Below are 230,686 nucleotides of genomic sequence, written 5' to 3'. Positions count from 1 at the left end.
CGGTCCAGCAAGCCCAGATCCATGAAGGACGCCAGTGCCCCCTGCGGCTGCGCCGAATTCATGCGGATGCCGTCCACCATCACTACCACGCTTTCCTTCTTCAGGCCGCGCAGCACCGGGTTCTGCCCCCAGGCACCATCGGAATGCAGAGCCAGCCCGGGCTTGCCACGCAACAGGTTGCCGGCCGGGCCGGTGCTGGTTGCGTCGGGCCGCACCACCTCGATGGCCTGTGGCGTGGAAAAACTGTCACTGGCGTAGCCACGGGCGGTGACCACATCAGTACCTAGGCTGACCTCATCATCAGCCTGCGCAAGCTGGCAGCTGGCCGCCAGACAAGCCAGCAGCAGAGGTTTAAGGGGGAATTTATGCATGGGGAATCACTCCGGAACGACAAGATCTGCAACAGGCAGACGATCGCGATCAACATATTACAAATGATAATCGTTATCAACTTTTAAAGTTGTAAATCATTGATTCTTGTCATGCCGCTTGCGGCGTCACTCCCTGCTACCAGTCATTACAGCCCGTCGCACGGGGCCCTGGATGTCAGAAAAGGCAGATCCAGCAGAGCACTGGCCGCAAAGGGCTGGGCCGTTACAGCTGTCCGGGGCAGCCCCGGATTTACTTGCAACATCCCTGCAGCACTGCATGGCGCTGATCCAGATACCCGGTGTTTCGCATCACACCGGGCTCCAGGCCTCCAGCAACGCACGCATGGGAGTTAACAGGTCACTGGCGATCACCCCCCTGCCCTGTGCAGCGAGCCGCTCTCCGGCCCGGGCATGCAACCAAACGGCCAGGCAGGCCGCATCCACCGATGACATGCCCTGCGCTACAAAGGCGGTAATGACGCCACCCAACACATCCCCAAAACCCGGACCGGCCATCACCGGATGACCATGCCGACAAACCAGCAGCTGCCCGCCCGGATCGGCAATCAGACTGCCATGGCCCTTGAGCACAACCACCGACTGGTACTGACGGGCCAGCTGCAGGGCTGCCTGCTCGCGCTGCGCCTGCACCTCACCAGCAGACCAGCCCAGCAGACGGGCAGCCTCGCCCGGATGGGGAGTCAGGATTCGCGGGCCGGCAGCAATGAAACGCTCCGGCTGCAGCGCCAGCAAATTGAGCGCATCGGCATCCCAGACCTGCACCACCGGCGACCCGGCTGCCGCCTCAAGCATGTCGGCCGCCTGGCCTGTCTGCCCCAGTCCCGGCCCGAGCAGCAGCACCGTGGCCTGTGGCAACAGCGGCTGCAAGCCGGCGGCCGTGGTCACGCCATGTACCATCACTTCCGGCTGGCGGGCCAGGCTGGCAGCCACATGATCGGGATGGGTCAGCAGGCTGACCAGCCCCGCGCCCAATCGCAAACAGGCCTGTGCCGCCAGCAAACCGGCACCGCCCATGCCCGCGCCACCGGCAACAATCACGGCATGACCCAACTGGCCCTTGTGACAGTCACACGGACGCGGTGCCAGCCGGGGCAGGTTTTCTTCGTTCAGCTCGATGGTCGTCATGACAGTTCCAGTGGCAGAAATAAGCAGTGATACCATCCTTGGCCAGCAGGTTCACTATATCAAACGTCATTCCACTAGATGCGTGCCAATTCATTCGCACAAAAGCGCTGGACTGCCATGTACGAATAAATTCGTACCTACAAAGGTTGCTACTGCAGCCTGGCCAGCTCCTGCAAAAACTGTTCTTCATCCAGCACCCGGATGCCCAGCTCCTGCGCCCGCGCCAGCTTGGAGCCGGCCGCCTCACCGGCCACCACGACACTGGTCTTGGCCGATACCGAGCCGGCCACCTTGGCACCCAGCGCTTCCAGTTGCTGTTTGGCCTCGCTGCGGGTGAGCTGGCTGAGGGTTCCGGTCAACACCCAGGTCTGGCCTTCCAGTGGCGCTGCCTCGCCCTGCACCGCTTCACAGCTCCAGTGCATGCCAAATTCCAGCAGCTGCTGCTCGGCCGCCTGTACCTGCGTGCGGTTCTGTTCGTCCTGCAGGTATTCGCGCAAGGCTCGCGCCGTTTTTTCCGGCAACCGGGGCACGGCACTCAGGTCCAGCCAGTCGGCTGCCAGCAGTTTGTCCAGCGTACCGAAGTGCTCCGCCAGCCGCTGCGCACCGGTGCGGGCAATACCGCTCACCTGCCACTGTTCGATAAAGGCGGCCAGACTGACCGAGCCACGCAAGCCGGCTGCCACCTCGCCCTCGCCCTGCAGCCGGATGCCGCACCGCAACAAATCCTGCACCACCGAGCTGTTGTGCGCATCCTGAAAGAAATTATGGATCTCATGTGCCACCTCGGCCCCCACGTCCGGCAACCACATCAGGGTTTGCGGCAAGGCACGGCTGATGTTGTGCAGCGAGCCCAGTGTGCGGGCCAGGGTTTTGGCGGTTTCCTCGCCGACATCGGGAATGCCGAGGGCAAACAGGAAACGGGCCAGCTCCGGCTGCTTGCTCGCCGCAAGAGCATCAAGCAGATTCTGCGTCGACAACTCGGCAAAGCCGTCCAGCCCGATCACCTGCTCATGGGTCAGCCGGTACAGGTCGGCCGGTGACTGCACCAGCTGGCGCTCGACCAGCTGGTCAAGGATCTTCTCGCCCAGGCCGTCAATTTCCATGGCCTTGCGCGAGACGAAGTGCAGCAGCGCCTGTTTCAACTGGGCCGGGCAGCTCAAGCGCCCGACACAGCGCCAGATTGCCCCTTCACTGAGGGTTTCACGGCCCTTGCTGCGGCGCACCAGCTGCGTGCGCTCGACATCGGCACCGCACTCGGGGCATTGCTGCGGCATCTCCACCGCCCGGGCATCGGCCGGGCGGCGCTCCGGCACCACCTGGGTGACTTTCGGAATCACGTCGCCGGCACGGCGCACAATCACGCTGTCGCCCACCATCAGGCCCAGCCGCTGGATCTCGTCCATATTGTGCAGGGTGGCATTGGACACCGTCACGCCGCCAACCTGCACCGGTTGCAGCCGCGCCACCGGGGTAATCGCCCCGGTGCGGCCAACCTGGAACTCGACCGCCTGCAGCACGGTAATCTCTTCCCGTGCCGGAAATTTGTAGGCAATTGCCCAGCGCGGCTCGCGGGCACGAAAGCCCAGCTCCTGCTGCTGCTCGACGCTGTTGACCTTGAACACCACGCCGTCGATTTCGTAGTCGAGCCGGTCACGGCGTTCCCCCATGTCCCGGTAATACTCAAGACAGCCCTGCAAGCCGCTGACCACACGCATTTCCGGGCTGACCGGAATGCCCCAGCGCTTCAGCTGCTCAAGGGTCGCGCTCTGGCTGTCGGCCAGATCACTACTGGCACTGCCATAACTGCAGAACTTCAGCGGCCGCGTCGCGGTAATGCGGGCATCCAGCTGGCGCAGGCTGCCGGCAGCGGCATTGCGCGGGTTGGCAAAGGGTTTGGCGTTTTCCTCGCGCAGGCGCTCGTTCATCGCCTCAAAGCCGGCCAGCGGCATGTAGACTTCACCGCGCACCTCCAGCTCGTCCGGCCAGCTCGTACCCAGCAGGCGCAGGGGCACATTGCGGATGGTGCGCACGTTATGGGTGATGTCCTCACCGGTAGTGCCGTCACCCCGGGTTGCCGCCTGCACCAGCACGCCGTCACGATACAGGATGCTGACCGCCAGCCCGTCGAGTTTGGGCTCGCAGCAAAACTCCACGGCAGCGTCCGCCACCGCGAACAGGTCGCCGACAACCGGCCCGTCACCGGCCAGCCCGACCCGCTGCACAAACGCCTGCATATCCGCTTCGGCAAAGGCATTACCCAGGCTAAGCATGGGTACGGCATGACGCACCTGGCTAAAGGCGCTCAACGGCTGGCCGGCCACGCGCCGGGTTGGCGAGTCGGCAGTAACAAGATCGGGATGCTCCTGCTCCAGCTGCTGCAGCTGGCGAAACAGCCGGTCGTACTCGGCATCCGGCACCGTCGGCGCATCCAGCACATAGTACTGGTAGTCGTGCTGGAGGATTTGTGTGCGCAACTGCTGCAGCTGCTGCTTGATGGAATCTGTGGCGGTCATGAAGTGTTTTCCGGTATCCGGCTGCGTTTACATGGGGTATGGCGTTGTGCTTCGATGTTATTTATCGGCGGCCTTGCTGGCCCGCAACACGACAAAACGCGGATGGGCGGCCAGTTGCTCGACCCGGGCAAACCAGCGCCGCAGCTTGACGTGATAGCCCAGATGGCGGTTGCCGACAATCAGCAGCTCACCGCCCGGCTTGAGCACACGGTGCGCCTGGCGGAACATGCGTAGCGCCAGGAAATCATTGATCACCTGTTGCTGGTGAAAAGGCGGGTTGCACAGCACCAGATCAAGGCTGGCGGCCGGCAGTGTGCGCAAGCCGTCACCAACCAGGATCTGCGCCGCACGCCCGGCAAAAGCCGCCTGCCAGTTGTCACCGGCGGAGCGGATCGCGGCATGGCTTTCATCCACCAGCACAAACTCCGCCTGCGGGTTGAGCCGCGCACAGGCCAGCGCCAGCACGCCGTTGCCGCAGCCAAGGTCAGCCACGCGCTTGTCCTGCAGGTCCTGCGGCAAGTGTTGCAACAACAGCCGGGTACCAACATCCAGCTTTTCCTGGCTGTAGGTGCCGGGATGGTTGAGCAGCTGCAAATCGAATTCGGGCAGCGCATAGGTTACCGGCACCGGGCCGGGCTGCGCCTCCAGGCCGGCCACTTGCGCTTGCAGCAAGCGGGCCTTTTTCCACGCCAGACTGGCCTGTACCGGGCCAACATATTGCTCCAGCAGGTCACCGGCCGCACGCGGCAGGTGCTTGATCATCGCTCCGGCCAGCACCAGCGTATCCGGCTTGAGCAGCGGCTGCAGACCGGCCAGCTGGTCCTGCAACAAGGCCAGGGTTTTCGGGATCTGGATCAGCACGGCAGCAAAGTCGCCCTGCAGCTCGCAGGTGCGGCTGACCTGCCCGATGCCCGCGACATCCACCGCGTTGGCTTCGGCATTGTTGGCCAGCCCTTGCTGCGCCAGGAAGGAATCGCTGCAACTGCTGACCTGATACTGCCCGCACAGGCTCAGCGCCAGGGCACCGAAGCCGTCATTGACCACCAGAACACGGCTGCCGGCCGGCAGTTGCTGCTCGTGCAGGCGTTGCAGCAGGTACTCGTCGGCCGCGTTGAAGGGCTGCAGTGGCGAATTGCCCTGCGCCGGGTAGCGCTCAAGATCCAGACGGGCGAAAGGTGTTTCCAGAATAGCCATGTAAGTTACCGGTTTAAATTTGCGGAAAAAGCGTGTATGAATGGTACGAGAATAACCTGGTAAAGGAGTCAGGTATGAATCAGCCAGACGAAAAATTTACACGTCAGACCATCACGGACATTCTACCCTTAACGCCCAGCCTGTTCAGTTTTCGCTGCACCCGTGATGACGGTTTCCGCTTTACCGCCGGCCAGTTTGCCCGGCTCGGGGTGCGTAGCGAACGCGGCAACCTGGTGTGGCGGGCGTATTCGATGGTGTCCAGCCCGTACGACGAGTTTCTCGACTTCTTTTCGATTGTCGTGCCGGACGGCGAGTTTACCAGTGTCTTGAGCCGGCTCAAGGTGGGTGACGAACTCCTGATCGAGAAACAGCCACAGGGCTTTCTGACGCTGGACCGCTTTGGCGATGGCCGCGACCTGTGGCTGCTGGCGACCGGCACCGGTGTCGCCCCGTTTCTGTCGATCCTGCAGGATTTCGCCGTGTGGGAGCGTTTCGAGCGCATCGTGCTGGTCTACAGCGTACGCACGCAGGCCGAGCTGGCCTACCGCGAGCTGCTGCAGGAGCTGACGACCCGTGAATATATCGCTCCCCATGCGCACAAGCTGGTGTTCGTTCCCGTGGTCACCCGTGAAAAGGTCGCGGGCTGCCTCGACCAGCGCATCACCGACCTGCTCAACAATGGCCGGCTGGAACAGGCAGCCGGCCTGTCGATGACACCGGAGCACTCACGGGTGCTGATTTGCGGTAACCCGCAAATGGTTGACGACACCCGCAAGCTGCTGAAAAAACGCGATATGCAGCTGTCCCTGACCCGCCGTCCCGGGCAGGTGGCAGTCGAGAACTACTGGTAGCCGCCCTACAGAATCATCGCCGCGATCCAGCCAAAGATCAGCAACGGAATGTTGTAGTGGATGAAGGTCGGCACCACGGTATCCCAGATGTGGTTGTGCTGGCCGTCCATGTTCAGGCCGGCAGTCGGGCCGAGGGTCGAGTCCGACGCTGGTGAACCGGCATCACCCAGCGCACCGGCCGTACCGACCAGGCTGACGATCGCCAGCGGCCCGAAGCCCAGCTGCAGCGCCAGCGGCACGAAAATGGCGGCAATGATCGGCACCGTCGAAAACGACGAACCGATACCCATGGTCACCAGCAAGCCCACCAGCAGCATCAGAAAGGCACCCAGGCCCTTGCTGTCGCCAATGATGGCCACCGAGCTGTCGACCAGCGTCTGCACCTGGCCGGTCTCGCGCATCACCTCGGCAAAGCCGGAGGCGGCGATCATGATGAAGCCGATCATGGCCATCATCTTCATGCCTTCGGTGAACAGGTCATCCACCTCTTTCCAGCGCACCACACCCGACAGCGAAAACACCACAAAACCGAGCAGCGCACCAATGATCATCGAGTCCAGCCACAACTGGGCGGCAAAGGCTACCGCCACCGCCACCGCAGCGGCCACCAGGCTCTTGAAGTTGTAGCTGCTGCCCACCACCGGCGACTCGGCGCCCTCTTCCGGCAAGGCGTACACGCGCTTGCGGCGATAGCTGAACAGCACTGCAATGAGCAAGCCGGCAACCATGCCCAATGCAGGGATGAACATCGCCTGCATCACGCTGATACCGGTGACATCAACCCCGCCGCGCTCGACGTTGGCCAGCAGGATTTCCTTGAGGAAGATGCCGCCAAAGCCGACCGGCAGGAACATGTACGGCGTGATCAGGCCGAAGGTCAGCACACAGGCCACCAAGCGGCGGTCCAGCTGCATCTTGCTCATCACATAGAGCAGCGGCGGAATCAGCAGGGGAATGAAAGCGATGTGGATCGGCAGGATGTTTTGCGAGGATATCGCCGCCAGCAACAGCAGCAGGATCAGCACCCACTTGACGGCTTCGGCACTGGTGCCGTTCTGCCGGCCAATGGCGGCCAGGATCTTCTCGGCCAGCGCGTTAGCCACGCCGGACTTGCCGATGGCGACGGCAAAGGCACCGAGCAACGCATAGGACAGCGCCACAGTGGCACCGCCGCCCAGCCCCTTGTTGAAGGCGGCCAGCGTCGCGTTGATATCCAGCCCGCCCAGCAGGCCGCCCGTCATGGCACCAATGATCAGCGCCACCACCACATGCACGCGGCACAGGCTGAGCACCAGCATCAGCGCCACGGCAATCACAACAGCATTCATGGTTTCCCCCGGAAACATCCTGTAAAAGCCGGCTACTCTAGCGCAGTCAAATCGGCCCAGACAAGGACCAAAGTCGCACTTGCCGTCAAAACGCGATCATCTGCGGTAAAAAACGGCTTTTCCCGACAAAATGCCCGTCATCTTGCGCTATGCTGGCCGGCCGGCACCCTGCACAACCCTGTTGGAGAACCCCATGCTGATACCCCATGACCAGCTCAGCGCTGTCGCACTTGAAGGCCTGATCGAGGACTTTGTCACCCGTGACGGCACCGACAACGGTGACGACACACCCTTTGCCACCCGTATCGAACGGGTACGCAGGGCGCTGGAAAAAGGCCAGGCAGTGATCCTGTTCGACAAGCCGACCGGCCAGTGCCAGCTGTGCCTGCGCCACCAGGTGCCGAGGGAATTGCTGGAGGAATGATGGTGCCCGACGGCACCAGGGCCGGGACCGGCCCGGGCAAACCCGGACCGGCGAATGTCATTCTTCGGAATCTTCCTTGCGGTTGATACCGTATTTGCGCATTTTTTCCACCAATGTGGTACGACGCACCTGCAGGCGCTCGGCAGCACGAGCCACCACACCGCCCACTTCGTCCAGCGCTTTCTCGATCAGGTTCTGCTCGATGCTGGCCAGATGCTCGCGCAGGTCGATGCCCTCTTCCGGCAGGGCCTGTTCGGTGGAAATCACCGGTGCGGCCCCCTGGATCAACTCGTTGAGCACCGCCCGCTCCGACAACTCCTCGCGGATTTCCTGAACCTCGGCATCTTCCTCGATATAGCGGTACTTCTTCGGCAGCTCGCTGACGCCGATCACCCCGTGCGGGTGCATGATCGCCATGCGCTCAACCAGGTTGGCCAGCTCGCGCACGTTGCCCGACCAGTCGTGCTGACACAGCGACATGATCGCGGCAGCATTGAAACGGATCGAGCCGCGCTTTTCCTTTTCCATGCGCAACACCAGCTCGTTGATCAGCAACGGGATGTCCTCGGTGCGCTCGCGCAGGGCCGGCATCTCGATGGGAAACACGTTGAGCCGGTAATACAGGTCCTCGCGGAACTTGCCCTCACCGATCATGGTTTCCAGATCGCGGTGGGTTGCGGCAACGATACGCACGTCAGCCTCGACCGACTTGGTACCGCCAACGCGCTCGAACATCCGCTCCTGCAGCACTCGCAAGATCTTGACCTGCATCGACAGCGGCATGTCGCCAATTTCGTCAAGAAACAGCGTACCGCCCCTGGCCAGCTCAAAACGCCCGTCGCGGGCACTGATGGCACCGGTAAAGGCACCCTTTTCATGGCCGAACAGCTCGCTTTCCAGCAACTCGGCAGGAATCGCGCCACAGTTGACCGGCACGAAGGGCCCGTCGCGGCGGTCAGAGTTGTAATGCAGGTTGCGCGCCACCACTTCCTTGCCGGTACCGGATTCACCCAGAATCAGCACATTGGCCTCGGTATCGGCCACCTGCTGCATCATCTGCCGCACCTTGTGCACGCTACGGCTGTTGCCGACCAGGCTACGGAACAGCGCCTCTCCCCGGCGGGTACGCCCATGCACCGCATCGGCATAGGCTTCACGGTATACCTGGGCACGGTGCAGGCAATCCAGCATGCGGTTGTAGCGTGGCGGCAGTTCGAGGTTACAAAGAATGCGCTGACGCTGCTCGGTGGGCCAGCCAGCAGACAGGTCACCCAGGATGACAATGGGCATGTCGGCATCCCAGGCGTCAACGTCCCTGGACAGCTCCAGCAGCTTGCCGGAATCCTCGCCCCCGAGGAAAACGCAGAGCACATCCCGGCTGGATGCCAGCCCGGCAACAGCATCACGCCAGCCGGCCACATCGCTCAGGATCGACTCTTCATCGATAAAATCGAAAATTGCGCCGAAGTCCTTGCGCTGATCCAAATCATCACTAATCAGTAAAAGCTTGGTTTCTTGTAACATCCGGGCCACTCAAAAAATCAGCAACAAGTTAACGGGAAGAGCTGCGGCGCTTCGTTCACAGACGGTGCAAGTAAAGACAATACTGCCACCATTGTCAATTTAATGGCGACTATTTTCAGTTTTTGCGTTGTTTGACATTATGCACGGCATGCAAGTGCAATAGCAATGTGCCACGCCGCCAAAAAACACCCAGAACAGAAAACGGCGGAACCATGTCCGCCGTTGTCATTTGTCGTCATTGAGCGTAGCTGCTGCCGTTACTCAAACAGCTGATAGACCTTGGCCCTTTTTTTTGACTGCTGCAACTGCACCAGCTCACCGGCAATGCGTTGCTGCTCGCCGCTACAGCTGTCGACCAGCTCGCGATACAGATCGAGCAGTGCCTGCATGCGGTCACGCAACACCTCGACCGGCGTGTGCGGGTCGGCCAGCGCCTGATCGACTGCCTGGCGGCATTGCAGGTCCAGCGTCCCCACCGCCTCCCAGTCGCAGCGTTGCAGTGCATCCTGCAGGGCGCTGTGGGTTTGCTCAAGTTGAAGTACGGTCGCGTTCATGGGGTACCCCTGTGGTTGTTGTGCCCTGCCCCTGCATCAGGCGGCAATGGCATCCCAGCCGTCCTTGACTTCGCGCAGCAACGCCGCGATCTCTTCGAGGATTGCCGGGTCGTTCTGCACGTTGGCTTCCATCAGACGGCGCGCCATGTAGTCATACAGGCTGTCCAGGTTGCGGGCGATCTCGCCGCCCTTGTCCAGATCAAGCCCCTGGCGCAGGCCGCCGACAATGCCGATGGCCTTGCCGATCAGTTCGCCCTTGAGGGCGGTCTGGCCGCGTTCCATGGCACCGCGCGCCTGTGCCAGTCGGGTCAGGCCGCCTTCCATCAGCATCTGGATCAGGCGATGTGGGTCCGCCGCGGCCGCCTGGGCCTGGGTGTTCACTGTCTGATACTGCTGCATGGCTGCAAAGGCGTTCATGATGTTTACTCCGGGTTTATTGCCAAGTTGAAACCCTTATCGGCGGCATCGGGAAAAGCTTTAGTTACCGTGCATACCTGTTGATGGACTCTTCCCGCAAGCGCTGCAACCCTGTAGGTTCGAATTTATTCGAACAACATCCTGTGCGGCATCTGTTTGTGCGAATAAATTCGCACCTACAAATACGAATAAATCCGCACCTACAAAATACGAATAAATTCGTACCTACAGGATGGCCGGCTCTTTGGCCGGATCAATCTGGGCCCAGGCATCGCGGATCTGCACCACCAGCGACTGGACTTCATCCAGGGTACCAGTGGTCTTGTCGATCGCCACATGCGCCAAGCGGCGGGTCATGTAGTCATACAGGGCATCAAGATTCTGCGCCAGCTCGCCACCGGACTCGCGGTCCAGGCTGTCCTGCAACAGGCCGATGATGGTCAGGGTGGTATCAACTGCCTCGCCACGACCGGCCGGATCGTTGCCCTGCTGCGCCACTATGGCAGCGGACGTGTATTCCAGCGCGCCATCCAGCAATACTTGCACCGCTTCGTAAGGGGTCAGCTCTTGTGCTTCGCTCATTGTCCTATACGTCTCTATCGGGTTAGTCATAAAATCAGTTTCCGCTGCCAAAGCCCGGCAGGCTGGCCAGCGATGCCGCAAGGCTGGAGCTGGTCTGGCTCAACTGGCCAACCAGTGCATCCATGGTGTTGAACTGTTTGAACAGCCGCGCCTCGATTTTGGCTGAACGCTCAGCCAGACGCTCCTGCTGCTTGGTAATGTCCGAACGTTGGGCCTCGATGCTCTTCTGGCGAGTACCAATGATGCCGTCCTTGCCGGCAAACGCACTGATGCGGCTTTCCATCCGCGTCATCAGGCCGCCTTCGCCAGTCAGGAAGTTGCCGACCTGGTCAAAGTTGGTTTCCAGTGCGGCATCCAGCTTCTTGTCATCAATTTGCAGCTTGCCGTCCTTGTCCAGGCTGATGCCCAGATCGGTCAGCGCGCGCAAATCACCGGAGCCAGAGCCGGGGTTGCTCAGTTCGGCCCGCACCCCGTTGACCAGATTGCGCACGGTGGCATCACCAACCAGACCACCGGTGACCGGAGCCTTGTCCTCGCCCACCGAAGTGACACGGGTCAGGTCTTTGGCCGTGGTCATCAACTGGTTGTAAGCATCGACAAATTTTTTCAGCTGGCTTTTCACGCCCGCCTTGTCTTCGCCCACCGTTACAGTAACAGGCTTGTTTTCTTCAGTTTTGGCCTTGATGGTAAATTCCACATCAGGGATCACGTCCTTGACGGTATTGGTGGCGCTCTCCAGCTGCAGGCCATCCACACTGAATTTGGCATTCTGTGCCGGTTGCAACGTTTGCAGCCCGGCTGCGAAGTCGACATCACCCAGCGCGCCACTGACCTGAATGTCCTTGCCTTCACCGGTTTCCTTCGAGGTCAACACAAGCCGGGATGTACCATCTGCCGGATTATTGACAATGTTGGCACTGATGCCCTTGTCCTTGAGCTGCTCGTTGAGCGCATCGCGGATTTCAGTCAGGGTTGCACCCTCGGCAACCTGGATACTGACAGGCTTCTCATCGTCAGCTCCGATACCAAAGGTCAGGGTGCCTGCAGCAGCGGCGGTGAAATCCTTGGCCAGTGGCGCTGTGGCCACCTGGCTGCTGGTGGCCAGCTGCTCCACCTCAACCGAATACTTGCCGGCCAGGGCGGTCTTTTCGGCAGACACGCCCAGCGTGTCACTTGCGGAAGAGGACGCCTTGAGGTTGTCATACAGGGATGCCTTGTTCAGGTCCTTCAACGCGGTCTGGAACGTACCCAGTGCGCCCTGCAGCGTGCCCAAAGCAGAAAACTTGGCCTCTGCTGCCTTGTCCAGGCGCGACAGCTGGGCCGCCTTGGGCGCAGTCTCTGCCTGCAGCAAGGCCCCGACCATGCTGTTGATATCCATTCCGGAACCGATACCGGTAATGCCTGCCATGTTAACCACCTCCGCCAGCCATCTGGCGTTTTGTACATTGTGTGTGGCGCTGTCCGGCACCACAACGAAATTGCTGCAGCCACATTATGCCACTACTGTCAGGCCTGCGCCTTGAACAGCAAGCTGCGCATCTCATCCAGTCTTTCGGCCAGACGCAGCGCATCTTCAGTCGGCATCTGGCGAATCACATCACCGGATAACGCATCTGTGACCTTGATCACAGTAAAACCGGTTGAATCATCAACCGAAAAATTCAGGTTGCGCTGCATGACCCGCGTAGCCTGCTGGATATCTTCGGCCAGCTCTTCCAGCTGCTCCCGGTTCTGCTCCAGCGCACCCTTGCTGAAGACAGATTCTTCCTGGCGCACGTCCTGTCTGGCCTTGCCCGAACCCAGCGGCCGGAACTCGACTACTTCGCTTGCCTGGCGGCTCGTTGTGGCGGGCAAACCACCGCCAATTGTATTGATGTCCATCGCTCACCTCCGGGTTGAAGTCCACGGCGGGAAGGCATCCTGCCACCCCGCCCGCTCATGCAACCCGACTGCGCCATCAATGAGTCACTGGAGCAGACTGAGCACCGCCTGTGGCAGCTGGTTTGCCTGTGCCAGAATGGCGGTACCCGCTTGTTGCATGATTTGGTTCTTACTCAGTGTAGCTGTTTCGGCAGCAAAGTCAGTATCTTGAATCCTTCCTCGCGCTGCGGACACATTTTCCTGAATATTTTGCAGGTTCTGGATGGTATTTTCGAAGCGGTTTTGCACTGCACCGAGGTCGGCGCGCTGGGCGTCGATTTTTTGGATAGCAGCATCAATGATAATCAGCGCCTCCTGTGAACCGATGACAGTAGACAAATCAATATCTTCGACCCTGTTATCGGCTGTACGCAGGTCAAGTTCCAAATCCGTACCTGTTCCAGCTGCTGTAACAGCATTGGCTTTAACCTCTTCGGCAGTATCCCCAGGCCCTGCTGGCGTAAAAGCACTATATTTGACCTGAATGTCATCCGCTCCTGTGCCTACTGATTTGGCACTGGCAAAATCGATCGTGCCATTTTCGTTGACGTAAGCACCGACTCCGATGCTGGCGTCATTCACGAGAGTGGCCAAGGCTCCATTCATCTCAGACTGCGTTGCTCCTTCTTTAACCACCACGCTAAACGTTCTCGGTGCACTCATACCCGGCGTCTGAACAGAAATAGCTATCGCTCCCGAGGTTGTAGTAGGTGCGCCAGTGCCAATATCAGTCGGGCTCGCCAAGTCAGAGCCAAACATTTTCGCTTCCAGCGAAGCCGAACTCATTTCATCAATCTTGACGGTAATGGTTTCATTGGCTGCAGCACCGACCTGGAATGTAGTCGCACCAAAGGTGCCATCCAGCAGTTTTTTGCCGCCAAAGGTGGTGGTATTGGCAATCCGGTCCAGTTCTTTTTTCAGCTCGATCACTTCGGCATTCAGCGCCTTGCGCTCTTCCGGGCTGTTAGAGCCGTTAGCTGATTGCAAAGCCAGATCACGCATACGCTGCAAAATGGTAGTGGACTGTTCCAGCGCACCCTCGGCGGTTTGCGCCATGGAAATGCCGTCATTGGAGTTTTTCACCGCAACGCCCATGCCGTTGATCTGGCTGGTCAGGCGGTTGGCAATCTGCAAACCGGCAGCATCGTCCTTGGCACTGTTGATGCGCGAACCGGTCGACAGGCGCTGCAAGGACGTGCCCAGGGCGTTGGATGAGTTGTTCAGGTTGCGTTGTGTATTGAGCGACGCAACGTTGGTATTAACTGAAAGTGCCATGTTATGTGCCTCCAGGGCTGATCGTTGAATAACCAGACGTGCCAGCGGGCTTTTGCCAGCGGCATGCTCCCGGTTACTCAGCTTTCGTCTTGGTTGTCGTCCGCGTCAGAAAACCATCCAGAAGATGGAACGTCCGGCTCACTGTCGAAGCCTTGACGCTTTAATCCTGCGCACAAACTTTCAAGCACATAGCATGCCAAGTTTTATTTTTACAAACTCCCCAACCGCTCCCGCTGATAGCTGCCATCCTGAACACGCTGGCACCAGCGCTGGTTATCCAGATACCACTGCACGGTTTTACGCAGGCCGCTGGCAAAGGTTTCCTGCGGCACCCAGCCCAGCCCGCTGGCGATTTTTCCGGCATCAATGGCGTAACGCCGGTCATGGCCGGGGCGATCCGCCACATGGGCAATCAGACTCTTGTAGCTTGTAGCCCGCTGCTCTTGCGCAGCAACACCAGCCGGCAGTTCAAGCCCTCGAGGGGCAAGCTCATCAAGAATGTCGCAAATCGTCGCTACCACTTCGAGATTGGTTTTCTCGTTATGGCCACCAATGTTGTAGGTCTCCCCCGGCTCTCCGTTCGTCAGCACCTGCAGCAGCGCCCGGGCGTGATCCTCCACATACAGCCAGTCACGAATCTGGTCGCCCTTGCCATAAATCGGTAGCGACTTGCCTTCCAGCGCATTCAGGATCACCAGCGGAATCAGTTTTTCCGGAAAATGATAAGGCCCATAGTTGTTGGAGCAGTTGGTCACGATCACCGGCAGCCCATAAGTACGCTGCCAGGCTCGCACCAGGTGATCAGAGCCTGCCTTGGATGCCGAGTACGGCGAGCTTGGCGCATAGGCCGTGCTCTCCGTGAACAGTGGCAGACTGTCCTTGTTGACACCCTCATCCGAAGGATGCGGCAAATCCCCATACACCTCATCAGTAGAAATATGATGAAAGCGAAATGCAGCCTTGCGCTCATCCGGCAGCTGGCTCCAGTAGGCACGTGCTGCCTCAAGCAACACATAGGTACCTACAATATTGGTCTGGATAAACTCGCCAGGGCCATCAATGGAACGGTCCACGTGGCTTTCCGCTGCCAGGTGCATGACCGCATCGGGCTGATGTTGGGCAAACACCCGTTGTACTTCGGCGGCATCACAAATATCCACCTGCTCGAACGCATAGCGCGAGCTATCACTAACACTGGCCAGCGACTCAAGGTTGCCGGCATAGGTCAGCTTGTCGAGATTTATCACCGAATGGCCGGTATCGTTGATCAGGTGCCGCACCACGGCACTGCCGATAAAACCGGCACCGCCGGTAACCAGAATTTTCATGAAAATTTCCCTGTTGATTCCAGCACCCATTGCCGGCTTCAAGATTGAGTATCACAGAGCAAATCTGCTCCGGTGCAGCCCGTCATAACTACAGAACGGGCCTGCCAATTACAAACCAGGCTGTTTCTGCAATTCCTGCAGGCACGACACCAGCGACTTTCGCCAATGGGGAATCGGCGCTGGCAGCACTTGCCTGATTTTTGCCTTGTCCAGCAGGCTATAAAACGGACGGGCAGCAGGTGTCGGGTAAGCACTGCTTGCAATCGGACTGACCTTGCAGGCAACACCCGACAACTCAAATACGGCCTCTGCAAAGTCATACCAGCTGCACGCACCCTCATTGCTGTAATGATAAACCTGCGCGTCACCGGCTGCCGAATCCAGCCCCGCTTGCAACAGCTCCAGCAAAGCCGTGGCCAGGTCAGGGGCATAGGTAGGCGTACCTATCTGGTCACATACCACCCCCAGTGCGTCACGCTCATTGCCCAGCCGCAACATTGTTTTGACAAAGTTGTTGCCAAACTCCGAGTACACCCAGCCAGTGCGCACAATGACACCCCGGCAACCGCTGGCCAACATGGCCCGCTCACCACCAAGCTTACTGGCGCCGTACGCATTAACCGGTGCTGTAGTGTCCGTCTCGGTATAAGGGCGGCAAGCCTGCCCACTGAACACATAGTCAGTGGATACATGAACAAAAAAACTGCCCTGCCGCTGTGCGATTTCAGCCAGCTGCTCCACCGCATGGTGATTTACCTGCCTGGCCAGCTCAGGCTCGGACTCGGCCTTGTCCACCGCCGTGTAGGCTGCGGCATTGATGATGGCAGCGTAAGGCTGCTCAAGCGCGTCAAAAAAAGTACTGATTGACTTGTCACACCCCAGATCAAGCCGCTCACGTCCGACAAAATCCAGATCAAATTGCGGATAACGCACAGCAACCTTGTGCAGGCTCTGCCCCAGCTGGCCGTTCTTGCCAATAACCAAAACCCGCTTAGTCATGTGTGCCGCCCTGATAAACAAAAGCCTCACCCAGCTGGCTTAACAGCGGCTGCTGCTGGTCTTTGGCCGAGAGCAGCAACTGCTCCGACGGCAGCAACCAGTCGATGCCCAATGCAGGGTCATCAAACGCCAGCCCCCGGTCCGACTCCGGCGAGTAGTAATTGTCCACCTTGTAGGCAAAACGTGCTGTTTCGCTTAACACCACAAAGCCATGTGCGAAACCACGCGGCACAAACAGCTGCCGCTTGCTCTGTGCATCCAGCCGCACGGCAACATGCTGGCCAAATGTCGGACTACCCTGACGGATATCCACTGCTACATCCAGCACCTCGCCATCGAGTACCCGTACCAGCTTGGCTTGCGCATGAGGAGGCAATTGAAAATGCAACCCGCGCAACACACCGCGCGACGAAAAAGACTCATTGTCCTGGCAAAAGGAAACCGGATAGCCCAACGCCTGCTCAAGGCGGTCCTTTCGGAAGGTCTCGACAAAATAACCACGGGCATCGCCGTGTACCTTTGGCTCAATCAGCACCACATCAGGAATTGCCTGGGGAATCAGCTGCATCTCTATCGCTCCTCTTGCATACGGCGTATCAGGTACTGGCCGTACTGGTTTTTCTCCAGCGGGCCGGCCAGCTCCAGCACCTGCTCACGGCCGATATAGCCCATCTCGAAGGCAATTTCTTCCAGACAAGCCACCTTCAACCCCTGGCGCTTCTCAATGGTTTCAATAAAAGCAGAAGCTTCCAGCAGGCTTTCATGGGTACCGGTATCCAGCCAGGCATAGCCACGGCCCATTTTTTCCAGCATCAGCCGACCTTCGGCCAAAAACATCTGGTTAACAGTGGTAATTTCCAGCTCGCCACGGGCAGAGGGCTTCACCTTGGCAGCTTTTTGCACGACGTCGTTCGGGTAGAAATACAGTCCTGTCACTGCATAGCTGGACTTGGGCTGCTGCGGCTTTTCTTCAATGCCGACCACCTGGCCCTGGCCATCAAACTCGACCACCCCGTAACGCTGAGGGTCCTGCACGTGATAGCCAAATACCGTCGCCCGGTTATGCTCGCTCACATTGGCCACTGCCGATTGCAGCAAGCGACTGAGGTCATGGCCGTGATAAATGTTGTCGCCCAGAATCAGGCACACATCATCATCACCAATAAACTCGCGCCCAAGAATGAAGGCCTGGGCCAGGCCATCCGGTGATGGCTGCACCACGTACTCAAAACGCATGCCCAGCTCGGAACCGTCGCCCAGCAAGCGTTGAAAACTGGGCTGATCCTCTGGCGTAGTGATGACCAGCACCTCACGAATGCCGGCCAGCATCAGCACCGACAGCGGGTAATACACCATCGGCTTGTCATACACGGGAATCAGCTGCTTGGACACGCCGCGAGTAATCGGATACAAGCGGGTACCGGAGCCACCTGCGAGAATAATGCCTTTCATGTCACCACCTATAAAAATACCGGCCACAGTGTAATGTACCGCCGGCATCATCACCAGCAGCCTGGTTGACCCTTTCTGATCCTTGCGAGAATATGGCCATCATTCACCACCAGCCAGCGGACTACTCATGAGCAACGACCCAATTTACGTTACCCAGCCGCTGCTGCCGGATCTCGAAGAGTTTCTGCCCTACCTGGAACAAATCTGGGCCAGCAAGCAGCTCACCAACGGCGGCAACATGCACCGCCAGCTTGAGCAACAACTGGCGGACTACCTGGGTGTCGAGCACGTAGCCCTGTTCAACAGCGGCACCATCGCCCTGCTCACCGCCCTGCAGGCACTGCGCATCACCGGCGAAGTCATCACCACGCCCTACTCCTTTGTTGCCACCACACACTCTCTGCTGTGGAACGGCATCCGCCCGGTGTTTGCCGATATCGACCCGCATAGTTTCAACCTTGATCCGGAAAAAATCGAAGCCGCCATTACTCCACACACCACCGCTATCATGCCTGTGCATTGCTACGGCAACCCGTGCCAAGTCCAGGCCATCCAGCGCATAGCAGATAATTACAACCTGAAAGTCATCTATGATGCGGCCCACAGCTTTGGCGTACGAGATGCCGGCGGTAGCATTCTGCGTCACGGTGATCTGAGTGTGCTGAGCTTTCACGCCACCAAAGTATTCAACACCTTCGAGGGCGGTGCCATCATCTGCCCAGATGCAAAAACCAAAAAACGTATCGACCAACTAAAAAACTTTGGCTTTGTTGATGAAGTTACCGTAGTGGCCAACGGCATCAACGGCAAAATGAGCGAAATCAACGCCGCTTTCGGCCTGCTACAGCTCAAACACATCGACCAGGCGCTGGCCCAGCGCCAACACATCGCCCAGCGCTACAACCAGCAGCTAAAAGACATCAAGGGCATCAGCATCCCCGCCGGCCTGCTGGAGCAAACCACCAACAACTCCTACTACCCTATTCTGATAGACAGCAACTACCCCATCAGCCGCGATGCGCTCTACCAGCGCCTGCGCGACAACAGCATTTATTCAAGACGTTACTTTTACCCGCTGATCAGCCAGTTCCCCATGTATCGAGGACTGGTCAGCGCCCAGCCGGAAAATCTCGCGACTGCGACAGAAATTGCAGAAAAAGTACTGTGCCTGCCGATTTATCCGGCGTTGACAGAAGACGAACAAGACAGGGTCATCAGTTTAATCAAGGATGTATTAAATGCCTGCAACTCCTAAAAGAAACATTCTGGTCTTCCCCTGCGGTTCAGAAATCGGGCTGGAAATCCATCGCTCCATGCAGCACTCCACCCACTTTGCCCTGATTGGCGCATCCAGCGTGGATGACCATGGCCGCTTTGTGTATGACGACTACATCGGCGGCGTGCCCATGCACACAGACGCAGGCTTCGCCGCCGCCCTGCAAGACATCATCCGCAGCCGCCACATCGACGCCATCTACCCGACCATGGATGCCGTGGCCGAAACCCTGCACAACCTCGCCGCCGAACTGGGCGTGGTCGTGATTGGCAGCAGCAAAGAAACCACCGCCATCTGCGCCGACAAACGCAAAACCTACGCCGCCCTGCACGGCCATATCCCGCAGGCACACAGCTACAGCAACCTGGATGAAGTTGAGCAATATCCGGTATTCCTCAAACCCGCCCAGGGCTACGGCGCACGCGGCGCTGCCAAAGCCAACAACCGCAAACATGCCGAGCTGTTACTAGAAACCGCCACCAGCAAGGACATACTGATACAGGAATACCTGACCGGCCCCGAATGGACCATCGACTGCTTTAGCGACCGTCACGGCCAACTGCGCTTTCATGGCGTGCGCAGCCGCAACCGCGTCAGCAACGGCATCAGCGTCAACACCAGCGAAAGCAGCGCACATGCTCAAGAATTTGCCCATTGGGCCGAAAACATCAACCGCATCCTAAAGCCCAGAGGCGCATGGTTTTTTCAGGCCAAACAAGCCGCAGACGGCCAGCCCAGACTGCTGGAAGTCGCCGCAAGACTAGCAGGCTCCTCGGCACTGTTTCGCATCAAGGGCGTAAACTTTGCCCTGCTAAGCTGCTTTGATGCCTTCGGGCAGGATGTAGAAATACTGGTCAACGACTTTAACGTCGAACTAGACCGCGCCCTGTGCAACAGATACAAGCTGGATATCGAATACAGCCACGTTTACGTTGACCTGGACGACTGCCTGATTGTAGATGGCAAGGTAAACTACGAACTGGTGGCGTTTTTATACAAGGCAATAGACGAAGGCAAACACATTTGCCTAATAACCCGCCACCGAGGCGACTTACAAGCAACACTGAAGCAATACCGTTTAACGCAACTATTTGATGAGATTGTGCATGTGACAGATGGACGACCCAAGGCGGATTTTATGACAGCGGAGAAAGCGGTGTTTATTGATGATTCGTTTGCTGAAAGGAAAGACTCAGCTACAATCAAAAACAACGCAAAATTACTTGATTTCTTAATAAGTGAATCTTAAAGGAAAAAAATGCAAAACAATTCATTCTTACAGCATTTAGAAGCCAAAAAAGAAAAGCTTGACGAAAAAGATAAGCATCTCTACGAAGAAAAAATAGAGAAGTACAACAAGCATCTAGATAGCATCACAAAAAACCTATATAAAAAACTTAGCCCTACAGAGCAAGAAAGATTAGTAATATGGTTTATGAAAAGATGGCTATCTATTGACATCATCAGCATATCTGAAAAAGCAGAGTATCAAGCAAAGCTTAAAGAAGTTGCATCACAAAAGACCGAACAGTTCATTTTAAACGGTAAGCAGTACCATACTCTAGACTTAAAAAAGGCTAATCTTACGGGAAAGCTAACAACATATAAATGGAATTTTTGTGTACATGATTTCAACTATAGACAATATGAACACAATAAAGTAAAACACCTAGAAAACAGCTTTATAATCGATGCAGGCGCTTTTGTTGGAGACACAGCAGTACTATTCTCTCAAACATATATAAACCCAACAATACACTCCTTTGAGTTATTGGACGAAAATATAGAACTACTCGAAAAAAACATAAAAGATAACAACATACAAAATACCAGCATTTACAAAACTGCTCTTAGTGACAAAGACGGCGATATCGTACACATAAAAGCAACTGCCATTCAAGGTGCAACCTCTATGTTTGGTGAAAACACCGGAGAAGCAATTGAAACAATAACAATAGACAAGCATATTAAAGATAATAACATAGCAAAAGTTGACTTCATTAAAATGGATATCGAGGGTGCTGAAAGATACGCACTAGCTGGAGCGACAAACACAATAAAGAAGCACAAACCCACTTTAGCAATATGCATATATCATCTTTGGGATGACATTATAAAACTACCAGAGCTTATATCCTGCTTGAATCCAAGCTATAAACTAGCGTTTAACTGGGTAGAGTTAAATAACGGCTGGGAAGCCGTTCTCTTTGCATTTGAATGAAGAAAATTCAATTTATCTATATTCATCAGCATGCAACTTAGTATTTACCACTGGATTAGAAATAACTATTGAAAACCTTACAAAAAGAGAGTTTAAATGAATACTATTCAGCCACGCAAACAACTAATTTTCAACAATACAAAATCAAGTATCAATAACTTAGAAAGATTGCAAGAAATATCTAACCAACTAAACCCTCACTTTGGTAGCAGTTGTTGGAATAAGCACAGCATGGTGACTATGAATGTCGGCGCTCTATCAAAACTTCTATACCTAAACGATTTGTATCAAAGAATAATTGATGTTCCAGGTGTTATTTGTGAATTCGGTGTGCAGTGGGGCACAACACTCACACACTTAATCAACCTTAGAAGCATATATGAACCTTTCAATTGCAGCAGGGTTGTATATGGTTTCGATACCTTTGAAGGATTCACTAACATACATAGCAACGATGGAACACTACCAAGAGAAAACGACCTTACAACTTTAGAAAACTACGAAAACATTTTAGAGGAAACGCTTACATTAATTGAAAGCTTTCCTCCCCTCTCCCACTTAAAAAAATTCGAGTTAATCAAAGGTGATGCAACCCATACCGTTGATAGCTGGCTAGAAGATAACCCACACGTAGTTATTTCTATGGCGATTTTTGATATGGATTTATATACACCAACAAAAGAAGTCATTAAAAAAATAAAGCCTCGATTAATCAAAGGCTCTTTGTTGGTATTTGACGAACTAAACTGTAAACACTTCCCAGGAGAAACTCTGGCAGTCCTAGAAGAACTAGGTCTTAATAATTTAAAATTAAGAAAAAATCAATTCCAACCTTTTGCCGCCTTTGCAGTTTACGGTGAATAGCATGTCGGAATTGTTATTCCACAACAATAGAACAAACACGCCTACTCCACCGTGCGAAGAAATTATAACAAGCTTATGGGATACTAATCAGCCGTGTAAGGTCAGTGTATGCATGCTGGTTTACAATCATGAAAAGTATATCTCAGAATCCATAAGTTCTATATTAAATCAAAAAACAAATTTCTCATTTGAGCTGCTCATTCATGATGACGCATCTACTGATAATAGCCAAAAAATAATAAGAGAGTACGAACTCAGGTATCCCAATATTATAAAAGCAATTTATCAGACAGAAAACCAGCACTCACAAGGCATTAACCCCTCTGTTCACTACAACTACCCAAGAGCCAAGGGCGAATATATTTCTATTTGCGAAGGTGATGATTACTGGTGTGACACTCACAAACTGCAAGAACAAGTCGACTGCTTAGAAGAGCATAAAGAAATCAACCTTTGCTTTCACCAAGCCAGTCAAATTAGTTACTTTAACGCCTCACATCCAGCAAAAACCATAGGCACCTACGCAGAACAAAATAATATTATTCCATTTGAAAAAACCTTGTACCTAACCAATGGAATGGTTCCAACAGCAAGCTGCATGATACGCGCAGAAGTTAAGGAGAGACTCAGACTTTTCATGAAAGAAAGACCGCACTTAACATTAGGCGATCGCTTTCTACAGTTTTTTGGATCTTATCCAAACGGCTCGCTCTATATTAATAAAATAATGTCTGTATACAGACTGGGTACAGAAAACTCATGGTCTGCAAGCATAGCCAAAAACCCCGAGCACAAAATACGCCACGAAAAAGTTATGCTGCTTGCCTTTACTGAACTCAACAAAGAAGTCAATTACTCACTATCAGACAAACTAGCTGTTATATATTTACAAAGACTTCTATGGTTTTTTAGGCCGCAAATCAATCTAGACTCACCTTTACAACCCACCATCCTAGATAAACCTACTATAAACTCGAACACTCTAAAAGACCCCGGTATTGAAAGCCTTGAACCAAAATTCTTCACCGTCCAGAAAGAAATCAAGCAAACATTAAAAACCTGGAGTCGAAAAAGTGGGGAACATATTATTTTCGGTGCCGGCTCTGGCTGTAAGCTTATTTTAGAAACAATTGGTAGCCTTAATATCTCAGCTATTATTGATCGTGATAACAAACGAGTCGGTGAAACAATTAATACAGTGCCAATAATCTCACTAGACAATGTAGTGGATTACGACAACCCCAACATACTCGTAAGTGTTCCTAGTTCGGATAAAATAGAATTAAATAAAGAGCTTGAAAAACTCAGTATACCAGAAGAAAACGTACACTATTTATTTGACTCGGCAATCAAATGGCTAGCTGACAACCCTTTTACAAAAGAAGAACTAGACGAAGTATACAAGTCGATAAATATTGCTGAAAGGACTTATTAGCCCCACAACGCCAAGCTATAAATACACAGTATGAATATGTTATTGCCCATCAAAGAAATTAGCAATTGTGAAGCTCACCATCAGTTTGTAGCTAGCTACAACAGTTCCTTAATGTATCAACTTCAGAAAGTTCTTTATCTTACAAAAGAAGTTGAGACTTACTTAGATATCCAATCAAATAGCTCACGTTGGTACATCGATGACCCAAGACTATCCTACAGTCTAGATAATTTAATAAACAATTTATCAGTTCTCACAGAGTACTATCATGGATGGATTATATTTTGTCACATTGGCACAACAGTGCATAAAAAAGTTAAATACACTTTAGTAAAAAATGATTCTGAATTAGATACCTATATAGAAGAAATATTTAAAAGACACTCAATTGGAATTTTACAAAATAAAGAAAACACAGGCGCATATTACAAAAAATGTAAAGCAGAATTTATGCGCGCATACGAATACCTTCTCACTGGAAAAGCTCATGAAGTATACGTAATAAATAACTTTCTAAAACATAATGCAATTACCATGAAATACGCACCAAAAATATTTATCGACGATAACTTAATTTCCGCACCATATATTCATATCAACAAGCCAGAAGATCTCTTATTAAACAATTCTATCTTCAAATCACTGTTCGATCACGATTTAGAAAACAACGATACTTCCAGCAACACTAAAAACTATTACACTGAATTAATTAACTCAAGTGTTAAACACATTTGCAATATAGGTGGGATAAAAATTTACAACATAAATGGGTTGGACTATTTCATTAGCGACTCAACTGTAGGTCTATCGATAGAATCAATACTACAGGTTAGCCATGAGCTAACCTGTAGTATTGTTAAATTTGTCAGCAACAGTCTAGACTATACCTCCAAAAACAATCAGATAACCAATATAATAGAAAGCATTACAGCTCGAAAACCAAAAACTATTAACAGCCTTTTATAATGCCTCATTAAAGCAATACTTATGTATCAACAAAATCACTTGAGCCTATATCTTTTAGAGTCATAAAAACACCAGGCTTGCTGTATAGTAAAGCACCTCCACCTTGAATGAATTATTTCATTTTATTGCCGTAAGCCATGATAACTGTAATCAGCCTGAAAGTTTTCGAATGCATTTAAAGTTCTCTCAGTCGGGTAAGGGTAAAATACTGCGATCAAATGATTCTTTTCACAAAACTTAACAACATCATATCCCATTAGCTCAATAGTTTTATTTCGCTGCTTATCGGACATATTGGAATTACGCCAGTGATTAAAAAATATTCTATCTTCGAAATCAGATACCGCTCTGCTGGCAACTCTCTGATACTGATTATTATTGATTTGTGTAAAGTTGACAGTCGGAAGCGCACTATCCAGTAACTCATAAAAATGTACTGGATCATACCTGTTGTGATTACGGCATAACATTAACTGTTTTACTGCCTCAGGATGATTAATGTATCCACTTACATAGTCGCCATTAAGTGAACAGGTAAAGCCTATATTATGATCCACGAAAGCAAATAGGAACTTTCTTTGGCTTGATGAGTATGCAGTTTCTATTTGGCAGTTGTGATACCTCAATGTAAAAAATGCGACTATTACACCGTAATTTTCCATCCGTTTCTCAAACTGATTTATATTAGTAAATATCACAAACACCTCCTTATAAAATATTACACTTCACCAAAGCTAATAACACTCTTCTATAATTTTAATCAAAACTATAATAGTCAAGCATTACTTACTCTATTCTCGTAGATCCACTATATACTTTCAGGAAAATTACTCCCCAAAAAGTCTTGGTCTTCAGCTAGAAGACCAAGACTTTAATATCTAAAAAACTAGGCTGGATTAGCAACTAAATCAGCTTTCTCTTCTTTTCTTTTACGTGCAAGGCAACGATTAGTGGCATCTGTAATAGGCGTCTCGCCACCTTTTACCCCCCTCATGTACATCACCGCTGCAGCAGCTTCCATAATAGAAGCCGCAGAGTCAGGATTTGCCATATCAGCGGTCATTTCCTGTACAAGCTCAGTATCCGTAATGCCATTCTTTTCCGCTCGTCCCAGAGCATTAAACTCTTTCCTTGCTCGCGTTTGTTGTGTTTCAAGTAATCTCTTCATTAAACTGCTCCAAATATTTAGTCTACAAAATTGTAGACTCAAGCTATTCTTAATGAGGGCAAGCTCAGTAAATTTCAACCCACCTTACTGTTTGAGTGTTTGTGGTTGGTTTTGGGGTCGTAGTCGGTGGGCGTTGCTATCACAACGTAGTCAGCCTGGGCATAGGCTTGCTGCTTATCCAGCGTCGCGTGCAAATCAAGCGGCTTGTTAGCGAGAAAATCCTCAATTTCAGCATCAGCAAGCGGCGAAATTCTGTCATTTATCAGCCTTACCTTTTCCGGCACAAGGTCAAGTGCCGTAACCTGATTGTGCTGCGCCAGCAAAACCGCATTGGCTAGCCCAACATACCCAGTGCCGACGATGGTAATTTTCATAACGCTAGTGACCAAATGAGATACAAATCCTGCTCGCTAGCTTAGCACTTGGTGGATAAAATTGAATTGGGAATTGGTGGCCATGTCCGACATGCCGGCAGCGGTCGTTTATTTACCAGTCGACCGTGCAGATTTATACGCCTGATACGGATGGTTGATGCTTTCAGGATAAAGAAACTCCAAATCTCCATTTTTTACCATGACCGCAAGGTGCTTGTTGCGTAGGTAATTGCGATCTCTGCCCAGTAAGGTTGCAAGCTGGTCAATGGACATAGGTTGCCACTCACATAACTGCAACACCGCATTGCGCAAGGCTTTGCTGTCAATCCTTTTACCAAAGGTTGCAAGCTGGGTTGCAAGCTCTGGAGGTAAGGTTGCAAGTAAGGTTGCAACCTTCGTGCTATCGGTATGGATATTGCCCTCTGCAGCTTCCACCACTTCCTGCATGACAGGGCGCAAGCTGTAATAGGTTCGATTACCCGCCCCATGCTTTTCCAGCAAGCCCCGGTCGCGCAAACGGCGTAGCACTCGGCTGGCGGTAAGGGTATCCATGCCCGAGAAGTCACGACAGGCGCTGTTGTCCACTGCACCGGTGGCGCGGGCGTAGATCAGCACTTTAGTTTCTTCGTCGTCCAGTGGCTCGCTGGTCAGGGTGCGTAGCCAGGCATGGTCGTCTTCGCTTAGCAGGTTGTGCAGGAAAACGGTGACGCAAAAACTGTCGCCTTGGCGGTCTGATTTAAACTCGGGCGGGCTCAAATCTGCATCTGCGGACAGGCGGCGCATGGTGCGGATGCCGGAGCCTTTGGCCTCGGCCAGGTTCAAGTCATGCAGCACGGCACCGAGCAGCGGGTTGCGCGGCCAGGAGCCGGGCCTGCCCAGCTGGTCTTCGGGCTTGATGGAGTGGCCGATATTGCGGAACTCAATGCGGTTGCTGTAGCGGATGATTTGTATCGGGCTGTGCTTGAGATAGGTGCGGTGCATGACGGCGTTGGCGATAGCCTCGCGCACCACCTTGCGCGGCACTATGGGCTCTTGCACGCTGTAGGGCGAATCATCCGGCAGGTGGAAACCGCGTGGTAGCTCGTCGATGACGCTGGCTTCTGCCTGTGGCAAGGCCAACACCAGCGGCTTGCGGATTTCGATGGACTGGAAGCGGTCGTGCGGGTCTTCAATCCACTCCACGCCCGGCACACGGATGTAGTCAATTTTGGCCATGGGCAACATACGGCGCAGGGCCATGGGTTTACCAAACAGCAGAATGCCGGCCAGTGTCGGACGCAACTGGTCGTTTTCGTAGCGTAAAGCCCCCAAGGCTTCCAGCAACTCGGTGTCGCTGTAGGCCAGTTCCTCGGCCTGTGCATTGACCGTTGCCCGCTTGCGGCGATATTCGGCCAGCGCTTGCGGGTCAAAGTCGTCCATGCGGGCATCTTGCAGAATGGTCGAGTCCGGGCCGTGTAAAGGCTGGCTGGAGCTGCGCAAAGCCCAGAGGTCTTCATCCACACAGCGCTGGTCGGTAGAGCCGATTCGACGATAAGCGCCGCCAGGCAATCCGGTGGCGGTTTTGTATACCGGCTTATGGCTGATATCCGCCTCCGGTACATAGACGACCAGCAAGGTTTTACCGTCGATTTGCTCCAGCTTCATCTCGGGACGCAGAGAGACGTTGAGCATGCTGGAGCATTGGCTGGCCAGATCCATTTGCGCTTTGTCGGGTTCGGGCAGACCGGTGGGCGTGTAAACCGTGTCGCCCTTGTCATTCACCGACCAGTCAACACCCAGCAGCAGGTAGCCGCCATCCAGCCCCGGCTCGTTGGCATAGGCGATAACGGTTTCCAGCACGGACTTGCCGAGCTGGCTGGCACGCTTGGCTTCAATGCGGGTGGATTCATCCACTGCATTGAGTTCGTCGAGGAGGTCTTGGGCTGTGCGCATAATCCCGCCATATTCACGAGCATTGAATAAAAACAAAGAAGGTGAGTAGTTTATCCTTAAAATCAAAATGTTCCTGCAAGAACTTGATTAGAGAAGCCGCTCACCATGGGTGAAAATATCAAGTAGCGACGGCGGCACCATGTTGTTGCGCGACGTGCTGAATTGTAGTGGTGTAATTAACCTTTCAACCGCCCACCCTGTACCCCATTGCCCGATAGCCCTGTTGCCGCTTCTCCCACATTCTGAGCAATACCGGATGCCCGCTGTCTACAAAATCAATGATTTTCACATCTGTCTTGCCGGCATGTTCACGGTGCAGACGACCAGCATACTGTTGCAGCGTGCCTTTCCAGGATACCGGCATGGCCAGCACCAGTGTATCCAGCGGTGGATGGTCAAAGCCTTCACCAACGAGTTTGCCCGTGGACAAAAGAATGCGCGGCGCATCGGGCGGTAATGCGGCAAGATCTGAAAGTAACGCTTCCCGCTGTTTTCTGGACATACGGCCATGCAGCACAAACAGATTGGACTCCGCCCCTTCTAGTGCCGCTCGAATTTCATGCAGATGTTCTACACGTTCAGTAAGCACCAACACTTTTCGCTTCTGCCCAACTGCTCTACATACTTCGGCTGCAATGGCTGCTGTTCTCTCACCGTCATTGGCCAGCTGACGAAATACGTCTTGGATACCCGTCTCCTCCGTCGCCGCAATCTGCATATTCCGAAAGTTCGGGATCACTTCGAGATTTTGCGGGGCTCCAGCTGGTCTCGCTGCGGTATATCGCAGTGGTCCGCACTGCATAAAAATAATCGGTTGCAGGCCATCCCGACGAACCGGAGTCGCGGTAAGACCCAGCACAAACTTGGCTTTGGTGCGTTTCAGGATGGCATCAAACGAGGTCGCCCCGACATGATGACATTCATCGACGATGATTTGCCCATAGTTCTCTACCAGTGCATTGACTTTGCCCTGCCTGGATACCGACTGCATAACAGCAATGTCGATCAGCCCGCCGGGCTTGTGCTTGCCGCCACCAACAATGCCAGCCGCACCTTTTCCGATATCCAGAAATGTCTGCAGTCGTTCCTGCCATTGTTTGAGCAGTTCAACCCTGTGCACCAGTATCAGTGTATTCACGCTCCGTTTCGCGATAATCGCTGCCGCAGTCAACGTTTTCCCAAAGGCTGTGGGCGCACAGAGCACACCGAAATCGTGATGCAGCATGGCAGCAACCGCAGCTTCCTGATCAAGCCGTAATGTGCCGGTAAATGACACCTCAACAGGCTCACCCGCAAAGCGCTCATCATGCAATTCACAGTCAATGCCATTCTCGGCCAGCAGCTTCAGCGCGGCATCCAGACAGCCGCGCGGCAAGGCAATGTGCTGCGGGTAATTCTCTGCATTACCAATAACGCGCGGCTTGTTCCACACCGACATGCGCATGGCCTGCGCCTTGTAAAACTCTGGATTTTGAAATGCTGCCAGTCGAATCAAGCGGTTGGCCAAAACCTGCGGCAGTTGTGCCTTTTCAAAGTACAACTGATTGGCCAGGGTCGCTCGCAGTGAAGCAGGCATCGTTCCTGCTAACGTTCTATCCAGCTTGCGGCTACGCACCCATGGAGCTGCCAAGTCTTCATCATCAATGAAGGTCACGTCCAGAGGGTGCGCATTGCCTGCTACCCGCAAAATGACCGGCTCAATATCTTGCACGGCCATCGGCTCAATTGTGGCAAGAAACGCCCAAGGGTCTGGATAGGGTTGTAGCTCAGCGTCTACAAACAGGCTGTAGCCATATTCACGCGGCCCTTTCTGCAAGGGCAAAGCAATCAGGTTGCCAAATCCGCCTTTGGGCATCCTGTCCTGGTTCGGAAACAGTCGATCATAAGAGGACAGTTTTAACTGCCGCATACGGGCACAGGTATGGCTGATAAGCGCCGTTCCAAGTCGTCGTGCATCACAGGCAGAAACGCGGCTTTCAAAAAATATCCAGACATGCGCCCCCTTGCCCGAGCGGGAGATTTCCAGTGCAGCCGACACACCCAACTCCTGGCAGGACAGCATAAAAGCTCTCGCATCATCGCGCCATTCAGCCTCATCAAAATCTGCCGCCAGAAAATAACAGTCATCACCTTCCAGCAGCGGGTATACACCAATGGTGTGTTTGCCGGCCAGATGGTTGTATATCACGGCATCAGATAACGGAAGTAGCACGCGGTGCTGGCATTCACTGCACTTGATGCGTGGTTTTTCACAGACACCAGGCCGCCACTCATTGGCGCAGGCCGGCGCATAACCGGACTTGCCTGTGGTTTTGCTTTCCCAGCGCAGTGCAAAGACATCCTCCCGCCCACGAAACAAACGCCGAAACAGCGCTATCTTGTCGGCAGTGGACAAACGGAGCGTATCTTCTGCTGGAACGGCAACAGCCGGTTGCTGCACCCGCCACTCAATACCGTTTGCCTCAAGCAGCGCAATCAATCGGGCATTTTCGGTACGTAATACGGATAGTTCATCAAGGTCAGCCATCCACGTTACCCCGTTACGTCAGGAAGTCCACTCGCTGCGCCGGGATGGCCCGCGTCAGACGGTCTCCACCTCAAACGCCACAATCTGCCGCTGCCGGCTGGAAAACTCCACACCAATCTGGTGAATAGGCTTGCCGGATGCGCGGTATTTGTCGGCGTAGCCCTTAGCCTTGATTTGCTCCAGCGCCCTGCCCTCTGGCAACTGCTCCACCACCTTGAATTCAAAAAGATAAATATGGCCATCAAAGTCCACTGCCATATCCACCCGACCATGGTTGCTGGCATCTTCGACGGTTACGTTCAGGCCAAGCGCGGCAAAGTGGCTGTAGAAAATGCTGGCGTAGTGGCCTTCGTACTGGGCAATCGGGTTGTTGCGATACCAGTCGTGCGGCAGACCGGCGTAGAGGGCTTTGAGGTGGGTGTGCAGCTTATCCAGATTGTGCTCACGCATGCTTGCAAATAATGCGGAACGCTGTTCGGGGGCATTTTGCACGCCAAGCGCGGGCAACAGGGCACGATTCAGGCTGGTTTCCACCTCGAAGTTGGGAAAGCCGAGGGTGAATTGTTTATAGCCCAGAATAGGTTCTTCAATATTTTTAATCGTCAGATAGCCCGTCTGGAACAACAAAGCTTCGGTACTGATTTCGCCCACATCAAACTGGCTTAACAGCTCATACTCCGCTATCCACTGGTCGAGTTTTGGCGTAAACACACCACGCTTGTGTAGCACCTCAACTAAAAAAGTAGGCGTAGCGCTTTCGAACCAGTAAGGCGCAAATGTACGATTCTGCAAAAAGAGCAACACATCGAACGGGTTATAAACCGAGACAACCTCACTATCCCCCCAACGGTAACCATTATACCACTCACGAATACGCTCTGGCTCCAGTCCGGTCAACTCGGGCGCGAACACCATCTCTATATCATTACCCGTATAACCGCAGATGCTACTGTATTCCGGAACAAGGGTAATATCACGCAGGTTATTCAAGCCAGAAAACAAGCTCACTTTGCTAAACTTGGATACCCCCGTAATCAGCACCAACTGTAAATAAGGGTCGGCATCCTTGACTACGCTGTACAGGTTTTTCAGCCCTTCGCGCAGCTCGCGGGCGCGGTCTTCGTCGCTGATATTGTCCAGAATTGGCTTGTCGTATTCGTCAATCAGCAGTACCACCGGCCTGCCTGTCTTCTCGCAGGCAAGCTGTAGCAAATCGGAAAACTCGCCGGCAATATCAGTTTCCGACACAGGCTGGTCGGTAAAACGCGCACGCTCCTGACGCAACTGGTGGCGAATGCGCACATCCAGCTCCTCACGATTACGCATCACGCCACTGCCAAAACTCAGCCGAATCACCGGATTGGTTTGTTGCCAGTCCCAGCAGTCATAAATGTGCAGGCCTTCAAACAATTCCTGACGACCTTCATACAGGCAGCGAATCGTATCCAGCAGCAAGCTTTTGCCAAACCGGCGTGGCCGTGACAGAAAATAAAACTTGTTCTGCTGCACCAGTCGCTCGATATACGGCGTTTTATCAACGTAGTAATAGCCGCCCTCACGGATAATCGAAAAGGTTTGGATGCCGATGGGCAGTCTAAGGCGAGTGCTGGCAGTCATGCTGGCTCCCTGTGCGAAAAACGGGTTAAAAAAGCCCGGAAAGCATAGCATATAACCTGCTTCAAGCATCTGGCGTACGCCCCGATAACCATTAGGGTCTATACTTGGCACAGATTATTTTTCAGGCGATATCATGCAAAAAACCATTCTCACCTACGGCACCTTTGACCTGTTCCATATCGGCCACTTGCGCCTGCTGGAGCGGCTGCGCGCCATGGGCGACCGTCTGGTGGTCGGTGTTTCCACCGATGAATTCAACGCCAGCAAGGGCAAGAAAACCGTGGTGCCCTTTGCCGACCGCCTGGATATTGTGCGTAGTCTGCGCTGTGTGGACCTCGCCATTGCTGAAACCTGTTGGGAGCAAAAAGCGCAGGATATCGCCGAGCATCAGGTCAGCATTCTGGGCATGGGCGATGACTGGGCGGGCAAGTTTGATGATTTATCCAGCCTGTGCGAAGTGGTGTATCTGCCGCGCACTCTGGGCATTTCCACTACGGATATTCGCAATCAGTTGCGGGCGTTGTCGCCGGAACATATCAACGAGCTAAAACAGGCGCTCGACATGATGTCGGCAATTGTGGCGAGGTTTGACTGATGCTTTCCCCGCTGGCATTTAAGCTATTGCACCCGTTATGGCGCTTGCTGGACTGGCTGATGCCCAAAAGGCCGGACTATTGGGCTTTTTGTACGCACCACCTGCACACCGGGCGTTTTGTTGAAAACCAGCGTGCATTGTTTGAGCAGGTAAAAGCTGATCCGAGCATTCACAAGCTGGTGTTTTACCGTGGCCAGCCCGATGACTGGCAAACTGAAGGGGCAGTCAACTATCAGGCCGTGCAACATGGCACACTCAAAGCGTTTTGGCTGCTGGCACAGTGCAAGGTTGTGTTGTTGACACATTCCATTGCTATGGATTTTTCCCTGCGCTGGCCTGACGGACGTTTTTCAGTGCTCAAACTCAACACCAGCAAACGTGTGGTGGTTAACCTGTGGCATGGCATTGCACTCAAACGTCTGCTGCAAACCGCCAACAGCACCATCCGCCAACATACTGACCGTGTGCCCTACCGCACACAGGAGCGTCGTGGTTATGCCGGGCTAATTGCATCGTCTGATGTTGACAGCTACGCCATGGCGGCGATGTTTTATCCGCTCAATTACCAGCAAATTTGGCTGACAGGGCTGCCACGCAATGATTTTCTCGCCATGCCGGAAACGCAGCTGCCGCTGTATATTCGTGATTCTTTACAAACCATACGCAGCATCAAACAAGACAAAAAACTGATTGTTTATGCGCCCACTTACCGCCAGGTAGCCGTGAGTGACAGCGCCTATTATTACCAGTTCACTGACGAAGAAATCAGCCAGTTGAAGGTTTTTTTGCGTGCCAACAATGCCCTGCTGGGTTACCGTCCACACTACTTCAATAACAGCACAGAGTTTTTTAACCTTGAGCAGTACATCGATAACAAGCTTATTTTTGACATGTCACAAATCGCAGTGCCGGAATTTTCTGCCCTGGCACGCGAGTGTGATTTATTGGTAACCGACTATTCCAGCGTTTATATCGAAGCCCTGTACCTGAACAAGCCGGTAATTTGCTTTGGTTATGATATAGAGCACTACCGCAGCCAGCAGGACGGCCTGCTCTATGACATGGAACTGGCCTTTCCTGGCCCGGTCATCGAAGAGTTTGCACAGCTTCTACCTGCCATACAGGAAAGGCTGAATGCCTCACCGCTGCAGATAGAGCTGGAGCAAAAAACCGCCAAACAGCTATTTTTCAAGCATCAGGACTGTAATAACAGCCAACGCGTGATTATAAGTATCAAAAGACACTTATAAATTAATGGCCGTTTAAGGGTACTCACGTCTGGTATGCAGAACTTCCAGTATTTCCACACAGTGTGTCACACGATAAACCATAAAATAGTTAGCAGTCACAATCGCCTCTCTAGTTCCTGCTACACGTCCCAGTTTGTGCATATATGGAAATAGAGACAATATTACCTCGGCAATTAAATAGGCCATATCAGGCGGCATAAGCAATCTTGGGGTGTCGGAAGTAAGAAGAAACTCGTCCCGGCCTCCGCTGGATACGCCTTAGTATTGAACGAACCCGCTCTTCAAGTTCAGCCTGCGTACGCGCAGCCCTGCCAGTTTTTAACTGTTGTTTAAGGTCCCCGTTCAGGTATTCGTCTGGATTGAGCTCTGGCGCATAAGCGGGCAGAAAAAATAACTCAATTTGCTCTTTTCTGGCCTCGACCCAAGCTGCGACTTTCTTGCTGTGGTGCACTCGCAGGTTATCGAGAATCAGAAATATTTTTCTGCCTTCCGAGCCGCGAACAAGGCGATCCAGAAAGCGAATCAACACCTGGGATGTCATCGTTTCCCGGTACATCATGAAGCGCAATTTACCTCGGTTGGTAACACTAGAAATCATATTGGTTGCAAACCGGCTACCGCTAACCAGTCGTACTGGTGTCTTGCCTGCCGGTGCAAAGCTGCGGCCACCGTGGCTGTCGCTACGTACTCCAGTCTCGTCAGCCCACTGGATTTCGGCGTTTTCGACCTTTGCACGCTGGGCAATCAGCGGATATTCCTCATCCAGCCAGCGCTGCACCACCTTTGGATTCTGCTGATAAGCCCGCTTTAGCGGACGCTGTGGAGTGTAACCCCAGCGCTTGAGGTACTCGCCTACAGTACGTACCGGCATCAGAAAGTCGCAGCGTTCCTGAATCAGCTCGCGCACCGCATCGCGTGTCCACAGAGCAAAACCCAACTTGAGCTGGTCGGGCATTTTGTCGGTAATCAGCGTCTGAATGAGAACTTCCTGACTACTGCTCAAGCTGCGCCGCTCACCGGCTTTGGCTCCACGCTGACCACCTTTAATGGCCGCCTGTTTACCTTCTTGTGCTGCTGTTTCAGTCCATTTAGCGACAGTGCGCATGTGAACACCCACTGCTTCAGCAGTGGCTTTAAATGTATAGCCCTGTTCACGCATGCGCAAAGCGATAGTTCGCTTTTCACGCTGCTCTTCAGGACTCAGTTTTCGGGCATCTATTTTCATAATGTTGAGATTATACACTATGCTCTATTAGATTGCCGCATTAATACAGTTGCCGTCTCCATAATGTCAGTGTGCAACTGCTGTGCTGCTAGCCGGTTATGATCGGCCAGGTAGCCAATAATAATATCTAGCGACTCTAGAGCTTGCTCGCTCCACTCAACCAGCATTACGAGTTTTAGCCTCAATCAAGGCGGTAATTCGCGCCATTGCCTCGTCATGTGGCACTCGAGGCCTATCATCTTTCATGCTGCGCTCAATGCGTTCACGAACCCATGCGTCATAAGAGTCGGCTTGGTCCTGCGTTTCAAATTCAGAAACCAACGGGTCTAATTTGATAGTCATACCCACCTCCTGATGAGGCTAAATGTTAGCATAAATTACCTACCTACCCATGCATCGCGCCAGCGCTTGAGGTGCTCACCCTCCAGCATCCAGTCGCTCAGAACCTTGGCTTGCAGCTCGTCGCCCATGCGGGCAGTGGCATCCAGATCACTGATATGCATACGGATGGCATCCACCCAGTCTTTATAGCGATTTTTCACCAGCGTTACCGGCAGGCCGGCTTGCTGGCCTTCCTGATAGGGACGGATATCGGTACAGATAATCGGAATACCGCAGGCACCATATTCAAGTTGGCGCAGGTTACTTTTGCACTCGTTGAACAGGTTGTACTCCAGTGGTGCCAGCCCCAGGTCGAGATTCAACGCCGCCAGCCTGGCAGGGTAATCTTCAATAGGCACACCTTCGTGATACTCATGCACATAAGGCTTGAGCGCTTCGGGACACATGCCAAAAAACACCCATTCCACTTCATCGGCCAGATCACGAACCACGTCTGTTATAAGCTCCAGGTCACCCGTATGGCTTGACCCGCCAGCCCAGCCGACGCGCGGCTTATCACCCTGCCTGCGTTGGGTTTGCAGGCCATTCCACCATTTGGACGGCAAACGGTTTTCGCATACAACAATTTCACCGTGCAAGCCGGAAAACGCCTCGGCCAGCGCGTGGGTAGAGACCACAAAGCGGTCAACAAAACCTAGTCCGCGACGTAACGAACGCAAAATATCCTTGGGCATATGTTCACGGGATGCGCTTTTTAGCGGCAAGTTGGGCAGGTAGTCATCCAGCTCATAAACTTTGAACGCACGTGAAAAGCGCTGCATACGCTGCATGGCCTGCAAGCGCTCTTCACCAATCTGGCGCTGCAACACAACAGCATCGGGGCTGTAACGCTCCAGATCCACCACCTGCATCAAGCCGGTAGAGATCGCTCCGTCCAGCAAGCCAGCCTCTTTCATTGCCAAAAACGGCTGCATCATGCGGTAATGGCCACAGCCAAACAGGTCAGCTGGATGCACCAGTGCTACCGGTTGTGGGCGTACAGCATCCAGCGGTCGCCAGGAAATCTGGCTATCGGCTAGGCGATAGCCACCAGACATGGCCAAGGAAAAGTTCGGGTTGTAGGCAGGGTCACGCGCCAGCTGCGGTAACCACTTGTCGTACATGTCATCCTGTTGCTCACTATCGGGCCGCGGTCGTTTGCCACGGTCGAGCATCAGCTGTGCATGAGGCGTCCATACCGTCAAAAACCCTGCCTGTGCGGCACGCAAGCAAAAATCGGTACTTTGATAAGCATCCGCCAGCGTCGCATCAAAACCACTCAACTCGACAAACAACTGCTTGAGCACCAGCATGCAATCACTGCCAACTGCACTCAGGTTTTGATCCACCTGCAAGCGCTGCATATAACCGGCAGCGTCCAGCGCCTGCCCGACAAAGGGTGCGCCCACCGGGCCTTCCAGCCCCAGCACCAACCCGGCATGAGCAACCTTACCCTCGGCGCTGAGCAGCTTGGCACCCACTACGCCCACCTCGCCGCGCTGGCCGTGGTTAAGCAGCTCGTCCAGCCAGTGCGGACTGACAATCGCTGTATCGGGTGATAACAGCAACAAGTAGTCGCCGATTGCCTGCTCTGCTGCCACGGTCAACTGCTTGGCTGTTTCTATGACCGCCGGGCGCAACACGCGCAACTTGGCTTCCTGCATTTGCTCCAGCGCGGCCAGCCAGTCTTTCACTTCAGCGCCGGACTGCGGCTGCTCGATAAACAGAATTTCAAAGTTCTGGTATTCGGTATTGCCCAGCAAGCCCTCAACGCAGCGCTGCAAGTTGGCCAAATTGCTGCCCGCCTGCAATAGCAAGGATACAACCGGCTGCGCCGGATGGTTATAGCGCACCTGATACCGGCCCGGATTCGGCGCATGCAGTTGCGCCTGCTCATACCCCCGCGCTTGCAGGTGCGCCTCAATCGCCTTGCGCTCATCCTCGATATTGGCCAGCTGCGGCGACGGTATAATCACCAGCGGCTCGGCAATATGCGCCAGCCCGGCCATGCCACCGCTATTGACCATGCGCAAAATAGCATCCAGTTCAAAGGCTTGCGGCAGTTGCTCGTTAAAGCTGCCTTCGGCCAGCAGTACCTGTCGGTTAAACAGCCAATTTTTTGCCATGCCGGCGGGGAAACTGAGCAGATAATCCAGATTAAAAGACGGCCGCAAGGCCACGCCCAGCCGCCCTTGCTCCGGACGGTACACCTGGTCGAAACACACAGCACGACAATCTGCGCCTGGCAAATCCATCAGCGCCATTACCAGCCCCGAATAAATAAACTCGATACCGGCATCAACCACCACACACCAGTCGGCATTGCTGGCGCGCAGCGCCTGATTGATGGCCGGCACAACCGGCGTAGCGCTGACAACTTGCGGACGCAAGGCCAGCGGCAAACTTGCCAAGCTCTCCAGGCTTTTCAACGTGCGCTTGACCGCCAGCTCGTCGTCGTCCGCGTCCAGCACCAACACCTGTATGCTCAAGCTGACGGTTTTGCCGTTGAAATAACTGGCCTGACGCTCACTCAGGGTACGCTTGGCCAGCCAGTCCTCAATCGATACCTCGGTAAAGCGTGACTGGTACTCAGCTTTCAATAGCGCATCGAGCAAATCCACGGGCTTGAAGCGCATCGCTATGCCGCTCGAATCCAGCCGTGCCACCTGCACCTGATTGTTGTCAGCATCAGTGCGGTACCAGGCCAGGTCACGGATTGCCTGACGGAAATTGGCATGGCCTTTTTCACCAATACCGACTTTATCACGCCCGATCTGGCTGAATTGCTCCCTGGAAACACGAAACCGGGTTTGCGGCTCGGCCAGATACACCATATCGCCCATACGCAGCAGCTTGGCATAGAACGCCAGATCACCCACCCAGCCAATACTTATGCCATTCAAATAAGTCGGGCGCTCGGTAAACTTCTCAAAATCCGCCTTGCGACACAGGGTACAGCTGGGCTCGCCAATAAAGTTGATGGTATTGTCAGCCAGAAAAGACACCAGCTCATCACCCTTGACCAGCACATCAGCACCAAAGGGGTTCACGGTATAGATATCATCAGCCAGCAGCTCACCCTGCTCGTCGATACGCTCCCGCTTGGAGGTTGCCAGAGTAGCACCGGGGTTGTTCTGCAGGGCCTGTAACAGGTTACGAATGGCATCTGGCTTGAGTACGTCGTCATCATGCAGGATTTTGATGTACTCGCCCCTGGCCAGTTTGACGCCCTTCTCTACCCCGCCAAACCCCCACAGTCGCTTTTCGTTTTTCGAATAATGTACCGGAAAAGGCGCCAGCGCAGCTTTGGCCTCTACCCGCTCACGCACCTCTTCGGTCGTGCTGTCGTCACAGACAATCAGCTCAAGATTTGGATAGCTTTGCGCGATCAGGCTATCCAGCGCCTGATCGATATACTGGGTTTTGTAGGCCGGCATGACCACGCTGACGAGGGGTTGTGTATCCATTCTGGAACTTCCTGACGTATGCGAATAATGCCGCCCATTCTACCCACACCAGAAAAAGGAAAAAGGGGTCAGGTACATTTAACGTATTAAATGTACCTGACCCCTTTTTCTGTTGACACTACAAACCTGCTGCGCAAGCCAGAAAAAGCAGGCCTGTACGCGCATTAGTCTTTGCTTACCATGTAAACCATGCTATACAGCACATATCGTATGAATATTGGTGCAAAAAGGAGGCGATATGTCAGTCGTACGTAAAACCATCACCCTGACTGATCAGCAACATGACTGGGTAAAAATGCGGATTGGCAGTGGCGATTTCACCAATGACAGCGAGTATTTTCGTGATTTGATTCGTCGAGATCAAGAGCGCAGCCTGGCCTTGTTGCAGCTGCGAGCTGCTCTTGAAGAAGGAGAGCAAAGCGGCATCAGCACACGACACCCACAGGACATTATTGACGCAGCCATGGAGCGGCTGAAACATGACGAAAAGCTATAGCCTTGGCAAGAGAGCTAATGCAGACTTCGAAGACATCTTCGTTTACGGCGTTTTGATTGTGCGGATTCTTCGTAGTCAGGATGTGAACTTAGCTTTGACTGCCGAGACGGTTTAGCTAAATTCGAATAATTGATCTATCGTACCCGAAAAACAGTTAGCTAATTAAGCTCGAACCATTAACTACTGCACAAAAAAACCACGCCCTTTTGGGAGCGTGGTTTTTGGGTTTGGTGCCGCGCCCCTTGCGGGGCGGGCGGTGTGGCGGTTAGCGCAGCAGGCTGAGGACGGCCTGTGGCAGCTGGTTGGCCTGTGCCAGGATGGCAGTACCGGCTTGCTGCATGATCTGCTGCTTGCTGAGGTTGGCAGTCTCGGCAGCGTAGTCTGTGTCGGTGACACGGCCACGGGCAGCGGAGACGTTCTCGGCAATATTTTGCAGGTTACCGATGGTATTCTCGAAGCGATTTTGTACCGCACCGAGATCAGCGCGCTGGGCATCAATAGACTGAATCGCTTGGTCAATAGTAAGGATTGCTTTTTGTGCACCCTCTACTGTAGACAAATCAATATCTTGGACAGTGTTAGTTGAGTCTTTGGTAAAGGTTGTAGCCGTTTGGGTACCAGCATTTGTTTCAGCAGTCTTTTTCGCTGCCGCCAAGCTTGAATCCTTACCATCCCATGTTTGAGCAGCACCAATTTTCAACTCAATCTGGCCATCACTGGTTGTACCATTTTCGTTAGCACTCACAAAGCCCACCTGGCCAGCTTCATTGACAAAAGCCCCCACTCCTACGTTGGCATCGTTAACCATGGTGGCAACCGCTTGGTTGATCTCTTTTTGATCACTTGCATCCTTCAGAGCTACACTGTAAGTCTTGGTTTCACCAGCACCTTTCACCGCCACGGAGATGGCAATAGTGCCAGAGCCTGCCGTTCCTACTGTGCCTACGTTAGCAGCCGCCGCGTTATACATAGTTGACTTCAGCGACTTTGAGCTCATTTCATCAATCTTTACCGAAATGGTTTCGTTAGCGGCAGAACCCACCTGGAACGTAGTCGTGCCGTAACTACCATCCAGCAATTTACGGCCACCAAAGGTGGTGGTGTTGGAAATACGGTCCAGTTCTTTTTTCAGCTCGTTAACTTCAGAACCCAACGCTTTACGTTCTTCAGCACTATTAGAGCCATTGGCAGCTTGCAGCGACAAGTCACGCATACGCTGCAGGATACTGGTGGATTGTTCCAGCGCACCTTCGGCGGTTTGCGCCATGGAGATACCGTCGTTGGAGTTCTTCACGGCGACATTCAGGCCGTTGATCTGGCTGCTCAGACGGTTGGCGATTTGCAGGCCGGCGGCGTCGTCTTTGGCACTGTTGATGCGCGAGCCGGTGGACAGGCGCTGCAGCGAGGTAGCCAGGTTGTTGGAAGAAGCGTTCAGGTTGCGCTGAGTGTTCAGGGCGGAAACGTTGGTATTAACGGAAAGTGCCATGATGTTGTCCTCCGGGACGGTTTTGCTTATGTCGATCGCGGGCTGGTGGTTGCCAGCACCGTTTTCATTTCTTGCTTCCTGTATCGGTACTGCTACAAAAAGCTTTAATCTTTTTTGATCCTGCCGGCGTTCCGTTTTGATTTGCGTGACGGGCCAGCGCTGGACTTGGTGTATGTATCGTTGGGTCGGAAGAAAACTTTAGCGTTGAGTTTTGTGATGGCGGTTTGCAGCAACAGCGGTGTACAGATGTAGCAGGGCTGTGCCGCTAGGGATGGCGGCACCAAGCTTACAGGGATGTACTTGCAGCGACCCTGCGGAATCTGTACACCGCTGTCGCTTTTCTCGCACAGGAAAGGGAGAATTATGACTTACGCGGCAGCGGCTGGGTCAGCAGGACAAGGCCGCAACCAAGCATGGCACCGTACAGGCCGCGGATCAGGGTGGCGCTGATCGCTTCCTGGCCATAGGCGAGCAAGACCAGCAGGGCCAGCAGCCAGATGCCGAGCAGCAGCTGGCCGCGCAGCTGGCTGACCAGTGCGCCCGGGCCGCTGGTGCGTGCCAGTATCAGCATTTGCACGGTGCTGGCCATCAGGGTCAGTACCAGCAGCGCCGGGCGCAGCTGGCCGTTGACTTCCTGCAGCAGCATGGGGGCAAAGCCGATTTTGACCAGCATGGGCATGAACAGCAGCAGCGAGGCCATGTGCGCACCCAGCCACAGGGTTTGCAGCAGCTGCCAGAGCATGGCGGGAAGGGGCAAAAATTCGGGAGTGGCCGGGGTACGGGACATGGTCAGGGGTTCCTTGGCAGCCCCTGCCCGCCCGCAGATGCGGGCGCAGGGAGTGCTCCGGCCATGGACTGGACGGAGCGGAGGGGTGTTACAGGTGTTGCACTTCGAGGATTTCGTATTCCACCACGCCGTTGGGCGTGTGTACGGGAACCACTTCGCCCTCTTCCTTGCCGATCAGGGCGCGGGCGATGGGGGAAGTCACGGAAACCTTGCCCTGCTTGAAGTCGGCTTCGTCTTCGCCGACGATCTGGTAACTGACGGTTTCGTCATTGTCCAGGTTGCACAGCTCGACGGTGACGCCAAAGATCACCTTGCCTGAATGCGGCAAGGTGGTGATGTCGATGATCTGGGCCGCCGACAGGCGGCCCTCGATATCGTTGATGCGCGCCTCGACCATGCCCTGCTGTTCGCGGGCGGCATGGTATTCGGCGTTTTCCTTGAGGTCACCCAGCTCGCGTGCGGTGGCGATGGCATCGGTAATCTGCGGGCGCATCACGGTTTTCAGGTGTTTCAGTTCGTCTTCCAGGGCTTTCGCGCCCTGGACGGTCATCGGGAATTTGCTCAATGTTACAGTCCTGCATGCAAGTCTTGCAGTCGGCGCACGGTTTTTTCCGGGCCAAACTTCAGGGCTTCACATACCGCCTGGCCGGCTGCCAGGGTGGTGGTGATGTAGACCTTGTTCTGCAAGGCGTTACGGCGAATGGAGAAGGAGTCGGCGATTGATTGCCGGCCTTCGGTGGTGTTTACAATCAGGGAGATCTCCTGGTTCTTGATCATGTCGACAATGTGCGGGCGACCTTCGGTAACCTTGTTGACGCGGCGTACCTGCAGGCCGGCGGCTTCGATCACCTTGGCGGTGCCACTGGTGGCGACCAGGTTGAAGCCCAGCTCCAGCAGGTCTTTGGCCAGCTGGGCCACTTCGCCCTTGTCGCCTTCGCGCACGCTGAGGAAGGCACAGCCGGCCTGCGGCAGTTTTTCGCCGGCGCCGGCCTGGGCCTTGGCAAAGGCTTCGGCAAAGCTGTCGCCAACGCCCATGACCTCACCGGTGGATTTCATCTCCGGACCGAGAATGGTATCAACCCCGGGGAATTTGGCAAAGGGGAACACCGCTTCCTTGACGCTGAAGAACGGCGGGATGATCTCCTTGGTGAAGCCCAGTTCCTTGAGGGTTTTGCCGGCCATGACGCGGGCGGCAATCTTGGCCAGCGAGTCGCCGATGCACTTGGACACGAACGGCACGGTGCGCGAGGCACGCGGGTTGACCTCGATGACGAAGATGTCATCGCCCTGCACCGCCATCTGTACGTTCATCAGGCCGCGCACGCCCAGCTCCAGCGCCATGCGGCTGACCTGGTCGCGGATGGTGTCCTGGGCCTTCTGTGACAGCGAGTAGGCCGGCAGCGAGCAGGCGGAGTCACCGGAGTGTACGCCGGCCTGTTCGATGTGCTGCATGATGCCGCCGATGACGACCTGTTCGCCGTCACAAATGGCGTCAATGTCGACCTCGATGGCGCTATTGAGGAAGTGGTCGAGCAGTACCGGGCTGTCGTTGGACACCTGCACCGCTTCGCGCATGTAACGCTTGAGTTCTTCCTCGTCGTAGACGATTTCCATGGCGCGACCGCCCAGTACGTAGGACGGGCGTACCACCAGCGGGTAGCCGATGTTCTTGGAGTGGCGGATGGCCTCTTCTTCGCTGCGTGCGGTGGCGTTGTTGGGTTGCAGCAGGTTGAGGCGCTCGACCATCTGCTGGAAGCGTTCGCGGTCTTCGGCGCGGTCGATGGCATCCGGGCTGGTGCCGATGATGGGCACGCCGGCCTCTTCCAGCGCGCGGCAGATTTTCAGCGGGGTCTGGCCGCCGTACTGCACGATGACGCCCTTGGGCTGCTCGACGCGGACGATTTCCAGCACGTCTTCCAGGGTGACCGGCTCGAAGTACAGACGGTCGGAGGTGTCGTAGTCGGTGGAAACGGTTTCCGGGTTGCAGTTGACCATGATGGTCTCGTAGCCGTCTTCACGCATGGCCAGCGCGGCATGCACGCAGCAGTAGTCGAACTCGATGCCCTGGCCGATGCGGTTGGGGCCGCCGCCGAGGATCATGATCTTGTCACGCTCGCTCGGGTTGGCCTCGCACTCTTCCTCGTAGCTGGAGTACATGTAGGCGACGTCGGTGGCGTACTCGCCGGCACAGGTGTCGACCCGCTTGTACACGGGGAAGACTTCCAGCTGGTGGCGGCGGTTGCGCACTTCCTTCTCGGAAATGGCCAGCAGCTTGGCCAGACGCGCATCGCTGAAGCCCTTGCGCTTGAGGCGCAGCAGGGTGGCGCGGTCGAGCTGGGCAAAGCCCATCTTGCGCAGCTGCTCGGCTTCGTTGTAGAGGTCTTCGATCTGGATCAGGAACCAGTGGTCGATTTTGGTCAGCTGGTGGATTTCGTCACGGCTCATGCCGGCACGGAAGGCATCGGCGATGTACCAGATGCGCTCGGCACCGGGCACCGACAGCTCGCGGCGCAGGATGGCGTGCAGCTCGGGATCGTCCATGTCGACGATGGAATCCAGGCCGGTGACACCGACTTCCAGGCCGCGCAGGGCTTTCTGCAGGGACTCCTGGAAGGTGCGGCCCATGGCCATGACTTCACCGACAGACTTCATCTGGGTGGTGAGGCGGGCGTCGGCCTTGGGGAATTTCTCGAAGGCGAAGCGCGGCATCTTGGTGACGACGTAGTCGATGGTCGGCTCGAAGGAGGCCGGGGTACGGCCGTCGATGATGTCGTTGGCCAGCTCGTCCAGGGTGTAACCCACGGCCAGCTTGGCGGAGATCTTGGCGATCGGGAAGCCGGTGGCCTTGGAGGCCAGCGCCGAGGAGCGGGATACGCGCGGGTTCATCTCGATGACGACCATGCGGCCGGTGTCGGGGCAGATGCCGAACTGGACGTTGGCACCGCCGGTTTCCACGCCGACCTCGCGCATGACGGCAAAGGAGGCGTCGCGCATGATCTGGTATTCACGGTCGGTCAGGGTCTGTGACGGGGCCACGGTGATGGCATCACCGGTGTGTACGCCCATGGGGTCGAAGTTCTCGATGGAGCAGACGATGATGCAGTTGTCGTTTTTGTCACGAATCACCTCCATCTCGTACTCTTTCCAGCCGATCAGGGATTCGTCGATCAGCAGCTCGCGGGTTGGCGACAGTTCCAGACCACGGGAGCAGATGTCCTCGAACTCTTCGCGGTTGTAGGCAATGCCGCCGCCGGTGCCGCCCATGGTGAAACTGGGTCGGATGATGCAGGGAAAGCCGACCTGGTCGAGCACGCCGTAGGCTTCGTCCATGCTATGGGCAATGCCGGAGCGCGGGCACTCAAGACCGATGTCGCGCATGGCCTTGTCGAAGCGGGAGCGGTCTTCGGCCTTGTCGATGGTGTCGGCGTTGGCACCGATCATTTCCACGCCGAACTTTTCCAGCACGCCTTCGCGCTCCAGCGCCAGGGCGCAGTTGAGCGCGGTCTGGCCGCCCATGGTGGGCAGGATGGCATCCGGGCGCTCTTTTTCGATGATCCTGGCCACGGTCTGCCACTGGATCGGCTCGATGTAGGTGGCGTCGGCCATGGCCGGGTCGGTCATGATGGTGGCCGGGTTGGAGTTGACCAGAATGACGCGGAAGCCTTCTTCGCGCAGGGATTTGCAGGCTTGTGCGCCGGAGTAGTCAAACTCGCAGGCCTGGCCGATGACAATGGGGCCGGCGCCGATGATCAGGATGCTTTTGATGTCTGTGCGTTTTGGCATGGGTATTCTCGTACTTTCAAGTCAGGGTTGCGGTGGCCAGCTTGACGCCAAAGCTGACAAACAATGCGCCCACTCCGGTCAGGGCACCGGTGGCCAGGCGTTGCCGCTGGCGGAACCAGTGCGCCAGGCGGGCGCCGGTAAAGATCAGGATGCTCAGGTAGATGCCACTGATGATTTGCACAATGACACCAAGCACCAGGAAGGACAGACCCGGATGGGCGTACGCCGGGTCGACAAACTGGATGAAGAATGAAACGAAAAACAGGATGGCTTTGGGGTTGGACAGGCTGAGTAGCAGTGCCTTGCGCGTCGGCCGGCTGGACAGCTTGTGCTGGCGCTGCGGTGCGTCGGCCGGCTCCGGGTGGCGCATCCGGCGCCAGGCACCGAGCAGCATGCTCAGGCCCAGCCAGCACAGGTAGGCACCACCGGCATACTTTAGCGCCATGAACAGCATGGGCTCGGTGCGCAGCAGCGAGGCCACGCCGAGGGCCGACAGGACCATCAGGATGGCGTCACCGATGAAGATTCCCAGTGCCGCGCGGTAGCCGTTGGCCACACCACGGGCTGCGGCCGTGGCCAGCACGAACAGGGAATTGGGCCCCGGCAGCAGCACGATGAAGATCGTGCCGATGACGAAGGTCCAGAGGTCGGTGATGCCCAGTCCGTCCAGCATGCTCAGCCCTGCTTCGCCTGTTGCATCAGTGCCACGAAACGGTCGTAGAAGGCGCTGCTGGTGTTGGGCTCGGCGCTCAGGTGCGGTACGCCCTGGAAGCCGATGGCCGGTTTGCCGGCCACTTCAATGCCCTGCACGCAGTTGTCAGGCAGCGCGGCATGGGTCAGCTTGAGGCTGGCCGGCAGGCTGGCGGCATCGATGGCAAAGCTGTGATGCTGGCTGCTGATCATGACCTGGCCGCTGGCCAGATCCTTGACCGGGTAGTTGACGCCGACGCGGGCAACCGGCAGGCGCTTGAGCTGTGCGCCATTGGCCAGCGCCAGCAGCTGATGACCCAGACCAACGCCGAACAGGGGCACGCCGGCGTCCTGCAGTTGTTGCACGGTGGCAATCGCCGCGCTGCAGGCACTGGCTTCGCCGGGGCCGGAAGACAGCACCACGCCATCGGGCTTTTGTGCCAGCACGTCGCTGGCCGGTGTACCGGCCGGTACTACGGTCAGCTGGCAACCCTTGGCCACCAGGTCGCGCAGCAGCGAGCGCGGCACGCCGAAGTCATAGACGGTGACTTTCCAGGGCAGCTGGTCGGCCGATGGTTGCGTGTGGCTGTCGCTTTCCAGGCTCCAGGGGCCTTCGCTCCAGTCATGGCTGTTGGCAGTGGTAACCGCCGCGACCAGTGCGTTGGTGTCAGCGCCGGCAAAGCCGCGTACCAGCTCCAGCGCCCGTGCCTCGGTGGCGTCGGCACCGGTCAGGATGCAGCCGTTCTGGGTGCCGTTGTCGCCCAGGATGCGGGTCAGGCGGCGGGTGTCGATGTCGGCAATGGCGACGGTGTTGTTGGCCAGCAGGAAGTCTTGCAGGCTCTGGTTGCTGCGCCAGTTGCTGGCGATCAGCGGCAGGTCGCGGATGATCAGGCCGGCGGCCTGCACACGGGCCGATTCGCCATCCAGCGAGTTGATGCCGCTGTTGCCGATGTGCGGGTAGGTGAATGCCAGCAGCTGCCCGGCGGATGCCGGATCGGTCAGCAGTTCCTGGTAACCGGACATGGCTGTGCTGAACACAACCTCGCCCAGCGCGTGACCCTCTGCACCGATGGCAGTGCCGTGAAAAATGCTGCCGTCAGCAAGGGCGAGAATGGCTGGCTTGGACAAATGGACCTCCCGTTTTGAGTCTTTTACGCGCACCGGTTCGCAAAAAAGCGGAATGACGTGGGTAAACATCATTCCGCTTTTTTTGATCATTCATGTGGGGTGCGCTTCTAGTGGATACACTAAAGGGGCATTGTACGGCAGTTTCGGCAAAACCGGAAGGACAAATACCTCGGTGTTTACGCTTCCGCGCTGTCGGCTCTGATTGCCCCGCCCGGAAGATCGGAGCGGTCGTCGTACAGGAAAAGATGTGTAGCAGTTCAGGAGCGGAAACAGCCCGTATTCACCGGCCTTGCGCACCGGTTCAGGACAAGCCCGCTCCCGAATTTCCCGACCGGCTGTCAGTCGAGACCCAGCACCTCGTTCATGCTGTAAAGACCGGCCGGCTTGCCTTCCAGCCAGGCAGCGGCGCGTACTGCACCACGGGCGAAGGTCTTGCGGCTGGATGCACGGTGGGTGATCTCGGTACGACCGCCATCGGCAGCGAACATCACAGTGTGGTCACCGACCACGTCACCGGCGCGCACTGCCGAGATGCCGATCACTTCACGCGGACGGGCTCCGGTCTGGCCTTCGCGGCCATAAACGGCAACTTTTTCCAGATCACGGCCCAGCGCATTGGCGATGATCTCGCCCATGGCCAAAGCAGTGCCGGACGGCGCGTCAACCTTGTCACGGTGGTGGGTTTCGATGATCTCGATGTCGACTTCGTTACCCAGCACGCGGGCAGCCATGTCGACCAGTTTCAGGCACAGGTTGACGCCGACGCTGTAGTTGGCGGCAAACACGATGGGGATCTCGGTTGCTGCCTCTTCGATCAGCTTGCGTTCGGCCGCGGTAAAACCGGTGGTACCGATGATCATGCCCTTGCCGGCCTTGCGGCAGACTTCCAGGTTTTTCAGGGTCACGGTCGGGTGGGTGAAATCCACCAGCACGTCAAAGCTGTCCAGCACCTGCTCCAGGTCGCTGACCACCTCGATACCGGTTTTGCCAATGCAGGCCAGCTCGCCGATATCGACTCCGATCAGGCTGCTGTCCGGACGGGCGATGGCTGCTGTCAACAAAATCCCCTGGGTGGCCTTGACGGTGTCAATCAGGGTTCTTCCCATGCGTCCGGCCGCACCGGTCACTGCGATTCTCAACATGTCTGTACTCTCTTGTCGCTCTTGTGGAGCTGATGTCCGGGGCGAAACCGGGCCGTGCATCTGGCCGGTGCCGCCCTAACAAAAGCCGCAGGGTTGCTGCGGCTCGTTTGGTGTATCGCTGCTATCTTAACGGTTATTGCCGGATCGGGTAACCGACTTTAATCGAGCATCCCTTGCGTGCGAATAAATTCGCACCTACAGGTGCATAGGCCCGCTGGTGATCCGGATTTATCCGGACATGGGCGTTATAAAAGGGTTATTTGTTATCGCCAAAAAACCGCTTCATGCCGTCAAACCAGCCGGTGGCACGGGGCGAATGGGATTCGTCCTGCAAGGATTCGCGCAGCTCTTCCAGCAGCTCGCGCTGGCGCTTGTTGAGCTTGACCGGGGTTTCCACCACCACGCGGCACATCAGGTCGCCGATGCCGCCACCACGTACCGGGGTGACGCCCTTGCCACGCAAGCGGAACAGCTTGCCGGTCTGGGTGCCTTCGGGAATTTTCAGCTTGACGCGACCATCCAGCGTCGGCACTTCCAGCTCGCCGCCCAGGGTGGCATCAACAATGCTGATCGGCACCTCGCAGTGCAGGTTGCGCCCGTCGCGTTCGAAGATGTCGTGCGGTTTGACGCTGACCACCACATAGAGGTCGCCCGCCGGACCGCCGTGCGCACCGGCCTCGCCTTCGCCGGTCAGGCGGATGCGGTCACCGGTATCGACACCAGCCGGAACCTTGACCGACAGGGTCTTGCTGTCTTCCACCCGGCCCTGCCCATGACAGGTGCCGCAGGGGTCGGTGATCATCTGGCCGCTGCCATGACAGCGCGGGCAGGTCTGCTGCACGGCAAAGAAGCCCTGCTGCATGCGCACCTGGCCCATGCCGTTACAGGTGGTACAGGTGACCGGCTTGGTACCCTTCTTGGCACCACTGCCGTCACAGGTCTTGCATTCGGACAGGGTCGGCACGCGGATTTCCACGGTTTTGCCGCGCACTGCATCTTCCAGCGACAGCTCCATGGTATAGCGCAGGTCGCTGCCGCGCTGCGGGCCGCCGCGCCGGCTGCCGCCGCCACCAAAGAAGTCACTGAACACATCACCAAATACATCCGAGAAGCCGGCACCGCCAAAACCGCCGGCACCGCCCATCTGCGGGTCGACACCGGCATGGCCGTACTGGTCGTAGGCCGCACGCTTGTCTGCGTCGGACAGCACTTCGTAGGCTTCGGTGGCTTCCTTGAATTTGTCCTCGGCGTTCTTGTCGTCGGGGTTGCGGTCCGGGTGGAACTTCATGGCCAAACGCCGGTAGGCTTTTTTCACCTCGGCTTCGCTGGCGCCGCGCTCGACGCCGAGCACTTCATAAAAATCGCGTTTCGTAGACATGACACTCTTCGCTTGTTCGTTCGTGCAAACAACAATGCGGGAGCACGCCCCCGCATTGTTCTGGTTCAGACCGGATTGAACAGGTCCACAGGAGACGCCTTACTTCTTGTCGTCTTCCTTGACTTCCTCGAACTCGGCATCCACCACGTCGTCCGCATCGCTGGCCTGACCGGCATCCGCTTCGGCCTGGCCTGCTTCAGCCTGTTCGGCGTACATCTTCTGCGCTACCGGAGCGCTGGCCTGGGACAGGGCCTCGACCTTCGCGTCGATGGCTTCCTTATCGTCGCCTTTCAGCGCTTCTTCCAGCTCGGCCAGTGCGGCCTCGATGGCGGTTTTTTCGTCGTCACTCACCTTGTCGGCATGCTCGGACAGCATCTTTTTGGTGGCGTGAACCAGCTGGTCACCCTGGTTGCGGGCGGTAACCAGCTCCTCGAACTTGCGGTCTTCCTCGGCATTCGCCTCGGCATCGCGCACCATTTGCTCGATTTCCTCGTCGCTCAGGCCGGAGTTGGCCTTGATCACGATGGACTGCTGCTTGCCGGTGGCCTTGTCCTTGGCGGACACGTTGAGGATACCGTTGGCGTCGATGTCAAAGGTTACCTCGATTTGTGGCACACCACGTGGCGCTGGCGGAATGTCGGCCAGGTCAAATTTGCCCAGTGACTTGTTCTGCGCGGCCTGCTTGCGCTCGCCCTGCAGCACGTGAATGGTTACCGCACCCTGATTGTCGTCGGCGGTTGAGAACACCTGCGACTTCTTGCTCGGGATGGTGGTGTTCTTCTCGATCAGCGCGGTCATCACGCCGCCCATGGTTTCGATACCCAGGGTCAGCGGGGTCACGTCGAGCAGCAGCACGTCTTTTACGTCACCAGCCAGAACCGCGCCCTGAATGGCGGCACCCATGGCCACGGCTTCGTCCGGATTGACGTCTTTACGCGCTTCGGTGCCGAAGAAATCGGCCACGGTTTGCTGGACCAGCGGCATGCGGGTCTGGCCACCGACCAGAATCACGTCGTTGATCGCCTTGGCATCCAGGCCGGCATCCTGCAGCGCAATGCGGCAAGGCTCCAGCGTGCGCTTGACCAGGTCCTCGACCAGCGATTCCAGCTTGGCACGGGTCACTTTGACGTTCAGGTGTTTTGGACCGGTGGCATCGGCAGTGACGTACGGCAGGTTGACGTCGGTCTGCTGGGCGGAGGACAGCTCGATCTTGGCTTTCTCGGCGGCTTCTTTCAGGCGCTGCATGGCCAGCGGGTCGCCTTTCAGATCCATGCCGTTCTCTTTCTTGAACTCGTCGGCCAGATAGTCGATCAGGCGGATGTCGAAGTCTTCACCACCGAGGAAGGTATCACCGTTGGTGGCCAGAACCTCGAACTGGTGCTCGCCGTCGATCTCGGCAATTTCAATCACGGATACGTCAAAGGTACCGCCACCCAGGTCATAGACGATAATGGTGTGGTCGCCCTTGCCCTTGTCCATACCGTAGGCCAGTGCCGCAGCGGTTGGCTCGTTGATAATGCGTTTAACGTCCAGACCAGCAATGCGGCCAGCATCTTTAGTGGCCTGACGCTGGCTGTCGTTAAAGTACGCAGGAACGGTAACCACCGCTTCGGTGACCGGCTCGCCCAGGTAGTCCTCGGCGGTTTTCTTCATCTTTTTCAGCACTTCGGCGGAGATTTGAGGTGGAGCCATTTTCTCGCCCTTTACCTCAACCCAGGCATCGCCGTTGTCGGCCTTGACAATGGTGTAAGGCACCATCTTGATGTCTTTCTGCACGACGTCTTCGTCGAAACGGCGACCGATCAGGCGCTTGACCGCGTACAGGGTGTTTTGCGGGTTGGTTACTGCCTGACGCTTGGCCGCCTGACCGACCAGAATCTCGCCGTCGTTGGTGTAGGCGATGATGGACGGGGTGGTACGGCCGCCTTCGGCGTTTTCAATAATCTTGGATACACCGTTTTCCAGTACGGAAACACAGGAGTTGGTAGTACCCAGGTCAATACCGATAATCTTGCTCATGTCTGATGACTCCAAAAAAACGTTTAGCTAATGGCAATGTTTGAAACTGATGGACACTTAATGGGGCTGCAAACCGGCTTTTCAAGCCTGTTCGTCAATTTTCACCGGCGCTTCGCTGGGTGCCTTGCTCACCACCACCATGGCCGGGCGCAGCAGCCTGCCGTTGAGGGTGTAGCCGCACTGGAACACCTTGAGCACGCTGTCGGGCTCGGCGCTGGTGCTTTCTTCCATTGCCATGGCCTGATGCAGCTCGGGGTTGAACGGCTGACCCAGCGGATCGACCCGCTCGACCTGAAAGCGCCTGAGGGTATCGAGCAACTGCTTGAGGGTCAGCTGCATACCTTCGAGCATCGGCTTGACCGCCTCATTGGCCTGATCGGCCACCTGGGTGCCCCGCTCCAGCGAGTCGACCACGGCCAGCATGTCGCCGGCGAATTTTTCCAGCGCGAACTTGTGGGCCTTCTCGACATCCTGCTCGCTACGGCGGCGGATGTTCTGCATTTCGGCAACCGCACGCAGCGCCTGGTCCCTGGCTTCGGCCAGTTGCGCCTCCAGCTCTTCGACACGGGCCTGCAGGCCGCCCTGCTCCAGTTCCTGCGCGACCTGTTCTTCGCTGAGCGGTGCGTCCTGATCCTGTTGCTGTTCGTCTGTCATCATCATTCCTCGTTGCTGTCTGTAACCACATGCCGCCCGCAGGCGCATGCCGAATATCCAAAGTGACGCCTATATGGGGACGTAGCGACAACAGTTCAAGCAACCGGCACGATTTTTACTGCAATGCTTGTACGCAAAAACAATTCACTGTATAAATACACAGCATAAAAAGACCGGAGCACACACCATGCTGCTGCAACTGACCGTACACAACTATGCCATTGTCGATCACCTGGATCTGGAGCTGAAACCGGGTATGAGCGTGATCACCGGCGAGACCGGTGCCGGCAAGTCGATCATGCTCGACGCCCTCAGCCTGACACTGGGTGCCCGCGCCGATAGCGGCGTGGTGCGCCCCGGTGCAGACAAGGCGGACATTCTGGCCAGCTTCGACATCCGGTCGATTCCCGAAGCCGCTGCCTGGCTGGCCGAACGCGACCTGGACAATGACGGGCAGTGCCTGCTGCGCCGGGTCATCACCGCCGAAGGCCGCTCACGCGGCTACATCAACGGCACGCCCTGCACCCAGGCCGACCTGCGCGAGCTGGGTGCGCTGCTGATCGACATCCACAGCCAGCACGAACATCAGTCGCTGCTGAAAACCGATACCCATCGCCGCCTGCTGGACGAGTATGCCAATGTGCTGCCCCTGAGCCAGGAGGTCAGCCAGATCGCCCGCCAGTGGCAACAGAAAAACAGCCTGTTGCAACGCCTGTCCAGCAACAGCGAGGAACAGCAGTCGCGCATCCAGCTGCTCAGCTACCAGCTGGAAGAGCTGGATGCCTTGTCGCTGGGCGAGGACGAGCTGGAAGCGCTGGAGCAGGAGCAGCAAACCCTGTCCCAGGCAGGTCAGCTGCTGGAGCATTGCCGTTTCATCATCGACCTGTGCAGCGAGGGCGAAGGCAGTACCGTGCTGGCCGCACTGGCCAGCGGCCTGAACCGTGGCCGTGCCTTCAGCCAGCCGCCGGCCGCCCTGCTGCAATGCAACGAGCTGCTGACCAGCGCCCAGATCCAGATCGAGGAAGCGGTCGGCGAACTGAACCGTTTCATCGACAACTTTGATTGCGACCCCGAGCGCCAGCAGTGGGTGGATGAACGGCTGGACAGCATCTACAGCCTGGCCCGCAAGCACCGCGTGCAGCCGCACGAGCTGAGCGAGTTGCACCAGCAACTGCTGCAGGACCTGGAAGGGCTGCAGGGCGAGGACGGCCAGCTGGAAACACTGGCTACCGAGCTGGAACAGCTGGCCGCCACCTATGCCACCAAGGCCGCTACCTTGGGCAGCAAACGGGCCGGAGCAGCGAAGAAGCTGCAAAAGGCCGTGAGCGAACGCATGCAGGGGCTGGGCATGCCGGGCGGACGCTTCGAGATCTGCCTGAGCACCAGTGACAGTTCGCAGCCGGTGGTGCATGGTCTGGAAAGCATCGAATTTCTGGTCAGCGCCAACCCGGGCCAACCGGTCAAAGCACTGGCCCGCGTTGCCTCCGGTGGCGAGCTGTCACGCATCAGCCTGGCCATCCAGGTGATTACCGCCCAGACCTCGCGCGTGCCGACGCTGGTCTTCGACGAAGTGGATGTCGGCATTGGCGGCCCCACTGCCGAAATTGTCGGCCAGTTGCTGCGTCAACTCGGCGAAACCGGGCAGGTGCTGACCGTGACTCACCTGCCGCAGGTGGCGGCACAGGGGCATCAACACCTGTTCGTCTATAAGCAGCGCGGCAAGGACAGCACCTCGACTGCGGTGCGCGAGCTGGCACCGGAACAACGCACCGAAGAGGTGGCGCGGATGCTCGGTGGTGTCGAAATGACGGAAGAGTCGCTGGCGCATGCCAGAAAGATGTTGGCCGGGTAGTTGGTTTTTGCACTTGTGGTGATTGGGTGGGAAAGACACTCCGCAAAGCTCACGGGGGATTTTTAGCACTTAGGTACCAAGGGCGAGAACACTCCGCAAAGCTCGCGGGGGATTTTTAGCACTTAGGTACCAAGGGCGGAGAGAACACTCCGCAAAGCTCGCGGGGGATTTTTAGCACTTAGGTACCAAGGGCGGAGAGAACACTCCGCAAAGCTCGCGTCGCCACGCCCGGCAAGCCGGACATGTCGACAAGGCTTTGCTACGGTCCTCCCCGCCCTGCACACCGTGCGACTGGAGGGATTCTGGTCCGGCTTTGCCGGACTGCTGCCGCTCCAATGATCAGACCCCGAGCCTTGGTTATTGACCTGTAGGTGCGAATTTATTCGCACAAAACGGATTGATACCTAACAGGAGACATAAGGATCATGTCTTATTCAGAGCTTCTTAAAGGCCGCCATAGCGAAAGCGGCCGCATTTACTTTGTCACTACCGTACTGGCCAGGCGCGACCAGCCACTGTTTTACGACTTGACGTGCGCACGCGAGGTCATCCACGAAATGCGCAGGCTGCATGACCAGTCTTTGGTTTCGTCACTCGCCTAGGTTGTCATGCCTGATCATTTACACTGGCTGTTCCAGCTGGGTGATGCCGAATCCCTTGGCGTCGTCATGAAAAAACTGAAGGCCCGCTCGGCGCAATCCATTAACACCTGCCTGAAACGCACCGGACCTGTCTGGCAAAAAGCCTATTTTGATCGCGCCATACGCAAAGAAGAGGACCTTCGGAAGATCGCAAGGTACATCATTGCCAACCCTCTGCGGGCCGGATTGGTGAGCAGCGTGAAGGATTACCCCCACTGGGATGCTGCATGGTTATAAAGAGCAGCCTCGGTCACACCCGGTGCAAGATCCATGTGCGAATGAATTCGCACCTACACAACAGCCCGGCTTTGTAGGTTCGAATTCATTCGAACATCCGCGCAACCTGTCACGCCCGGGGCAAGATGCATGTGCGAATGAATTCGCACAATATCAAACCAGTTGCAATTGACGAACCACTTCGATACGTCCCTCATCCGGCAGGATGTCAACGCCGTAGGCCAATACTGTAACGCCAGCGGCCTTGGCTTCGGCTAGTGCAGCGGCATAGGCGGGGTCGATTTCGGCGGCGGCACGCACCCCGGTGATACCGGTCAGATTCACGCAATAGAGCAATACGGTACGCTGGCCGGCCCGGGCCAGGCGGGTCAGTTCGCGCAGGTGTTTGGTGCCGCGCTCGGTTATCGCATCAGGAAAAGCTGCAATATCAGAATCAGGAAAACCGAGAGTCACGCTTTTCACCTCGACAAACACCTGCTCTTCACCAAACTCCAGACAAAAATCGGCACGGCTGTTTTCTTCGCCATAACGCACTTCACGGCGCAAACGGTCGAAACCGGCCAGTTCACTGATCACCCCGTTTTGCAGCGCTTCCTCGACCAGCGCATTGGCGCGGCCGGTGTTGACGCAGGCCAGCCGGCCATGGGGCGTCTGCAAAATCTCCAGCGTGGCCTTGAGCTTGCGTCCGGGGTCGTCATTGCGCACAAACCAGGCGGTTGCGCCTTCTTGCAGGCAATTGAGCATCGAGCCGGTATTCGGACAGTGTGCCGTCACCAGCTCGCCATCGGCAGCTTCCATGTCGGCAAAAAAGCGCTTGTAGCGTTTCAGCAGACGCCCCTGCTCTAGCGCTGCATCAAACTGCATGACGGGCTTTCCATGCGCTCAGGCCGGCAGCAATACGCGCCACGGCTTGCTGCAAACGGGGTATTGGCTGGGTATAGGCAAAGCGCACGTGCTCGGCAGCACGGTGACGGCCAAAATCGATTCCCGGAGTCAGCGCGACGTGCTGTTCTTCGAGGAAATAGCGGCAGAATTCGTAGGAATCACCACCAAAGGCGGAGATATTCGCATACAGGTAAAACGCGCCCTGTGGTTCGACCTCGATCCTGAAGCCCAGCTCGCGCAGCGCCGGTAACAGGTAGTCGCGGCGGGCGGCAAATTCGTGCCTGCGCTGCTCGAAAATGTCCTGCGCCGCCGGCGTGAAACAGGCCAGCGCCGCATGCTGTGCCAGGGTCGGTGCGCTGATGAACAGGTTCTGCGCCAGTTTCTCCAGTTCGGGCACGGCGTTTTCCGGCGCCACCAGCCAGCCCAGCCGCCAGCCGGTCATGCCGAAGTACTTGGAAAAGCTGTTGAGCACAAAGGCGTTGTTGTCCACTTCCAGCACGCTGGGCGCGTCCATGCCGTAGGTCAGGCCGTGGTAGATCTCGTCCACCAGCAGCACTCCGCGCTGTGCCTGCACCGCCTGGCTCAGGCTGGCCAGCTCGTCCCGCGCCAGTACGGTACCGGTCGGGTTGGCCGGTGAAGCGACCAGCGCGCCGACGCAATCGGCATCCCAGTAACGCTGTACGAGGTCGGCGGTCAGCTGGTAATTGGTTTCTGGTCCGACCGGAACCAGCTGGGCACCGCCCTCCACCACGCGCAAGAAATGGCGGTTGCACGGATAGCCCGGATCGGCCAGCAGCCAGTGCTTGCCCGGGTCGACCAGCAGGGCGCTGGCCAGCAGCAAGGCACCGGAGCCGCCCGGGGTGACCACGATCCGGCCCGGATCGAGCTGCAGCCCGTGGCGCTGCTGATAGAGCCCGGCAATTGCTTCACGCAATTGTGGCAAGCCCAGCGCCGGGGTATAGGCGGTTGCGCCGGCATCCAGCGCGGCCCGGGCGGCGTCCTTCACCGGCGTGGCAGTGCTGAAGTCCGGCTCGCCGATTTCCAGGTGGATCACGTCATGGCCAGCCGCCTGCAGCTCGTTGGCCCGCTGCAGCAGGGCCATGACATGAAAAGGCTCAATGGCACGACTGCGTGCACTGTAAACAAAATTCATAGATCAACTCCGGAAATCGATCGCTGCGTCACCCGCTACGAAAACATCCTGACAGCAGCCCTGCGGCCTACCACAGCTGCCTGGGTGTGCGGTACAGCCAGAGCAGCAGCATGCTGGTCAGGCACAACAGAAGTACTGGTGTCTGCTCCAGCCCCGACAGGCGGCCAAGCAAAGCGGCAACGGCCGGCAACATTGCGGTCAGCAGGGCCCGGCGGCGCACCAGAAAGTAGGTCTGCCACAGTTTTGGCAAGCGCTGGGGCACCGCGACCGAAAACTCGACCAGGACAGACTTGAAGGTATTGAAAGGCGAACGGCTAAAAAACACCGTCAGCAGGCCGGCAACGAAAAAGATCAGCCCGGCCAGCGAATGTTGCAGCAAGGCTGTCAACCGGAACGGCAACGGAACCAGCAGGATTGCCGCCAATACCAGCAATGCCAGCCACCACTGTCCGGCGGAACGGAGACGCAAGGAACCTGTCTGCATGGTCAGTCGTGATGCTCGTCCTGGTGCTCGCGACCCAGCCAGTGCCCCAGTTTGTTGGCCTTGGTAGCCAGATACAGCCTGTTGTGGGAATTCTCGCCCACCTGCAGCGGCTTGCGTTCACTAACAACTACACCAAAGCCCTGTACTGCGTTGACCTTGCGCGGGTTATTGGTCATCAGGCGCAGGGAGTGGATGCCCAGATGGTCAAGCATCGGTTTGCAGATCGAGTAGTCACGCAGGTCGGCGGCAAAGCCGAGTTGTTCATTGGCCTCGACCGTATCGGCACCGCCATCCTGCAGCTGGTAGGCGCGGATCTTGTTGAGCAGGCCGATGCCACGGCCTTCCTGGCGCAGGTACAGCAATACGCCACGGCCCTCTGCGGCAATGGCATGCAGGGCCGCCTCAAGCTGGGCGCCGCAATCGCAACGCTGGCTGAACAGGGCGTCGCCGGTCAGGCATTCGGAGTGCAGGCGGCCCAGCACCGGCTCGCCATCTGCGACATCGCCCAGCGTCAGGGCCACGTGCTCCTTGCCGGTTTCCTCATCCAGAAAACCATGCATGGTGAACTCGGCAAACGGGGTGGGCAATTTTGAAGCGGCAACAAAAACGACAGCCACCATGGACTCCTGATGGAAAACGGATCAAGTGCGGGATTGTACTGCTTTAGTCGCCATCTGACCAATGAAAAGCACATCGCCCGGCTTGCCGTCAATGCGCCTGTTGCGCCTGCAGGCGCAGCGCGGCTTGCCTGTCGGGGCAAAATGGCCAGCTTTCGGTGCCGGGACCACTGCAGCACAAGGCTGACGGCTGTTTTCAGCCGGCCCTTTCGCTCCTGCCTGCAAAAGGTTATGGTTTGCTGTTATTATTTTCAAGATTTCAAAATCACCTCCAGCGAGTGACCCAAATGGCCGATTTACCCATCAGTGACCTGAACATTTCTTCCAATATCGCGCTGATCACGCCCGATCAGCTGAAAAAGAAAATCCCGCTTACCGACAAGGCCCGCCAGACCGTTAGCGAAGGCCGCCAGGTGGTGCGTGATATTCTGGATGGCAAGGATCACCGCCTGTTTATCGTCATCGGCCCCTGCTCCATCCATGACCTGAAGGCTGCCCACGAATACGCCGACCGTCTCAAGGCTCTGGCCGACGAGCTGTCCGATACGCTGTACATCATCATGCGGGTCTACTTTGAAAAACCGCGCACCACGGTCGGCTGGAAGGGGCTGATCAACGACCCCTATCTGGATGACTCGTTCCGCATCGAGGACGGCCTGCATATCGGTCGCCAGTTGTTGCTGGACCTGGCGGAGAAAGGCCTGCCGACCGCGACCGAAGCGCTGGACCCGATCACGCCACAGTACATGCAGGACCTGATCAGCTGGTCGGCCATTGGCGCACGTACCACCGAATCCCAGACTCACCGTGAAATGGCCTCCGGCCTGTCTTCGGCAGTCGGCTTCAAGAACGGCACCGACGGCGGCCTGACCGTTGCGATCAACGCGCTGCAGTCGGTTTCCAGCCCGCACCGCTTTCTTGGCATCGACCAGAGCGGCCAGGTATCGATCGTCACCACCAAAGGCAATCCTTACGGCCACGTGGTGCTGCGCGGCGGCAACGGCAAGCCCAACTACGACTCGGTCAGCGTTGCCCTGTGCGAGCAGGAGCTGGTCAAGAACAAGATCACTCCAAACATCATGATCGACTGCAGCCATGCCAACTCCAACAAGGACCCGGCCCTGCAGCCGCTGGTGCTGGAAAACATCACCACCCAGATTGTCGACGGCAACAGCTCGATCAGCAGCCTGATGATTGAAAGCCATCTGGGCTGGGGTAACCAGTCCATTTGCGAGGACATCAGCCAGCTCAAGTACGGCATCTCGATTACCGATGCCTGCATCGACTGGGACACCACGGAGCGCTCCCTGCGCGCCATGCGTGACAAGCTCAAGGATGTGCTGCCCAAGCGCCAGCGCGGCTAAGCTGCACAGCTCAAGGCACAAAAAGAAGCCCCAATTCCGGGGCTTCTTTGATTCAGACGCTGCAGCAGCCTGCTCAGGCCTTGCCGGCCTCACGCTTCAGATACACCTCGACATAGCTGCAGCTGGGAATGACTTCAAAACCCTTGTCGCGGGCATATTCCAGTGCCGCAGCCGTGACCACCGCAGCCAGCCCCTTGCCGCGTAATTCGTTGGGTACAAAAGTGTGGCAAAAATCCAGAGTGTTGTCGTCCACCTTGCGATAGTCCAGATGGGCGCGATGCCCTTCAACAAACACCTCGAAACTTCCCGCCTGCTCGTTATGGGTAACCTTGTGTGTCGTTGTCATGTCACTCAGCTCCTTGTAGATGCATTCACACCCAGCATACACAGCACAAGATTTTCTGCACGCAAAAAAAAGACGGCCAAGAGGCCGTCTTCAAACACGTTCCAGGGAGGAACGCTACGCATGAATATGTCTTCTCGCAGGAGGTAGACAGTTGCACTATACGCCCCTGCGACGAGCGCCAACACCCCACAAAAGTCTAACGGGTCTGTATGTGACCATCCGGTTCAAACGGCAGATACAACCTGACAACCGGGCGCTGGTCACGACATCCCCGGCAACGCTCTGAGCGGTTTTTTGGCCCCGGTAACCCCTTTGTCGCAAAACATGGTTTGATTTTTTCACCAAAAGCATAATAATTCCCGGGTTCTGGACATCCGGCTCAAGCCGCCCATTATTTCCAAGGAGTCTGTTATGGATGCGTTACTTCCCTTCTTTGCCGTCTTGCTGGCACTGGTTGTGGTGTTTTTCTTTGCCGGTGTCAAGGTGGTCCCCCAGGGCCAGCAGTGGACGGTCGAGCGCTTCGGCCGCTACACCGCGACACTGGAGCCGGGCCTGAACCTGATCATTCCCTTTGTTGACCGCATCGGCTTTCGCCTGTCAATGATGGAGTCGGTGCTGGACGTCCCCTCGCAAACCGTGATTTCCAAGGACAACGCCGCCGTCACCGCCGACGGCGTGGTGTTCTACCGCATCATGGAGGCCGCCAAGGCCGCCTATCAGGTCAACAACCTGACCTATGCCATCGTCAACCTGACCATTACCAACCTGCGTTCGGTGCTGGGTTCGATGGAGCTGGACCACATGCTGTCCAATCGCGAGGAGATCAACGAGCGCCTGCTGGCTGCCGTTGACCTGGCCACCACGCCCTGGGGCATCAAGGTCACCCGCATCGAGATCCGCGACCTGAGCATGTCACCCGAGCTGCAGGAAGCGATGAACCTGCAGATGACCGCCGAACGCCACCGCCGCGCCGTGGTTACCAAGGCCAATGGTGACAAGGAAGCCGCCGTATTGCAGGCGCAGGGTCAGCGTGAAGCACAGGTGCTGCAGGCCCAGGGCGAAAAAGAAGCCGCCTTCCTCAATGCCGAGGCCCGCGAGCGTGAGGCTCTGGCCGAAGCCAAGGCCACCCGCGTGGTGTCGCAGGCAATCAGCGAGGGCGATGTGCAGGCGCTGCAATACTTTCTCGGCATCAAGTATGTCGAAGCCCTGCAGCAGATCGGCCAGGGTGACAACAGCAAGCTGGTGCTGATGCCGCTGGAAGCCTCCGGTGTCACTGGTGCAGTCGCCGGCATCACCGAACTGCTGAAGAATACGCAGGCCAAATGATGCTTGAGCTGATTTTTGCCTCGCACTGGTACTGGCTGATTGCCGCCGCACTGTTGCTGATCCTGGAAATCATCATTCCCGGGATTTTCCTGATCTGGCTCGGGCTCGGCGCAGCACTGGTCGGCCTGTTCCTGCTGCTGGTACCCGGGGCTGATCCGGCCTGGCAACTGCTGGCACTGGCGGCCAGCATCTGCATTGCGGTCGCTGCCGGCCTCAAGTGGCAGAAAAAACTGCTGCACCGGCAACCGCAGTCCCTCAATCTGGGGCTGGAAGGCTTTATCGGCCGGAGCGCCCGCGTCAGCCAGGCATTTGTACACGGCCAGGGGCGGGTATATCTGGAAGACAGCACCTACGCCGCCGTCTGCAACAGCGCTGCATTGAGCGAAGGCCTGCCCGTGGTGGTGACTGCCGTTGACGGCGGGCTGCTGGTGGTCGAGCCGGAACGGGCTACCCCGCCGCCGGCAAGCCATTGATAGTATTTACATCAAGCCGCCCTTCGCTTATGTTAGCCGGAAAATGATGTGCCGATTTTATCTGCAGCTGCGGCACCAGGGTCCGACGGGCGGCACACGCCCGCATCATGTCCGGCCTGGCACACCGGACGGCCACAGAGCTGGTATCGGTATCCGAAATAACGCCAGGCACTTTACGGCGTTTGTACATTCTTTTATCCCTGTTGGAGGTTTTCCATGCGTAAAACTCTAGTAATGGGCTTGGGCGGCGCCGGCATGAACATTGCCAGCCGCGTCAAGCAGGAGCTGGGCTGCGACATTCTGGCGGTCAACACCAATGCTGCAACACTGGCCTCCAGCCCCTTTGACCAGCGCCTGCAAATCGGTGCCAGCAGCTGCGAAGGCAAACCGGCCCAGTCAGTACACCGCGGCCAGCTGGCGGCAGAAGAGTCCCTGGAAGACCTGCGCTACTCCATTCGCGGTGCCGACCGCCTGATCCTGCTGACCGGTCTGGGTGGCGGTACTGCCAGCGGTGCCTCACCGGTGATTGTTGACCTGGCGCTGGAGATGGGAATCGAAGTGATCATGGTCGCCACCCTGCCCTTTGATTTTGAAAAGCCGCAACGCGCCGCAGCACAGGAAGCACTGGCCTTGCTGGAAAAGAAAAACATCAGGCTCATCCTGCATGACCATGCCAAAGCCCTGCAGCCCGGCAAGGCCCTGCTCGATTATTACAACAAGGCCTCGGCCGACATTGCCGTTGACGTGCAAAAGTTGCTGGCGGAGTGAGCGGTTCCGGATGGTAGAAACGGCAGCCCCCGGGCTGCCGTTTTTGTATCCATGGATTCGATGTGCCGGCAGCGCCGGCAAGGCTGCGGTCAGTTGCCCTGGCGGTAACGACGCTCGAGAATGGCGACCCGCTGCACATAGGCCCGGGTTTCCGGGTAGGCCGGAACACCGTTGTAACGCCGCACCGCTCCCGGCCCGGCATTGTAGGCGGCAGTTGCCAGTCGCACGTCCTGGTTGTACATCTTCATCAGCATCGCCAGGTAACGCACACCGCCATCGATATTCTGTGCCGGGTCAAACGGGCTGGCTACACCCAGCTCGGCTGCCGTGGCCGGCATCAACTGCATCAGGCCCTGGGCTCCAACCCTGGAACGGGCCTGCGGATTGAAAGCCGATTCGGCATGGATGACTGCCTTGACCAGCGCAGGACTGATGCCGTGCAGATTGGCATGGTGAAGGATTTCCTGCTCGTAACGGCCGGCAAACAGGGGGGTGGTTTCCCAGTTGACCCCGGAGCCGGTGGCGCAGGCGAAGCAGTCGGGGCGCGGCTTGAATTCGGTGTATGCCAGGCCGCCACCGGGCGCCCTGCTCTGGTAGGTAACCACGCCATTCTTGTCACGAAACTTGTAGATCTTGAGCTGCGGTGCCGGGACCACAGCCTGTGTCACCGGCTGCGAAGTGGTTTTTGCCGATGCTGCAGGCGGGGCTTCCGGCAGGTTGCCGGGTGCTGCCGCCGGTACCGCCATTGCCGTTGCTGCAGCGGTTTCCCCTGCCGGTTCGGGGATTGCCACCTGGCGGTATTCCACCGTGCCGTTGGCATGGATGATCTTCTCCACTCCCGGCGCAATGATGCTGCGCCGCTCGGCAGCAGACAGGGCAGTCGCCGAGACCAGCAAGAGCATGGCCAGACAAAATCTGTTCCTGTTATCCGTTATCATCGCTTCCGTTTTGCCCCCTGTGTCCTGAATTCGCACGCCGCATGCCTGCCCAGATACCGGCTGACAACTTACCTGATTTTGCCAGCCCGGATGTTGAACCAGATCACCTTTGTACATGACAAGTTTACCCTGTCCTGCCATCTGCCTGCTGCATGCAACAGCCCCGCAGCACAGCCGGACATAAATGATACACATCCGACAGCAACACCAACAGACCCGCCCGGCAGCTGCACACAGACAATCGGCCTGTTTTGGTTTAACCTCTGCTGCTGCATTACAGGAAAACACCATGAAATTTCATCACAGTACCCGCTGGCTGCTGCCGGGCTGCGCCATCATTCTTGCCCTGTCGCTTGGCGTGCGTCATGCCTTTGGCCTGTTCCTGCAGCCGATGAGCCTGGAGTTCGGCTGGGGACGGGAAACCTTTGCTTTTGCCATTGCCCTGCAAAACCTGGTCTGGGGGTTGGTGCAGCCCTTTGCCGGTGCCTTTGCCGACCGCTACGGGGTGCGCCCGACCGTACTGGTCACCGCGCTGGCCTACGTTGCCGGGCTGGCGCTGATGTCGGTCGCTTCCTCGCCCGGCGTCCTTTACCTGAGTACCGGCCTGCTGATCGGATTCGGCCTGTCCGGTACTTCCTTCGCTGTGCTGCTGTCAGTGGTCGGGCGCAGCGTTGCCCCGGAAAAACGCAGCATGGCCATGGGTATTGCCAGTGCCGCCGGCTCATTCGGCCAGTTCGCCATGCTGCCGGGCACCCTCGGGCTGATCGAGTGGCTGGGCTGGTCGGCAGCGCTGCTGGCCTGCGCCATGCTGATCATGCTGATCGTGCCGCTGGTGCCGTTGTTGCGGGAAAAACCGCTACACGATGGCAGCGGCGGACAGCGCCAGGCGCTGGGTGCCGCATTGCTGGAGGCGGGCCGGCACAAGCCGTTCTGGTGGCTGTCACTGGGTTATTTCGTGTGCGGTTTCCAGGTGGTGTTCATCGGAGTACACATTCCGTCCTACCTGATCGACCAGCAGCTGTCGGCACAAACCGGGACCATGGTGCTGGCACTGGTCGGCCTGTTCAACATTGCCGGCACCTGGGTTGCCGGCTGGCTCGGCGGACGTTTCGCCAAACCCCGACTGCTGGCCATCCTGTATTTCAGCCGTTCAATCGTGATCAGCCTGTTCATCTTCCTGCCATTGAGCGAAACTTCCGCTTACCTGTTCGGCATCACCATGGGGCTGCTCTGGCTGTCGACGGTGCCGCTGACCAACGGCACCATTGCCACGCTGTTTGGCGTACAGCACCTGTCGATGCTGGCCGGCATCGCCTTTCTGTTCCACCAGCTGGGCTCCTTTGCCGGCGGCTGGCTGGGCGGCTGGGTGTATGACCAGAGCGGCAGCTATGACCTGGTGTGGCAGGTGTCGATCGTTCTCAGCCTGATCGCCGCGCTGCTCAACCTGCCGATCAGGGAACAACCGGTACGGAGGGACATCCCATGCGCAAACAGCTTGTCTACGTCCTGACCTCGCTATTGTTGCTTGCCTTGCTGGCACTGGCCTGGTGGGGCTGGTCGCAGGCCGGGCTGAGCCTGCTGCAGCTGGACGGCTTCATTTGCCAGCTTGCTTGCGCAACAGGCGCAGGCTATTCAGCGTAACCAGCAGGCTGGCACCGGCATCGGCAAACACCGCCATCCACATGGTGGCCTGGCCGGCCAGCGCCAGCAGCAAAAAGACCACTTTCAGGCCCAGCGCCACGCTGATGTTCTGCCGCAGGATCAGCGCTGTACGCCGTGACAGGCGGATCAGCTGCGCCAGTTTGTGCAGGTCGTCATCCATCAGGGCGACATCCGCCGTTTCCACCGCAGTATCGGTACCGGCCGCGCCCATGGCCACGCCGATATCGGCCCGGGCCAGCGCCGGTGCATCGTTGATGCCGTCGCCGACCATGGCCACCTTAAGCCCCTGTCGCTGCAAATCGCCAATCAGCTGCAGCTTGTCTTCCGGCAACAGCTCGGCATGCACCCGCTCAATGCCTGCAGCCACGCCAATGCTGCCGGCCACCTGCCGGTTGTCGCCACTGAGCATCAGGGTCTGCAGGCCCAGCCCGTGCAGCTCGCGGACTGCATCGGCGGTTGCCGGCTTGAGCGGGTCCTGCACGGCAAACCAGCCCAGCAACCCGTCGCTGTCGGCCAGCAGGCTGACGCTCAGGCCCTGTTCCTGCAAGCCGGCAAGCTGTCGAATCTCGTCGTCATGCAGCAGCTGCTGTTCCTGCAGCATGCGCTGATTGCCCAGACAGTACTGCCGGCCATCAATCATGCCCTGCACGCCACGCCCGGCGAGGGCGGCAAAGCTCTCCACCGCCAGCAAGCCGGGCTGTGCCAGGCCGGCCGCAATGGCACGGGAAACCGGATGGTCGGAGCGGGCAGCCAGGCTTGCCGCCAGCTGTTCCACCGGCAGTGTCGTTGTCCGCACTTCCTGGTGCCGTACCAGCTGTGGCTGGCCAATGGTCAGGGTGCCGGTCTTGTCAAAGGCCACCGCGTCCAGCAGCCGTGCCTGCTCCAGATAAACACCGCCCTTGACCAGGATGCCGGCCCGTGCCGCCTGCGCCAGCGCACTGACCACGGCCACCGGAGTCGATATCACCAGCGCACAAGGGCAGGCGATGACCAGCAACACCAGGGCGCTATACAGCCAGTCCAGCCAGTTGCCACCGGCAAACAACGGGGGCAACAGTGCTACCAGCATGGCGATGATCACCACCACCGGCGTATAGATGCGGGCGAAGGCATCGACAAAGCGCTGGGTTGGTGCCTGGCTGGCCTGGGCTTCCTGCACCCGGTGCATGATTTTGGCCAGCAGGCTGTCATCAGCCCGCGCCGTGCTGCGATACAGCACCTCGTGGCTGGTATTGAGCGAGCCGGCATGGATGCGGTCACCCGCCTCCAGCTCGACCGGCAGGCTTTCACCGGTAATCGAGGACTGGTCGAACGCCGAGCTGCCTTCGACAATCTCGCCGTCCAGTGCCACCCGTCCGCCCGGTGCCAGACGGATCAGGCTGCCAACGGCAACTACCGCGACCGCCTGCTCTTGCCAGCTGCCGTCAGGCTGCTGCACCAGCGCGCTGTCCGGTGTCATCACCATCAGGCTGCGTACCGCATCGCGGGCCCGGGTCAGCGAGCGTGCCTCGATCAGCTCGGCCAGGGCAAACAGGAAGGTGACCATGGCCGCCTCCGGCCAGTGACCGATCAGGAAAGCGCCGGTGACGGCAATGCTCATCAGGGCGTTGATGTTCAGGTTGCGATTGGCGATGGCAATCCAGCCCTTGCGGATGATCGGCCCGCCAATCAGCAGCACGCTGGCCAGCGCCGGCAGCAAAGTCCACAGCATGTTGCCCGCCTGCATCAGCTCGGCACCCTCGGCTATGGCCGCCAGCAGCCCGGCAACAGCCAGCCGCCAGATCTCGCCCCTGTTGCTGCCCTCTTCCGCGCCCGGTGCACCGGTGCCGGCCTGCAAAGGCAGCGCCTGCATGCCGACTGCGGCAATATCGGCCACCACCGAGTCGAGCTGGCCGGGGGCATGATGCACCTGCAACAGGCGTTCCAACAGGTTGAAATGCAGGGCGCTGACATGCGGGTTGCGCGCCAGCCGGTCACGGATCAGGCGCTCTTCGGTCGGGCAGTCCATCTGCTCGATTTGCAGGGTACTCTTTTCATGACCTGCTTGCGCTGCCGGTTCCGGCCCTGCCGGGTGCGGCGCAAGATCCGGTGCACAGCACCGGTCGTCGTGATGATGTGAATCGGACATGCGTCCTCCTTTAGCAGCAGCCGGCTGGCCACCACGCAACGTTGATGCCAGTATTTAAAACCCTGAAGCCACTACAGAGTCAAGCATGCGTATTGGAGAACTGGCGCGACAAGCCGGCATCCCGGTCGAAACCATCCGTTATTACGAGCGCGAGCAACTGCTGCCGGAGCCCGCCCGCACAGCGGCCAATTATCGCCATTATGGCCAGCCCCAGCTGGAGCGCCTGTTATTCATTCGCCAGTGCCGCGCACTGGACCTGTCGCTGCAGGAAATCCGCGCCCTGCTCGAAGTACGTGACAACCCGGCTGGAACCTGCCTGACTGCCAACCAGGTACTTGACGAGCATATTGGTCATGTCGAGGCCCGCATCCGCGAGCTGCAAGAGCTGGCCCGCCAACTGCACACATTGCGTGCCCTGTGTCTGGACGAGCATCCGGCGGCAGAATGCGGCATCCTGCAGGGGCTGGCGCATGATCCACTGCCCGCTGTCACGCCAAGCACTACCCATGTCAAATAAGACGGCACCTGCCGGTTTGATCCAGCAACCCGTACAGCGCCGCCTGCATGAAATCTGCGCGGCTGTTCACACTAAAAACAACTGACGCTAAAAACGGCGGTCTGTATACTGCATTCACCCATTGATCTTCTGCCAGAAGTGGACCACTCCCATGTTTTTCGTTTTTTCCTCCCCAGCCGCCATTGCCGACCATCTCAGCCAGCACCTTGTCGAACTGATCCGCAACAAGCCCGATTGCAGGCTCGGCCTGGCCACCGGCAGCACCATGGAGCCGGTTTACGCGCGACTCCTGCAGCGCATGCAAAAAGACGCTCCCGACCTGTCCCGCCTGACCACCTTCAACCTCGACGAATATATCGGCCTGCCGGCCAGCCACCCGCAAAGCTACAACTATTACATGCACCATCACCTGTTTGACCGGCTCGGCCTGGATGACAGCCAGATTCATCTGCCCGACGGCATGAGCAGCGATCCGGACCACGAATGCCGGAACTATTCCGCGGCCATTGCCAGTGCCGGCGGCCTGGACTTCCAGTTGCTGGGCGTGGGCACCAATGGCCATATCGGCTTCAACGAACCCGACACCCCCTTTGACAGCCTGACCCACGTCATCGAGCTGTCGGAAAACACCCGTCTCGACAACAGCCGCTTCTTTGACAATACCGACGAAATGCCGACTCACGCCATCACCATGGGCATCAAGGACATTCTCGATGCCAGGGAAATTGTCCTGGTCGCCACCGGAGAGCACAAAGCCGACGTCATGAACCTGCTATACCGCACACCGGCCGACCCGAAAATGCCGGCATCGGCCCTCAAGCTTCACCCCAACGTGCGCATCTACCTGGATGCGGCAGCGGCGTCCAGACTGCCAGCGGAGGCTTTGCATCATGTTGACTAAACTCGGTAAAAGTTCTGCCGCCTTTCTGCTGGTGCTGCTGTGCAGCCAGGCATTGGCGGCAACGGCACTGACCGGCAAGCAGGCCGCCGATGGCCTGAAAGCCCTGCTGGAACAGGGCAGTGAGCTGGCCATCAGCCAGCTGGGCCAAAGCGGTGGCTTCAGCCAGAACGCGAAATGGCGCATACCGCTGCCCAAGGCCCTGGACAAGCCGGCCAAACTGATGCGCAACCTGGGCCAGGGAGCCATGGTCGACGAGCTGGAAAACAACCTGAACAGCGCCGCCGAGCAAGCCATTCCGCATGCCCGTGAGCTGCTGGTCAACAGCATCCGCCAGATGACGCTGCAGGACGCCAGCCAGATCCTGTCCAGCCATCCGACGGCGGCCACCGAGTACCTCAGCCGCACCAGCCGCGAGCAGCTGCGCGAGCGCTTCCTGCCGATCGTGAAACAGACCACCGCCGGCTCGCCGCTGATCAGCCAGTACAATCAGCTCGCCGGCCAGGCCAGCGGGCTGGGCTTGGGGCTGGGCAAGAAACAGAGCCTGTCAGCCGAGGACTATGTCACCGACAAGGCGCTGGACGCCCTGTTTGGCGTGCTGGGCGAGCAGGAAGCCAGCCTCCGTGCCAACCCGGCCAAGGCCACCGGCAGCCTGCTCAAGGGTGTGCTGGAAGCTTTCAGAAAGTAATTGCCACACAAACAAAAACGCCGTGCAGATTTGCACGGCGTTTTTGTTCAGGCCCGGGAACCATGGAAACCGGGCCTGCCATGTGCCGGCTCCCGGCACACAGCAGCTGTCAGGAATCACTTCTCGACAAACGCCCGCTCGATGACAAAGTCACCCGGCTCACCCAGCCGTGGCGAGACTTTCAGGTCGAACTCATTGGTCAGCATCTGGTCCAGGTCATCCAGCATCGCCGGGCTGCCACACAGCATGGCGCGATCATCCTGCGGGTTGATGCGGGGCAGGCCGATGTCCTCGAACAGCTTGCCGCTGCGCATCAGTTCGGTAATCCGGCCCTGATTGCGGAACGGTTCGCGGGTCACCGTCGGGTAGTAGATCAGCTTGTCACGCACCTGTTCGCCGAAAAACTCGTTCTCGGGCAGCTGCTGCGTGATGAACTCGGCATAGGCCAGCTCGCTGACAAAGCGCACGCCGTGCACCAGAATCACCTTTTCGTAGCGCTCGTAGGCTTCCGGTTCCTGGATCAGACTCAAAAAAGGTGCCAGCCCGGTGCCGGTCGCCAGCAGGTACAGGTGCTTGGCAGGACGCAGGTCGTCGAGCAGCAGTGTGCCGGTAGGCTTCTTGCTGATACGGATATTGTCCCCGACCTGCAAGTGCTGCAGGCGCGAGGTCAGCGGCCCGTTGGGCACCTTGATCGAATAGAACTCCAGATGGTCTTCATAGTTGGGGCTGGCAATGGAGTAAGCCCGCATCAACGGCCGTCCTTCCACCTCAAGGCCGATCATGACAAACTGGCCGTTTTCAAAACGCAAGCCCGGGTCACGGGTCGTCTTGAAACTGAACAGGCTATCATTCCAGTGGTGTACGCTGAGTACGCGCTCAGTGTTGAGATTGCTCATGACGGGCTTCCTTTAGTGAAGAGGGTGATTGCGTACCCGGTATTATAGGCTTAAGCTCTAAATTTGATAAATGAATTAAAAATATAGAGCTTATCAGGATAACGAATATGAGATTGACGCTGCGCCAGCTTCAGGTATTTACCGAAATCGCCCGGCAGGAGAACGTCTCCCGCGCCGCCGAACGTCTGGCCATGTCTCAACCGGCTGCCAGTACCGCACTCAACGAGCTGGAACGCAACTACAACTGTCAGCTGTTTGACCGTGCCGGCAAACGCCTGCTGATCAACGCCCTTGGTCTGGAGCTGCTGCCACAGGCACGCGCCCTGCTGGAACAGGCCCAGGCCATTGATGCCCTGCTCAGGGGGCAGCAAGGCTTCGGCTCCCTCAATGTGGGGGCAACACTGACCATTGGCAACTACCTTGCCACCCTGCTGGTAAGCCATTTCATGCAGCGCCACCCGGAATGCAAGATGCGCCTGCACGTCAACAATACCGAACACATCATCGAGCAGGTCAGCGAGTTCAGCCTCGACCTGGGCCTGATCGAGGGCCAGTGCCAGCATCCCGATCTGCAGGTTACGCCCTGGGTGCATGATGAACTGGTGGTGTTCTGCGCACCGGGCCACCGCCTGGCCGCTGCCGGACAGGCCAGCCTGCAGGAGCTGCAGCAGGAAGTGTGGATTCTGCGTGAACAGGGCTCCGGTACCCGGCGCACTTTCGAAAACGCCCTGCTGCCCCACGACCTGCACCTCAAGCCCCTGCTGGAGCTGGAGCACACCGAGGCAATCAAGCGGGCGGTCGAGTCCGGGCTGGGCATCGGCTGCATCTCCCGTCTGGCTCTGCGTGATGCCTTCCGGCGCGGCAGCCTGGTGGCGCTGGAAACACCCGAGCTGGAGCTGGGCCGGCCGTTCTCCTTCATCTGGCACCAGCAGAAATTCCAGACCCGTGCCATGCAGGAGTTTCTGCAGCTGTGCACCCAGCTGACCGAAGGCTGCACCCGCAGCGACGAAATCCGCCTGCCGGAAATTGCCTGACCGCCCCGACAATCCGGGACGCCGCCGGGCAGCCGGCCTCAGACCATCAGCAGGGTCTTGTGCGGCTGGCCGGCTTCTTCGCAAACCAGCCGTGGCAGCAGGTACCCCGGAAGGTGTTCTTTCATGTAACGATACAGCTCGCCAACACGTTCGTCCGGTAGGGCAAAATGGTGCGCGCCCTGCACCCGGTCCAGACGATGCAGGTAATACGGCAACACTCCGGCGGCAAACAGCGCCTCGCTCAGCTGGCACAGCACCTCCGGATCATCATTCACGCCCTGCAGCAAAACGCTCTGATTAAGCAGGGTCACGCCCTGCCGGCGCATCGGCTCCAGGCGCCGCACCAGCTCATGGCCAATCTCGGCCGGATGGTTGACATGCAGCACCACCGTCGCCTGCAGGCACGAGTCGGCCAGCATCCCGGTCAGTGCCGGTGTCAGGCGCTGCGGAATCACCACCGGCACCCGGGTGTGAATGCGCAGGCGGCGGACATGGCCGATATCGGCGATCTGTCCGCACAGCCTCGCCAGTGCGGCATCATCCAGCAGCAGGGGGTCACCGCCACTGAGGATCACCTCGCTGATGCTGGCATCGGCGGCGACATATTCCAGCGCTTCCTGCCATTGTTTGCGCCCTACCCGGTTGTCGGCGTAGGGAAAGTGGCGGCGGAAGCAGTAGCGGCAATTCACCGCGCAGCCGCCGGCTGCAATCAGCAGCACGCGGCCATGGTATTTGTGTACCACGCCCGGCCGCACATTGGCCGGCTGCTCGCCCAGCGGATCGGTCACGTAACCGGGCACCTGCCGGTTTTCTTCCTGCTGGCCCAGCACCTGCCGCAACAGCGGGTCCCGGACATCGCCCTGTTGCATCAGGGCGACAAAGGGGCGCGGCACCAGCACCGGAAAATCCCCATCACCGCCCAGTTGACCGGCCAGCTCACTGTGCTCCAGTTGCAACAGGCGCAACAATTCGTGTCCGTCACGTACCGCTTCGGCCAGTATCGTTTGCCAGTTTTTTTCCTCGTCAATCCGGGTCAGGGGGACAGCCTGCATGGAATCTCCGCGCTTCGTCTCAAATGGGGCGCAGAGTATAGCGGTTTTACCACCGCTGCTGAGCACTACAGCCGCCAGCGCAAGCGGATTGCTGGCAGGTGCTGCCACAGCCAATGGGCGACAACATGAAAATTGACGGCACAGGCCGCTGACGCCGTTGCTCTTTCAGGCTAGAATTCCCCACTGAAAACAACGGACAGGGGAACCCGCCCGCCATCGGCTGGTCAATGGGCCATTGTCCTTCAATCACCAGATTGCGCCCGGGCGCATCCAAGAGTACTTGCCATGCTGAAAAAAATCCTGCTTGCCAGCACCCTGATCCTGTCCAGCCCGCTGTGGGCCGCCGACAATCCCCGTGTCCTGCTCAGCACCAGCCTGGGCGACATCGAACTGGAACTGAACGCGGAAAAAGCTCCGCTCAGCGTCGAGAACTTCCTCAGCTATGTGGACGAAGAGCGCTACGACGGCACCATCTTCCATCGCGTCATCAAGGGTTTCATGATCCAGGGTGGCGGTTTTGACAAGTACATGCAGCAGCGCCCCACCAACAAACCGATCAAGAACGAGGCCGACAACGGCCTGAAAAACGATCGTGGCACCATTGCCATGGCCCGCACCCAGGCGGTCGACTCCGCCACCTCGCAGTGGTTCATCAACCACGGCAACAATGACTTCCTCAACCATGGCGGCCGAGATTTCGGTTACGCGGTATTTGGCAAGGTGGTCAGCGGCATGGATGTAGTGGACAAAATCGCCGAAGTGCCGACCAGCAACTATGGCATGCACCAGAATGTTCCTGCCGAACAGGTGGTCATCCTCAAGGCCCGCCGCGTACAGGACTGACGCCCGGCCAATCCCAAGCGACAGACACAAAAAAGCGCGTCCTGCAAAACAGGGCGCGCTTTTTCATTCCGGGACCATTAACGGATATTGATGATGGTCTGGGTGATGGCGCTGTTGGTTTCAATGGTCTTGGCGTTGGCCTGGTAGTTGCGCTGCGCCACGATCAAATTAACCAGCTGGTCCGACAGCTCGACGTTGGAGTCTTCCAGCGCACCCGACTGGATCGCTCCCAGGGTGCCGGTGCGGCCCGGGTTACGTACCGGCTCGCCGGATTCCAGCGACTGCACCCATTGCGTCTTGCCCACCGGGGTCAGGCCCTGCACGTTGGCAAAATCGGCCAGAATGACCTGCCCCTGCACCTTCGACTGCCCGTTGGTGTAACGGGCAAAGATCATCCCGGTATCATCAATCTCGACGCCTGACAGCTCACCGGTGGTGTAACCGTCCTGCGCCACCTCGGTGACGGCAAAAGCGCTGGCAAACTGGCTGGCGCTGCGCATGTCGAGCAACACCCCGGTGGCATTCATCACCGAGCCGTTGGCCAGTGCCACAGGCGGCTTGTCATCACTCATGGTCGCCGGCGTCCACTGCCCCGCACGCAACGTCACGGTACCGTCAGGATTCAGCTCCCAGAACTGGTCAACAGTGGCAGCACCACCCGCCGCGGGGTCAAACAATGAAGGGTTGGTTGCCGGATCAATCGGCAGCATCTTGCCCGCACTGTCAAAGGCCACATTCAGGCTGATCGGCGAGTTGTTGCCGACCCGGGTAATGGCTGCCATTACCTGCTCGGCCGATGGCGGCGGGGTTTGCGCCATCAACGCGTTCAGCTCGGTCGTCATGCGGATACCAAAATCCGAGGTCGGGTCCAGCGCGTTGATCGCCGCATTGGCTATATCCTGCGGCGTGGAGCCTGCCTGCTCTTTCGCGGTTTTCGCTGCCAGGTTGGCGACACCGGCATGCGGGTGCGCACCATCAATCAGCACATTCATGGTCCAGTTGTTGGGGCCGGTTTTGACAAAATACTGGCTGAAGGTGTGGGCATTACCCTGGCTGTCATAAATATTGGTTGAGGTCGACGAGTTGTAGGTACCCGGGTCGGATGCCAGGAAAGGAGAATTCGGCGGCACGTTGCTGGTCGAGTTCAGGTTGTAGGCCTGGCGAATTTCCGAGGTTGCCTTGGGGTCCTGGCTGGCCTTCTGGATTTGCAAATTGCCAATGACGCCGGTTTGCAAGTGACCATTATTGTCAACCCGGTAGCCCTGCAGGTTATAGCCGAAGTTGTCGACAATGAAGCCATCCTTGTCGGTACCAAAAAAGCCGGCACGGGTATAACTCAAGGCACCGTTATTACTGACCTGAAAGAAACCGTTGCCGTTAATGGCCAGGTCCATCGGGTTCTGGGTGTAGTTGATGTTGCCCTGGTTGAACAGCTGCGACACATTGCCCAGCAGCACACCGCTGCCCTGCTGGTTCTTGCCGGTTCCCATCACCGTGGCTGAATAGACATCGGCAAACTCGGCCCGGGACTGCTTGAAGCCCACGGTGCCGGCGTTGGCAATGTTGTTACCGGTTACGTTGAGGTCTTTGGTGGCGGCACGCAAGCCGCTTAAACCGATATTGAACGACATGTTGACTCCTTGATCGCCCGGGGCGACGGCTAAAAATTGTTACTGACCGATAATCTGCACTTGTGACAGGGGCAAGGTGCCCAACCCGGCGATATTCAACAGCATGTCCCCGCCTTGCGGATTGAGGGTGACGCTTTCCACCCGGGCCGGCAGCATGGTGTATAGCCCCTGGGTTTCACCATCAAAGGACCCTTCGGCCTTGAACTTGTAGGTACCTGACGGCATCTGCTCGCCATCACTGTTGGTGCCATCCCAGGTAAAGCTCTGGTTGCCGGCTTCCTGCGCGCCAAGGTTGATGCGGTTGACCAGGGTGCCTGCTTCGTCATAGACGCTGACAAAAATATTGCTCGAGCTTTGCGGCACCAGCACACTGCCCTTGAACTCCTCGTCGGTGTTCACCACCGCCTTCTCGCCGGCAAAGATGACGCTGCGTCCGACCAGGCTGGACGCCTGCAGCGCCTGCGAGGAGTGCACACTGCTGATGATATCGCCCATGCTGTCATTGAGCTTTTCGATGCCCTCCAGGGTACTGAACTGTGCCAGCTGGGCGACGAATTCGCCGTTGTCCTGGGGGTCGAGCGGGTTCTGGTTGTTGAGCTGGGCCACCAGCAGTTCAAGAAACTCGTTCTTGCCCAGGTCCTTGTTGACCTCGCGGTCAACCTTGTGGCTGTACTCGTCCCATATCGTGCTTGCTGCACCTACTGCCGAAGCTGTCATGGTCTATCTCCTCGTTACTGGCCCAGGGTGAGCACACGCTGCATCATCTGTTTGGCGGTATTCATCATTTCGACGTTGGTCTGGAAGGCGCGGCTGGCCGAGATCATGTCGGCCATTTCTTCCACCACGTTGACGTTCGGGTAGAACACGTACCCCTGATCGTTGGCGGCCGGATGGTCCGGTTCGTAGCGCATCTGCAGTTCGCTCTGGTCTTCGACGATACCGCGCACCTGTACGCCCTTGCCGGCCTGGTCATGCTCGGCAAACAGCGATGGCTGGCTGGCATTGCCTTTCAGGTTTTCAGCAAACACGGTGGCGAACACCGGGTGACGCGCACGGTAGGTTTCGTCGATGCTCGATGACACCGTTTCGGCATTGGCAATGTTGCTGGAAATGGTATTCAGCCGGGTGCTCTGGGCACTCATGCCGCTACCGGCAATATGGAAAACACTGGATAAGGACATGATGAATACCTCGCTTATTCGCCACGCAGGGCCGTCACCAGCCCTTTGAACTTGTTGTTGAGCAGGGTGAAGCTGGCCTGGAACTGGACCGCGTTTTCGGCGTAATGGGACTGTTCGACCTGCAGGTCGACCGAGTTCTGGTCAATGGATGCATGATGCGGATTGCGGAACCTGAGCGCCGGGTCGGCAAGCTCCACGCCATCGGCATCAAAATGCTGCCAGCGGGTGCGTTCCAGCGAGGTGCCGCCACCGACCTGCCGCTGGGCCTGGCTGGCCAGCACGCTGGCAAAGTCCAGGTCACGGGCCTTGAAGTTGGGCGTATCCGCGTTGGCAATGTTGTTGGCCAGCACTTCAGCACGCTGGGCACGAAAACCCAGGGCCTGCTCATGGATGCCCAATGCCTTGCTGAAACTGATGCTCATGTTGCATCTCCTGCTGAAATCTCTCTTGGCACAGACAAAGCAATGCTTGTGCCAACAGGTATTTTTAAGATTGTTTTCAGCAGGTTACGCAGCCAGTAGTTTTTCTAAAATCGCCAAAGACGAAAAATTGACTCCACCACGAAAGCATCAAAAGGCATCCGGATACCAGTCTATAATGCGCCAGGCTCCGAAACGATGCGGCCATCAAGCAGCTCGATCACCCGTGGGCAACGGGCACTCAGGCGCGGGTCGTGGGTGACGATCAGGGTGGCGCAGCCGGTGTCGCGGTTGAACTGCTCAAACAGGGCAAACACCTCTTCGGCGGTCTGGGTGTCCAGGTTGCCGGTCGGCTCGTCTGCCAGCAGCAGCGCCGGCTTGCCGACCAGCGCACGGGCAATTGCCACCCGCTGCTGCTGCCCGCCCGACAGTGCCTTGGCCGAGCGCTGCTCTATGTTCGGCAAGCCGACGGCATCAAGCAGGTGGCGTGCATAATCCAGTTGTGCGGTAGCGGGCTTGCCTTGTTGCAGCATCAACGGCATCAGCACGTTGTCGAGCACACTGAAGGCGCCGATCAGGTGGTGAAACTGGAACACGAAGCCGATATGGTGCGCCCGCAGCCGGGTGCGGCCGGCATCGTCCAGCCGTGCCGTGGCCTGCCCGTCAATCCATAATTCGCCGCTGCTGGGCGTATCCAGCAGCCCCATCAGGTTGAGCAAGGTGCTCTTGCCGGAACCGGACGGGCCGATCAGTGCGGTCAGCTCGCCGGCATGCAGCTCAAGGCTGATGTCATGCAGCACATGCACCGCCCGAGGCGTATCTGGCTCGAAAACCTTGTTCACATCCTGCAGCCGCAGCACCACCTCAGACATAGCGGATCGCCTCGGCCGGGTCATAACGCGAGGCCCGCCGCGCCGGCAATGCAGCCGCCAGGATGCCACTGCCGATGGCGATGAACAGCGCAGTGATGGTGACCTCGGCCTGGACCGACACCGAAAACAGCCGCGAGCCGAAGTTGTTGAACAGATAAATCAGGCCATAGCCGCCGGCCATGCCGAACACCGCACCCATGGCACCGAGCATCGCGCCCTGGGTCAGGAACACCCGCAGGATCTGGTCGCGGGTGCTGCCCATTGCCCGCAGGATGCCGACTTCGCGGGTGCGCTGCACCACGCTGACCGCCAGCACGCTGGCAATACCAAGCCCCACCGCCAGGCCGACAAAACCTCGGATCATCTGTGTGGTCATGCTCTGCGAGCGCAGGGCGTTGAGCAGCTGGCTGTTGTTGTCCATCCAGTTTTTCACGTGCAGCCCGGTCAGGCGCTGCAGGCGACCACCCCATTCCCGGGCGGTGAAAATATCGCTGATCTTGACGTCCAGCGCGGTAATGCCACCGCTCAGATTAAGCAGTGTCTGCGCCTGTTTCAGGTCGACATACAGCTGGCGGGTGTCCAGTTCCTGCACTCCCATGCTGAAAATGCCGGCCACCCGCAACAGGGCGGTACGGCCATCACCGGCCTGCAGGCGCAGCTTGTCACCGGCTTGCAGGCCCAGATCACGCGCCAGCTCGCTGCCGACCAGCACATCCTCGCTGCCGACCTGGAAGCGCCCCTGCACCATGTGGCCGGGCAGGTTGATGATTTTCTCATAGCGCTGCGGGTCAATGCCGTTGACCACCACCGAAGCGGTCGCCCGCCCCTTCTGCACCAGCGCCGGCCCCGTGACCACCGGCGATACCGCCATCAGTTGGGGAATCGCGTCCAGATCGGCCACCAGCGCCTGCCAGCTGTCGATGCGCTGCAGCGGCTGGGCCCGCATGGTCTCCAGCTGCAATATTTGACCGTCCCGCACTGCCGGCAAGCGGTTATACAGCCGGGTGGCTTCCAGCCTGACATGGGGCTGGCTGCCGAGGGTCTTGTTGATGGTGTTTTGCTGCAGGCCGTTCATCAGGGTGGTAATGAAAATGATCACGGCCGTGCCCACGGCAATGGCGATGCTGATCAGCAGGGTTTGCAGCGGGTTTTCCACCATGAAGCGCCAGGCGATGCGGCGCTCGATCCAGAAACGCGCGAGCATTATTGCCCTGCTCCACTGTCCGGCATTTGCGCGAGGCGCAAGCGGCGATTTTTCTTTGGCACGGCTTCGGGCAACAGCAACAAATCACCCTCCTGCACGCCACTGGCCAGCTCCACCTGCGTGCCTGCCTGCAATCCCGGTTGCACCGGGCGGCGCTCGGCCTGCATGTCCTGCAGTATCAGCACATACCAGCCGTTCCTGTCATGCTGCAGATAGTCACGCGGCACCACCAGCGCCCGTTCCTTGCGGGCGGTGTATACGGTGACGGACACGGTCATGCCCAGCCGCAACAACTGTTCGCCGTCTTCGACCTGCAAATGCACATCCAGTGTGCCGCTGCTTTCGTCCACCGCCGGAGCCATGAAGCTGATACTCGCCGGCAACTCATGCCCGGGCCAGGCATCGGCAATCACCACCGCCTGCTGGCCCAGCTGCAAGGGCGCAATATGTTTTTCATCAACGGCGGCAATGATTTCCAGGCCGTCACTGCGCGCGATCTCCAGCAGCACCTTGCCCGGCTGCACCTGGTCGCCCGGCTCGACATTACGGGTCTGCACCTTGCCGGCAAAGGGGGCAACGATTTCGGTCTTGTCCAGATTGGCCCGGGCATTGCGCAGGCGTTGTTGCAGCAGCTGCTCCTCATTGCCACCGGGCTGGAGTGCCTGTTCGGCCAGTTCGGCACGGGCCAATACCGTTTTACGTGTTTGCGCCAGATGAGCGGCCTGTTCCGCCTGTTCGGCAGAGATCATTCCCTGCCCGGCCAGCGTCTTGCGGCGTTCGGCTTCACGCACGGCCTGCTGCCAGGCCAGACGTGCTTCCTGCGCGCTTTGCCGGGCTTGCGGATACAGCTGGCTGTTCAACTGCACCAGCGCGGTTTGCGCCTGTTCGTACTGGGCCTGCAGCTCGTCGCGGCGCAGGCTGATCAGCGGGTCGCCCGCCTGCACCTGGTCCCCTTCGCGCACATAACGCCGGGCCACGGTACCGGTGATTTCGCTGCCGATGCGCGCCAGTGACTGGTTGCGTACCTGGCCACTGGCTACCACCCACTGCTGCAACGGCTGCAACTGCAGTTCCAGAGCCTGCACTTCGACGCCGCGCCAGTATTCCCGGCCCAGTACCACCAGCAGCAACACCACACCAGCAATGATCAACCCACGCCGCATCATCGACCGCCATATTCAATTGCAGTAAAAGGTGTGCAGTCTAACAAAAAGCGGCGGATCACGGGCTGCCTTTGCCGGGCTTGTGCATGACGCAATTCCCGGCGATGACAGATGCGATCGCCGGTCCCTTTATGACGATCCGGTTCTGCATTAGAAACAGGCACATCAAGCTGCTAACATCGCGCAACACGCAACATCCGGATAACAACAACAATGAACATAGAATTCAACGCACAGGATGGCACCCTGCTGAAAGGCCGTGTCTTCCCGGCGAAAAACCCGAAAGCGGCTGTGCTGCTCAACCCCGGCACAGCCACCTGGACCGGTTTTTATGCTCCCTTCGCCGAATTTCTCGCCGAACACGGCTACAGTGTGATGCTGTGGAATTACCGTGGCTTTTGCGAGTCACGCAACGAACGTCTGGCCGGCAGTAAAATCCGTTTTTCCGATATTGGCCGCCTCGACATTCCGGCGGCACTCGACAAGGCTGGCGAGCTGTTTGCCGGCTTGCCGTTGTATTGCGTGGCTCATAGCGCGGGCGGGCAGCAGCTGGGCTTTGCAGCCAACTGTAACCAGCTGCGCGGGCTGGTTGCGGTCGCCTCGTCCACCGGCTACTTCTGGAACATGCCACCGGTCTACCGGTTCAAGGCCCTGCTGTTCTTCAAACTGATTGCACCGCTGTCCAGCGCACTGTTCGGCTACGTCAAGGCGAAATCCCTGGGACTGATGGAAGATCTGCCGCCACAACTGGCGCGGGAATGGGGCTACTGGTGCGGCAAAAAGGACTTTCTTTTCGATCCGGAAGTTATTGCCGCTTATCCGGGTGATCCCTATTTCCACCACTACCGGTTTCCGGTTCATGTCATCACCGCGGATGACGATGAAATCTCCACCGAGAAAAATCTGGCCAATCTATGGAAGCACATTCACAGCAGCCAGCCGATCACCTTCACCCGTTACCGTGCGGCCGACATGCCCGGTAACAAAGTCGGCCACTTCGGCTATTTTCGCCGCAGCTACCAGCTCATCTGGCAGGATATCCTTGCACAACTGGACGCATTCCATGCCGTGCCGCCCGATCCGCAACCCGATTCATGAAAACAGGGCCAGCCTGTAGGTCCAGGTTCATTCGCACAATAAACAGCCTTCAAACGGATGGACTCGGGCCTGCAGCATGCACGAAGCCCCTAGCGACAGCGACAAGTACGGCCAACGCTCCGCTATTTAAGCCGGATCTGCTGCGGTTCGATCTCGATCAGGCCCTGCTTGAACAACCCGCCAGTGGCCTTCTTGTAGTTGCCCTTGCTCACGCCAAACACGGCAGCGATGGCCTCGGCCGTGCTCTTGTCGCTCAACTCCAGCACACCACCACGCGCCTCCAGTTCGGCCAGAATGCGCTCTGACAGCTCATCACGTACCGCCTGACCCTGCATCTGCAGGCTGAGACTCAGACGACCGTCCGGGCGCAACTCACGCACATAGCCCGGCATGCCCTGCCCGATCTTGACCGGTTTGAACACCTCGTGGTGATGCAGCAAACCAAGATACGTCTCGTTGACCAGACACAGGTAACCATGTTCATTGCGCTCGGCCACCCACAGGCTGACCGGCTGGTTGACGGTATAGCCACTGTCAGCGGCATCACTGCTGGCGAAGCGGTCCAGCTGCGCCGAGGCCAGCAGACGCCCGGTATGTACGTCCTGATAGACATGCACCAGCACGGTATCACCGGTTTGCAGCGGGCGTTTCTCTTCCGAGTGCGGCATGAACAAGTCCTTGGTCAGCCCCCAGTCAAGAAAGATGCCAGTGCGGTTGATATCCACCACGCGCAGGGCGGCAAACTGGCCCAGCATCGCCCGAGGCTTGCGCCCGGTGGCCACCAAACGGTCTTCGCTGTCGTGATAGATGAACACATCCAGCTGGCTGCCGACACTGGTATCGGCGTCTTTGGGTATTTCCCGGCGCGGCAGCAGGATCTCGCCGCTGTCGCCACCATCCAGATAGAGGCCAAAATCCACATGACGCAAAATGGTCAGTTGATTGATTACGCCAATATTGGCCATGGTGATGTCCTTTGGTTAGCCTGAAAAATGATTCGCAGAATGGATGAAGCCTGTTTCGTCGTTGCGTACGAAGTTATACAAGCATACGCCCTACCAATGCGCTGCGCCCGAAACGCTGCACGCGACAGCAGCCCGCCAATGGCGGGCCAAATTCCTCCACCCCGCACAAGGTGGGCCTGGACAGGCCGGAGGGCTCCTGCAGGCATTTAGCGGTTTGGCCGCAGGCCGAACCAGCGCAGCCTGCCGGGAGTGCTATGGCCTGCCCGCAACCGCAGTGCAAAAACCCTGTAACTACGGCTTGTGCGGCCGCGCCAAAAACTCGTGCGACTGCATTTCCAGCAAACGGCTGAGGGTGCGCTGGAACTCGAACTGCAGACGGTTGCCGGTATAGAGGTCTTTCAGCTCCACCTCGGCGGAAATGATCAGCTTGACGTTGCGGTCATAGAATTCGTCCACCAGGTTGATGAAGCGCCGCGCCACGTCTTCCTTGTAGCTGTCCATCTGCTCGACGCCGGACAGGATCACCGCGCTGTAGATCTTGCCCAGCTCGATGTAGTCGTTCTGGCTGCGCGGCCCGTCACAGATGGCGCGAAAATCGAACCAGGCAACATCATTGCCGATCTTGCGTGCGACGATCTCGCGATTCTCGACGATCAGGGTCTCGTTTTCCAGAATCTTGCAGTTTTCCAGCAGCAGGCTGCGGAAGCTTTGGTCCAGCTTGGCGTCCACTTCCGGCGACAATGGCCAGTGGTACAGCTCGGCCTGCTCCAGCGCACGCAGGCGGTAGTCGATGCCGCTGTCGACGTTGACCACTTCGGTGTGTTCCTTGATCAGGGCGATGGCCGGCAAAAAGCGGGCGCGCTGCAGGCCATCCTTGTACAGACCGTCCGGCACTATGTTGGAGGTGGCGACCAGCGTCACGCCATTTCTGAACAGCTCTTCGAACAGTCCGCCCAGAATCATGGCATCGGTGATGTCGGTAACGAAAAACTCGTCAAAGCAGATCACCCGCGCCTCGTTGGCAAAGCGGCGGGCAATGGTGGTCAGCGGGTTCTTCTCGCCGGCCAGCTTGCGCAGCTCTTCATGCACCCGCTTCATGAAACGGTGGAAGTGGGTGCGCATCTTGTCTTCGAATGGCAGGGCATCGAAAAAGGTATCGACCAGATAGGTCTTGCCACGCCCGACTCCGCCCCAGAAATACAACCCCTTGACCGGTGCTGCCGTTTCCTTGCGTCCCAGCATGCGGGCCAGCGCGCTCTTCTTTTGCGGCGGCTCGACCCTCAGCAGGTCGTCATAGAGGCGCTGCAGGTGACGCACCGCATTTTCCTGGGCGGCATCACGAAAGAAGTCCGGACGTTGCAAGTCTTGCTGATAGCGTTCGAGAGGAGTCATCTAAGTGTTCTTAAGCAAAAAATCAGGGGGAGCCACTTTAACCAGCAGGTTTTTGTTTGGCAACTGCAGCCGTTTGCTGCCGGGGTCCTTCGGGTGCGAATTCATTCGCACATTACACGCCATACCGTAAATTAAAGCATCAGCGCCATGGCCGCAGGCTGTGGCAGCGTCAGCGTCAGCTTTGCGCAGGACTCACACGGCACGCGACACCACAGGCAAACAAAAAACTCTTAGCCTGCCCGCCGCAACAACCAAAGCCCGATCACGGCACACACCGCCGCCGGCACCAGCACCGCCACCAGCGGCGCAAAACCGAACACCAGGCTGGCCGGCCCCAGCAGGTCCTGTACGATGCGGAAGACAAAACCCACCACCACACCGGTGAACAGCCGCTGGCCCAGCGTCACCGAACGCAACGGGCCGAAAATGAAGGAAATCGCCATCAGCACCAGCACCCCGGTCACCACCGGTTGCAACAGCTTCTCCCAAAACGCCAGCCAGTAACGCCCGGCACTCAGGCCCTGGTCGGCCAGATAACGGCCATAGCTCCACAGACCGGAAATCGGCAGCGCATCCGGCTCCATCACCACGGTATTGAGCAGCCGCGGCGTCAGGGCTATGTTCCAGCGCTCCTCGGCCAGCTGCTCAACCTCGCTGTGACGCTCGAACAGGCGGGTTGCCGCCACGCGCTTGAGCAGCCACTGGCCGTCATCTACGAAGCGGGCCTCACGGGCGAAGCTGGAACGCACCAGCTGGCGCTCGTCATCAAACTCGTAACGGGTGACGCCAATCAGCCGGCCATCGGGCTGCACCGAGTTGATGTGGATATACTCGTGGCCCTGACGATGCCACATGCCGTGCTTCGAGCTTTGCGTCTTGCCCTCGGCCTGGATCAGCGAGCGGCGTGCCTGCGCCTGCACCTCGCTCCAGGGTGCCACGTATTCGGCAATCACCAGCCCCAGCGCCATCAGCAACAGCAGCGGTTTCATCACCGCCCAGACAATCCGCGTCAGCGATACACCGGCAGCCCGCATCACGGTCAGCTCGCTGCTGCTGGCCAGGCTGCCAAGCCCGACCAGACAACCGATCAACGCTGACATCGGCAGCACGTCATACAGCCGCCGAGGCGTGGTCAGAGCTACATAAATCAGCGCTTCCTTCAGCGTATAACCGCCTTCCAGGTCACCCAGCTGGTCAATGAAGGCAAACAGCACCGCCAGTCCGGTGATCACCAGCAGCACGGCAACAATCGACCAGAGCACGGTGGTGCCGATATACAGGTCCAGCTTACGCATGTTGCGCCTCCTTCAGCCGGCTGGCCGAACCCCGGCGCGCCAGCAACAGCCGCAGGTTGTCCCAGTACATCAGGCCCAGCCCGATCAGCAGGAACAGGCCGTGCACCGGCCACATGCCCAGCGCCGACGGTATGCGGCCCTTGTCCAGCGCATCACGGCTGGCAATCAGCAGCCCCAGGTAGGCCATATAGAGGAAAATCGCCGGCAGCAGTTTGAGGAAGCGGCCCTGGCGCGGGTTGACCCGCGACAGCGGAACCGCCAGCAGGGTAACTACAAAAGTCAGTAGCGGAATCGACAACCGCCATTGCAGCTCGGTGCGCATTTTTTGCTGGGTACTCGCCATCAGCTCGCTGGTACGCATGCTTTCGCGGTCACTGGAAGCCAGGACCACCGAGGGTTTGGGCAGCAGCACGGCATAGGTGTCGTATTTGATCATGCGGTAATCGGCTTCGCCGGGATTGCCGTCATAGCGGTAGCCGTCCTCCAGGACCAGGTAGCGGCTGCCGTCTTCCAGCACCTGCTGGTACCCGGTGGGGGCAGCCAGCAGGGTGATCTTGTTGTCCTCACCCCGGGTGTTCTTGCCCAGATCGCTGATGAACACGCCCTGCAGGCGTTCACGCCCGCCAGTCAGGTCTTCGGCATAGGTTACCCGCACACCGTCCTTCATCGACTGGAAACGGCCCGGTACCAGGGTATCGAACTCGGTCAGGGCATCCTGCTCCTGCAGGATGGTCGCCACCTCGCGCACACCCATCGGGGTCAGGGAAAAACTGAGCAGCGCGGCCAGCAGTGCAATCAGCGTCGCCGGAATCAGCGTGTAACCCAGCAACCGGGTCTGGCTCATGCCGGTGGCCGTCAGCACCGTCATTTCGCTTTCCAGATAGAGCCGGCCATAGGCCAGCAATATGCCAAGGAACAGACCAAGCGGCAGGATCAGCTGCAGGAAGCCGGGAATCCGGTAACCCATGATCAAGAATAGTACGCCCGGGTCAAGCAGCCCCTGAGCGGCCTGGGCCAGATACTTGATGAAACGGCCACTCATGATGATGACCAGCAATACCACGCTGACCGCACTCAGGGTCAGGAATACTTCTCTGGCCAGATAACGAAAAACAATCAAGGAATCCACTCCGTGTACAGCGGGCAGGGATGCATTAATGGGCGACAGCCTGTTATTATCCAGCATCTTGCATCCTTTGTCTTGAGGAAGATTTACCATGGATTTCTCCGTAACCCTGGAACCTGTACAGCAGCTTGAAACCGGCACCCTGGTGCTGGGCATTGGCGAAGATCTGGCGCTCAGCCCCGCTGGCCGGCAACTCGACCAGGCCAGCGCGGGAGCCCTGACCCGCCTGCTGGAAAGCGGCGACATCCAGGGCAAGGCCGGCCAGATCCTGCTCGTTCAGGGACTGACCGGAGCGGCTGCCCGCCGCATCCTGCTGGTCGGTCTGGGCAAGGAACCACAGCTCGCCGATCGCCACCTGCGCCGCATCATGAGTAGCGTACTGGCCCAGCTCAAACCCCTGAACAGCGAACAGGCGACTCTGGTGCTGGACAGCCTGCAGGTGAAAGGCCGCTCCAGCGCCAGTACCGCCGCGCTAGCCTGCGAAACCCTGGCCAGCGGCCTGTACAGCTTCGACCAGTTCAAGAGCGAGAAGGCCGAGCCGGCCAAACTGGAACACATCGAGTTGCTGACCGATGCCGCCAACGAGCAGGAAGTGCGCCAGGCCTGTGCCGAAACCCGGGCGATTGTCGCCGGCATGCAGGTCACCCGTGATCTGGGCAACCTGCCGCCCAACATCTGCCACCCGCGCTACCTGGCCGAACGGGCCCGGGAAATGGCAGCCAACAACCCGGCGCTGACGGTTGAAGTGCTGGAAGAGAAGCAACTGGAAGAGCTCGGTGCCGGCGCACTGCTGGCCGTGGCCCGTGGCAGCGACCAGCCGCCACGCATGATCGTACTCAACTACCGTGGTGCCGACGAGAACCGTCAGCCCAATGTGCTGGTCGGCAAGGGCATTACCTTCGACACTGGCGGCATCAGCCTCAAGCCCGGTGCCGGCATGGACGAAATGAAATACGACATGTGCGGTGCCGCCACCGTGCTCGGCGTAATGACCGCCGCCCTGGAGCTGCAGTTGCCGATCAACCTGATCGGTGTACTGACCTGCGCCGAGAACATGCCCAGCGGCGGTGCCAGCCGGCCCGGTGACATCGTCACCAGCATGAGCGGCCAGACCGTGGAAATTCTCAACACCGACGCCGAAGGCCGTCTGGTGCTGTGTGACGCCCTCACCTACGTCAAGCGCTTCAACCCGGCATCCGTGGTCAACATCGCCACCCTGACCGGTGCCTGTATCGTTGCGCTGGGTGACAAGACCAGCGGCCTGATGGGCAACAACGACGAGCTGATCGGCCAGCTGTTGGCCGCCGGCAAGCAGGCCGGAGACATCGCCTGGCAACTGCCGCTGTTTGACGACTACCAGGAGCAGCTCGACAGCCCCTTTGCCGACATGGCCAACATCGGCGGCCCCAAGGCCGGCACCATCACCGCCGGCTGCTTCCTGTCGCGCTTCACCAAGGACTACCCCTGGGCGCACCTGGACATTGCCGGTACCGCCTGGATCAGCGGCGGCAAGGAGAAGGGTGCCACAGGGCGTCCTGTTCCCCTGCTGACCCGCTTCCTGCTGGACCAGGCCGGTGCGCATTGACTTCTATGTAAGCCAGGACAGCCAGCCACAGGCGCGCCTGACGCTCGCCTGCCGGCTGGTGCGGCGCGCCTGGCTGGCCGGCCTGCCGGTGTTTGTGCTGTGCAGCGACGATGCCCAACTGGCACAGATGGACGATATGCTCTGGCACCTGCGCCCGCAGTTCTTCATGCCGCACAGCCGTTTTGACGACAATCCGTCGGCACCTGTCGTGCTGGGTATCGATTGCTGGCCGGTGCAGGACAACAGCGTCCTGATCAACCTGTGCATGCAGCCGGCACCGCGCGTCGATCAGCTTGACCGCGTGATCGAGCTGGTCTGCCAGACACCGGAACTGCTGCAGCAGAGCCGGACAAATTTTCTGCATTATCGTAAACTCGGCTTCCAGCCGCAGCGCGTTGAACTCTGAGGTGTGTCATGGAGCCTGACGACAATTCCCGTCCCGCCGACTTGCTGGCCGAACTGACCGGCCTGCACGACATGCTGGCGGACCCTGCCTGTGACCTCGGCGCCATTCCCCTGCTGCAGGATGTGGTCGCACCGGCCACGCCTGCCGACCCCCTGCACAGCCTGCGCCCGCTGCTGATGCAGCAAGCAGAAAGCCTGCTGCAGGAGATCATCCGCGACTTTACCCCGCAAATCACCGCCGAGCTGGAAAAACGCCTGCACCAGCACCTGCAACAACTGATCCGCGAGCAGGAGCAGCTGCACCTGTCGCAATCACAGGACAATCCCTTCCCGCCGTAGCCCCTTGCAGCCAAGCCTGCTAAAATTGCGCCTTTCTGTTTTTCCTACGGCAAGGTTCCCGCATGAGCACTCAAAAACCCTCCCTGAGCTACAAAGACGCCGGTGTCGACATCGACGCCGGTGAAGCCCTGGTCCAGCGCATCAAGCACGTGGCCAAGCGTACCGCCCGCCCCGAAGTGCTGGGCGGGCTGGGCGGTTTTGGTGCCCTGTGTGAAATCCCTGCCGGTTACAAGCAGCCGGTGCTGGTCTCCGGCACTGACGGTGTCGGCACCAAGCTGCGCCTGGCCATCGACCTCAATCGCCACGAGAAAATCGGCATCGACCTGGTCGCCATGTGCGTCAACGACCTGGTGGTCTGCGGTGCCGAGCCGCTGTTTTTCCTCGACTACTACGCTACCGGCAAGCTCAACGTGGATGTCGCCGCAGACGTGGTCACCGGTATTGGTGAAGGCTGCGAGCAGGCCGGTTGTGCGCTGGTGGGCGGTGAAACCGCGGAAATGCCCGGCATGTATGAAGGCGAAGACTACGACCTGGCCGGTTTCTGCGTCGGCGTGGTGGAAAAGGCCGACATCATCGACGGCAGCAAGGTCGCTGCCGGCGACGTGCTGATCGCCCTGCCCTCGTCCGGCCCGCACTCGAACGGCTACTCGCTGGTACGCAAGATCATCGAGGTGGCCGGCGCCGACATCAATAGCACACAGGTAGACGGCAAGCCGCTGGTCGAACTACTGCTGGAGCCGACCCGCATCTACGTCAAGCCGGTGCTCAAGCTGATCCGCGAGACCGGTGCGGTCAAGGCCATTTCCCATATCACCGGTGGCGGCCTGCTGGAGAACATTCCCCGTGTGCTGCCGGCCAACGCCCAGGCAGTGGTGGATGTGGCCAGCTGGCAGCGTCCGGCGATTTTCGACTGGCTGCAGGAACAGGGCAACGTTGACGAAACCGAAATGCACCGCGTGCTCAACTGCGGCGTCGGCATGATCATCTGTGTTGCCGCCGAAGACCAGCAGCGCGTACTGGAGCACCTGCAAGCCAGCGGCGAACAACCCTGGGTGATCGGCCAGATCAATGCAGCCGCAGCTGATGCCCCGGCGATCGTCCTGAACAACCTCAAGCAGCACTGAGCATGCCGGCCAAATCCATTGTCGTGCTGATCTCCGGCTCCGGCAGCAACCTGCAGGCGCTGCTGGACCACTTCGCCGACCAGCCCGAACGGGCACGGATCAGTGCCGTCATCAGCAACCGGGCCGATGCCTATGGTCTTGAGCGGGCTAAAGCCGCCGGCGTACCGGCCCATGTGCTGTCACATCGCGACTATCCGGACCGGCCCAGCTTTGACCGGGCGCTGGCCGAAGTGATCAACCGCTATCAGCCCGACCTGGTGGTCCTGGCCGGTTTCATGCGCATCCTGACGCCGGAGTTCACCGATCGCTACATCGGCCGCCTGTTCAACATCCACCCCTCGCTGTTGCCCAAATACAAGGGGCTGGATACCCATCAGCGCGCACTGGATGCCGGCGATACAGAGCATGGCTGCAGCGTGCACTTCGTCACCTCCGAGCTGGATGGCGGCCCGGTCATCATCCAGGCCCGTACCCCTATCCTGCCCGGTGACAGCGCCGAGAACCTGGCACAGAGAGTGCACCAGCTGGAACACCGCATCTACCCGCTGGCCGCCCAGTGGTTTGTTGACGGCCGCCTGCAACTCGAAGCCGGTACCGTTGTCCTTGATGGTACTGTCCTGCCGTCCGGCGGACAGCCGTTCAGCTCCACTCCCCCAGACTGACCTAAGGATTATCCCCAATGTTGCGTGCTTTTCTGCCCCTGTTGTTTCTGACGTTCAGCGCAGTGCTGCACGCCCAGCCCCTGCAACCCTTTCAGGCCAGCTATACCGCTGACTGGAAGCAGCTGCCCTTCACCGGCACTGCCGAGCGCTCGCTCCGGCAACAGGCCGACGGCAACTGGGAGCTGACGTTCAAGGCTTCGATGCTGGTCGCCGGAGTCAGCGAATCCAGCATCTTCCGCCTGCAGGACAACCAGCTGCAACCTCTGCACTACAAATACGACCGCACCGGTCTGGGCAAACCGAAAAAAAGCCGTCAGAGCTTTGACTGGAGCACCCTGCAAGTCAGCGGCAAGGACAAGGATGGCGACTATCAGTTGCCATTGCATGCCGGCGTGCTGGACAAATCCAGCTACCAGCTGGCGCTGCAGCAGGATGTGGCACAGGGCGCAGACAGCCTGAGCTATATAGTGCTCGACGGTGACGACCTCGACACCTACGACTTCCGCATATTGGGCGACGAGGCAATCGAAACCCCGCTGGGCACGCTGAATACGGTCAAGGTCGAACGGGTCCGCGACCCCGGCCAGAACAAGCGCAAAACCACCCTCTGGTTTGCCAGGGACTGGGGCTATTTACTGGTGCAGCTGAACCAGGTCGAACGCGACGGCAAGGAATACACCATCATGCTGCAGGATGGCCGGGTTAATGGTCAGCCGGTCAGGGGGCTGGCTCGCTGATGCCGCTGGCAGCCAGACTGATCAGCCACTTGCAGCCCTGGCTCCTGCAGTGGAACGGGGCGGGCACAAAAACATGCAATTTGCATAATATATAAATACACAATATAATTCCCCGCCATCCGGATACATAACCGTTCAACTGCGAGGAATACATCATGGCGTTGAAAACCCTGCGTGCCACCGGCCACATGGGTGCCGGCATGACCATCGAGATCATGTGCGGCGAGCATAAAGTCTTCATGGACCAGCCCAAAAATGCCGGCGGTGCCGACCTTGGCCCGGCACCGCCCGAACTGATTCTGGCTGCCTATGCCGGCTGCGTCGGCAGCATTGGCCGCATCATGGCCCACCAGGAAAAAATCAACCTGCGCGGCATGCGCTTTGAAGTGGAAGCCGATTACGATCCGGACCGCCTGCTGGGCCGCGAAACCAGCGCCCGCACCGGCTTCCAGCAAATTCGCCTGAATGTCGAGATCGACGCTGATCTGGACGATGCCGCCAAACAGGATTTTCTGCAACGTATCGAGGCCCGTTGCCCGATTCTGGACAATCTGGCCAACGAGACACCGGTGGTCAGCCGGCTGGCTGGATAACCTGTTCTGCAACATGCAAAAATCCCCGTCAGTGACGGGGATTTTTTATGCGACATCAGCCGTCAGCGTCGTAAATAGGTCGAAAAATCGATATCCCCGACCGACAGGATCGCCTGCACCCGGTTGGTGGCATTGAGCTTGCGCAAAATCGCCGACACGTGGGCCTTGACCGTGGTTTCGGCAATGTCCAGCGCATAGGCAATCTGCTTGTTCGACTCGCCCTTGGCCATGCGTTCGAGCACCAGCAGCTGGCGGCGAGTCAGGGCCTGCAACAGCTCGGGCGAAATTGTGGTTTCCCGGGGTGTACGCACCGACGCAGATTTCTCGGCGCGGATGATCTCCGCCGGCAGGTACACATTGCCCTGCAAGACCTGCTCCAGCGCAGCGGTCATCTGCTCGCGTGGCGTCGACTTGGTGATGAAGCCGACGGCACCGTAGGTGATGGCCTGCAGCACAATATGCTTGTCCTGCTCGGCCGATACAATCACCACCGGAATGGTCGGTGCCTCGTTGCGGATGCTCATCAGGCCATTCAGGCCCTGCATGCCCGGCATGTTCAGGTCCAGCAGGATCAGATCAAGGTCATCCCGCTCCAGGGCAATTGCCAGTGCATTGTCCAGGTTGTCGGTTTCGACCAGTTCGCAATCCGGAAACCCGCCACGGATGACACTGCAGATCGCTTCGCGAAACAACGGATGGTCGTCCGCTATCAAGATGTTATACATGGCCCTTGCCCTCACTATTTAAAATTCTTGTTGTGACCCGGCGTACGGCACCGGTTGCGACGGCTCCAGTGTCTGGCCCGCCTGTTCCCAAGCCTCGATACCATCGCGCAGCCAGTACAGCCGGCTGTAGCCCCAGCTGGCGGCACGCTTTGCCGCATTCCAGCCCAGCCAGCAATCGGACCTGCAGTAAAATACCAGTGGATGTGCCCGATTGCCACGTGTCGCCTGCTGCAAAGCCTCACGACAATGGCGCTCCCAGTCGCTGCTCAGGTTGCCATCACCGCAGTTGGCCAGCCAAAGCGAACCCGGCAGATTGCGGTGCTCTTCCGGCAGGGTGTAGCGGCCATGCAACCATGGATTGCGGTAGGCATCGATCAACACCACGCCGGGCTGCTCGCGCAACAGCTGCAGCAGCCCTTCCGGTTCCAGCACCTGCGCATCTTCGTGTTCCAGCGGCGTCGGGCTGCGATACAGGCCCGCCCGATAGCCATCCTCGTTGAACAGCCCGTCCGCCCCCCGGGCCGGCACCGGCTGCAACATCAGCGTAGCCATGCATAACCATGTAACCCTGACCAACCTGTTCACTGCATGCCCTCCCAAGGTTCTGGCTACATTTAATAGCAAAGCGGCATGGCACTTAAACTGTACGTTAAGCCTGCGCAGGCAGTACCAAAGTACTGTTTTTACCCGCAATCTGCCCGCAAAACGCAAAAAACAGCCATAAAGCAGGAAACAACCGGCACCAAAGTAGCGCCTGCCCGTCCCGCAACCTCCACTAGGATGAAGCAGAGATTCCATCTGCCCGGAGACGAACCCATGAAAATCCTGCTGGTCGATGCTCACCCGGTCGTACGCGAGGGCTGCCGCCATATACTGGAGGCAGCCATGCCCGGCGTGCATATCAGCCAGGCCGGCAGTGGCGAACAGGCTTGCGAGCTGCTGCAGCACAGCATTCCCGGGCTGGTCATCATGGACATCAGCCTGCCCGGCATCAGCGGCCTGGAAACCTGTCGTCGCCTGCTGCAAAGGTTACCGCAGCTGCCGGTACTGTTCTTTAGCGCACACACCGAGCTGGCCCTGGTGCGCCAGGCCATGGCTCAGGGTGCACGTGGCTATGTGGGCAAAGCCAGTGAACCACACGTCATGGTTCAAGCGGTTCAGCGCCTGCTGGCCGGCCACCCCTATATCGAGCAGTCCCTGGCCACCGAACTGGCCTGTCAGGGCAGCGGCAGCGCAGAAGACCTCCGTCTCAAAGGACTGTCCGCCCGTGAGTTTGAAGTGTTTGTCATGCTGGCACGCGGCGTACCCGGCACCCACATTGCAGAAAAACTCTGCATTAGCAGTAAAACAGTCGCCAACTATTGCACCCAGGTCAAACACAAGCTGCAGGCGGCCAATCAGGCCGAGCTGGTACATCTAGCCATGGAGCTGGGCATCCTGCACACGGCCAGCCGGGTTTCATAAACCACACACACATAAAAAACCGCACTCTAAAAGGTGCGGTTTTTTATGTGTACTACCGTTAATTGGCCTTGGAATAAATATTCTTTTCCCAGCCATGCGGGCAGTCCTTGCAGCCTTCCATATAGGTGCCGACAAAAGTCGCGTAATGGCGGCGTGCACCGGTCATCACTGCCTTCTGCAGATTGGCCTCGCCAAACTTGGCTTCCTGCAGGTTGGCATCCCGGATATTGGCCCGGGTCATATCGGTTTTGTTAAACCAGGCCATTTCCAGATCGGCTGCCTCGAAGCTGGCATGCATCAGCTTGCCACCGGACAAGCGGGCAAATTGCAGATTGGCACCCATAAAGTTGGCTTTTTCCGCACGCACTGCAGGTGCAGTCATACCCCAGGCATTAATGCCCACCAGTCTTGCCTTGTACAGATTGGCCATACGCAAACGGGCCTGCTGCAAACTGGCGCGGGTCAGGTTGGCATGGCTCAGGTTGGTTTCTTCCAGGCTGGCCAGATCCAGATTGGCGTGGCGCAGGTCGGCACCGGACAAATCTGCACCATTAAAATTGATGCGGCGCAGATCCATGTTGCTCAGGTCTGCATTACGCAAATCCTTGCCGGAACAGTCCGCCCCGGGCACCAGCGTGCAGCCGTTGATCTGTACATCGCCTTCGGCAGCGTGTACAGCCAGGCTAAGACTCAATGCCAGTGTCGTCAGTAGTGGTCGAATCATGCTGCAATCCTCGTGTGAAAAAAGGGGCACCCTTACGGTTGCCCCTTGTTGTTACGTCTTACTTCTTGTCCCAGCTAGGCAGCTTGAACACCCAGAACGAACCGCCCTGTGCTACAGGCTTGGTCAGCTCGGCCATGTCGCCACCCCACAGTGGAACAGCGCCACCGTAACCCGAGGTCACACCGATGTACTGTTCGCCATCCTGTTCCCAGGTGATGGGCGGAGAGATAATTCCGGAGCCAGTCTGGAACTTCCACAGCTCTTCACCGGTTTTGGCGTTGAAGGCCTTGAAGAAGCCGTCACTGGTGCCGGTAAAGACTACGTTACCCTTGGTGGCCAGCACACCGGCCCACAGCGGCAGTTTTTCCTTGTGTTCCCAGGCTACCTTGCCGGTGGCCGGGTCCATCGCACGCAGGATGCCGACGTGATCGTCATACAGGCGCTTGATGCGGAAGCCCATGCCCAGGTAGGCGGAGCCTTTCTTGTAGTTGACTTCTTCGGTCCAGTAGTCCTCTTTCCAGTGGTTGGCCGGAATGTAGAACAGGCCGGTATCCTGGCTGTAAGCCATCGGGTTCCAGTTTTTACCACCCAGGAACGGCGGAGATACCTCTACCGATGCACCGCGCTTTTCTCCAGCCTTGGGCTTGGGCGGACGCTGGCCTTCAACTTCAACCGGACGACCGGTTTCCAGATCGATATGGGACGCCCAGGTGATGCCGTCAACAAAAGGGAATGCGTTTTTCAGCTTGCCGGTAGCACTGTCCACCACATAGAAGAAACCGTTGCGGTCGGCGTGGGCGGTAGCCGTGCCTTTCTTGCCCTGTTTGTCTTTGAAGTCAAACAGAACCAGCTCGTTGTTACCGGAGAAATCCCAGGCATCGTTTGGCGTGTGCTGGTAGAACCACTTTACTTCACCGGTGCTGGGGTCTACGCCCACCTGACCCGAAGTGTACAGGCTGTCGAAGTCTTTCGGATCACCGCCCTCGGCGGTACGTGCCCAGCCGTTCCAGGGTGCAGGGTTACCCGCGCCGACGATGATGGTGTTGCTGGCCGCGTCAAAGCTGGCGCTCTGCCAGGGTGCGCCACCACCATGGCTCCAGGCTTCGGCCTTGCCGGTCGGGCTGTTGGGATCATCCGGCCAGGACGGTGCTTTCACATCGCCGGTCGGCGTGCTGTCCTTGCCGTTGAGGCGACCCATGTGGCCCTCGACAAAAGGACGCATCCAGATCTCTTCACCGGTATCCAGGTCGCGGGCAAACAGCTGGCCAACCACACCAAATTCATCACCGGAGCTACCGTGAATCAGCATAACCTTGCCGGTCTTGCCGTCTTTTACTACGGTCGGCGCACCGGTCATGGTGTAACCGGCGGTGTGATCACCGAACTTCTTGTTCCAGACCACCTTGCCGGTGTCCTTGTTCAGTGCTACCACACGGGCATCCAGCGTACCAAAGTAAACCTTGTCGCCGTAAATCGCGGCGCCACGGTTGACCACGTCACAGCAGGGACGAATATCGTCCGGCAGACGGTGGCTGTAGCTCCACAGTTTTTCGCCGGTCTTGGCATCCAGCGCCCACATACGCGAGTAAGAGCCGGTTACATAAACCACACCGTCATGCACCAGCGCCTGGGATTCTTGGCCGCGCTGCTTTTCGTCACCAAATGAATAGGACCAGGCAGGCGTCAGCTTGAATACGTTCTTGTCGTTGACCTGCGCCAGCGGGCTGAAACGCTGGGCATTGGTGCCCATGCCGTATTGCAGCACGTCGGACGTGGTCAGGTGGTCGTTGGCGATATCCTCCCAGGTCACGGGCTTGGCATATCCGGCAGAAGCACCCAGCAGGCCGGCGCTCAGAACAAAGCCGGCTACAGCGGTAGCAAGCGGCTTCTTGGCGAGTAAGGTTACATTTGGCATTGTCATACTTCCCATTTGTTGTTGTTCGGGTCATCCAGTGGCGACACTGAGGTTCGCCCTGACGGCTTACATAGTGTGAGAGCGTCACAAAAATGAATACGGATTTATTCCCGATCGTCACGGGAAAAATTCCCAGTCCGCGGGTCATTTGGCACTAGCACCATTACCCTGTTTTTTACTACTTTCCAGCCCGCTACCAAGGGAGTAGATACGAACAACCAAAGCAGACTTCTTGCCGGTCGCTCCCGCCCAATAAGATGCCAGCAACCGAGCGCCGGACCGCCCCGTCGCCTTCCTGCATAACAACAAAACAGGTATCGACCCATGAAAAAAGCACTTCTTGCCACATTGCTGGCTGGCACCTTCTCCACCCTGGCCATGGCTCACGGTGATGTCGTTCCCCAGGGAGCCAATACCGATGGCCTTGATCCGCTGGGCGAGGAATGGCTGGAGGAAAACCCCTACCGCAGTGCCGATGCCGGCATCAAGGACATCGCCATCCAGATCGGTTCTTCCGCCTATAACCAGAACTGCGCCCGCTGCCATGGCCTGGAAGCCATGTCCGGCGGCATCGCGCCGGACCTGCGCGAGCTGGACGCCGACATCAACGGCGACGAGTGGTTCAAGGAGCGCGTGATCAACGGCGCGGTGCGCAATGGCGCCATCTACATGCCGCGCATGGCCGAGCACCTGAGCCAGGAAGCACTCTGGGCCATCCGTACCTACATCGAACAACGCGCCGAAGACACGCTCTAACTCCCGTGTCCCATGCTAAAGCCCCGGCGCACCCTGTGCGTGCGGGGCTTTGTCATCTACAGGCATCCGGCCTGCTGGCCAGCGAGGTACCACCATCATGTACAAATCACTTTTAGCCGGCCTGCTCCTGGGCACCTGCACAACCCTGCTCCATGCAGAGGAAACGTCCCGGCACACTTCCACCATGTGGGATTACTACCACCAGCGCCTGCTGGACAACCAGGAATTCGTCTTCGATGACCGGGTGCAGGTCAACACGCCACCCTTTGCCGAGGATGCGCGCCAGGTTCCGCTCGAAATCGATGCCCGCGCCCTGCCCGGCACCACCCGCAAGATCATGCTCTGGGCCGAACTCAATCCCATCCCGCAAATCATGGTGGTGACGCCCGGCGAACAACTGGAAAACCTGATTGCCGTGCGTATCCGCGTCGAGCAGGCCACACCTATTCGTGCTGCCTTCCTGCAGGATGACGGCCTCTGGCATGTCGGCACCGGGCACATCGAAGCCGCCGGTGGCGGCTGCACCGCACCCAGCGTGATCCGCGCCGAGGAAGGCTGGGAAAAGCATGTGGGTGAAATCTTTGGCGCACGCCACCTGCGTGACAACAGCAGCTTTCTGCGCATGCGCATTTCCCACCCGATGGACAACGGCCTGTCCGGCGGCATCCCCGAGTACTTTGTCGATCATGCCCAGCTGCGTGACGAGTCCGGCCGGGTGCTGGCCGACTTCGAGCTGTTTGCTTCGGTCAGTGAAAACCCGACCCTGACCCTGGCCCTGAAGGGCGAACAGCAAGCCCGGCTCTGGGCCCGGGACAACAACGGCAACGAGTTCAACGCCCGTTTTTAAGGAGAAGCATCATGTTACGTCTTGTCTGTGGCGCTATTTTGCTGGGTTACTGTCTGATGGCACAGGCAGCCTATGACCTGCAACCAAAACTGGTTGCCGACAACACCTGGGTACTGGAAGGCAGCACCGGCAATTTCAGCAAAGAAAATGGCGGCAATATCGTCAATATTGCATTCATCGTGACCGATACCCAGGTCATCCTGATCGACAGCGGCCCCTCCTTTGCCTACGGCCGCGAGCTGGCCGAAGCCATCCGGCAGATCACCGACAAGCCGGTCGGGACGATCCTGCTGACCCACCATCACCCGGACCACATGCTCGGCAGCCAGGCCTTTCCGCACGCCCGGGTTGCCGCCCTGGCCAGTACGGCACAGCTAATGCAGGAGGAAGGCGATGCGATGGCGGAAAACATGTACCGCATGGTCGGCGACCGGATGCGCGGCACCGAAGTGGTGATGCCCGACAGCATTCTAGAACCGGGCCTGCTGGAGCTGGACGATTACCGCCTGCAGCTGCTGCAGCTGCACGGACACACCAACGCCGATCTGGCCATCTTCGACCCGCAGACCGGCGTGCTGTTTGCCGGTGATCTGGTGTTTTACCAGCGGGCTGTCTCCACCGCCCACACGCCAGGCATTGCCGTCTGGCTGCAGGACCTCGACACCCTTGCCGCCCTGCCTTGGACGGTGATTGTGCCCGGTCATGGCCCGGTCGCCGGCAATGACGCCCCCTTTCAGCAAATGCGCGACTACCTGGGCTGGCTGGACCAGCTGCTGACCACGGCTGCGGCCCGGGGTGATGACATGAACCGCGTCATGCGCAGCCCCGTTCCGGAGCGGTTTGCCGGCATCAGCCTGGCCGGATACGAACTGATACGCACCGTCAGCCACCTCTACCCCGCCTACGAACAGGCCTATTGGCAGTCATTATCAGAGTGATGATTGGTTGCACGAGGCTCACAGCGGAAAAGCTGTACAGATGCAGCAGGACTATGCCGCCAAAAATGGCGGCACCAGACTTGCAACCACCCTGTAAAACCTGCACACATTCCCGCAGACAGGGAACAAACACTCAGCCCAATAAATGATTCAGTGTCGTCTTCAAGCGCATGGGCTTGACCGGCTTGTGCATCAGGGTATGCCCCAGCTGGCGCATTTCCTGTTTCAGCTCGTTACTGTAATTGGCGGTAATCATCAACGCCGGCACAGGCCCGGCCAACTGTGCATTGATACGGGCAATGGCTCCGACACCATCCACCACGTCATCCAGATGGTAATCGACGATCAGCACATCCACCGGCAAGCTCAGCCCGGCGGTCTGTTCCGCCAGATGCGCTTCGGACAGGGCCGTCACCACCTCGCAACCCCAGCCTTCCAGCAGGTTCTGCATGGCCTGGCAAATGGCCGCATCGTTGTCCAGCACCCAGATGCGGGCACCCTGCAAACGCTCCAGCACATGCCCCTGATACTCTGCTTCGGCCCGCATGCCCAACTCGTGCCGGTGCCCCAGCGGAACCTCGATGGCAAACACCGAGCCATGCCCGGGCCTGGATTGCACCCGCAGCCGGTGCTGCAAAATGCGGGTGATCTTGTCGACAATCGCCAGCCCGAGCCCCAGTCCGCGATCCTGGCGCTGGCTGTCGCCGCGTTTGAATTCCAGAAAGATCTCGTCCAGCTTGTCCTCGGGAATGCCGGCTCCGGTATCCCAGATCTCGATCCACAGGGCGCTGGCGGTCCGGCGGCAGCCCAACAGAATGCGCCCGCCCTGCCCGGTATAACGGATGGCATTGCTCAGGAAGTTGCGCAGCACCCGGGCCAGCAAGTGAATATCGCTTTTCACCAGCACCGAACTGGATACGAAGTCCAGCTGCAGCCCGGCGCTACGCGCCATTTCCCGGTACTCCACCGCCAGATTCGACAGCAGGTCCTCCACCGCAAAGACGCCGATATCGGCCGTAATCACGCCGGCATCCAGCTTGGAAATATCCACCAGTGTGCCCAGCAGGTTTTCCACGTCATCCAGCGAATTGGATACATTCTTCAGCATCGACTGTGCATCCGCACCGCAGTTTTTATGCTCCACCAGGGCGCTGGTGAACAGTCGTGCGGCGTTGAGCGGCTGCAACAGGTCGTGACTGACGGCTGCCAGAAATTTGGTTTTCGACAGGTTGGCCTCGTCAGCCTGGTGCTTGGCCTCGCGCAGGCGGGCCTCGGCCAGCCGCCGCTCCTCCACCTCGCCGACCAGCTGGGCGTTGAGTTCGGTCAGCTCGCGGGTACGCTCGCGCACCCGCTCTTCCAGGTGCTGATAGGCCTGATGCAACGCTTCGGCATTCCTGTGGCGTTCGGTGATGTCTTTGACCATGACAAAGATGCCGTCAACACTGCCATCAGCCAGCCGGTTGGGCACATAGGAGCGCTGCATGTGGCAGTTCTTGCCGCCCACGCTGGTTTCTGCCACCTCGAAGGTCAGGGTTTCCCCCTGCAGGGCCCGGCTGATGTACGGCTGCAGGCGCCGGAAATGCTCGTCCCGGTGCGCCTCGCGCAGGCTGCAGCCAAGGGCGCTGTTGTGCGGCCAGTTGTACCACTGTTCGTATACCTTGTTGACGAAGCTGTAGGTGAAGTCATGCCGGACATAGGCGATCATGGCCGGAACATGGTCGGTGATCATGCGTATCCAGTGCTCGCTTTCACGCAGCGCCTCGGCATGACGGTAACGCTCGGTGATGTCACTCAGGGTATGCACGCTGGAGCCGTCCGCCAGCACATGCAGGCGCACTTCCAGCACGTGCCCGTCGTCCAGATGATGTTCACGGGTCATGCCGCGCAGTTGCGTGTCCGGCTGGCCCAGCCCGGGCAGCAGGCTCTCGCGCATCACCTCGGCAAAGGGCATGCCGCTGCGATAGCCGCCGGCGATGTTGGCCAGTTGCAAAAAACGGTAATTACACAGCTCCAGCACTCCCCTGGCGCTGACCAGGGCCACGCCCTGGGACAGGTTGTCGACGGTCTGCTGCAGCAGCCGGGTTTTCTGCGCCAGCTCGCGCTCGCGCCGCCGGGTTTCGCGCAGTTTGAGGTCGGTGATGTCGGTATGCACCACCACCAGTCCGCCATCCAGGGTGGGCCGTTCGGTGACCTGTAGCCAGCGCCCGTTGCTCAGGCGGTATACCACCTGCTCGGTGCTGGTGCGCAGCTTCTCGGCGATCATGCCGCTATCGGCAATCACCCGGTTCAGGGTCTGCATGCTCATCTGTTTGCTGATCTGCAGGGTGCTTTGCTGCCAGAAGCTCTCGAAATGCCGGTTGAACAGCACGATCTTGCGCTCTGCATCAAACAGGACAAAGCCGTCACTGATGCTGTCGATGGCATCCACCAGATGCTGGTGCGCCACCTGCGCCTGGTGGCTGGCCTGCGTCAGCAGGGCATTGCTGGTTTTCAGCTCGTGCATGGCATCACTCAGGGCATCGGTACGTTCACGCACCTGCTCGGCCAGCACCACCGAATGCTTGAACGAGGCATAGGCTTCCGACTGGTAGGAGCGGCCCGACTCGACCCGCTCGATCAACGCGGCATTGATGCGCTTCAGGCGTGCATTTTCCTGGCGCAGAGCCTGCAGCTCGTCAACGCGGTCATGTTCTGGAGAATGTACGCTGTCCAATGGCCACTCCGGTAAAGGTCTGGTTGATGTGCATGCCGTTGAATTGTTCGCCATAGGTATTGAAGCCGGTTACGCCGTATTGCCGGAGTATCGCTGCCACCTGCTCCTGCTCGCCACGCCCCTCGGCCTCCAGGCGGCGCAAGAAGCAATCGCAGCCGATGGTCAGCAAAGTGTCGCCGAGCCGCTCGTGCAGGCCGGCAAACAGCTGGTGCAGGTTGTCCTGCAGCGAGCCGGGCCGCATGGCGGTCAGCACGATGCCGTTTTCCACCGCACAATAAAATGTCAGGCTGTGGTCGCTGTTGACCTGCTGGATCGAACGCGGGTAATAGTGCTTGCCCATGCGCACCGCCAGCGGATTGCTGGCAAAGCTGTACAGGTCCAGCTCTTCGGGCCTGCGTCCAACGCAGCGGGCATAGGCCTCGGCAGCCGGCTCGGCGTTCAGTTCCAGCACCCGGCGCGAACTGCTGTCCACCCGGGTCACCACCAGCTTGTCGGCGGTCGGCTGCAGGTGATGGGTGGTAAACACCTCGAACTCCAGCAGTGTGTTGAACAGCACCACCACTGCCGCATTGCTGTAAAACTGGCCGCCGTAATACACCGACGTCAGGCTCAGGTGATTGTCATCGGCCGCCGAGCCGCCAAAATGCGGAATGCCGCCCATGGCCGCACTCAGCGCGGCCAGCACCACCTCTTCACGGTTGGACAGCCCGTCCAGCAAGGTCAGGGCGAAGCTGTGCCCCTTGATCGGGGCCAGCGCATGGTTGCGACAGTTCCTGACCAGCCCCTCGACCACTTCCTGCGCATCATGCAGGCCAAACCTTTCCATGCGGTCCACCAGCACGCTGGCAACCGTGAAATGACTGCTGCTGAAGCCCAGCGCGGTAATGCTGCTGCGTTCATAACCCGCAGTACTGATCTCGCCGGCGGTGGTGCAACCGACCACCGGGACGACACCGAATTCCTGCTGCAGCCCGGTCGACAGCACCTCAAGGTCGTACTCCGCCGAGCAGAAGAATAAAACCAGCGCCAGCGGCTGCCCGCGCAACTGGCCAGCCAGCTCCCGCGCCGCCCTGAGCGCACCGGACTGCCGTGTCACTGCAGTCATGACCGGCGGCAGTGCGTTGTCCGCCATGCTGTTGTCGTGTTCTGTACATGCCTGCATGGGGTATTCGCTCCTGCCGTTGTCTGGCTGCACTGCTTGCCTGCAGTAGCCGGTGTGCTGTTGCGCCCATTATATAAAGCGGTGAATCCTCGCCCCATTGCACTTGAGCGTCAGGCAGATGCTTCCAAAGTAGCAAAACACGTTGGGCCCCAGCCCAGCGACGGTGCTGGCGACCCATTCAACCGCCGTTTGCAGGATAAAAAAAGCCGGAACCCCTTGCGGGTTTCCGGCCAAGCGCTTGCTTCAGCGTTTCGGAGATAACGCGACCTGCTTACCAGGTCAGCACGGCCCCCAGAGCCATGGTCCTGGTTTTCTCATCCATGGCGCTGTTGCCTTTGCGGCCATCGATATCAAACTGGTTGTACTCGGCGACCAGCGTCAGGTTGTCGTTGATGGTACGGAAGTAGGCCGCACCACGGGTTTTATAGTGAGCGGCATTGCCAAGTACGTTGCCGTCATCACGGGTACGGCCGGTGCTCAGCGCAATGCGGTTGGCACCAAACTTGTAGGAGCCCTGCAACAAATAGCCACGACTGTCGATATCACGCAGGTTGGCCTTGCCCGGATTGTTGGTAAACAGCCCGTTGATGCCTTTGGCCTTGAAGCCGGATGCGGTTAACGACATGCCACCGTGCTTGACCTGAACACCGTAGCCGACGCCTTTTGAGCGCAGCTTGCTGGACTGGTCGTCACCGGCAATGTCGCTGCGATCGGTGTTGCTGGAAGTCTGGTGCATGCCATTGACCCAGGAGTAGATTTTGGTCTCGCCCAGCTCCACCTGATAGGTGACTTCGGACTCGAAACGCGGATTCTTCTGATAAGACTTGCCCAGATCATTACCGGCCGCATCTTTGCGAGTGGTGGTATCTGACGGATCCAGAATACCGGCAGCAATGCGGAAGCCATTCATTACCGGCGAGCGATAGGTGATCTGTGCATTGGGAAACGGATAAGGGTAACCGGTACCGATGTTGCCAAAGGAGACACCGCCACCATCCACCAGCCCCAGGGTATCGCTGACCTGGCCATAACTGGTCAGCAGCTCGTCAAGAAAGATATTGGAACGGGCAAACAGGCCGAAGTCCTTACCGATCAGCACTTCACCCCAGTCGCTGCCGACGGTGCCATAGAACTGGCGCACATCAATATCGGTACCGGTGCCGTTGTCATCACTGTCATTGATGGTAACCCAGAACGAGGCACGGGCACCCAGCTTCAGATCACCGGCCTGCTTGCCCATGTTGAAGCCGATATAGTTGGGCAGAAAGCCCATTTTGACGCGGCTCTGGCGACGGTCGAAGTTGTCTCCTGCCCGATCGACCTTGCTGTTGACATAGAAGGCGTTGATATAGCCATCGGTGGAAAAGGTGGTGTCATCATTGTCATACAGAACGATTTCGGCAGATGCAGTCTGGCTCACGGCAGCCACGGCTGTTGCCAGCGCCAGCGGCACAAACATACGTTTGGCAAGTTTATTGTTGTTCATATCTCTCTCCACTGTATTAAACGACCGGGGTTCCCGGCCGCGTCAGGGAGATTATTGAAATTACGCCCGCCGGCTGATACAGGGAGTTGGTAGCGATTGCCTGCATCTTTGTCATTGCCGCCAAATATCCGCTACGGCCCATAAGCTTTGGTGCTACACCCCTGCACTTTGGTGCCGACACCCCGCACTGACGCCAGGCTGCACCTCCTGATGGCAGAAGCGGATCTGTTTTGTTCTTTTGCACACGGGACTGTCCGCGACCGGAACCTGTCCGGCCGCAGGGAGCATGGCTCATTGCCTTGTCGGGAAGGAGGGAGTCAGGCGCCGGAAGCCGGCTGGTTGCTCAGGACCACCCAGTGACGGTCGTCCAGCACCTGTTGCAGCGCACGGGTCACACCGGCTGCATCCGTGACCGGCAGGACGGTATCCGTCGTGGCTGGTACTGCCTGATACCCGCTGCGCTGCCAGGCGGCAAAGCACCACTGACTCCATTCCTCCGGCGTCAGCCGGCCCTGTTCCGCCTCATGCCGGAATGCGGCAACGGCTTCCTGCAGCTGTTGCGCCGGCAAGCTGGCCATGCTTTCCTGCATGGCCAGCCGCAACGCCCGCAACAGCTCGCCGGCAGAAACGCTGGACGACTGGGTGGCCAGCAACAGGCCGCTCACCGCACCCTGCTGCCAGGGCATGGCGAAGATCGCGTAACACAGGCCATCCTGGCTGCGCAGCCGTTGCTGCAGCGGCCCTTGTAGCAGTGCTGCCAGCTGCTGGTACAGCAACCCTTGCGGTCCGTCTGCTGCTGGAATCAGCACCACCAGCAGGGCCTCGTCCACCTGTGCAATGCCTTCCCGCACATGGTGCCAGCCAGCGGCCAGCGGGCGTACCGAAAGACAGGCCGGCTTAGCGCCAGCAACCGGCGGATTCAACCGCAATGCTGCCATGGCGACGGGACTGCCCAGCCACAGCCCCTGTTGCGGACACCTGTTGAGCCGGCGCTGCCAGCCGGCAGCCGGTTCTGCTTCAAGCCAGAGCGGCAACTGCTGCATCAACTGGCGCAGGGCAAACGGGGATTCGACCTGCACAGCTCGCGTCTGCTCCGGCAAAGGCTCCTCCAGCAATCCGGAACACTGGTTGAGCGCCAGCGCCAGACAGTCCGCCGGCCCGTGCGCGCGCAGAAACAGCATGTCACCCGCCGCCTGCAACTGCCAGCCGATCCCGTGCCAGCGCCAGGCCCGAGCCCAGCCGGCCAGCCGCTGCTGCACTAGCGGCAATGCCGCCTGCGCCGCCCCCACCTGCCAGCCGAGATAACACAAGGCCTGTCCCTCTGGCCAGTGGGGCGGCAACAGGGTGCTCATGGCCCGGCCGGCATTGCCTGCATTGATCGCCGCTTCCAGCACCTGCTGCGGTTGCGGGGTAACGGCAAACCGCCTGCAGGCTGTTGCCTGCACCTGCATCAAGGCCGGGGTCAGCTCCTCGATGGCCAGCGGCAAACCCTGATCAAACCGGTCGCTGACGGCCTCTTCGCCCCAGGCCACCCGGGCAAAGCGGCCGGCCTGCAGCTGGCCGATCAACGCATCCAGGCTGTCCAGCGCCGCCGCCCCGTCCGTCTCCTGCAGTACCTGCTGCACCCGCTCCAGCGGCGAGGCCATCAGCCAGCGGTGTTGCCTGGCCCGTTCCAGGTAATCACGCGCCTGTTGCGAGCCCAGGTAGTGCCGCCACTGCCCGAGCCAGTCCAGCCACATTTCCAGCAGTAGCGGCCAGTCCGGTTCCCTGCAGCCTTTCCAGCTCAGGGTCACCACGCCCTGTCCGCCGTAGACATAGGGCAATCCAGCCTCAACACCGCTACAACTGAAGTGCCGCTGCAGATGCGTCAACAGGTAATCGTCGCCCTGCTGGTCCAGTATCTGTTCCAGCCACTCCACCAGCAGCGGCAAACCGGCTGCCTGCTCCGCCATGGCCACATGCAGCAACAGTCCGTGGCCGGCAGCGTCAACCTGCATGCGGGCTCGCGCACCCGGCTTGAACGCCAGAGAAGGCAGTGACTCTTGCCGTGGCCAGCGCTGTGTCAGCAGCGGCTGCAGGCCGTTTAGCACATCCGTTTGCCAGTCTGCCCAGCGACCCGGTACCGATACGGCAATGCATAGCGGGCTGTGCAGGTAGGCTCGCTGGTGAAAGTCTTGTAGTCCGGGCAAAAAACCGGCCAACTCCACCGGCAGAGTGCTTTTGTTGCCGGCGTGGAACTTGCCTGCCGGATGCCCCGGCTGTAACAAAGGCCCGGCGCTGGCAGCCAGCAATGCACGCGGCGTACGCGCATACATGCGGTACTCCTGCTCCAGCACTTCACGCTCGCTGAGCAGCGTCTGCGCACACAGCAGCGGATATGCCAGCATGTCGGCCAGACGGGCCAGTGCCGGTACAAACCGGGCGGAGTCCACTTCAAAATGAAACCCTGTCTGGCGGGCTTCGGTACGTGCGTTGACGCGCCCGCCTGCCTGCTGCACCCACTCCATCAGGCCATCGCCGGCAGCGAAATTCCGGCTGCCACGGAACACCAGATGCTCGAGAAAGTGCGCCATGCCCAGCCATTGTTCCGGCTCGTCATGGCTGCCACTGGCCAGCGTCAGGGCCAGGGCACAGGGCTGGCGTTCATCCGTTACCAGCACCTTGAGGCACACATGGGGCGCCAGCTGCATGGTGAGTGAAGGGCCAGTGGCGAGGGGCTGATGGAGCGTCATGGAATATTCCGGACAGAATTGAATGGATAAAAACATTCCCTGATTTTCCGCTTGCCGGCAATAGCACTTTGGAGCCGGCTAGACTGTCGGCTAGCTGTTGCCGAACTACAAACTGGCTTATGCTAACTGTCCCATTATTGATATCAGTCAATGACTCAAAGGCCGAGCATGTCTTCCGGATTAGGTCAGGTACGCAAATTTGTTTCACCCGAAATTGTCTTCGGTACCGGCTGCCGCCACCGGGTTGGCAGCTTCATCAGTGGTTTCGGTGCCAAAAAGGTGCTGATCGTATCCGACCCCGGCGTGCTGGCCGCCGGCTGGGTACGGGATGTGGAGCACAGCCTGCAGGAGCAGGATATTGCCTACCACCTGTTTACCGCTGTCTCGCCCAACCCGCGCGTCGAGGAGGTCATGCTCGGTGCCGAGGAATACCACCAGTACGGCTGCACCGCGATTGTCGCGATTGGCGGCGGCAGCCCGATGGATTGCGCCAAGGCCATCGGCATCGTGGCCGCGCACGGCCGCAGCATTCTCGAATTCGAAGGGGTGGATACCGTCAACATCCCCAGCCCGCCGCTGGTGCTGATCCCGACCACCGCCGGCACCTCGGCCGATGTGTCGCAATTCGTGATCATTTCCAACCAGAGCGAACGGGTTAAGTTCTCCATTGTCAGCAAGGCAGTGGTGCCGGATGTATCCCTGATCGATCCGGAAACCACCCTGACCATGGACCCCTTCCTGGCCGCCTGTACCGGCATTGATGCGCTGGTACATGCGCTGGAGGCCTTCGTGTCGATTGGCAGCGGGCCACTGACCGATACCCATGCGCTGGAAGCCATGCGCCTGCTCAATGCCAACCTGGTGCCGATGATCGCCAACCCGCAGGATATCCAGCTGCGCGAAAAGGTCATGCTCGGCAGCATGCAGGCCGGCCTGGCCTTTTCCAATGCCATTCTCGGTGCGGTGCATGCCATGTCGCACAGCTTGGGCGGTTTTCTCGATTTGCCGCACGGGCTGTGCAACGCGGCACTGGTCGAGCATGTGGTGGCCTTCAACTTTGCTGCTGCACCGGAACGCTTCAAGGTCATTGCCGAAACCCTGGGCATCGACTGCCGCGGCCTGACCGAGCACCAGGTACGGGCGCGGCTGATCGAGCATCTGGTCCAGCTCAAACAGGCGGTCGGCTTCAACGACACCCTGAGCATGCATGGCGTAAGCCTGTCCGACATTCCCTTCCTGGCCAATCATGCCATGGCAGACCCGTGCATCCTGACCAATCCGCGCAAGTCCAGACAACGTGATGTTGAAGTGGTGTATGGCGAAGCACTCTGAACAGGTACTGACCGGCCTGCTCGGGCTAGGCGAGCAGTCATCACGCAAAAGCCACTATCCGGAGTTGCTGCAACAGCTGCAGCAGCTGGAGCGCGAGCGCAACCGCTACAAGTGGCTGTTCGAGCATGCCAACTACGGTGTATTCCAGGCCCGTGCCAATAGCGGCTTTCGCGCGGCCAACCCGGCCCTGCTTAACCTGCTCGGCTACGACAGTGCAGAACAGCTGATGGCCGGCGGACCCGACATTGCAGAGCAGATCTTCTGCGGCGGGCGCAATGAAATCGAACAGATCAACCACCAGCTAATGAACGACGGCAGCGTCCAGGGCTATGAAACACGCTTTCGCTCAAGGGACGGACGTGAACACGATGTCGTCATCAACCTGTTCCTCAACACCGACGAACCCGGCCTGATCGAGGGTTTTGTCGCCAACATCAGCGAACGCAAAAAAGCCCAGCGGCGCATGCTGCAACTCAACCTGGAACTGGAACAGCGAGTCACCGAACGCACCGCCGAGCTGCACGACAGCAACCAGCACCTGCAGCAGCAGATTCGTCAGCGCGAACAGGTCGAACAGGCACTGCGCGAGGCCCGTGACGCGGCCGAAGCGGCCAACCGCAGCAAAGACAAGTATCTGGCGGCTGCCAGCCACGACTTGCTGCAACCGCTAAACGCCGCCCGGCTGCTGATTTCGACCCTGCAGGAGCGCGAGCTGCCCGCCGCCGAGCAGCATCTGGTCCAGCGTGCCCACCTGGCACTGGAAGGTGCCGAAGACCTGCTCAATGACCTGCTGGATATCGCCCGGCTCGACCAGCTGGCGGTCACGCCAGCCTATGCCACCTGCTCGGTGGCCGAGCTCTATGAAAACCTGCTGTCAGAATTCGAGCCGATCGCGCAACAGTCCGGGCTGCGGCTCGGTGCATTTTCCAGCCGTTTGCTGATCAGGTCCGATTGCCATCTATTGATGCGCATTCTGCGCAACTTCGTCAGCAATGCCTGCCGCTACACCCCGCGTGGCCGGATTTTCCTCGGCGTGCGCAAACGGGGCACCCATGTGCGGCTGGAAGTCTGGGATACCGGGATCGGTTTGAGCAAGGAGCAACTGGGCGCGGTGTTCCAGGAATTCCGGCAGTTCTCGCAGGTGCAAAGCGGCGTGCGCAAAGGCGTTGGCCTGGGCCTGGCCATTGTCGAGCGGATCGCCGACATCCTTGAAGCCCGCATACAAGTGCGCTCGGAGCCTGGGCGAGGCTCCTGTTTCAGCATTGAGGTGCCGCTGGTCTGCCGGCTGGAGCAACAGCCGCCTCCCCTGCTGCCAAATGCCGTCAGCCAGTCGGTGAATGTGCTGCAGGGCCGGCGCATTCTGGTGGTGGACAACGAACCGGACATTCTGCTGAGCATGTCGGCCCTGCTCGAACAATGGCAATGCCAGGTGTGTGTGGCCAGCGGATTCGGCGAAGCCCTGCGGGCGCTCAAGGATGCGCCGCCGGAGATCATCCTCGCCGACCTGCATCTGGACGACGGCAACAACGGTCTGGAAGTGGTTGCCCAGTTGCGCCATTACTTCGCTGATGACATCCCGGCAGTGCTGATTACCGCCGACCACAGTGACGAGCTGGCTGCATTGCGCAAGCAACTGGACATCCCGGTGCTGAACAAGCCGGTGCGGCCCAGCAAGCTGCGGGCGATTCTCAGTCAGCGGCTGGGCAGCCCGCTGTCACTCCCCGAGTGACGGCAATCCGCCAAAACAGTCCTTGCGTTCAGCAATGCTTGCCAGACCGTTCACCACGACGGACAAACTGCTGCCGGTAGAACTCCAGCTCGGCTTCCAGGGCTAATGCCAGCCGTTCGGCACTGCGAAAGCCGTGCCCCTGCTCGGGAAACTCGTGGCATGCCACCGCAACACCCTGACGGCGCAGCTGCTGCACCATGCTGCGGGTTTGTTCCGGCACCACCACCACATCCTGCCCGCCCTGGAAGAAAATCACCGGCGTGACCATGCGACCGGCCAGCGCCAGCGGCGAGCGTTGCCGGACCGATGCGCGGTTGGCTACGGTCAACGCCCCCAGCAGCCAGCCCAGATAGTCACCCTCGAATTTGTGCGTCACCTTGTCGAGCGCCAGCGGATCGCTGACGCCATACCAGCTGGCCGCAGCGGCAAAACGGTCGCTGGCCGCCAGCGCCAGCAGACTGGTGTAGCCGCCGGCGCTGGCACCACGCACGCATAACTGGTGCGCATTGACCAGTTCCCGCGCCACCAGCTCATCGACCAGGGCCAGCACATCGGCCACCTCCAGCTCGCCCCAGCGCCCGGCCAGCACCTGCCGATAGGCCCGGCCAAAGCCGGTGCTGCCGCGGTAGTTCAGATCAGCCACGGCAAAGCCGCGCTGCGTCCAGAACTGGATACGGGGATCAAACACCGGATAAGCCGCCGAAGTCGGCCCGCCATGCAGGAAAATCACCAGCGGCGGTTTTTCACCTGCAGCCAGCTGATAACCCGGGTTACGGGGCGGATAGAAAAACGCCCGGGCCTGCTGCCCCTCGCTGGTGGCAAACTCCAGTGCCTGCGGGCGGGATATCTGGTCGGGCGCCATACCGGTTGCCGTTTGTGCCAACACCCTTTCTGCTCCACTGTGACGATCAATCGCCATCACGGACGCACCCTGCACCGGATGCGAAGCAATGCAGTAAAAGTGTGTGTCATCCATGGCCAAGTGCCGCATGCGGCTGCAATCCGGCAGGTAGCGCTGCACTAGCTGCCCGGCCTGCAGGTCAAACAGGCCCAGCTTGCCGAAACCCTGCTCAAACCAGCTCAGCAGGCAATGACGCTCATCCACCGGCAGGAAGTTGCAGCCACCCATCTGCCAGGGCGCACCGGCGTGGTCAGCCCCGACCCCTTGCATGGGATGCAAGGTACCCTCAGCTTCTCGCCATGGCTGCCAGAACCCGTCCTGGTCATTCAGTGCCAGCACCCGCTGCCGGTGGTCAAACAGCGGCTGCTGGATGGATGCGTCGCCCTGCCCGCCCGCCAGCAACTCCGGAGCCTGCCAGCCGCCCTGCCCGTCCGCCCGCGCAGAGTATAGCTGCGTCTGCGTCCAGGGCTGATGCGGTCTCTGCCAGCTGATCCACAGCAGTCGCCGGCCATCCGGGCTGAGCCGTGGCGAGCTGTAGAAATCATCACCCGCCACCAGCGCCTGCGGTACGCAAGGCAGAGTCTCAAGCCTCACCGACACAATCCGGTGTTGTACCGATGTCCGGCCGTGGTCTTCTTCCACTGCTACCAGATAGCTGCCACAAGGTGCAATCTGCATGTCGGCATAACGGCAGGCCGGCTGGCAGGTCAGCGTCACGGGCGGCTGTTCCGGCCTGTCCAGCCGCTGCAGGTACAGCTGCTGGTCAGCCTCGTTGACAAACACCAGAGTCTGGCCAGAAACGGCAAAGCTGCCGCCGCCATACTCGTAGACCCTGCTGCGCACAGAGAAGCCGTCCGGCGTCAGGCAGCGGGCAGCATCGCCGACAGCCGCCTGCCACAGCAACGTGCGCCCGCTGGCCGGCTCATGACAGCTCCACACCACGCCTCGTGCTGCCGTCCGGAGCTCGACAAAGTCGGCCATGGCGCTGGCTGCCTGCCCTGCGGTCAGACGTGACGGCCAGAACCCGGCAGGTGGAGCAGCTTCACGGCGCATCACTCAGCCCCTGGCAATGATCGCCTGCGAGGCTTTTTCGTTGCGGTACACCAGCCGTGACGGATCGGATATCGTCCTTTGCGCCTGCGCCCGGATGTCCAGAATCAGGTCATGGTGCGGCGACTTGCTGCACACCGGGTCGGCATTGGCGGCATCACCGGTCAGCATGTACGCCTGGCAGCGACAACCGCCATAATCCTTTTCCTTCTCGTCACAGGAGCGGCACGGCTCCGGCATCCAGTCATGGCCGCGAAAATGGTTGAAACCGCCGGACACCCGCCAGATGTGCTCGATGCTGTGGTCTTTCACATTAGGGAACTCGATCGGCAACTGGCGTGCACTGTGACAGGGCAAGGCGGTGCCATCGGGCGTGATATCCAGAAACAGGCTGCCCCAGCCGCTCATGCAGGCCTTGGGCCGTTCGTCATAGTAATCCGGCGCAACGAAGATCAGCTTGCAGGGATGATTCTGCTGCGCCAGCTTCTCGCGCCATTGCTGCGTGACTGCCTCGGCCCGTTGCAGCTGCTCGCGGGTCGGCAACAGCTCGGCCTTGTTCAGGTCGGCCCAGCCATAGAACTGGCAGGTGGCCAACTCGACATAGTCGGCGTCCAGTTCGATGCACAGCTCGATGATGCGGTCGATACGGTCGATGTTGTGCCGGTGGGTAACAAAGTTGAGCACCATCGGGTAGCCCTGCGCCTTCACCGCCCGCGCCATGGCCAGCTTCTGGGCGAAAGCCTTCTTCGAGCCGGCCAACATGTTGTTCACCTCTTCGTCCGCCGCCTGGAAGCTGACCTGGATATGGTCCAGCCCCATATCGCTGAGCAAGACGATCTTGTCGTCGGTCAGGCCGATGCCCGAGGTAATCAGGTTGGTGTAGTAGCCCAGATCACGTGCTGCCCTGACCAATTCCGGCAGATCCTGGCGCACCAGCGGCTCGCCGCCGGAAAAACCCAGTTGCGCCGCCCCCAGCTCCCGGGCCTGGCGGAACACCTCAATCCATTGTTCGGTGGTCAGCTCCTGCTGGCTGCGGGCAAAATCCAGCGGGTTGGAGCAATAAGGGCACTGTAGCGGGCAGCGGTAGGTCAACTCGGCCAGCAGCCACAGCGGCGGGCTGACGGAGTTTTTGTCATTTGCATTCAAGCCAGAAGTTGCCATGGGCCACCTCCATAAACTGTTGCACGTCGTCAGCCAGATCCGGCGCATCAGGAAACTGCGCCTGCAGGGCCGTGATGATTTCACCCAGCGTGTGCACGCCGTCCACCTGCTGCAGAATCAGCGCGGCGCTTTCGTTAAGCTGGATCATCCCTTCGGGATACAGCAATACATGGCAGTTCTGCGCCGGCTCCCACTGAAAGCGAAAGCCACGACGCAGGCGGGGCACCTGTTGCAGTTCGGCAGTACTCATACCCCCAGCCCCCTGTGCCAGACCCGATCGCCGGTGACACTGTGATACGGCGGGCGGTTCAACTCGTAGGCCATGCTCATGGCGTCCAGCATGCTCCACAGCACATCCAGCTTGAACTGCAAAATCTCCAGCATGCGCTGTTGTTGTTCATAAGTGGTGTAGTGCGCGAGGGTAATGCTCAGGCCATGCTCGACATCACGCCGCGCTTCGCTCAGGCGCTTGCGGAAATACTCATAGCCCCGCTCGTCGATCCAGGGGTAATGCTGAGGCCAGGCATCCAGCCGCGACTGGTGAATATGCGGCGCAAACAGCTCGGTCAGCGAGCTGCTGGCCGCCTCCTGCCAGCTGGCGCGGCGGGCGAAGTTGACATAGGCATCCACGGCAAAGCGCACACCCGGCAGCACCAGCTCGCCCGACAGCACCTGCTGCCGCTCAAGCCCGACTGCCTCGGCGAGCCGCAACCAGGCTTCAATACCGCCGTCATCGCCCTGCAGGCCGTCATGGTCAAGCATGCGCTGTACCCATTCGCGGCGAATGTCCCGGTCAGGGCAGTTGGCCATGATGGCCGCATCCTTCATCGGGATGTTGATCTGGTAATAGAAGCGGTTGGCCACCCAGCCCCGGATCTGTTCTTTGCTCGCTGTGCCGCTATGCATCGCCACATGGTAGGGATGGTGAATGTGATAATAGGCACCCTTGTCACGCAGCGCCTGCTCGAACGCCTGCGGGGTCATTGCGGTTGTCGACATGCGGTTCTCCTTAGAGCTGGATGCTCATGCCGTCAAAGGCCACCTCGATACCTGCGGCATTCAGCTGCGCACGTTCGGGCGAGTCTTCATTGAGGATGGGGTTGGTGTTATTGATGTGAATCAGCACGTGGCGGCGCTGCGGAAACTGCGCCAGCGTTTCCAGCATGCCGCCCTCGCCGCTTTGCGGCAGGTGGCCCATCTGGCGGCCGGTCTTGCTGCCCACGCCATAAAATTGCATTTCGTCGTCGCGCCAGACGGTGCCGTCAACCATCATGCAATCGGCCTGCTGCATAGCGGCTAAAATCTGCGCGTCAATTTCGCCCAGCCCCGGCGCATACAGCAGGGTCGCACCGTTGCGCCGGTCGGTAATCAGCAGGGCAATGTTGTTGCCCGAACGGGGCTTGTCGCGGTGCGGCGAATACGGCGGCGCGTTGCTGCGGATGTCGATGGCGACAAACTCAAGGTTCGGACAGGACGGCAACACGAATGGCTCGCCATCCAGCCGGATCGGCTGGTGCAGTAGCCCGCCACCATCCCAGAATGACAGCATGTTGAACAGCGGAAAGCCGCTGGTCAGGTCCTGGTGCACTAATTCAGTGCACCAGACCCGGTGCGGACAGCCTTCGCGCAGGGTTAAAAGCCCGGTCACGTGGTCGATCTGGCTGTCCAGCAAAATAATGTCGCCAATGGCGGTGTCACGCAGCGCCCGCGCCGGCTGCAGCGCCGGAAAGGACGCCAGCTGTGCACGAATATCCGGCGAGGCGTTGCACAGAATCCAGTTCTCGCCATCATCGCTGACCGCGATCGACGACTGGGTACGCGCCTTCGCATTTAGCGTGCCCTGGCGCAAGCCGTGGCAGTTGTGGCAATTGCAGTTCCACTGGGGAAAGCCGCCGCCCGCTGCCGAACCCAATACCTGAATATGCATGCCGCTCTCCCGTTTTCGTTCGCCGCAAGCAAAAACCCCGGCGGTGCCGGGGTCTGCTGCAACCTTAGCGGTTGTTGATGTACATGGTTACTTCAAAGCCGATACGCAGATCGTTATATGCCGGTTTGGTCCACATGGTCGTATCCTCGTTGTTGTTATCAATACCGGATTGGTCCGGTGAGTTATTTATAGCGAGAAGCCGCCCGCGACCGAACAGTACCTTGGTGCCGTTTTGCATGGCCTTTGGCAGGTAACCCGAGTCACCGCCCTTACCGCCTCGCCGCTGGAACCAATACCAAAGACCTACATTTATCGCCTTTGATACTATTCACCCGCCCGGCATACCTCTCTATGATCGGTCACAACCCCCACAGCCCGACGCTGCGGGAGACCGACAAAAACAAGAGGCCATTCATCATGATCTACGCACAACCCGGTACTCCAGGCGCCCTGTTCACCGTCAAGCCACGTTACGGCAACTACATCGGCGGCCAGTTTGTCGCGCCGGTCAACGGCAACCACTTCACCAACACCACGCCGGTGACCGGTGCGGTCTGTGGCGAATTCCCCCGCTCCGATGCCGATGACATCAACCTGGCGCTGGACGCCGCCCACGCCGCCGCAGCCGCCTGGGGCAAGACCTCGGTGCAGGAGCGTTCCCGCATCCTGCTGCGCATCGCCGACCGCATCGAGGAAAACCTCGAACTGCTGGCCGTTGCCGAAACCTGGGACAACGGCAAGGCCGTGCGTGAAACCCTCAACGCCGACGTGCCGCTGGCCGCCGACCACTTCCGCTACTTCGCAGGCTGCATCCGCGCCCAGGAAGGCACCGCCGCCGAGATCGACGAAACCACCGCCGCCTACCACTTCCGCGAGCCGCTGGGCGTAGTCGGCCAGGTCATCCCCTGGAACTTCCCGCTGCTGATGGCCGCCTGGAAGCTGGCCCCCGCGCTGGCCGCCGGCAACTGCATCGTGCTCAAGCCGGCCGAGCANGAAGTGATGAAGAAGGTCAAGCAGATCAAGCGCGGCAACCCGCTGGATACCGAAACCATGGTCGGTGCCCAGGCCTCGCAGGCGCAGTTCGACAAGATCATGTCCTACATGAAAGTGGCCGAAGAGGAAGGTGCCGAGCTGCTGACCGGCGGCAAGGTCGAGCAACTGGAAGGCGACCTGGCCAACGGTTACTACGTGCAGCCGACCCTGTTCAAGGGCCACAACAAGATGCGCATTTTCCAGGAAGAGATCTTCGGGCCGGTCGTCGCCGTAACCACCTTCAAGGACGAAGCCGAAGCGCTGGCAATGGCCAACGACACCGAGTTCGGTCTTGGTGCCGGCATCTGGACCCGCGACATCAACCGTGCCTACCGCATGGGCCGGGGCATCCAGGCCGGTCGTGTCTGGACCAACTGCTACCACCTGTACCCGGCGCACGCCGCCTTCGGCGGTTACAAGAAGTCCGGTGTCGGCCGTGAGACGCACAAGATGATCCTGGACCACTACCAGCAGACCAAGAACCTGCTGGTCAGCTACAGCACCAGCCCGCTGGGCTTCTTCTAGGCCGCAACGGCTTGAGCACAGGGCCACCCCGACCGGGTGGCCTTTTTGCGTCTGCCGGCGCAGGGATGCAGGACGCTTCAGGCATGGATGCGGCAGCTGTCTTCTTGCTTCCGGTAGGGCCTCCCGTAACCGCGACAGATACAGTGCGGACGACAGCCGGAATCAGCCGAGACTGTCACCAACCAGCTGTCGCGCCTCTTCCAGCAGGCGCTGCAGGTGCTGTTCGCCAAGAAAGCTCTCCGCATAGATCTTGTACAGGTCTTCGGTGCCACTGGGACGGGCGGCAAACCAGCCATTGGCCGTGATCACCTTGAGGCCGCCGATGTCGGCATGATTGCCCGGTGCGCGGGTGAGAATCCGCTCGATCGGCTCACCGGCCAGCTCCTGCTGTTTGACAGATGCCGGGCTCAACTGCTTGAAGGCCGCTTTTTGCTCTGCCGTGGCAGCTGCATCCACACGCCGGTACACCGGGGCTCCGTGCTGTTGCTCCAGTTTCGCGTAATACTCCGATGGCAGCATGCCAGTAACGGCAGTGATTTCTGCAGCCAGCAGACACAATACGATGCCGTCCTTGTCGGTGGACCAGGGCCGGCCATCCAGGGTAAGCAGGCTGGCACCGGCGCTTTCCTCACCGGCAAAGCCGAGCCAGCCGTCATGTAATCCCCCGACAAACCACTTGAAGCCGACCGGCACCTCATACAGCTCACGCCCGTGGCTGGCCACGATGCGGTCGACCAGCGACGAGGTAACCAGTGTCTTGCCGATTTTCAGGTCTTTCGGCCAATTGTCACGGTAGGCCAACAGGTAATCGATGCACACACAGATGAAATGGTTGGGGTTCATCAGGCCGGCAGCATCGACAATACCGTGACGATCGGCATCCGGATCGTTGCCGAAGGCCAGATCGAAGTCATGACGGATTTCCAGCAAGTTGGCCATGGCAGCGGGGCTGGAACAGTCCATGCGGATGCGGCCATCGTGGTCCGGCGGCATGAAGGCAAAACTTTCGTCGATCTGCGGATTGGTCACGCTCAGGCCCAGGCTGGCATCCTGCGCCAGTGCCTGCCAGACCGGCAGGGCGGTACCACCCATGGGGTCGGCACCCAGCCTGAGACCGGCCCGGCGAATCGCGGCAAGATCGATCACCTGTTCCAGCCCGTCAATATACTGCTGTACATAGTCGTGGGTGGTCACTTGCCCAATGGCCTGTTCCAGCGACACGGTTGTAATGCCGGCACACTGGTTCAGCAGGTAGTTGTTGGCCCGCTGCTGCATCCAGCCGGTGACGTCAGTATCTGCCGGGCCGCCATTGGGCGGGTTGTATTTGATGCCGCCGTCTTCCGGCGGATTATGTGACGGCGTGATGATCAGGCCATCGGCCAGTCCATCAGACCGCCCGTCGTTGTATGCCAGGATCGCGCGGCTGACCAGCGGTGTTGCGGTCACCTGGTTGTCGGCGGCAACGCGCACATCCACGCCGTTGGCAACCAGCACCTGCAACACGGTTTCCCACGCCGGCAGGGATGCGGCATGGGTGTCACGACCAAGAAACAGCGGCCCGTCAATACCGGCCTGTGTACGGTAGTCGACCACCGACTGGGCAATCGCCAGCAGGTGCGGCCGGTTGAAGGTATGCTTCAGTGGCGAACCCCGGTGGCCCGAGGTGCCAAAGCTGACGAGCAGGGCCGGACTGGAGAAATCCATGTCGGCATCAAGGTAGGCGGTGCGGATCTGGTTGTTCATGCAGGATGGTTTCCGGTCAGAAATGCAAACGGACGGACATTTGCCGGGGCAAACATTATCCAAAAGATACAACCATCCTACTACAGTTCACGGCTCCGGCAGAATTGCTTCAAATCAGCGGATGCTCGCCCAGCTGCTCGCGGATGCGGGCGGCCTTTTTTTCGTCGCGGGTCTGCTCCGGGCCGCCCTCACCGTACAGTTCCAGCAACTTGATACCGGCTGTCGGGTGACCATGCTGCAGCGCCAGTTCGAACCAGTCGGCGGCCTGTTGCGGATCGCCGGCCTGATGGATGCTTTCCTGCAACGAATACACGCCCAGCTGATAGGCGGACCTGGCATCGCCGGCCTGGGCCGCCAGCCGCAGCAGGCGTACGCCTTCGTTGCGTGCGCCCATGCCCTGCCCCTTGTGCAACAACAGATGGCCATAAAAGGCCTTTGCCTGTACATCGTCATAGGTGGCCATGCGGGCAAACTGGCCCTGCATCCACTCCCACAACCAGTCGGTCTCGACCGCCCAGCGCTGATTGAACAGCCGCCGCGCGACCCAGTACCCCAGCATGGCACGCCATTTCCACCAAAACATCATGCCCCTCCCGGGTAAGAAAATGTAAACACCCGCAGCAACTCCTGCTCATGCCAGTGTCTGGCTGCCGTCTCGTCGCCCGGCATCCCGATGATGCCGGCCTCGGCCAGGTGCTGGAAAAACCCGCTGCGCGGCAAGTTGCTGCCAGCCTGGCTGACCACCAGCGCACTGCGCAGCGGCCAGCCCTGCCTTGCATCATGCTCGCCCAGCTGTTCAAGCAGTCGAGCCAGATGCTGCATGCCCGGTGCCGGCAGTGGCAATACGTCGAGCAACTGCCGATAAGTCAGGGTATGACGTTGCTGCCGGGCCACGTCCAGCTGTTCCAGCAGCAACTGCAGCGGCTCAGACATCCCACTGCTGCACATTGAATACACGCCCGAAGGCACGCAGCAGAACGGCGCTGGGCTCACGCTCACCGGTTTCAATCATGTGCAGATACGCCGGGCTGATCCCCGCCTCCCGCGCCAGGGCTTCGAGCGTCAGTTTGTGCTCTTCGCGCAGCGCACGCAAGCGGCTCAAGGGCACTGCCACTACGGGCTCCGACTCCCGTTTGCGGGCATGACCAGCGGAGTCGTGCCCGGCATCACGCAGCAGGCGCTGAAAATCCGCCCAGGGCAACACGGCATACTCCGGCTCACCCTCGCGGTAAATGACCTGGATGTCCATGGCAGCACATTATTCCTGTTCGTCATTCCCGGCAGGCTCGCCTGCTTCGGCTTCGGCTTCGGCCCCGGCTTCAGCAACAGGTGCGTCCTGGCCAACAATGCCCAGCAGTTCGACTTCAAACACCAGGGTCGAGTTGGCCGGAATGGCCGGGGTCGGGCTTTGTGCGCCGTAGGCCAGCTCGCTGGGGATGACCAGACGGTATTTTTCACCAACGCTCATCAGCTGCAGCGCCTCGACCCAGCCGGGGATCACTGCCATCACCGGGAACTCGACCGGCTCGCCACGCTCGACGGAACTGTCGAACACGCTGCCGTCAATCAGGGTGCCGGTGTAGTGCACGCTGACGGTATCGCCGGCCTTGGGTTTGTTGCCTTCGGCAGCGGTCAGCACTTCATACTGCAGACCGGTCTCGGTGGTCACCACGCCGTCACGCTTGGCGTTCTCGGCCAGATAATCCTTGCCGGCCTTGGCGGTGGCATCGTTCAGCGCGTTCATTTTCTCTTCCGCGCGCTTTTGCACAAACATGAAGGCTTCCATCAGCTCTTCATCACCGACACGCTGCGCGCTGCCAGACAGTGCATCGGCAATACCGGCGGCCACAGCCTGCGGGTTGATATCATCCATGCCGTCTTCCTTGAGGTTCTTGCCCATGGTCAGACCAATACCGTAAGACACCTTTTGTGCCGGGGTCTTGAGGTCAACGCCGGAATCCGCCGCCTTGTTGTCACAGCCAGCCAGGGTCAGGGTTGCCACGGCCACAACAGCCGCCAGATGTTTTAGCTTCATGAATGTATCCTTGTTGACAATGCATTGAGTAATGAACGGGCAAGCTTAGCAGCCCTGTGTCCATTTTAAAGGGGGCAGGTCCATTTAAATGGGCCTGCCCCCTTTAAAATGCTCCTGATGGGCACTCTGAAAGCATGAAACGGACAAGGTTCCCCTATAAAACCGTAATTGCAGCACAGGCTTCCTTGACCTTCCCATCGTGGCAAGCCTTATCCTTGGTACATCGAATCATTTCTCTGGAGACAGCCATGTCCAGCACCCATCAGCTTGAAATCCCCGTCAAGGGCATGACCTGTGCGTCCTGCGTCGGACGTATCGAGCGCGAGCTGTCGGCCATGGCCGGCGTCAGCGAGGTCAATGTCAACCTGGCCACCGGCCGGGCGCGGGTCACCCATGACGAGCAACAAACCACCGCAGCCCTGGTCAACGCCATCGAAGCACTGGGCTTCGAGCCGCAGGGTCAGCAGGCCGAACTGGCGATCAAGGGCATGACCTGCGCCTCCTGTGTCGGCCGGGTGGAAAAGCAGATAGCCACCTTTCCCGGCGTGATCAACGCCGAGGTCAACCTGGCCACCGGCAAGGCCCGCATCCAGCATGCAGGCGCGGACTTTGCCGCCCTGACCGCCATGCTCACCGACAGCGGCTATCCGGCCAAGCGCATTGACGATGCCCCAGCCACACAGCAAGCCGACCCAAGCGAGCAGTTCGCCGAAACCGTCGAGAGCCTGAAGAAGTCCCTGTTTGTAGCGTTTGCACTGGCCATTCCACTGTTCATCCTGGAGATGGGCGGCCATGTATTTCCATCCTTCCATGACTGGCTGCACGCGCTGATCGGCCAGAAAACCAGCTGGATCATCCAGGCGGCACTGGCCGCCGGCGTGTTTTTCGGCCCGGGCTGGCCGCTGATCAAGGCCGGTGTGCGCGGCCTGATCCGCTGGCAGCCGGACATGAATGCTTTGGTCGCACTGGGTACCGGTTCTGCCTTTGGTTATTCACTGGTCGCCACCTTCATTCCCGGGGTTTTGCCAGAGGGTACGGTCAACGTCTATTACGAAGCGGTGGGCGTGATCATCGCGCTGATCCTGCTTGGCCGTTATATGGAGAACAAGGCCAAGAGCAACACCTCAGAGGCGATTCAGGGCCTGCTCAAGCTGCAGGTAAAGACCGCACGCACCATCACCTGCTGCGGCAACGCCAAGGATGTGCCCATCGAGGAAGTCACTGTCGGCAAGACGCTGGAAATCCGCCCCGGCGAGCGCATTCCGCTGGATGGCGTGGTCACCTCCGGTGACAGCTTTGTCGACGAGTCGATGATCAACGGCGAGCCGGTACCGGTACAGAAAACCGAAGGCAGCCCGCTGGTCGGCGGCACCATCAACCAGACCGGCGTGCTGCGCATGGAAGTGCAGAAAGTCGGTGGCGATACCCTGCTGTCACAAATCATCCGCTTGGTGGAACAGGCACAGGGCAGCCGTCTGCCGATCCAAAATCTGGTCAACCAGATCACTGCCTGGTTTGTGCCGGCGGTCATGGGCGCAGCCGCACTGACCTTTCTGGTCTGGGTCATCTTTGGGCCATCGCCCGCACTGACGCTGGCACTGGTCAACGCAGTGGCAGTGCTGATCATCGCCTGCCCCTGCGCCATGGGCCTGGCGACACCGACTTCCATCATGGTCGGCACCGGACGTGCTGCCCAGCTGGGCGTGCTGTTCCGTCAGGGTACCGCGCTGCAGGGCCTGCAGGATGCCAAGGTAGTGGCTGTCGATAAAACCGGCACCCTGACCGAAGGTCGTCCCGTGCTGACCGACTTCGTGGTTGCGGCAGGCGTGGACGAAACCCGTGCCCTGCAACTGCAGGCATCGCTGGAGCACCAGTCCAGCCACCCGGTATCGCGTGCCATTGTCGCCGCCGCCGAGGATAAACAGCTGCAACTGTTGCCGGTCAGCGAATTTGATTCCCTGACCGGTCTGGGTGTACGCGGCACGGTCGATGGCCAGCAACTGCATGCCGGTTCCAGCCGCCTGATGAAGCAGCTGGCGGTCGACATTTCCGGCTTTGCCGATGCTGCAGGCCAGCTGGCAAAAGAAGGCAAGACACCGATGTATCTGGCGATTGATGGCCAGCTTGCCGCCATGCTGGCGGTGGCTGATCCGATCAAGGCCAGCACACCGGCCGCCATCCGCGCCCTGCACGAGCTGGGCCTGAAGGTGGTGATGATCAGTGGTGACAACCAGCACACGGCCCAGGCAATTGCCGATCAGCTGGATATCGACGAGGTGGTCGCCGAGGTGATGCCCGCGCAGAAGGTCGAGACCGTGCAGCAGCTGCAGGCCAGATACGGCAAGCTGGCCTTTGTCGGCGACGGCATCAACGACGCTCCTGCGCTGGCCAGCGCCGACATCGGCATCGCCATTGGTACCGGTACCGACATCGCCATCGACGCCGCCGATGTGGTACTGATGTCCGGCCAGCTGACCGGTGTGGTCAACGCCCTGCAGATTTCCCGCAGCACGCTGCGCAACATCAAGCAGAACCTGTTCTGGGCCTTTGCCTACAACGCCGCGCTGATTCCGGTTGCCGCCGGTATCCTCTATCCGGTCAACGGCACACTGCTGTCGCCGATGTTTGCCGCCGGCGCCATGGCCATGTCCAGCGTGTTCGTGGTCAGCAATGCGCTGCGTCTGCGCAAGGTGAAGGCGGTGCTGGCGTAGGTGCGCCATGCGAAGGGGTCAGGTACATTTGACTGTATCTGACCCTTTGTACAAAACGGGAAACCCTCATGAGCCATACCATCGGCCAGGCCGCCGAAGCCTCAGGCATCAGCCGCAAGATGATCCGCTATTACGAGGAAACCGGTTTGCTGCCGCCGGCCCGGCGCAGCGAATCGGGCTACCGCCATTACAGCGATACCGACATCCAGCGTCTGCAGTTCATCCGCCGTGCCCGTGACATGGGCTTTTCACTGGAGCGCATCGGACAGCTGCTGGGGCTGTGGCAAAATGAACAACGCCACAGCGCCGATGTCAAAGCACTGGTCGAACAGTACATTGCCGAGCTGGACGAAAGCATCCGCCAGATGCAGACCATGCGCAATGAATTGCACGACTGGGTTGACCACTGTCATGGTGATGAGCGCCCCGAATGTGCCATCATCGACCACCTGAAACCCTCAACGGATAGCTGATACATGGGATACATCCTGCGCGTGATGCTGCTGCAACTGCTGCTGGTGACCGGCCTGGTCGCCAATGCCGGCCTGTTGCCAGCTGATACTGCGCCAGTCCATGACAGCATCACGGTAGCCAGCCACTGCCTGGACTGTCCGGCACCGGCTGAAGAGCTTGCGGTCGACTGCTGCATCCAGGTGCACCAGGGCTGCAGCAGCTGCGCCAGCATCCACCAGAGCAACCTGACTCTGGCCATCAGTACCGGCTACAACCTGTTCCCCGAGCTGCAGCATCAACCCTCGGGGCCGGTCTATGCGCCACTCAAGCCACCGCCCCGTTCCGTCCTCGCCGCATAACCATTTTGAACAGGCTGGCCAATGCCGCCTGCAGCTGATTTTTGAGGACTACAACATGCGTAACATTTTTTCCGCCGCACTGCTGGGCAGTGCCATGACCTTAGCTTTTGCCAACCAGGCCATTGCCAGCGAGCCGCTGGAAGTCACCCTGCACAAGGACCCCTGGTGCGGTTGCTGCACCGCCTATGCCGACTATCTGGACGAGAACGGCTTCAAGACCACCCGCATCGACCACCAGGACATGTCTCCGGTCAAACGCAAGCTGGGTACCCACAAGGCGGCCAGCTGCCATACGGTAGAGATTGACGGCTATGTGGTGGAAGGTCACGTACCGGTCGCCGCCATCAACAAGATGCTCAAGGAACGGCCGGACATTCGCGGTATTGCCCTGCCCGGCATGCCGCTGAACTCGCCCGGCATGGGCCCGGAAAAGCCCGGCAGCCTGGAAGTGCTGAGTCTGGACAAGGACGGCAATGTCATCGGTTTGTACCAGCGTCTATAAATCTTCGCACAGCAACAAAAACGGCCACCTCCCGGGTGGCCGTTTTCATTTGCAGATTTATTTCCTACCCCACGTCCGGCAACCAGCCGGCCACGATCAACAGCTGGATCAGGATGATCGCCACACCCAGCACGAACACGCCCCACAATGCCGGAGCACCACCGGCCACCCGGTAGCCATCAGCATCCATGCGCCGTGAACGACGCACCAGCAGTGGTGGCAGAATCAGCGACAAAACCGACAGCGCAATGGCGGCAAAGCCCAGCGCAAAGATGAAGCCGTTCGGGTAGAACAGGGCAAAAAACAGTGGCGGCAAGAAGGTCAGCAGTCCGGTTTGCAAGCGGCCGCGTACCGTATTCTGGCGGCGGAAGGTGTCGGCCAGAAAATCGAACAGCCCAAGCGCCACACCCAAAAAAGAGGTCGCCAGCGCCAGTCCGGCAAACAGGCGCACCGCCATCTCGACTTTACCGCTTTGCGCCACTGCCTGAATGGCACCAAGCAAACCGTTGATGCCCGAGCGCTGGGCCAGCACACCCAGGAAGGTATCTGTGGCAATGCTGCCCAAAGTCGCCAGCTGCCAGAGCACATAGACCACCAGCGGGATGGCGCTGCCGGCAATGAAGATCAGCCGCAGCTTGCGGGTATCACCCTGCATGTAGCTAACGATGCTGGGCACGCTGCCATGAAAACCGAACGAGGTGAACACCACCGGAATGGCCGACAGGATCAGCGCCTGACGCACCGGCATGGCCAGCAGGTTGACCTGCTCGACATGGGGCAGCAGCATCACCAGCATCAGCGCGAGAAACACCACCTTGATGGCGAACAGCACCCGGTTGACCCGGTCCACCGAGCCGGTGCCAAGAACCACCACACCGCCGCCAACCACGGCAAAAGCGAGAATGCCAAGCCAGCCGGCCAGCTCGAAGCCAAGCAGCTTGCTGACCGAAATGGTAATGATGTCACCACCACCAACCAGATAGGCGGCGACCAGCGAATACATCAGAAACGGCATGGCCAATCGTGCCAGCCACTGGCCGGTACGGCCCAGATACTGGTGCGAAAGCGAGCCCAGCCCCGTGTTGGCATCGTTGTGCTGGTACACCTCGACCAACAGCAGCGCGGTATAGCTCATCACCAGCCAGAGGCCGAACAGCATCGCCAGTGCGGTCCAGAAACCAATGCCGGCAGTGGCCACCGGCATCGCCAGCATACCCGCGCCAAGCGCGGTACCGGCAACAATGAAGGTGCTGCCTATTGCACTGTTTTTCACAAAAATGTTCCGTATTGGCGGATGCGGTCACATCCGGGAAGCGGCGTAGTTAAACACAGGCGTCCGGCTGCTGCAAAACCTGCTGTCGGACAACTTGATCCTGCACTGTTCAATAAAGGGGTCAGGTACATTTAACCCGTGGGTTAAATGTACCTGACCCCTTTATATTGGATATTTACCAGGTCAGCGTCAGCGCGATCACCAGCGGCATCACCACTACGGCGAGCAGGTTGCCCAGCAGCACCACACTGGCTACGGTATCCGTGTCAGCCTGGTACTGCTCGCTGAGCAGATAGTTGAGCACCGCCGGCGGCAGCGCAGCCGTCACCACCAGCATCTTCACCCAAAGCGGGCTCAGCGGCAGCACCAGCAGGATCAGCGTCACGCTGAGCAGCCCCGCCACCAGATACAGCAGGTTGATGCGCAGGGCCAGGCCCAGCTGACTGATGCGTCCGGAAGCCATGCGCACACCCAGGCTGAATAGCATCAATGGAATACTGACCTGCCCCAGCATGTCGACCGTGGTCTGGATGAACAGCGGGATCTGCTCGCGCACCGGGGCCAGCGTGATGCCCAGTACCGCGGCCCAGACATTGGGATTGCGCAGCCAGCCCCAGGCGCCGCGACTGCGCGAGATCAGCCAGATGCCGACCGAAAAGTGCAGCGTATTGGAAATCACGAACAGCACTATGATGTCGCCCAGCGCTTCCTTGCCATAGGCCAGCATCAACAGCGGAATGCCCATGTTGCCGGTGTTGCGGAACATGCCGGTCATCAGGAAAGCCGAGGAATTGACTGCCGCCGGCCGCACAAACCAGAGCAGCAGACCCGGCAGCAGGATGATGGCCACTCCGGCCACCACCAGCGCCCAGTCACTGGCCAGATCAACCGGATTGGCCAGCAGGGCGGAAAAGATCAGCATCGGACAGAACAGGTGTACGTTGACCGAGTTGATGAAATCCATTTCCGGCGCCTTGCTGCGTTTGCGCGCAAACAGGTAACCCAGCCCGGTCACGGCGAATACCGGGATGATGATATTCAGCAGGGTAAGCAGCACCGGATTCAGTCGTCCGTGCCGGCTGCAGCCTCGCTCTCACGATGGCTCTTGTTCAGCAGCCGCCAGAAATTCAGGTGCGAGCCGACCGCCAGCACGGCAAACACGCCGGCTATGGTCATGCGGTCATTGATGATGGCGATGATCGACACCGCCGTACACAACAGTAGCGACACCACTGATATGCCCATGACCTTTGCGCGCGGTGAAATCTTGTCTGCGGACTCGTCTTGTTGCATTTGGGTTGAATCTCCGGATAAAAATTTTGCCCCGCGTGTCCGGCTTCGTGAAGAACGATATCCGGCAACGGGACAAGGCAGGATACTCGAGCCGCCGCCGATTTCATACTGCAAGCTGCCATAACCGCAGGTATCATTGGGCACACCGGAACCCCTCACCGGCCCCTCATCAGCAACTGGCAGGCAACATGGCATTTCCACTGGAAACACTGGGCATCGGCCTGATACTCGGCAGCCTGCTGGGACTGACCGGCGCCGGCGGCTCGCTGGTGGCATTGCCGCTGCTGCTCAGCCTGCATCTGCCGATGCGCGATGCCATCGGCGTCAGTCTGGGTGCCGTTGGCCTGTCGGCGCTGATCGGGGCGCTGGGACGCTGGCGCAGCGGCGATATCCAGCCACGCATCGTGCTCATTCTCGCCCTCTGCGGCGTGCCCGGCAGCTGGCTGGGCCAAAAGTTGGGACATTTTGTACCGGAAACCCTGCTGGTCTGGGCTTTCTGCCTGCTGGTGCTCTGGTCGGCACAGCGCATGTGGCGTCAGGCCCAACTGCCGGAAAAAACCGGCCAGTTACTGCGCCCAGTCATTTTGGCCATTACCGGCTTGCTGGTCGGAGTGCTGTCGGGGCTGCTTGGCGTAGGCGGCGGCTTTCTGATCGTGCCCGCCCTGCTCTGGTTCAGTCCTTTAGGCATGCTGGCTGCGGCAGCCACCTCGATGGCGGTGATAGCACTGGTATCGGGCTCGGGCTTCTTCATCTATCTGGGCTCGGCCAATCCACCCGCCGACCTGCTCAGCGGCCTGTTTGCCGGCGGTGCCGCCGGCGTACTGCTAGGCAATAAACTGGCCGTTCGCCTGGGCGGCATCATGCTGCAGCGCATTTTTGCCCTGATGCTGCTGGTAGTCAGCCTGAGCGTAGCCGCTCAGAAACTGCTAGGGTAAAAGCCAAATTAAAGGGGTCAGGTACACTTATGAAACAAAGAGGTCAGGTACATTTATTGCTGGCAATAAATGCACCTGACCTCTTTGTTTGGCCCCCTTTAGTTATCAGCCGGCAATGGCAGCTCCAGCTGCTGTGCCCGGCCTTTCAGGTCTTCCAGTCGCACACCGATGCCGAGCAGGCGTACCGGCTTGTTGCCGCGGGCGTGGGCCGCCGCCAGCATCATGGCAAAGCGCTCCTGACTGACCAGTGCCCCGGCCTGTTCCAGGGTGGTCTGGGTGAAGTCATGAAACTTGATTTTCACGTGCGGCCGGTCGATCCGGTAATGTTCGTCCAGCCGCCCCATGCGCCGCTGCAGGCTGGTCATCAGTTCGGGCAGCTTGTCCAGGCATGCCTTCAGGTCCGGCAGGTCCTCGCTGTAGGTCTCTTCCACACTGACGCTCTGGCGTCTGCTGTTGGCCTCCACCGGCCGCTCGTCGATGCCGTGCGCCAGCTGCCACAGACGCTCGCCAAACTTGCCGAACTGGCGCACCAGCTCCAGCCGGTCAAACTCGCGCAGCCGGGCGCAGCTGTCGATGCCCAGCCGCTCCAGTTTCTGCGCCGTGACCTTGCCGACGCCATGCAGCTTGTTCACCGGCAGTTGCAACACGAAGTCATCCACTTCGTCCGGCGTGATGGTGAACAACCCGTTGGGTTTGCGCCAGTCGGAGGCGATCTTGGCCAGAAATTTGTTCGGCGCGACACCGGCTGACACCACCAGCCGCAGGTCCTGCCAGACCCGGCTGCGGATCTCCTGCGCCATCAGGGTGGCGCTGCCCTTGCAGTTGTCGCTGTCGGTGACATCCAGAAAGGCTTCGTCTAGCGACAGGGGCTCGATCAGCTCGGTGTAGTCCTGCAGGATCTGGTGGATTTGTTGCGAAACCTGCCGGTACAGTTCCATGCGTACCGGAATCACGATCAGGTCAGGGCAGATTTTCAGCGCCTGCGCCATCGACATCGCCGAATGCACGCCCCAGCTACGCGCCTCGTAATTGCAGGTGGCGACCACGCCACGCTGACGCGGATTGCCGCCCACGGCCACCGGCTTGCCGTACAGCGCAGGATCCTCGCGCATCTCCACCGCCGCATAGAAGCAGTCGGCGTCAATATGGATGATCTTGCGTGTTGCCACGGTCAGTTCTCAACAGCATCCGGCAGGCTGTAGTCGTCGGCATCCATCCAGGCCGGGAAACGCTGCTTGAAGCGGTCCAGCTTCGCCGCGCTGAGCCGCACCTGATAGACACCTTCCTGGTCACGCACATGCAGCAGGCTATCGCCAATGAAGTCGAGCACCTGGGAGTCGCCACTGTGGGCGTGGCCATTGTGGTCTTCACCAATGCGGTTAACGCCAGCCACATAGCACAGGTTCTCGATGGCGCGGGCCGGCAGCAGACGGTTCCAGGCGTCACGACGCACCTGTGGCCAGCTGGCCAGATAAAACAGCAAGTCGGTGGTTTGCGCATCACGGCTCCATACCGGAAAGCGCAGGTCGTAGCAGACCAGCGGACGGATGCGCCAGCCTTTCAGCTCGACCATCAACCGCCGGTCACCGGGAGTGAAACGGGTGTGCTCACCGGCCATACGGAACAGGTGGCGCTTGTCATAGTACTCAAGACTGCCATCGGGCCGGGCCCAGACCAGCCGGTTGCGGTAGTCGCCCTCGCCGGCCTTGATGGTCAGCGTGCCACACACCACTGCATCAAGCCGGGCCGCCTGCTCTTGCAGCCAGCGGGTGCTGGGGCCATCGACGGCCTCGGCCTGCTCGGCCGAATCCATGCTGAAACCGGTATTGAACATCTCCGGCAGCAGCACCAGGTCGGCTCCCTGTACCTGCTGCAACAGGCGGTCGAAATTACTCAAGTTGGTTTCGGTATCGAAGCGGATCACCGGTGCCTGCACCAGTGCCACATTCAGGTCTTCACGTGGGGTCAAATCTTGCATAACAACTCTCCTGCCCGGTCCAGGGTCTCGGCGGTCTTGGCAAAACACAGGCGCAACCAGCGCTGCCCTTCTGGCGGGTTCTGATAAAAAACGGACAGCGGAATGGTGGCAATGCCCTTTTCCTCGGTCAGCCAGCGTGCCATGGCGACATCATCCAGATCATCACGGATGGCACTGTAGTCCACCAGCTGAAAATAGGTGCCGGCGGCAGGGGCAAAACTGAAACGCGAGTCGGCCAGCACGGCGCACAAGCGGTCACGCTTGGCCTGGTAGAAAGCGGCCAGCTCCTCCACATGTTCGGGATGCTGTTGCATGAAATCGACCAGTGCCCATTGCAACGGAGTAGGTGCACAGAAGCTGACGTACTGGTGTACCTTGCGGATTTCCGCACTGAGCGCCGGCGGCGCCACCAGATAGCCGGTTTTCCAGCCGGTGACATGGAAACTCTTGCCGAAAGAGCTGACGACAACGGCACGGCCATAAAGCTGCGGATGCGCCAGCACGCTGTGGTGCTGCAAGCCGTCATACACCAGGTGCTCGTAGACTTCGTCGCTGAGCACATGGATGCCGCGGGATTCGGTCAGGGCAGCCAGCTGATCCAGATCGGCTTTGGTGAACACCGCGCCGCTGGGATTGTGCGGACTGTTGATGATGACCAGCCGGGTGCGGTCGCTGATGGCGGCGGCGAATGCCTCCCAGTCCGGCGCGAACCCTTCGTCCAGCGGCACATGGCGGGTGATGCCACCAGCCAGACGTACCGAAGGTTCATAGCTGTCATAGCAGGGGTCAAGAACGATCACCTCATCGCCCGGATGTACCAGCGCCTGGATGGCACAGAAAATCGCCTCGGTGGCACCCGGGGTGATGGTGATCTCGTTCTCGGGACATACACTCGCGCCATAACAGCGATCGATCAGGGCGGCCACCTGCTCACGCAGCGCCGGCAGTCCGGTCATGGGAGCGTACTGGTTGGCATCGGCCATGACGTGCTTCGTCAGCGCTTCCTTCAGCGCCAGCGGAGCGGGAAAGTCCGGGAAGCCCTGGGACAGGTTGAGCGCTCCGTGCTGCCGGGCCAGCTGGGTCATCTGGCTAAAAATAGTGAGGCCGACATCGGCCAGTTTGCTGTGCATGACGGCAATGCTCCTTGCGTGCGAAGAAGACTGATGATTGTGCCAGAACAGAAAGGAAAAGGGGTCAGGTACATTTACCGGCAATAAATGTACCTGGCCCCTTTTCTGGCATTTTCGCCCGCCCAATCAGGCCAGCTGCAATCCGATGATGCCCAGCACAATGCAGATCACGCCAATAATGCCCTGACGGCCAAGGCGTGAATTGAACAGAAAGCGGTCCAGGGTCACGGTACCCAGCACACCCAGGCTGCCCCAGGCCGAATAGGCCACACTCAACGGCACATAGCGCACCACAATGCTGAGCAGAACGAAGGCCAGAATGATCATCAGCAAACCGGTAATGCCCCAGGCCATGCGCTGGAAACCGCAGGAGCGCTTCAAGCAGTAGTTGGCCACCAGGTCCAGCGAGACCGAGCCCAGCAGAAGGGATACGGGAAGAATCATGCCTCTACCCTCCCTTGCTCGGCTGGTTGTTCGCTCTTGTCCGGTCCCTGGTCGAAGGTGACCAGCAACAGGCCGAACATCATCAGCGCAACAGCCAGCAACTGGCCGGTGCTCAGGTATTCGCCAAACAGCAGCATGCCGGCCATGGCAATCAGGAACAGGCCGGCGCCTTCCCATACCGCATAGGATACGGCCAGCGGGATGTGCATCACCGCCCGGGAAAAGGCATACATGGAAAAGGAGATCATCACCGTCATGAAGGCATAGCCCAGCACGGGTGAATGGGTTGCGGCATATTTCATGCCTATGGTGCTGGCCACCTCGGCCACTACAGCCAGGGCCAGCATGATCCAGTAATACATCTTCGCCTCTCTGGCGTTGCCATCTTGGGCAACGCAGCAGGGATGCTCTGAAAAAACACTATGCATGTGTTGGCGAATAACATGGTTCGCATTTACCGGTATCCATTTCCATCAGGCAAACACACTGGTTGGCCCGGATGAGGATCACATGCTTTCTAAAGGAAGAAGAGTGCTTTTTGAGAGATTCCTTGTGTCTGAAATTAAGGGTTCGGGCGGGTCTGGTGCCCGGGAACTTGCAGACCAGGAGAGAAGCTAACGGCCACTACGCCATTGGTTGTCGAACAGATGGGGAGAGATGGAGCGGGAAAAAGATGCTTGTGGAGTAAGCATAAAGCCTCGGGGGCTGCCTAAGATGAGCGAATTGTAACACGAAAACCCATAAAGGGGTCAGGTACATTTACGCGCGGCGTAAATGTACCTGACCCCTTTATGCTAGAAACTGCGGCGGTAGAACAGGTCCAGCGAGTTGGCCAGCCCGCTGGCGGCATCCAGATACAGCCGGCGGGTCAGTTTGTAGCGCAACCCCAGGGTGGTACCCGGCTCGAAGATGCCGACACCATAACGCAGGCTCAGCCGCTCGGTGATTTGCCCGCTGGCGACCACGCTGGTGGCATCACCACTGCCTTCGCTTTCCAGCTGGAAGTCCTCGATACCCAGACTGTCAGCCAGTTTCTGCGTCACCGGCAGGGCGCCCATCAGGCCAAGCCCTACCGCCGCCTCAGCCATCATGTTGCCGTCCTCGCTGCTGCCCAGCGGCTTGCCCAGCAGCAGCCAGGACATGGCCTGCTCCTGGGCCATCGGCGGCTCGGAAAAGACCTCCGCCTGCGGCTGCTCGGCCAGCCCGCTGACACGCAGGCCGGCGGTTACATCACCGGTAACGCGAACGGCTTCGATGTCGATGTAGGGCTGGGTCAGCGGTCCGGAAAAGATCAGTCGCGCCCGGCGCAGATCGAGCTTCTGGCCATAGCCACGGAAGCGACCATTTTTCAGTTCCAGTACGCCACGACCGGACAGGTTATCGGCGATCAGCAGCTTGCCCTGCACATCGGACGTCAGGCCAAAGCCGCTGAACTTGAGCCGCTCACTGCCCACGTCAATGGCGATACGCATGTGCACTTCGGGACCGGACTCCTGCTGTTCACGCCCGACCACGACGGTGTCGCTGGAGACGCTGACCGAATCCGGCGGCAGCTCGGGTACGGTGATGTTGCCCCGTGGCACCGCGATGCTGCCGGTAACCGCCAGACCGGCAGCACCGTAGGCGATATGCAGGTCGGGTGCCACCTGCAGATCGGCATAGGGCTGGACAAACACCGGCAGATCACTGCCTTTCAAATCAATGGCGGCGCTCAGCTCATCAGCCCAGCCCAGGTCGCCACTCAGGCTGGCAACGCCCTTGTCGCCGCTGCGCCAGCCACCTTCCAGACGCGCCTGCTGACCACTGATGCGGATTGCCAGCCCCAGCTGCTCCAGGCTGACCGGCAGCATGCCGCCACCGACATGACCGTCGGCCAGCAGGATTTCACCATCAACTACCGGCTGCAGCAGGGTACCGGCAATCTCGCCCTGCCCCGTGATACGCCCCTGCAGATGCTCGATGTCCGGCACAAAACCATGCAGGACATGCAGGTCCAGATCACGCAGGTCAAAGCTGCCGTTGAGCGGCTTGTCGTCCGGACGCGGGTCGATCCTGCTCCGGATCAGCAGGCGGCCCTGCTCCGCACCCTGCAACTCGATACGGGCATCCACTGTGTCCGGCTGCAAGTCGGCGGCCACCTGCAGCGTGCGCCAGGCAAAGCGCTGTTCTTCATCTTCCAGCAGCAACGCCCCCTGGCCAGCATCCAGCACGACCTGCCCCTTCAGGCCGTTCTTGTCCTCCTGCACCTGCAGCTGGCCGTTCAGCCGGCCCTCGATGCCCAGTCCGGACGGCAGCCAGGGTTGCAGGCTGGCCAGCATCAGCTGCTGCAGGCGGTAATCCAGTTGTAGCTGCGGCAGCAACTGCTGCCGGCCATCGGCACAGAGCCGGCCATGGCTGCTGATCAGACAATGCGCTCCCAGACGGGCATGCCGCTCATGCAGGTAGTCCACCTCCATGGCGCGCTCCAGCTGCCAGTCCTGGTTTTCCACCTTGAACTTCAGTTGCTCCAGCTGGCCCAGCCAGTGCAGGCTATCTTCCTGCAGGCTGCCGCTCAGCCGCAGACCGGCATTGGCCAGCGGGCCGGTCAGGCTGGCGTCCAGCTGGTGCTTTTCCAGACTGCCGGCAGCATTCAGCTGCAGCTGGCCGAGCATTTCCTCACCACTGGCCAGACCCCGCACCAGCAGGCTCAGTTTGCCGCTATGACCCTGCTCCAGTTGCGCCTGCAGCCTGAGATCACGCAGGCGCTGGCCCTCAAATGCCAGCCCGCGGCCATTGAGCTGAATGTCGGCATCCGGCTGCTGCGGGGTACCGCCCAGCAGTATCTGCCCCTGCAGGCTGCCGCTGATGCCGGGCTGCAGCTGGCCGGGCTTTGGCATGTCCAGCTTCAGTCTGCCGGACAGTTCATTATCCAGCTGCGCCTGACCCTGAATACGGTTGTCGCCAAGGCGCACATCCAGTACCGGCAGCTGCCAGTGCTCGCCCTTGCCTGCTGCCTGCAACCGCGCCTTGAGCGGCTGCTGCCGCAACTGACCATCCAGCTGTACATCTGCGGTCAATTCAAGGGTTTCTCCGGCCAGCCGGCCTTCGCTATGCAGATGGCCACCCAGACGGCCGGGCAAATCGGCCACCCAGTAGGCAGGGTCGAGGTTCTCGATATCCAGCGCGGCCGCCCAGCTGACCGCATCCTGCCAGGCCGCATCGAGCACGCCATGCACGCGTCCGCTACCCGCAGTTACCTGCAGCGGCTCGACCCGCACCCGCCCGGCATCACCCTGCAGCCGGCTGTCAATGGCGAACTCGCCGGCCGGCCCGTGCAGGTTGCCCTGCACACTGCCCTGATAGCGGTCGTCGGCATAGTCGAAAACCAGCCGTGCGCTGTCGACCTGCACCGGTGCCTCGTCCATGCCGGCGAGGTACTGCCATGGAAAGCTTTCGACATTCACCGTGGCGCTGGCATCCAGACTGTCTGTCCAGTCTGCCTTGCCTGCTACCAGCACATGCCCGCTGTCGGCGTGGGCCAGCCGCAGCTGCACAACTTCCGCACCGGACACACCGGCATTGCCATGGCCGGCAAGAGTAAACGCCTGTTGCCTGGCCTGCAGCGCCGAGTCCAGACGCCAGGCAAAGCCCTGCTCCAGGCTGCCATCTGCCGACAGGTGCAGGTTTTGCACCACCATGTCCTCCGGCAACGCTCCGCCCAGCTCCAGCTGTTCCAGCACCAGCTCCAGACTGGCCGGCAGTGCCGCCAGCAAAGGCTGCACACGTGCCTGCAGGCTGCCGCTGAGGACGCCTTGCAGGGCTCCGTCCAGTCGCACCTCATCCTGCAGTTCGCCATCCAGGCGGATACTGATCTTCTGCTGTCCAAGTTCCGGCAAGTCGCCACCGGCATCTAGCACAAGCTCCAGCGGCCATTTACCATCAAGCTGCAAACGACCATTCAGCACGGCATGATAATTGTCATAGGCCAGTGACAGGTTGCCGACAACCAGCTCGTTGCCGGCGGCACTGGCAGCAAGGTTCAAGTCATTCAGCAAGGGTTCGTCATTGAGCAATAGCTCGCCGATTGCCAGCTGGCCGATGCGCAGTGAAACCGGCAGGCTGATATCGGGCAGCTCCACATCAGTGGCTGGCTCACCCGGCTCATCCGTGCTTTCCGGCAATGTCAGTGCAACCTGTTGAATCTGCAGCCGCTCAAGACACAGCATGCCGCGCCACAGGCAGGCGGCATCCAGCTCCATTAGCGGCTGTTCCAGCACCACCAGCGTTGCATCGTCCTGCCACTGCAGCCGTTCCGCCTGCCACTGCCCGAGCAACGCACCGCGATAGCGTTCCAGACTCAGCCCGGGCACCCGTTCCAGCACCCAGCGACTGCCGGCTTCGCTCAGCAGCAGGCCCGTTCCAGCCAGCGGCAGCATCACCAGCACAGCCAGTAAAGGCAACACAACCCACAGCAGGATACGGCGTGCTCGCGTCATAACTCCGGCCCCATGGAAAAGTGGATGCGCCAGCCACGGTCATCATGCAGGGCATGGGCAAAGTCCAGTCGCAACGGGCCGATCGGCGACACCCAGCGGATGCCGGCACCCACGCCCACCTTCATGCTGTCGGTCAGGCTGTCGGTGGCATTACCGGCATCAATGAAGGTGGCAGCACGCCAGCGCTCAACAAATTCGTACTGGTATTCCAGGCTCTGCGCCACCAGATAACGTCCGCCCACCCGGTTACGCTGCGCGTCGCGTGGCGACAGGCTCTGGTAGTCGTAGCCGCGCACGCTCTGGTCGCCACCGGCAAAGAAGCGCAGCGATGGCGGAATGGCCGAGTACTTGTCGGTGGCCACGCCACCCACCTCGATGCGCGCCAGCACCCGGTGCTTGTCGGCCAGGGTGGTGAGCCCCCGCGCCAGCGCGCTGACATGCACCACATCGGCATCGGACAGCACATTCCCGGAGCCGGCACTGACATCCATTTGCAGACGGTAACCTTTGGAAGGATCCAGCGCGGAATCGCTTTTCAGTTTGGCAAAGCCGATGCTCGGCAACAGAAACTTGCTGTGCCGGCTGCGATTGCTGCCGCGGTCATATTCATAGCGCTCGTCTTCCCAGCGCAGGCCAATAGTGCGCTGCCAGTCGTGGCGCACCTTTTTACGCCACTGGGTGCCCAGGGTCAGCCGCTCGCTGCTGGCGTCAACCAGCTCTTCACGCTGATAGCCGGCGACAAAACGCAGCTCGTCCGACAGGGGCGAGCTGAGCGGAATGGCGTACCAGCCACTGAGATTCTGCTTGGGCTTGGAGATTTCGCTGTCAAAGCCCAGCTTGTGCCCCTTGCTGTTGACCCGGTGACGCTCCCAGCTGAAGCTCCCGCGTGGTCCGACGTCGGTGGAAAAACCGGCTCCCAGGCCCAGCGTGCGCGGTTTGGCCGGTTCCAGCCGCACCTGTACCGGGATCACCTGCGGACCATCGGCAGTGCCCTGGGCATCCACCTGCACTCCGGCAAAGTAGCCGGTGTTCTGCAGATTTTGCGACAGCCCGGCCAGCAACGCCGAGTCATAGGGCGTGCCATCCTCAAACGGCACCAGTGCTGCCAGCAGACGGTCATCGATCTTGCCGGCTTCGGCAAACTCGACGGCCCCCAGCCGGTAACGCGGGCCGCTGTCATAATGCAACTCGATATCGGCCGCGCCGGCAGCCGGGTCCACCAGCAGACGATGACGGGTGAACTTGCCGGCAAAGAAGCCATAGCGCAGGCCCTGCTGCTGCAGGGCACTTTTGATTTCGTCGTAAGCACCATGGTGCAACTGCTCACCCGGCTTGAGCCGCGGATCGCGCACCCGGAACGCATCCATGCCGGCCGCCTCGCCCTCGACACGGATGTCTACCGTGCGTAACCGTACCGGCTCGCGCACCCTGACATGCACCCGCAACACCGGTTTTTCGCCATCCAGCACTTCGCTGCGATAACGGTTGCTGTAATAACCCAGTGCCTCGCCGGCCAGCCGTGCCTGCTGTACGGCAGCACGCTGATAACGGCGCAGGCTGGCCGCATCATGGCCGTCCAGATCACCGATCAAGGCGGCCACATTGGCATTCAGTTCCTTGTTTTCCGGCTTGCTGACCACTTCCAGCCGGGCCGCCCATCCGCTCTGGACAAGCATCAGCAACAACAAGGCTGCCAGCGGCCGTGTTAGCATATTGCACATTGAAAACTCATACATTCGTACACCCGACAGCATCATGCTGTCGTTTTAATGCAGGATAAAAACCATTCATGAAGCTTGTATCTTTCAACATCAACGGCCTGCGTGCCCGTCCGCACCAGCTTGAAGCCCTGATCGAAACCCACCAGCCCGATGTTATCGGCCTGCAGGAAATCAAGGTGGCTGACGAGCAGTTCCCGCATGAAATGATTCGCAAGCTAGGTTATCACGTGGAGCACCACGGGCAGAAGGGCCACTACGGTGTTGCACTGCTGTCGAAGCAGCCACCGGAAAACGTGGTCAAGGGGTTTCCCGGCGATCCTGAAGATGCCCAGCGCCGCTTCATCCGTGCCGACTATCGCGATGCCAACGGCCAGCGGGTGACCGTGATGAATGGCTATTTTCCCCAGGGGGAAAACCGCAAGCACGAAACCAAGTTTCCGGGCAAAGTCAGGTTCTATGCCGACTTGCAGTCACTGCTGGAAACCTCGTTCACGCCACAGGACCCGGTGGTGGTAATGGGCGATTTCAACATCTCGCCGGAAGACTGTGATATCGGCATCGGCCCGGACAATGCCAAGCGCTGGCTGCGTACCGGCAAGTGCAGCTTTCTGCCGGAAGAGCGCGAATGGATGCAGCACCTGAAGGACTGGGGACTGATCGACAGCTTCCGCCACCTGCATCCGGATACCGACGACCGCTTCAGCTGGTTCGACTACCGCAGCAAGGGTTTCGACGACACGCCCAAACGCGGCCTGCGCATCGACCTGATCATGGCCAGTCGTACCCTGGTGCCACACTTTGCCGAAGCCGGTATCGACTACGGGCTGCGCGGCATGGAGAAGCCGTCCGACCATGCCCCGATCTGGCTGACCCTGACGCCAAGGTAAGCCATGTCCCGACCCCGCATCCAGCTTGGCGACCTGTCGACGGGTTTTGTTCATCCCGTTGTTGGCGCTCTGGAATCCCTGGGCATCGATGCCACTCCGCTGCTGCAACGCTTCGGGCTGCCGGCACAGCGTCTGGCCTCTGCCGGCGCGCGCCTCTCGATTCCCCATTACATGCGTCTGGGGCATGCGGCAATCGAACTCAGCGGACATCCCGGGCTGGGCCTGCTGATGGGGGCCCATAGCCGTCTCGAACACTTCGGACTGGCCGGTGCCTGTGCCGCGCTGGCACCGGATGTCCGTTCGGCACTGCGCATCCTGACGTCCTTCGAGCCCCTGTACGCCTGTAACTACCTTGGCCGGAGCAGCCTGCAGGAAAGTGCCGACGGGGCCTGGGCCTGTTTCTATTCCATTGCCCCGTACAACGATTACAACCGCTTTGTGGTCGATGCTGTTCTGAAAAGCTGGCACAGCCACATGCAGCAGGTTGCAGGCGGCCCGGTAACGCTTGAACGGGTGCAGATCGAATACCCGGCTCCAGCCCATGGCGCCGCTTTCGAGCAGGCATTTGGCTGTCCGGTCGAGTTCGGGGCTCCGGCCAACCGTCTTCTGTGCAGTCCGCATACACTGGCCATGACCAATCCGCGCCATTGCCCACACAGCTGGCACGAGCTGCAGGCTCTAGGCCAACAGCAACTGGCCGTGCAGCAACGCCCTGCCAGTTTGTCCGAGCAGGTGGTTCGCCTGCTCGCCCCGCAACTGCGCAAGGGCGAGCCGGAACTGGCCGATATCGCCGGCCAGCTTCACCTGCCCGCCTGGACACTGCAGCGCCGGCTGGAACAGGAAGGCAGCAGTTTCCGTCAACTGTTGCAGGAAACGCGCCACAGCCTGGCAACCAGTTATCTGCACGATACCCGCCTGTCGATTGCCGAGATTGCCTGGCAGCTGGGCTTTTCGTCCAGCGAAGCCTTCCAGCGTGCCTTCAAGCGCTGGCAAGGCGAAACTCCCGGCCATTTCCGGCGTCTGAAACCAGTCACCGGGCCGGAGCGGCAGCAACGCAGCAGCTAACCCGGAACGCACTCCGGATGCCGCTTGGTATGGCCTGCGCAGTGCCTGTACAATCCGCCCCTGAGAAGCACTCCCTGATTTATTTACGGTTATTCAATGTCCGAGATGTCCGAGTTTTTTGCTCCACTGTTTGACTGGCTTGCCCTGCATCCGCACTGGCTTGGCGTCAGCATCTTCCTGATCATCCTGGTGGAGTGCACGGCATTGATCGGAATCATCTGGCCAGGCGTGATTCTGGTATTTTCTGCCGCCCTGCTGGCCGGGCAGGCCGGCGCTGCCCTGTGGCCGCTGGCCCTACTGGCATGGCTGGCGGCTTTTCTGGGCAACAGCGGCTCGTATCTGCTCGGTGCCCGTTTGCAGGCCGGCGTTCATCGCCTGCCACTGCTGCGCAAGCACCCGCAATGGCTGGCCCAGGCTGAAGTTCACCTGTCCAGCTATGGCGGGGCCAGCCTGTTCTTTGGCCACTTCATCGGCCCGTTGCGCCCGGTGCTGCCCATGCTGGCCGGCATGCTGCACATGTCGGGGAAACGCTTCATCCTCATCAATGCCTGTAGCGCCGGCATCTGGTCGCTCTCTGCCGTGATACCCGGCTGGCTGGCCGGGGCTGCGCTGGACAGCACCCCGCCACCCGGCTTCTGGCCACAAGCCCTCTTGCTGACAGGTGGTTTCGGCCTGCTGATCGCAAGCGGCATCTGGCTGGGAAGAACCCGCCAGCCACATCGCCACGCCCTGCTTGCCCTGCTGACCGGACTGCTGTTGCTGGCCATGCTGGCCGGCTGGCCATGGTTGCAGGTCTTCGACCTCTACCTGCAGCAGCTCATTCTGGGCCTGTCCAGCTCTGCCCTCGACAAGCTGATGCTGGTGCTGACCCAGCTCGGTGATGTCAAGCTGCAGATCATGCTGGACGCCCTGTTGTGCCTGCTGCTACTGCTGTATCGGGCACGTACCGCGCTACTGTTTGCCGCTACCAGCCTGATGGGTGCCACCCTGCTCAATGCCCTGTTCAAGGCAGTGGTGGCACGCATTCGTCCCCATTTGCTGCCACAGGTCCTGGACGGTTACAGCATGCCCAGCGGACACAGCGTTCGGGCTTTCACCTTTTTCCTGGTGATTGCCATCCTGTTTGGCATGGCCCGGCGCTGGCAGTTGCGTACCTTCCTGATTGCCCTGGCCTGCCTTCCGGCCAGCCTGGTGGCCTTGTCACGGGTTTACCTGACGGCACACTGGCCAACCGATGTGCTGGCCGGTGCCCTGCTCGCCACCTTCAGCTGTGCGCTGGCACTGAGCCTGTTCTGCAGGAACCACTCGCCGGCCCCGCTACCCGGCCGTTTCTGGTTGCTGCAAGGCAGCCTGTCGCTGGTCATTTTCATTCTGTTCGTGCTCTGGTCATTCTCTGCCACCGCCAGCAAATACAATCTATTCTGAGTTGCCCGCCCCATGTCCAACCCGGCTTTGCGCCCGCGCCTGTTCAATGAGTGGCGGGCACTCCTGAAATTGTCCGCCCCCATTGTCGTCGCCCAGCTGGCCAATGCGGCGATGGGCTTTGTCGATACCATGATGGCCGGCCGGGTCAGCCCGACCGATCTGGCTGCCGTAGCCCTCGGCAACTCGATCTGGATGCCTGTCTTCCTGTTCATGAGCGGTGTCCTGATGGCGACCACGGCCAAAGTGGCGCGGATTTTCGGTGCCGGTGGCACGCGCCAGATCGGCCCGCTGGTACACCAGGCGCTGTGGCTGGGCCTGTTGCTGGGCAGTCTGCTGGCAATACTGATGTGGAACGCCGAACCCCTGCTTGTCCTGCTGGGCATAGAGCCCGTACTGGTCGAACCAGCGATGGGCTATCTGCGCGCCGTTGCCTGCGGCTTTCCGGCACTGGCACTGTACACGGTACTGCGCTGCTACAGCGATGCGCTGGGCCGCACCCGCCCGAGCATGGTGATCGGCCTGCTTGGCCTGCTGATCAACATTCCGGCCAACTATGCCTTCATCCACGGCAAGCTCGGCCTGCCGGCGATGGGCGGCGTCGGCTGCGGCTGGGCCACGGCGCTGGTCATGGTCTGCATGATGCTGGCGATGTTCTGGTGGGTCTATTGGGCTCCCCACTACCGCCGGCACGGAATATTCAAACGCTGGTCACTGCCCCGGCGCCAGCCCCTCGGCGGGCTGCTGGTCCTGGGCCTGCCGATCGGTATCTCGATTTTTGCCGAGGCCAGTATTTTCTCCGTTATTGCCTTGCTGATCGGCGGGCTGGGCGCAAATACAGTGGCCGGGCACCAGATCGCCCTCAACTTCAGCTCGCTGGTGTTCATGCTACCCTACTCGCTGGGCATGGCGACCACGGTGCGGGTCGGGCAGACCCTTGGCGCGGGCCGACCGGCCGATGCAGCCTTTGCCGCCCGCGTCGCGATGGGCAGCGCACTGTTGCTGGCCTGCGTTTCTGCCAGTTACATGACATTGTTGCGCGAGCCGATTGCCCGCATCTACACCAGTGACCCGCAGGTGCTGGGCATTGCCGCCACCCTGATCATCTACGCCGCCGTATTCCAGTTTTCCGATGCGGTGCAGGTGACTGCCGCCGGCGCCTTGCGAGGCTACCAGGATACCCGGATCACCATGCTGATCACCCTGGCATCCTACTGGGGTATCGGCCTGCCCATCGGTTATTCACTTGGCTTGACCGATATCGCCGGTCCGGCACAGGGTCCGGCAGGATTGTGGCAAGGCCTGATCGCCGGCCTGACCTGCGCCGCCGTTCTATTGGGCTGGCGGCTCGGACACATGGCGAAAAAACACCGGCTGGCGTAGAGCCGGATCAGGCAGCGATCATTACTGTTACCGGGGCTACACGCCGCGAACACACTTGCAGCAGCCGGCAGACAGCTGCCAGCCATGGAAATGCCGGGCATCAACAGGCCGGTTACCAGAGTTCCTTGTGGCGGGAACAGCGGTTGGAAATGCCCTGGGTAAAACGGCTCGGATGCGTCTTGCGCTCAAGCGGCAAACCGCACAACTGGCCTGTCACCGGAATATGGGCATCACATACCGGCGTTTCATAGTGCTTGAGCCAGACCTTGTAATCCTCCTCACTGACCATGCAGTACCTGGCCGCATAGGCGGACGGGCTTTTCAGGAACTCGTCCACCTCATCCACCGGGATGGTGATATGCCCGGCACCGGGCTGCAGGGTCACCAGAGAGACTCCCGCCTCCTCCAGACGCTCCAGCACCGCGCTCGAGGCGGCCAGCATGGCCTTGCACTCCTGACGGATGCTGTCACCCTCTTTCCGGGCCTGCAGCAGCTCGTCCTGCAAGCCGGCAAGGCGGCTTTCGTAGCGCTGCTGCTGGTGTTGACGCTGTTCCTGGTGGGTGTTTTCCAGCAGCTCCTTGTGGGCCTGCAACTCCTGCTCGAACTGCTCCTTCAACATGGCAACCTGGTTTTGCTCCTTGACGGCCATGCTTTGTAGCTGCTGCCTGGCACTCTCGCCAATATGGCCCAGTTGCCTGACCTGTTTTTTCAGGATCCGGTTTTGCTCTTGCAGGGCCAGCAGTTCCTGTTCCAGCTGTTGCATGCCGGTCCGGCTGGCGGCCAACTGCTGCTCGGTACGCCGGCGCAAACCGGCCAGCGCCTCACCATGCTCGGTTTCCAGGGTGCGCATACGCAAGCGCTGCTGCTTGATCAGCTGGGCGGCTTTCTTGCGCTGCTCCCGTTCACGCTCGGCAGCTATGCGTTCCTGGTTTTTTTTCCTTTCCACATCTGCCGGCAACTGCCATGACTCTTCCGCCACCACCTGCAACTTGTCCAGTTCGAACCGTGCCGTGGCCGCCGCTTCTTCTTCCTCGACCAGCAAGCGCAGCTGGTTGCGTTTCACCGCGTCACGGATCATGTACAGATGGTTGTGCCCCGGTGTCAGGTCAGGGTCCCACAGATGCATTTGCAACCATGGAATCGGAGACTGGCTGCGGCATACCAGACGAATCGGGCCGCCTTCGAGATCAGGACCGTATTCCGCTTTCTCTACCAACTGGCGCAAGGGCACATTCCAGCCCGAATCTGCGGTACCCTTCTCGTCAAAATCCAGATAGAACAGCACCACCGAGCGCACCTGCAGCCGGGGATTGATCACCACGTAAGCTGCACGGACCTGCTGGTCGGCCCATTCCGGCATGCTGACCACATTGTCCAGCACGGCCTCGAATTCCGGATACAGCATTTCCGTGGCAATCCCGGCATCACTGAACAACAGGATGGCTTCAGTCATCTGTTGTCGACTCAGCCTGAAGGTACTCATGTAATTCGATTCTCCCTGGTTCCGGCACACCCCGTACCCTGTGCAGCCGGGCCGGACCACGCCGACCTGCAAGTTTGGCGTACCTTCCGGCAAGTCGGCACGCATCACGTGCCGATCCTACATCAGTTGGGGCCTGCAAGCTGAAGACATGAAAGGGTTTGTGATTTATAGCACAGAAGTGGCTGCCAAACGGCAGACAAATCACCAAACACCAGGGAGAGCTGAGGCTATGGACTGATCCGGTAGCCGGCAACAAGGGGATACCGCGGTCAGTCGCCCGCCAACGGACGCCTGACCGCAACGGAGCCAGCCACGACAAGACCGGCACTTTCGCTGCTGCAACGCATATCAGATGACAGCTGCGATCCTTGCACCCTGGTCAATGGCGCGCTTGGCATCCAGTTCGGCAGCCACATCGGCCCCCCCAGCCAGATGCACGGTCAGTCCGCCAGACTCCAGTCGTTCCTGCAACTCACGCTGCGAGGTCTGGCCGGCACAGATCACGATGTTATCGACCTCCAGCAGCTGCGGCGCGCCACCGGCAATCGAGACATGCAAACCTGCATCATCGATTTTCAGGTATTCGACGCTGTTGATCATCTGCACCTTTTTCTTGCTCAGGTCGGCACGGTGAATCCAGCCGGTGGTCTTGCCCAGGCCAGCACCCACCTTGCTGCTCTTGCGTTGCAGCAGGTATACCTCACGCGGACTGGCCGGAAACTCGGGCTCCACACCGGCCACGCCGCCACGCGCGGTCAGTCCGGGATCAATGCCCCACTCGCGCCAGAAAACCTGCGTATCCAGACTGGCCGGCTTGCCGGTGTGGGTCAACAATTCGGACACATCAAAGCCGATACCGCCAGCACCGATCACCGCCACCCTCCGGCCGACCTGCTCATGCCGCGCAATCGCCTGCAGGTAGCTCAATACCTTGGGATGGCTGATTCCCGGGATATCAGGTGTGCGCGGCACGATGCCGGTCGCCAGGATCACCTCGTCAAAACCGCCATCGAGAATATCCTGCGCACTGACTCTGGTATTGAGCCTGACCTCAACCCCGGTCTCTTGCAGCAGGTGGCTGAAATAGCGCAGGGTTTCATAGAACTCCTCCTTGCCCGGGATCCGCTTGGCCACATTGAACTGGCCACCGATTTCACTGCCGGCATCAAACAGGGTCACCTTGTGACCGCGCCTCGCGGCTACGGTGGCTGCTGACAGGCCAGCCGGGCCGGCACCAATCACCGCCAGTTTTTTCGGTTGCTCCAGCGGCAGGTAGACCAGCTCGGTTTCATGACAGGCACGCGGGTTGACCAGACAGGAGGACAGCTTGCCGCTGAAGGTGTGGTCGAGACAGGCCTGGTTACAGGCGATACAGGTGTTGATCCGCTCGGGCTGGCCGGCGGCGGCCTTGTTGACAAACTCCGGATCAGCGAGGAACGGGCGCGCCATCGACACCATGTCGGCAGCACCGCTGGCGATTGCCTGCTCGGCCACCTCGGGCGTATTGATGCGGTTGGTGGCCACCAGCGGAATGCCGACCTCGCCACGCAATTTGGCGGTGACGCTGACAAAGGCACCGCGTGGCACCTTGGTGGCAATGGTCGGAATGCGCGCTTCGTGCCAGCCGATGCCGGTGTTGATGATGGTGGCACCAGCCGCTTCGATCGCCCTGGCCAGCTCGACGATCTCGTCCCAGTTGCTGCCGCTGTCGAGCAGGTCAAGCATCGACAGCCGGTAGATGATGATGAAATCCTCGCCCACGGCTTCACGGGCACGGCGCACGATTTCCACCGGCAGGCGCATGCGGTTGGCGAACTCGCCGCCCCACTCGTCGTTGCGCTGGTTGGTGTGGCTGACCAGGAACTGGTTGATGAAGTAGCCTTCCGAGCCCATCACTTCGACACCATCGTAGCCGGCCAGACGCGCCATTTGCGCACAGTTGACGAAGTCGTCGACCTGCTGCCAGATCTCGTCGCCGGTCAACTCCCTTGGCTTGAACGGATTGATCGGCGCCTGGATGGCACTCGGCGCAACCAGCTCGGGGCTGAACGCATAACGTCCGGCATGCAGGATCTGCAGGCAGATCTTGCCGTCTGCGGCATGCACCGCTTCGGTGACAATGCGGTGCTGGGCCGCCTCCTCGGGAGTGGTCAATTTGGCGGCACCCTTGTAGACGCCCCCCACCGCATTCGGCGCGATACCCCCGGTCACCATCAGGCCGACACCGCCACGGGCGCGTTCGGCAAAATAGGCCGCCATGCGCTCGAAACCACCGGGGCGCTCTTCCAGGCCGGTATGCATCGAGCCCATCAGAACGCGGTTTTTCAGGGTGGTAAAGCCCAGATCAAGGGGCTGCAACAGGTTCGGGTAATGGGGGTTGGTCATGTCAGCTCTCCACGGTTTCATGCCGGTGCACGGGTGTTTTGTTGTTTGCCACACATTAGCCAGCCTGCCTGAGCAACTCAATGACCAAGAAATACAGATTACTGACTAGAAACAACGGCGCATTTACAATGCTGTGCGTTCACCGCCCGGCTTCAGGGGGAGAGGTTACCGCAGCAATCCTGCCTGTCGGCGCTTTTTACAGGCACAAAAAAACCGGTCTTGAAGACCGGTTTTTTGCAATGCTCAGGGCTTATGCAGCTGCCAGCGCCTTGATGTGCTGGTTCAGGCGGCTCTTGTGACGAGCGGCCTTGTTCTTGTGCAGAATGCCTTTGTCAGCCATGCGGTCAATGACCGGAACAGCCTTGGCGTAGGCTTCCTGGGCCTTGGCCAGGTCTTTGGCGTCCAGCGCCTTGACTACGTTCTTGATGTAGGTGCGAACCATGGAACGCAGGCTGGCATTGTGGCTGTTGCGCTTCTCAGCCTGTTTGGCGCGTTTTTTGGCAGAAGGGCTGTTGGCCACAGTCTAACTCCTCGAAAACTTCTATATGAAAGGGAAAAAATGATTTGCGAATCATGCCGATTAAACCGGCTCGTGTCAAGTGTCGGCTCTACAGATTTGCCATACGTTTCACCACGAACAGCAGCGGCCTTGCGGTATGTCGCTCCGCATGACCACAACCGGCCAGCAGCCGGTATCTCACCGAACCTGCCGACCCTGTGATCCGGTGACTTACAGCGGCTTGCCGCGGTTGCCGTGCTGGCTGACAAACTCCTGTACTGTTTTCAGATCATTAGCCAGTACCGTGCAACGCTCTTCGCGTTCGAACAGGTCGGCCATGTGCGGTGGCAGATGTGGTGCTACACCAGCCACGGCTTTTTCCACCGCGTCAGGGAACTTGACCGGATGCGCAGTAGCCAGCGTTACCATTGGCACGCCCAGGCTACGGCGGCATTCGCGCGCAGCACGCACGCCAATCGCGGTATGCGGGTCAAGAATCTCGCCACACTGGGCATATACCTCGGCAATGGTACGGCAGGTCTGCTCATCATCCACTGCAAGGGAGTCAAACAGCTTGCGCACCTCGCTCCAGCGGTCCTCTTCCACCGACAGCTGGCCGGTTGCGCGGAAATCGTCCATCAGCTGTGCCACCAGCGCGCCGTTGCGGCCATGCATGTCGAACAGCAGACGCTCGAAGTTGGACGACACCATGATGTCCATGGACGGAGACAGTGTCGGATGCAGCTCATCCTTGTGGTAGCGGTTGCCGCTCATGAAACGGTGCAGGATGTCGTTGCGGTTGGTGGCGACGATCAGCTGGCTGATCGGCAGGCCCATGTTGCGTGCCAGGTAGCCGGCAAAGATATCGCCGAAGTTGCCGGTCGGTACCGAGAAGGCCACCGAACGGTGCGGCGCACCCAGCTGCAGTGCGGCATGGAAGTAGTAGACGATCTGCGCCATGATGCGCGCCCAGTTGATCGAGTTGACCGCGACCAGACGGGTACCCTTGAGGAAACCCTGGTCGGCGAAGCTGGCCTTGACCATCTCCTGGCAGTCATCGAAGTTGCCTTCGATGGCGATGTTGTGGATGTTGTCGCTGATGGCGGTGGTCATCTGCTTGCGCTGTACTTCAGATACGCGCTGATGCGGGTGCAGGATGAAGATGTCGACGTTGTCGCAGCGGCGGCAGCCCTCAATGGCGGCCGAACCGGTATCACCCGAGGTGGCACCCATGATCACCACGCGCTCGCCACGCTTGGTCAGCACATGATCCAGCAGGCGGCCCAGCAGCTGCAGGGCAAAGTCCTTGAATGCCAGGGTCGGGCCGTGGAACAACTCCAGCGCCCACTCATTGGTGTCCAGCTGACGCAATGGGGCGACTGCACTATTGGCAAAAGCGCCGTAAGTGTCTTCCAGGATGGCCTTGAAGTCGGCATCGCTGATGCAGCCGGCAACAAAGGGACGCATCACTTCAAATGCCAGCTCGTGATACGGCAGACCGACCCAGGACTGCATCTGTTCCAGGGTGAAGCGCGGCAGGTTTTCCGGTACGTAGAGACCACCATCGCTGGCCAGGCCGGCCAGCAATACATCTTCAAAATTCAGGGCCGGAGCCTGGCCACGGGTGCTGATATAACGCATGTTGTTTGCCTTTGTGAAAAATTAATCCAGCTGTTCGACACGGATGCGGACCACCGGCGCCATCACCGATTCCAGCGCTTCCAGGGCGACAATCGCATCACGCATGCGTGCCTCCTGTACCCGGTGGGTCAGCAGAACGATCGGGATCAGGCCGTCCTGCTCTTCCACATCTTTCTGCATGATGGACTCGATATTGATGCCACGCTCCGACAGGATGCTGGCGACCTCGGCCAGTACGCCGGGATGATCCTTGGCCTGAATACGCAAATAATAAGCGGTTTCACAGCGCTCAATGCCCAGCACCGGCTCATCGGACAGGGCATCGGCCTGGAATGCCAGCGCCGCCACACGCTCGGCCGGCTCGCAATCCATGGTACGGACGATATCAACCAGATCGGCAACCACGGCAGAGGCGGTCGGTTCCATGCCCGCGCCGGCGCCGTAGTACAGGGTGCTGCCCACGGCATCGCCATTGACCATCACCGCGTTCATGACGCCATTGACATTGGCAATCAGGCGCTCGGCCGGAATCAGGGTCGGATGCACGCGCAGCTCGATGCCTTCCGCCGTCCTGCGTGCCACCCCCAGGTGCTTGATGCGGTAACCCAGCACTTCGGCATACTGCACATCATCTGCCGTCAGGCCGGTAATGCCTTCGGTGTAGGCCTTGTCGAACTGCAACGGAATGCCGAAAGCGATCGAAGCCAGAATGGTCAGCTTGTGCGCCGCATCGATACCTTCCACGTCAAAGGTCGGGTCGGCTTCGGCATAGCCCAGCGTCTGCGCCTCTTTCAGCACATCGGTAAAGGCCCGACCGTGTTCGCGCATTTCGGTGAGAATGAAGTTACCGGTGCCGTTGATGATGCCGGCCAGCCAGTTGATACGGTTGCCGGCAAGACCCTCACGGATCGCCTTGATCACCGGAATACCGCCGGCCACCGCGGCCTCGTAGCCAACCATGACGCCCTTGTCCCGGGCACGGGCAAAAATCTCGTTGCCGTGTACCGCCAACAGCGCCTTGTTGGCCGTGACCACATGCTTGCCCTGGTCGATGGCCGCCATCACCACCTCGCGGGCCACGCTGTCACCGCCAATCAGCTCCACCACCACCTCGACCTCCGGGTTGGCAACCACCTCCAGAGCGTTGTCGGTTACGGTAATACCGGTGGTATCACACTGGGGATTGACGCTGCGGGCAGCCACATGCACCACCTCGATCCGGGTGCCGATACGGCGGGCAATTTCCGTTGCGTTACGCTGCAATACATTAAGTGTGCCGCCACCTACAGTGCCCAGCCCACAAATTCCGACCTTGACGGTTTTCACGCTATGCCAACCTCTCTCGTTCCGGCCCTCGCTCACGGCGGGGCGCCTGTATTTATTACTGTTGTGCCTGCAAAGCCAGAGCAATCAGCTGGGCTGCAGGCATGTAGCCGGGCAATATCTCGCCATTATCAAGCACGATCGCCGGTGTTCCCCTCACCCCGAGCTGCTGGCCCAGGGCAAACTGCCGGTCGACCGGATTTCTGCACGTGGCTGATGCCACACTCTGGCGCCTTTTGGCGCGTGTCATCGCGGCCTGCCGGTCATCGGCACACCAGATGCTGACCATGGTGTCATAGGTATTGCCGGACAGGCCTTGTCGTGGCCAGGCCAGATAACGCACTTCGATTCCGGCTGCAGTCAGTGCTTCAACCTCGCCATGCAGCTTTTGGCAATAACCGCAATCGACATCGGTAAATACGGTAATGCGCGCCCTGGTTTCCGCTGCCGGAAACACCACCATGTCGGCAACATCGAGATTGCCGATCAGGCCGGCGGTAACTTCCTGCCGGGCCTGCTCGGTCAGGTTGACGGCGCTGTCATTGCGCACCTGATACAGCTGGCCATGCAGAATGAACTCTGCACCCTTGTCCGTATACAGGAACTCTCCGCCCTTGAGGCGGACCTCAAACAGGTCGGACCCGGCAACCCTTTCGACCCGCTCGACGGCCAGGTCAGGCTGCAGACGGGCAATTTGCTGGCGTATCTGCTCGGCGCTGCCATCCTGCGCACGGACAGACGCGCAGGACATCAGCAACGCCAACAATAACAGACGGCAAATCACGATTGAATGCATGCTCATGGACACCCGAAAAATCCGGATTCTAACACAACTGCAGCGGGTGCCACAGCGCGACCGGTAAAGCGCGCGGAACAGAATGAAAGCGGCCCGCACCGGCGGTACGGGCCGTCAGGGAACTACTTGCGCCAGTAGTTGTTGGCAGCGGCGACTGTCTGGAAATTCACCGCTATCACCTGGGAGGCAGCGGTCAGGGCGTCAGCCGAATTGGCATACTCGGGGCGCAGCTTGTGCAGCACTTCAGGATCAGGCTGGGTGTACTTGACGCCACGACGGCTCAGGGTAATCGCCAGCTCAAACCCTTGCTGCGGTGTTTCCGTAATCAGGCTGGTCAGCCATACATCTGACATGGGGTTCTCCTAACACAAGGAACGCTAATGGGCATGCCCTCTTCCCCGGAAACGGGAGGCACGAACACCTGAGAGGATAAACCTCCCGTTTGCCCGCGTCCACCTCTGCCGCCCGGCCTGATCAGGTACGGAACTGCTGTACCAGCTCCTGCATCTCGCTGGCCAGTCGGGCCAGTTCCTCGCTGGCCAGGGCAATTTGCTGCGAGCTTTCAGCGGTCTGTTCGGTGACACCGCCGATATTCACCAGACTCCGGTTGATTTCGTCGGTCACCGCCCGCTGCTCTTCCGTTGCAGCGGCAATCTGCCGGTTCATGCTGGTAATGGTGCGCAGGTTCTCTGTCACCTCATCCTGCAGGCCGGATGAGCGCTCCACCATTTCCACGCTTTCGTCAGCCTGCCGGCTGACCTGCTGCATCACGCTGACTGCCTCGACCGCGCCCTTTTGCAAGCCGGCAATCAGCTGATGGATTTCTTCGGTCGAGTTCTGGGTATGGGTAGCCAGCGTCCTGACCTCGTCAGCCACCACCGCAAAACCACGCCCTGCCTCGCCGGCACGCGCCGCCTCGATAGCCGCATTCAGGGCCAACAGATTGGTCTGCTCGGCAATGCCGCGAATCACATCCAGCACCCGGCCGATTTGCTGGCTGTCATGGTCGAGCCGGCCAATGACTCCGGCCGCTTGCCCGGTTTCCTCTTCCAGCGTGCGAATCTTGAGCAGCACATCCCGCACCACCAGATTGCTGTCGTTACCCAGCTGCTCGGCATCCTGCGCCGCCATCGCGGCGGCGGCAGTGTTTTGCGCCACCTCCTGCACGGTGGCAGCCATCTCGTTCATGGCAACCACGGTCTGGTCGGTTTCGTTGCGATTCTGCTGGATGCCGCGGTCAGCCTGTTCCGTGGTAGCCGACAGCTCTTCCGCCGTGGCAGCCACCTGGGTCGATGACTGGTGCATGTGCACCACAGTTGCATGAAATTTTTCCAGCATCCGGTTGAAAGCGCCAGCCACCTGGCCGATTTCATCGCCGGAGCTGACCGCCACCCGCACATTCAGGTCATTGCTCTGCTCAACCTGCGTGATGATCCCGTGCAGGTTGCGAATCCGGGAGACAATCAGCCGGGCCAGGTAATATGAGAACAGCAAGGCAACCACGAATACGCCTACAGCAACCACCAAGGCGATCCAGAATGCTCCCTGCGCCCTGTCGATCAGGCGCTCGGCTGCTTGTTCCAGATCCGAGGCATAGTGGGTAGCCAGTTCGTGGTACAGGTCAATCTTGCTGGTTGACAGATCAAACCATTGCCCGGAATCCGTTCCAAGGCTACCACCCGAGCGGTCGATCGCCTGCTGGCGCAACTGGTCAACCTGCCCGGCCACCGGTACCTGCATGGTTGCCCGGAACAACGCCTGCTGGGCCGGAGATGCCGCCGCCAGCAGGGCCTGCACATACATGTCCTGGTTGCTCATCAGCATGATGACCCGCTGCAGGACCGGTCGCGGCAGGTCATCAGCACCAAACGCCGCACTCAGCGTAGCCCGTTCGATGCCTGCAGCTTCGGAGGCATACAGTGCGCTGACATAGGTGGTAACCGGATCGGCCAGCTCGCGCGCGGCATCGACCCGGGCCAGGCTGTCAACCGTTTTCAGCAATAGCGCGTTCAGGCCGGTGTAATACCCAATACCTTCAGCCGCCACTATGCGAACGTCACGAACCTGGCTGCGGTGGTTTTCCAGGCCATCAAGCACCTGCAGAAAATCGTGCCACGCCACGGCAAAGGCACTGCCATGGCGCTCCATGTCGAGCTGGCGCAAAGTCGCCCGCAAAGCCGCCACCTGTATATCGGTGGCCTGTATCTGCTGCTGCAGTTCGCTGCCGAAACGCTGTCCGGAAGCCCCCAGATAAGTACCGGTACGCCCTCTTTCCCGCTGCAGCTCCTTGAGCAGCAGGCTGGACTGCCCCGAGAGCCGGGTCAGCTGCTCCAGCTGGGCTGCCTGCCGCCACACATGCACCTGCTCAAGCAATGCCGAGCCGGAAAAATAACCCAGCCCCAGCAACGGCAAGGCAAGGATCAACATCAATTTGCGGCTGATGCTCAGTCGATTCAAAAAGCTCATATCACCACCAACATCCAGTTTTCTGGCCTGTCATCATATCCGCAAGCCGGCCTGCACGACTGCAATTCCCGGCAGCCTGGTACAGGCACGGAAGCAAAGCTTGATATTCCTCATGCCGGCAAAGTGCCACCCCCTGCTCCGCCGGCCAGCCACCAATACAGCGCTACCAGGGTTTTACCATCCTCGATACGCTGCTGCGCCAATGCTTCACGTACCTGCTGTGCGTCAAGCAACACCAGTTCCAGCAGTTCGCCATCGTCGGGTACAGCCTGGCTGTTGGCCTCGACATCCTGCGCCCAGAACAGGTAAATCTTCTCGTTGCAAAATCCCGGGGTCGAGTAGAAAGCATGCACCAGCTGCACCGAACCTGCGGTATAGGGTGTCTCCTCCGCCAGCTCGCGCAGGGCGCAGCCAGCCGGCTCTTCCCCTGCATCAAGCTTTCCGGCCGGTAGTTCCAGCATGTCCCGGCCACAGACATAGCGGTGCTGGCGCACCAGAATGACTTGCTGCTGTGGCGTGACCGCCAGCACGGCAGCACCGCCCGGGTGCTGCACACATTCACGATCGGCCAGACGCCCGTCAGGCAGACGTACCTGATCAACGCGCACATTGATGATGTTGCCTGTAAAACGGGTCGCAGAGTTGACCCGGGTTTCCGTCAGGTTCATGCAGTCAGATTCCTGCCTGGCGTTTGGCTGCAATGTCCGAAGCAGCAGTAAACAGCACATCCGTCGATGAGTTGAGCGCTGTTTCGGCAGAATCCTGCAAAACCCCAATGATGAAGCCGATGGCGACCACCCGCATCGAGGTATCGGTGTCGATACCGAACAGGCTGCAGGCCAGCGGAATCAGCAACAGCGAACCACCGGCAACGCCTGATGCACCGCAAGCACAGACAGCAGACACCACGCACAGCAGCACGGCGGTACCAAAGCTGACATCGATGCCCAGCGTATGCACGGCAGCCAGCGTCAGCACGCCGATGGTGATTGCAGCACCCGCCATGTTGATGGTGGCACCCAGGGGAATGGATACCGAATAGGTGGCGTAATCCAGATCAAGACGTTTAGCCAGCTCCATGTTGACCGGAATATTGGCCGCCGAAGAGCGGGTAAAGAACGCAGTGATACCACTTTCACGCAAGCAACGCAGCACCAGCGGGTAAGGGTTGCTGCGAATCTTCCACCACACCAGCAGCGGATTGAGCAACAGGGCAACCACCAGCATCGAGCCCAGCAGAACCAGCAACAGGTGCAGATAATTGCCAAGGGTCGAAAGGCCGGCCTCGGCCACGGTGGTTGCCACCAGGCCGAAAATGCCCAGCGGTGCCAGGCGGATCACCCAGCGGATGATCCATGACACGCTGTCGGCCAGGTCATGCATGACACGACGGGTGGTATCCGATGCATGACGCAGCGCAATACCCAGGCCGACGGCCCAGGCCAGGATGCCGATGAAGTTGGCATCTGCGATGGCCTGAACGGGGTTCGCAACCATCGACAGCACCAGTGTTTTCAACACATCGTTAACCTCGGCGGGCGGGACCGCCGCGATATCCGCCGCATTGACCAACACCAGCTGCGTGGGAAACATCAGGCTGGCAATGACCGCTATCACTGCTGCCCCGAAGGTACCGACCAGGTACAGCACCAGAATGGGACGGATATGGGTTGGCTGCTCGCTGTCGTAACGGGAAATGGCCGCCGTTACCAGAATGAAGACCAGTACCGGCGCGACCGACTTCAGGGCGGAAATGAACAATTCGCCCAGCAGGGAGACCTTGCCCGCCCAGCCCGGTGCCAACAGCGCCAGCAGGACACCCGCCAGCATGCCAATCAGGATTTGCACCACAAGGCCGGTGCGGTTCAGGAGGGATGTAAAGTAGCTCAGGTTCATGTGATGTTCTTTGGGTGTATGGACAAACCGTGATTCTACCCCGAATACAGAACAAATATGCCCGTAATTGCCATATTTGCCGCTCTTGCGAACCGATCGCCGGCATGACCTGACTCAAGCATCCGGCGGCATCGCGCTTGACAGCGATACCGTTACTTGTTTTATTTGACACCACTATGTTGAGCTAAATTTTCAATTCACAGGATAAAAAGGTCATGCAGAAAAACGCCTGGATCGTCACCCTTGTTGGAACCGGCATAGCCGCAGCAGTTCTTCTTCTCTGGCTGGGTGGTGCCAAAGATGCGGCCCAACAAACCGCAACCGCCACCATTGCCATCGCATTCGCCGTCATTCCTTTCATCTTTGCCAAGGCATGGGAAGCACTGGAGCAAATCAGGAAAGCCGACAACACTTCCGGCTCCAACCAGTAACCCCCCCCTCCTTCAGCATGGCCTGCCCCTGCAGGCCATGCCTGTTTCACCCGGCAAGCCCTTCCCTTTCTCCCGGCCTTCGCAGCACGCCTGCACCCTTCCATGCCTGCAGTTCCGGCACAAGATGCCCAGCCACCCCTGCTCTTTTGCGCTAGAATCAGGCCGGTTGCCAGGTCAAAGGCCTGACCACTCCTTCTCAAATCCTGCCCGGGAGACCCGCATGAGCGCCCTTGCAATGTTTCAGAAACGCCGCACCCAGTATGCCCTGAATAACAGCCTGCCACTGCCTGCCTCGGAGGTTGCACAACTGGTCAAATCAGTGATTCGCGAATCCCCTTCCGCCTTCAATTCACAAAGCTCACGAGCCGTGGTCCTGTTTAGAGACCAGCACACCAGGTTCTGGAACGAACTGGTCAAGGAAACCCTGCGCCCGCTGGTCGCGCCGGAGCAGTTTTCTGCCACCGAGCAGAAAATGGACAGCTTTGCCGCCGCTGCAGGCACCATACTGTTTTTCGAGGACGCCAATGTCATCAGCGAGCTGCAAGACAAATTCGCGCTGTATGCCGACAAGTTTCCCGTCTTTTCGGCCAACTCCGCCGGTATGGCGCAGTTCGCGGTCTGGACGGCCCTGGCCGGTGCCGGTATCGGTGCCAGCCTGCAGCATTACAACCCGCTGATCGACGAGCAGGTGCGCACCACCTGGGATCTGCCGGCAAGCTGGCAACTGAGCGCCCAGATGCCTTTTGGCGGGCATGCCGCAGAAATCGGTGACAAGGAATACATGGACGACGCGGAACGCTTCCGGGTTTTTGACTGATTCCGCACAAAAAACGGCGCTCCATCGCGGTAGCGCCGTTTTGATACACATCATGCAGCCAACCGTACATTACGGGCATTGCACACCATTACAATGTGCCGCACCAGAAAAATCACGGACATAAAAAAAGAGCCCCAAAAGGGCTCTTTTTTGGCTTGACGCCTGATCTGGAGCGGGAAACGAGACTCGAACTCGCGACCCCAACCTTGGCAAGGTTGTGCTCTACCAACTGAGCTATTCCCGCTTGATATGGCGTCCCCTAGGGGACTCGAACCCCTGTTACCGCCGTGAAAGGGCGGTGTCCTAGGCCACTAGACGAAGGGGACGCAGCCTTGGAACTTTTAACAGTTACCGCTTCCTGCGCCGCCTTTCGGGCTGTTCGCTGGAAGTGGTGCGCATTCTAGTGGCTCGTTGCGGCGCCGTCAAGCTTTTTTTCAATCAGTGTTTTCCCTGCCCGGCAACCGGCATGAACATCAGTCGCACCTCGGCATCCCAGTCGAACGCTTCGCCCCGCTCCAGCGCAATCGAACGCCGCTCGTCCAGCAGCTGATAATTGGCAATTTCCTCGTCCGGCATGAAGTGCAGACATTCGCCACCGAAAAACCACAGCAGGTCCCGCGGCACCTGGTGGGCGATTTGCGGGTAACGCTGAAACACCTGACTGACCAGCTCCTGCCCCAGGTAACGCTCGTCATCACCGCGCTGCATCTGTGCAATCAGCTCGTCATAGCGCTGGATGAAACCCTGGTGTTCCTCCGGTACCAGGTCCTCTTCGGCCAGGGTCTGGATCACCTGCCGCAGGTACTGCAACAGGACAATATGGTGCTGCGTGTGTGTATCCGGCATAAAAGCTCCCGAGTTCAAGGTGTTTGCGGTAAAAGCGAGAGGGCCTGCCGACCCACCCAGTGCCGGGCAAACTGCTCGGCACAACGTCCATTTCGGTTGCCACGGGCCTGCGCCCAGCGGATCGCCTCCTTTTCGAAGGTTTCATCACGTTGCCAGCCCATCTTGAGCGGTGCCGCATAATGGCTGATCCAGTGGCTGACCACATCCAGATAGTGGTCCTGGCTGAAAGCGTAGAATGACAGCCACAGGCCAAAACGGTCGGACAATGCGATCTTGTCCTCCACCGCCTCGCTCGGATGCAGCTCGCCGGTTTCGCCGCGCTGCCAGTTCTGGTTGTCACTCTGGTATTCGGGCAACAGGTGGCGGCGGTTGGAGGTGGCGTACAACACCACGTTGTCCGGTGCCTGCTCCAGTGAGCCGTCAAGGATGCTTTTCAGCAGGCGGTAATCGCCCTCGCCCGGCTCGAATGACAGATCATCACAGAACACGATGAATTTTTGTGTCAGTCCGCCCAGTGATTCGACGATCAGCGGCAGCTCGGCCAGATCATTGCGATCGACCTCGATCAGGCGCAGGCCCTGCCCGGCATGCTCGGAAAGAATGGCCCGCACCAGCGAGGACTTGCCGGTTCCGCGCGCGCCCCACATCAGCGCGTGGTTGCACGGCAGGCCCTGCAAAAACTGGCGGGTATTGACCAGCAACTGGTCACGCTGGCGTTCAACGCCGAGCAAATCATCCAGCTTGAGCTTTGAACGCACCTGGATCGGCCGCAGATGACCGCCCTGCGGACTGCCGACCCAACGTGCCGCCAAATGATGTGCCCAGTCCACCGGCTGGCGCTGCAATGGCAACATGGGCTCCAGCCGGTCAAGGGTTTGTGTGGCTCGCTGTAAAAAAATTTCCAGTGAATTCTGCACTCGGGCCTCCCGGGTCAACCTGTGCGGATTTGCACGCCTTGCGGGGCAAGCATTGTCCGGTAAAAACTGGCATTATAGACGAGGTTTTCATTGCTGCGGCCCACCAGCATCGCAATGATTCTGTAACCCTTTTATTTTGCAGGACATTTCCCATGCAGTTCACCAAATCCAACAAACTGGCCAACGTTTGCTACGACATCCGCGGGCCGGTGATGAAGCATGCCAAGCGTCTGGAGGACGAAGGCCAGCGTGTACTCAAACTGAACATCGGCAATCCGGCGCCGTTCGGTTTCGAGGCGCCCGAGGAAATCCTGCAAGACGTGATTCTCAACCTGCCGACCGCGCAGGGTTACAGCGACTCCAAGGGCCTGTTCAGTGCCCGCAAGGCGGTCATGCATTATTGCCAGCAAATGAGCATCCAGGGTGTCGGCATCGAGGACATCTATCTGGGTAACGGCGTCTCCGAACTGATCGTGATGTCACTGCAGGCCATGCTCAACAACGGTGACGAGGTACTGATCCCGGCACCGGACTATCCGCTGTGGACCGCTGCCTGCACCCTGTCCGGCGGCAAGCCGGTGCATTACCTGTGCGACGAACAGGCCGGCTGGTTCCCGGATCTGGACGACATCCGCAGCAAGATCACGCCCAATACCAAGGCAATCCTGATCATCAACCCGAACAACCCGACCGGCGCGGTGTACTCGAAGGAGCTGCTGCAGGAAATCGTCGAGATCGCCCGCCAGCACAACCTGATCGTGCTATCCGACGAGATCTACGACAAGATCCTCTACGATGCTGCCAGGCACACCTGCATCGCCTCGCTGGCCGATGACTTGCTGTTCCTGACCTTCAACGGCCTGTCCAAATCCTATCGCGTCGCCGGCTTCCGCTCCGGCTGGCTGATCGTTTCCGGTGCCAAAAGCCGTGCCAAAGGCTACATCGAAGGTCTGGACATGCTGGCCAACATGCGTCTGTGTGCCAACGTACCGGCGCAGCACGCCATCCAGACCGCACTGGGTGGCTACCAGAGCATCAACGATCTGGTCCTGCCCAATGGTCGCCTGCTGGAACAGCGCAACCGCGCCTGGGAGCTGCTCAACGACATTCCCGGCATCAGCTGCGTGAAACCGATGGGGGCACTCTACGCCTTTCCGCGCATCGACCCGAAAGTCTGCCCGATCCACAACGACGAGAAGTTCGTGCTCGACCTGCTGCTGCAGGAGAAGCTGCTGATCGTGCAGGGTACCGCCTTCAACTGGCCATGGCCGGACCACTTTCGCGTCGTCACCCTGCCACGGGTGGAGGATCTGGAAACCGCCATCGGCCGCATTGGCAACTTCATGAAAACCTATCGCCAATAAACCGCAATGGACCTGCATATTGACGACTTCTACCGGGATGCCGCACTGGGACTGGTCATGCTGTACCAGTCCTTTCCGCGGCCGGTCACCCTGTACCTGGACGATATGGTTGGCGTATTGCCGCCGGACGAAGTCGGCCTGCCCCACCCGCGCCAGCAGCATTGTCTGAGCACATTATTGTGGCTGGCCAGCGAGGGCTATATCCGCCATCTCGGCACCCTGGGCCATGAGGCACTTGATCAGGCCGAGCTGAGCGAAAAAGCCTTTGTTCGCCTGGCCGGCACACAACATCCTTTTGCCGGCGAACTGGCCGCTGTGCCGGCCAGCATCCGGCGCGCACAGGGCAGCCTGGCGCACCAGCTGCGCCGCCACCTGGGCAGCCGCGACAGCGAAGCCTTGATCAGTGCCATGCAGCATTTTTTTGCCATCGACTGATCGGTAACATGCCAGAAACCCCTGTCGCCCCGCCTTGCCACCGGCCACCAATACGGTACGGACTGCAATAAAATCATCATGAATACTTGCATTTGCAGGCACTGCCACCATTAAAATACCTCTCTTTTCAAACTTGGAGCTCTACGCATCATGATGCGCATCTTGCTGTTTCTCGCGACCAACCTTGCCGTGCTGGTAGTTGCCAGCATTACCCTGAAACTGCTGGGGGTTGACCGCTACACCGGACAGAACCACGGCGACCTGCTGATTTTCTGTGCGGTATTCGGCTTTACCGGCTCATTCATCTCGCTGTTCCTGTCAAAATGGATGGCCAAGAAATCAACCGGCACCCAGATCATCGACCAGCCCCGTACCCGCCAGGAGCAATGGCTGGTCAGCACCGTCGAACGCCTGGCCCGCGATGCCGGTGTCGGCATGCCGGAAGTGGGCATTTTCCCTGCCTATGAAGCCAACGCCTTCGCCACCGGCTGGAACCGCAACAACTCCCTGGTGGCCGTCAGCCAGGGTTTGCTGGAGCGTTTCTCTCCCGAGGAAGTGGAAGCGGTACTGGCCCACGAAATCGGTCACGTTGCCAACGGCGACATGGTGACCCTGACCCTGATCCAGGGTGTGGTGAACACCTTTGTCATGTTTTTCGCCCGCATCTTCGGCAATTTTGTCGACAAGGCGGTCCTGAAAAACGAAAACGACGGCCCCGGCATCGGTTATTACGTCGCCACCATCGCGGCCGAACTGGTACTCGGCATTCTGGCCAGCATCATCGTCATGTGGTTCTCGCGCAAGCGTGAATTCCGCGCCGACGAGGCCGGCGCACAACTGGCCGGAACCGGAGCAATGATCAGCGCCCTGCGCCGCCTGCAGATCGAGTCCGGACAGGTTGAGTCACACATGCCGGACAGCCTGGCCGCATTCGGCATCAGCGGCAGCCTCAAGAATGGCCTGGCCGGCCTGCTAATGAGCCACCCGCCGCTGGAGGTGCGCATCGCCGCACTGCAGCAACGCGGATAGCCTCCAGTCGCCAATAAAAAGCCCGCAACGGTACATTCTCCGTTGCGGGCTTTTTTGTATCCTGCTCAGCGCCGGCGCGCTAGCTGTAGTACTACTCCTGCTCCTGCACCTTGATGATGGCGGCTTCCAGCAGGCCGATAACCGCTTTGTCCTTGCAAGCAGAGTTATTGCTTAGCGCCAGATAGTAGGGTCTGACGAGCAAGGGCTGCGCCAGAGCTTCCAGCGCCTCCGTGTCGTTCACGGCATCGATGACCGCGAGCGTTTCACTGTCCGACATGAAAAAATCTATGTCTCCATCCAGCACAGCCTGCAATGCCGCTGCCGGACCTGCCTGCACCCGCAAATTATCCAGCCCGACATGTACCGCCAGCGTGGCAAGCTGCCCCTGCTCCAGCTGTTCCGGCCAATAGCCGCCACGCATGCCTGACAGCACCGGCAGCTGCTGCACATCCGTCAGTTCGCCGGCACGAAACCAGAGCCAGTACTGCTCCTGCCACAGCGGCGGCTGCAATGGATGCCCACCCGTCTGCTGCAACATTTCCAGACTGCTGCCCAGCCAGAGATCCTGCACTCCGGAGGCAAAACTGACGACAGCGTCATCATCCGGCTGCCGTACATGCAATTGCAATCCGCTGTGCCGGGCCAGCCCCTCCACCCACTGCGGCCCTGCCGTGCCGGCCAGTCGCGCCTGCTGCGGCGCAATCAGCAACTGCAGGCGCTCACACACCGGTGGTTGCGGGATCTCTGCCCGGAGCGCGCCGGCCACAAGTGCTGCCATCACAGCCATAGCGGTTGTCGCCAACCTGCGGGATGAAAGGGACACAGCACCTCCTGACAACGGGCATACATATTTGCAGCCCTTTCTGGTCATGACCAACCCGAAGCATCAAGCCGGTCGCCGAAGCATCATTCTACACGGAGTGCAGACAACCACGGGCGGTGTTCGTCGCCACAATTCCGGCTTCTACAACGCACACAGGGCTGTTTGCCAGGACGAACACCGAATGGCCGGCCAATCACTCTGCCAGATCTGGGGCAACAAAAAACCCGCCAATGGTAGCGGGTTTTTTGCCGGTTTGCCCATGCGCAAAAGTTACAGCGCGGCATCCAGTTGCGGCACCACCTCGAACAGGTCGGCCACCAGACCGTAGTCGGCCACCTGGAAGATCGGCGCGTCCTCGTCCTTGTTGATCGCCACGATCACCTTGGAGCCGCTCATGCCGGCCAGGTGCTGGATGGCACCGGAGATGCCCACGGCAATGTACAGGTCAGGAGCAACAATCTTGCCGGTCTGGCCCACTTGCAGGTCGTTCGGTACAAAACCGGCGTCGACCGCGGCGCGGGAAGCACCCACGGCAGCACCCAGCTTGTCAGCCAGCTTGTACAGCATCTCGAAGTTGTCACCATTGCCCATACCGCGACCACCGGACACCACCACGCGGGCAGAGGTCAGGTCGGGACGGTCGGACTTGGCCAGTTCTTCGCCGACAAAGCTGGAAATGCCGGCATCGGCACCTGCTGCGATATTCTCGATGGCAGCGGAGCCGCCTTCGGCCGCAGCCGCGTCAAAACCGGTACCACGCACGGTGATCACCTTGATGGCAGCGCTGGACTGCACGGTGGCAATGGCGTTGCCGGCGTAGATCGGACGTTTGAAGGTATCGGCGCTTTCCACCGCGATGATTTCAGAAATCTGGTCGGTATCCAGCAGCGCGGCCACGCGTGGCAGCAGGTTCTTGCCGGTGGTGGTGGCAGGAGCCAGCACGTGACTGTAGCTCTTGCCCTGTTCCGCCACCAGTGGCGCAACGTTTTCCGGCAACTGATGGGCGTAGGCTGCATCATCAGCCACCAGCACCTTGGCCACGCCATCGATTTTGGCGGCAGCTTCGGCAGCGGCAGCGCAACCGGCACCAGCCACCAGTACATGAACGTCGCCACCGATGGCCTTGGCCGCAGTCACGGTGTTCAGGGTTGCTGCACCCAGCGCAGCGTTGGAGTGTTCAGCAATAACCAGAATAGCCATTAGATCACCTTCGCTTCGTTCTTCAGTTTCTCGACCAGTGTGGCCACGTCGGCCACCTTGATGCCGGCGCTACGCTGGGCCGGTGCTTCCACTTTCAGGGTGGTCAGGGTAGAGGCCACAGTCACGCCCAGGTCGGCCGGGGTCACGGTATCCAGCGGCTTTTTCTTGGCCTTCATGATGTCCGGCAGCTTGGCGTAGCGCGGCTCGTTCAGGCGCAGGTCGGTAGTGACGATGGCTGGCAGCTTCAGTGCAACGGTTTGCAGGCCGCCGTCGATTTCACGGGTAACGTTGACCTTGTCGCCGTCCACCTCAACTTTGGATGCAAAGGTGCCCTGCGCATAGCCGGTCAGTGCACCCAGCATCTGGCCGGTCTGGTTGTTGTCGGTATCGATGGCCTGCTTGCCCAGCATGACCAGACCCGGCTGTTCCTTGTCGACCAGCGCCTTGAGCAGCTTGGCCACAGTCAGCGAGCTGATGTCACCGTCCTGCTCGACCAGAATGGCACGGTCGGCACCCAGTGCCAGTGCGGTACGCAGTTGCTCCTGGGCAGCGGAAGGACCGACGGACACCGCGATCACTTCACTGGCGACGCCTTTTTCCTTCAGGCGGATGGCTTCTTCCACACCGATTTCACAGAAGGGGTTCATGGACATTTTTACGTTGGCCAGTTCCACGCCGGTATTGTCCGCCTTTACGCGTACCTTTACGTTGTGGTCAACCACTCGTTTGACAGCTACTAGAATCTTCATGGATTCCTCGTTATCTCCGGTGAATAAAAAACCGTCAAGGCAAGCCAGGACAGTGATACAGGGTCGCACGGGGCGAGCCGCCGCAGGCACAAAACGCCTGCTATCTTGAACGCAACCTGATATGCGGTCAATACAGGGATAGCCGGTCACTGCCCCTGCGGGACAACTCCTTGCAATGAAATCACCGGACCGGGCCTGGTCACGCAACGAGGCTGGTCAGCAGGGATGATCATTGTATTTGTTGGCTCCAAACGGTTTCCCATACCCGAAGCATGGCAGCCGAAAGGAAGATCCCTGCAAGCGATTCTAAACAGGTTTGAAAAAAATTCAAACGATCGTTTGCATTGGCCGTTTGGCCCATGGTAGATATAATGCCCATCGCTGCCCCGGACACCGGTTCAGCCGCATACAATAAATAAAAGCCGTACACCGAGGAGATAGTCTGTGGAACGCGAATTTATGGATTTCGATGTCGTCATCGTCGGCGCCGGCCCTGCCGGGCTGTCCGCCGCCTGCCGGCTCAAGCAGAAAGCGGCCGCAGCTGGCCAGGAACTCAGCGTCTGTGTCGTTGAAAAAGGCTCCGAAGTGGGTGCCCACAGCCTGTCGGGCGCGGTATTCGAGACCCGGGCGCTCGACGAGCTGTTTCCCGACTGGAAAGAACTCGGTGCCCCGCTGAATACCCCCGTGACCGGTGACGACATCTACCTGTTTACCGGCCCGGAAAAAGCCCAGAAAATTCCCGGCCTGTTTGTGCCCAAAACCATGCACAACGAAGGCAACTACATCATCTCCCTGGGCAACCTGTGCCGCTGGCTGGCCGAACAGGCAGAAAACCTCGGTGTCGAGATCTACCCCGGCTTCGCTGCCCAGGACGCCCTGATCAACGATGATGGCGTGGTCTACGGCATCCTGACCGGCGACATGGGTGTTGACCGTGACGGCAACCCCAAAGACGGCATGTACACCCCGGGCATGGAACTGCGCGCCAAGTACACCCTGTTTGCCGAAGGCTGCCGTGGCCATATCGGCAAGCGCCTGCAGGCCCGTTACGAGCTGGACAAGGACAGCGACCCGCAGCATTACGGCCTTGGCATCAAGGAGCTGTGGGACATCGATCCGGCCAAGCACAAGCCCGGCCTGGTGGTACACACCGCCGGCTGGCCGCTGGACAACGACAACCCGGGTGGTTCCTTCCTCTATCACCTGGAAAACAACCAGGTGGCGGTCGGCCTGATTGTCGACCTGTCCTACAGCAACCCGCACCTGTCACCTTTCGAGGAATTCCAGCGCTACAAGCACCACCCGGTGGTCAGGCAGTACCTGGAAGGCGGCACCCGCGTTGCCTATGGCGCCCGCGCCATTACCAAGGGCGGCTTCAACTCGGTCCCGAAAATGGTCTTCCCCGGCGGTGCCCTGATCGGTTGCGACCTGGGCACCCTGAACTTCGCCAAGATCAAGGGCAACCACACCGCGATGAAATCCGGCATGCTGGCGGCCGAAGCCGTCGCTGATGCCCTGCTTGCCGGTGGCCAAGGTGGCGACGAACTGACCGCATACACCGAAAGCTACAAGAGCAGCTGGCTGTACGACGAGCTGTACCGCAGCCGCAACTTCGGCCCGGCCATCCACAAGTTTGGTGCCACCCTGGGCGGTGCTTTCAACTACATCGACCAGAACATCTTCGGCGGCAAGATCCCGGTCACCCTGCGCGACACAGTGCCGGACTACGCCAAGCTGAAAAAGGTCAACGAAGCACCGAAAATCCTCTACCCCAAGCCCGACGGCAAGCTCAGCTTCGACCGCCTGAGTTCGGTGTTCCTGTCCAACACCGCGCACGAGGCCAACCAGCCGGTGCATCTTGTGCTGGCCGATCCGAACATCTCCATCGAGAAGCACCTGCCGCTGTACGACGAACCGGCGCAGCGCTACTGCCCTGCCGGCGTCTATGAAATCGTCGACAATGACGATGGCGGCAAACGCATCCAGATCAACGCGGAAAACTGCGTGCACTGCAAGACCTGTGACATCAAGGACCCGTCACAGAACATCACCTGGATCGCTCCGGAAGGCGGCGGAGGCCCCAACTACCCCAACATGTAACACGCAAAAGCCCTCGTTTGAGGGCTTTTTGCTGTCTGGCCCGCTGCTCCCCGACACGACTGCAGCTCATCACCTATAAATAACAATAAAGAATAAACGAATTCAATTTGATTCTTTTGAATTCTAAGCAACTTCCCCTAGACTCCGCCCATTCACACCCATAACGGAGTTATACATCATGAAGCCCTTGCTGGCCGCCTCCCTGACCGCCCTGCTTGCACTGAGCCAGCCGCTCAGCGCCGCGCCCCTGCTGAACGTTTCATACGACGTGATGCGTGACTTTTACAAGGAATACAATCCGGCCTTCCAAAAACACTGGCAGGAACAAGGCCACAAACCGGCCCAGATCCAGATGTCCCATGGCGGCTCCAGCAAGCAGGCCCGTTCGGTAATTGACGGCCTGCCGGCCGATGTCATCACCATGAACATGGCCACCGACATCAATGCCCTGTACGAGCACGGCAAACTGATTCCGGAAAACTGGGCCACACGGCTGCCGGATAACAGCGCACCCTTTACCTCCGCCACCGTACTGATCGTACGCAAGGGTAACCCGAAGAACATCCAGGACTGGCCCGATCTGGTACGTGAAGGTGTCGAGGTCATCATCCCCAACCCGAAAACCGCCGGCAACGCCCGCTATAGCTACCTGTCGGCCTGGGGCTATGTGCTGAGAAACGGCGGTAACGAGCAGGACGCCCGCGACTTCGTCGGCAAACTGTTTGCCCAGGTGCCGGTGATGGATACCGGCGGTCGTGGCGCGACCAGCACTTTCATGCAGAACCGGATCGGCGACGTGCTGCTGACCTTTGAAAACGAGGCCGTGATGATTGCCCGCGAGTTTGATGCCGGTTCTTTCGAAGTGGTCTACCCGAGCGTCAGTGCCCAGGCCGAGCCCCCCGTCACCGTCGTTGACAAGGTGGTCGAACGCAAGGGCAGTCGCGAACTGGCCCAGGCCTATCTGGAATACCTGTGGTCGGACGAGGCACAACGGATTGCCGCACAAAACTACCTGCGCCCGCGCAATCCGGAAATCCTTGCCGAATTTGCCGACCGTTTTCCGCCGATCGATCTGTTCCAGGTCGAGGAGACATTTGGCGACTGGCGTGACATCCAGAAAACCCACTTCAACGATGGCGGCGTATTTGACCAGATCTATAGCGGCCAGTCCGGCAAGTGATACAGCTGCCATAAAAAACGCCCCGTGATGCATGCGGGGCGTTTTTCATGGCAGGAACCTGCTTACTTTTTCTTCACGTAAAGCACCAGATTGTGGTCAACCAGCTCATAGCCCATGTCATCCACAATTTCTTTTTGCCGTTGCTCGATTTTTTCATCGAAGAACTCGAAAACCTCGCCGGAATCGACACACACGATATGATCATGGTGCTCGCCATCATCCAGCTCGAACACTGCATGGCCGCCATCGAAGTTGTGCCGCATCACCAGGCCTGCAGCCTCGAACTGGGTCAAAACCCGGTACACGGTGGCCAGCCCGACATCATCACCAGCCTCCATCAGGGCCTTGTACACGTCTTCGGCACTCATGTGACGCTGTTCGGATGCGTCCAGAATTTGCATGATTTTCACTCGCGGCAAGGTGACCTTCAAACCAGCCTTACGCAATTCAACATTTTCAGACATAATCCACTTCTCATTCATACGGTTTCGCTGATACCCGATAACAGGTATGCTTTTGCGTCCAATCAAATTGCCCAACAACGATAGTGGAAGTTCGTCGCCAATGCAAAAAAAACATTTTCTGCACAGCCTGTGCCTGGTCGCCCTGATCACGCTTTCCGGCTGTTCCGTACCCGGTGTCTACAAGGTTGATGTGCAGCAGGGCAATGTGATCACCCAGGACATGATCGACCAGCTGCGCCCCGGCATGACCGCACAACAGGTCCGCTTCATCATGGGCACTCCTCTGATCAGCGATACCTTCAACCCGCGCCGCTGGGACTACCTGTACAGCATGGAGCCCGGACGCCAGCAGCGCCGCCAGGAACGCATCAGCCTGACCTTCGACACCGAAGGCCGCCTGACCGGACTGCAAGGTGACTTCATGCCCGGCATCAGCAGGGACCAGGCAATTCTCGGCGAATCCACAGAGAGCGAAGCAGCAGGGCTGCACGAGGATGTTGCTCCCTGAGCCCGAGTGAAATCCGCCACAGCAGCAGGGCTGCAGGTGTCAGTGCCGCGCTCCTGCGCCCTGACGGCACCCGCCCGGAGCACGCAAAGCCCTGATGCCCGGCCAGCCGACCGTATCAGGGGCAGCAACATCCTGGTGTTACACGCAGCGCAAACCCGAGCAGTACAAGCGGCATGCTTTAACGCTAAAGTTTCCCTGCACACGGTCGATAAGTATTGCGAGCCCTGACAGGCCCGCAGCCGGCAAGAGCCGAAAGCCCTGTAAATACAACAGCCTTGCTGCCGCCCTGAGACATGTAACCAGCGGAGATAGATCATGGCCATTAATTTCAACAACCATCCCGGCAACACCCAGTTGCCCGGTGGAAGCATCGGCAAAGCAGCCGATGCCGGAAAAAAAGCATCCCTTGCCCCGGGAGACACCCCTGTACAGCACCATGACGCTCCTGCACGCAGTGACAGCGTACAGCTGAGCAACAATGCCCTGCAGATCCAGAGCCTGTCGGAAAAGCTGTCAAACAGCGAGGACAGTGTCGACCTGGAAAAAGTCGCCCGGATCAGCCAGGCCATTGCAGACGGCAGCTACAGTATTGACAGCAGGCAGGTTGCCGATAAGATATTGGACCTTGAAGCCCGATTCTGATCGAAACAACAAAATGTCCGATACCGAACTGCTCCACCTTCTTGATAGCGACATAGAGACCTGTACCCGGCTCGCCGGCTTGCTGGAGCAGGAGCTTACTGCCCTCAACGAGCGCAGCCTTGAAGTATTGCAACAATTGCTGAGCGAAAAACAGCCCCTGCTCGAGAGCCTTGGCCAGCATGCGACACGTCGTAGCCAGATCCTCGCACAAGCCGGGCTGCCTGCCGATGCAAACGGCTTTTCCACATTCGCCTCACGCTCATCGCAGTCGGCACAGTTGCAGGCCAGCCACACCAGGCTGCACGCACTGATGGAACAATGCCAGACGGCCAACCTGCGTAACGGCCGGCTCATCCGCACCAACCAGGTCAGTGTCGGCAGCGCACTCAACATCATCCGTGGCAATGACGGCCCCACCCTGTACGACAGTTCCGGCAGCACCGCCTATAAGGGCATGCAACGCAGCTTCACCCGCGCCTGACTCGGCTTTTCGTTTTTTCAGCCTGTATGGAAACCTGTACTCATGTCCGGATTTTTTAGCGAGGGAAGCGGCCCGCAGCCTCCCAAGGTATTACGCTCCAGCATCGAGAAGGCCGGCATATTCAGCCAGCTTTGTGATCAGAACAAGCCGCTGACCCTGATATTCAGGGATCGCAACCAGCGCTTCCTGACGTATATCAGCGCAGTCGACAAACAAGGTAGCAGGATCGCCTTGGACCAGCTGGTGCCCGAAGAAGGTCAGCGTATGCTGAGCCGTGGTGAGCCCTTCCGGATTGATGCCTATCTTGAAGGCGTACACATCTACTGGAAGTCCGGCCTGTTCGCACCCGCCATCAGCCAGCATGAGGGCTACACCGTTGCCTGGTTCCAGTTTCCGGAAGAAATGATTTACCACCAGAAGCGCAACGCATTTCGCGCCCGCACCCTGAGCGACGAACCGGTACAGATCACTCTGGCCGGCACCGGACTGGATGCCGCACTGCAAGGACAGGTATCCGATTTGTCAGCCACCGGCTGCAAGGCACGCCTTGAGCAGGCTCCTCCCCAGCTGCAACTCAGCCAGGTACTGAACGACTGCAGGCTGGCGCTCCCTGACGGTCAAATAAGTGTTGCTGCCGAAATCAGGCACATCAAGCCCGGAGAAAACAACGACACGGCCACACTCGGACTGAGATTCCTGCAGCTGGACGGCATGTCCCAGCGCAACATCGAACGCTATGTGAATCACTTGCAGCGCGAAGCCAGGCGACGCCAGGAAGGCGAACTTTTCTAGGCGTGACGGAACAGAACAAAAGCAGCAGAAAATAAAAAACCGCAAGATTTTCATCTTGCGGTTTTTTATGGATCTGGTGGAGCTACGCGGGATCGAACCGCGGACCTCTTGCATGCCATGCAAGCGCTCTCCCAGCTGAGCTATAGCCCCAAATCCGGAAAAATGGCGTCCCCTAGGGGACTCGAACCCCTGTTACCGCCGTGAAAGGGCGGTGTCCTAGGCCACTAGACGAAGGGGACGCAGACCCTTCACAACCTTGCGGTTGCAGTGCGAGTTGGTGGAGCTACGCGGGATCGAACCGCGGACCTCTTGCATGCCATGCAAGCGCTCTCCCAGCTGAGCTATAGCCCCAACTCGTTTGGACGGAGCGCATATTAAGCATCTGCCGGATGAATGTCAACACTGCCATGCAAATAAAAACCTGAACCGCTTCTATCCGGCATATCTGGCTACACAAGGCCCGGCCACAAGGCCAGAAACCTAATTCCCGTACAGCCGCGCATACACCCCGTCTTCAGCCAGCAGGCTTTGATGATCGCCCTGCTCCACCACCTGGCCGTCGGCCAGCACCAGTACCCGGTCAGCCTGGCGCACCGCACTGAGGCGATGGGCAATGATCAATGTGGTACGGCCAGCCAGGAACTCCTGCAACGCCTCGTGCAGCGCCTGCTCGGTTCTGCTGTCCAGTGCCGAGGTGGCCTCGTCGAGGATCACCACCGCCGGATCGGCCAGCACCATGCGCGCAATCGCCAGCCGCTGACGCTGCCCGCCAGACAGCCGTACACCGGCACGGCCAACCACCGCATCCAGCCCCTGCGGCAGCTGCCTGACATAGTCGGCCAGCTGCGCCACTTCCAACGCCTGCCAGCACTGCTGGTCGCTGTCACCACGCCCCAGCAAAATGTTTTCACGAATGCTGGCATTGAACAGCGCCGGTGCCTGCAGCACCACCGCCAGATTGCTGCGCACCCTGTCCAGCCCGATCTGTTCGATCGGCACACCGTTGTAGAGGATCTCGCCAACAGAAGGCCGGTACAGGCCCAGCAGCAGCTGCACCAGGGTGCTCTTGCCACCGCCGCTGACGCCGACCAGCGCCACCTTCTCGCCGGCAGCAATGCGGAAGCTCATGCCCCTGAGTACCGGCTCGTCACGGTAGGCAAACTGCAGGTTGCGCACCTCCAGCGTCACGCCGGTCTTGTCGGCAAAGGGGTTGGTCTGTGGCGGCCAATCCTGCTCGTCCTTGCTGGCCAGTAACTGGTTGAGACGCTGCATGGCACCATTGGCTCCGTACAGCGCATATTGCAGGTTGAGCAGCTGCTCGACCGGTCCGATCATGAACCAGAGGTAGCTGAATACCGCCAGCATCTGGCCGATACTCAGGTCGGAAAACAACACGGTCAGCATGGCAACGGCACGGAATACGTCGATACCGAACTGGAACATCAGGCCGCTGGCGCGCATTGCAGCTTCGGTTTTCCACTTGCTGGCGATGGCAAAGTCCCGCGCATCCGCCGCGCGCTGGCGCAAACGACCAAAGAAATAGCCCTGATGACCGCCGGCACGCACTTCGTGGATGGCATCCAGGGTTTCGGTCAGTGCCTGGGTGAAGCGTGCAGTGCTGTCGTTTTCCTGCTTTTTCAGTTGCTTGACCTGTTTGCCCAGCTTGACCGTGGCAAATACCACCAGCGGGTTGAGCAGCAATATCAGCAGGGCCAGCTGCCAGTGCATCCACAGCAAAATGGCAGCGGTGCCGCACAGGGTCAGCAACGCGACCAGAAAGCGGCTCAGAGTCTCGCCGATGAAGGCGTCAAGGGTGTCCAGATCGGTCACCAGGTGGGTGGCGACAGAGCCGCTGCCCAGGCTCTCGTATTCAGCCATGGCGATGCGTTCGAGGCGGCCCAGCAACAGCTGACGCAACTGGAAAACTATGCCCTTGGCCAGCTGGGTGAACAGCCTGCCCTGCAACACGTTGAACACCAGCGAGCTGCTGCGCAGCACCAGGGTCACCAGCAGCAGGCTGCCGATAAAGCCGATCGGCACCGCCCAGGCGTGCGGCAGGACGCCCTGCAGAAAGGGAATCGCCTTGCCCGGCTGCTGCAGCAGAACCTCGTCCACCAGCAGGGGCAACAACAGGGGGATGGGTACACTGGCCAGGGTGGCCAGCACGGCCAGCAGGTTGGCCAGAATGATCTTGTGCTTGTGCTGCAGCGCCAGCCGGCGGATCAGCCGCCAGCTGAGCTGCTGTGCCGGCTGTTCAGCCATCATCACGCACCTTGTGCGTCGCCATGAGCAGCATCTGCAAGTCTTCGGGACGGGTCACCTTGATATTATCACTGCGTCCGGAAACCAGGCGCGGGGCGTGCCCCAGATGCTCCATGGCCGAGGCTTCATCAGTTACGGCAACACCCTCGTGCAGTGCCTTCGCCAATGCGTCGCCCAGTGCCTGCAAACGGAACATCTGTGGCGTCAGTGCATGCCAGATCTGTTCGCGCGGCAGGGTACGCAGGCTACGACCCTGCCCGTCAGCCAGTTTCAGTGTGTCCCTGGCCGGACAGGCCAACAAACCGCCCACCGGATCATCCTGTAGGCTATCCAGCAGCAACTGCAGGTCGTCATGCTGCAACAGGGGCCGGGCTGCATCATGCACCAGCACCCAGTCGTCAGGACCCGCGCCCAGCGCCGGCAAAGCCTGCAAACCGGCAACTACCGAGTCGGCCCGTTCGCGCCCCCCGGTGACGGTCACAACCAGCGGATGACCGGCCAGTGCCGATTGCGGCCACCAGCGGTCATGCGCCGCCAGCGGCAGCACAATGCGCTGCAAGTATGGATGATCCAGAAAAACGCCCAGCGTATGCTCCAGAATCGTCTTGCCGGCGACCTGCAAGTACTGTTTGGGGCGATCAGCCTGCATGCGAGAGCCGATGCCGGCGGCAGGCACTATCAGCCAGAACTTCATGGATTACTCCATCAGCAGGTACAGGGTTTCCCCCTCCCTGACCATGCCCAGTTCGTGGCGAGCACGTTCTTCCACGGTTTCCATGCCCTGCTTGAGCTCCATGACTTCTGCCTCGATCACCCGGTTGCGCTCCAGCAAGCGTTCATTTTCAGCTTGCTGCTCGGCGATCTGTGCCCTCAGGCGATTGACCTCGGCAATCCCGCCCTCGCCAAACCACAGGCGATACTGTACGCCCGCCAGCAGCAGTGCAAACACGACAAGAATGACCAGCGGAAGCTTTTTCATGAGATCCGGCCTGTGACAGAAAAGGGCAGCACCCGGCTGCCCTTGTAGCTCTCTGACAACACGTTGTCAGTTATGACTCAGCCACGGAACTCGGCACGGCCCTTGTACGGCGCCTTGCTGCCCAGTTGCTCCTCGATGCGCAGCAGCTGGTTGTACTTGGCAACACGGTCGGAGCGGCACAGCGAACCGGTCTTGATCTGGCCGGCAGCGGTACCCACGGCCAGGTCGGCAATGGTGGAGTCTTCGGTTTCACCGGAACGGTGCGAAATCACCGCAGTGAAGCCGGCGGCCTTGGCCATCTGGATGGCTTCCAGGGTTTCGGTCAGCGAGCCGATCTGGTTGAACTTGATCAGGATGGAGTTGCCGATCTTCTCGTCGATACCGCGCTTGAGAATCCTGGTGTTGGTCACGAACAGGTCGTCACCGACCAGCTGTACCTTTTCACCAATCTTGTCGGTGAGAACCTTCCAGCCAGCCCAGTCGGACTCGTCCATGCCGTCTTCGATGGAAATGATCGGATAGCGCTGGGTCAGACCGGCCAGATAGTCGGCAAAGCCTTCGGCATCGAACTGCTTGCCTTCGCCAGCCAGGTCGTACTTGCCGTCCTTGTGGAATTCGGTGGATGCGCAGTCCAGTGCCAGGGTGATGTCCTCGCCCAGCTTGTAGCCGGCGTTGGCCACGGCCTCAGCGATGGCACCCAGGGCCGCCTCGTTGGACTCCAGGTTCGGCGCAAAGCCGCCTTCGTCACCCACGGCCGTGTTCAGGCCGCGCTGCTGCAGAACGGCTTTCAGGTGGTGGAAGATCTCGGCACCCATGCGCAGGGCATCAGCAAAGGTCTTGGCACCAACCGGCTGCACCATGAACTCCTGGATATCGACGTTGTTGTCGGCGTGCTCGCCACCATTAATGATGTTCATCATCGGCACCGGCATGCTGTACTCACCAGGCGTGCCGTTGAGGTCGGCAATGTGTGCATACAGCGGCACGCCCTTGGCCTGGGCTGCTGCCTTGGCCGCCGCCAGGGAGACTGCCAGAATGGCGTTGGCACCCAGCTTGGCCTTGTTTTCGGTACCGTCAAGGTCAATCATGATGCGGTCCAGGGTTTGCTGGTCGACAGCATCCTGGCCCAGCAGGGCATCACGGATGGGACCATTGACATTGGCAACCGCTTTCAGCACACCCTTGCCCAGATAGCGGGACTTGTCACCATCACGCAGCTCCAGCGCCTCGCGGGAACCGGTGGAAGCACCTGAAGGAGCGCAGGCGCTACCGACAATGCCGCCTTCGAGAATCACGTCCGCTTCAACAGTGGGGTTACCGCGGGAATCCAGGACTTCACGTCCCTTGATGTCAATAATCTTGGCCATGGGCAGGAATACTCCGTTGTTTTGCAATTAAGCAGTTTCGATTACAGAAAAACTTTTTACCAGGTCATCCAGCTGCTTGAGCTGGCGCAGGAAGGGTTCGAGCTTGTCCAGACGCAGGGCGCAGGGGCCGTCACACTTGGCATTGTCCGGATCGGGGTGGGCTTCGAGGAACAGGCCGGCCAGCCCCTGGCTCATGCCGGCACGGGCCAGTTCGGTCACCTGGGCACGGCGGCCACCGGCCGAATCAGCGCGGCCACCCGGCATCTGCAGGGAATGGGTCACATCGAAGAACACCGGGTAGTTGAACTGCTTCATGATGCCGAAGCCGAGCATGTCCACCACCAGGTTGTTGTAGCCGAAGGAGCTGCCGCGCTCGCAGAGGATCAGCTGCTCGTTGCCGGCCTCTTCACACTTGGTCAGGATGTGACGCATCTCTTGCGGGGCGAGAAACTGGGCCTTCTTGATGTTGATGACGGCATCGGTTTTCGCCATTGCCACCACCAGATCGGTCTGGCGCGACAGGAAGGCCGGCAGCTGGATGATGTCACAGACCTCGGCCACCGGAGCGGCCTGGTATGGCTCGTGCACATCGGTGATCACCGGCACATTGAAGGTTTTTTTCACTTCCTCGAAGATTTTCAGTCCTTCATCCAGCCCGGGGCCACGGAAGGAGTTGATCGAGGAGCGGTTGGCCTTGTCGAAGCTGGCCTTGAACACATAGGGAATGCCGAGCTTTTCGGTGACTCGGACATATTCTTCACAAGCCTGCATGGCCAGATCGCGTGACTCCAGCACGTTAATGCCGCCAAACAGGACAAAGGGCTTGTCATTGCTGATGTCTATGTTGCCGACGCGAATGGTTTTCTGGCTCATGCCTTCTTTTCTCCGTGATACTGCAAGGCCGCGCGGACAAAGCTGCTGAACAGCGGATGACCGTCACGCGGGGTCGAGGTGAATTCGGGGTGGAACTGGCAGGCGACAAACCATGGATGATCGGCGATCTCGACTGCCTCGACCAGGTGCCCGTCTTCCGACCAGGACGACACCTGCAAACCGGCCTGCTGCAGGGGTTCAAGCAAGGTTCCGTTGACTTCATAGCGGTGACGGTGACGCTCTTCAATTTCGCTGGCACCATAGCTTTGCGCCAGCTTGCTGCCTGCCTCCAGACGGCACAGCTGAGCACCCAGACGCATGCCGGCGCCCAGTTCGTCATCGGCTGCACCGGGACGTCTGACCTGGCTCTGCCACTCGTTGAGCAGGCCAACCACCGGATAGGGGCTGTCCTTGTCGAACTCGGTGGAGTTGGCTCCGGCCCAGCCCAGCACGTTACGGGCGTATTCGATAACCACCACCTGCATGCCCAGGCAGATACCCAGATAAGGAATCCGGTTTTCACGGGCAAACTGAACGGTCTTGATCTTGCCTTCCACACCGCGCAGGCCAAAGCCGCCCGGCACCAGGATGGCGTCAACATCTTCCAGCACACCGGTACCCCGGGTTTCGATGTCTTCGGAGTCGATATAGCGCAAATTGACCCGGGTATCGGTATGGATACCGGCATGGCTCATGGCCTCGATCAATGACTTGTAGGCATCGAGCAGCTCCATGTACTTGCCGACCATGGCAATGGTGATTTCGTGTTTCGGATTGAGTTTGGCCTCGATCACCCGGTCCCATTCGCCCAGGTCAGCGGTATCCGCCTCCATGCCGAAGCGTTCCAGTACGATGTCATCCACGCCCTGGGCATGCAGCACGCCGGGAATCTTGTAGATGGTGTCAACGTCCTGCAGGCTGATCACCGCCCGCTCCTCGACGTTGGTGAACAGGGCAATCTTGCGGCGTGAGCCCAGATCGATGTTGACCTCGGAGCGGCAGACCAGAATGTCCGGCTGCAGGCCGATGGAGCGCAATTCTTTTACCGAATGCTGGGTCGGCTTGGTTTTGGTCTCGCCGGCGGTGGCGATATAGGGCACCAGGGTCAGGTGCATCAGCATCGCGCGCTTGGCACCCACTTCCACCCGCAACTGGCGAATGGCTTCCAGAAACGGCTGAGACTCGATATCGCCGACGGTACCGCCAATCTCGATCAGGGCGATATCGGCATCGCCGGCACCTTTGATGATGCGGCGCTTGATCTCGTTGGTGATATGGGGAATGACCTGAATGGTGGCACCCAAGTAGTCGCCACGGCGCTCACGGCGCAGGACTTCCTCATACACCTTGCCGGTGGTGAAGCTGTTATCGCGGGTCATGCGGGTGCGCACGAAACGTTCATAATGGCCCAGATCGAGGTCGGTTTCGGCACCATCGTGGGTGACAAAAACCTCGCCATGCTGAAACGGGCTCATGTTGCCCGGATCCACGTTGATGTAGGGATCGAGCTTCATCATGGTGATTTTCAGACCGCGCGCCTCGAGGATGGCGGCCAGGGAGGCAGCGGCGATGCCTTTGCCCAATGAAGAAACAACACCGCCGGTGACGAAGATATAGCGCGTCATAAAAAACCCTGGAAATATGCAATGCAGGCGGTTGTCCGCCCGGAAAATTAACGTGCCTGCCCTGCAACCTGCGGTTGCAGTCACCCCCAAACAAGCATCCAGGGCCAGCCACTCAGACGGGTGACTAGTTTACGCTAAAGGAGTGGTTGACTCAATTCAAAGATCAGTGAAGCACTGTACCTGTGATAATGGCACGCTGGCCCATTCGGCTGGCCAGCGCACCTCTTGCCGGTTGTCTTCAGGCATTCAGGGCCGCGACGTCTGCCACCACGGTGGCAAAAAAATCTGCCAGTGCCGCCAGCTCCTGCTGGTGCAGAAAATCCGCATCTGGTGCTCCCGGCAATGGCCGCGTGGCGCAGGCCGCTCCCACCACGGTGCTCTGGTAGCCCAAATCCTTGGCGGCACGCACGGTGGCACTGACACACATGTGCGTCATGTATCCGCAAACAATCAGCGCCTTGCGTCCCGTGGCATCGACTGCCTGCTGCAACGCGCTACCGGCAAAGGCATTGGGCAGCGGCTTGTCGATCACTGCTTCGCCAGCCTGCGGAGTCAGCTCGGTAAAAATCTGCCCGCGCTCCCCTTCCGGATCAAACAGGTAGCCGGGCACGCCGATATGGCGTACGTGGATGACCGGCGCGCCACTGGCACGCGCCTGTTCCAGCAGCTGCAGAATCTGTGCGGCAGCCGGCTCTACACCGGGCAGCTTCATGTCGCCCATGCGGTATTCATTCTGGGCGTCAATGATCACCAGGACGGCTTCAGCCCATGTGGCGGGCGGGTGTGCGCTACCGGTCAGTTCAAACAGGGTTGGCAGGCTCATGCTGTATCTCCTTTTGTATGGCAAGTGATTGTGCATTCTGGAAAAGCCGGTGGTCGCCGGCAAGCATTCGGCACGCGGACGATACCAAAGCCAGTTCCGACAACACCAAAGTCGGTATCAGCGCGGCGGAATCCAGTCCGCTTCCAGCCCGACAAATGCAGCGGATCTGAGCTCGGGCAATCCGGCCACAGCCACCAGCTGCCCGTCGGCAAACAGCAACGGCAGGCGGTTGCGCAAAAAAACCGGCACCTGCCGTTCCTGCAACAATCGCTTGAGATCGCGCCGGCCACGACCCGGCAAGTCCAGCTGCTCGCCGCCCTGGCGATAACCCGCGCGCAGCGACCCGGCGTGCAAGCCGGCCACCTGCAACACGCCATTACCGGGCAGCCGGTACCGGCCATTGGCAACCTGCGGTAAATCCGGATCAGCCGGGACCTGTTGCCAGTGCTTCGGCAGCCAGTACAGTCGCCGGCCATGGCGTACCAGCGCCCCGTCCTGCAGCTGCCACAGTGGCTGCGCGTCGGCTCCGGCCTGCAGCAAGGCTTGCCAGCCGGCCCAGTGAGCGCTATCCGGCGGCAGGGTCTTGTCGCGCAACCAGAAGCGGATCAGGTTGATCTGCCGGGCTGTGGACAGGGCTCGGACACAGTCCAGGTCCAGACATTCGAGCGTCAGCCAGTCCGGCTGCGCCTGTCGCCGCGCCTGTTGCAGGTCGATGGCGGCCAGCTCGTCCAGCAGCCCCTGCGCTTCGCGCATGTGCGCCGCAGTTCGTTGCAAAACGGTATCCAGCCCCGGCCAGCGCCGTCGCAATCCGGGCATGACGCGGTTGCGCAAGAAATTACGGTCATGGATGTCGGAGCGGTTGCTCGGATCGTCAATCCAGCTCAAATCATGCTGACGGGCATACTCCTCCAGCTGACGACGCGGCACCTGCAACAACGGCCGCAGCAGCAGTCCGCACCCCAGCGGCCGGGTACCCGGCATGCCCTGCAAACCGGTCACGCCGCTGCCTCGCAGCAAGCGCAGCAACAGGGTTTCTGCCTGGTCATCCTGATGTTGTGCCAGCAACAGCACTTCGCCCGGCTCAAGCTGCCCGGCAAGGGCGGCATAGCGGGCATCCCGCGCTGCCTGTTCGGTGCTGGCAGCATTGCCAACCTGTACGAAAACGGCCTGAAAAGGTACTGCCAGCTGCTCGCATTGCATCCGGCAATGATCGGGCCAGTCATCCGCCACCGCCTGCAGGCCATGGTGAACATGCACGGCACGCAATGGCGGACAGGCATACTGGCGGCAGAGCGCAGCCAGCACATGCAGCAGTACGGCGGAATCCAGCCCGCCGGAGAAAGCCAGACACCAGCCGGGGGCGCCAACGTGCTCCTGCAACTCCCGGTACACCTTCTGCTGGAGATTTGTCATGGTGCCAGACAGACAAAAGGCCGCCGCAACCTGCTGGGGTCGCGGCGGCCTTGTTGATGCATCCGTGGCTGATCAGTCGTCACTGAGACCAAAGCTCATCAGCTTCTGGTAACGCTGTTCAAGCAGCTCGCTGCTGCCCAGCCCGGTCAGTTCGGCCAGCTGGGTGCTCAGGGTTTTGCGGATCTGGGCCGCCATCTGCGCCAGGTCCCGGTGCGCACCGCCAAGCGGCTCGTTAATGACCTGATCCACAATGCCCAGGCCGGCCAGTCGCTCGGCGGTAATGCCCATGGCCTCGGCTGCTTCCGGGGCCTTTTCGGCGCTGCGCCACAGGATCGAGGCACAGCCTTCCGGCGAAATCACCGCATAGGTGGAGTACTGCAGCATGTTGAGACGGTCGCAAACACCAATGGCCAGTGCTCCACCGGAGCCGCCCTCGCCAATTACGGTGGCGATGATCGGGGTTTTCAGACGGGACATCACACGCAGGTTCCAGGCAATCGCTTCGCTCTGGCCGCGCTCTTCGGCGTCGATACCGGGGTAGGCACCGGGGGTGTCGATGAAGGTCAGGATCGGCAGCTTGAAGCGCTCGGCCATTTCCATCAGGCGGCAGGCCTTGCGGTAGCCTTCCGGACGCGGCATGCCGAAGTTGCGACGTACCTTCTCGCGTACTTCACGGCCCTTCTGGTGGCCGATGACCATGACCGGAATGCCTTCAAAGCGGGCAATGCCGCCGACAATCGCGGCATCATCGGCAAAGTGACGGTCGCCATGCAACTCTTCGAATTCGGTAAACAGGTACTCGATATAGTCCAGTGTATAGGGGCGCTGCGGATGGCGTGCCATCCGCGCCACCTGCCAGCTGTCCAGATCGGAAAAGATGTTCTTGGTCAGGGTCCTGTTTTTTTCTTCCAGCCGGGAAATTTCGTCGCTGATGTTCAGGTCGTTGTCGCTACCCACCAGTCGCAGCTCTTCAATCTTCGCCTGCAGGTCAGCGATGGGCTGTTCAAAATCAAGAAAGTTCGGGTTCATGTAATGTCCAACTCTGTTTGTGACCCGCTGCTCATCAGGGGTCCCTTGCATCAGCGGCAACCGGATTCCGGTCTGCCACTGCGGTTAAAATCGTTAGCGATAATTCAAAAAGACGTTGTCGCGGCCGAACAGGTCACGCAATGCCTGAATCAGGCCATCGGCCGGCTCCACCTGCCAGGCATCACCCAGCTGCAAGCAGGCCCGTGCCTGCTCGCCACTGTACTCGAGGCTGACCGGGCAGCCGCCGCGAAACTGTTGCAACAGGGTACGCATCTGTTCGAGCCGGCCATCCGCCAGGGATTGCACATCCAGCTTCAGGCGCAGGCTTTCGGCCAGGCTGGTACGGGCTTCCTCCAGCCCCATGACACGTCTGGCCCTGAATCTTAACCCACCGGAGAAGTCGTCATGACTGACTTCGCCCTCAACTACAACCAAGGTATCAGTCTGCAACAAGCCATGGGCCTGATTGAAGGCTTCGGCAAACAGGGAGGCCTCGATCCGGCCAGAGCGGTCATCCAGCGTGATGAAAGCCATCTTGTCACCTTTCTTGTTGCGCATGACACGCTGCGCAACAATCAGCCCGGCCACGGTCTGCGCGTCACGCGACGGACGCAGGTCGACGATTTTCTGCCGGGCAAAGCGACGCACTTCCTGTTCGTATTCGTCAATCGGGTGACCGGTCAGGTACAGGCCAAGAGTGTCTTTCTCGCCTTTCAGCCGCTCCTTCAGGGTCAGCGGCCGCGCATTGCGGTACTGGGCATAGGCATCTTCCTCGGCGGCGGCAAACAGGCCGCCAAACAGGTCCATGCTGCCGCTTTCGCGGTCACGCGCTGCCTGGCCGGCGGCCTGAATGGCCTCTTCCATCGCGGCAAACAGGGTCGCTCGGTTGCGGTCAATACCGGCCTGATAGTCTTTAACGTCCTCGGCAAAGAATGGCCCCAGCCGGTCCAGCGCACCGCTGGCCACCAACGCGTGCAGGGTGCGCTTGTTGATCCGTTTCAGATCAACCCGGGCACAGAAATCAAACAGATCACTGAACGCCTCGCCTTCCTGCCTGGCCTCGACAATCGCCTCGACCGGCCCTTCACCCACGCCCTTGATCGCTCCCAGGCCATAGACCACCTCGCCATTGGGGTTGACACCAAACTTGAATGCCGAGCAGTTGACATCCGGCGCGACGATGCGCAGCTTCATGTCACGGCATTCTTCGATCAGGGTTACCACCTTGTCGGTGTTGTCCATGTCCGCCGAGAGCACTGCTGCCATGAATTCAGCCGGGTAGTGTTTTTTCAGCCAGGCAGTCTGGTAGGAGACCAGCCCGTAGGCCGCCGAGTGCGATTTGTTGAAACCGTAACCGGCAAACTTTTCCACCAGATCGAAGATGTTGCCCGCCAGATCGGCGCTGATATTATTCTTTTCACAGCCTTCAACAAACAGACCACGCTGCTGGGCCATTTCCTCGGGCTTCTTCTTGCCCATGGCGCGGCGCAGCATGTCGGCACCACCCAACGTGTAGCCGGCCATTACCTGGGCAATCTGCATCACCTGTTCCTGATACAGGATAATGCCATAGGTAGGTGCCAGCACCGGCTTGAGCCCTTCATACTGGTAGTCAGGGTGCGGATAGGCCAGCTCGGCACGGCCATGCTTGCGGTTGATAAAGTCATCCACCATGCCGGACTGCAACGGACCGGGGCGGAACAGTGCGACCAGGGCAATCAGGTCTTCCAGGCAGTCAGGCTTGAGCTTCTTGATCAGCTCTTTCATGCCGCGCGATTCAAGCTGGAACACCGCCGTGGTTTCGGCCCGTTGCAGCAGCTGGTAGGTCGGCTTGTCATCCAGCGGAATGAAATCGATATTCAGCGGTTCTTCGCCACTTTTGGCGCGGGTGGCGTTGATGGTTTCCAGCGCCCACTTGATGATGGTCAGGGTGCGCAAACCGAGGAAGTCGAACTTGACCAGCCCGGCGGCCTCCACGTCATCCTTGTCGAACTGGGTCACCAGCCCGCCGCCATCCTCGTCACAGAGGGTGGCGGAAAAATCGGTCAGCTTGGTTGGTGCGATCACCACACCACCGGCATGCTTGCCGGTACCCCGGGTCACGCCTTCAAGCTTGAGGGCCATTTCCCAGATTTCGGCGGCTTCTTCGTCGTTCTTCAGGAAATCGCGCAACTGCTCTTCGGACTCGTACGCCTTTTCCAGCGTCATGCCGACCTCAAAGGGAATCATCTTCGACAGGCGGTCGGCCAACCCGTAGGACTTGCCCTGTACCCGTGCCACATCACGCACCACCGCCTTGGCCGCCATGGTGCCGAAGGTGACGATCTGGCTCACCGCCTGGCGGCCGTAGGTATCGGCCACATAGTCGATCACGCTATCGCGGCCGTCCATACAGAAGTCAACGTCAAAGTCGGGCATGGATACCCGCTCGGGGTTGAGGAAGCGCTCGAACAGCAGGTCGTACTGCAGCGGATCCAGATCGGTGATTTTCAGCACGTAGGCGACCAGTGAGCCGGCACCCGAGCCTCGGCCCGGACCCACCGGTACGCCGTTGTTCTTGGCCCACTTGATGAAGTCCATCACGATCAGGAAGTAACCGGGAAAGCCCATCTGGATGATGATATCCAGTTCGAACTTGAGCCGGTCCAGATAGACCTGTTTCTTGCTGTCGTAGTCCGGCGTATCCGGCGGCAGCACCACGGCCAGACGCTCTTCCAGCCCTTCATGGGACACATGGCGGAAGTATTCGTCCATGGTCATGCCTTCCGGCACCGGGAAGTCCGGCAGGAAGTGCGTACCCAGCTGAACCTCGATGTTGCAGCGACGGGCGATTGCCACGGTATTGGCCAGTGCTTCAGGGATATCCTCGAACAGCTCGGCCATTTCTTCCGGCGTTTTCAGGTATTGCTGGTCGGAATAAATGCGCGGGCGGCGCGGATCATCCAGCACCCGACCCTCTCCGATGCAGACGCGGGTTTCGTGGGCCTCAAAATCCTCCTGGCGCAGGAAGCGCACATCGTTGGTCGCCACCACCGGCACCTGCAAACGGCTGGCCAGCTCCATGGCGGCATGCACATGTTCCTCGTCTCCGGCTCTGGAAGTGCGCTGCAGTTCCAGATAGAAGCGCTGCGGAAACAGCTGTTGCCAGAACTCCAGCAACTGCTCTGCCCGCTGCAAGTCACCGCTGAGCAGCGCTTGGCCGATTTCGCCTTCCCGGGCACCGGACAGGGCAATCAGCCCTTCGGCCGCCTCGGCAATCCACTCGCGCTGCAGCACCGAAATGCCATGATGCTGTCCTTCACCCCAGCCACGGGAAATCAGCTCGGTCAGGTTGCGATAACCTTGTGCATCCATGGCCAACAGCGTCATGCGCGACACCGGGCCGTCCGGATCTTCGCTGGCCAGCCAGATATCGGCACCGCAGATGGGCTTGATGCCACCGGAACGGGCGGCCTTGTAGAACTTGACCAGGGCAAACAGGTTGCTCTGGTCGGTGATTGCCACCGCCGGCATGCCGGCTGCTTCCAGTGCCTTAACCATGGGTTTGATGCGGACCAGACCGTCCACCAGTGAGAACTCACTGTGTACCCGCAAGTGGACGAACGAAGCTGCCATGGATCTGTTTCTCCCCCGAAAAATAAATTCCCACACGCGTGGACGGTTTGACTTTCAATAAGTGCCACCAGATTCGCACAGATAGCACTGTTATCTGACGGTATCTCACACTGTCCGAATAAATTCAGACCTACATGCGTGTCAGGGCAACCCCAACCCGAACCCGGAATGCCCCTAAACCGTAGGTGCGAATGCATTCGCACAGCAGGCTCTGCTATCTGGCGCTATCCCTCACTGCCCGAATAAATTCGGACCTACATGCGTGTCAGGCGTTCCAGTGCCTCACGGTATTTGGCCGCGGTCAGCTCGATCACATCCTGCGGCACCTGTGGTGCCGGCGCTTCCTTGTTCCAGCCGCTGTTTTCCAGCCAGTTACGGATGATCTGCTTGTCGAAGCTGGGCGGGTTGGTGCCTTCGGCGTACTGGTCAGCCGGCCAGAAACGGCTGGAATCCGGTGTCAGCACCTCGTCCATCAGGGTCAGGGTGCCGTCCTCGTCCAGCCCGAACTCGAACTTGGTATCAGCAATGATGATGCCCTTGCCCAACGCATATTCTGCTGCTGCCCGGTACAGGCGGATGGAGGCATCCCGCACCTTGGCAGCCAGCTCGCTGCCGATGATCTCTTCACAGCGGGCATAGGAGATGTTTTCGTCGTGATCACCCACTTCCGCCTTGGTGGAGGGTGTAAAGATCGGCTCCGGCAAACGCGAAGCTTCCTGCAGTCCGGCCGGCAGCGGAATGCCGCAAACAGTGCCACTGGCCTGATACTCCTTCCAGCCGGAACCGACCAGATAGCCGCGCACGATGGCCTCTACCGGCACCGGCTGCAGACGTTTGACCACCACCGCCCGGCCCTCAACCAGTGGCAGCTCGGCTGCCGGTACCACATCTTCGACCCGGTCACCGGTGAAGTGATCCGGCACGATGCCCCTGAGCTGCCCGAACCAGAAATTGGAAACGGCAGTCAGTACCTGGCCCTTGCCGGGAATGGGCTGGTCCAGAATCACGTCAAACGCCGACAGGCGGTCACTGGCCACCATCAGCATGCGTTTGGCATCAATTTCGTACAGGTCGCGGACCTTGCCGGAGTAGATGTTTTTCAGACTCAGGGGAGACGGTGTGCTCATGGCATCATCCTGTGAAATTTGAATAAAAAACAGGCGAAACCGGTTCGCCTGACATGTACTGTTGCATGATGATGAAGACGGCCGGTCCTGCCGGCAAAGCCGCCCGTCATCACTGACAGAACCGGAACAGCCCGCTACCTGTACCGGCAGCGGGCATATCTGCTTCTGTGTGAAGTGCGCAGCGCATCCTGGTCAGTTCAGGTGCGGCCGGATCGCATTCAGGATGCGGTTGGTGGTGGCAACATCAGCCAGTTGCCCCGGCTCGCGCTCGACACCAACGAATACCTGACGGCTGATCTGTGTCAGCTTGACCCGGTACTGCTGGTCGGAGGCCTTGCGCTCAAGGCTCTTTTTCGAGCTGAACATGCGCTTGAAGAAGCCGGGGGCTTTCTGTTCCGCCTTGCGACCAAGATCGACAAAATACACCGCCTGGCTACGGTCCACGTCATCCACGTAGATACCCGCAGCACTCAACGCCCGCCCGACACCCGACCAGGCCTGCTCCAGGCCGGCATCCAGGCGCAGTACCTGCAGCCCGCCCTCGCCCGCCTCGATCAGGGCTACGCGGCGCGGAGCATCATAGTTCTTGCTGGCCAGCAGCGAGTAGCTTTGTCCCTGGCTGCCCGCCTGATTGTAGAAGCGCTCGAGACCGGCCAGTGCCAACCCTGCTTCGGGGGCACTCTTGCCCGCACTCCAGCCCGACTCCCGGCTGCCCTTGCGGCTGGCCGCATCGACAAAGATCTCGCTGGTATTGCGCTGAACCCCCGGCTCGATGCGAACCCGGAAACGGGAGTCATGGCTCTTGCCCAGCCCGAGGGTCTCGCGGGTCCCCTCCGCAATGGATGCCGCCGGCAACCATGCGGTGGTGAATTCGCCGACATGCGGACGCTCTTCATCAACCGTATAGCCCAGCTCCTCGAAATACGCCTGGGTCATGTTCCACATCTGGGCCGGAATGCGCTGCGCCAGAATCCAGCTTTGCTCGCTGCTGCGCTGAATGGAAAAATCACCTTCCAGCATGGCCTGATTGACCGCATGCGGCCGCTGCACCACTGCTTCGCGATTACCGGAAATATCGGCAACATGGCCGGGAACCGGTAACAACGGGTCCAGAGGCTTGCTTTCCGTTCCCTCCGGCACCTGCATCGGCGGCAGCATTCGTGCATCGAGGTAATCGTTGCCACGATCACGAAAATAACCCTTGTCACCCCACAACCAGCTGCATCCGCTCAGGCTGGTCAGTCCGGCCAGCACCAGTGCCGCTCCTGCAATCCGCTTCATGCATTACCCTCGATTCAGTTCAGGATGCCGGTCTGGCGCATGGCCTGCCGTACAGTTTCATGGCAGGACTCGCTCAGCCAGGTCAGCGGCAAGCGGATACCCTGGTCGATCAGGCCCATCTGCTGCAAAGCCCACTTGACCGGAATCGGGTTGGCTTCGATGAACAGCTTTTCATGCAGCGGCATCAGGCGCTCATTCAGGGCCCGGGCTTCGTCAGCCTTGCCGGCCATGGCCAGATCGCACAGTTCTTTCATCAGGCGCGGGGCTACGTTGGCAGTGACCGAAATATTGCCCTTGCCGCCATTGAGCATCAGCTCCCAGGCAGTGGCGTCATCGCCGGAATACACCAGAAAATCATCCGGACAGGCGGCAATCACCTGACGGCCACGCTCGACATTACCGGTCGCTTCCTTGATACCGATGATGTTGTCAACCAGCGCCAGGCGGCCAACTGTTTCCGGCAGCATGTCGCACACGGTACGTCCCGGCACGTTATACAGGATCTGTGGAATATCAACCGTCTCGGCAATTTTCCTGAAATGCTGATACAGGCCTTCCTGGGTAGGCTTGTTGTAATAGGGAGTGACCAGCAAGCAGGCATCCGCGCCGACATTCCTGGCATTCTGGGTCAGCTCGATCGCTTCGCGGGTGCAGTTGGCGCCGGTACCGGCAATTACCGGAATCTGGCCGTTGACCAGTTTGACAACCCGGCGGATGACCTCGACATGCTCCTGGACATTCAGAGTGGCGGACTCGCCGCTGGTGCCCACGGCGACAATTGCATCTGTGCCTTCCTGCAGGTGAAACGCGACCAGTTTTTCCAGTGCCTGCCAATCCAGCCCGCCTTCTGCATCCATGGGTGTGACCAGCGCCACCATACTGCCTGCAATCATGACATTACTCCTGCCAGGAAAAAATAAAACAGGGGTTAATGTTACTGACGCCACACAGCTTGCACAAGCATTGTCGCCCGCCTTTACCATTCCACTTGTGCGGCATTTTGGTTACCCTAAGCATTTTCCGGCCTGCTCAGGCCCCCACCGGACAGGAGAGCCTGATGTCAGCCCCGTTACCCCGCGAACAGAATGTATTGATCAGCGCCCTGGGCAAGAACGCCCCGGCACTGACCCTGCTGCTGTGTCGTGCCTGTCAGGACAGCCGTTGCAGCATCATCAGCAGCCGCCTGACCCAGCATGGCGACTACAGCGCCCTGGTCGTGCAGGCCGGCGGCAGCTGGGATGCACTGGCCCGGCTGGAGTCGGCACTTGAGGTGCTGGGCAACCGGCAGGACATCATGCTGTCCTGCACCCGCACCAGTGCCGACAGTCCGGCGCAGCCCGGCCTGCCCTACGTGGTCTATGTCAGCGCCCTGCACCAGCCGGATACGCTGACCGAGCTGTGCCAGTTCTTTACCGACCATGGCATCACCCTGAACAATATCGTGTACGACAGCTATCCGGCACCCCAGACAGGCACGCGCATGATCAATGCCACCATCACCCTGTCACTGCCGGTAAACACACAAATCAGCTGGTTGCGCGACCACTTTCTAGAGTTTGCCGACCTGCTCAACCTGGACGCCCTGATCGAACCCTGGCGTCCACAGTCACCCTGAGGTACCCCCATGACAGAATCGATCCAGATCCAGGATTTCACCGCCCGGGCCACTGGTGGCCAGGAAGTATCACTTGCCGGCCTGCGCGGACAACAAGTGGTGATTTATTTCTACCCCAAAGACAACACTCCGGGCTGCACCACCGAAGGACAAGAGTTCCGCGATGCCTTCCCGCTGTTCGCTGCCGCCAACACAGTCATTTTCGGCGTGTCACGCGACAGTCTGCGCACCCACGAAAACTTCAAGGCCAAACATGGTTTCCCGTTCGAGCTGATCAGCGATCCGGACGAGGAACTGTGCAGGCTGTTCGACGTGATCAAACTGAAAAAGCTGTATGGCAAGGAACACATGGGGATCGAGCGCAGCACCTTCCTGTTTGACGCCGAAGGCCAGCTGCAACGCAGCTGGCGCAAGGTGAAGGTTGATGGTCATATCGCCGAGGTGCTGGCTGCCGCACAGGAGCTGCAGCAGAAGTAAGCCCGAATGCCAGCACTGCAGCAGCCTGCAGCCCTGCGGGTTGTTGCGGGCCCATTCAGCCAGGCCGGGCATATTCGGTCACCGACTACCCCGGCACTGCCGTCCGCCCCCAAAAAATCTTTCCGCCACCGGCTAGGACTTTCGGATCAAGTAGACAAAAACACCTTCCGCTGTCTGCTCCTGATGCAGCAAACAGTGGCCGGCCAGCTGGCAAAAACTGGCTATATCGCGTTGCGAGCCGGCGTCGGTCGCCAGCACCTGCAATACCTGTTCCGCCTGCATGCCGTTAAGCGCCAGTTTGGCCTTCAGCAAAGGCATGGGACAGAGCAACCCCCGCGCATCGACCCGTTCGTCATACTGCATTGCAATCATCCCCCTGAATGTTTTTCCATTTCCGTAGTCTCATGAGCATCGCTGCCAGCCGGATCGCCCAACCCCCGCACAAGCGAATAACGGTCTCCACAGTTTCCCTATACACTGCTTTCCGGCTACAGTTCCAGCGGACCGGTATACACCAGTCGGCACCGGCATACAATCAACGAGTCTGTCATGAAAAAACTGCACCCTCCACTGCTGGCCCTGGCCCTGCTGCTTGCCGCCCCCGTACCGGCATTCGAACTGCCCTCACTGGGTGACAGCAGTTCGTCGATCGTGTCACTGGAGCAGGAGCACCGGCTCGGCCGGGCCTGGCTCAGCATCTTGCGTGGCCAGGTACGCCAGCTGTCCGACCCGTTGCTCAAGGATTACGTCGAGCGCAGCGTATACAAACTGGCCGAAACCAGCCAGCTGCAAGAGCGCCGCCTCGAGTTTGTCATTCTGGCCAGCCCGCAGCTGAATGCCTTTGCCGCACCCGGCGGCATCATCGGCGTCAACGGCGGCCTGTTGCTGCACGCCCAGACCGAAGCCGAATATGCCTCGGTCATGGCACACGAACTGGCGCACTTGTCACAACGCCATTTTGCCCGCGGGCTGGAAGCGCAAAAACGCCTGCAGGTGCCCATGCTGGCCGGCATGCTGGCCGGTGTGGTCGCTGCCGCAGCCGGCGCTGGTGACCTCGGCATTGCCGCCATTACTGCCAGCCAGGCCGCCGCCTTTCAGGAACAGCAACGCTTTTCCCGGCAAAATGAACAGGAAGCGGACCGGCTGGGCATTCAAAACCTGATTCGCGCCGGTTACGACCCCATGGCCATGCCCGCCATGTTCGAGCGCTTGCTGCGCCAGTACCGCTACGACCGCATGCCGCCCGAATTCCTCATGACCCACCCGGTGACCGAGTCACGCGTTGCCGACACCCGAAACCGCGCCGAACAGCTGCTCAAGCGCTCCACCAGCCCCGGCAGAACCGACTCCCTCACCTATCAACTGCTGCGTTCGCGCCTGCAACTGACATTTGAGGACACACCCGGCATGGCCCTGAAGCGCTTTCGTGCCGAAGTCGAACAAGATCCCGCCAGCGAGCCGGCCCGCTACGGACTGGGACTGGCCCTGATCCGCGCCCGGCAGTTTGATGAAGCCCGGCAAACTCTGGATACCCTGGCAGCAGCGGCACCGGACAACCTGTTTTATACCCTGGCCCTGATTGATCTCGATATCAGTCGGCAGCAGCTGGACAAGGCCGGGCAAAAGCTGGAGCAGGCACTGCAGAGCCACCCCTCCAGCTATCCGCTCAGGGCTGCCCGTGCCGACCTGCTCAGCCGCCAGCAACGGCACAGCGAAGCCGAGCAGCAACTTGAGCAGCTGCTGAAAGAGCGGCCCAACGATCCGGATCTGTGGTATGACCTCGCCGAAGTACGCGGACAGGTCAATAATATCATCGGCCTGCACCAGGCCCGCGCCGAGTTCTTTGCCCGCGTCGGCGATTACGGACAGGCCATCGAGCAGCTGGGCCACGCCAAGCGCCGCGCCAGCAACAATTACCCGCTGGCAGCCCGCATCGATGCTCGCCAGCTCGAATTGATGAACGAAGAGAAAGCCATCAAGGAGATGCTGAACTGAGCAAGGTGCGCACTTTTTCAGGGACAAGCCCCCTTCGCACAGTTTTTTACACCAGCTCCCTGTAGGTGCGAATTTATTCGCACAACTGCCACTGCCTCATCAGAATGGCGATATTTTGTCCGAATAAATCCGGATCTGCATTTGTCCCCGGACAACCCGCTCAGCACTCAAAATAATCCCCCATAAAAAAGCCCCTGCTTGATCAAGCAGGGGCTTTTTCACAGCAGCTGGCATCAGGTACGGAAGCGGCCAACCAGGCTCTGCAGCTCAATGGCCAGATGCGCCACTTCCTGGCTCGCACTGGTGGTCTGCACTGCTCCCTCCGTGGTTTCTGCAGTCAGGTCATTGATAGCGGTAATCGAGCGGCTGATTTCCTCGCTGACGGCACTCTGCTCTTCAGCGGCACTGGCAATCTGGGCCCCCATATCATTGATGACGCCGATCGAACGCACAATCGACTCCAGGCTGGCCGTCGTTTTCAACGTTTGCTCGACACCGGTATGCGCCTGGTTACGCCCGTCCTCCATGGCGGCAACCGCCTGGCTGGCACCACTTTGCAGGCGTGCAATCATGTCGTTGATTTCTTCGGTTGACTGCTGGGTGCGCGATGCCAGGCTGCGCACCTCGTCCGCCACCACCGCGAAACCGCGACCGGCATCACCAGCCCGTGCCGCCTCAATGGCCGCGTTCAGCGCCAGCAAGTTGGTCTGCTCAGCAATGCTGCGAATCACGTCCAGCACGCCACCAATCTCCTCGCTGTCGCGCGCCAGGCGCTCGATCACTCCGGTTGCGTGCTCAACCGAACCGGCCAGACGCTCGATGGCGGCAATGGTCTGCTCGGCCTCTGCGTGGCCAGTGGCAGCTTCCTGGTCGGCATGACGGGCTGCCTCGGCAGCCTGGCTGGCGCTCTGCGCAACCTCGTGCGCGGTTGCATGCATCTCGTGCATGGCGGTCGCCACCTGCGCGATTTCATTTTGCTGCTTGCGAATGCTCTCCCCGGTATGCCCGGTCACCACCGAGGTTTCCTCACTGGCCGCCGCCAGCTGCTGGGTCGCCCGGCTGACTTCATTCAGTGCCTCGCCGAAACGCTCGCCCATATGGTTGAAAGCCTCGGCAACCTGGCGCAGCTCATCACTGCTGTGATACTCCACCCGGATCCTGGTATCACCGGCAGCCATCTTGCCGCTGGCATCCCGCAACAGCCTGACGGCTTGCCGGATGCTGGCAATGATCCGCACCGCAACCAGCACCAGCACCACTGTCCCCGCCACCAGTAGCACGGCAAACAGTTTCAAAATCTGGTTGTAGTCCCGCTCGGACTGCAGGTACAGCTGCTCGGCATGCTCCAGCATGGCCTCCTGGAACGCATTCATCTGTTTGCGCACTTCGGCCAGCTGCGGGTTGACCTTGAGCAACAGCTCCCTGTTGGACTGGAAAAACTCGCCCTGCCTCGCCAGCTGGAACACCGGATCAACCGTATTGGCACTGTAGTCTCTGACCAGGTCCCGCAACTGCTCATATTGTTGCCGGTATCCGGCAGGCAACTCAATGGCATCAAATCGCCCCCATAGCCCGTCATTATCCTGTTGGCAGCGCATAATCGCATCGAAATGCTGCTGGGTCGGGTGGTTATGCAATGCGAGGAACTCGGACGTCGGCGAATGCTGCATGACTAACAACAACTCGGTCCGGCAGTCGTTGAGGTTGGTGTGCACCCGCTCCAGCAGCGTGATGGGCACCATGTTTTCCTGGTAGATGCGATCAAGGTTGGCATTCACCTTGCCTACCGCAATCAGGCCGGTACCACCCAGCGCTGCAAACAGTCCGAGGGAAATGCACATCATCAGGATCAGGCGGGCCTGAAATGAAAGCCGGTTCAGCATGGAATACTCCTTTGTCTGGCAGGTACGGCAACAACACAGCGAAAATCGGCATTGCCCGGGATACGGACAAGCAGTTTACATGCCAACGTAAACTATAAAATATTTTTCATGAGCCATCATTCTGATGCCGTCAGCGGAACAAACCCCGCCCCCAGCAACTGTTTCAACAACGCCGGCGCCAGCTCGATCTCCAGGCCACGCCGTCCGGCGCTGACATACAAACTGGGAAAGGCATCGGCAGACTGGTCAACAAATGCCCGCAAACGCTTTTTCTGGCCTAGCGGACTGACCCCGCCCAGTACATAACCGGTGGCCCGCTCAACCATCGCCGGCTGCGCCATCACCACTTTTTTGACGCCGGCGGCGGCAGCCAGCTTTTTCAGGCTCAGGGTATTGCACACTGGCACCATGGCAACCAGCAGTTCTCCTGTATCGGCCTGCACCACCAGGGTCTTAAACACTCTTTGCGCGTCCAGGCCAAGTTTGTCTGCCGCTTCCAGGCCATAGGATGTCGCGGCCGGGTCATGGGTATAGCTGTGCAGCTGAAACGGCTGCTTGTTACGCTTGAGCAAAGCCACTGCTGGGGTCATCACGGTCTCCATCCGGCAAGTAAACAGGCAAGAAATTTACAGGCTTTTCTTAACAACATACAGGATTGTATGTATATTATCCGCCTTGTCTCCAACAATACGACAAACCACGACAGTCCGCTTGCCTGCTGCTAGACTGGACCCGCTTTCCAGGGCATCAACGGACCCGTGTCTGCTGTTCCGGCATTTCCACACCCTATCCGGAGTGATAGCCCCGCAGCTACGGAAAAGTCCTTGTCTGGCCACTTGCATTCGAATCATTCAGGAATTTCATACTTATGAACGGTCCCTTTACCCGGGTAGCAGCCTTTTCGCTGACTTTGCTGGGTGCTGCCATGCTCACCGCCTGCGACACCACCGAACAACCACAACAACAAGGCAGCCAGCCCCCGCCCAGGGTCGGTATCGTCACCCTGGAAGCCAGACCCTTTACCCTGACCAGTGAACTGCCCGGCCGCACGGCCGCCTACCGGATTGCCGAAGTGCGCCCCCAGGTCAGCGGCATCATCCAGAAGCGCCTGTTTGCCGAAGGCAGCGAGGTCAAGGCCGGCCAGCAGCTGTACCAGATTGACCCGGCCACCTATCAGGCCACCCTGAAAAGCGCCGAGGCCAGCCACCTGGCCGCTGATACCCTGGCCAAACGCTACAAGGCACTGGTCAGCGAGAAGGCTGTCAGCCAACAGCAATATGACGATGCCAATGCTGCCCGCCTGCAGGCCGAGGCTGCGCTGGAACAAGCCCGCATCAACGTCAGGTACACCAAGGTGCTGGCCCCGATTGATGGCCGCATCGGCCGCTCCCGCGTGACCGAGGGAGCACTGGTCAGCAACGGTCAGGCCCAGGAGCTGGCAGTGATCCAGCAACTCGATCCGATCTACGTCGATGTCACCCAGTCCGCCGCCGACCTGCTGCGCCTGCGCCGCGACCTGGCCGAAGGTCGCCTGGAAAAGGCCGGTGACAATGCCGCCCAGGCCAGCCTGCGTCTGGAAGACGGCAGCGACTACCCGCACCAGGGCACCCTTGAGTTTTCCGAGGTCTCGGTCGAGGCCAGCACCGGCACCGTGACCCTGCGTGCGGTATTCCCCAACCCTGAAGGTGTACTGCTGCCCGGCATGTTCGTACAGGCCAGCCTGATCAGCGGCGTCAACCAGAGTGCGATCCTGGCTCCCCAGCAGGGTGTTGCCCGCAATGCCAAGGGCCAGCCCACCGCCATGGTGGTCAACGCCGACAACCAGGTGGAGCCGCGCACCCTCAAGGCCGAACGTACTGTCGGCAGCTACTGGTTGATCAACGAGGGCCTGAACGCAGGCGACCGACTGATCACTGAAGGCCTGCAGTGGATTCAGCCGGGCATTACGGTTGACCCTCATCCGGCACAAAACATCAGCCAGGACCCTGCCGTCCAAACCCCGGCCCAATAACCAGCAACGAGCAAACCCATGTCCAGATTTTTCATTGACCGTCCCATCTTTGCCTGGGTATTGGCATTGGTGGTCATGCTGGTTGGCGGCTTGGCCATTCTCAAGCTGCCGGTCAACCAGTATCCCAGCATTGCGCCGCCCACAGTCGGCATCAGCGTGTCCTACCGTGGCGCCTCGGCAAAAACCGTGCAGGACACCGTGGTCCAGGTGATCGAACAGCAGATGAACGGCCTTGACGGTCTGCGCTATATTTCATCGGAAAGCAACTCAGATGGCAGCATGTCGATCAGCGTCACCTTCGAGCCGGATGTCGACCCCGACATCGCCCAGGTGCAGGTGCAGAACAAGCTGCAGCTGGCCACCCCGATGCTGCCGCAGGAAGTGCAACAGCAGGGCATCCGCGTTACCAAATCGGCACGTAACTTCCTGATGGTACTGGCCTTTGTTTCCGAAGATGGCAGCATGGACCGGAACGACATTTCCGACTATGTGTACTCCAACGTGCAGGACCCGATTTCACGTACCTCGGGCGTGGGCGACTTCCAGATCTTCGGTGCCCAGTACTCGATGCGCATCTGGCTCGACCCGGCGCGCCTGAACAATTTCAACCTGACTCCGGTTGATGTGGCGACGGCGATTCGTGCACAAAACGTGCAGGTATCCTCCGGCCAGTTCGGCGGCCTGCCGGCCAGCCCGGGCCAGCAATTGTCCGCCACCATCATCGGCAAGACCCGTCTGCAGACACCTGAGCAGTTCGGCAACATCCTGCTCAAGGTGCACGAGGACGGTGCCCAGGTTCGCCTGAAGGATGTGGCAAAAGTCGAACTGGGTGGCGAAAACTACGCCATCAGTGCCGAATACAATGGCATGCCTGCAACCGGTCTGGGTATCAAGCTGGCATCCAACGCCAACGCACTGGATACCGCCAAGGCGGTACGTGCCACCATTGCCGAGCTGGAGCCTTTCTTTCCGCCCGGCATGAAAGTGGTTTACCCCTATGACACCACACCGGTCATCTCCGCCTCGATCAAGGGCGTGGTGGTTACCCTGGCCGAAGCCTTTCTGCTGGTGTTCCTGGTGATGTACCTGTTCCTGCAGAACCTGCGCGTTACACTGATTCCTGCGCTGGCGGTGCCCGTAGTCATTCTCGGTACCTTTGCCGTACTCTCGGCTTTTGGCTACAGCATCAATACCCTGACCATGTTCGCCATGGTACTGGCCATCGGCCTGCTGGTGGATGATGCCATCGTGGTGGTGGAAAACGTCGAACGGGTAATGGAAGAAGATGGTCTGTCGCCACTGGAAGCTACCCGCAAGTCCATGGACCAGATCCAGGGTGCGCTGGTCGGTATCGGCATGGTGCTGTCGGCGGTATTCGTTCCTATGGCCTTCTTTGATGGTTCCGTTGGCCAGATCTACCGTCAGTTCTCGGTCACCATTGTTGCTGCCATGGTGCTGTCGGTGCTGGTTGCGCTGATTTTCACTCCGGCACTCTGTGCCACCATGCTCAAGCCGATTCCCAAGGGTGGCAACATCCAGAAGCGCGGTTTCTTCGGCTGGTTCAACCGCAGCTTCAACGCTACCACCCTGAGTTATGAGCGGGGTGTTGGCCATGTCATCCGCAACAAGATTCCCTATTTGCTGATGTATCTGGCCATACTGGCAGTCATGGTTTTCATGTTTACCCGCATTCCCAGTACCTTCCTGCCGGATGAAGACCAGGGCGTACTCTTTGCCCAGATCCAGACACCACCTGGTTCCAGCTTTGAGCGCACCTATGCCGTATCCACCGGCATGCGCGAATATCTGCTCAATGAAGAATCGGATACCGTGCGCTCAGTGTTCATGATCAACGGTTTCAACTTTGCCGGTCGTGGCCAGAACTCGGCCATGGCTTTCATCGGCCTGCATGACTGGAGTCAACGCACCAAGCCGGGGCAAGACGTGTTTTCCCTGTCGCAGCGCGCCCAGATGCGCTTCTTCGGCTTCCGTGATGCCATGGCCTTCGCCTTTGCACCACCTGCCGTGATGGAGCTGGGTAACGCCAGTGGTTTCAACTTCTTCCTGCAGGACCGCGCCAGCGTCGGTCACGAAGTGTTGAGCCAGGCCCGCGACAAGTTCCTGCAACTGGCCAATCAGGACCCGCGCCTGTTCCAGGTACGCCAGAACGGCCTGAACGATGAAGCCCAGTATCAGCTGCTGATCGATGACGAAAAGGCCAGTGCCATGGGCATCAGCCTGAGTGACATCGACCAGACATTGTCGATTGCCTGGGGCAGCAGCTACGTCAACGACTTCATCGACCGCGGTCGTGTGAAAAAGGTCATGCTGCAGGGTCAGGCAGACTCGCGCATGAACCCCGAAGACCTGAACAAATGGTATGTGCGCAACAACAAGGGCGAGATGATTCCCTTCTCCAGCTTTGCCAGTGGCGAATGGGTATACGGCCCACCCAAACTGGCACGCTACAACGGTGTGCCCGCCGTGGAAATTCTGGGTGCGGCCGCGCCGGGGCTTAGCTCTGGAGATGCCATGGAGGTAGTCGAGGAAATCATGCAGCAGATGCCCGACGGTATCGGCATGTCGTGGACCGGCCTGTCATACGAAGAACGTCTTTCAGGTGACCAGGCCATCTGGCTTATCGTAATTTCCAGTGTTGTCGTATTCCTCAGCCTTGCTGCGCTATATGAAAGCTGGTCAGTACCCTTTGCAGTCATGCTGGTAGTACCGCTGGGAATTATCGGTGCCTTGCTGGCCACCTATGGCCGCGGTTTGTCCAATGACACCTATTTTCTGATCGGCCTGCTGACCACCATTGGTCTGTCGGCACGTAACGCCATCCTGATTGTGGAGTTCGCCAAGTCGTTGTACGAGTCCGGCATGGGGCTGGCCGAAGCCACTCTGGAAGCCTGTCGTATCCGTTTCCGCCCCATCATCATGACATCGCTGGCATTTGTGCTTGGCGTGACTCCGCTGGCCATTTCCACCGGCGCCGGTGCCGGCAGCAAACACGCCATTGGTACCGGAGTAATCGGCGGCATGCTGACCGCAATGGTGCTGGCCGTATTCTTTGTACCCTTCTTCTATGTGGCGATTACCGCCCTGTTTAGCGACAAGAAGAAAACCGCCAGCCAGGAGACCGACCAATGAAGTACAACCTCTTGACCCTGGCCATGCTGGCCGGCCTGACCGGTTGCTCGATGATTCCCCAATATCAGCAACCGGTCGCGCCCTATGCGGCCAGCTGGGAACAGCAGGCCGCCAGCAGTGCACAGGTACCTGAATGGCAACTGTTCTTCCGTGACAACAACCTGCAACAGCTGATCCGTACCGCACTGGAACACAACCGCGACCTGCGCGTGGCCGCACTGAATGCAGAAGCCTTCCGAGCCCAGTACCGCATCCAGCGCAGCGAGCTGTTCCCGTCAATCGATGCCAGCGGTGCCGGAACGCACCAGCGGGTGCCACGCAAGGTATCGCAAACCGGTGATGCCCAGACCACGCACCAGTATTCTGCGGCGGTCGGCATGAACGCCTGGGAGCTGGATTTCTTCGGCCGCATCCGCAGCCTGAAGGACCAGGCCCTGCAAAACTACTTTGCCAGCGCCCAGGCCCAGCGCAGCGCCGAGCTGAGCCTGGTAGCCAATGTGGCGACTGCATGGTTCACCCTGCAGGCCGATCAGGCCTCACTGCAGCTGGCCGAAGCCACCCTGCAAACCTACGAGGACAGCCAGCGCCTGACCGAGCTGAGCCACGATGCCGGCATCGCCTCTGCGCTGGAGCTGCAACAGTCCCGCACCGCGACAGACGGTGCCCGGGTGACGCTGGCACAAAACCAGCGCCAGCTGGCCCAGAGCCGTAACGCCCTGCAGCTGGTACTGGGTGCCCCCCTGCCCGACCAGCTGGCCCCATCCGGCAAGCTGGACAACCACAGCCTGGCCGACTTGCCGGTGTTGCTGCCGTCAGAGCTGCTGCAACGCCGCCCGGACATCATGCAGGCCGAACACCAGCTGCAGGCAGCCAATGCCAATATCGGCGCAGCACGCGCGGCCTTCTTCCCCAGCATCAGCCTGACCGCTACCGCGGGCAGCCTGAGCGGCGAGTTGTCCGACCTGTTCGGCTCGGGCACCGGTACCTGGCTGTTCCAGCCGCAGATCAACCTGCCGATCTTCAACAGCGGCCGCCTGAAAGCCAATCTGGAATACAGCGAAATCCAGAAAGACATTCATGTTGCCCAGTATGAAAAAGCCATCCAGACCGCCTTCCAGGAAGTCGCCGATGGCCTGGTGGCACGCAAGACCTATGCCGACCAGTTGGCCGCACAGGAACAGCTGCTGGTATCCAGCCAGACCTATCTGGACCTGGCCGACCGCCGCTACCGCGAAGGCATCGACAACCAGCTGACCCTGCTGGATGCCCAGCGGCTCAACTTCAACACCCGCCAGCAGCACATCAACGTGCAGCTGGCCCGACTGGTGAGCGAGGTCAACCTGTTCAAGGCGCTGGGTGGCGGGTTTGACAATGAGGCTGCACCACCACAAGTAAACTAACCTCTAGCCCCCCTAACCAAGCGCACCCACTGGGTGCGCTTGGTCCATCAGTACTTGTCCGCATAGACCTTAACTGTCTCGGTTCCCTCTCCGTGTCAAATCGGCACATGCGACAACCTGCACAATTGACCAAAATCAAGATTCAACCACAATAAGTCCATCGATGTAGACCTTGGGCTAAGCCGTTCCGATTGTATCGCCTCAGCCTTGGCCCGTTGTTATTCACTAACGGAGCACAGCAATGGACCTTATCGAGCTATCCAGATTGCAGTTTGCTTACACTGCAATGATTCACTTCCTGTTTGTCCCGCTCACCATGGGCATGGTGTTTATTCTGGCAATCATGGAGTCGGTCTATGTCATGACCGGCAAACAGATCTACCAGGACATGACCAAATTCTGGGGTAAACTTTTCGGCATCAACTTTGCCCTGGGCGTTACCACCGGGCTGGCGATGGAGTTCCAGTTTGGTACCAACTGGTCCTATTATTCGCACTACGTGGGAGACATCTTTGGTGCGCCGCTAGCCATTGAAGCCTTGATGGCTTTCTTCCTGGAGTCCACCCTGGTGGGCCTGTTCTTCTTCGGCTGGGACCGCATGACCAAGAACAAGCACCTCGCTGTCACTTGGCTGATGGCGCTGGGCACCAACCTGTCGGCACTCTGGATTCTGGTCGCCAACGGCTGGATGCAGTTCCCGATTGGCTCGGAGTTCAACGTGGACACCATGCGCATGGAGCTGACCAACTTTGCCGAGGTGGTGTTTAGCCCGGTCGCCCAGGTCAAGTTTGTGCACACGGTTTCTGCCGGTTATGTCACTGCAGCCATCTTTGTACTGGCCATTTCCAGCTGGTATCTGCTCAAGGGACGTGACATTCCCTTTGCCCGTCGCAGCTTTGCCATTGCCGCCGTGTTTGGTCTGGCTAGCTCACTGTCCGTGATCATTCTGGGCGACGAGTCCGGCTACGAAATGGGTGACGTACAGAAAGTCAAACTGGCCGCCATTGAGGCCGAGTGGCACACCGAGCCACCGCCCGCCGCCTTCACCCTGATTGGCCTGCCCAACCAGGAAACCGAAACCACCGACTATGCCATCAAGATCCCTGCCGTGATGGGACTGATCGCGACCCGCTCCTTCGACCAGCCTGTTACCGGTCTGGTCGACCTGAAAGAACAGCACCGTGAACGCATGCTCAATGGCCGCGAAGCCAGCAGCCTGATGCAGCAGATTCGTGCTGGCGACAAAAGCCCGGCCACCCGCGCCCGCTTTGAAGCCATTCTGGACGATCTGGGCTATGGCCTGCTGCTGTCCGCCTATGCCGCAGACCCGATGAACCCGACCGAAGCCGAGCTGCAAGCCGCTGTCGATGCGTCCATCCCCAAAGTCTGGCCGCTGTTCTGGAGCTTCCGCATCATGGTGGCCGCCGGCTTTACCATGCTGTTACTGTTTGCCCTGGCCAGCTGGCATGTGGCCAAACGTACCGAAAACAAACCCCGCTGGCTGCTGCGCTTTGCCCTGTTCTCGCTGCCCCTGCCATGGATTGCCTGTGAAATGGGCTGGTTTGTAGCCGAATATGGCCGTCAACCCTGGGCGATTGGTGAAATTTTGCCGACCGACCTAGCTGTCTCCCAGTTGACCGAGGGGGATGTCTTGCTGACGCTGGGCAGTATTGTGGTGCTGTACAGCATCTTTGTTGCCATCGAAATGTGGCTGATGGTGCGCTACGCGCGCAAAGGGCCATCCAGCCTGCAAACCGGTCGCTACGACCTTGAAACCGGCGCGAGCCAGGAGGCCTGATCATGGATTACGAAGCATTGCGTTTTATATGGTGGGTGCTGATTGGCGTCTTGCTGATTGGCTTTGTTGTCACCGACGGCTTTGACATGGGGGTCGCCAGCCTGCTAAAAGTGATTGGCCGCGATAACGAAGAGCGGCGCATCATGATCAATACGGTAGCCCCTCACTGGGACGGCAACCAGGTCTGGCTGATTACCGCAGCCGGAGCCCTGTTTGCCGCCTGGCCAACCGTCTACGCGGCGGCATTCAGCGGCTTTTACTTTGCCATGATGCTTACGCTGTTTGCCCTGTTCCTGCGCCCGATTGCCTTTGAGTACCGCTCAAAAATTGACAATCAACAGTGGCGCGACCGCTGGGACTGGGCGCTGACCACAGGTTCCACCGTGCCACCGCTGATCATTGGCGTCGCCTTTGGCAACCTGCTGCAGGGCGTTCCCTTCCACTTTGACGACCTGCTGCGCCTTCACTACACCGGCAGCTTCTGGGCACTGCTGAACCCCTTTGCCCTGCTGGTAGGCGTGTTTACCGTCATCATGTTCGTCAACCACGGCGCCACCTGGCTGCAAATGAAAACCGAAGGTGAGCTGCTCAAGCGGGCTGAAAACAGCAGTGCCATTCTTGGCCTGGTTGCCGCTGCGCTGTTTACCCTGGCCGGTATCTGGCTGTGGCTGGGCGTGGACGGTTTCCATGTGGTTGGTGGTCTGGACACCCAGGCGGACAGCACCATCGTCGGCAAACAGGTCGAACAAATTGCCAATGGCTGGTTCATCAACTACCAGCGCTGGCCTCTGACTTGGCTGCTGCCATTGATCGGCATTCTCGGCTTTGCCGGCTCCGCCCTGCTCAGCAAGATGCGCCGTCATGCGCTGGCTTTTGTGGCCTCGGCACTGGCCATTGCCGGTACCATTGTCACCTTTGGTCTGAGCATGTTCCCCTTTATCATGCCGTCCTCCACCCAACCCAACCACAGCTTGACGCTGTGGGACGGTACCGCCAGTGAACTGACACTGCTGATCATGCTGGTGGTGGTGCTGATTTTTGTACCGCTGATTCTGGGCTACACCGCCTGGGGCTACTATGTGATGCGTGGCCGGGTCAGCGTCCAGCACATCCGTGACAACAGCCATTCACTGTATTAAGGAGTTCACCATGTGGTATTTCACCTGGATTCTGGGCGTGCTACTGGCCTGTTCGTTTGGCATCATCAACGCCATGTGGCTGGAACTCAACGGCTATGCCGGTGAAGACAGCGACCCGCAATAACCTGCCATCAGCTGCCCGCCAGCTGCGTCAGCTGCAAGCGCCCCAACAGGGACGCTTGCGCCTGGCGTTGCTGCTGGCACTGGGCAATACCGCGCTACTGATTGGGCAGTACGGCCTGCTGGCCTGGCTGCTCAATCAATGGCTGCAAACCTCCATCAACGATGCATTCATCCCGACAGCGCCGCGTGCGTTGTATTTTGTTTTTATCGCCCTGGCCGCCTGCATGCTGCTGCGACCCGTGCTGCACTATGGCCGTGAACGCCTGTGCGTGCAGGCCAGCCTTGAAATTCGTCGCCAGTTGCGGGACCGGGTACTGCAAAAGCTGGCACGTCCTGCCGCACAACTGGCGCACAGCGACAGCGACGGCGCGCTGACCAGTCGCGTACTGGATCAGGTCGATGCGCTGGATGGCTACCTGCAGCGCTATGTGGTGCAGGCCCAGCTGGCGGTACTGATACCGCTGATGCTGCTGGTCGTCACCACCCCGTTTAGCGGTCTGGCCGCCCTGTTGTTGTTACTGACGGCACCGCTGGTGCCCCTGTTCATGATTATTCTCGGCAAAGCCGCCAGCGCCAGCAGCCGCAAACAACTGCAGGCACTCAGCCGACTGGGCGGACGCTTTCTCGATCTGGTGCGCGGCATGCGCACCCTGCAACACCTGCAAGCCACCGAACAAGCACAGGAGCAAATTGCACAGGCTGCCGAAGGCTACCGGCAGCGCACCATGGCCGTGCTGCGGCTGGCCTTTCTCTCCAGCGCGGTGCTGGAATTTTTTGCCGCGCTGTCCATTGCGCTGGTCGCGGTCTATCTGGGACTGGGCCTGCTGGGCATACTGCCCTGGGCCAAGGCCAGCATCCCCGTCCCCTACACGGGCGCACTATTTATTTTGCTGCTGGCCCCGGAGTTTTACGCCCCGTTACGCCAACTGGGCAATGACTACCACGCCAAGGCCGATGCCGAAGCCGCCATGCAAGAGCTGGCCCCGCTTTTGCAGGATGAAGGCTGGCAACATCAGGGAACTGAGCCGCTGCCCGGTACGCTGCCGGTCAGCATCCAGGCCTGCGATCTGAGCGTACAAAGCACAGATGGCCGCAGCCGGCTGCAACTGCCCAGCCTGCATCTACAGGCCGGCCATAGCCTGCTGATTCAGGGGGCCAGCGGAGCCGGCAAGTCCACACTACTCCAGGTACTGCTCGGCGCACTGCCACATCAGGGCCAACTGCTGGTCAACGGGCATGCATTTGCCCGGCTCGAATTAAACGGCTGGCTCAACGGGCTGGATTATCTGGCCCAACAGCCACGCTTCATCGAAGGCAGTCTGGCCGACAACCTGCGCCTGGCCGCGCCCCAGGCCAGCGAAGCCCGAATGCAGGCGGCCATGGCGCAGGTGGGTCTGGCCGATCTGGTTCAGCAACGGGGGTTGGACTGGCCTCTGGCCGAACGGGGTGCCGGCATGTCCGGTGGCCAGCTCAGCCGCGTAGCGCTGGCACAGCTGCTGCTACGCGACCGCCCCCTGTGGCTGCTGGATGAGCCCACCGCCCATCTGGACCCGGACAGCCGCCGACAGATTCACCAGCTGCTGCACCAGCTCAGTCATGGACGCAGCCTGATTCTGGTCAGCCACAGCAGCGCCGGACTGGACTGGGTTGACCAGCGCCTGCAACTGGGCGCCCCCCAGACGGAGAACAGCCATGCCTGATACAGACATTCGCTTGCGCCAGTTGCTGTCCAGCCGCAAAGGTGCATGGGGGCTGTCCCTGCTGCTGGGCTGGATTACCCTGATTGCCGTACTCGGCTTACTGGCCATTTCCGGCTGGTTCATTACCGCCAGTGCCGCTGCCGGCCTGCTGGTAGCCGGTGCCTACAGCTTTGACTTTTTCCGCCCGGCGGCGCTGATTCGCTTGGCCGCCATCACCCGCACCGCCGGACGCTACGCCGAACGCCTCAGCAGCCATAACGCCGTGCTGGCCCTGCTACAAGACCTGCGCTGCCGCGTCTTTGCCCGGCTGGCCCAGCGCCCGCCCCATGCGCAGCTATCCTCGGCCCGCCAGCAACACCGGCTGGTGGCCGACATCGACCTGCTCGACCGCTTCCCGCTCAGTGTTATTGCTCCATGGCTCTGGGCCAGCAGCATTGTGGTGTTGCTGCTGATGTTTTATTACTGGCTGGCCCCGGCACTGTTTTATGCCGCCTTGGCCGGACTGCTGCCCGGCTGGCTCCTGCTGCCCCTGCTCACCGGCCAGGCCGCTGCCCGGCTGGCCCGCATGGATGCCGACAAGGCCGAAGAACGCCGGGTATTTTTGCTGCACAGCCTGCAATTGCGCATCCCGCTGGTGATCTGGCAGCAGTGGCAATCGCGTCAACAGGACTTTGCCAAACTGGATCACGACTACCTGCAGCATCAGGCCCGCCAGACCACAGCCAGCAGCCGCTTGCTGCTGTGGCAACACTGGGCGCTGGCGGCAGGTTTTCTGCTTATGCTATGGGCGGCCCAACCGCTACTGCTGCAGCACCAGCTGGAACTGCCCTGGCTGGTAGCCGCTTTGCTGGCCTATCTGGGGTTTTATGAAATTGTCGCACCGCTCACAGCAAGCTTTATTGCGCTGGGCTTAAGTCAAGCGGCACGCGACCGCATCAACCCGCTTAATCAGGGCGAAGCTGTCCACACCGCCCCCTTGCCACTGCACAACAGGCCGCTACAGTTGCAACTGCATGACCTGCAGGTGGCCAATGCTGGCACCCAACGTTTTAATCTGGATTTGCAAGCCGGCGACATTCTGGTGATTACCGGCCCGTCAGGCGTGGGTAAAACCAGCCTGCTGGAAACTCTGGCCGGCTATATGCCGCCGTTACAGGGACAACTGCTGCTTAATAGCCAGCAGTACGAACACAGCAGCCTGAACGGTCATCTGGGCTATTTGCCGCAACAGTTTGACCTGTTCAATCTGAGTCTGGCGCAAAACCTGCGCCTGGGCATTCCTGATACAAGCGACGCACAACTCTGGCAGGCCCTGCAGCAGGTGGCACTGGCCGACTGGGCCCGACAGCAACCGCTGCAACTGGACACCCCACTGGGCGAACATGCGGTCGCCGTCTCCGGCGGCCAGGCCAGACGCATAGCCCTGGCTCGCCTGCTGCTGCGTCAACAGCCCATTCTGCTGCTGGATGAGCCCTCTGCCGGACTGGATAGCGCCACTGCGGGGCTTGTACTGCAAGCTGTTTGCCAACATCAGCGAAAAGGAATACTGATTGTGGTTAGCCATGATATCCCAGCCGGGATCAAGCGAACGAACAGGGTACGACAACTGTCGATGCAGAATTGATTCCTATGACACTGGATCTTATGTCACCTGCCCCCGATGTACCTGCTGCAAACCACTTCAGCGAGCCGGGTCAGCTCAGGCGATAGTTCAGCGGCTGCAACGGCTCGGGCGTGGGCAAGCCGAGGGCTTCCAGCATGTTGATTTCCAGCGTGCGTTCGATCGCCAGCAAGGGCAGCTGGTTGGGGCGCTCGCCAAAGGGCTCTTCCAGCTCCTCACTGAGGGCATCCAGCCCGAAAAAGGCATAAGCCACCAGCGCGCTGATGAAAGGCGTTGCCGTGCCCGTGCTGCCGACCAGCCCAAAAGGCAGCAGAAAGCAGAAAATATAGGCCGTGCGATGCACCAGCAGCATGTAGGCAAAGGGTATCGGCGTATTGTGCAGGCGCTCACAGGCAGCCTGGATATCGGCCAGCGCCGTCACCCGTGCCTCAAAGGTTGTCACCAGAATATCCGACAACAGACCGGTACGATGGGCAGTAGCGATTTCCGTACTGAGCATGCGCAACAATGTATCCGCCGGATTGCGCGACTGATACACCACTGCCGCTTCCTGGCCATCCAGCAAATCATCAAGACAGCCCCGTATCTCGGGATGACGCAGCGAACGCAGCAGCACCCTGGAGAACCCCCGCAACAGCAGGATGATCCGGAGGGCACTGGCCTGTTGTTGCGGCGTACCGTCCAGGTAGGAAGTCGCCAGGCGTGCCAGCGAACGTGCCTGCACCAGCAGACTACCGAGCTGCTGGCGGGCCTCCCACCAGCGCGCATAGCTGGCGTTATTGCGAAAGCCCAGCAACAGGGACAGCATCAGGCCCAGAATGCTGAACGGCGCCAGGCTATAGCCCGGCAACCAGCCGGGGAAATAATCCAGCAGGACCAGCCCCACCACGCCCAGCCCGGCAATCAGCAGGATTTGCGGCATCACCCTGGGCAGGATCGAGCCCTGGATGGCCAACAGCAGGGACAGAAAGCCATGGTTGGGGCGAATGATCATCAGCCGGAGCTCCGGAACCGTCAGTCAGCGCGGGCTGGTGACAGCAGTTCGATCTTGTAGCCGTCCGGGTCCTCGACAAAGGCCAGAATGCTGTTGCCGTGCATCATCGGGCCCGGCTCGCGGGTGATCTTGCCGCCGCGGGCACGGATATCCCCACAGGCCTTGTACACATCCGGCACTTCCAGCGCGATATGGCCGTAGCCGTTGCCCAGATCGTAGCTGGTGGTGTCCCAGTTGTGGGTCAGCTCGATCACCGAGTTCTCTGCCTCGTTGCCATAGCCGACAAACGCCAGCGTGAACTTGCCGTCCGGATAATCCTTGCGGCGCAGCAGCTGCATGCCCAGCACCTCGGTGTAGAAAGCAATGGATTTGTCGAGATCGCCGACGCGCAGCATGGTATGAAGAATTCGCATGTTTAACTCCTGTAGCGGTTTTCCCGGCTAGTGTACCGGATACGGGAGGCATCGTGGGCAGCCCGCACCCGGGAACCACGGCAAAACACCAACGGCTTTCACGCCTGCACGCCCGGCACAGGCAAACCTGGACAGTTCTGCTATTCTTGCCCTTTTCAGCATGGAGCGGCTGCACACGGACAGGGCTGCCCGGCAAGAAACCCCAAAGGAGCCCGTCATGCCCTTGCAGATCGTTCGCCAGGACATAACCCGAATGCAGGTTGACGCCATCGTCAATGCCGCCAACCCGCAACTGGCGCAGGGTGGCGGTGTCTGCGGTGCCATTTTTACCGCCGCCGGTGCACCGCAGATGGAACAGGCCTGTGCCGCCCTCGCCCCGATAGCCGTTGGCGAGGCGGTGATCACGCCGGGCTTTGCCCTGCCGGCCCGCCATGTCATCCATACCTCCGGCCCCGTCCACAGCCAGTACAGCCCGCAACGCAGCGAGCAGCTGTTGCGCAGCGCTTACATCAACTCGCTGCAACTGGCACATGAACAGGGTTGCGCCAGCATCGCCTTTCCGCTGATTTCCTCGGGCATCTATGGGTACCCCAAAGAGCAGGCATTGCAAGTGGCTCGTGACAGCATCCTGGAGTTTCTGCAGGCACAGGATGACGAACTGGACGTGTACCTGGTGGTATTCGACAAAAGTGCCTTTCAACTGAGCCAGTCGCTGCTGGGCCGGGTCGCCAGCTATATCGACGAACACCTTGTCGAAGAAATTGAAGATCTGCATGGCCGTTTTGCCCGCTCCAGACAGGTCATCGGGGTTACCGAAGAGCCCGCCAATACCGAGTTTTCCAGATACCCGCGCTATGGATCGAAAGAATGGCCCCAGCCCATGCTGGAGCTGGGCGAGCCCTTTGAGGTGCACCTGCTGCGCCTGATCCGCGAAAAAAACATGACCGAAGTCGAGGTTTACAAGCGGGCCAACATCAGTCGCAAGCTGTTTTCCAAGATTCGCAGCGGCAAGGGCTACGTACCGGGCAAACGCACCATTCTGGCCCTGGCGGTCGCACTGGAGCTGGACCTGGAACAGACCGCTTGCCTGCTCGGCCATGCCGGTTTCGCCCTCGCCAGCAACCAGCGTTTCGACGTCATCATCAAGCACTTCATTGAGCTGCGCAGCTATAACATCTTTGAAATCAACGAGGTGCTATTCCAGTTCGACCAGGCCCTGCTCGGTTGCTGATTTGTCGCCCGGCAAGCGACCTTTGCCGGCACGCAGCCTCCTAGACTTGCCTCACATTCATCAAGGAGGCAACACCATGAACCACTCAACCGAACTGGTCTTCATTCTGGACAAGAGCGGCTCCATGCACGGGCTGCAACAGGACACGCTGGGCGGCTACAACGGCATGCTGGAAAAACAGCGCGAACTCGATGACGAATGCCGCATCACCACCGTGCTCTTCAACCACGAGTCCAGCATCGTCCACGACCGCGCCAACCTTCGCGACGTAAGCCCCATGACGGACGAGCAATATCAGCCCAGCGGCTATACCGCCCTGCTCGATACCATCGGCATGGCCATCAACCGCATCGGTAATGTGCAAAAGAACAGCCCGCCGCAGCAGCGGGCCGGCAAGGTGATGGTGGTCATCATCACCGACGGCCTGGAAAATTCCAGCCGGGAGTTCAGCCTGTCACACATCCGCCGCATGGTAGAGCGCCAGCAGCAGCGTTTTGGCTGGGAGTTCATCTTTCTGGGTGCCAACATCGATGCCATCGATGTCGCTGCCAGCTATGGCATCAGCGCCAAAAACGCCAGCACCTACGTGGCCGACAGCCAGGGGACCGGACTCAACTTCGAAGCGATCAACGAAGCTGTGCAAGACTTCCGCCGGGGCCGAAGCGATTACCATCAGCGACTGGATGCGGTACGCCGGGATCAACGGATGCGGGGGTAACTCCGCACCAACCAGGCAGGCATTTGCTGTATTCGCCTGCCTACTTTCGGCTCCTTGTTCGGCTCCCGACCATACCCTATACTTCAAAACTTTGTATTTACAGCAACTATTCTTTGTGCAAGCGTCTCCCTGCTGCTGAAGCGTCATTGGGTTGACTGACAGGCTTGCGGCAAATTGAAAGGAACACCTGAATGGCAACGTTTTTTCCGGTACGCAGCGCATGCCCTTTTGATACAGACGGCGAACGCAAGCTTGCCGAGCATCTGGATAAAAAACTAAACGATCGTTACTTATGTTGGTTTAACGTTCCTATTGGCCCTAAACGTCTACAGCCAGACTTCATAGTGCTGCATCCTGGGCACGGATTACTGGTTCTTGAAGTGAAAGACTGGAAACCGGACAGCCTGCACAGCCTGACTCAAAATGAAGCAATGCTGTACACAGAAGACGGCCTTGTGCGTGACAAAAATCCGATGGAGCAAGCTCGTCAATATGCCATGGCAGCCAAGGAGCTATTGGAAAAAGATCCATTCCTGCAACAAACCGGTTCTTACGCCGGCAATCTGATCATGCCTTACAGCTGGGGAGTTGTGTTGCCCAATATCACTCGTGCCAAGTTCGATACCCTGAAGCTGGGCCAGGTACTGGAGCCGCGCACGGTTCTCTGCAAGGATGAAATGAGTGCCAGTACCAGCGAGTATTTTGAAGACCGCCTGCTGGGTATGTTTCGTCAATCGTTCCCCTGTAATCTCGGTCAGCAACAAATTGATCGCATCCGCTATCACCTGTACCCCGAGCTGCGTATCAACCCGGAAAGCGGCCAGTTTGGCCTACTCGATGAGGAACAAGCTCCCACACCCAGCCTGATCCAAGTCATGGATCTGCAGCAAGAACAGCTGGCCAGGTCCATGGGCGGCGGCCATCGCGTGATTCATGGCGTGGCTGGCAGCGGGAAAACCATGATTCTGGTTTATCGGGCACGTTATCTGGCCAGCCTGACCGACAAACCGGTTCTAGTCCTGTGCTACAACAAAACACTGGCAAGCCGCCTCGAGCACGTGCTCAAGAAAAATACCCGCGAAAACCAAATCCAGGTGCATCACTTTCATGGTTGGTGCAGCGAGCTGCTTAAAGAAAAAGACATTAAAGTCGGACGTTGTTCTTCAGCGGCCGAATTTATGCAACAGAGTGTAGTGCGCACCATAAAGGCCGTCGAAGAAGGCGAACTGGAGCTTGAACGCTATGGTGCAATACTGATTGACGAAGCCCATGACTTTGAGCCTGAATGGTTCAGCATTGTGTTAGCCATGCTTGAGGCAAAGAACTCAAATCTGCTGGTCCTCTATGACGATGCCCAGTCAATTTACAAGAAAAAATCCGGCTTGGGCTTCACCTTTTCCAGCGTAAAAATCGAAGCCGTTGGCCGCACCACCATTTTGCGTACCAACTACCGAAATACTGCTGAAATTCTCACAGCAGCAAAAAATTGCTCTCTGAGCACACTGCCCGTTAGTGAAGGCAAAGGGGAAGACTATGCGCCCACTCTGGCCCCCAATAGCCTTGGGCGCAACGGCGAGATGCCAGAGCTGCATAACTTTTCATCGACAGAGTCCGAGTGGGGCTATATTGCCAAACGTATTGCCAGGTTGATCGAGCAAGGCCAGAGCCCGGATAGTATTGGCGTACTTGTGCTAAGCACAAAGTCACCTCATATCGATCTGCCGCAACATAGCCTGGCTACATACAAGGTTCCTTTCGTCATAGCCGACGAACAGAAGAAGCGCAACCTATACCAGTACAGTAACCAGCCCAGCGTCAAAATACTCACCATGCACTCAAGCAAGGGGCTGGAGTTCGACCATGTATTTATCGCCGGCCTGAACAAATTCGGTGAATACAAAGCTTTGGACGACGAACAAAAAGCCCGTCTGCTCTACGTTGCCATGACCCGCGCCATCGACACCCTGGTGCTGACTTACCATCAGAATTCGCCCTTCATCCAGCAAATTCAGCAGGCTATACAGCAGTCAGCACACTAAGCCAATTTAGCGCGAACAAATCATACTGCCCCCACCGTTAACGCCAACAAAAAGCCCCGCTGTTTCCAGACGGGGCTTTTTTGTTGCAGCAAACCGCGCCAGACGACGCGGCAAGGCAGGTTTACAGCAGCGAGCGACCCTTGCTGGCGGCAATGCGCAGACGCAGGGCGTTGAGCTTGATGAAGCCGGCAGCATCCTTCTGATCGTAGGCACCTGCATCGTCCTCGAAGGTGGCGACGCTGGCATCGAACAGGGAGTCGTCAGACTTGCGGCCAACCACCATGATGTTGCCCTTGTACAGCTTCAGGCGTACCACGCCGTTGACGCAGGCCTGGGAGGCATCGATCATCTGCTGCAGCATGTGGCGCTCGGGGCTCCACCAGTAGCCGTTGTAGATCATCGCGGCGTACTTGGGCATCAGCTCGTCTTTCAGGTGCATCACTTCACGGTCCAGGGTGATGGACTCGATGGCACGGTGCGCCTTGAGCATGATGGTGCCGCCGGGGGTTTCGTAGCAGCCGCGAGCCTTCATGCCGACGTAGCGGTTTTCGACGATGTCGACACGGCCAATACCGTTGTCGCCACCCACCTTGTTCAGATAGGTCAACACTTCGGCTGGAGTCATATCCTTGCCGTCGATGGCAACGATGTCACCCTGACGGTAGGTCAGCTCAAGGTAGGTCGGGGTGTCGGGGGCGTTTTCCGGAGAAACGCTCCAGCGCCACATTTCTTCTTCGTGCTCGGCCCAGGTGTCTTCCAGCACGCCACCCTCGTAGGAGATGTGCAGCAGGTTGGCGTCCATGGAGTACGGGGACTTCTTGCCGTGGCGCTCGATGGGGATGTTGTGCTTTTCAGCGTAGGCCAGCAGCTTCTCGCGGGACATCAGGTCCCACTCGCGCCATGGCGCAATGACCTTGACGCCGGGCTTGAGCGCGTAAGCACCCAGCTCGAAGCGCACCTGGTCGTTGCCCTTGCCGGTGGCACCGTGGGAGATGGCATCGGCACCGGTTTCGTTGGCGATTTCGATCAGGCGCTTGGCGATCAGCGGACGGGCAATCGAGGTGCCCAGCAGGTACTCGCCTTCGTAGATGGTGTTGGCGCGGAACATGGGGAAAACAAAGTCGCGCACGAACTCTTCACGCAGGTCGTCGATGTAGATTTCCTTGACGCCCAGCGCTTCGGCCTTGGCACGGGCCGGCTCGACCTCCTCGCCCTGACCCAGGTCGGCGGTGAAGGTGACAATCTCGCACTGGTACTGGTCTTGCAACCACTTGAGGATTACTGAGGTATCCAGGCCACCGGAATAGGCCAGAACCACCTTTTTGACATCGGACATGCTTCAACTCCTGGAAGACGGCACAAAGAAAGGGCTTATTCTACCGCTGCCGGCGGCAGATTTACAGGGCCGCACGCATCGCTCAGGCCATTTGCGCGATGGTTTTGCGAAAGCGTCGCAGCGACAGCACAAAGAGCACGCTGCCAATCACGAACAGTGCCAGAAACGGCTTCCACACCGTCTCCAGCCCGGCACCACGAAACAGGATCGCCTGCCCCAATTCGACAAAGTGGGTGGTTGGTGCCAGCTGCATCAGGTCCTGGACGAACTGCGGCATGCTCTCTCTGGGCGTGCGCCCGCCCGACAGCAGGTTCATGGGAATCATGGTCAGCATGAACAGCAGGCCGAACTGCGGCATGCTGCGCGCCACCGTCGCCATGTAGATGCCCATGGAGGTCATGGCAAACAGGCACAATACCACGCCACACAGAAACAGCGGCACCGAGCCCTCGATCGGCACCTGCAACATACCGCGTATCACCACGTTAAGCGAAACATAGGTGGCGATCAGCACCACCAGCCCCATCGACCAGATCTTCGAGATCATGATCTCGCCCGGCGTTACCGGCATCACCAGCAGGTGCTCGATGGTGCCGTGCTCGCGCTCGCGGATCAGTGCCGCACCGGTGAGGATGATCGACAGCATGGCCACCGAAGTGATGATTTCTGCCACGCCGCCAAACCAGGATTTTTCCAGGGTCGGGTTGAAGCGTGAGCGCATTTCCAGCTCGACCGGCAGCTGTGTGCTGGCCCGATAACGCTGCACAAACTCGTTGACCTCGCCCATCACCACCTGCTGGATATAGCCGTTGCCGGTGAAGGCCTGGCTCATGCGGGTGGCGTCGATGTTGAGCTGGACCTCGGGGTTACGCCCGGCCAGCACGTCACGCTGGAAGCTGGAGGGTATGTGCAGGGTGAAGGTGTAGTCGCCACGGTCCATGCCGGCATCCATTTCCACCTGGTTGATCAGCTGCGGACGGACGAATTCCGGTGGATAGAAGGCGCTGGCAATGCGCCCGGACAAGGCAGAACGGTCATCATCAACAATGGCGATGGTGGCGTTGTGCATGGTTTCCGGCAAGGCGGTGGCGGCACTGTAAATCGACAGGGTGAACACGTAGACGATCAGGATCAGCATCACCGGGTCACGCACCAGACTCCACAACTCCTTTCGGCCCAGGCGCAGGATGTTTTTCAGTTTTCTCATCTCAGGACTCCTGCTTGCGCAACAGCACGATGGCCGCGCCCAGTATCACCGGTACCGCCAGCAACAAGGGCCAAAAAGCGCCGTACAGGTCGGGCAGATGCAGGGCCTTGCTGAAGATGCCGCGACTGATGATGAACATGTGGGTGGCCGGATAAATCTCGCCGGACAGACGGGTCAGACCCTCGGTGGACGATACCGGGTTGAGCAAACCGGATATTTGCGCCGCCGGCAGCATGGTACCGATCATGGCGAAGAACATGGCAGCAATCTGGCTGCTGGTGATGGTTGAAGCCAGCAGGCCCATACCGGTGGAAATGAAGCAGAACAGCAAAATGGCCAGGCTCAGGGTCATGAAGCTGCCCTTGACCGGCACGCCAAACACCGTCACCGCCAGCAGGCTCATGCAGAAGAAGTTGAGCATGGCCAGCCCCACATAGGGCAGCTGCTTGCCGAGCAGGAATTCCAGTCGGGTGACTGGCGTTACATAAAGGTTGATGATCGAACCCAGCTCCTTCTCACGCACCACCGCCAGTGCTGTCAACATGGCCGGCAGCATCAGCAGCAGCATGGGGATCACCGCCGGCACCATCGCCTGCAAGCTTTTTACATCGGGGTTGTAGCGGTAGCGGTCCTGGATGCTGGCGTTGGGCTTCACGCCGCTACCCAGGCGCTCCTGCGCCTGCTGCATCAGCCAGCTCTGGTGCAGGCCACGCACATAGCCATGGATGGTTTCGGCACGCTGCGGCATGGAGCCATCCACCCAGGCACCAATGGCCACTTCCTGCCCGCGCAACAGGTCGCGGGCAAAGCCCGGCGGGATCTCGATGGCCAGGGCAATCTCGCCCCGGCGCATGCGCAGATCCAGCTCTTCATAGCTGCTTAGCGGCGGTTGCTCGATGAAATAGCGCGAACCGGAAATGTTCAGCGCATAGTTCTGGCTCAAGGTGGTCTGGTCACGGTCCAGCACCGCATAGCGCAAGTCTTCGACATCCAGGGTGATACCGAAGCCGATCACGAACATCAGCAGGATCGATCCGGCCAGTGCCAGCGTGGCACGCACCGGGTCGCGGCGCAGCTCCAGGGTTTCGCGCCAGGTGTAGCTGAACAGGCGCTGCAAGCTGAAACGCACCGGGATCGACAGTTCTTCTGCCGGTTGTGCTGCAGCCTCTGTCGGGACTGCGGTAACCTCCCGCTCCTCGCTGCCGGACTCGTCGGCACCGGCCTCCAGCAGGTAGCCGATAAAGGCTTCCTCCAGATTGTCCGCACCACGCTTTTCCACCAGCCGCTGCGGTGCATCGCTGTCCAGCACCTTGCCGGCATGCATCATCGACATGCGGTCGCAGCGCTCGGCTTCGTTCATGAAGTGGGTGGAAATGAAAATGGTGACCTTGTCACGGCGTGACAGCTCGACCAGCAGACGCCAGAAGTTGTCGCGTGCCACCGGATCGACGCCGGAAGTCGGTTCGTCCAGGATCAGCAGTTCAGGCTTGTGTACCATGGCCACCGCCAGCGACAGACGCTGGCGCATGCCCAGAGGAATCGCCCCCGGCAAGCGGTCAAGAATATCTTGCAGCCCGAAGCGCTCGACCATCTCCGCCACACGGCCGGGAACCTCGGTATCGGGCACATGGAACAGCTGCGCATGCAGTACCAGGTTCTGCCGGACGGTGAGTTCGCTGTACAGGGAGAACGCCTGCGACATGTAGCCGACCCGGCGTCTGGTGTCGATATCATGCGGATCCACCTCGTGCCCGAACAGCCAGGCACGGCCTTCGGAGGCCGGCAACAGGCCGGTGAGCATCTTCATGGTGGTGGACTTGCCGCAACCGTTGGAACCGAGAAAGCCGAAGATCTCGCCCCGGCGGATGCGGAACGAGACATTGCTCACCGCGGTGAAATCACCAAAGCGGATGGTCAGGCCGTCCGCCTCGATGGCGATATCCTCCTCGTCTACTTCCAGTGGCGGGATGACAACCGGCTCGTGGCCCTGTTTCTTGTCTTCCGGCAGCAGACGGATGAAGGCTTCTTCCAGGTTATGGCTGCCGGTACGTTCCAGCAGCTCTGCCGGTTTGCCGGTGGCCAGAATTGCGCCGTCATCCATGGCTACCAGCCAGTCAAAGCGCTGGGCCTCGTCCATGTAGGCAGTGGCCACCACCACACTCATGTGCGGACGTTCCTGGCGAATGCGGTCGATCAGGTCCCAGAACTGCTTGCGCGCCAGCGGGTCAACGCCGGTGGTGGGTTCGTCGAGCAGCAGGAAATCCGGATCGTGAATCAGCGCACAGCACAATCCCAGTTTCTGCTTCATGCCGCCGGACAGCTTGCCGGCCGGCCGGTCGAGAAACGGGTGCATGCCGGTGCTGCGGGTCAAGTCATCGATACGGCGGCGACGTTCGGCGGCATCATGGCCAAACAGGCGGGCAAAGAACTGCAGGTTCTCTTCCACCGACAGGGTTGGATAGAGGTTCTTGCCCAGCCCCTGCGGCATATAGGCAATGCGTGGACAGATCAGGTCACGGTGACGCTTGAGTGACATGTCGCCGCCCAGCACCTCGATGCGGCCGGACTGGATCACCCTCGCTCCCGCCAATAGTGACAGCAGGCTGGATTTGCCCACCCCATCCGGCCCGATCAGGCCGACCATGCAGCCGGCGGGAATCTCCAGGCTGAGCCGGTTCAGCGCCCGGGTCTTGCCATAGTGCAGGCTGACATCTTCAACACGGGCGACAGGCTGTGTCATGCCCTACTCCGTCAAACGCGAAGACAGCGAAGCCGGCCACTGCGCCTGGTCATCCAGCTTGAGCCAGGCCTCACCGGGCAGGCCGGTCTTGACCTGGTGCAGGTGCTGCTTGAGCAGCTCGGGCGCGATCTGCGCCTTGACGCGGAACATCAGTTTTTGCCGCTCGGAGGCCGTTTCCACGGTTTTCGGCGTGAACTGGGCAGTGCTGGCGACAAAAGACACCCTGGCCGGAATCGCCAGCTCCGGCGCTACATCCAGCAGCAGACGCACCTCGCTGCCAATGGCCACCTTGCCGGCAATCTCGCTGGGCAGGAAGAACGTCATGTACACATCGGACAGATCGACAATGTTCAGCACCCGGCCACCTGCACCCAGCACTTCGCCGGGCTGGGCGACACGGAACTGCACGCGGCCATCACGCGGGCTTTTCAGTTCGCTGTCGCGGATATCCGCCTCGATCCGGGCAATGGCAGCCCTGGCCGCCTGCACAGAGGATTCGGCACCCACATGCTGCGCTTTGGCAGCACTGATGGCCGCCTGCGCTGCCTTGACCTGTGCCCGGGTTGCAGTCAGTGCGGCCTGGGCTCCCCGCACCCGGGCACGGTCATCATCCAGTTCCTGCATGGAGGCTGCGCCTTCTTTGGACAGGGTGCTGGAGCGGGCCAGCCGGCGCTCGGCCGCATCCAGCTCGGCCTCGCGCTGGGCCACCTGCGCCTGTGCGGCAGCGGCGTCACTTTCACGCAGGGCCACCTGGGCCTCGGCAGCGGCAACACTGGTTTCGGCCTGATGCAGGGCCGCCGTGGCCTCGTCACGCTGGGCCTGCAGGGTATCCAGCTGCATCACTGCCAGCTGCTGGCCGGTCTGCACGAAGTCACCCTCATCGACCAGTATGTCCTCAATTCGCCCCGGCAGCTTGGTGGCGATATTGACCTCGGTCGCCTCGATACGACCATTGCCACTGACAAAGCCGTTGCCCGGACCGGCCTCGACATATTGCTGCCAGCCCCAGCGGGCCACCAGCAACACAATGGCCACCACAATACCGATGCGGATCAGGGTGTTAACAGAGAAAAATTTCTTGTTGCTCATGCTTTACTCGCTGCTTGTAGGAGTGTTCGGGGCGGCGGACTGTTGATAGCCTCCACCCAGAGCGCTATACAGGGACACCCGGCTGGACTGGACGGCACGTGCGGTGCTGATCAGCTGCTGCTCTGCATCCAGCAGATCACGCTGGGCATCCAGTACTTCCAGATAGGCAGCCGAACCGTTGTCATAACGCAGCTGCGCCAGCCGCGCCCGCTCGGCCTGTGCATCGCGGGCCACCTGCTGGACTGCAAGCTGCTCGCTCAGCCAGTGGCTGCTGGCCAGTGCATCGGCCACTTCACGAAAGGCGTTCTGGATCGATTGCTCGTAATCTGCCACCGCCAGCTCGCGACGCACCTGCGACAGCTCGAGATTGGCCCGGCGCCGGCCACCATCAAAAATGGGCAGGGAGATGGTCGGCATGAAGGCCCAGGCCTTGCTGCCGGACTCGAACAGGTTGTCCAGCTCGGCGCTGGCGCTGCCAAAACTGCCGGTCAGGGCAATGCGCGGCAGAAACGCGGCGCGGGCCGCGCCAATATTGGCATTGGCGGCACGCAAGCGGTGTTCGGCGGCAATGATGTCAGGGCGATTGGTGAGCAGATCCGACGGCAGGCCGGGCTGCACATCAGCCAGCATCGTTGCCCGTGTTTGCGCCTGTGGCAGCAGCTCCATGGCGGCATCACCGGCCAGCAGGCGCAGCGCATTGCGTTGCGTGGCCTGTTGCAGTTCGAGCCGGGCCAGCAACACCTGCGCCTGGTTCAACAGGGTCTGCACCTGGGTGACCTCAAGCCTGGCCGTGGCACCCACCTCGTAACGACGCTGGAAAATCTGGTAGGAGCGTTCCCGGCTGGCAACAGTTTCACGGGTCACCGCCACCCGCTGCTCCAGTTCGCGCAGGGTCAGGTAGGCGTTGGCCACCTCGGTCACCAGCGCGGTCTGCACCGCCTGGCCGGCGGCTTCGCTTGCCAGCCAGCTTTCCAGTGCCGACTGTTCAAGACTGCGCACCCGGCCCCACAGGTCCAGCTCCCAGCTGGTCAGGCCGACTTCGGCGCGGTATTCACTGCCCACCACGGAGCGCCCGGACGGGCTGAGGTCGGCCGGAATGCGCGAGCGGGCACCCTGCCCGCCAAGATTGATATCCGGCAAGCGCTCGCTGCGCTGGATGCCGTAAGAGGCACGGGCCTCTTCCACCCGCAGCAACGCCATGCGCAGGTCACGGTTGTGGTCGAGCGCGGCGGCAAGCAACTGCTGCAACACCGGATCGGTGAAATAGTCGTGCCAGTGCAAGTTTTGCACCACACCGGCAGGCTCCGCACCTGTCACGGGCAGTGCATAGGCTTCCGGCATCGGAGCTTGCGGCCGGGCGTACTCAGGCGCCATCGAGGCACAACCGGTTAGCAACAGGACAGCTGTTGCATATGCCCATAATCCGGCACCGGACACAGTTTTCATTCGGGAGACATCCTGTTCTAGCCTGTCAATAAGACCATTTGGCCGTTCCGATAATCATAGGCCGGCCCCTATCGCTCTGCAACCACCCGGCACAATCCTGCGCTAATTGCGCTGGCGCCGCGCCTCGATCACATTGGGCAGCTGGTCCAGCCGGTTCAGCAGGCGGCTCAGCACGTCCAGGGTCGATACCTCGATGGTCAGCTGGATCAGCGCGCTGTTATCTTCCTTGCTGGTGCTGGTCTGCAGCGCCACCACGTTGACCTTTTCATTAAACAGCACCTGGGTGATGTCGCTGAGCAGGCCGGAGCGGTCATAGGCGCGGATCAGCACATTGACCGGATAGGTCTGTACCGGCTCACTGCCCCAGCTGACCTGGATGATGCGCTCCGGCTCGCGCTCGGCCAGCTGCAGTACCGTCGGGCAATCCTGGCGGTGAATGGTGACACCGCGCCCCATGGTGATGTAGCCGGTGATCGGCTCGCCCGGTACCGGCTGACAACACTTGGCGATCTGGGTCAGCAGGTTGCCGACACCCTCGATGCGTACTTCGTCACGTGGCGTTTCGGCATGTACGGTCGGTTTGCGCGGCACCAGATCGAGCTGCTGCGTACGGCCACCCTTATCCAGCAACTGTTGTGCGGCCCCGGTTGCCTGGGCCAGCCGGATGTCGCCGCCGCCAATTGCCGCGAACAGGTCCTCCGGAGCCCTCAGGTTGAGCCGCTCGGTCAGCTTGTTGAAGTCCACCGGCATCAGTGCCAGGCGGTTCAGCTCGCGTTCCAGCATCTGCTGACCGGCCTCGACATTCTGTTCGCGGTCCTGCAGCTTGAACCAGTGCACCACTTTGGCCCGCGCCCGCGCGGTATTGACATAGCCCAGATGGGGGTTGAGCCAGTCACGGCTGGGCGCACCGTTCTTGCTGGTGATGATTTCCACCTGGTCACCGGTTTTCAGGTGATAGGTCAGTGGAACGATGCGCCCGTCAATCTTGGCGCCCCGGCAGTTATGGCCAACTTCGGTATGCACCCGGTAGGCAAAATCCAGTGGTGTCGAACCCTTGGGCAGGTCGATCGCATGCCCGTCCGGCGTGAACACGTAAACCCGGTCCGGCTCGAAGTCGGTACGCAGCTCTTCGGCCAGGCCACCGATATCCCCCAGCTCTTCGTGCCATTCCAGCACCTGGCGCAACCAGGCGATTTTTTCTTCGTAGTGGTCGGAGCGGCTGTCAACGTCCGTACCCTTGTAGCGCCAGTGGGCGCACACGCCCAGCTCGGCTTCCTCGTGCATGGCATGGGTGCGGATCTGCACTTCCAGCACTTTGCCTTCCGGTCCGATCACGGCGGTATGCAGCGAGCGGTAGCCGTTTTCCTTGGGGTTGGCGATGTAGTCGTCAAATTCGCGGGCAATGTTGTTCCACAGGCTGTGCACGATGCCCAGCGCGGTATAGCAGTCACGCACTTCCGGCACCAGGATGCGCACTGCGCGAACGTCGTAGATCTCGCTGAAACGCAGGTTTTTCTTCTGCATCTTGCGCCAGATCGAATAGATATGCTTGACCCGACCGCTGATCTCGGCCTCGACACCGGCCGCGCGGATCTCGCTATTGAGCTGCTGCACCACATCATCGATAAAGCGCTGCCGGTCAATGCGCTTTTCATGCAGCAAGTCGGCGATGTGCATGTACTGCTCGGGCTCGAGATAGCGAAACGACAGGTCTTCCAGCTCCCACTTGATGTGGCCGATACCCAGCCGGTGGGCCAGCGGTGCGTAGATGTCGAATACCTCGCGGGCGACGCGGTAACGCTTGTCATGCGGAGCGTTCTTTACCGCACGGATGGCACAGGTACGCTCGGCCAGCTTGATCAGCGCCACACGCACGTCATCGACCATCGCCACCAGCATCTTGCGCAAGTTTTCCACCTGTGCCTGGGCATTCAGCACCACGGAATCGCGCGGGTTGAGACTGGCACTGATGGCAGCCATGCGCAACACGCCATCCACCAGCTTGGCCACCGTTGCACCAAACTCCTGCTCGATTTCGGCCAGGCTGGCCTTGTTTTCACGCACGGTCCGATACAGGATCGCTGCCTGCAGGGTTTCTTCATCCAGCTTCAGGTCAACCAGGATCTGCGCCGTTTCCAGGCCGATTTGCAGGCTCGAACTGCCATCAGGCCAGAGGTTCTGGGCGGCATGAGCCTTGAGTTCGGCTTCACGGGCAAACTCACAGGCGTGCAGCAGCTGGCCGGCGTTCACGCTGTCATCCACCTCCTGCAAATGCGCAACCCAGCGCTCCAGGTCAATACTGCCATCGGCATTGAGGGGGTGCTGGGTTCTCACCTGGACCATGAGTTTTCCTTACTGTGCGGTTTTGACAAACAGGGCCATAGCTTCAACGTGGCCGGTATGGCTGAACATGTCGAGTGTACAGGCACGTGCCAGACGATAGCCCTGCTCTGTCAGCAGCGCCGCGTCACGCGCAAGTGTGGCCGGATTGCAGGATACATACAATACGTGCCGCGCACCAAAGCGACCCAGGCTGCCTGCCACTTCCAGCGCGCCGTCGCGGGGCGGATCAAGGACAATCAGGTCATACTCCCACTTTGCCCAACCCGCTCCGGTCAGGGGCTGTGACAGGTCGCGGGCAAAAAAGTGCAGATTGTCGAATCCTTGCCTGTGTGCGGTGCTCTGGGCCCGCTCCACCATGGCCGGCACACCTTCCACAGCCGTCACATGAGCGGCCTTCTGCGCCAACGGCAGGCTGAAATTGCCCAGCCCGCAAAACAGGTCCAGCACCCGGTCGCCCGGCTGCATATCCAGCCACTCCAGCGCCCGGTTGACCATCAGCTGGTTGAGGGCCGGATTGACCTGGACAAAGTCGCCGGGCCGACAGTCGATTTCAAGCCCCTGGTCAAGCAGCCGGTAAGCCAGCTGGTTGTCGGGGCTGTCAGGCAGAGGCTGCTCATCCGGCTGCCACCACAGCTGCAGCTGCTGCTGACGGGCAAATTCACGCCAGGCCTGTTGCTCGGCAGCATGCAGGCCGGATGTCAGGCGTACCAGCAAGGCGATGGCCGTGCCCGAAAACAGCTCCAGATGGCCGATGGCCTGTGGGTGTTGCAGGGTGCGGACAAAGGCTGCCAGCTCCGGCAGGACCGCCTGCAGTTCGGGCACCAGCACCGGGCACTGCTCGACGGCAACAATCTGGCGTGACGCCAGGGCACGATACCCCAGCTGCACGCGACCATCTTTTTCAACCCTGACCGATATCCGGGTGCGACGCCGGTAGCCACGATCATCTACCGTCAGTCCCGGCTCCCAGCCGGCTACCGCTACTCCGGCCCGCTGCAGCTGGTCGGCCAGATAGTCCTGTTTGAACGCCCGCTGGCGGGCCAGCGGCATGTGCTGCAATGTGCAACCGCCGCAAGTTCCGGCCAGCGCACAAAAAGGCTCCACCCGCTCCGGGGCCGGCCGTTCGATGCGCTCGGCAATCGCGTCCACCACCTTGCTGCGGGCGGCCAGCACCCGCGCCCGCACCTGCTCGCCCGGCAGCGCACCACTGACAAACCAGCTGCGCCCGTCAACAAAGGCAATGCCGCGTCCGTCACTGGCCAGACGTTCAACCGTCAGCAGCTGTTTCTGGCCGACCACCGGCCCACTCTCCTGCCGGCCACCGGCGGGCTGAAACCTCAGGCCGGTACGGGGTTTGCGGCTCACGCAGAAGCCTCGTCAAATACGCCACTGGACAGGTAGCGGTCGCCACGGTCGCAAATGATCGCCACCAGCGTCGCGTTCTGCACTTCCCGCGCCACACGCAGCATGGCGGCCACTGCGCCGCCTGACGAGACCCCGCAGAAGATGCCCTCTTCACGGGCCAGACGGCGCATGCAGTCCTCGGCTTCCTGCTGGCCCATGTCGACAACACGGTCGACACGGCTGGCCTCGAAGATTTCCGGCAGATAGGCCTCGGGCCAGCGGCGGATGCCGGGAATGGCAGCACCTTCTTCCGGCTGCAAGCCAACAATCTGCACGCCGGGATTCTGCTCCTTGAGGAAACGGGAGACCCCCATGATGGTACCCGTAGTGCCCATGGCGCTGATGAAGTGGGTGATTTCTCCCCCGGTTTGCTGCCAGATTTCCGGACCTGTACTGCAGTAGTGGGCATTGGGGTTGTCCGGGTTGGCAAACTGGTTCAATACCCGTCCCCGGCCTTTGGCTTCCATTGCCAGTGCCAGGTCTCGGGCCGACTCCATTGTTTCGGTCAGCAGCAGTTCGGCTCCGTAAGCCGTCATGGCGGCCTTGCGTTCGGCAGTGGAGCTGTCGGGCATGATCAGGATCATCCGGTAGCCCTTGATGGCAGCGGCCATGGCCAGTGCGATGCCGGTGTTGCCGGAGGTGGCTTCGATCAGGGTGTCACCCGGCCGGATATGGCCGGCAAGCTCGGCCTGCTCGATCATGGCAAAGGCTGGCCGGTCCTTGACCGAGCCGGCAGGGTTGTTGCCTTCCAGCTTGACCAGCAGGGTGTTGCCGGTTTCACGGCCCAGTCGTTGCAGGCGGATAAGCGGGGTGCTGCCGATACAATCGGCAAGGGTCGGATACTGCATGAATCTTTTGCGCCCTATCGAAAAAATGTGATCATGATACCGGTGTGCCTGTCAGCACGCCATTAACTGGCGCGACCTGTTTGGCATAAGCTTAGTGTGGAGCCAAACCTTACAGGGCAGGCAGCTGCCAATTGATGGGCTCGCGGCCGACTTGCTGCAAAAACTGGTTACAGCGGCTGAAATGACCGCAACCAAGGAAGCCCCGGTAAGCCGACAACGGTGACGGATGCGCCGAGGTGAGAATCAGGTGCTTCTTCGGGTCGAGCAGGACGGTCTTGCTGCGGGCATGGGCACCCCAGAGCATGAACACCACGTACTCACACTCGGCATTGATCACCTCGATGATGCGGTCGGTAAAACGGTGCCAGCCCGACTTGGCATGCGAGCCGGCCTGTCCGGCCTCTACCGTCAGCGCGGTATTGAGCAGCAGGACACCCTGGCGCGCCCAGGATTCAAGGCAGCCATGGTCCGGAACGGAAATGTTCAGGTCGCGCTGCAGCTCCTTGAAAATGTTCTGCAGCGATGGCGGCGCCGGCACGCCCGCAGGCACCGAAAAGCTCAGCCCGTGAGCCTGGCCGGGACCGTGATAAGGGTCCTGCCCGAGAATCACTACACGCACAGCGGGTAACGGCGTCAGGTTGAGGGCATTGAAAATCAGCCCGCCGGCCGGATATACCTGCTTGCCGGCAGTTTTTTCTGTCCGCAGGAAAGCCGACAGCTGCTGCATGTAAGGCTGTTCGAATTCGCTGGCCAGCGCCTGCATCCAGCTGTCGTCGAGCTGCACGTTCCGATTGCTCATGACCTGTCAGCCCGCAACCCGTGCCAGGGGAAACAGGCGCTTGAAGTTGTCGGTGGTTTGGGCGGCCAGCTGCTCGTAGTCCTCACCGCGCCACTGGGCCAGAAAGGCGGCCACATCGGCAACATGTCCGGGAAAATTCTTTTTACCACGATGCGGCACCGGCGCCAGATACGGCGAATCGGTTTCAACCAGCAGACGGTCGGCCGGCACCTTACGGGCTACCTCGCGCAGCATGTCGGCATTGCGGAAGGTGACAATGCCGGAAAAGGAAATGTAGTAGCCCAGGTCCAGACAGGCCCTGGCCATGTCCCAGTCTTCGGTGAAGCAGTGCATGACACCGGCCTGCGGCAAATCCGCTTCGCGCAGCAGGGCAACGGTATCGGCCCTGGCATCACGGGTATGCACGATCACCGGTTTGCCCGTGGTGCGTGCCGCGTCCAGATGCAGACGGAACGAATCCTGCTGCATCGCGGCCGTTTCCGTCTGGTAGTAATAATCCAGCCCGGTCTCGCCGATGGCCACCACTCCCGGGTGCTGCAATTCATCGAGCAGCCAGTCGAGGGTCGGCTCGCCGCCGCGTACCAGATCCAGCGGGTGCACTCCGACCGAACAGTCCACATCGGCATAGCGCTCGGTAAACGCACGCACCGTGGCAGCGTTCTCGATGCTGATGCCGATGCACAGAAAATGGCCGACCCCGCGCGCCCGCGCAGCATCCAGCACCGCATCCAGGCTGCCCTGAAAGCTGGTCAGGTCAAGACGATCAAGGTGACAGTGTGAATCTACAAGCATGGGTATCCGTTATTTCAGAAGGTGTTGAATCACGTTGGCGGGTCTGGCCGGTGGAACATGCGCAGGCCCGGGAGTGCAAGGATCGCACATGTTCACAAAGCCCACACAATGTGCTCACACAAGCCAGGGCGTGACGCAAGCCTCAAGCAGCGCACTCAAAGGGTATGCGTAGGGCGATCCGTCTGCAGCGCACCGGCCAGGTACTGCTCGATCTTGTTGCGCACCGCAATGTCGTTCTCGCTGAACTGCACACCAATACCGGAAGCCCGGTTGCCATGCGCACCACGCGGAGTGATCCAGACCACCTTGCCGGCGATCGGAAGTTTTTCCGGCTCTTCCATCAGGTTCAGCAACAGGAAGACCTCGTCACCGATCTGGAAGGCCTTGTTGGTCGGAATGAACAGCCCGCCACCCTTCACAAACGGCATATAGGCGGCGTACAGCACCGCCTTGTCCTTGATGGTCAGCGACATGATGCCGTGTCGCGCACCCAGTCCCGGGGTTAGTCCCATGAAATGGCTCCTTTGGCTGGCCCTGATATGCAAGGACAACCCAGTTTCTAGTTTGCAAACGCGGACTGCTCATGTGCGCTTGCCATGTGAACAAGTTCCGGCAGGGGCAAACCGGCCAGCGCCACAAGCGTGCCTGGTTCCTACGTGCGCTGTACCAGCGCCAGCCATTGCCCCAACAGGCTTTCCAGTAGCAGGTCCTGGCGCAATGGCGCCCGGCGCAACAGCTTGACGCGGCGCTCCAGAATCCAGTCATGCAACTGCAGCAGCGCATCCGCTTGTACAAATCCGGAGATGTATTTTAGCACAGGCTGCATGTCGGCCAAGCCCAGATCGGCATCGTCCTGTGTCAGCTGATAGCGCAATACGGCCTGGCTCCAGCCGGCAAACCATTCCAGCAGCAACACCGGCGGCAACTTGGCCCAACGGGCGGCGAGGTCGCCCGGACTGCTCTGGCGCTTGAGCAGCTGCTTGACGCCTTCCACCACCTCGGACCGCTGTTGCAGCAACTGATCTTGCGCATATTCCAGTGCCCGTAACGGCGAACCGCCGGCCAGCTGCAACAGCATGTCACGCTGCCCGGCTTCCAGCTCCGGCAGTTTTCCCGCCAGCCACTGCGCCGCCAGGCCAGCCGGCGGCAGCGGACAGGCCTGCAACACGCAGCGGCTCTTGATGGTCGGCAGCAGAAAGCTCGGCTGGTCGGACAGCAACAGGAACACGGTACCCGCGCCCGGCTCTTCCAGGCTCTTGAGCAGGGCGTTGGCCGACTCGATGGTCATCACCTCGGCCGGCTCCAGAATGATCACCTTGCGCCCGCCCTGCTGGGCCGTTTGTTGAATGGCCGCCACCAGTTCACGCACATGTCCGATCAGGATCGCCTTGCCCGGCTCTTCCGGCTGCAGGATAAACAGGTCCGGATGACTGGCCGCACGATACAACTTGCATGAGGCACAAGACCCGCAGGCATCCTGCGGGCCGGGCTGGCTGCACAATAGCCAGGCGGCAAAGCGCTCGGCCAGCTCACGCTTGCCGCTACCCGCCGGACCATGCAACAAATAGGCATGTGCCTGCCAGGCACGGCCGCTCAGCGCTTCCCACAGCGGCTGGTGCCACGGCAAATGTTCAACGCCCGGCACAGCGCGCTCCGATTTCCTGCAGCACGGGCAGCAGTTGCTGCTGCACCCCGCTTAACGGAAGTCCGGCGTTGATGACACGAAAGCGTTCCGGGCTGGCTTGCGCGCGCTGCAGGTAGGTGGTGCGCACCGCCACGAAGAATGCTTCGTGCTCGCACTCGAAGCGGTCCAGCCGGCCACGCTGCCTGGCCCGCGCCATGCCTTCGGCAACCGGCAGGTCAAACAGCAGGGTCAGGTCAGGCCGCAGCCCCCCCTGGACAAAGTCTTCCAGTATCGCGATTCGCTGCGGATCAATGCCGCGGCCGCCGCCCTGGTAAGCATAAGTAGCATCGGTAAAACGATCGCACAGGACAATGCTGCCCTGCTGCAATGCCGGCAGGATCAGTTGCTGCAGATGCTGCGCGCGGGCGGCAAACATCAGCAGCAGTTCGGTATCCACCGCTACCGGCTCGTCGTGCTGTGCCAGCAACAGCTCGCGGATTTTTTCCGCAAGGCCGGTACCGCCCGGCTCGCGGGTCAGCACCACCTCGTAGCCGGCCTGCTGCAGCTGCTCGGCCAGGAACTGGCGGTTGGTGGTTTTACCGGCCCCTTCCGGGCCTTCCAGGGTAATGAAGAGTCCGCTATGCATTCAGTCATCCTGCCGGCTTGCCGGCGCCGGGCTGGAACGGTAATCGGCACGGCGCTTGAGCTGATAGTCGCGCACGGCCCGGTTGTGTTCCTGCAAGGTGCGGGAAAACTGGTGTGAACCGTCGCCTTTGGCAACGAAATACAGTGCATCACCGTCTTCCGGGTGCAGTGCGGCATGGATGGCGGCACGCCCGACCATGGCGATCGGGGTGGGCGGCAAGCCGGCAATGACGTAGGTATTGTAAGGTGTTGGCCGCTGCAGGTCGGCCCGGGTAATCCGCCCCTGATAGGCGTCGCCCATGCCATAAATGACGGTAGGGTCAGTCTGCAGCAGCATTCTTTTGTTCAGGCGCCGGACAAATACCCCAGCAATCGCGGGCCGTTCACTGGCGACACCGGTTTCCTTCTCGATGATGGAAGCCATCACCAGGGCCTGTTCCGGGGTGTCGTAAGGCAGGTTGTCCGAGCGTTGTGCCCACTCCTGCTCCAGCACCTGATGCAGGCGCTTGCCGGCCTGGCGCAAAATATCCAGATCGCTCTGGCCACGGGTGAACTGGTAGGTATCGGGATAGAAACGCCCCTCGGGGTGCACGCCTTCGTAGCCCAGTTCCTGCATGATGCGCTCGCTGCTCCAGTCAGACACCTGCTGCTCCAGAACATCATTCTGCGCCAGGGCCTGGCGCAGCCGGGCAAAGTTCCAGCCTTCGACCAGGGTGATGCGGTGCTGGATCATGTCACCGGTGCGCCATTTTTCCAGCAAATCGGAGAGCGTCATGCCAGGGGTCAGGGCATATTCGCCAACCTGGACAGCCGGAACCTCCTTCTGCAGCCGCCATTTCGAGCGCAGCCACACCGCGCCCTGAATAAACTCACGTCGCTCCAGCTCTTGCAACAGGGCCCGTGGCGTATCACCCGGGTTGACCAGCAGCACCTCGTCCTGTTCCAGCTGCAGTGGTTGTTTCTCGATGTTTTCGTACATCCAGTACGCGCCACCCGTAACCAGTACAGCGGCCAGAAAGAAGCTTGCACACGTCAGAACCAGTGCCTTGATCATGAATCCTGCCTATTGATTAGTGATTGCAGCCTGCGCGTCAGCGGCCCCGCGGTCCAGCAATGGCTGGCATAACCCAGTACCGGCCAGATGCCATACAGACTGTTACAGGTAAAAACTTCGCTCATCCCGTCCAGTTCGTCAGGATACAGATCGCCCACCTGTACGACCAGACCCAGCCGACCTGCCAGTTGCAACACCTGTCCGCGCATGATGCCGGCAACACCGCTGCCGGACAGTTCCGGTGTCAGCAAGACGCCATCACGGACAAAAAAGATGTTGCTGAACACGCCTTCGATAATGCGTCCGGAGGTATCCAGCATCATGCCTTCAGCATAGCTGTCATCCTGCCACTCGGCGCGCGCCATGACCTGTTCGAGGCGGTTGAGATGTTTCAGCCCGGCCAGCAGCGGCTGAATGGCCAGCCGGGTCCGGCATGGAAACAGGCGAACCCCCTGTTGCGCGTGGGCCAGCGGCCATTGCGGCAAGGGGCTGCCCTGCAGGATGCGCCGCGGCATGGCCGGTTGCGGCAGGCCATAGCCGCGCTGGCCGTCACCACGGGTGAGTATCAGTTTGCAGACACCCTGTTGCAGTTCAGTGGCAAACGCGGTGACTTCATCCTGCACCTGCAGCCGCTCGAACGGAATCAGCAACCGCCGGCAGCCGTCCTGCAAGCGCTGCAGGTGCTGTTCCAGCAGGGCAATCCGGCCCTGCTCGACCCGCATGGTTTCAAACAGCCCGTCACCATAGGCGAGCCCGCGGTCGGCCAGCCCCAGCGAGGCGGCAGGCTGACCGTCAACCCGGCAAAGCGTCATCCCTTGAACCGGGTAAACACCAGCGAGCCATTGGTACCGCCAAAGCCGAACGAGTTGGACAGTACCGCATTGATTTCACGCTCTTTGGCCTGATGCGGTACAAAATCCAGATCACAGCCTTCGCCCGGCTCATCCAGGTTGATGGTTGGCGGTGCCACCTGGTCACGGATCGCCAACACGCTGAAGATAGCCTCGACCGCTCCGGCCGCCCCGAGCAGGTGTCCGGTCATCGACTTGGTCGAGCTGACACTGAGCTGGTAGGCGTGTTCGCCGAACACCGACTTCAGCGCCTTCACTTCCGCCACATCGCCGGCCGGAGTCGAGGTGCCGTGGGCGTTGACGTAATCAATGGTGCCAAGTGCCACGCCCGCATCGCCCACTGCATTGGCCATGCAACGTGCCGCACCGTTACCGTCTTCGGGTGGCAGCGTGATGTGATAGGCATCCGAGCTCATGCCAAAGCCGGCCACTTCGGCGTAGATAGTGGCGCCACGGGCACGGGCATGCTCCAGCTCTTCGAGAATCACCGCACCGGCGCCATCGGACAGAACAAAACCGTCACGGCCGGCATCCCACGGGCGGCTAGCCGCTTGTGGGTCGTCGTTGCGAGTGGAGAGCGCACGTGATGCGGCAAAACCACCCAGCCCCAGACCACAAGTGGCCATTTCCGAGCCACCGGCAACCATCACATCGGCATCGCCATACATGATGGTGCGGGCAGCGGAACCGATGCAGTGGGTCCCGGTGGTGCAAGCGGTGGTAATGGCGTAGTTGGGGCCCTGCAAACCAAGCTGCATCGACAGTGCGCCGGACACCATGTTGATGATCGAGCCGGGTACAAAAAACGGAGAAATCCGGCGTGGTCCCTTGTCAAACAGGGTTTTGCAGGTTTCCTCGATATTGGTCAGTCCGCCGATACCTGACCCCATGACCACACCAATACGCGCGCGGTTGTCATCGGTCACTTCAAGCCCGGAATCCTGCATTGCCTGGTAGCAGGCCGCCAGCCCGTACTGGATGAACAGGTCGAACTTGCGTGCCTCTTTGGCTGGCATGTACTGCTCAACATCGAAGCCTTTTATCGACCCGCCAAAGCGGGTGGTAAAAGCCTCCACATCCATATGTTCAATCGAAGCAATACCGCTCCGCCCTGCGAGAACACCGGCCCAGCTGGATGCTACATCAAGTCCCAGCGGGGTCAGCATGCCCAGCCCGGTCACTACGACACGTCTACGTGACATGGCAAAACCCTCTTTGTCTACAAAATACCAGCGGAATTTCCGTCAAAAAAAAACCGCACTCCCAACGCATGGATGTGCGGTTTTTTGCTGTATCGAACCGCAGCTACATTATTGCGCGTGCGCGTTAACGTAGTCGATGGCTTCTTGTACAGTGGTGATCTTCTCGGCTTTTTCGTCCGGAATCTCGGTCTCGAATTCTTCTTCCAGAGCCATGACCAGCTCAACGGTGTCCAGGGAGTCGGCACCCAGGTCTTCGATGAAAGAAGCGCTGTTGGTAACTTCTTCCAGCTTGACGCCCAGTTGCTCGGCTACGATTTTCTTAACGCGCTCTTCGATAGTGCTCATTTCTTTTTTGCTCCTGATGGATAAACAAGGCAACCCACGCTGCCATTCAAACAAAGTGGGGCATTATACGCATGATTGCGGATTTAGTCCCATGTAAAATTCTTTTTATCGGCCAATTACAGCCTTCAAACCATGCTGTCGCCATATGGCTGATACTACATGTACATGCCGCCATTCACCGGAATGGTGGTGCCTGTCACATAGCCGGCCTGTTCCGAGGCCAGAAAGCCGACTACAGCGGCAATCTCTTCGGCCCCGCCCAGACGCCCGAGGGGAATCTGGGTCAGCAATGCTTCTTTTTGTGCGTCCGGCAGTTCACGGGTCATGTCGGTATCGATGAAGCCCGGAGCAACAGTGTTGACTGTTACCGCGCGCGAGCCCAGCTCACGTGCCAGCGCCCGGGAGAAGCCTTCCACGCCGGCCTTGGCCGCTGCATAGTTGGCCTGCCCGGGATTGCCCATGGCACCCACCACCGAGCCGATGCTGATGATGCGGCCCCAGCGGGCTTTGGTCATGCCACGCAGGGCGGCCTTGCTGACCCGGTACAGGCTGTTGAGGTTGGTATCGATCACGCCATACCACTCGTCATCCTTCATGCGCATCATCAGGTTGTCACGGGTGATGCCCGCGTTATTGACCAGAATCTGCGGTGCGCCGAAATCGGCCTGGATACGCTCAAAAGCCGCAGCAACGGATTCGTCGCTGCACACATCCAGCACCAGCCCGGCACCCT

Annotated in this window: 208 protein-coding genes, 5 tRNA genes and 2 pseudogenes (2 of these 215 only partly in view); 74 read left to right on the top strand and 141 right to left on the bottom strand. The window is 59.4% G+C overall.

Annotated elements, in window-relative coordinates:
* From AR306_RS04935 to AR306_RS04920, 4 genes are all read right to left on the bottom strand, one after another.
* Positions 1-371: the 5' portion of a TonB-dependent receptor plug domain-containing protein gene (locus AR306_RS04935; RefSeq protein ID WP_101496431.1), read on the bottom strand. Its footprint begins 1,675 nt before the window's first position; 371 of the gene's 2,046 nt are visible here — the first part of the coding sequence; it begins with the start codon at positions 369-371; its stop codon lies off the left edge, out of view.
* 309 nt (positions 372-680) lie between these two features.
* Positions 681-1,517, bottom strand: a complete 837-nt coding sequence (locus AR306_RS04930; RefSeq protein ID WP_240622479.1) for an NAD(P)H-hydrate dehydratase — start codon at positions 1,515-1,517, stop codon at positions 681-683.
* Between the two features lie 149 nt (positions 1,518-1,666).
* A complete protein-coding gene (ligA, locus tag AR306_RS04925) occupies positions 1,667-4,030 on the bottom strand; it encodes an NAD-dependent DNA ligase LigA (protein WP_101496429.1) in 2,364 nt (787 codons plus the stop codon).
* 57 nt (positions 4,031-4,087) lie between these two features.
* Positions 4,088-5,224, bottom strand: coding sequence for a methyltransferase (locus AR306_RS04920; RefSeq protein WP_101496428.1), 1,137 nt, complete (start codon positions 5,222-5,224; stop codon positions 4,088-4,090).
* A gap of 74 nt (positions 5,225-5,298) precedes the next feature.
* On the opposite strand from AR306_RS04920, the gene AR306_RS04915 reads away from it, so the two are divergent.
* On the top strand, positions 5,299-6,075 hold the full coding sequence (locus AR306_RS04915; protein ID WP_101496427.1) for a ferredoxin--NADP reductase: 777 nt from the start codon (positions 5,299-5,301) through the stop codon (positions 6,073-6,075).
* Between the two features lie 5 nt (positions 6,076-6,080).
* On the opposite strand, the gene AR306_RS04910 is transcribed toward AR306_RS04915, so the two are convergent.
* Positions 6,081-7,403 (bottom strand): Na+/H+ antiporter family protein, encoded by a 1,323-nt coding sequence (locus tag AR306_RS04910; RefSeq protein ID WP_101496426.1) that lies wholly within the window; start codon positions 7,401-7,403, stop codon positions 6,081-6,083.
* Between the two features lie 193 nt (positions 7,404-7,596).
* Here AR306_RS04910 and AR306_RS04905 point away from each other — a divergent pair, with 193 nt between their 5' ends.
* Entirely contained in the window at positions 7,597-7,827 is a 231-nt protein-coding gene (locus AR306_RS04905) for a YheU family protein (protein ID WP_101496513.1), read from the top strand.
* 57 nt (positions 7,828-7,884) lie between these two features.
* Here AR306_RS04905 and AR306_RS04900 read toward each other — a convergent pair whose 3' ends face one another.
* The 11 genes from AR306_RS04900 to rfbA all read right to left on the bottom strand — a co-directional run bounded on the left by AR306_RS04900 (position 7,885) and on the right by rfbA (position 17,878).
* Positions 7,885-9,351, bottom strand: a complete 1,467-nt coding sequence (locus AR306_RS04900) for a sigma-54 dependent transcriptional regulator (RefSeq protein ID WP_101496425.1) — start codon at positions 9,349-9,351, stop codon at positions 7,885-7,887.
* Between the two features lie 257 nt (positions 9,352-9,608).
* A complete protein-coding gene (locus AR306_RS04895; protein ID WP_101496424.1) occupies positions 9,609-9,905 on the bottom strand; it encodes a flagellar protein FliT in 297 nt (98 codons plus the stop codon).
* Between the two features lie 36 nt (positions 9,906-9,941).
* The gene (gene fliS / locus AR306_RS04890; protein WP_101496423.1) at positions 9,942-10,322 is read right to left on the bottom strand and encodes a flagellar export chaperone FliS; all 381 of its coding nucleotides are present in this window, start codon (positions 10,320-10,322) and stop codon (positions 9,942-9,944) included.
* A 225-nt stretch (positions 10,323-10,547) separates the two neighbouring features.
* A complete protein-coding gene (gene fliS / locus AR306_RS04885) occupies positions 10,548-10,934 on the bottom strand; it encodes a flagellar export chaperone FliS (protein WP_101496422.1) in 387 nt (128 codons plus the stop codon).
* Positions 10,935-10,938: 4 nt separating this feature from the next.
* Positions 10,939-12,312 carry a flagellar filament capping protein FliD gene (gene fliD, locus AR306_RS04880; RefSeq protein ID WP_101496512.1) on the bottom strand — a complete coding sequence of 458 codons (1,374 nt, stop codon included), beginning with the start codon at positions 12,310-12,312 and terminating at the stop codon, positions 10,939-10,941.
* A 98-nt stretch (positions 12,313-12,410) separates the two neighbouring features.
* Positions 12,411-12,785 carry a flagellar protein FlaG gene (locus AR306_RS04875; protein ID WP_101496421.1) on the bottom strand — a complete coding sequence of 125 codons (375 nt, stop codon included), beginning with the start codon at positions 12,783-12,785 and terminating at the stop codon, positions 12,411-12,413.
* Between the two features lie 84 nt (positions 12,786-12,869).
* Positions 12,870-14,099 (bottom strand): flagellin, encoded by a 1,230-nt coding sequence (locus AR306_RS04870; RefSeq protein ID WP_101496420.1) that lies wholly within the window; start codon positions 14,097-14,099, stop codon positions 12,870-12,872.
* A gap of 209 nt (positions 14,100-14,308) precedes the next feature.
* Positions 14,309-15,427: a dTDP-glucose 4,6-dehydratase gene (gene rfbB / locus AR306_RS04865; protein ID WP_101496511.1), complete on the bottom strand. Its 1,119-nt coding sequence runs from the start codon at positions 15,425-15,427 to the stop codon at positions 14,309-14,311.
* A gap of 108 nt (positions 15,428-15,535) precedes the next feature.
* Positions 15,536-16,426 carry a dTDP-4-dehydrorhamnose reductase gene (gene rfbD / locus AR306_RS04860; protein ID WP_101496419.1) on the bottom strand — a complete coding sequence of 297 codons (891 nt, stop codon included), beginning with the start codon at positions 16,424-16,426 and terminating at the stop codon, positions 15,536-15,538.
* Positions 16,419-16,994 carry a dTDP-4-dehydrorhamnose 3,5-epimerase gene (gene rfbC / locus AR306_RS04855; protein ID WP_101496418.1) on the bottom strand — a complete coding sequence of 192 codons (576 nt, stop codon included), beginning with the start codon at positions 16,992-16,994 and terminating at the stop codon, positions 16,419-16,421. The genes rfbD and rfbC overlap by 8 nt, the downstream gene beginning before the upstream one ends.
* 2 nt (positions 16,995-16,996) lie before the next feature.
* Positions 16,997-17,878, bottom strand: coding sequence for a glucose-1-phosphate thymidylyltransferase RfbA (gene rfbA, locus AR306_RS04850; protein WP_101496510.1), 882 nt, complete (start codon positions 17,876-17,878; stop codon positions 16,997-16,999).
* 127 nt (positions 17,879-18,005) lie between these two features.
* Between rfbA and AR306_RS04845 the strand changes: the two genes are divergently transcribed.
* From AR306_RS04845 to AR306_RS13150, 6 genes are all read left to right on the top strand, one after another.
* Positions 18,006-19,133: a DegT/DnrJ/EryC1/StrS family aminotransferase gene (locus tag AR306_RS04845; RefSeq protein WP_101496417.1), complete on the top strand. Its 1,128-nt coding sequence runs from the start codon at positions 18,006-18,008 to the stop codon at positions 19,131-19,133.
* A 121-nt stretch (positions 19,134-19,254) separates the two neighbouring features.
* Complete coding sequence (locus tag AR306_RS04840) at positions 19,255-20,403, top strand: ATP-grasp domain-containing protein (protein ID WP_166627883.1); 1,149 nt, start codon at positions 19,255-19,257, stop codon at positions 20,401-20,403.
* 9 nt (positions 20,404-20,412) lie between these two features.
* Complete coding sequence (locus tag AR306_RS04835) at positions 20,413-21,375, top strand: FkbM family methyltransferase (RefSeq protein WP_101496415.1); 963 nt, start codon at positions 20,413-20,415, stop codon at positions 21,373-21,375.
* 96 nt (positions 21,376-21,471) lie between these two features.
* Entirely contained in the window at positions 21,472-22,239 is a 768-nt protein-coding gene (locus tag AR306_RS04830) for a TylF/MycF/NovP-related O-methyltransferase (RefSeq protein ID WP_101496414.1), read from the top strand.
* 112 nt (positions 22,240-22,351) lie between these two features.
* Positions 22,352-23,674, top strand: a complete 1,323-nt coding sequence (locus AR306_RS04825) for a glycosyltransferase (protein WP_166627884.1) — start codon at positions 22,352-22,354, stop codon at positions 23,672-23,674.
* Positions 23,675-23,716: 42 nt separating this feature from the next.
* Positions 23,717-24,640 (top strand): hypothetical protein, encoded by a 924-nt coding sequence (locus tag AR306_RS13150; RefSeq protein ID WP_133539728.1) that lies wholly within the window; start codon positions 23,717-23,719, stop codon positions 24,638-24,640.
* 122 nt (positions 24,641-24,762) lie between these two features.
* Here AR306_RS13150 and AR306_RS04815 read toward each other — a convergent pair whose 3' ends face one another.
* The 6 genes from AR306_RS04815 to AR306_RS04790 all read right to left on the bottom strand — a co-directional run bounded on the left by AR306_RS04815 (position 24,763) and on the right by AR306_RS04790 (position 32,258).
* Complete coding sequence (locus AR306_RS04815; protein ID WP_101496411.1) at positions 24,763-25,338, bottom strand: hypothetical protein; 576 nt, start codon at positions 25,336-25,338, stop codon at positions 24,763-24,765.
* A 188-nt stretch (positions 25,339-25,526) separates the two neighbouring features.
* The gene (locus AR306_RS04810) at positions 25,527-25,808 is read right to left on the bottom strand and encodes a hypothetical protein (RefSeq protein WP_101496410.1); all 282 of its coding nucleotides are present in this window, start codon (positions 25,806-25,808) and stop codon (positions 25,527-25,529) included.
* A gap of 74 nt (positions 25,809-25,882) precedes the next feature.
* A complete protein-coding gene (locus tag AR306_RS04805) occupies positions 25,883-26,182 on the bottom strand; it encodes a UDP-glucose 6-dehydrogenase family protein (protein WP_101496409.1) in 300 nt (99 codons plus the stop codon).
* A 108-nt stretch (positions 26,183-26,290) separates the two neighbouring features.
* A complete protein-coding gene (locus tag AR306_RS04800; RefSeq protein WP_101496408.1) occupies positions 26,291-28,114 on the bottom strand; it encodes an ATP-binding protein in 1,824 nt (607 codons plus the stop codon).
* A gap of 184 nt (positions 28,115-28,298) precedes the next feature.
* A complete protein-coding gene (locus AR306_RS04795; RefSeq protein WP_101496407.1) occupies positions 28,299-30,641 on the bottom strand; it encodes a TOTE conflict system archaeo-eukaryotic primase domain-containing protein in 2,343 nt (780 codons plus the stop codon).
* 54 nt (positions 30,642-30,695) lie between these two features.
* Positions 30,696-32,258 carry an ATP-binding protein gene (locus AR306_RS04790; protein ID WP_101496509.1) on the bottom strand — a complete coding sequence of 521 codons (1,563 nt, stop codon included), beginning with the start codon at positions 32,256-32,258 and terminating at the stop codon, positions 30,696-30,698.
* Positions 32,259-32,391: 133 nt separating this feature from the next.
* On the opposite strand from AR306_RS04790, the gene AR306_RS04785 reads away from it, so the two are divergent.
* The gene (locus AR306_RS04785; RefSeq protein ID WP_101496406.1) at positions 32,392-32,853 is read left to right on the top strand and encodes an adenylyltransferase/cytidyltransferase family protein; all 462 of its coding nucleotides are present in this window, start codon (positions 32,392-32,394) and stop codon (positions 32,851-32,853) included.
* Between the two features lie 44 nt (positions 32,854-32,897).
* On the top strand, positions 32,898-34,103 hold the full coding sequence (locus AR306_RS04780) for a CDP-glycerol glycerophosphotransferase family protein (RefSeq protein ID WP_240622478.1): 1,206 nt from the start codon (positions 32,898-32,900) through the stop codon (positions 34,101-34,103).
* A gap of 187 nt (positions 34,104-34,290) precedes the next feature.
* Here AR306_RS04780 and AR306_RS04775 read toward each other — a convergent pair whose 3' ends face one another.
* The 3 genes from AR306_RS04775 to AR306_RS04765 form a co-directional block, all read right to left on the bottom strand.
* Positions 34,291-35,328, bottom strand: coding sequence for an IS630 family transposase (locus AR306_RS04775; RefSeq protein WP_101496076.1), 1,038 nt, complete (start codon positions 35,326-35,328; stop codon positions 34,291-34,293).
* Positions 35,329-35,484: 156 nt separating this feature from the next.
* Positions 35,485-35,670 (bottom strand): type II toxin-antitoxin system RelB family antitoxin, encoded by a 186-nt coding sequence (gene relB, locus AR306_RS04770; protein ID WP_101496404.1) that lies wholly within the window; start codon positions 35,668-35,670, stop codon positions 35,485-35,487.
* 35 nt (positions 35,671-35,705) lie between these two features.
* The gene (locus AR306_RS04765; protein WP_101496403.1) at positions 35,706-39,176 is read right to left on the bottom strand and encodes a glycosyltransferase; all 3,471 of its coding nucleotides are present in this window, start codon (positions 39,174-39,176) and stop codon (positions 35,706-35,708) included.
* A 238-nt stretch (positions 39,177-39,414) separates the two neighbouring features.
* Here AR306_RS04765 and AR306_RS04760 point away from each other — a divergent pair, with 238 nt between their 5' ends.
* Positions 39,415-39,672 carry a type II toxin-antitoxin system ParD family antitoxin gene (locus AR306_RS04760; RefSeq protein ID WP_101496402.1) on the top strand — a complete coding sequence of 86 codons (258 nt, stop codon included), beginning with the start codon at positions 39,415-39,417 and terminating at the stop codon, positions 39,670-39,672.
* 265 nt (positions 39,673-39,937) lie between these two features.
* On the opposite strand, the gene AR306_RS04755 is transcribed toward AR306_RS04760, so the two are convergent.
* The 10 genes from AR306_RS04755 to grpE all read right to left on the bottom strand — a co-directional run bounded on the left by AR306_RS04755 (position 39,938) and on the right by grpE (position 52,739).
* Positions 39,938-41,158: a flagellin gene (locus AR306_RS04755; protein ID WP_101496401.1), complete on the bottom strand. Its 1,221-nt coding sequence runs from the start codon at positions 41,156-41,158 to the stop codon at positions 39,938-39,940.
* 361 nt (positions 41,159-41,519) lie between these two features.
* Positions 41,520-41,945 (bottom strand): DUF4149 domain-containing protein, encoded by a 426-nt coding sequence (locus AR306_RS04750; RefSeq protein WP_101496400.1) that lies wholly within the window; start codon positions 41,943-41,945, stop codon positions 41,520-41,522.
* An 88-nt stretch (positions 41,946-42,033) separates the two neighbouring features.
* Positions 42,034-42,510, bottom strand: coding sequence for a transcription elongation factor GreA (gene greA / locus AR306_RS04745; RefSeq protein WP_101496399.1), 477 nt, complete (start codon positions 42,508-42,510; stop codon positions 42,034-42,036).
* Between the two features lie 2 nt (positions 42,511-42,512).
* On the bottom strand, positions 42,513-45,728 hold the full coding sequence (gene carB / locus AR306_RS04740) for a carbamoyl-phosphate synthase large subunit (RefSeq protein WP_101496398.1): 3,216 nt from the start codon (positions 45,726-45,728) through the stop codon (positions 42,513-42,515).
* Positions 45,729-45,744: 16 nt separating this feature from the next.
* Positions 45,745-46,398: a leucine efflux protein LeuE gene (leuE, locus tag AR306_RS04735; RefSeq protein ID WP_240622486.1), complete on the bottom strand. Its 654-nt coding sequence runs from the start codon at positions 46,396-46,398 to the stop codon at positions 45,745-45,747.
* Positions 46,399-46,403: 5 nt separating this feature from the next.
* Complete coding sequence (gene carA / locus AR306_RS04730; protein WP_101496508.1) at positions 46,404-47,546, bottom strand: glutamine-hydrolyzing carbamoyl-phosphate synthase small subunit; 1,143 nt, start codon at positions 47,544-47,546, stop codon at positions 46,404-46,406.
* 338 nt (positions 47,547-47,884) lie between these two features.
* A complete protein-coding gene (dapB, locus tag AR306_RS04725) occupies positions 47,885-48,688 on the bottom strand; it encodes a 4-hydroxy-tetrahydrodipicolinate reductase (RefSeq protein ID WP_101496396.1) in 804 nt (267 codons plus the stop codon).
* A gap of 256 nt (positions 48,689-48,944) precedes the next feature.
* Positions 48,945-50,066: a molecular chaperone DnaJ gene (gene dnaJ / locus AR306_RS04720; protein WP_101496395.1), complete on the bottom strand. Its 1,122-nt coding sequence runs from the start codon at positions 50,064-50,066 to the stop codon at positions 48,945-48,947.
* Between the two features lie 99 nt (positions 50,067-50,165).
* Complete coding sequence (gene dnaK / locus AR306_RS04715) at positions 50,166-52,085, bottom strand: molecular chaperone DnaK (RefSeq protein WP_101496394.1); 1,920 nt, start codon at positions 52,083-52,085, stop codon at positions 50,166-50,168.
* 81 nt (positions 52,086-52,166) lie between these two features.
* Positions 52,167-52,739 carry a nucleotide exchange factor GrpE gene (gene grpE, locus AR306_RS04710; protein ID WP_101496507.1) on the bottom strand — a complete coding sequence of 191 codons (573 nt, stop codon included), beginning with the start codon at positions 52,737-52,739 and terminating at the stop codon, positions 52,167-52,169.
* A 187-nt stretch (positions 52,740-52,926) separates the two neighbouring features.
* Between grpE and recN the strand changes: the two genes are divergently transcribed.
* Positions 52,927-54,591, top strand: coding sequence for a DNA repair protein RecN (gene recN / locus AR306_RS04705; RefSeq protein ID WP_101496393.1), 1,665 nt, complete (start codon positions 52,927-52,929; stop codon positions 54,589-54,591).
* A gap of 425 nt (positions 54,592-55,016) precedes the next feature.
* Positions 55,017-55,469 (top strand): annotated as a pseudogene (locus tag AR306_RS13705) (REP-associated tyrosine transposase).
* A 153-nt stretch (positions 55,470-55,622) separates the two neighbouring features.
* Here AR306_RS13705 and sfsA read toward each other — a convergent pair.
* The 4 genes from sfsA to ribA form a co-directional block, all read right to left on the bottom strand.
* Positions 55,623-56,333 carry a DNA/RNA nuclease SfsA gene (sfsA, locus tag AR306_RS04695; protein ID WP_101496392.1) on the bottom strand — a complete coding sequence of 237 codons (711 nt, stop codon included), beginning with the start codon at positions 56,331-56,333 and terminating at the stop codon, positions 55,623-55,625.
* Positions 56,323-57,507 (bottom strand): pyridoxal phosphate-dependent aminotransferase, encoded by a 1,185-nt coding sequence (locus AR306_RS04690; RefSeq protein WP_101496391.1) that lies wholly within the window; start codon positions 57,505-57,507, stop codon positions 56,323-56,325. Before AR306_RS04690 ends, sfsA begins: the two co-directional genes overlap by 11 nt.
* Before the next feature lie 67 nt (positions 57,508-57,574).
* A complete protein-coding gene (locus AR306_RS04685) occupies positions 57,575-57,976 on the bottom strand; it encodes an MFS transporter (RefSeq protein WP_133539748.1) in 402 nt (133 codons plus the stop codon).
* 17 nt (positions 57,977-57,993) lie between these two features.
* Complete coding sequence (gene ribA / locus AR306_RS04680; RefSeq protein WP_166627901.1) at positions 57,994-58,608, bottom strand: GTP cyclohydrolase II; 615 nt, start codon at positions 58,606-58,608, stop codon at positions 57,994-57,996.
* 12 nt (positions 58,609-58,620) lie between these two features.
* Here ribA and AR306_RS13145 point away from each other — a divergent pair, with 12 nt between their 5' ends.
* Positions 58,621-58,890, top strand: coding sequence for a hypothetical protein (locus AR306_RS13145; RefSeq protein WP_133539746.1), 270 nt, complete (start codon positions 58,621-58,623; stop codon positions 58,888-58,890).
* 5 nt (positions 58,891-58,895) lie between these two features.
* The gene (locus tag AR306_RS04675) at positions 58,896-59,972 is read left to right on the top strand and encodes a 3-deoxy-7-phosphoheptulonate synthase (protein ID WP_101496388.1); all 1,077 of its coding nucleotides are present in this window, start codon (positions 58,896-58,898) and stop codon (positions 59,970-59,972) included.
* A 73-nt stretch (positions 59,973-60,045) separates the two neighbouring features.
* On the opposite strand, the gene AR306_RS04670 is transcribed toward AR306_RS04675, so the two are convergent.
* Positions 60,046-60,318, bottom strand: coding sequence for a GNAT family N-acetyltransferase (locus AR306_RS04670; protein ID WP_101496387.1), 273 nt, complete (start codon positions 60,316-60,318; stop codon positions 60,046-60,048).
* A gap of 411 nt (positions 60,319-60,729) precedes the next feature.
* On the opposite strand from AR306_RS04670, the gene AR306_RS04665 reads away from it, so the two are divergent.
* The 3 genes from AR306_RS04665 (at position 60,730) to AR306_RS04655 (ending at position 62,885) form a co-directional block, all read left to right on the top strand.
* Positions 60,730-61,644, top strand: coding sequence for an SPFH domain-containing protein (locus AR306_RS04665; RefSeq protein ID WP_101496386.1), 915 nt, complete (start codon positions 60,730-60,732; stop codon positions 61,642-61,644).
* Positions 61,644-62,117 carry an NfeD family protein gene (locus AR306_RS04660; RefSeq protein ID WP_166627900.1) on the top strand — a complete coding sequence of 158 codons (474 nt, stop codon included), beginning with the start codon at positions 61,644-61,646 and terminating at the stop codon, positions 62,115-62,117. Before AR306_RS04665 ends, AR306_RS04660 begins: the two co-directional genes overlap by 1 nt.
* A 216-nt stretch (positions 62,118-62,333) precedes the next feature.
* Positions 62,334-62,885 (top strand): FtsZ/tubulin family protein, encoded by a 552-nt coding sequence (locus AR306_RS04655; protein WP_101496384.1) that lies wholly within the window; start codon positions 62,334-62,336, stop codon positions 62,883-62,885.
* 89 nt (positions 62,886-62,974) lie between these two features.
* Here the strand turns inward: AR306_RS04655 and AR306_RS04650 are convergent, their stop codons facing one another.
* Positions 62,975-63,787, bottom strand: a complete 813-nt coding sequence (locus AR306_RS04650; protein WP_240622477.1) for a transglycosylase SLT domain-containing protein — start codon at positions 63,785-63,787, stop codon at positions 62,975-62,977.
* 325 nt (positions 63,788-64,112) lie between these two features.
* Between AR306_RS04650 and AR306_RS04645 the strand changes: the two genes are divergently transcribed.
* Both AR306_RS04645 and AR306_RS13295 read left to right on the top strand, forming a co-directional pair.
* A complete protein-coding gene (locus AR306_RS04645) occupies positions 64,113-65,333 on the top strand; it encodes an MFS transporter (protein WP_101496383.1) in 1,221 nt (406 codons plus the stop codon).
* Entirely contained in the window at positions 65,306-65,464 is a 159-nt protein-coding gene (locus tag AR306_RS13295; RefSeq protein ID WP_166627899.1) for a hypothetical protein, read from the top strand. The genes AR306_RS04645 and AR306_RS13295 overlap by 28 nt, the downstream gene beginning before the upstream one ends.
* On the opposite strand, the gene AR306_RS04640 is transcribed toward AR306_RS13295, so the two are convergent.
* Positions 65,418-67,613: a heavy metal translocating P-type ATPase gene (locus AR306_RS04640; RefSeq protein WP_101496382.1), complete on the bottom strand. Its 2,196-nt coding sequence runs from the start codon at positions 67,611-67,613 to the stop codon at positions 65,418-65,420. The genes AR306_RS13295 and AR306_RS04640 overlap by 47 nt on opposite strands.
* An 85-nt stretch (positions 67,614-67,698) precedes the next feature.
* Between AR306_RS04640 and cadR the strand changes: the two genes are divergently transcribed.
* From cadR to AR306_RS04625, 3 genes are all read left to right on the top strand, one after another.
* A complete protein-coding gene (cadR, locus tag AR306_RS04635; protein ID WP_101496381.1) occupies positions 67,699-68,130 on the top strand; it encodes a Cd(II)/Pb(II)-responsive transcriptional regulator in 432 nt (143 codons plus the stop codon).
* A 151-nt stretch (positions 68,131-68,281) separates the two neighbouring features.
* Positions 68,282-69,031: a glucosamine-6-phosphate deaminase gene (gene nagB / locus AR306_RS04630; protein WP_101496380.1), complete on the top strand. Its 750-nt coding sequence runs from the start codon at positions 68,282-68,284 to the stop codon at positions 69,029-69,031.
* Positions 69,021-69,716 (top strand): DUF4197 domain-containing protein, encoded by a 696-nt coding sequence (locus AR306_RS04625; protein ID WP_101496379.1) that lies wholly within the window; start codon positions 69,021-69,023, stop codon positions 69,714-69,716. Before nagB ends, AR306_RS04625 begins: the two co-directional genes overlap by 11 nt.
* Before the next feature lie 116 nt (positions 69,717-69,832).
* Here AR306_RS04625 and AR306_RS04620 read toward each other — a convergent pair whose 3' ends face one another.
* Positions 69,833-70,612: a ferredoxin--NADP reductase gene (locus AR306_RS04620; RefSeq protein ID WP_101496378.1), complete on the bottom strand. Its 780-nt coding sequence runs from the start codon at positions 70,610-70,612 to the stop codon at positions 69,833-69,835.
* 107 nt (positions 70,613-70,719) lie between these two features.
* Here AR306_RS04620 and AR306_RS04615 point away from each other — a divergent pair, with 107 nt between their 5' ends.
* Positions 70,720-71,646: a LysR family transcriptional regulator gene (locus AR306_RS04615; RefSeq protein ID WP_101496377.1), complete on the top strand. Its 927-nt coding sequence runs from the start codon at positions 70,720-70,722 to the stop codon at positions 71,644-71,646.
* 38 nt (positions 71,647-71,684) lie between these two features.
* Here the strand turns inward: AR306_RS04615 and epmB are convergent, their stop codons facing one another.
* Positions 71,685-72,698, bottom strand: coding sequence for an EF-P beta-lysylation protein EpmB (gene epmB / locus AR306_RS04610; RefSeq protein WP_101496376.1), 1,014 nt, complete (start codon positions 72,696-72,698; stop codon positions 71,685-71,687).
* 285 nt (positions 72,699-72,983) lie between these two features.
* On the opposite strand from epmB, the gene AR306_RS04605 reads away from it, so the two are divergent.
* Complete coding sequence (locus tag AR306_RS04605; protein WP_101496375.1) at positions 72,984-73,541, top strand: peptidylprolyl isomerase; 558 nt, start codon at positions 72,984-72,986, stop codon at positions 73,539-73,541.
* A gap of 77 nt (positions 73,542-73,618) precedes the next feature.
* Here the strand turns inward: AR306_RS04605 and AR306_RS04600 are convergent, their stop codons facing one another.
* The 7 genes from AR306_RS04600 to AR306_RS04570 all read right to left on the bottom strand — a co-directional run bounded on the left by AR306_RS04600 (position 73,619) and on the right by AR306_RS04570 (position 80,014).
* Positions 73,619-75,172, bottom strand: a complete 1,554-nt coding sequence (locus AR306_RS04600) for a flagellar hook protein FlgE (RefSeq protein WP_101496374.1) — start codon at positions 75,170-75,172, stop codon at positions 73,619-73,621.
* Between the two features lie 39 nt (positions 75,173-75,211).
* Complete coding sequence (flgD, locus tag AR306_RS04595; protein ID WP_101496373.1) at positions 75,212-75,889, bottom strand: flagellar hook assembly protein FlgD; 678 nt, start codon at positions 75,887-75,889, stop codon at positions 75,212-75,214.
* Between the two features lie 14 nt (positions 75,890-75,903).
* Complete coding sequence (flgC, locus tag AR306_RS04590; protein WP_101496372.1) at positions 75,904-76,353, bottom strand: flagellar basal body rod protein FlgC; 450 nt, start codon at positions 76,351-76,353, stop codon at positions 75,904-75,906.
* A gap of 14 nt (positions 76,354-76,367) precedes the next feature.
* Positions 76,368-76,775 carry a flagellar basal body rod protein FlgB gene (flgB, locus tag AR306_RS04585; protein WP_101496371.1) on the bottom strand — a complete coding sequence of 136 codons (408 nt, stop codon included), beginning with the start codon at positions 76,773-76,775 and terminating at the stop codon, positions 76,368-76,370.
* Between the two features lie 170 nt (positions 76,776-76,945).
* Positions 76,946-77,668 (bottom strand): ABC transporter ATP-binding protein, encoded by a 723-nt coding sequence (locus AR306_RS04580; RefSeq protein WP_101496370.1) that lies wholly within the window; start codon positions 77,666-77,668, stop codon positions 76,946-76,948.
* The gene (locus AR306_RS04575) at positions 77,637-78,848 is read right to left on the bottom strand and encodes an ABC transporter permease (protein ID WP_101496369.1); all 1,212 of its coding nucleotides are present in this window, start codon (positions 78,846-78,848) and stop codon (positions 77,637-77,639) included. The genes AR306_RS04580 and AR306_RS04575 overlap by 32 nt, the downstream gene beginning before the upstream one ends.
* Positions 78,848-80,014: an efflux RND transporter periplasmic adaptor subunit gene (locus AR306_RS04570; RefSeq protein ID WP_101496368.1), complete on the bottom strand. Its 1,167-nt coding sequence runs from the start codon at positions 80,012-80,014 to the stop codon at positions 78,848-78,850. Before AR306_RS04570 ends, AR306_RS04575 begins: the two co-directional genes overlap by 1 nt.
* Positions 80,015-80,224: 210 nt before the next feature.
* On the opposite strand from AR306_RS04570, the gene AR306_RS04565 reads away from it, so the two are divergent.
* A complete protein-coding gene (locus tag AR306_RS04565) occupies positions 80,225-81,109 on the top strand; it encodes an alpha/beta hydrolase family protein (protein WP_101496367.1) in 885 nt (294 codons plus the stop codon).
* A 122-nt stretch (positions 81,110-81,231) separates the two neighbouring features.
* On the opposite strand, the gene AR306_RS04560 is transcribed toward AR306_RS04565, so the two are convergent.
* The 4 genes from AR306_RS04560 to lptF all read right to left on the bottom strand — a co-directional run bounded on the left by AR306_RS04560 (position 81,232) and on the right by lptF (position 85,881).
* Complete coding sequence (locus tag AR306_RS04560; protein WP_101496366.1) at positions 81,232-82,074, bottom strand: CvfB family protein; 843 nt, start codon at positions 82,072-82,074, stop codon at positions 81,232-81,234.
* A gap of 291 nt (positions 82,075-82,365) precedes the next feature.
* A complete protein-coding gene (gene zapE, locus AR306_RS04555; protein WP_101496365.1) occupies positions 82,366-83,466 on the bottom strand; it encodes a cell division protein ZapE in 1,101 nt (366 codons plus the stop codon).
* Positions 83,467-83,696: 230 nt separating this feature from the next.
* Complete coding sequence (lptG, locus tag AR306_RS04550) at positions 83,697-84,761, bottom strand: LPS export ABC transporter permease LptG (protein ID WP_101496364.1); 1,065 nt, start codon at positions 84,759-84,761, stop codon at positions 83,697-83,699.
* Complete coding sequence (gene lptF / locus AR306_RS04545; protein ID WP_101496505.1) at positions 84,754-85,881, bottom strand: LPS export ABC transporter permease LptF; 1,128 nt, start codon at positions 85,879-85,881, stop codon at positions 84,754-84,756. Before lptF ends, lptG begins: the two co-directional genes overlap by 8 nt.
* A 97-nt stretch (positions 85,882-85,978) precedes the next feature.
* On the opposite strand from lptF, the gene AR306_RS04540 reads away from it, so the two are divergent.
* The 7 genes from AR306_RS04540 (at position 85,979) to AR306_RS04510 (ending at position 91,332) form a co-directional block, all read left to right on the top strand.
* Entirely contained in the window at positions 85,979-87,472 is a 1,494-nt protein-coding gene (locus tag AR306_RS04540; RefSeq protein WP_101496363.1) for a leucyl aminopeptidase, read from the top strand.
* Positions 87,462-87,878 (top strand): DNA polymerase III subunit chi, encoded by a 417-nt coding sequence (locus AR306_RS04535; protein WP_101496362.1) that lies wholly within the window; start codon positions 87,462-87,464, stop codon positions 87,876-87,878. The genes AR306_RS04540 and AR306_RS04535 overlap by 11 nt, the downstream gene beginning before the upstream one ends.
* 8 nt (positions 87,879-87,886) lie before the next feature.
* A complete protein-coding gene (locus AR306_RS04530; RefSeq protein ID WP_101496361.1) occupies positions 87,887-88,216 on the top strand; it encodes a hypothetical protein in 330 nt (109 codons plus the stop codon).
* Between the two features lie 62 nt (positions 88,217-88,278).
* Positions 88,279-89,340 carry a phosphoribosylformylglycinamidine cyclo-ligase gene (gene purM / locus AR306_RS04525; RefSeq protein WP_101496360.1) on the top strand — a complete coding sequence of 354 codons (1,062 nt, stop codon included), beginning with the start codon at positions 88,279-88,281 and terminating at the stop codon, positions 89,338-89,340.
* Positions 89,341-89,342: 2 nt separating this feature from the next.
* Entirely contained in the window at positions 89,343-90,002 is a 660-nt protein-coding gene (purN, locus tag AR306_RS04520; protein WP_101496359.1) for a phosphoribosylglycinamide formyltransferase, read from the top strand.
* A 20-nt stretch (positions 90,003-90,022) separates the two neighbouring features.
* Positions 90,023-90,739 (top strand): DUF3108 domain-containing protein, encoded by a 717-nt coding sequence (locus AR306_RS04515; protein ID WP_407071179.1) that lies wholly within the window; start codon positions 90,023-90,025, stop codon positions 90,737-90,739.
* A gap of 155 nt (positions 90,740-90,894) precedes the next feature.
* Positions 90,895-91,332 carry an OsmC family protein gene (locus AR306_RS04510; RefSeq protein ID WP_101496357.1) on the top strand — a complete coding sequence of 146 codons (438 nt, stop codon included), beginning with the start codon at positions 90,895-90,897 and terminating at the stop codon, positions 91,330-91,332.
* A 62-nt stretch (positions 91,333-91,394) separates the two neighbouring features.
* On the opposite strand, the gene AR306_RS04505 is transcribed toward AR306_RS04510, so the two are convergent.
* Together AR306_RS04505 and AR306_RS04500 are read right to left on the bottom strand one after the other, a co-directional pair.
* Entirely contained in the window at positions 91,395-92,057 is a 663-nt protein-coding gene (locus AR306_RS04505; protein WP_101496356.1) for a response regulator, read from the bottom strand.
* A gap of 18 nt (positions 92,058-92,075) precedes the next feature.
* Complete coding sequence (locus AR306_RS04500) at positions 92,076-92,609, bottom strand: rhodanese-like domain-containing protein (RefSeq protein WP_101496355.1); 534 nt, start codon at positions 92,607-92,609, stop codon at positions 92,076-92,078.
* Between the two features lie 264 nt (positions 92,610-92,873).
* Between AR306_RS04500 and AR306_RS04495 the strand changes: the two genes are divergently transcribed.
* Positions 92,874-93,521 carry a response regulator gene (locus AR306_RS04495; protein WP_101496354.1) on the top strand — a complete coding sequence of 216 codons (648 nt, stop codon included), beginning with the start codon at positions 92,874-92,876 and terminating at the stop codon, positions 93,519-93,521.
* A gap of 58 nt (positions 93,522-93,579) precedes the next feature.
* Here AR306_RS04495 and AR306_RS04490 read toward each other — a convergent pair whose 3' ends face one another.
* Together AR306_RS04490 and exaA are read right to left on the bottom strand one after the other, a co-directional pair.
* Positions 93,580-94,245, bottom strand: a complete 666-nt coding sequence (locus AR306_RS04490) for a pentapeptide repeat-containing protein (RefSeq protein WP_101496353.1) — start codon at positions 94,243-94,245, stop codon at positions 93,580-93,582.
* A 58-nt stretch (positions 94,246-94,303) separates the two neighbouring features.
* Complete coding sequence (exaA, locus tag AR306_RS04485; RefSeq protein WP_101496352.1) at positions 94,304-96,160, bottom strand: quinoprotein ethanol dehydrogenase; 1,857 nt, start codon at positions 96,158-96,160, stop codon at positions 94,304-94,306.
* Between the two features lie 324 nt (positions 96,161-96,484).
* Between exaA and pedF the strand changes: the two genes are divergently transcribed.
* The 3 genes from pedF to AR306_RS04470 all read left to right on the top strand — a co-directional run bounded on the left by pedF (position 96,485) and on the right by AR306_RS04470 (position 98,701).
* Positions 96,485-96,916: a cytochrome c-550 PedF gene (gene pedF / locus AR306_RS04480; protein ID WP_101496351.1), complete on the top strand. Its 432-nt coding sequence runs from the start codon at positions 96,485-96,487 to the stop codon at positions 96,914-96,916.
* 97 nt (positions 96,917-97,013) lie between these two features.
* Positions 97,014-97,763, top strand: coding sequence for a quinoprotein dehydrogenase-associated SoxYZ-like carrier (locus AR306_RS04475; RefSeq protein WP_101496350.1), 750 nt, complete (start codon positions 97,014-97,016; stop codon positions 97,761-97,763).
* Positions 97,764-97,774: 11 nt separating this feature from the next.
* The gene (locus AR306_RS04470) at positions 97,775-98,701 is read left to right on the top strand and encodes a quinoprotein relay system zinc metallohydrolase 1 (RefSeq protein ID WP_101496349.1); all 927 of its coding nucleotides are present in this window, start codon (positions 97,775-97,777) and stop codon (positions 98,699-98,701) included.
* Positions 98,702-98,834: 133 nt separating this feature from the next.
* Here the strand turns inward: AR306_RS04470 and AR306_RS04465 are convergent, their stop codons facing one another.
* The 4 genes from AR306_RS04465 to AR306_RS04450 all read right to left on the bottom strand — a co-directional run bounded on the left by AR306_RS04465 (position 98,835) and on the right by AR306_RS04450 (position 106,794).
* Entirely contained in the window at positions 98,835-101,468 is a 2,634-nt protein-coding gene (locus AR306_RS04465) for a hybrid sensor histidine kinase/response regulator (protein ID WP_101496348.1), read from the bottom strand.
* Complete coding sequence (gene nosP, locus AR306_RS04460) at positions 101,386-102,546, bottom strand: nitric oxide-sensing protein NosP (protein ID WP_101496504.1); 1,161 nt, start codon at positions 102,544-102,546, stop codon at positions 101,386-101,388. The genes AR306_RS04465 and nosP overlap by 83 nt, the downstream gene beginning before the upstream one ends.
* Positions 102,547-102,847: 301 nt before the next feature.
* A complete protein-coding gene (locus tag AR306_RS04455) occupies positions 102,848-104,062 on the bottom strand; it encodes a porin (protein WP_101496347.1) in 1,215 nt (404 codons plus the stop codon).
* A 317-nt stretch (positions 104,063-104,379) separates the two neighbouring features.
* Entirely contained in the window at positions 104,380-106,794 is a 2,415-nt protein-coding gene (locus AR306_RS04450; protein ID WP_166627898.1) for an insulinase family protein, read from the bottom strand.
* Between the two features lie 168 nt (positions 106,795-106,962).
* Here AR306_RS04450 and ercA point away from each other — a divergent pair, with 168 nt between their 5' ends.
* Positions 106,963-108,126: an alcohol dehydrogenase-like regulatory protein ErcA gene (ercA, locus tag AR306_RS04445; RefSeq protein WP_101496345.1), complete on the top strand. Its 1,164-nt coding sequence runs from the start codon at positions 106,963-106,965 to the stop codon at positions 108,124-108,126.
* On the top strand, positions 108,110-109,855 hold the full coding sequence (locus AR306_RS04440) for a PAS domain-containing hybrid sensor histidine kinase/response regulator (RefSeq protein WP_101496344.1): 1,746 nt from the start codon (positions 108,110-108,112) through the stop codon (positions 109,853-109,855). Before ercA ends, AR306_RS04440 begins: the two co-directional genes overlap by 17 nt.
* A gap of 28 nt (positions 109,856-109,883) precedes the next feature.
* Here AR306_RS04440 and AR306_RS04435 read toward each other — a convergent pair whose 3' ends face one another.
* The 6 genes from AR306_RS04435 to pqqA form a co-directional block, all read right to left on the bottom strand.
* The gene (locus tag AR306_RS04435) at positions 109,884-111,809 is read right to left on the bottom strand and encodes a S9 family peptidase (RefSeq protein WP_101496343.1); all 1,926 of its coding nucleotides are present in this window, start codon (positions 111,807-111,809) and stop codon (positions 109,884-109,886) included.
* A gap of 3 nt (positions 111,810-111,812) precedes the next feature.
* The gene (gene pqqE, locus AR306_RS04430) at positions 111,813-112,967 is read right to left on the bottom strand and encodes a pyrroloquinoline quinone biosynthesis protein PqqE (protein WP_101496342.1); all 1,155 of its coding nucleotides are present in this window, start codon (positions 112,965-112,967) and stop codon (positions 111,813-111,815) included.
* Positions 112,939-113,217 carry a pyrroloquinoline quinone biosynthesis peptide chaperone PqqD gene (pqqD, locus tag AR306_RS04425; RefSeq protein ID WP_101496341.1) on the bottom strand — a complete coding sequence of 93 codons (279 nt, stop codon included), beginning with the start codon at positions 113,215-113,217 and terminating at the stop codon, positions 112,939-112,941. Before pqqD ends, pqqE begins: the two co-directional genes overlap by 29 nt.
* Positions 113,214-113,966, bottom strand: a complete 753-nt coding sequence (gene pqqC, locus AR306_RS04420) for a pyrroloquinoline-quinone synthase PqqC (protein WP_101496340.1) — start codon at positions 113,964-113,966, stop codon at positions 113,214-113,216. Before pqqC ends, pqqD begins: the two co-directional genes overlap by 4 nt.
* A gap of 10 nt (positions 113,967-113,976) precedes the next feature.
* Positions 113,977-114,894, bottom strand: coding sequence for a pyrroloquinoline quinone biosynthesis protein PqqB (gene pqqB, locus AR306_RS04415; protein ID WP_101496339.1), 918 nt, complete (start codon positions 114,892-114,894; stop codon positions 113,977-113,979).
* A gap of 64 nt (positions 114,895-114,958) precedes the next feature.
* Complete coding sequence (pqqA, locus tag AR306_RS04410; RefSeq protein ID WP_101496503.1) at positions 114,959-115,030, bottom strand: pyrroloquinoline quinone precursor peptide PqqA; 72 nt, start codon at positions 115,028-115,030, stop codon at positions 114,959-114,961.
* 281 nt (positions 115,031-115,311) lie between these two features.
* On the opposite strand from pqqA, the gene AR306_RS04405 reads away from it, so the two are divergent.
* The gene (locus AR306_RS04405; RefSeq protein WP_101496502.1) at positions 115,312-116,451 is read left to right on the top strand and encodes an aldehyde dehydrogenase family protein; all 1,140 of its coding nucleotides are present in this window, start codon (positions 115,312-115,314) and stop codon (positions 116,449-116,451) included.
* A 162-nt stretch (positions 116,452-116,613) separates the two neighbouring features.
* Here the strand turns inward: AR306_RS04405 and pgm are convergent, their stop codons facing one another.
* The 5 genes from pgm to AR306_RS04380 form a co-directional block, all read right to left on the bottom strand.
* The gene (pgm, locus tag AR306_RS04400; RefSeq protein ID WP_101496338.1) at positions 116,614-118,194 is read right to left on the bottom strand and encodes a phosphoglucomutase (alpha-D-glucose-1,6-bisphosphate-dependent); all 1,581 of its coding nucleotides are present in this window, start codon (positions 118,192-118,194) and stop codon (positions 116,614-116,616) included.
* 109 nt (positions 118,195-118,303) lie between these two features.
* The gene (locus tag AR306_RS04395; RefSeq protein ID WP_101496337.1) at positions 118,304-118,780 is read right to left on the bottom strand and encodes an SEL1-like repeat protein; all 477 of its coding nucleotides are present in this window, start codon (positions 118,778-118,780) and stop codon (positions 118,304-118,306) included.
* Positions 118,777-119,127 carry a hypothetical protein gene (locus AR306_RS04390; RefSeq protein WP_240622475.1) on the bottom strand — a complete coding sequence of 117 codons (351 nt, stop codon included), beginning with the start codon at positions 119,125-119,127 and terminating at the stop codon, positions 118,777-118,779. Before AR306_RS04390 ends, AR306_RS04395 begins: the two co-directional genes overlap by 4 nt.
* On the bottom strand, positions 119,120-119,443 hold the full coding sequence (locus AR306_RS04385) for a helix-turn-helix domain-containing protein (protein ID WP_101496335.1): 324 nt from the start codon (positions 119,441-119,443) through the stop codon (positions 119,120-119,122). Before AR306_RS04385 ends, AR306_RS04390 begins: the two co-directional genes overlap by 8 nt.
* A gap of 9 nt (positions 119,444-119,452) precedes the next feature.
* The gene (locus AR306_RS04380) at positions 119,453-120,229 is read right to left on the bottom strand and encodes an FKBP-type peptidyl-prolyl cis-trans isomerase (protein ID WP_101496334.1); all 777 of its coding nucleotides are present in this window, start codon (positions 120,227-120,229) and stop codon (positions 119,453-119,455) included.
* A gap of 248 nt (positions 120,230-120,477) precedes the next feature.
* Here AR306_RS04380 and AR306_RS04375 point away from each other — a divergent pair, with 248 nt between their 5' ends.
* From AR306_RS04375 to AR306_RS04360, 4 genes are all read left to right on the top strand, one after another.
* Positions 120,478-122,940 (top strand): heavy metal translocating P-type ATPase, encoded by a 2,463-nt coding sequence (locus AR306_RS04375; protein ID WP_101496333.1) that lies wholly within the window; start codon positions 120,478-120,480, stop codon positions 122,938-122,940.
* 68 nt (positions 122,941-123,008) lie between these two features.
* Entirely contained in the window at positions 123,009-123,413 is a 405-nt protein-coding gene (cueR, locus tag AR306_RS04370; RefSeq protein ID WP_101496332.1) for a Cu(I)-responsive transcriptional regulator, read from the top strand.
* A 3-nt stretch (positions 123,414-123,416) separates the two neighbouring features.
* Positions 123,417-123,752: a hypothetical protein gene (locus AR306_RS04365; protein WP_101496331.1), complete on the top strand. Its 336-nt coding sequence runs from the start codon at positions 123,417-123,419 to the stop codon at positions 123,750-123,752.
* Between the two features lie 55 nt (positions 123,753-123,807).
* A complete protein-coding gene (locus tag AR306_RS04360) occupies positions 123,808-124,254 on the top strand; it encodes a DUF411 domain-containing protein (protein WP_101496501.1) in 447 nt (148 codons plus the stop codon).
* A gap of 64 nt (positions 124,255-124,318) precedes the next feature.
* On the opposite strand, the gene tyrP is transcribed toward AR306_RS04360, so the two are convergent.
* The 3 genes from tyrP to AR306_RS04345 form a co-directional block, all read right to left on the bottom strand.
* A complete protein-coding gene (gene tyrP / locus AR306_RS04355; RefSeq protein WP_101496330.1) occupies positions 124,319-125,527 on the bottom strand; it encodes a tyrosine transporter TyrP in 1,209 nt (402 codons plus the stop codon).
* A gap of 175 nt (positions 125,528-125,702) precedes the next feature.
* A complete protein-coding gene (locus AR306_RS04350) occupies positions 125,703-126,584 on the bottom strand; it encodes an AEC family transporter (RefSeq protein ID WP_101496329.1) in 882 nt (293 codons plus the stop codon).
* A gap of 5 nt (positions 126,585-126,589) precedes the next feature.
* A complete protein-coding gene (locus AR306_RS04345; protein WP_101496328.1) occupies positions 126,590-126,820 on the bottom strand; it encodes a hypothetical protein in 231 nt (76 codons plus the stop codon).
* 188 nt (positions 126,821-127,008) lie between these two features.
* On the opposite strand from AR306_RS04345, the gene AR306_RS04340 reads away from it, so the two are divergent.
* Entirely contained in the window at positions 127,009-127,755 is a 747-nt protein-coding gene (locus AR306_RS04340) for a sulfite exporter TauE/SafE family protein (protein ID WP_101496327.1), read from the top strand.
* 98 nt (positions 127,756-127,853) lie between these two features.
* Here the strand turns inward: AR306_RS04340 and dinB are convergent, their stop codons facing one another.
* The 7 genes from dinB to AR306_RS04305 all read right to left on the bottom strand — a co-directional run bounded on the left by dinB (position 127,854) and on the right by AR306_RS04305 (position 137,494).
* A complete protein-coding gene (gene dinB / locus AR306_RS04335; RefSeq protein ID WP_101496326.1) occupies positions 127,854-128,924 on the bottom strand; it encodes a DNA polymerase IV in 1,071 nt (356 codons plus the stop codon).
* A gap of 2 nt (positions 128,925-128,926) precedes the next feature.
* On the bottom strand, positions 128,927-129,733 hold the full coding sequence (locus AR306_RS04330; protein WP_101496325.1) for an amidohydrolase: 807 nt from the start codon (positions 129,731-129,733) through the stop codon (positions 128,927-128,929).
* Positions 129,721-130,863 (bottom strand): pyridoxal phosphate-dependent aminotransferase, encoded by a 1,143-nt coding sequence (locus AR306_RS04325; protein WP_101496324.1) that lies wholly within the window; start codon positions 130,861-130,863, stop codon positions 129,721-129,723. The genes AR306_RS04330 and AR306_RS04325 overlap by 13 nt, the downstream gene beginning before the upstream one ends.
* A 126-nt stretch (positions 130,864-130,989) precedes the next feature.
* Positions 130,990-131,307: a DMT family transporter gene (locus AR306_RS04320; RefSeq protein WP_101496323.1), complete on the bottom strand. Its 318-nt coding sequence runs from the start codon at positions 131,305-131,307 to the stop codon at positions 130,990-130,992.
* The gene (locus AR306_RS04315) at positions 131,304-131,669 is read right to left on the bottom strand and encodes a DMT family transporter (RefSeq protein ID WP_101496322.1); all 366 of its coding nucleotides are present in this window, start codon (positions 131,667-131,669) and stop codon (positions 131,304-131,306) included. The genes AR306_RS04320 and AR306_RS04315 overlap by 4 nt, the downstream gene beginning before the upstream one ends.
* Positions 131,670-132,101: 432 nt before the next feature.
* Positions 132,102-135,782: a translocation/assembly module TamB domain-containing protein gene (locus AR306_RS04310; RefSeq protein WP_101496321.1), complete on the bottom strand. Its 3,681-nt coding sequence runs from the start codon at positions 135,780-135,782 to the stop codon at positions 132,102-132,104.
* Complete coding sequence (locus AR306_RS04305; RefSeq protein WP_101496500.1) at positions 135,779-137,494, bottom strand: autotransporter assembly complex protein TamA; 1,716 nt, start codon at positions 137,492-137,494, stop codon at positions 135,779-135,781. Before AR306_RS04305 ends, AR306_RS04310 begins: the two co-directional genes overlap by 4 nt.
* Positions 137,495-137,571: 77 nt before the next feature.
* On the opposite strand from AR306_RS04305, the gene xthA reads away from it, so the two are divergent.
* From xthA to AR306_RS04285, 4 genes are all read left to right on the top strand, one after another.
* Positions 137,572-138,390, top strand: a complete 819-nt coding sequence (xthA, locus tag AR306_RS04300; RefSeq protein WP_101496320.1) for an exodeoxyribonuclease III — start codon at positions 137,572-137,574, stop codon at positions 138,388-138,390.
* Positions 138,391-138,393: 3 nt separating this feature from the next.
* A complete protein-coding gene (locus tag AR306_RS04295) occupies positions 138,394-139,455 on the top strand; it encodes an AraC family transcriptional regulator (RefSeq protein ID WP_101496319.1) in 1,062 nt (353 codons plus the stop codon).
* Positions 139,456-139,551: 96 nt separating this feature from the next.
* On the top strand, positions 139,552-140,880 hold the full coding sequence (locus tag AR306_RS04290; RefSeq protein WP_101496318.1) for a bifunctional DedA family/phosphatase PAP2 family protein: 1,329 nt from the start codon (positions 139,552-139,554) through the stop codon (positions 140,878-140,880).
* A 12-nt stretch (positions 140,881-140,892) separates the two neighbouring features.
* The gene (locus AR306_RS04285; protein WP_101496317.1) at positions 140,893-142,260 is read left to right on the top strand and encodes an MATE family efflux transporter; all 1,368 of its coding nucleotides are present in this window, start codon (positions 140,893-140,895) and stop codon (positions 142,258-142,260) included.
* Positions 142,261-142,372: 112 nt separating this feature from the next.
* Here the strand turns inward: AR306_RS04285 and AR306_RS04280 are convergent, their stop codons facing one another.
* The 10 genes from AR306_RS04280 to sstT all read right to left on the bottom strand — a co-directional run bounded on the left by AR306_RS04280 (position 142,373) and on the right by sstT (position 154,749).
* Positions 142,373-143,743 (bottom strand): coiled-coil domain-containing protein, encoded by a 1,371-nt coding sequence (locus AR306_RS04280; RefSeq protein ID WP_133539655.1) that lies wholly within the window; start codon positions 143,741-143,743, stop codon positions 142,373-142,375.
* Between the two features lie 348 nt (positions 143,744-144,091).
* Positions 144,092-146,128 carry an NADPH-dependent 2,4-dienoyl-CoA reductase gene (locus tag AR306_RS04275; RefSeq protein ID WP_101496315.1) on the bottom strand — a complete coding sequence of 679 codons (2,037 nt, stop codon included), beginning with the start codon at positions 146,126-146,128 and terminating at the stop codon, positions 144,092-144,094.
* Between the two features lie 250 nt (positions 146,129-146,378).
* Positions 146,379-146,648: a 30S ribosomal protein S20 gene (gene rpsT / locus AR306_RS04270; RefSeq protein WP_101496314.1), complete on the bottom strand. Its 270-nt coding sequence runs from the start codon at positions 146,646-146,648 to the stop codon at positions 146,379-146,381.
* Between the two features lie 210 nt (positions 146,649-146,858).
* Positions 146,859-148,268, bottom strand: a complete 1,410-nt coding sequence (gene thrC / locus AR306_RS04265; protein WP_101496313.1) for a threonine synthase — start codon at positions 148,266-148,268, stop codon at positions 146,859-146,861.
* A gap of 21 nt (positions 148,269-148,289) precedes the next feature.
* The gene (locus tag AR306_RS04260) at positions 148,290-149,594 is read right to left on the bottom strand and encodes a homoserine dehydrogenase (protein WP_101496312.1); all 1,305 of its coding nucleotides are present in this window, start codon (positions 149,592-149,594) and stop codon (positions 148,290-148,292) included.
* 55 nt (positions 149,595-149,649) lie between these two features.
* On the bottom strand, positions 149,650-150,393 hold the full coding sequence (locus AR306_RS04255) for a DsbC family protein (RefSeq protein WP_240622474.1): 744 nt from the start codon (positions 150,391-150,393) through the stop codon (positions 149,650-149,652).
* Between the two features lie 116 nt (positions 150,394-150,509).
* Complete coding sequence (locus AR306_RS04250; protein ID WP_101496311.1) at positions 150,510-150,740, bottom strand: hexameric tyrosine-coordinated heme protein; 231 nt, start codon at positions 150,738-150,740, stop codon at positions 150,510-150,512.
* A 121-nt stretch (positions 150,741-150,861) separates the two neighbouring features.
* A complete protein-coding gene (locus AR306_RS04245) occupies positions 150,862-152,853 on the bottom strand; it encodes a methyl-accepting chemotaxis protein (RefSeq protein ID WP_101496310.1) in 1,992 nt (663 codons plus the stop codon).
* Between the two features lie 110 nt (positions 152,854-152,963).
* A complete protein-coding gene (locus AR306_RS04240) occupies positions 152,964-153,521 on the bottom strand; it encodes an NUDIX hydrolase (RefSeq protein WP_101496309.1) in 558 nt (185 codons plus the stop codon).
* A gap of 4 nt (positions 153,522-153,525) precedes the next feature.
* Positions 153,526-154,749, bottom strand: coding sequence for a serine/threonine transporter SstT (sstT, locus tag AR306_RS04235; protein ID WP_101496308.1), 1,224 nt, complete (start codon positions 154,747-154,749; stop codon positions 153,526-153,528).
* 215 nt (positions 154,750-154,964) lie between these two features.
* Between sstT and AR306_RS04230 the strand changes: the two genes are divergently transcribed.
* Positions 154,965-155,180, top strand: a complete 216-nt coding sequence (locus AR306_RS04230) for a hypothetical protein (RefSeq protein ID WP_101496307.1) — start codon at positions 154,965-154,967, stop codon at positions 155,178-155,180.
* Positions 155,181-155,400: 220 nt separating this feature from the next.
* Positions 155,401-155,997, top strand: a complete 597-nt coding sequence (locus AR306_RS04225) for a nitroreductase family protein (protein ID WP_101496306.1) — start codon at positions 155,401-155,403, stop codon at positions 155,995-155,997.
* A gap of 168 nt (positions 155,998-156,165) precedes the next feature.
* On the opposite strand, the gene AR306_RS04220 is transcribed toward AR306_RS04225, so the two are convergent.
* The 4 genes from AR306_RS04220 to AR306_RS04205 all read right to left on the bottom strand — a co-directional run bounded on the left by AR306_RS04220 (position 156,166) and on the right by AR306_RS04205 (position 157,760).
* Positions 156,166-156,241 (bottom strand) — tRNA-Gly (locus AR306_RS04220).
* Between the two features lie 6 nt (positions 156,242-156,247).
* Positions 156,248-156,323 (bottom strand) — tRNA-Glu (locus tag AR306_RS04215).
* Between the two features lie 112 nt (positions 156,324-156,435).
* Positions 156,436-156,843, bottom strand: a complete 408-nt coding sequence (locus AR306_RS04210) for a PA2817 family protein (protein WP_101496305.1) — start codon at positions 156,841-156,843, stop codon at positions 156,436-156,438.
* 14 nt (positions 156,844-156,857) lie between these two features.
* Positions 156,858-157,760, bottom strand: a complete 903-nt coding sequence (locus AR306_RS04205) for an ATP-binding protein (RefSeq protein WP_206167960.1) — start codon at positions 157,758-157,760, stop codon at positions 156,858-156,860.
* 152 nt (positions 157,761-157,912) lie between these two features.
* On the opposite strand from AR306_RS04205, the gene AR306_RS04200 reads away from it, so the two are divergent.
* From AR306_RS04200 to htpX, 3 genes are all read left to right on the top strand, one after another.
* Entirely contained in the window at positions 157,913-159,124 is a 1,212-nt protein-coding gene (locus AR306_RS04200) for a pyridoxal phosphate-dependent aminotransferase (RefSeq protein WP_101496304.1), read from the top strand.
* Between the two features lie 6 nt (positions 159,125-159,130).
* On the top strand, positions 159,131-159,559 hold the full coding sequence (locus tag AR306_RS04195; protein ID WP_101496303.1) for a hypothetical protein: 429 nt from the start codon (positions 159,131-159,133) through the stop codon (positions 159,557-159,559).
* 150 nt (positions 159,560-159,709) lie between these two features.
* Positions 159,710-160,588 carry a protease HtpX gene (gene htpX / locus AR306_RS04190; RefSeq protein ID WP_101496302.1) on the top strand — a complete coding sequence of 293 codons (879 nt, stop codon included), beginning with the start codon at positions 159,710-159,712 and terminating at the stop codon, positions 160,586-160,588.
* Positions 160,589-160,679: 91 nt separating this feature from the next.
* On the opposite strand, the gene AR306_RS04185 is transcribed toward htpX, so the two are convergent.
* The 3 genes from AR306_RS04185 to AR306_RS04175 all read right to left on the bottom strand — a co-directional run bounded on the left by AR306_RS04185 (position 160,680) and on the right by AR306_RS04175 (position 163,360).
* Positions 160,680-161,366, bottom strand: coding sequence for a hypothetical protein (locus tag AR306_RS04185; RefSeq protein WP_133539653.1), 687 nt, complete (start codon positions 161,364-161,366; stop codon positions 160,680-160,682).
* Between the two features lie 315 nt (positions 161,367-161,681).
* On the bottom strand, positions 161,682-162,611 hold the full coding sequence (locus tag AR306_RS04180; RefSeq protein WP_101496300.1) for an electron transfer flavoprotein subunit alpha/FixB family protein: 930 nt from the start codon (positions 162,609-162,611) through the stop codon (positions 161,682-161,684).
* On the bottom strand, positions 162,611-163,360 hold the full coding sequence (locus AR306_RS04175) for an electron transfer flavoprotein subunit beta/FixA family protein (protein WP_101496299.1): 750 nt from the start codon (positions 163,358-163,360) through the stop codon (positions 162,611-162,613). The genes AR306_RS04180 and AR306_RS04175 overlap by 1 nt, the downstream gene beginning before the upstream one ends.
* A 444-nt stretch (positions 163,361-163,804) precedes the next feature.
* Here AR306_RS04175 and AR306_RS04170 point away from each other — a divergent pair, with 444 nt between their 5' ends.
* Positions 163,805-165,460: an electron transfer flavoprotein-ubiquinone oxidoreductase gene (locus AR306_RS04170; protein WP_101496298.1), complete on the top strand. Its 1,656-nt coding sequence runs from the start codon at positions 163,805-163,807 to the stop codon at positions 165,458-165,460.
* Positions 165,461-165,638: 178 nt separating this feature from the next.
* Positions 165,639-166,640, top strand: coding sequence for a sulfate ABC transporter substrate-binding protein (locus AR306_RS04165; protein WP_101496297.1), 1,002 nt, complete (start codon positions 165,639-165,641; stop codon positions 166,638-166,640).
* A 62-nt stretch (positions 166,641-166,702) separates the two neighbouring features.
* On the opposite strand, the gene fur is transcribed toward AR306_RS04165, so the two are convergent.
* Positions 166,703-167,104: a ferric iron uptake transcriptional regulator gene (fur, locus tag AR306_RS04160; protein WP_101496296.1), complete on the bottom strand. Its 402-nt coding sequence runs from the start codon at positions 167,102-167,104 to the stop codon at positions 166,703-166,705.
* Between the two features lie 100 nt (positions 167,105-167,204).
* Here fur and AR306_RS04155 point away from each other — a divergent pair.
* The 4 genes and pseudogenes from AR306_RS04155 to AR306_RS04140 form a co-directional block, all read left to right on the top strand.
* Positions 167,205-167,585: pseudogene (locus AR306_RS04155) on the top strand (outer membrane protein assembly factor BamE); the annotation flags it as partial.
* A 342-nt stretch (positions 167,586-167,927) separates the two neighbouring features.
* A complete protein-coding gene (gene flgM / locus AR306_RS04150; protein WP_101496294.1) occupies positions 167,928-168,254 on the top strand; it encodes a flagellar biosynthesis anti-sigma factor FlgM in 327 nt (108 codons plus the stop codon).
* Positions 168,255-168,267: 13 nt separating this feature from the next.
* Entirely contained in the window at positions 168,268-168,735 is a 468-nt protein-coding gene (locus AR306_RS04145) for a flagella synthesis protein FlgN (protein ID WP_101496293.1), read from the top strand.
* Between the two features lie 42 nt (positions 168,736-168,777).
* Positions 168,778-169,527, top strand: a complete 750-nt coding sequence (locus tag AR306_RS04140) for a flagellar brake protein (RefSeq protein WP_101496292.1) — start codon at positions 168,778-168,780, stop codon at positions 169,525-169,527.
* Between the two features lie 74 nt (positions 169,528-169,601).
* Here the strand turns inward: AR306_RS04140 and AR306_RS04135 are convergent.
* From AR306_RS04135 to dapA, 16 genes are all read right to left on the bottom strand, one after another.
* Positions 169,602-169,677: transfer RNA gene (locus AR306_RS04135), tRNA-Ala, on the bottom strand.
* Positions 169,678-169,690: 13 nt separating this feature from the next.
* Positions 169,691-169,766 (bottom strand) — tRNA-Glu (locus AR306_RS04130).
* A gap of 36 nt (positions 169,767-169,802) precedes the next feature.
* Positions 169,803-169,878 (bottom strand) — tRNA-Ala (locus AR306_RS04125).
* 129 nt (positions 169,879-170,007) lie between these two features.
* Positions 170,008-171,789, bottom strand: coding sequence for an ABC transporter ATP-binding protein (locus AR306_RS04120; RefSeq protein WP_101496291.1), 1,782 nt, complete (start codon positions 171,787-171,789; stop codon positions 170,008-170,010).
* On the bottom strand, positions 171,782-172,483 hold the full coding sequence (gene ispD / locus AR306_RS04115) for a 2-C-methyl-D-erythritol 4-phosphate cytidylyltransferase (protein WP_101496290.1): 702 nt from the start codon (positions 172,481-172,483) through the stop codon (positions 171,782-171,784). The genes AR306_RS04120 and ispD overlap by 8 nt, the downstream gene beginning before the upstream one ends.
* Before the next feature lie 3 nt (positions 172,484-172,486).
* Positions 172,487-172,768 carry a cell division protein FtsB gene (ftsB, locus tag AR306_RS04110; protein WP_101496289.1) on the bottom strand — a complete coding sequence of 94 codons (282 nt, stop codon included), beginning with the start codon at positions 172,766-172,768 and terminating at the stop codon, positions 172,487-172,489.
* Between the two features lie 77 nt (positions 172,769-172,845).
* Positions 172,846-174,135 (bottom strand): phosphopyruvate hydratase, encoded by a 1,290-nt coding sequence (gene eno, locus AR306_RS04105; RefSeq protein ID WP_101496288.1) that lies wholly within the window; start codon positions 174,133-174,135, stop codon positions 172,846-172,848.
* A gap of 27 nt (positions 174,136-174,162) precedes the next feature.
* Positions 174,163-175,008, bottom strand: coding sequence for a 3-deoxy-8-phosphooctulonate synthase (gene kdsA / locus AR306_RS04100; RefSeq protein ID WP_101496287.1), 846 nt, complete (start codon positions 175,006-175,008; stop codon positions 174,163-174,165).
* Complete coding sequence (locus tag AR306_RS04095; protein WP_101496286.1) at positions 175,005-176,633, bottom strand: CTP synthase; 1,629 nt, start codon at positions 176,631-176,633, stop codon at positions 175,005-175,007. Before AR306_RS04095 ends, kdsA begins: the two co-directional genes overlap by 4 nt.
* 238 nt (positions 176,634-176,871) lie before the next feature.
* On the bottom strand, positions 176,872-177,456 hold the full coding sequence (locus tag AR306_RS04090) for a cysteine hydrolase family protein (RefSeq protein ID WP_101496285.1): 585 nt from the start codon (positions 177,454-177,456) through the stop codon (positions 176,872-176,874).
* A 117-nt stretch (positions 177,457-177,573) separates the two neighbouring features.
* Positions 177,574-178,869 (bottom strand): tRNA lysidine(34) synthetase TilS, encoded by a 1,296-nt coding sequence (tilS, locus tag AR306_RS04085; protein ID WP_101496284.1) that lies wholly within the window; start codon positions 178,867-178,869, stop codon positions 177,574-177,576.
* A gap of 72 nt (positions 178,870-178,941) precedes the next feature.
* Positions 178,942-179,898, bottom strand: a complete 957-nt coding sequence (gene accA / locus AR306_RS04080) for an acetyl-CoA carboxylase carboxyl transferase subunit alpha (protein WP_101496283.1) — start codon at positions 179,896-179,898, stop codon at positions 178,942-178,944.
* Between the two features lie 93 nt (positions 179,899-179,991).
* Positions 179,992-183,513, bottom strand: a complete 3,522-nt coding sequence (dnaE, locus tag AR306_RS04075; RefSeq protein WP_101496282.1) for a DNA polymerase III subunit alpha — start codon at positions 183,511-183,513, stop codon at positions 179,992-179,994.
* 254 nt (positions 183,514-183,767) lie between these two features.
* The gene (locus AR306_RS04070; RefSeq protein WP_101496281.1) at positions 183,768-184,640 is read right to left on the bottom strand and encodes a phosphoribosylaminoimidazolesuccinocarboxamide synthase; all 873 of its coding nucleotides are present in this window, start codon (positions 184,638-184,640) and stop codon (positions 183,768-183,770) included.
* 192 nt (positions 184,641-184,832) lie between these two features.
* Complete coding sequence (gene bamC / locus AR306_RS04065) at positions 184,833-185,921, bottom strand: outer membrane protein assembly factor BamC (RefSeq protein ID WP_101496280.1); 1,089 nt, start codon at positions 185,919-185,921, stop codon at positions 184,833-184,835.
* A 14-nt stretch (positions 185,922-185,935) separates the two neighbouring features.
* On the bottom strand, positions 185,936-186,814 hold the full coding sequence (gene dapA / locus AR306_RS04060; protein ID WP_101496279.1) for a 4-hydroxy-tetrahydrodipicolinate synthase: 879 nt from the start codon (positions 186,812-186,814) through the stop codon (positions 185,936-185,938).
* Between the two features lie 164 nt (positions 186,815-186,978).
* Here dapA and AR306_RS04055 point away from each other — a divergent pair, with 164 nt between their 5' ends.
* Complete coding sequence (locus tag AR306_RS04055) at positions 186,979-187,536, top strand: glycine cleavage system protein R (protein ID WP_101496278.1); 558 nt, start codon at positions 186,979-186,981, stop codon at positions 187,534-187,536.
* Between the two features lie 9 nt (positions 187,537-187,545).
* Entirely contained in the window at positions 187,546-188,013 is a 468-nt protein-coding gene (locus AR306_RS04050) for a peroxiredoxin (protein ID WP_101496277.1), read from the top strand.
* Between the two features lie 132 nt (positions 188,014-188,145).
* Here AR306_RS04050 and AR306_RS04045 read toward each other — a convergent pair whose 3' ends face one another.
* The gene (locus tag AR306_RS04045) at positions 188,146-188,385 is read right to left on the bottom strand and encodes a sulfurtransferase TusA family protein (RefSeq protein WP_101496276.1); all 240 of its coding nucleotides are present in this window, start codon (positions 188,383-188,385) and stop codon (positions 188,146-188,148) included.
* 177 nt (positions 188,386-188,562) lie between these two features.
* Here AR306_RS04045 and AR306_RS04040 point away from each other — a divergent pair, with 177 nt between their 5' ends.
* The gene (locus AR306_RS04040) at positions 188,563-190,008 is read left to right on the top strand and encodes a M48 family metalloprotease (RefSeq protein ID WP_101496275.1); all 1,446 of its coding nucleotides are present in this window, start codon (positions 188,563-188,565) and stop codon (positions 190,006-190,008) included.
* A 233-nt stretch (positions 190,009-190,241) separates the two neighbouring features.
* Here the strand turns inward: AR306_RS04040 and AR306_RS04035 are convergent, their stop codons facing one another.
* Both AR306_RS04035 and ybaK read right to left on the bottom strand, forming a co-directional pair.
* Positions 190,242-191,891, bottom strand: coding sequence for a HAMP domain-containing methyl-accepting chemotaxis protein (locus AR306_RS04035; RefSeq protein WP_101496274.1), 1,650 nt, complete (start codon positions 191,889-191,891; stop codon positions 190,242-190,244).
* Positions 191,892-192,007: 116 nt separating this feature from the next.
* A complete protein-coding gene (gene ybaK / locus AR306_RS04030) occupies positions 192,008-192,481 on the bottom strand; it encodes a Cys-tRNA(Pro) deacylase (RefSeq protein ID WP_101496273.1) in 474 nt (157 codons plus the stop codon).
* A 278-nt stretch (positions 192,482-192,759) separates the two neighbouring features.
* On the opposite strand from ybaK, the gene AR306_RS04025 reads away from it, so the two are divergent.
* The 8 genes from AR306_RS04025 (at position 192,760) to AR306_RS03990 (ending at position 204,836) form a co-directional block, all read left to right on the top strand.
* Complete coding sequence (locus tag AR306_RS04025; protein WP_407071177.1) at positions 192,760-193,902, top strand: efflux RND transporter periplasmic adaptor subunit; 1,143 nt, start codon at positions 192,760-192,762, stop codon at positions 193,900-193,902.
* An 18-nt stretch (positions 193,903-193,920) separates the two neighbouring features.
* Positions 193,921-197,052: an efflux RND transporter permease subunit gene (locus AR306_RS04020; protein ID WP_101496272.1), complete on the top strand. Its 3,132-nt coding sequence runs from the start codon at positions 193,921-193,923 to the stop codon at positions 197,050-197,052.
* Positions 197,049-198,452 (top strand): efflux transporter outer membrane subunit, encoded by a 1,404-nt coding sequence (locus AR306_RS04015; RefSeq protein ID WP_101496271.1) that lies wholly within the window; start codon positions 197,049-197,051, stop codon positions 198,450-198,452. Before AR306_RS04020 ends, AR306_RS04015 begins: the two co-directional genes overlap by 4 nt.
* Positions 198,453-198,693: 241 nt before the next feature.
* On the top strand, positions 198,694-200,250 hold the full coding sequence (locus AR306_RS04010; protein WP_101496270.1) for a cytochrome ubiquinol oxidase subunit I: 1,557 nt from the start codon (positions 198,694-198,696) through the stop codon (positions 200,248-200,250).
* Complete coding sequence (cydB, locus tag AR306_RS04005; RefSeq protein WP_166627840.1) at positions 200,250-201,389, top strand: cytochrome d ubiquinol oxidase subunit II; 1,140 nt, start codon at positions 200,250-200,252, stop codon at positions 201,387-201,389. The genes AR306_RS04010 and cydB overlap by 1 nt, the downstream gene beginning before the upstream one ends.
* Before the next feature lie 10 nt (positions 201,390-201,399).
* Positions 201,400-201,513, top strand: coding sequence for a cytochrome bd-I oxidase subunit CydX (gene cydX, locus AR306_RS04000; protein WP_101496268.1), 114 nt, complete (start codon positions 201,400-201,402; stop codon positions 201,511-201,513).
* Entirely contained in the window at positions 201,491-203,212 is a 1,722-nt protein-coding gene (gene cydD, locus AR306_RS03995) for a thiol reductant ABC exporter subunit CydD (RefSeq protein ID WP_206167959.1), read from the top strand. The genes cydX and cydD overlap by 23 nt, the downstream gene beginning before the upstream one ends.
* Entirely contained in the window at positions 203,205-204,836 is a 1,632-nt protein-coding gene (locus AR306_RS03990) for an amino acid ABC transporter ATP-binding/permease protein (RefSeq protein WP_101496266.1), read from the top strand. The genes cydD and AR306_RS03990 overlap by 8 nt, the downstream gene beginning before the upstream one ends.
* A 70-nt stretch (positions 204,837-204,906) precedes the next feature.
* Here AR306_RS03990 and AR306_RS03985 read toward each other — a convergent pair whose 3' ends face one another.
* The gene (locus tag AR306_RS03985) at positions 204,907-205,827 is read right to left on the bottom strand and encodes a bestrophin family protein (protein WP_101496265.1); all 921 of its coding nucleotides are present in this window, start codon (positions 205,825-205,827) and stop codon (positions 204,907-204,909) included.
* A gap of 20 nt (positions 205,828-205,847) precedes the next feature.
* Positions 205,848-206,240, bottom strand: coding sequence for a lactoylglutathione lyase (gloA, locus tag AR306_RS03980; protein ID WP_101496264.1), 393 nt, complete (start codon positions 206,238-206,240; stop codon positions 205,848-205,850).
* A gap of 217 nt (positions 206,241-206,457) precedes the next feature.
* Here gloA and AR306_RS03975 point away from each other — a divergent pair, with 217 nt between their 5' ends.
* From AR306_RS03975 to AR306_RS03965, 3 genes are all read left to right on the top strand, one after another.
* Positions 206,458-207,471 carry a macro domain-containing protein gene (locus AR306_RS03975; protein WP_101496263.1) on the top strand — a complete coding sequence of 338 codons (1,014 nt, stop codon included), beginning with the start codon at positions 206,458-206,460 and terminating at the stop codon, positions 207,469-207,471.
* Between the two features lie 76 nt (positions 207,472-207,547).
* Positions 207,548-208,189, top strand: coding sequence for a vWA domain-containing protein (locus AR306_RS03970; RefSeq protein ID WP_101496262.1), 642 nt, complete (start codon positions 207,548-207,550; stop codon positions 208,187-208,189).
* A 191-nt stretch (positions 208,190-208,380) separates the two neighbouring features.
* A complete protein-coding gene (locus tag AR306_RS03965; RefSeq protein WP_101496261.1) occupies positions 208,381-210,228 on the top strand; it encodes a DEAD/DEAH box helicase in 1,848 nt (615 codons plus the stop codon).
* A 121-nt stretch (positions 210,229-210,349) separates the two neighbouring features.
* Here the strand turns inward: AR306_RS03965 and AR306_RS03960 are convergent, their stop codons facing one another.
* From AR306_RS03960 to fabG, 18 genes are all read right to left on the bottom strand, one after another.
* A complete protein-coding gene (locus AR306_RS03960) occupies positions 210,350-211,564 on the bottom strand; it encodes an argininosuccinate synthase (protein ID WP_101496260.1) in 1,215 nt (404 codons plus the stop codon).
* Between the two features lie 82 nt (positions 211,565-211,646).
* Positions 211,647-212,771, bottom strand: coding sequence for an ABC transporter permease (locus tag AR306_RS03955; RefSeq protein WP_101496259.1), 1,125 nt, complete (start codon positions 212,769-212,771; stop codon positions 211,647-211,649).
* 1 nt (position 212,772) lies between these two features.
* Positions 212,773-215,511, bottom strand: a complete 2,739-nt coding sequence (gene rbbA, locus AR306_RS03950) for a ribosome-associated ATPase/putative transporter RbbA (RefSeq protein WP_101496258.1) — start codon at positions 215,509-215,511, stop codon at positions 212,773-212,775.
* Between the two features lie 3 nt (positions 215,512-215,514).
* Positions 215,515-216,600, bottom strand: coding sequence for an HlyD family secretion protein (locus tag AR306_RS03945; RefSeq protein WP_101496257.1), 1,086 nt, complete (start codon positions 216,598-216,600; stop codon positions 215,515-215,517).
* Positions 216,601-216,603: 3 nt separating this feature from the next.
* On the bottom strand, positions 216,604-218,046 hold the full coding sequence (locus AR306_RS03940) for an efflux transporter outer membrane subunit (protein ID WP_101496256.1): 1,443 nt from the start codon (positions 218,044-218,046) through the stop codon (positions 216,604-216,606).
* Between the two features lie 102 nt (positions 218,047-218,148).
* On the bottom strand, positions 218,149-220,389 hold the full coding sequence (gene relA, locus AR306_RS03935; RefSeq protein ID WP_101496255.1) for a GTP diphosphokinase: 2,241 nt from the start codon (positions 220,387-220,389) through the stop codon (positions 218,149-218,151).
* Between the two features lie 9 nt (positions 220,390-220,398).
* Complete coding sequence (gene rlmD, locus AR306_RS03930) at positions 220,399-221,754, bottom strand: 23S rRNA (uracil(1939)-C(5))-methyltransferase RlmD (protein WP_101496254.1); 1,356 nt, start codon at positions 221,752-221,754, stop codon at positions 220,399-220,401.
* Positions 221,751-222,641 carry a cysteine synthase CysM gene (cysM, locus tag AR306_RS03925; RefSeq protein ID WP_101496253.1) on the bottom strand — a complete coding sequence of 297 codons (891 nt, stop codon included), beginning with the start codon at positions 222,639-222,641 and terminating at the stop codon, positions 221,751-221,753. Before cysM ends, rlmD begins: the two co-directional genes overlap by 4 nt.
* A gap of 109 nt (positions 222,642-222,750) precedes the next feature.
* Complete coding sequence (gene ung, locus AR306_RS03920) at positions 222,751-223,440, bottom strand: uracil-DNA glycosylase (protein ID WP_101496252.1); 690 nt, start codon at positions 223,438-223,440, stop codon at positions 222,751-222,753.
* A gap of 6 nt (positions 223,441-223,446) precedes the next feature.
* Positions 223,447-224,232, bottom strand: coding sequence for a TatD family hydrolase (locus AR306_RS03915; RefSeq protein WP_101496251.1), 786 nt, complete (start codon positions 224,230-224,232; stop codon positions 223,447-223,449).
* Between the two features lie 155 nt (positions 224,233-224,387).
* Positions 224,388-224,744 carry a PilZ domain-containing protein gene (locus AR306_RS03910; RefSeq protein WP_101496250.1) on the bottom strand — a complete coding sequence of 119 codons (357 nt, stop codon included), beginning with the start codon at positions 224,742-224,744 and terminating at the stop codon, positions 224,388-224,390.
* A 140-nt stretch (positions 224,745-224,884) separates the two neighbouring features.
* The gene (locus AR306_RS03905) at positions 224,885-225,877 is read right to left on the bottom strand and encodes a DNA polymerase III subunit delta' (RefSeq protein ID WP_240622473.1); all 993 of its coding nucleotides are present in this window, start codon (positions 225,875-225,877) and stop codon (positions 224,885-224,887) included.
* Positions 225,864-226,502 (bottom strand): dTMP kinase, encoded by a 639-nt coding sequence (gene tmk, locus AR306_RS03900; protein ID WP_101496249.1) that lies wholly within the window; start codon positions 226,500-226,502, stop codon positions 225,864-225,866. The genes AR306_RS03905 and tmk overlap by 14 nt, the downstream gene beginning before the upstream one ends.
* Positions 226,503-227,555 (bottom strand): endolytic transglycosylase MltG, encoded by a 1,053-nt coding sequence (gene mltG, locus AR306_RS03895; RefSeq protein WP_101496248.1) that lies wholly within the window; start codon positions 227,553-227,555, stop codon positions 226,503-226,505.
* Positions 227,552-228,367: an aminodeoxychorismate lyase gene (gene pabC / locus AR306_RS03890; protein ID WP_101496247.1), complete on the bottom strand. Its 816-nt coding sequence runs from the start codon at positions 228,365-228,367 to the stop codon at positions 227,552-227,554. The genes mltG and pabC overlap by 4 nt, the downstream gene beginning before the upstream one ends.
* Positions 228,364-229,608, bottom strand: coding sequence for a beta-ketoacyl-ACP synthase II (gene fabF, locus AR306_RS03885; protein WP_101496246.1), 1,245 nt, complete (start codon positions 229,606-229,608; stop codon positions 228,364-228,366). The genes pabC and fabF overlap by 4 nt, the downstream gene beginning before the upstream one ends.
* Positions 229,609-229,716: 108 nt before the next feature.
* The gene (acpP, locus tag AR306_RS03880; RefSeq protein WP_101496245.1) at positions 229,717-229,953 is read right to left on the bottom strand and encodes an acyl carrier protein; all 237 of its coding nucleotides are present in this window, start codon (positions 229,951-229,953) and stop codon (positions 229,717-229,719) included.
* Between the two features lie 155 nt (positions 229,954-230,108).
* Positions 230,109-230,686 carry the 3' portion of a 3-oxoacyl-ACP reductase FabG gene (fabG, locus tag AR306_RS03875; RefSeq protein ID WP_101496495.1) on the bottom strand. 163 nt of this gene lie beyond the right edge of the window, so only the last 578 of its 741 coding nucleotides appear in the window; its start codon lies off the right edge, out of view; it ends in the stop codon at positions 230,109-230,111.

The sequence above is a fragment of the Thiopseudomonas denitrificans genome, from assembly GCF_002866065.1.
Classification (GTDB): domain Bacteria; phylum Pseudomonadota; class Gammaproteobacteria; order Pseudomonadales; family Pseudomonadaceae; genus Thiopseudomonas; species Thiopseudomonas denitrificans.
The sequence above is the reverse complement of the archived record's forward strand: the minus strand, read 5'-3'. Positions and strand labels throughout refer to the sequence as shown.

Excerpts from the sequence above, each read along its gene's own strand:
- AR306_RS04830 (WP_101496414.1), top strand. The coding sequence starts at position 21,472 with ATGAATACTATTCAGCCACGCAAACAACTAATTTTCAACAATACAAAA.
- AR306_RS04435 (WP_101496343.1), bottom strand. The coding sequence starts at position 111,809 with ATGCGCCGTGAAGCTGCTCCACCTGCCGGGTTCTGGCCGTCACGTCTG.
- AR306_RS04055 (WP_101496278.1), top strand. The coding sequence starts at position 186,979 with ATGTCAGCCCCGTTACCCCGCGAACAGAATGTATTGATCAGCGCCCTG.
- ispD (WP_101496290.1), bottom strand. The coding sequence starts at position 172,483 with ATGAAGTTCTGGCTGATAGTGCCTGCCGCCGGCATCGGCTCTCGCATG.
- AR306_RS04255 (WP_240622474.1), bottom strand. The coding sequence starts at position 150,393 with ATGAGCATGCATTCAATCGTGATTTGCCGTCTGTTATTGTTGGCGTTG.
- AR306_RS04380 (WP_101496334.1), bottom strand. The coding sequence starts at position 120,229 with ATGAAGCTAAAACATCTGGCGGCTGTTGTGGCCGTGGCAACCCTGACC.
- AR306_RS04450 (WP_166627898.1), bottom strand. The coding sequence starts at position 106,794 with ATGACGCTCCATCAGCCCCTCGCCACTGGCCCTTCACTCACCATGCAG.
- accA (WP_101496283.1), bottom strand. The coding sequence starts at position 179,898 with ATGAACCCGAACTTTCTTGATTTTGAACAGCCCATCGCTGACCTGCAG.
- AR306_RS04500 (WP_101496355.1), bottom strand. The coding sequence starts at position 92,609 with ATGGCTACGCTGATGTTGCAGCCGGTGCCGGCCCGGGGGGCGGACGGG.
- AR306_RS04040 (WP_101496275.1), top strand. The coding sequence starts at position 188,563 with ATGAAAAAACTGCACCCTCCACTGCTGGCCCTGGCCCTGCTGCTTGCC.
- AR306_RS13295 (WP_166627899.1), top strand. The coding sequence starts at position 65,306 with ATGCGCAAACAGCTTGTCTACGTCCTGACCTCGCTATTGTTGCTTGCC.
- AR306_RS04275 (WP_101496315.1), bottom strand. The coding sequence starts at position 146,128 with ATGACCAACCCCCATTACCCGAACCTGTTGCAGCCCCTTGATCTGGGC.
- gloA (WP_101496264.1), bottom strand. The coding sequence starts at position 206,240 with ATGCGAATTCTTCATACCATGCTGCGCGTCGGCGATCTCGACAAATCC.
- AR306_RS04245 (WP_101496310.1), bottom strand. The coding sequence starts at position 152,853 with ATGAGCTTTTTGAATCGACTGAGCATCAGCCGCAAATTGATGTTGATC.
- AR306_RS04310 (WP_101496321.1), bottom strand. The coding sequence starts at position 135,782 with ATGACGCGAGCACGCCGTATCCTGCTGTGGGTTGTGTTGCCTTTACTG.
- AR306_RS04845 (WP_101496417.1), top strand. The coding sequence starts at position 18,006 with ATGAGCAACGACCCAATTTACGTTACCCAGCCGCTGCTGCCGGATCTC.
- AR306_RS04250 (WP_101496311.1), bottom strand. The coding sequence starts at position 150,740 with ATGTCAGATGTATGGCTGACCAGCCTGATTACGGAAACACCGCAGCAA.
- AR306_RS04665 (WP_101496386.1), top strand. The coding sequence starts at position 60,730 with ATGGATGCGTTACTTCCCTTCTTTGCCGTCTTGCTGGCACTGGTTGTG.
- carB (WP_101496398.1), bottom strand. The coding sequence starts at position 45,728 with ATGCCAAAACGCACAGACATCAAAAGCATCCTGATCATCGGCGCCGGC.
- AR306_RS04600 (WP_101496374.1), bottom strand. The coding sequence starts at position 75,172 with ATGTCGTTCAATATCGGTTTAAGCGGCTTGCGTGCCGCCACCAAAGAC.
- tilS (WP_101496284.1), bottom strand. The coding sequence starts at position 178,869 with ATGACAAATCTCCAGCAGAAGGTGTACCGGGAGTTGCAGGAGCACGTT.
- AR306_RS04905 (WP_101496513.1), top strand. The coding sequence starts at position 7,597 with ATGCTGATACCCCATGACCAGCTCAGCGCTGTCGCACTTGAAGGCCTG.
- cydX (WP_101496268.1), top strand. The coding sequence starts at position 201,400 with ATGTGGTATTTCACCTGGATTCTGGGCGTGCTACTGGCCTGTTCGTTT.
- flgM (WP_101496294.1), top strand. The coding sequence starts at position 167,928 with ATGGCCATTAATTTCAACAACCATCCCGGCAACACCCAGTTGCCCGGT.
- xthA (WP_101496320.1), top strand. The coding sequence starts at position 137,572 with ATGAAGCTTGTATCTTTCAACATCAACGGCCTGCGTGCCCGTCCGCAC.
- cadR (WP_101496381.1), top strand. The coding sequence starts at position 67,699 with ATGCGTATTGGAGAACTGGCGCGACAAGCCGGCATCCCGGTCGAAACC.
- AR306_RS03940 (WP_101496256.1), bottom strand. The coding sequence starts at position 218,046 with ATGAAAACTGTGTCCGGTGCCGGATTATGGGCATATGCAACAGCTGTC.
- AR306_RS04050 (WP_101496277.1), top strand. The coding sequence starts at position 187,546 with ATGACAGAATCGATCCAGATCCAGGATTTCACCGCCCGGGCCACTGGT.
- AR306_RS04395 (WP_101496337.1), bottom strand. The coding sequence starts at position 118,780 with ATGATGTTTTGGTGGAAATGGCGTGCCATGCTGGGGTACTGGGTCGCG.
- rfbC (WP_101496418.1), bottom strand. The coding sequence starts at position 16,994 with ATGCAGCTGATTCCCCAGGCAATTCCTGATGTGGTGCTGATTGAGCCA.
- AR306_RS04640 (WP_101496382.1), bottom strand. The coding sequence starts at position 67,613 with ATGTCCGATTCACATCATCACGACGACCGGTGCTGTGCACCGGATCTT.
- AR306_RS04020 (WP_101496272.1), top strand. The coding sequence starts at position 193,921 with ATGTCCAGATTTTTCATTGACCGTCCCATCTTTGCCTGGGTATTGGCA.
- AR306_RS04835 (WP_101496415.1), top strand. The coding sequence starts at position 20,413 with ATGCAAAACAATTCATTCTTACAGCATTTAGAAGCCAAAAAAGAAAAG.
- pqqB (WP_101496339.1), bottom strand. The coding sequence starts at position 114,894 with ATGCATATTCAGGTATTGGGTTCGGCAGCGGGCGGCGGCTTTCCCCAG.
- AR306_RS04035 (WP_101496274.1), bottom strand. The coding sequence starts at position 191,891 with ATGCTGAACCGGCTTTCATTTCAGGCCCGCCTGATCCTGATGATGTGC.
- nagB (WP_101496380.1), top strand. The coding sequence starts at position 68,282 with ATGTTTTTCGTTTTTTCCTCCCCAGCCGCCATTGCCGACCATCTCAGC.
- fliD (WP_101496512.1), bottom strand. The coding sequence starts at position 12,312 with ATGGCAGGCATTACCGGTATCGGTTCCGGAATGGATATCAACAGCATG.
- AR306_RS04140 (WP_101496292.1), top strand. The coding sequence starts at position 168,778 with ATGTCCGGATTTTTTAGCGAGGGAAGCGGCCCGCAGCCTCCCAAGGTA.
- fabF (WP_101496246.1), bottom strand. The coding sequence starts at position 229,608 with ATGTCACGTAGACGTGTCGTAGTGACCGGGCTGGGCATGCTGACCCCG.
- AR306_RS04655 (WP_101496384.1), top strand. The coding sequence starts at position 62,334 with ATGCGTAAAACTCTAGTAATGGGCTTGGGCGGCGCCGGCATGAACATT.
- zapE (WP_101496365.1), bottom strand. The coding sequence starts at position 83,466 with ATGACTCCTCTCGAACGCTATCAGCAAGACTTGCAACGTCCGGACTTC.
- AR306_RS04765 (WP_101496403.1), bottom strand. The coding sequence starts at position 39,176 with ATGGATACACAACCCCTCGTCAGCGTGGTCATGCCGGCCTACAAAACC.
- AR306_RS04895 (WP_101496424.1), bottom strand. The coding sequence starts at position 9,905 with ATGAACGCGACCGTACTTCAACTTGAGCAAACCCACAGCGCCCTGCAG.
- dapA (WP_101496279.1), bottom strand. The coding sequence starts at position 186,814 with ATGATTGCAGGCAGTATGGTGGCGCTGGTCACACCCATGGATGCAGAA.
- AR306_RS04280 (WP_133539655.1), bottom strand. The coding sequence starts at position 143,743 with ATGAGTACCTTCAGGCTGAGTCGACAACAGATGACTGAAGCCATCCTG.
- AR306_RS04690 (WP_101496391.1), bottom strand. The coding sequence starts at position 57,507 with ATGAATTTTGTTTACAGTGCACGCAGTCGTGCCATTGAGCCTTTTCAT.
- acpP (WP_101496245.1), bottom strand. The coding sequence starts at position 229,953 with ATGAGCACTATCGAAGAGCGCGTTAAGAAAATCGTAGCCGAGCAACTG.
- AR306_RS04800 (WP_101496408.1), bottom strand. The coding sequence starts at position 28,114 with ATGCGCACAGCCCAAGACCTCCTCGACGAACTCAATGCAGTGGATGAA.
- AR306_RS04750 (WP_101496400.1), bottom strand. The coding sequence starts at position 41,945 with ATGTCCCGTACCCCGGCCACTCCCGAATTTTTGCCCCTTCCCGCCATG.
- dnaJ (WP_101496395.1), bottom strand. The coding sequence starts at position 50,066 with ATGTCTACGAAACGCGATTTTTATGAAGTGCTCGGCGTCGAGCGCGGC.
- AR306_RS04650 (WP_240622477.1), bottom strand. The coding sequence starts at position 63,787 with ATGCTCTTGCTGGTCTCGGCGACTGCCCTGTCTGCTGCCGAGCGGCGC.
- AR306_RS04095 (WP_101496286.1), bottom strand. The coding sequence starts at position 176,633 with ATGACGCGCTATATCTTCGTCACCGGCGGTGTTGTTTCTTCATTGGGC.
- AR306_RS04210 (WP_101496305.1), bottom strand. The coding sequence starts at position 156,843 with ATGCCGGATACACACACGCAGCACCATATTGTCCTGTTGCAGTACCTG.
- purN (WP_101496359.1), top strand. The coding sequence starts at position 89,343 with ATGCCGGCCAAATCCATTGTCGTGCTGATCTCCGGCTCCGGCAGCAAC.
- AR306_RS04605 (WP_101496375.1), top strand. The coding sequence starts at position 72,984 with ATGCTGAAAAAAATCCTGCTTGCCAGCACCCTGATCCTGTCCAGCCCG.
- AR306_RS04645 (WP_101496383.1), top strand. The coding sequence starts at position 64,113 with ATGAAATTTCATCACAGTACCCGCTGGCTGCTGCCGGGCTGCGCCATC.
- sfsA (WP_101496392.1), bottom strand. The coding sequence starts at position 56,333 with ATGCAGTTTGATGCAGCGCTAGAGCAGGGGCGTCTGCTGAAACGCTAC.
- AR306_RS04785 (WP_101496406.1), top strand. The coding sequence starts at position 32,392 with ATGCAAAAAACCATTCTCACCTACGGCACCTTTGACCTGTTCCATATC.
- AR306_RS04325 (WP_101496324.1), bottom strand. The coding sequence starts at position 130,863 with ATGCACAGCAAACTGGCCGATGTCGGCCTCACTATTTTTAGCCAGATG.
- nosP (WP_101496504.1), bottom strand. The coding sequence starts at position 102,546 with ATGGCGGACAACGCACTGCCGCCGGTCATGACTGCAGTGACACGGCAG.
- epmB (WP_101496376.1), bottom strand. The coding sequence starts at position 72,698 with ATGCAGGCTGTCCCCCTGACCCGGATTGACGAGGAAAAAAACTGGCAA.
- AR306_RS04660 (WP_166627900.1), top strand. The coding sequence starts at position 61,644 with ATGCTTGAGCTGATTTTTGCCTCGCACTGGTACTGGCTGATTGCCGCC.
- AR306_RS04615 (WP_101496377.1), top strand. The coding sequence starts at position 70,720 with ATGAGATTGACGCTGCGCCAGCTTCAGGTATTTACCGAAATCGCCCGG.
- AR306_RS04560 (WP_101496366.1), bottom strand. The coding sequence starts at position 82,074 with ATGGCCAATATTGGCGTAATCAATCAACTGACCATTTTGCGTCATGTG.
- ercA (WP_101496345.1), top strand. The coding sequence starts at position 106,963 with ATGTCTTCCGGATTAGGTCAGGTACGCAAATTTGTTTCACCCGAAATT.
- AR306_RS03990 (WP_101496266.1), top strand. The coding sequence starts at position 203,205 with ATGCCTGATACAGACATTCGCTTGCGCCAGTTGCTGTCCAGCCGCAAA.
- AR306_RS04165 (WP_101496297.1), top strand. The coding sequence starts at position 165,639 with ATGAAGCCCTTGCTGGCCGCCTCCCTGACCGCCCTGCTTGCACTGAGC.
- mltG (WP_101496248.1), bottom strand. The coding sequence starts at position 227,555 with ATGATCAAGGCACTGGTTCTGACGTGTGCAAGCTTCTTTCTGGCCGCT.
- rfbD (WP_101496419.1), bottom strand. The coding sequence starts at position 16,426 with ATGACTAAGCGGGTTTTGGTTATTGGCAAGAACGGCCAGCTGGGGCAG.
- lptG (WP_101496364.1), bottom strand. The coding sequence starts at position 84,761 with ATGCGTAAGCTGGACCTGTATATCGGCACCACCGTGCTCTGGTCGATT.
- fliS (WP_101496423.1), bottom strand. The coding sequence starts at position 10,322 with ATGAACGCCTTTGCAGCCATGCAGCAGTATCAGACAGTGAACACCCAG.
- AR306_RS04195 (WP_101496303.1), top strand. The coding sequence starts at position 159,131 with ATGGACCTGCATATTGACGACTTCTACCGGGATGCCGCACTGGGACTG.
- flgC (WP_101496372.1), bottom strand. The coding sequence starts at position 76,353 with ATGTCCTTATCCAGTGTTTTCCATATTGCCGGTAGCGGCATGAGTGCC.
- rfbB (WP_101496511.1), bottom strand. The coding sequence starts at position 15,427 with ATGAAAATTCTGGTTACCGGCGGTGCCGGTTTTATCGGCAGTGCCGTG.
- AR306_RS04010 (WP_101496270.1), top strand. The coding sequence starts at position 198,694 with ATGGACCTTATCGAGCTATCCAGATTGCAGTTTGCTTACACTGCAATG.
- AR306_RS04200 (WP_101496304.1), top strand. The coding sequence starts at position 157,913 with ATGCAGTTCACCAAATCCAACAAACTGGCCAACGTTTGCTACGACATC.
- AR306_RS04345 (WP_101496328.1), bottom strand. The coding sequence starts at position 126,820 with ATGCAACAAGACGAGTCCGCAGACAAGATTTCACCGCGCGCAAAGGTC.
- AR306_RS04620 (WP_101496378.1), bottom strand. The coding sequence starts at position 70,612 with ATGAGCAATCTCAACACTGAGCGCGTACTCAGCGTACACCACTGGAAT.
- AR306_RS04320 (WP_101496323.1), bottom strand. The coding sequence starts at position 131,307 with ATGATTCTTCCCGTATCCCTTCTGCTGGGCTCGGTCTCGCTGGACCTG.
- relB (WP_101496404.1), bottom strand. The coding sequence starts at position 35,670 with ATGACTATCAAATTAGACCCGTTGGTTTCTGAATTTGAAACGCAGGAC.
- AR306_RS04760 (WP_101496402.1), top strand. The coding sequence starts at position 39,415 with ATGTCAGTCGTACGTAAAACCATCACCCTGACTGATCAGCAACATGAC.
- pabC (WP_101496247.1), bottom strand. The coding sequence starts at position 228,367 with ATGACGCTTTGCCGGGTTGACGGTCAGCCTGCCGCCTCGCTGGGGCTG.
- AR306_RS03970 (WP_101496262.1), top strand. The coding sequence starts at position 207,548 with ATGAACCACTCAACCGAACTGGTCTTCATTCTGGACAAGAGCGGCTCC.
- eno (WP_101496288.1), bottom strand. The coding sequence starts at position 174,135 with ATGGCCAAGATTATTGACATCAAGGGACGTGAAGTCCTGGATTCCCGC.
- AR306_RS04505 (WP_101496356.1), bottom strand. The coding sequence starts at position 92,057 with ATGTATAACATCTTGATAGCGGACGACCATCCGTTGTTTCGCGAAGCG.
- AR306_RS04440 (WP_101496344.1), top strand. The coding sequence starts at position 108,110 with ATGGCGAAGCACTCTGAACAGGTACTGACCGGCCTGCTCGGGCTAGGC.
- AR306_RS03955 (WP_101496259.1), bottom strand. The coding sequence starts at position 212,771 with ATGAGAAAACTGAAAAACATCCTGCGCCTGGGCCGAAAGGAGTTGTGG.
- pedF (WP_101496351.1), top strand. The coding sequence starts at position 96,485 with ATGAAAAAAGCACTTCTTGCCACATTGCTGGCTGGCACCTTCTCCACC.
- AR306_RS04090 (WP_101496285.1), bottom strand. The coding sequence starts at position 177,456 with ATGAGCCTGCCAACCCTGTTTGAACTGACCGGTAGCGCACACCCGCCC.
- exaA (WP_101496352.1), bottom strand. The coding sequence starts at position 96,160 with ATGCCAAATGTAACCTTACTCGCCAAGAAGCCGCTTGCTACCGCTGTA.
- AR306_RS04315 (WP_101496322.1), bottom strand. The coding sequence starts at position 131,669 with ATGTATTACTGGATCATGCTGGCCCTGGCTGTAGTGGCCGAGGTGGCC.
- AR306_RS04475 (WP_101496350.1), top strand. The coding sequence starts at position 97,014 with ATGTACAAATCACTTTTAGCCGGCCTGCTCCTGGGCACCTGCACAACC.
- dapB (WP_101496396.1), bottom strand. The coding sequence starts at position 48,688 with ATGTTGAGAATCGCAGTGACCGGTGCGGCCGGACGCATGGGAAGAACC.
- AR306_RS04230 (WP_101496307.1), top strand. The coding sequence starts at position 154,965 with ATGCAGAAAAACGCCTGGATCGTCACCCTTGTTGGAACCGGCATAGCC.
- AR306_RS04285 (WP_101496317.1), top strand. The coding sequence starts at position 140,893 with ATGTCCAACCCGGCTTTGCGCCCGCGCCTGTTCAATGAGTGGCGGGCA.
- AR306_RS03945 (WP_101496257.1), bottom strand. The coding sequence starts at position 216,600 with ATGAGCAACAAGAAATTTTTCTCTGTTAACACCCTGATCCGCATCGGT.
- pqqD (WP_101496341.1), bottom strand. The coding sequence starts at position 113,217 with ATGAGTACTGCCGAACTGCAACAGGTGCCCCGCCTGCGTCGTGGCTTT.
- AR306_RS04295 (WP_101496319.1), top strand. The coding sequence starts at position 138,394 with ATGTCCCGACCCCGCATCCAGCTTGGCGACCTGTCGACGGGTTTTGTT.
- AR306_RS04810 (WP_101496410.1), bottom strand. The coding sequence starts at position 25,808 with ATGAAGAGATTACTTGAAACACAACAAACGCGAGCAAGGAAAGAGTTT.
- AR306_RS04225 (WP_101496306.1), top strand. The coding sequence starts at position 155,401 with ATGAGCGCCCTTGCAATGTTTCAGAAACGCCGCACCCAGTATGCCCTG.
- AR306_RS04290 (WP_101496318.1), top strand. The coding sequence starts at position 139,552 with ATGTCCGAGATGTCCGAGTTTTTTGCTCCACTGTTTGACTGGCTTGCC.
- AR306_RS04910 (WP_101496426.1), bottom strand. The coding sequence starts at position 7,403 with ATGAATGCTGTTGTGATTGCCGTGGCGCTGATGCTGGTGCTCAGCCTG.
- kdsA (WP_101496287.1), bottom strand. The coding sequence starts at position 175,008 with ATGAGCCAGAAAACCATTCGCGTCGGCAACATAGACATCAGCAATGAC.
- bamC (WP_101496280.1), bottom strand. The coding sequence starts at position 185,921 with ATGAAGCGGATTGCAGGAGCGGCACTGGTGCTGGCCGGACTGACCAGC.
- AR306_RS04360 (WP_101496501.1), top strand. The coding sequence starts at position 123,808 with ATGCGTAACATTTTTTCCGCCGCACTGCTGGGCAGTGCCATGACCTTA.
- AR306_RS04120 (WP_101496291.1), bottom strand. The coding sequence starts at position 171,789 with ATGGCTGAACAGCCGGCACAGCAGCTCAGCTGGCGGCTGATCCGCCGG.
- AR306_RS04305 (WP_101496500.1), bottom strand. The coding sequence starts at position 137,494 with ATGCTAACACGGCCGCTGGCAGCCTTGTTGTTGCTGATGCTTGTCCAG.
- AR306_RS03975 (WP_101496263.1), top strand. The coding sequence starts at position 206,458 with ATGCCCTTGCAGATCGTTCGCCAGGACATAACCCGAATGCAGGTTGAC.
- AR306_RS04070 (WP_101496281.1), bottom strand. The coding sequence starts at position 184,640 with ATGAGCACACCGTCTCCCCTGAGTCTGAAAAACATCTACTCCGGCAAG.
- AR306_RS04805 (WP_101496409.1), bottom strand. The coding sequence starts at position 26,182 with ATGAAAATTACCATCGTCGGCACTGGGTATGTTGGGCTAGCCAATGCG.
- tmk (WP_101496249.1), bottom strand. The coding sequence starts at position 226,502 with ATGCATAGCGGACTCTTCATTACCCTGGAAGGCCCGGAAGGGGCCGGT.
- AR306_RS04465 (WP_101496348.1), bottom strand. The coding sequence starts at position 101,468 with ATGGCGAACAATTCAACGGCATGCACATCAACCAGACCTTTACCGGAG.
- AR306_RS04455 (WP_101496347.1), bottom strand. The coding sequence starts at position 104,062 with ATGAACAACAATAAACTTGCCAAACGTATGTTTGTGCCGCTGGCGCTG.
- AR306_RS13145 (WP_133539746.1), top strand. The coding sequence starts at position 58,621 with ATGGAAAACGGATCAAGTGCGGGATTGTACTGCTTTAGTCGCCATCTG.
- AR306_RS04565 (WP_101496367.1), top strand. The coding sequence starts at position 80,225 with ATGAACATAGAATTCAACGCACAGGATGGCACCCTGCTGAAAGGCCGT.
- recN (WP_101496393.1), top strand. The coding sequence starts at position 52,927 with ATGCTGCTGCAACTGACCGTACACAACTATGCCATTGTCGATCACCTG.
- AR306_RS04240 (WP_101496309.1), bottom strand. The coding sequence starts at position 153,521 with ATGAACCTGACGGAAACCCGGGTCAACTCTGCGACCCGTTTTACAGGC.
- fur (WP_101496296.1), bottom strand. The coding sequence starts at position 167,104 with ATGTCTGAAAATGTTGAATTGCGTAAGGCTGGTTTGAAGGTCACCTTG.
- AR306_RS04930 (WP_240622479.1), bottom strand. The coding sequence starts at position 1,517 with ATGACGACCATCGAGCTGAACGAAGAAAACCTGCCCCGGCTGGCACCG.
- sstT (WP_101496308.1), bottom strand. The coding sequence starts at position 154,749 with ATGAACCTGAGCTACTTTACATCCCTCCTGAACCGCACCGGCCTTGTG.
- AR306_RS04775 (WP_101496076.1), bottom strand. The coding sequence starts at position 35,328 with ATGAAAATAGATGCCCGAAAACTGAGTCCTGAAGAGCAGCGTGAAAAG.
- AR306_RS04530 (WP_101496361.1), top strand. The coding sequence starts at position 87,887 with ATGGAGCCTGACGACAATTCCCGTCCCGCCGACTTGCTGGCCGAACTG.
- fliS (WP_101496422.1), bottom strand. The coding sequence starts at position 10,934 with ATGACTAACCCGATAGAGACGTATAGGACAATGAGCGAAGCACAAGAG.
- cysM (WP_101496253.1), bottom strand. The coding sequence starts at position 222,641 with ATGCAGTATCCGACCCTTGCCGATTGTATCGGCAGCACCCCGCTTATC.
- AR306_RS04920 (WP_101496428.1), bottom strand. The coding sequence starts at position 5,224 with ATGGCTATTCTGGAAACACCTTTCGCCCGTCTGGATCTTGAGCGCTAC.
- flgD (WP_101496373.1), bottom strand. The coding sequence starts at position 75,889 with ATGACAGCTTCGGCAGTAGGTGCAGCAAGCACGATATGGGACGAGTAC.
- AR306_RS04015 (WP_101496271.1), top strand. The coding sequence starts at position 197,049 with ATGAAGTACAACCTCTTGACCCTGGCCATGCTGGCCGGCCTGACCGGT.
- AR306_RS04495 (WP_101496354.1), top strand. The coding sequence starts at position 92,874 with ATGAAAATCCTGCTGGTCGATGCTCACCCGGTCGTACGCGAGGGCTGC.
- AR306_RS04870 (WP_101496420.1), bottom strand. The coding sequence starts at position 14,099 with ATGGCACTTTCAGTTAATACCAACGTTGCGTCGCTCAATACACAACGC.
- AR306_RS04825 (WP_166627884.1), top strand. The coding sequence starts at position 22,352 with ATGCTGGTTTACAATCATGAAAAGTATATCTCAGAATCCATAAGTTCT.
- ligA (WP_101496429.1), bottom strand. The coding sequence starts at position 4,030 with ATGACCGCCACAGATTCCATCAAGCAGCAGCTGCAGCAGTTGCGCACA.
- grpE (WP_101496507.1), bottom strand. The coding sequence starts at position 52,739 with ATGACAGACGAACAGCAACAGGATCAGGACGCACCGCTCAGCGAAGAA.
- thrC (WP_101496313.1), bottom strand. The coding sequence starts at position 148,268 with ATGCGTTATATCAGCACCCGTGGCCAGGCTCCGGCCCTGAATTTTGAA.
- pqqC (WP_101496340.1), bottom strand. The coding sequence starts at position 113,966 with ATGTCGACAACCGCAATGACCCCGCAGGCGTTCGAGCAGGCGCTGCGT.
- AR306_RS04875 (WP_101496421.1), bottom strand. The coding sequence starts at position 12,785 with ATGGACATCAATACAATTGGCGGTGGTTTGCCCGCCACAACGAGCCGC.
- AR306_RS04025 (WP_407071177.1), top strand. The coding sequence starts at position 192,760 with ATGAACGGTCCCTTTACCCGGGTAGCAGCCTTTTCGCTGACTTTGCTG.
- dnaK (WP_101496394.1), bottom strand. The coding sequence starts at position 52,085 with ATGAGCAAGATTATCGGTATTGACCTGGGTACTACCAACTCCTGTGTT.
- flgB (WP_101496371.1), bottom strand. The coding sequence starts at position 76,775 with ATGAGCATCAGTTTCAGCAAGGCATTGGGCATCCATGAGCAGGCCCTG.
- AR306_RS04340 (WP_101496327.1), top strand. The coding sequence starts at position 127,009 with ATGGCATTTCCACTGGAAACACTGGGCATCGGCCTGATACTCGGCAGC.
- AR306_RS04330 (WP_101496325.1), bottom strand. The coding sequence starts at position 129,733 with ATGCAAGATTTGACCCCACGTGAAGACCTGAATGTGGCACTGGTGCAG.
- AR306_RS04385 (WP_101496335.1), bottom strand. The coding sequence starts at position 119,443 with ATGGACATCCAGGTCATTTACCGCGAGGGTGAGCCGGAGTATGCCGTG.
- AR306_RS04180 (WP_101496300.1), bottom strand. The coding sequence starts at position 162,611 with ATGGCTATTCTGGTTATTGCTGAACACTCCAACGCTGCGCTGGGTGCA.
- ybaK (WP_101496273.1), bottom strand. The coding sequence starts at position 192,481 with ATGACCCCAGCAGTGGCTTTGCTCAAGCGTAACAAGCAGCCGTTTCAG.
- AR306_RS03960 (WP_101496260.1), bottom strand. The coding sequence starts at position 211,564 with ATGTCCGATGTCAAAAAGGTGGTTCTGGCCTATTCCGGTGGCCTGGAT.
- relA (WP_101496255.1), bottom strand. The coding sequence starts at position 220,389 with ATGGTCCAGGTGAGAACCCAGCACCCCCTCAATGCCGATGGCAGTATT.
- AR306_RS03985 (WP_101496265.1), bottom strand. The coding sequence starts at position 205,827 with ATGATCATTCGCCCCAACCATGGCTTTCTGTCCCTGCTGTTGGCCATC.
- AR306_RS04575 (WP_101496369.1), bottom strand. The coding sequence starts at position 78,848 with ATGCTCGCGCGTTTCTGGATCGAGCGCCGCATCGCCTGGCGCTTCATG.
- AR306_RS04900 (WP_101496425.1), bottom strand. The coding sequence starts at position 9,351 with ATGTTACAAGAAACCAAGCTTTTACTGATTAGTGATGATTTGGATCAG.
- AR306_RS04145 (WP_101496293.1), top strand. The coding sequence starts at position 168,268 with ATGTCCGATACCGAACTGCTCCACCTTCTTGATAGCGACATAGAGACC.
- AR306_RS03965 (WP_101496261.1), top strand. The coding sequence starts at position 208,381 with ATGGCAACGTTTTTTCCGGTACGCAGCGCATGCCCTTTTGATACAGAC.
- AR306_RS04490 (WP_101496353.1), bottom strand. The coding sequence starts at position 94,245 with ATGATTCGACCACTACTGACGACACTGGCATTGAGTCTTAGCCTGGCT.
- AR306_RS04185 (WP_133539653.1), bottom strand. The coding sequence starts at position 161,366 with ATGGCAGCACTTGTGGCCGGCGCGCTCCGGGCAGAGATCCCGCAACCA.
- AR306_RS04580 (WP_101496370.1), bottom strand. The coding sequence starts at position 77,668 with ATGACCCGGCCGAGGCGATCCGCTATGTCTGAGGTGGTGCTGCGGCTG.
- AR306_RS04510 (WP_101496357.1), top strand. The coding sequence starts at position 90,895 with ATGGCGTTGAAAACCCTGCGTGCCACCGGCCACATGGGTGCCGGCATG.
- dnaE (WP_101496282.1), bottom strand. The coding sequence starts at position 183,513 with ATGGCAGCTTCGTTCGTCCACTTGCGGGTACACAGTGAGTTCTCACTG.
- AR306_RS04375 (WP_101496333.1), top strand. The coding sequence starts at position 120,478 with ATGTCCAGCACCCATCAGCTTGAAATCCCCGTCAAGGGCATGACCTGT.
- pqqE (WP_101496342.1), bottom strand. The coding sequence starts at position 112,967 with ATGGCAACTTCTGGCTTGAATGCAAATGACAAAAACTCCGTCAGCCCG.
- AR306_RS04470 (WP_101496349.1), top strand. The coding sequence starts at position 97,775 with ATGTTACGTCTTGTCTGTGGCGCTATTTTGCTGGGTTACTGTCTGATG.
- AR306_RS04365 (WP_101496331.1), top strand. The coding sequence starts at position 123,417 with ATGGGATACATCCTGCGCGTGATGCTGCTGCAACTGCTGCTGGTGACC.
- AR306_RS04790 (WP_101496509.1), bottom strand. The coding sequence starts at position 32,258 with ATGACTGCCAGCACTCGCCTTAGACTGCCCATCGGCATCCAAACCTTT.
- AR306_RS04045 (WP_101496276.1), bottom strand. The coding sequence starts at position 188,385 with ATGATTGCAATGCAGTATGACGAACGGGTCGATGCGCGGGGGTTGCTC.
- htpX (WP_101496302.1), top strand. The coding sequence starts at position 159,710 with ATGATGCGCATCTTGCTGTTTCTCGCGACCAACCTTGCCGTGCTGGTA.
- AR306_RS04625 (WP_101496379.1), top strand. The coding sequence starts at position 69,021 with ATGTTGACTAAACTCGGTAAAAGTTCTGCCGCCTTTCTGCTGGTGCTG.
- AR306_RS04570 (WP_101496368.1), bottom strand. The coding sequence starts at position 80,014 with ATGATGCGGCGTGGGTTGATCATTGCTGGTGTGGTGTTGCTGCTGGTG.
- ftsB (WP_101496289.1), bottom strand. The coding sequence starts at position 172,768 with ATGAAAAAGCTTCCGCTGGTCATTCTTGTCGTGTTTGCACTGCTGCTG.
- AR306_RS04670 (WP_101496387.1), bottom strand. The coding sequence starts at position 60,318 with ATGACAACGACACACAAGGTTACCCATAACGAGCAGGCGGGAAGTTTC.
- rbbA (WP_101496258.1), bottom strand. The coding sequence starts at position 215,511 with ATGACACAGCCTGTCGCCCGTGTTGAAGATGTCAGCCTGCACTATGGC.
- AR306_RS04675 (WP_101496388.1), top strand. The coding sequence starts at position 58,896 with ATGGCCGATTTACCCATCAGTGACCTGAACATTTCTTCCAATATCGCG.
- purM (WP_101496360.1), top strand. The coding sequence starts at position 88,279 with ATGAGCACTCAAAAACCCTCCCTGAGCTACAAAGACGCCGGTGTCGAC.
- AR306_RS04540 (WP_101496363.1), top strand. The coding sequence starts at position 85,979 with ATGGATTTCTCCGTAACCCTGGAACCTGTACAGCAGCTTGAAACCGGC.
- AR306_RS04175 (WP_101496299.1), bottom strand. The coding sequence starts at position 163,360 with ATGAAGATTCTAGTAGCTGTCAAACGAGTGGTTGACCACAACGTAAAG.
- cueR (WP_101496332.1), top strand. The coding sequence starts at position 123,009 with ATGAGCCATACCATCGGCCAGGCCGCCGAAGCCTCAGGCATCAGCCGC.
- rfbA (WP_101496510.1), bottom strand. The coding sequence starts at position 17,878 with ATGAAAGGCATTATTCTCGCAGGTGGCTCCGGTACCCGCTTGTATCCG.
- AR306_RS03910 (WP_101496250.1), bottom strand. The coding sequence starts at position 224,744 with ATGGGACTAACCCCGGGACTGGGTGCGCGACACGGCATCATGTCGCTG.
- AR306_RS04915 (WP_101496427.1), top strand. The coding sequence starts at position 5,299 with ATGAATCAGCCAGACGAAAAATTTACACGTCAGACCATCACGGACATT.
- ung (WP_101496252.1), bottom strand. The coding sequence starts at position 223,440 with ATGAGCAATCGGAACGTGCAGCTCGACGACAGCTGGATGCAGGCGCTG.
- AR306_RS04390 (WP_240622475.1), bottom strand. The coding sequence starts at position 119,127 with ATGTCTGAGCCGCTGCAGTTGCTGCTGGAACAGCTGGACGTGGCCCGG.
- pgm (WP_101496338.1), bottom strand. The coding sequence starts at position 118,194 with ATGAACAACCAGATCCGCACCGCCTACCTTGATGCCGACATGGATTTC.
- AR306_RS04755 (WP_101496401.1), bottom strand. The coding sequence starts at position 41,158 with ATGGCACTTTCCGTTAATACCAACGTTTCCGCCCTGAACACTCAGCGC.
- AR306_RS04795 (WP_101496407.1), bottom strand. The coding sequence starts at position 30,641 with ATGGCTGACCTTGATGAACTATCCGTATTACGTACCGAAAATGCCCGA.
- AR306_RS03915 (WP_101496251.1), bottom strand. The coding sequence starts at position 224,232 with ATGCTTGTAGATTCACACTGTCACCTTGATCGTCTTGACCTGACCAGC.